The organism is Kribbella sp. NPDC104740 (assembly GCF_055583505.1).
This window is the reverse complement of record NZ_JBVJNV010000008.1, coordinates 54,805-248,067: the sequence shown is the minus strand read 5'-3', so window position 1 is coordinate 248,067 and position 193,263 is coordinate 54,805. Positions and strand designations below refer to the sequence as shown.

The 193,263-nt window shown below is 69.9% G+C and carries 179 protein-coding genes, 1 tRNA gene and 2 pseudogenes (1 of these 182 only partly in view); 109 read left to right on the top strand and 73 right to left on the bottom strand.

Annotated elements, in window-relative coordinates; translation table 11 throughout:
* Both ACZ6Z4_RS33775 and ACZ6Z4_RS33770 read left to right on the top strand, forming a co-directional pair.
* Positions 1–209: hypothetical protein (locus tag ACZ6Z4_RS33775; RefSeq protein ID WP_465574286.1), on the top strand; the 209-nt coding region annotated here is incomplete at its 5' end.
* Between the two features lie 249 nt (positions 210–458).
* Positions 459–531 (top strand) — tRNA-Ala (locus ACZ6Z4_RS33770).
* 191 nt (positions 532–722) lie between these two features.
* Here ACZ6Z4_RS33770 and ACZ6Z4_RS33765 read toward each other — a convergent pair.
* The 3 genes from ACZ6Z4_RS33765 to ACZ6Z4_RS33755 all read right to left on the bottom strand — a co-directional run bounded on the left by ACZ6Z4_RS33765 (position 723) and on the right by ACZ6Z4_RS33755 (position 3,674).
* Positions 723–2,018, bottom strand: a complete 1,296-nt coding sequence (locus tag ACZ6Z4_RS33765) for a hypothetical protein (RefSeq protein ID WP_465574283.1) — start codon at positions 2,016–2,018, stop codon at positions 723–725.
* Positions 2,019–2,188: 170 nt separating this feature from the next.
* A complete protein-coding gene (locus ACZ6Z4_RS33760; protein WP_465574280.1) occupies positions 2,189–3,034 on the bottom strand; it encodes a DUF6602 domain-containing protein in 846 nt (281 codons plus the stop codon).
* Between the two features lie 25 nt (positions 3,035–3,059).
* Positions 3,060–3,674, bottom strand: a complete 615-nt coding sequence (locus ACZ6Z4_RS33755) for a hypothetical protein (protein ID WP_465574277.1) — start codon at positions 3,672–3,674, stop codon at positions 3,060–3,062.
* 110 nt (positions 3,675–3,784) lie between these two features.
* On the opposite strand from ACZ6Z4_RS33755, the gene ACZ6Z4_RS33750 reads away from it, so the two are divergent.
* A complete protein-coding gene (locus tag ACZ6Z4_RS33750; RefSeq protein ID WP_465574272.1) occupies positions 3,785–4,405 on the top strand; it encodes a DUF998 domain-containing protein in 621 nt (206 codons plus the stop codon).
* A gap of 12 nt (positions 4,406–4,417) precedes the next feature.
* Positions 4,418–7,591, top strand: coding sequence for a BTAD domain-containing putative transcriptional regulator (locus ACZ6Z4_RS33745; RefSeq protein WP_465574267.1), 3,174 nt, complete (start codon positions 4,418–4,420; stop codon positions 7,589–7,591).
* On the opposite strand, the gene ACZ6Z4_RS33740 is transcribed toward ACZ6Z4_RS33745, so the two are convergent.
* Positions 7,575–8,324, bottom strand: a complete 750-nt coding sequence (locus ACZ6Z4_RS33740) for an ABC transporter permease (protein ID WP_465574263.1) — start codon at positions 8,322–8,324, stop codon at positions 7,575–7,577. The genes ACZ6Z4_RS33745 and ACZ6Z4_RS33740 overlap by 17 nt on opposite strands.
* Positions 8,321–9,253, bottom strand: a complete 933-nt coding sequence (locus tag ACZ6Z4_RS33735) for an ATP-binding cassette domain-containing protein (RefSeq protein ID WP_465574260.1) — start codon at positions 9,251–9,253, stop codon at positions 8,321–8,323. The genes ACZ6Z4_RS33740 and ACZ6Z4_RS33735 overlap by 4 nt, the downstream gene beginning before the upstream one ends.
* A 70-nt stretch (positions 9,254–9,323) precedes the next feature.
* On the opposite strand from ACZ6Z4_RS33735, the gene ACZ6Z4_RS33730 reads away from it, so the two are divergent.
* A complete protein-coding gene (locus ACZ6Z4_RS33730; protein WP_465574256.1) occupies positions 9,324–10,094 on the top strand; it encodes an endonuclease/exonuclease/phosphatase family protein in 771 nt (256 codons plus the stop codon).
* A 156-nt stretch (positions 10,095–10,250) separates the two neighbouring features.
* Here ACZ6Z4_RS33730 and ACZ6Z4_RS33725 read toward each other — a convergent pair whose 3' ends face one another.
* The 3 genes from ACZ6Z4_RS33725 to helR all read right to left on the bottom strand — a co-directional run bounded on the left by ACZ6Z4_RS33725 (position 10,251) and on the right by helR (position 14,287).
* Complete coding sequence (locus ACZ6Z4_RS33725) at positions 10,251–11,501, bottom strand: RNA polymerase sigma factor (protein ID WP_465574253.1); 1,251 nt, start codon at positions 11,499–11,501, stop codon at positions 10,251–10,253.
* A gap of 133 nt (positions 11,502–11,634) precedes the next feature.
* Positions 11,635–12,051: a YciI family protein gene (locus tag ACZ6Z4_RS33720; protein WP_465574250.1), complete on the bottom strand. Its 417-nt coding sequence runs from the start codon at positions 12,049–12,051 to the stop codon at positions 11,635–11,637.
* 94 nt (positions 12,052–12,145) lie between these two features.
* Positions 12,146–14,287, bottom strand: a complete 2,142-nt coding sequence (gene helR, locus ACZ6Z4_RS33715) for an RNA polymerase recycling motor ATPase HelR (protein WP_465574248.1) — start codon at positions 14,285–14,287, stop codon at positions 12,146–12,148.
* A gap of 151 nt (positions 14,288–14,438) precedes the next feature.
* Here helR and ACZ6Z4_RS33710 point away from each other — a divergent pair, with 151 nt between their 5' ends.
* On the top strand, positions 14,439–15,221 hold the full coding sequence (locus ACZ6Z4_RS33710; protein WP_465574245.1) for a methyltransferase domain-containing protein: 783 nt from the start codon (positions 14,439–14,441) through the stop codon (positions 15,219–15,221).
* Positions 15,222–15,231: 10 nt separating this feature from the next.
* Positions 15,232–15,945 carry a transporter substrate-binding domain-containing protein gene (locus tag ACZ6Z4_RS33705; protein ID WP_465574242.1) on the top strand — a complete coding sequence of 238 codons (714 nt, stop codon included), beginning with the start codon at positions 15,232–15,234 and terminating at the stop codon, positions 15,943–15,945.
* Between the two features lie 57 nt (positions 15,946–16,002).
* Here the strand turns inward: ACZ6Z4_RS33705 and ACZ6Z4_RS33700 are convergent, their stop codons facing one another.
* Together ACZ6Z4_RS33700 and ACZ6Z4_RS33695 are read right to left on the bottom strand one after the other, a co-directional pair.
* Positions 16,003–18,066: a PQQ-dependent sugar dehydrogenase gene (locus ACZ6Z4_RS33700; RefSeq protein ID WP_465574239.1), complete on the bottom strand. Its 2,064-nt coding sequence runs from the start codon at positions 18,064–18,066 to the stop codon at positions 16,003–16,005.
* Between the two features lie 144 nt (positions 18,067–18,210).
* Complete coding sequence (locus ACZ6Z4_RS33695; protein WP_465574236.1) at positions 18,211–19,593, bottom strand: FAD-dependent oxidoreductase; 1,383 nt, start codon at positions 19,591–19,593, stop codon at positions 18,211–18,213.
* A 72-nt stretch (positions 19,594–19,665) separates the two neighbouring features.
* On the opposite strand from ACZ6Z4_RS33695, the gene ACZ6Z4_RS33690 reads away from it, so the two are divergent.
* The 3 genes from ACZ6Z4_RS33690 to ACZ6Z4_RS33680 all read left to right on the top strand — a co-directional run bounded on the left by ACZ6Z4_RS33690 (position 19,666) and on the right by ACZ6Z4_RS33680 (position 23,020).
* Positions 19,666–20,601, top strand: a complete 936-nt coding sequence (locus ACZ6Z4_RS33690) for an AraC family transcriptional regulator (RefSeq protein WP_465574233.1) — start codon at positions 19,666–19,668, stop codon at positions 20,599–20,601.
* Between the two features lie 254 nt (positions 20,602–20,855).
* A complete protein-coding gene (locus ACZ6Z4_RS33685) occupies positions 20,856–21,833 on the top strand; it encodes a TerC/Alx family metal homeostasis membrane protein (protein WP_465574232.1) in 978 nt (325 codons plus the stop codon).
* A gap of 158 nt (positions 21,834–21,991) precedes the next feature.
* Entirely contained in the window at positions 21,992–23,020 is a 1,029-nt protein-coding gene (locus ACZ6Z4_RS33680) for a phosphotransferase (protein ID WP_465574229.1), read from the top strand.
* A gap of 3 nt (positions 23,021–23,023) precedes the next feature.
* On the opposite strand, the gene ACZ6Z4_RS33675 is transcribed toward ACZ6Z4_RS33680, so the two are convergent.
* Complete coding sequence (locus tag ACZ6Z4_RS33675; protein WP_465574463.1) at positions 23,024–23,608, bottom strand: GNAT family N-acetyltransferase; 585 nt, start codon at positions 23,606–23,608, stop codon at positions 23,024–23,026.
* A gap of 6 nt (positions 23,609–23,614) precedes the next feature.
* A pseudogene (locus tag ACZ6Z4_RS33670) lies at positions 23,615–23,797 on the bottom strand (GNAT family N-acetyltransferase); the annotation flags it as partial.
* A 131-nt stretch (positions 23,798–23,928) separates the two neighbouring features.
* Between ACZ6Z4_RS33670 and ACZ6Z4_RS33665 the strand changes: the two are divergent.
* The 8 genes from ACZ6Z4_RS33665 (at position 23,929) to ACZ6Z4_RS33630 (ending at position 33,944) form a co-directional block, all read left to right on the top strand.
* A complete protein-coding gene (locus ACZ6Z4_RS33665) occupies positions 23,929–24,831 on the top strand; it encodes a phosphotransferase enzyme family protein (protein WP_465574225.1) in 903 nt (300 codons plus the stop codon).
* Position 24,832: 1 nt separating this feature from the next.
* Positions 24,833–25,390, top strand: a complete 558-nt coding sequence (locus ACZ6Z4_RS33660) for a GNAT family N-acetyltransferase (RefSeq protein WP_465574222.1) — start codon at positions 24,833–24,835, stop codon at positions 25,388–25,390.
* A 25-nt stretch (positions 25,391–25,415) separates the two neighbouring features.
* Positions 25,416–26,444: a Gfo/Idh/MocA family protein gene (locus ACZ6Z4_RS33655; protein WP_465574219.1), complete on the top strand. Its 1,029-nt coding sequence runs from the start codon at positions 25,416–25,418 to the stop codon at positions 26,442–26,444.
* 389 nt (positions 26,445–26,833) lie between these two features.
* Positions 26,834–27,829 carry an ABC transporter permease gene (locus tag ACZ6Z4_RS33650; RefSeq protein WP_363674420.1) on the top strand — a complete coding sequence of 332 codons (996 nt, stop codon included), beginning with the start codon at positions 26,834–26,836 and terminating at the stop codon, positions 27,827–27,829.
* Positions 27,826–28,776, top strand: coding sequence for a carbohydrate ABC transporter permease (locus tag ACZ6Z4_RS33645; protein ID WP_465574211.1), 951 nt, complete (start codon positions 27,826–27,828; stop codon positions 28,774–28,776). The genes ACZ6Z4_RS33650 and ACZ6Z4_RS33645 overlap by 4 nt, the downstream gene beginning before the upstream one ends.
* Positions 28,777–28,804: 28 nt before the next feature.
* The gene (locus ACZ6Z4_RS33640; RefSeq protein ID WP_465574208.1) at positions 28,805–30,466 is read left to right on the top strand and encodes a type 2 periplasmic-binding domain-containing protein; all 1,662 of its coding nucleotides are present in this window, start codon (positions 28,805–28,807) and stop codon (positions 30,464–30,466) included.
* A gap of 99 nt (positions 30,467–30,565) precedes the next feature.
* Positions 30,566–32,845, top strand: coding sequence for a glycoside hydrolase family 95 protein (locus ACZ6Z4_RS33635; RefSeq protein WP_465574205.1), 2,280 nt, complete (start codon positions 30,566–30,568; stop codon positions 32,843–32,845).
* A 79-nt stretch (positions 32,846–32,924) separates the two neighbouring features.
* On the top strand, positions 32,925–33,944 hold the full coding sequence (locus ACZ6Z4_RS33630; RefSeq protein ID WP_465574200.1) for an ABC transporter substrate-binding protein: 1,020 nt from the start codon (positions 32,925–32,927) through the stop codon (positions 33,942–33,944).
* 4 nt (positions 33,945–33,948) lie between these two features.
* Here the strand turns inward: ACZ6Z4_RS33630 and ACZ6Z4_RS33625 are convergent, their stop codons facing one another.
* Both ACZ6Z4_RS33625 and ACZ6Z4_RS33620 read right to left on the bottom strand, forming a co-directional pair.
* Positions 33,949–34,560 carry a hypothetical protein gene (locus ACZ6Z4_RS33625; protein ID WP_465574197.1) on the bottom strand — a complete coding sequence of 204 codons (612 nt, stop codon included), beginning with the start codon at positions 34,558–34,560 and terminating at the stop codon, positions 33,949–33,951.
* Positions 34,561–34,650: 90 nt separating this feature from the next.
* Positions 34,651–35,139, bottom strand: a complete 489-nt coding sequence (locus ACZ6Z4_RS33620; RefSeq protein ID WP_465574194.1) for a PaaI family thioesterase — start codon at positions 35,137–35,139, stop codon at positions 34,651–34,653.
* A 165-nt stretch (positions 35,140–35,304) separates the two neighbouring features.
* On the opposite strand from ACZ6Z4_RS33620, the gene ACZ6Z4_RS33615 reads away from it, so the two are divergent.
* Complete coding sequence (locus tag ACZ6Z4_RS33615) at positions 35,305–36,318, top strand: endonuclease/exonuclease/phosphatase family protein (RefSeq protein ID WP_465574190.1); 1,014 nt, start codon at positions 35,305–35,307, stop codon at positions 36,316–36,318.
* Here ACZ6Z4_RS33615 and ACZ6Z4_RS33610 read toward each other — a convergent pair.
* Both ACZ6Z4_RS33610 and ACZ6Z4_RS33605 read right to left on the bottom strand, forming a co-directional pair.
* A complete protein-coding gene (locus tag ACZ6Z4_RS33610) occupies positions 36,315–36,953 on the bottom strand; it encodes a response regulator (RefSeq protein ID WP_465574185.1) in 639 nt (212 codons plus the stop codon). The two genes, ACZ6Z4_RS33615 and ACZ6Z4_RS33610, sit on opposite strands and share 4 nt — an antisense overlap.
* Positions 36,946–38,262, bottom strand: coding sequence for a sensor histidine kinase (locus ACZ6Z4_RS33605; RefSeq protein ID WP_465574182.1), 1,317 nt, complete (start codon positions 38,260–38,262; stop codon positions 36,946–36,948). Before ACZ6Z4_RS33605 ends, ACZ6Z4_RS33610 begins: the two co-directional genes overlap by 8 nt.
* 184 nt (positions 38,263–38,446) lie before the next feature.
* Between ACZ6Z4_RS33605 and ACZ6Z4_RS33600 the strand changes: the two genes are divergently transcribed.
* The 6 genes from ACZ6Z4_RS33600 to ACZ6Z4_RS33575 all read left to right on the top strand — a co-directional run bounded on the left by ACZ6Z4_RS33600 (position 38,447) and on the right by ACZ6Z4_RS33575 (position 44,981).
* The gene (locus ACZ6Z4_RS33600) at positions 38,447–40,132 is read left to right on the top strand and encodes a sodium:solute symporter family protein (protein WP_465574179.1); all 1,686 of its coding nucleotides are present in this window, start codon (positions 38,447–38,449) and stop codon (positions 40,130–40,132) included.
* Between the two features lie 19 nt (positions 40,133–40,151).
* Entirely contained in the window at positions 40,152–40,406 is a 255-nt protein-coding gene (locus ACZ6Z4_RS33595; RefSeq protein ID WP_465574175.1) for a hypothetical protein, read from the top strand.
* Positions 40,407–40,510: 104 nt separating this feature from the next.
* Positions 40,511–41,407: a hypothetical protein gene (locus ACZ6Z4_RS33590; RefSeq protein ID WP_465574172.1), complete on the top strand. Its 897-nt coding sequence runs from the start codon at positions 40,511–40,513 to the stop codon at positions 41,405–41,407.
* Positions 41,407–43,182 (top strand): GMC family oxidoreductase N-terminal domain-containing protein, encoded by a 1,776-nt coding sequence (locus ACZ6Z4_RS33585; protein ID WP_465574169.1) that lies wholly within the window; start codon positions 41,407–41,409, stop codon positions 43,180–43,182. The genes ACZ6Z4_RS33590 and ACZ6Z4_RS33585 overlap by 1 nt, the downstream gene beginning before the upstream one ends.
* A 96-nt stretch (positions 43,183–43,278) precedes the next feature.
* Positions 43,279–44,037 carry a phytanoyl-CoA dioxygenase family protein gene (locus tag ACZ6Z4_RS33580; RefSeq protein ID WP_465574166.1) on the top strand — a complete coding sequence of 253 codons (759 nt, stop codon included), beginning with the start codon at positions 43,279–43,281 and terminating at the stop codon, positions 44,035–44,037.
* Positions 44,034–44,981, top strand: coding sequence for a helix-turn-helix domain-containing protein (locus tag ACZ6Z4_RS33575; protein WP_465574163.1), 948 nt, complete (start codon positions 44,034–44,036; stop codon positions 44,979–44,981). Before ACZ6Z4_RS33580 ends, ACZ6Z4_RS33575 begins: the two co-directional genes overlap by 4 nt.
* Here ACZ6Z4_RS33575 and ACZ6Z4_RS33570 read toward each other — a convergent pair.
* Positions 44,974–45,417, bottom strand: coding sequence for a hypothetical protein (locus ACZ6Z4_RS33570; RefSeq protein WP_465574159.1), 444 nt, complete (start codon positions 45,415–45,417; stop codon positions 44,974–44,976). The two genes, ACZ6Z4_RS33575 and ACZ6Z4_RS33570, sit on opposite strands and share 8 nt — an antisense overlap.
* Before the next feature lie 79 nt (positions 45,418–45,496).
* Between ACZ6Z4_RS33570 and ACZ6Z4_RS33565 the strand changes: the two genes are divergently transcribed.
* From ACZ6Z4_RS33565 to ACZ6Z4_RS33550, 4 genes are all read left to right on the top strand, one after another.
* Positions 45,497–46,117: a TetR/AcrR family transcriptional regulator C-terminal domain-containing protein gene (locus ACZ6Z4_RS33565; RefSeq protein ID WP_465574153.1), complete on the top strand. Its 621-nt coding sequence runs from the start codon at positions 45,497–45,499 to the stop codon at positions 46,115–46,117.
* A 157-nt stretch (positions 46,118–46,274) separates the two neighbouring features.
* Positions 46,275–48,755 carry a leucine--tRNA ligase gene (gene leuS, locus ACZ6Z4_RS33560; RefSeq protein ID WP_465574150.1) on the top strand — a complete coding sequence of 827 codons (2,481 nt, stop codon included), beginning with the start codon at positions 46,275–46,277 and terminating at the stop codon, positions 48,753–48,755.
* Positions 48,755–49,159, top strand: a complete 405-nt coding sequence (locus ACZ6Z4_RS33555) for a secondary thiamine-phosphate synthase enzyme YjbQ (protein WP_465574145.1) — start codon at positions 48,755–48,757, stop codon at positions 49,157–49,159. Before leuS ends, ACZ6Z4_RS33555 begins: the two co-directional genes overlap by 1 nt.
* Before the next feature lie 100 nt (positions 49,160–49,259).
* Positions 49,260–49,445, top strand: coding sequence for a hypothetical protein (locus tag ACZ6Z4_RS33550; RefSeq protein WP_465574138.1), 186 nt, complete (start codon positions 49,260–49,262; stop codon positions 49,443–49,445).
* Here the strand turns inward: ACZ6Z4_RS33550 and ACZ6Z4_RS33545 are convergent.
* Positions 49,435–52,020 (bottom strand): tetratricopeptide repeat protein, encoded by a 2,586-nt coding sequence (locus ACZ6Z4_RS33545; RefSeq protein WP_465574135.1) that lies wholly within the window; start codon positions 52,018–52,020, stop codon positions 49,435–49,437. The two genes, ACZ6Z4_RS33550 and ACZ6Z4_RS33545, sit on opposite strands and share 11 nt — an antisense overlap.
* On the opposite strand from ACZ6Z4_RS33545, the gene ACZ6Z4_RS33540 reads away from it, so the two are divergent.
* Together ACZ6Z4_RS33540 and ACZ6Z4_RS33535 are read left to right on the top strand one after the other, a co-directional pair.
* Complete coding sequence (locus tag ACZ6Z4_RS33540; protein WP_465574130.1) at positions 51,946–53,313, top strand: serine hydrolase domain-containing protein; 1,368 nt, start codon at positions 51,946–51,948, stop codon at positions 53,311–53,313. The genes ACZ6Z4_RS33545 and ACZ6Z4_RS33540 overlap by 75 nt on opposite strands.
* Positions 53,314–53,458: 145 nt before the next feature.
* Positions 53,459–56,014 carry an ATP-binding protein gene (locus tag ACZ6Z4_RS33535; RefSeq protein WP_465574127.1) on the top strand — a complete coding sequence of 852 codons (2,556 nt, stop codon included), beginning with the start codon at positions 53,459–53,461 and terminating at the stop codon, positions 56,012–56,014.
* Positions 56,015–56,570: 556 nt separating this feature from the next.
* On the opposite strand, the gene ACZ6Z4_RS33530 is transcribed toward ACZ6Z4_RS33535, so the two are convergent.
* The gene (locus ACZ6Z4_RS33530) at positions 56,571–57,077 is read right to left on the bottom strand and encodes a pyridoxamine 5'-phosphate oxidase family protein (RefSeq protein ID WP_465574124.1); all 507 of its coding nucleotides are present in this window, start codon (positions 57,075–57,077) and stop codon (positions 56,571–56,573) included.
* Positions 57,078–57,130: 53 nt separating this feature from the next.
* Between ACZ6Z4_RS33530 and ACZ6Z4_RS33525 the strand changes: the two genes are divergently transcribed.
* The 3 genes from ACZ6Z4_RS33525 to ACZ6Z4_RS33515 all read left to right on the top strand — a co-directional run bounded on the left by ACZ6Z4_RS33525 (position 57,131) and on the right by ACZ6Z4_RS33515 (position 61,463).
* Entirely contained in the window at positions 57,131–57,973 is an 843-nt protein-coding gene (locus ACZ6Z4_RS33525; RefSeq protein WP_465574121.1) for a DegV family protein, read from the top strand.
* Positions 57,974–58,333: 360 nt separating this feature from the next.
* Positions 58,334–59,095, top strand: coding sequence for a ComEA family DNA-binding protein (locus ACZ6Z4_RS33520; protein ID WP_465574117.1), 762 nt, complete (start codon positions 58,334–58,336; stop codon positions 59,093–59,095).
* Positions 59,082–61,463, top strand: coding sequence for a ComEC/Rec2 family competence protein (locus ACZ6Z4_RS33515; RefSeq protein ID WP_465574114.1), 2,382 nt, complete (start codon positions 59,082–59,084; stop codon positions 61,461–61,463). The genes ACZ6Z4_RS33520 and ACZ6Z4_RS33515 overlap by 14 nt, the downstream gene beginning before the upstream one ends.
* 23 nt (positions 61,464–61,486) lie before the next feature.
* On the opposite strand, the gene ACZ6Z4_RS33510 is transcribed toward ACZ6Z4_RS33515, so the two are convergent.
* On the bottom strand, positions 61,487–62,719 hold the full coding sequence (locus ACZ6Z4_RS33510; protein ID WP_465574111.1) for a ferredoxin reductase domain-containing protein: 1,233 nt from the start codon (positions 62,717–62,719) through the stop codon (positions 61,487–61,489).
* Between the two features lie 601 nt (positions 62,720–63,320).
* Between ACZ6Z4_RS33510 and ACZ6Z4_RS33505 the strand changes: the two genes are divergently transcribed.
* From ACZ6Z4_RS33505 to ACZ6Z4_RS33495, 3 genes are all read left to right on the top strand, one after another.
* On the top strand, positions 63,321–64,325 hold the full coding sequence (locus ACZ6Z4_RS33505; RefSeq protein WP_465574108.1) for a hypothetical protein: 1,005 nt from the start codon (positions 63,321–63,323) through the stop codon (positions 64,323–64,325).
* 65 nt (positions 64,326–64,390) lie between these two features.
* Complete coding sequence (holA, locus tag ACZ6Z4_RS33500; RefSeq protein WP_465574105.1) at positions 64,391–65,374, top strand: DNA polymerase III subunit delta; 984 nt, start codon at positions 64,391–64,393, stop codon at positions 65,372–65,374.
* A gap of 1,152 nt (positions 65,375–66,526) precedes the next feature.
* Positions 66,527–67,057 carry a GNAT family N-acetyltransferase gene (locus ACZ6Z4_RS33495; protein ID WP_465574102.1) on the top strand — a complete coding sequence of 177 codons (531 nt, stop codon included), beginning with the start codon at positions 66,527–66,529 and terminating at the stop codon, positions 67,055–67,057.
* 553 nt (positions 67,058–67,610) lie between these two features.
* Here ACZ6Z4_RS33495 and rpsT read toward each other — a convergent pair.
* Positions 67,611–67,871, bottom strand: a complete 261-nt coding sequence (rpsT, locus tag ACZ6Z4_RS33490; protein WP_344167817.1) for a 30S ribosomal protein S20 — start codon at positions 67,869–67,871, stop codon at positions 67,611–67,613.
* A 137-nt stretch (positions 67,872–68,008) separates the two neighbouring features.
* Complete coding sequence (locus ACZ6Z4_RS33485) at positions 68,009–68,470, bottom strand: SRPBCC family protein (protein ID WP_465574097.1); 462 nt, start codon at positions 68,468–68,470, stop codon at positions 68,009–68,011.
* Between the two features lie 333 nt (positions 68,471–68,803).
* Between ACZ6Z4_RS33485 and ACZ6Z4_RS33480 the strand changes: the two genes are divergently transcribed.
* Positions 68,804–71,749 carry a S8 family serine peptidase gene (locus ACZ6Z4_RS33480; RefSeq protein ID WP_465574094.1) on the top strand — a complete coding sequence of 982 codons (2,946 nt, stop codon included), beginning with the start codon at positions 68,804–68,806 and terminating at the stop codon, positions 71,747–71,749.
* Positions 71,750–71,799: 50 nt separating this feature from the next.
* Here the strand turns inward: ACZ6Z4_RS33480 and ACZ6Z4_RS33475 are convergent, their stop codons facing one another.
* The 5 genes from ACZ6Z4_RS33475 to ACZ6Z4_RS33455 all read right to left on the bottom strand — a co-directional run bounded on the left by ACZ6Z4_RS33475 (position 71,800) and on the right by ACZ6Z4_RS33455 (position 76,311).
* Positions 71,800–73,008 (bottom strand): WD40 repeat domain-containing protein, encoded by a 1,209-nt coding sequence (locus ACZ6Z4_RS33475; protein ID WP_465574088.1) that lies wholly within the window; start codon positions 73,006–73,008, stop codon positions 71,800–71,802.
* On the bottom strand, positions 73,008–73,526 hold the full coding sequence (locus ACZ6Z4_RS33470; RefSeq protein ID WP_465574083.1) for an RNA polymerase sigma factor: 519 nt from the start codon (positions 73,524–73,526) through the stop codon (positions 73,008–73,010). Before ACZ6Z4_RS33470 ends, ACZ6Z4_RS33475 begins: the two co-directional genes overlap by 1 nt.
* A 47-nt stretch (positions 73,527–73,573) precedes the next feature.
* Positions 73,574–74,476: a phosphotransferase family protein gene (locus ACZ6Z4_RS33465; RefSeq protein WP_465574078.1), complete on the bottom strand. Its 903-nt coding sequence runs from the start codon at positions 74,474–74,476 to the stop codon at positions 73,574–73,576.
* Positions 74,477–74,557: 81 nt separating this feature from the next.
* On the bottom strand, positions 74,558–75,778 hold the full coding sequence (locus ACZ6Z4_RS33460) for a hypothetical protein (protein WP_465574075.1): 1,221 nt from the start codon (positions 75,776–75,778) through the stop codon (positions 74,558–74,560).
* A complete protein-coding gene (locus ACZ6Z4_RS33455; RefSeq protein ID WP_465574073.1) occupies positions 75,775–76,311 on the bottom strand; it encodes an RNA polymerase sigma factor in 537 nt (178 codons plus the stop codon). Before ACZ6Z4_RS33455 ends, ACZ6Z4_RS33460 begins: the two co-directional genes overlap by 4 nt.
* 135 nt (positions 76,312–76,446) lie before the next feature.
* Between ACZ6Z4_RS33455 and lepA the strand changes: the two genes are divergently transcribed.
* Complete coding sequence (gene lepA / locus ACZ6Z4_RS33450) at positions 76,447–78,333, top strand: translation elongation factor 4 (RefSeq protein WP_465574070.1); 1,887 nt, start codon at positions 76,447–76,449, stop codon at positions 78,331–78,333.
* A complete protein-coding gene (locus ACZ6Z4_RS33445) occupies positions 78,334–79,248 on the top strand; it encodes an aminoglycoside phosphotransferase family protein (protein WP_465574063.1) in 915 nt (304 codons plus the stop codon). It abuts the gene before it with no gap.
* Here ACZ6Z4_RS33445 and ACZ6Z4_RS33440 read toward each other — a convergent pair.
* The gene (locus ACZ6Z4_RS33440) at positions 79,245–79,649 is read right to left on the bottom strand and encodes a hypothetical protein (RefSeq protein WP_465574060.1); all 405 of its coding nucleotides are present in this window, start codon (positions 79,647–79,649) and stop codon (positions 79,245–79,247) included. The two genes, ACZ6Z4_RS33445 and ACZ6Z4_RS33440, sit on opposite strands and share 4 nt — an antisense overlap.
* 108 nt (positions 79,650–79,757) lie before the next feature.
* Here ACZ6Z4_RS33440 and ACZ6Z4_RS33435 point away from each other — a divergent pair, with 108 nt between their 5' ends.
* Both ACZ6Z4_RS33435 and ACZ6Z4_RS33430 read left to right on the top strand, forming a co-directional pair.
* The gene (locus ACZ6Z4_RS33435; RefSeq protein ID WP_465574057.1) at positions 79,758–80,417 is read left to right on the top strand and encodes an MOSC domain-containing protein; all 660 of its coding nucleotides are present in this window, start codon (positions 79,758–79,760) and stop codon (positions 80,415–80,417) included.
* Positions 80,414–81,631 (top strand): MFS transporter, encoded by a 1,218-nt coding sequence (locus ACZ6Z4_RS33430; RefSeq protein WP_465574052.1) that lies wholly within the window; start codon positions 80,414–80,416, stop codon positions 81,629–81,631. Before ACZ6Z4_RS33435 ends, ACZ6Z4_RS33430 begins: the two co-directional genes overlap by 4 nt.
* Here ACZ6Z4_RS33430 and ACZ6Z4_RS33425 read toward each other — a convergent pair.
* Genes ACZ6Z4_RS33425 through kduI form a run of 3 tightly spaced genes read right to left on the bottom strand, consistent with a single transcriptional unit; the run spans position 81,610 to position 83,998 of the window.
* A complete protein-coding gene (locus tag ACZ6Z4_RS33425) occupies positions 81,610–82,374 on the bottom strand; it encodes an IclR family transcriptional regulator (RefSeq protein WP_465574047.1) in 765 nt (254 codons plus the stop codon). The genes ACZ6Z4_RS33430 and ACZ6Z4_RS33425 overlap by 22 nt on opposite strands.
* Before the next feature lie 41 nt (positions 82,375–82,415).
* A complete protein-coding gene (locus ACZ6Z4_RS33420) occupies positions 82,416–83,171 on the bottom strand; it encodes an SDR family oxidoreductase (RefSeq protein ID WP_465574042.1) in 756 nt (251 codons plus the stop codon).
* Positions 83,168–83,998 carry a 5-dehydro-4-deoxy-D-glucuronate isomerase gene (gene kduI, locus ACZ6Z4_RS33415; protein ID WP_465574039.1) on the bottom strand — a complete coding sequence of 277 codons (831 nt, stop codon included), beginning with the start codon at positions 83,996–83,998 and terminating at the stop codon, positions 83,168–83,170. The genes ACZ6Z4_RS33420 and kduI overlap by 4 nt, the downstream gene beginning before the upstream one ends.
* 103 nt (positions 83,999–84,101) lie before the next feature.
* On the opposite strand from kduI, the gene ACZ6Z4_RS33410 reads away from it, so the two are divergent.
* Positions 84,102–85,622 (top strand): sodium:solute symporter family protein, encoded by a 1,521-nt coding sequence (locus ACZ6Z4_RS33410; RefSeq protein ID WP_465574036.1) that lies wholly within the window; start codon positions 84,102–84,104, stop codon positions 85,620–85,622.
* 50 nt (positions 85,623–85,672) lie between these two features.
* A complete protein-coding gene (locus ACZ6Z4_RS33405; RefSeq protein WP_145808799.1) occupies positions 85,673–85,858 on the top strand; it encodes a tautomerase family protein in 186 nt (61 codons plus the stop codon).
* 105 nt (positions 85,859–85,963) lie between these two features.
* Here the strand turns inward: ACZ6Z4_RS33405 and add are convergent, their stop codons facing one another.
* Positions 85,964–86,905, bottom strand: coding sequence for an adenosine deaminase (gene add, locus ACZ6Z4_RS33400; RefSeq protein ID WP_465574031.1), 942 nt, complete (start codon positions 86,903–86,905; stop codon positions 85,964–85,966).
* 66 nt (positions 86,906–86,971) lie between these two features.
* Here add and ACZ6Z4_RS33395 point away from each other — a divergent pair, with 66 nt between their 5' ends.
* Positions 86,972–87,994 (top strand): aspartate-semialdehyde dehydrogenase, encoded by a 1,023-nt coding sequence (locus ACZ6Z4_RS33395; RefSeq protein WP_465574027.1) that lies wholly within the window; start codon positions 86,972–86,974, stop codon positions 87,992–87,994.
* A gap of 90 nt (positions 87,995–88,084) precedes the next feature.
* Here the strand turns inward: ACZ6Z4_RS33395 and ACZ6Z4_RS33390 are convergent, their stop codons facing one another.
* Positions 88,085–88,243 carry a hypothetical protein gene (locus tag ACZ6Z4_RS33390; protein ID WP_465574024.1) on the bottom strand — a complete coding sequence of 53 codons (159 nt, stop codon included), beginning with the start codon at positions 88,241–88,243 and terminating at the stop codon, positions 88,085–88,087.
* Positions 88,244–88,408: 165 nt separating this feature from the next.
* Here ACZ6Z4_RS33390 and ACZ6Z4_RS33385 point away from each other — a divergent pair, with 165 nt between their 5' ends.
* Together ACZ6Z4_RS33385 and ACZ6Z4_RS33380 are read left to right on the top strand one after the other, a co-directional pair.
* Entirely contained in the window at positions 88,409–88,666 is a 258-nt protein-coding gene (locus tag ACZ6Z4_RS33385) for a helix-turn-helix domain-containing protein (RefSeq protein ID WP_465574021.1), read from the top strand.
* A gap of 119 nt (positions 88,667–88,785) precedes the next feature.
* Positions 88,786–90,621, top strand: a complete 1,836-nt coding sequence (locus ACZ6Z4_RS33380) for an AMP-dependent synthetase/ligase (protein ID WP_465574016.1) — start codon at positions 88,786–88,788, stop codon at positions 90,619–90,621.
* Between the two features lie 141 nt (positions 90,622–90,762).
* Here the strand turns inward: ACZ6Z4_RS33380 and ACZ6Z4_RS33375 are convergent, their stop codons facing one another.
* Positions 90,763–91,584, bottom strand: a complete 822-nt coding sequence (locus ACZ6Z4_RS33375; protein ID WP_465574013.1) for an SCO6745 family protein — start codon at positions 91,582–91,584, stop codon at positions 90,763–90,765.
* A 199-nt stretch (positions 91,585–91,783) separates the two neighbouring features.
* Between ACZ6Z4_RS33375 and ACZ6Z4_RS33370 the strand changes: the two genes are divergently transcribed.
* Positions 91,784–92,500 (top strand): hypothetical protein, encoded by a 717-nt coding sequence (locus ACZ6Z4_RS33370; protein WP_465574010.1) that lies wholly within the window; start codon positions 91,784–91,786, stop codon positions 92,498–92,500.
* 12 nt (positions 92,501–92,512) lie between these two features.
* On the opposite strand, the gene ACZ6Z4_RS33365 is transcribed toward ACZ6Z4_RS33370, so the two are convergent.
* Positions 92,513–93,334, bottom strand: a complete 822-nt coding sequence (locus tag ACZ6Z4_RS33365; RefSeq protein ID WP_465574007.1) for a PHP domain-containing protein — start codon at positions 93,332–93,334, stop codon at positions 92,513–92,515.
* 133 nt (positions 93,335–93,467) lie between these two features.
* Here ACZ6Z4_RS33365 and ACZ6Z4_RS33360 point away from each other — a divergent pair, with 133 nt between their 5' ends.
* Positions 93,468–95,612, top strand: a complete 2,145-nt coding sequence (locus ACZ6Z4_RS33360; protein ID WP_465574004.1) for a transglycosylase domain-containing protein — start codon at positions 93,468–93,470, stop codon at positions 95,610–95,612.
* A 2-nt stretch (positions 95,613–95,614) separates the two neighbouring features.
* On the opposite strand, the gene ACZ6Z4_RS33355 is transcribed toward ACZ6Z4_RS33360, so the two are convergent.
* Positions 95,615–97,624, bottom strand: a complete 2,010-nt coding sequence (locus ACZ6Z4_RS33355) for an MDR family MFS transporter (protein WP_465574001.1) — start codon at positions 97,622–97,624, stop codon at positions 95,615–95,617.
* A gap of 84 nt (positions 97,625–97,708) precedes the next feature.
* Here ACZ6Z4_RS33355 and hemW point away from each other — a divergent pair, with 84 nt between their 5' ends.
* Both hemW and ACZ6Z4_RS33345 read left to right on the top strand, forming a co-directional pair.
* Positions 97,709–98,911 carry a radical SAM family heme chaperone HemW gene (hemW, locus tag ACZ6Z4_RS33350; RefSeq protein WP_465573998.1) on the top strand — a complete coding sequence of 401 codons (1,203 nt, stop codon included), beginning with the start codon at positions 97,709–97,711 and terminating at the stop codon, positions 98,909–98,911.
* Positions 98,912–99,148: 237 nt separating this feature from the next.
* On the top strand, positions 99,149–100,474 hold the full coding sequence (locus tag ACZ6Z4_RS33345) for an ABC transporter substrate-binding protein (RefSeq protein WP_465573994.1): 1,326 nt from the start codon (positions 99,149–99,151) through the stop codon (positions 100,472–100,474).
* Positions 100,475–100,477: 3 nt separating this feature from the next.
* Here ACZ6Z4_RS33345 and ACZ6Z4_RS33340 read toward each other — a convergent pair whose 3' ends face one another.
* Entirely contained in the window at positions 100,478–101,980 is a 1,503-nt protein-coding gene (locus ACZ6Z4_RS33340; protein WP_465573989.1) for a SulP family inorganic anion transporter, read from the bottom strand.
* Positions 101,981–102,146: 166 nt separating this feature from the next.
* On the opposite strand from ACZ6Z4_RS33340, the gene ACZ6Z4_RS33335 reads away from it, so the two are divergent.
* Positions 102,147–103,166 (top strand): LacI family DNA-binding transcriptional regulator, encoded by a 1,020-nt coding sequence (locus tag ACZ6Z4_RS33335; protein ID WP_465573984.1) that lies wholly within the window; start codon positions 102,147–102,149, stop codon positions 103,164–103,166.
* On the opposite strand, the gene ACZ6Z4_RS33330 is transcribed toward ACZ6Z4_RS33335, so the two are convergent.
* Both ACZ6Z4_RS33330 and ACZ6Z4_RS33325 read right to left on the bottom strand, forming a co-directional pair.
* Complete coding sequence (locus tag ACZ6Z4_RS33330) at positions 103,163–103,996, bottom strand: hypothetical protein (protein WP_465573977.1); 834 nt, start codon at positions 103,994–103,996, stop codon at positions 103,163–103,165. The two genes, ACZ6Z4_RS33335 and ACZ6Z4_RS33330, sit on opposite strands and share 4 nt — an antisense overlap.
* Positions 103,989–104,579, bottom strand: coding sequence for a hypothetical protein (locus ACZ6Z4_RS33325; RefSeq protein ID WP_465573972.1), 591 nt, complete (start codon positions 104,577–104,579; stop codon positions 103,989–103,991). The genes ACZ6Z4_RS33330 and ACZ6Z4_RS33325 overlap by 8 nt, the downstream gene beginning before the upstream one ends.
* Before the next feature lie 142 nt (positions 104,580–104,721).
* Between ACZ6Z4_RS33325 and ACZ6Z4_RS33320 the strand changes: the two genes are divergently transcribed.
* Positions 104,722–107,307, top strand: a complete 2,586-nt coding sequence (locus tag ACZ6Z4_RS33320) for a DUF3376 domain-containing protein (RefSeq protein ID WP_465573938.1) — start codon at positions 104,722–104,724, stop codon at positions 107,305–107,307.
* Here the strand turns inward: ACZ6Z4_RS33320 and ACZ6Z4_RS33315 are convergent.
* The 6 genes from ACZ6Z4_RS33315 to ACZ6Z4_RS33290 all read right to left on the bottom strand — a co-directional run bounded on the left by ACZ6Z4_RS33315 (position 107,282) and on the right by ACZ6Z4_RS33290 (position 111,716).
* Positions 107,282–108,106 carry a DUF3097 domain-containing protein gene (locus tag ACZ6Z4_RS33315; RefSeq protein WP_465573897.1) on the bottom strand — a complete coding sequence of 275 codons (825 nt, stop codon included), beginning with the start codon at positions 108,104–108,106 and terminating at the stop codon, positions 107,282–107,284. The two genes, ACZ6Z4_RS33320 and ACZ6Z4_RS33315, sit on opposite strands and share 26 nt — an antisense overlap.
* A gap of 49 nt (positions 108,107–108,155) precedes the next feature.
* Positions 108,156–108,545, bottom strand: coding sequence for a type II toxin-antitoxin system VapC family toxin (locus ACZ6Z4_RS33310; protein ID WP_465573891.1), 390 nt, complete (start codon positions 108,543–108,545; stop codon positions 108,156–108,158).
* Entirely contained in the window at positions 108,542–108,784 is a 243-nt protein-coding gene (locus tag ACZ6Z4_RS33305; protein ID WP_465573886.1) for a type II toxin-antitoxin system Phd/YefM family antitoxin, read from the bottom strand. Before ACZ6Z4_RS33305 ends, ACZ6Z4_RS33310 begins: the two co-directional genes overlap by 4 nt.
* Before the next feature lie 56 nt (positions 108,785–108,840).
* Positions 108,841–110,376 carry an NCS1 family nucleobase:cation symporter-1 gene (locus ACZ6Z4_RS33300; RefSeq protein WP_465573883.1) on the bottom strand — a complete coding sequence of 512 codons (1,536 nt, stop codon included), beginning with the start codon at positions 110,374–110,376 and terminating at the stop codon, positions 108,841–108,843.
* 76 nt (positions 110,377–110,452) lie between these two features.
* Positions 110,453–111,337, bottom strand: coding sequence for an MBL fold metallo-hydrolase (locus tag ACZ6Z4_RS33295; RefSeq protein WP_465573881.1), 885 nt, complete (start codon positions 111,335–111,337; stop codon positions 110,453–110,455).
* Between the two features lie 22 nt (positions 111,338–111,359).
* Positions 111,360–111,716, bottom strand: a complete 357-nt coding sequence (locus ACZ6Z4_RS33290; protein WP_465573879.1) for an EF-Tu/IF-2/RF-3 family GTPase — start codon at positions 111,714–111,716, stop codon at positions 111,360–111,362.
* A gap of 134 nt (positions 111,717–111,850) precedes the next feature.
* Between ACZ6Z4_RS33290 and ACZ6Z4_RS33285 the strand changes: the two genes are divergently transcribed.
* From ACZ6Z4_RS33285 to ACZ6Z4_RS33260, 6 genes are all read left to right on the top strand, one after another.
* Positions 111,851–112,492 (top strand): ThuA domain-containing protein, encoded by a 642-nt coding sequence (locus ACZ6Z4_RS33285; RefSeq protein WP_465573875.1) that lies wholly within the window; start codon positions 111,851–111,853, stop codon positions 112,490–112,492.
* On the top strand, positions 112,477–113,580 hold the full coding sequence (locus ACZ6Z4_RS33280) for a Gfo/Idh/MocA family protein (RefSeq protein ID WP_465573872.1): 1,104 nt from the start codon (positions 112,477–112,479) through the stop codon (positions 113,578–113,580). The genes ACZ6Z4_RS33285 and ACZ6Z4_RS33280 overlap by 16 nt, the downstream gene beginning before the upstream one ends.
* Before the next feature lie 96 nt (positions 113,581–113,676).
* A complete protein-coding gene (gene hrcA, locus ACZ6Z4_RS33275) occupies positions 113,677–114,696 on the top strand; it encodes a heat-inducible transcriptional repressor HrcA (RefSeq protein WP_465573867.1) in 1,020 nt (339 codons plus the stop codon).
* A gap of 34 nt (positions 114,697–114,730) precedes the next feature.
* Positions 114,731–115,873: a molecular chaperone DnaJ gene (dnaJ, locus tag ACZ6Z4_RS33270; RefSeq protein WP_465573864.1), complete on the top strand. Its 1,143-nt coding sequence runs from the start codon at positions 114,731–114,733 to the stop codon at positions 115,871–115,873.
* Between the two features lie 7 nt (positions 115,874–115,880).
* A complete protein-coding gene (locus ACZ6Z4_RS33265; RefSeq protein ID WP_465573859.1) occupies positions 115,881–116,606 on the top strand; it encodes a 16S rRNA (uracil(1498)-N(3))-methyltransferase in 726 nt (241 codons plus the stop codon).
* A gap of 5 nt (positions 116,607–116,611) precedes the next feature.
* Positions 116,612–117,259, top strand: coding sequence for an SAM-dependent methyltransferase (locus ACZ6Z4_RS33260; protein WP_465574460.1), 648 nt, complete (start codon positions 116,612–116,614; stop codon positions 117,257–117,259).
* A gap of 5 nt (positions 117,260–117,264) precedes the next feature.
* Here the strand turns inward: ACZ6Z4_RS33260 and ACZ6Z4_RS33255 are convergent, their stop codons facing one another.
* Positions 117,265–118,374, bottom strand: a complete 1,110-nt coding sequence (locus tag ACZ6Z4_RS33255) for a Gmad2 immunoglobulin-like domain-containing protein (RefSeq protein WP_465573856.1) — start codon at positions 118,372–118,374, stop codon at positions 117,265–117,267.
* The gene (locus ACZ6Z4_RS33250) at positions 118,371–118,895 is read right to left on the bottom strand and encodes a SigE family RNA polymerase sigma factor (protein WP_363674571.1); all 525 of its coding nucleotides are present in this window, start codon (positions 118,893–118,895) and stop codon (positions 118,371–118,373) included. Before ACZ6Z4_RS33250 ends, ACZ6Z4_RS33255 begins: the two co-directional genes overlap by 4 nt.
* Positions 118,896–119,003: 108 nt before the next feature.
* Here ACZ6Z4_RS33250 and ACZ6Z4_RS33245 point away from each other — a divergent pair, with 108 nt between their 5' ends.
* The 7 genes from ACZ6Z4_RS33245 to ACZ6Z4_RS33215 all read left to right on the top strand — a co-directional run bounded on the left by ACZ6Z4_RS33245 (position 119,004) and on the right by ACZ6Z4_RS33215 (position 124,624).
* On the top strand, positions 119,004–119,783 hold the full coding sequence (locus ACZ6Z4_RS33245) for a hypothetical protein (protein WP_465573852.1): 780 nt from the start codon (positions 119,004–119,006) through the stop codon (positions 119,781–119,783).
* Positions 119,784–119,973: 190 nt separating this feature from the next.
* A complete protein-coding gene (locus tag ACZ6Z4_RS33240) occupies positions 119,974–120,900 on the top strand; it encodes a PhoH family protein (protein WP_465574457.1) in 927 nt (308 codons plus the stop codon).
* Positions 120,897–121,373, top strand: a complete 477-nt coding sequence (ybeY, locus tag ACZ6Z4_RS33235) for an rRNA maturation RNase YbeY (RefSeq protein ID WP_344167967.1) — start codon at positions 120,897–120,899, stop codon at positions 121,371–121,373. The genes ACZ6Z4_RS33240 and ybeY overlap by 4 nt, the downstream gene beginning before the upstream one ends.
* Positions 121,374–121,380: 7 nt before the next feature.
* The gene (locus ACZ6Z4_RS33230) at positions 121,381–122,685 is read left to right on the top strand and encodes a hemolysin family protein (RefSeq protein WP_465573848.1); all 1,305 of its coding nucleotides are present in this window, start codon (positions 121,381–121,383) and stop codon (positions 122,683–122,685) included.
* A 19-nt stretch (positions 122,686–122,704) separates the two neighbouring features.
* Positions 122,705–123,040 (top strand): cytidine deaminase, encoded by a 336-nt coding sequence (locus ACZ6Z4_RS33225; protein WP_465573845.1) that lies wholly within the window; start codon positions 122,705–122,707, stop codon positions 123,038–123,040.
* Positions 123,024–123,953 (top strand): GTPase Era, encoded by a 930-nt coding sequence (gene era, locus ACZ6Z4_RS33220; protein WP_465573843.1) that lies wholly within the window; start codon positions 123,024–123,026, stop codon positions 123,951–123,953. Before ACZ6Z4_RS33225 ends, era begins: the two co-directional genes overlap by 17 nt.
* Positions 123,954–123,955: 2 nt before the next feature.
* A complete protein-coding gene (locus ACZ6Z4_RS33215; RefSeq protein ID WP_465574454.1) occupies positions 123,956–124,624 on the top strand; it encodes a GNAT family N-acetyltransferase in 669 nt (222 codons plus the stop codon).
* Here ACZ6Z4_RS33215 and ACZ6Z4_RS33210 read toward each other — a convergent pair.
* A complete protein-coding gene (locus ACZ6Z4_RS33210) occupies positions 124,602–125,294 on the bottom strand; it encodes a nitroreductase family protein (protein ID WP_465573837.1) in 693 nt (230 codons plus the stop codon). The two genes, ACZ6Z4_RS33215 and ACZ6Z4_RS33210, sit on opposite strands and share 23 nt — an antisense overlap.
* A gap of 71 nt (positions 125,295–125,365) precedes the next feature.
* Between ACZ6Z4_RS33210 and ACZ6Z4_RS33205 the strand changes: the two genes are divergently transcribed.
* On the top strand, positions 125,366–126,271 hold the full coding sequence (locus tag ACZ6Z4_RS33205; protein WP_465573834.1) for a LysR family transcriptional regulator: 906 nt from the start codon (positions 125,366–125,368) through the stop codon (positions 126,269–126,271).
* Here the strand turns inward: ACZ6Z4_RS33205 and ACZ6Z4_RS33200 are convergent.
* Positions 126,268–127,257: a GNAT family N-acetyltransferase gene (locus tag ACZ6Z4_RS33200; RefSeq protein ID WP_465573828.1), complete on the bottom strand. Its 990-nt coding sequence runs from the start codon at positions 127,255–127,257 to the stop codon at positions 126,268–126,270. The genes ACZ6Z4_RS33205 and ACZ6Z4_RS33200 overlap by 4 nt on opposite strands.
* A gap of 88 nt (positions 127,258–127,345) precedes the next feature.
* Between ACZ6Z4_RS33200 and ACZ6Z4_RS33195 the strand changes: the two genes are divergently transcribed.
* Positions 127,346–127,783: a Fur family transcriptional regulator gene (locus ACZ6Z4_RS33195; RefSeq protein WP_363674590.1), complete on the top strand. Its 438-nt coding sequence runs from the start codon at positions 127,346–127,348 to the stop codon at positions 127,781–127,783.
* A gap of 10 nt (positions 127,784–127,793) precedes the next feature.
* Positions 127,794–129,992 (top strand): catalase/peroxidase HPI, encoded by a 2,199-nt coding sequence (gene katG / locus ACZ6Z4_RS33190; protein WP_465573820.1) that lies wholly within the window; start codon positions 127,794–127,796, stop codon positions 129,990–129,992.
* Positions 129,993–130,053: 61 nt separating this feature from the next.
* On the opposite strand, the gene ACZ6Z4_RS33185 is transcribed toward katG, so the two are convergent.
* Both ACZ6Z4_RS33185 and ACZ6Z4_RS33180 read right to left on the bottom strand, forming a co-directional pair.
* Entirely contained in the window at positions 130,054–130,479 is a 426-nt protein-coding gene (locus tag ACZ6Z4_RS33185) for a PPOX class F420-dependent oxidoreductase (RefSeq protein ID WP_465573813.1), read from the bottom strand.
* A gap of 121 nt (positions 130,480–130,600) precedes the next feature.
* Positions 130,601–131,404, bottom strand: a complete 804-nt coding sequence (locus tag ACZ6Z4_RS33180) for an EamA family transporter (protein ID WP_465573809.1) — start codon at positions 131,402–131,404, stop codon at positions 130,601–130,603.
* Positions 131,405–131,702: 298 nt separating this feature from the next.
* Between ACZ6Z4_RS33180 and leuA the strand changes: the two genes are divergently transcribed.
* From leuA to ACZ6Z4_RS33165, 3 genes are all read left to right on the top strand, one after another.
* On the top strand, positions 131,703–133,376 hold the full coding sequence (leuA, locus tag ACZ6Z4_RS33175; protein ID WP_363674979.1) for a 2-isopropylmalate synthase: 1,674 nt from the start codon (positions 131,703–131,705) through the stop codon (positions 133,374–133,376).
* A 41-nt stretch (positions 133,377–133,417) separates the two neighbouring features.
* Positions 133,418–134,884 (top strand): GNAT family N-acetyltransferase, encoded by a 1,467-nt coding sequence (locus ACZ6Z4_RS33170; protein WP_465573806.1) that lies wholly within the window; start codon positions 133,418–133,420, stop codon positions 134,882–134,884.
* Between the two features lie 75 nt (positions 134,885–134,959).
* Complete coding sequence (locus ACZ6Z4_RS33165) at positions 134,960–135,235, top strand: SAV_915 family protein (RefSeq protein WP_465573800.1); 276 nt, start codon at positions 134,960–134,962, stop codon at positions 135,233–135,235.
* A gap of 85 nt (positions 135,236–135,320) precedes the next feature.
* Here the strand turns inward: ACZ6Z4_RS33165 and ACZ6Z4_RS33160 are convergent, their stop codons facing one another.
* The 3 genes from ACZ6Z4_RS33160 to ACZ6Z4_RS33150 are packed head-to-tail and all read right to left on the bottom strand — an operon-like array spanning position 135,321 to position 139,917.
* Entirely contained in the window at positions 135,321–135,971 is a 651-nt protein-coding gene (locus tag ACZ6Z4_RS33160) for an ABC transporter ATP-binding protein (protein ID WP_465573797.1), read from the bottom strand.
* The gene (locus ACZ6Z4_RS33155; RefSeq protein ID WP_465573794.1) at positions 135,968–136,807 is read right to left on the bottom strand and encodes an ABC transporter ATP-binding protein; all 840 of its coding nucleotides are present in this window, start codon (positions 136,805–136,807) and stop codon (positions 135,968–135,970) included. The genes ACZ6Z4_RS33160 and ACZ6Z4_RS33155 overlap by 4 nt, the downstream gene beginning before the upstream one ends.
* Positions 136,804–139,917, bottom strand: coding sequence for an FtsX-like permease family protein (locus tag ACZ6Z4_RS33150; RefSeq protein WP_465573791.1), 3,114 nt, complete (start codon positions 139,915–139,917; stop codon positions 136,804–136,806). The genes ACZ6Z4_RS33155 and ACZ6Z4_RS33150 overlap by 4 nt, the downstream gene beginning before the upstream one ends.
* Before the next feature lie 201 nt (positions 139,918–140,118).
* Between ACZ6Z4_RS33150 and ACZ6Z4_RS33145 the strand changes: the two genes are divergently transcribed.
* From ACZ6Z4_RS33145 to recO, 4 genes are read left to right on the top strand one after another with little or no spacing between them, the layout of a single operon-like run.
* On the top strand, positions 140,119–141,144 hold the full coding sequence (locus ACZ6Z4_RS33145) for a bifunctional alpha/beta hydrolase/OsmC family protein (protein WP_363674612.1): 1,026 nt from the start codon (positions 140,119–140,121) through the stop codon (positions 141,142–141,144).
* Between the two features lie 31 nt (positions 141,145–141,175).
* Entirely contained in the window at positions 141,176–142,162 is a 987-nt protein-coding gene (locus tag ACZ6Z4_RS33140; protein ID WP_465573784.1) for an aldo/keto reductase, read from the top strand.
* The gene (locus tag ACZ6Z4_RS33135; protein ID WP_465573777.1) at positions 142,159–143,298 is read left to right on the top strand and encodes an SDR family oxidoreductase; all 1,140 of its coding nucleotides are present in this window, start codon (positions 142,159–142,161) and stop codon (positions 143,296–143,298) included. The genes ACZ6Z4_RS33140 and ACZ6Z4_RS33135 overlap by 4 nt, the downstream gene beginning before the upstream one ends.
* A gap of 46 nt (positions 143,299–143,344) precedes the next feature.
* Positions 143,345–144,115, top strand: a complete 771-nt coding sequence (gene recO / locus ACZ6Z4_RS33130) for a DNA repair protein RecO (RefSeq protein ID WP_465573774.1) — start codon at positions 143,345–143,347, stop codon at positions 144,113–144,115.
* A gap of 74 nt (positions 144,116–144,189) precedes the next feature.
* Here recO and ACZ6Z4_RS33125 read toward each other — a convergent pair whose 3' ends face one another.
* Together ACZ6Z4_RS33125 and ACZ6Z4_RS33120 are read right to left on the bottom strand one after the other, a co-directional pair.
* Complete coding sequence (locus ACZ6Z4_RS33125) at positions 144,190–145,188, bottom strand: hypothetical protein (protein WP_465573771.1); 999 nt, start codon at positions 145,186–145,188, stop codon at positions 144,190–144,192.
* Positions 145,182–145,784, bottom strand: coding sequence for a hypothetical protein (locus tag ACZ6Z4_RS33120; RefSeq protein ID WP_465573768.1), 603 nt, complete (start codon positions 145,782–145,784; stop codon positions 145,182–145,184). The genes ACZ6Z4_RS33125 and ACZ6Z4_RS33120 overlap by 7 nt, the downstream gene beginning before the upstream one ends.
* A 228-nt stretch (positions 145,785–146,012) precedes the next feature.
* On the opposite strand from ACZ6Z4_RS33120, the gene ACZ6Z4_RS33115 reads away from it, so the two are divergent.
* Positions 146,013–146,846, top strand: a complete 834-nt coding sequence (locus ACZ6Z4_RS33115) for an isoprenyl transferase (RefSeq protein ID WP_465573765.1) — start codon at positions 146,013–146,015, stop codon at positions 146,844–146,846.
* Between the two features lie 28 nt (positions 146,847–146,874).
* On the opposite strand, the gene ACZ6Z4_RS33110 is transcribed toward ACZ6Z4_RS33115, so the two are convergent.
* The 4 genes from ACZ6Z4_RS33110 to ACZ6Z4_RS33095 all read right to left on the bottom strand — a co-directional run bounded on the left by ACZ6Z4_RS33110 (position 146,875) and on the right by ACZ6Z4_RS33095 (position 150,501).
* Entirely contained in the window at positions 146,875–147,519 is a 645-nt protein-coding gene (locus tag ACZ6Z4_RS33110; protein WP_465573762.1) for a response regulator, read from the bottom strand.
* The gene (locus tag ACZ6Z4_RS33105; RefSeq protein ID WP_465573757.1) at positions 147,516–148,733 is read right to left on the bottom strand and encodes a sensor histidine kinase; all 1,218 of its coding nucleotides are present in this window, start codon (positions 148,731–148,733) and stop codon (positions 147,516–147,518) included. Before ACZ6Z4_RS33105 ends, ACZ6Z4_RS33110 begins: the two co-directional genes overlap by 4 nt.
* Before the next feature lie 71 nt (positions 148,734–148,804).
* Complete coding sequence (locus tag ACZ6Z4_RS33100) at positions 148,805–149,629, bottom strand: ABC transporter permease (protein WP_465573754.1); 825 nt, start codon at positions 149,627–149,629, stop codon at positions 148,805–148,807.
* Positions 149,626–150,501: an ABC transporter ATP-binding protein gene (locus ACZ6Z4_RS33095; RefSeq protein WP_465573751.1), complete on the bottom strand. Its 876-nt coding sequence runs from the start codon at positions 150,499–150,501 to the stop codon at positions 149,626–149,628. The genes ACZ6Z4_RS33100 and ACZ6Z4_RS33095 overlap by 4 nt, the downstream gene beginning before the upstream one ends.
* 187 nt (positions 150,502–150,688) lie before the next feature.
* Here ACZ6Z4_RS33095 and ACZ6Z4_RS33090 point away from each other — a divergent pair, with 187 nt between their 5' ends.
* From ACZ6Z4_RS33090 to ACZ6Z4_RS33075, 4 genes are all read left to right on the top strand, one after another.
* Entirely contained in the window at positions 150,689–151,783 is a 1,095-nt protein-coding gene (locus tag ACZ6Z4_RS33090; RefSeq protein ID WP_465573744.1) for an S-(hydroxymethyl)mycothiol dehydrogenase, read from the top strand.
* Positions 151,783–152,388 (top strand): MBL fold metallo-hydrolase, encoded by a 606-nt coding sequence (locus ACZ6Z4_RS33085; RefSeq protein WP_465573740.1) that lies wholly within the window; start codon positions 151,783–151,785, stop codon positions 152,386–152,388. The genes ACZ6Z4_RS33090 and ACZ6Z4_RS33085 overlap by 1 nt, the downstream gene beginning before the upstream one ends.
* Positions 152,389–152,478: 90 nt before the next feature.
* Positions 152,479–153,111 carry a GntR family transcriptional regulator gene (locus ACZ6Z4_RS33080; protein ID WP_465573737.1) on the top strand — a complete coding sequence of 211 codons (633 nt, stop codon included), beginning with the start codon at positions 152,479–152,481 and terminating at the stop codon, positions 153,109–153,111.
* Positions 153,108–154,289, top strand: a complete 1,182-nt coding sequence (locus tag ACZ6Z4_RS33075; RefSeq protein WP_465573734.1) for an MFS transporter — start codon at positions 153,108–153,110, stop codon at positions 154,287–154,289. Before ACZ6Z4_RS33080 ends, ACZ6Z4_RS33075 begins: the two co-directional genes overlap by 4 nt.
* On the opposite strand, the gene ACZ6Z4_RS33070 is transcribed toward ACZ6Z4_RS33075, so the two are convergent.
* Entirely contained in the window at positions 154,286–154,960 is a 675-nt protein-coding gene (locus ACZ6Z4_RS33070) for a hypothetical protein (protein ID WP_465573728.1), read from the bottom strand. The genes ACZ6Z4_RS33075 and ACZ6Z4_RS33070 overlap by 4 nt on opposite strands.
* Before the next feature lie 86 nt (positions 154,961–155,046).
* On the opposite strand from ACZ6Z4_RS33070, the gene ACZ6Z4_RS33065 reads away from it, so the two are divergent.
* From ACZ6Z4_RS33065 to ACZ6Z4_RS33055, 3 genes and pseudogenes are all read left to right on the top strand, one after another.
* A complete protein-coding gene (locus ACZ6Z4_RS33065) occupies positions 155,047–155,796 on the top strand; it encodes a class I SAM-dependent methyltransferase (RefSeq protein WP_465573723.1) in 750 nt (249 codons plus the stop codon).
* 2 nt (positions 155,797–155,798) lie between these two features.
* On the top strand, positions 155,799–156,203 hold the full coding sequence (locus ACZ6Z4_RS33060) for an HAD family hydrolase (RefSeq protein WP_465573718.1): 405 nt from the start codon (positions 155,799–155,801) through the stop codon (positions 156,201–156,203).
* A 46-nt stretch (positions 156,204–156,249) separates the two neighbouring features.
* Positions 156,250–156,411: pseudogene (locus ACZ6Z4_RS33055) on the top strand (hypothetical protein); the annotation flags it as partial.
* Positions 156,412–156,687: 276 nt separating this feature from the next.
* On the opposite strand, the gene ACZ6Z4_RS33050 reads toward ACZ6Z4_RS33055, so the two are convergent.
* From ACZ6Z4_RS33050 to ACZ6Z4_RS33035, 4 genes are read right to left on the bottom strand one after another with little or no spacing between them, the layout of a single operon-like run.
* Positions 156,688–157,080, bottom strand: a complete 393-nt coding sequence (locus ACZ6Z4_RS33050) for a Fur family transcriptional regulator (protein WP_465573715.1) — start codon at positions 157,078–157,080, stop codon at positions 156,688–156,690.
* A gap of 59 nt (positions 157,081–157,139) precedes the next feature.
* Entirely contained in the window at positions 157,140–158,144 is a 1,005-nt protein-coding gene (locus ACZ6Z4_RS33045) for a metal ABC transporter permease (RefSeq protein WP_465573711.1), read from the bottom strand.
* Complete coding sequence (locus ACZ6Z4_RS33040; protein WP_465573708.1) at positions 158,141–158,899, bottom strand: metal ABC transporter ATP-binding protein; 759 nt, start codon at positions 158,897–158,899, stop codon at positions 158,141–158,143. Before ACZ6Z4_RS33040 ends, ACZ6Z4_RS33045 begins: the two co-directional genes overlap by 4 nt.
* Complete coding sequence (locus ACZ6Z4_RS33035; protein ID WP_465573704.1) at positions 158,896–159,966, bottom strand: metal ABC transporter substrate-binding protein; 1,071 nt, start codon at positions 159,964–159,966, stop codon at positions 158,896–158,898. Before ACZ6Z4_RS33035 ends, ACZ6Z4_RS33040 begins: the two co-directional genes overlap by 4 nt.
* A gap of 52 nt (positions 159,967–160,018) precedes the next feature.
* Here ACZ6Z4_RS33035 and ACZ6Z4_RS33030 point away from each other — a divergent pair, with 52 nt between their 5' ends.
* The 8 genes from ACZ6Z4_RS33030 (at position 160,019) to ACZ6Z4_RS32995 (ending at position 168,303) form a co-directional block, all read left to right on the top strand.
* On the top strand, positions 160,019–161,341 hold the full coding sequence (locus ACZ6Z4_RS33030; protein ID WP_465573698.1) for a YibE/F family protein: 1,323 nt from the start codon (positions 160,019–160,021) through the stop codon (positions 161,339–161,341).
* 167 nt (positions 161,342–161,508) lie between these two features.
* Positions 161,509–162,669 carry an inositol-3-phosphate synthase gene (locus ACZ6Z4_RS33025; protein WP_465573694.1) on the top strand — a complete coding sequence of 387 codons (1,161 nt, stop codon included), beginning with the start codon at positions 161,509–161,511 and terminating at the stop codon, positions 162,667–162,669.
* Positions 162,663–163,580 carry an SCO3242 family prenyltransferase gene (locus tag ACZ6Z4_RS33020; RefSeq protein WP_465573689.1) on the top strand — a complete coding sequence of 306 codons (918 nt, stop codon included), beginning with the start codon at positions 162,663–162,665 and terminating at the stop codon, positions 163,578–163,580. The genes ACZ6Z4_RS33025 and ACZ6Z4_RS33020 overlap by 7 nt, the downstream gene beginning before the upstream one ends.
* Entirely contained in the window at positions 163,577–164,392 is an 816-nt protein-coding gene (locus tag ACZ6Z4_RS33015) for a sugar phosphate isomerase/epimerase family protein (RefSeq protein ID WP_465573684.1), read from the top strand. Before ACZ6Z4_RS33020 ends, ACZ6Z4_RS33015 begins: the two co-directional genes overlap by 4 nt.
* On the top strand, positions 164,389–164,925 hold the full coding sequence (locus ACZ6Z4_RS33010; protein WP_465573679.1) for an EboA domain-containing protein: 537 nt from the start codon (positions 164,389–164,391) through the stop codon (positions 164,923–164,925). Before ACZ6Z4_RS33015 ends, ACZ6Z4_RS33010 begins: the two co-directional genes overlap by 4 nt.
* Before the next feature lie 14 nt (positions 164,926–164,939).
* Positions 164,940–165,791 (top strand): TatD family hydrolase, encoded by an 852-nt coding sequence (locus ACZ6Z4_RS33005; RefSeq protein WP_465573676.1) that lies wholly within the window; start codon positions 164,940–164,942, stop codon positions 165,789–165,791.
* The gene (eboE, locus tag ACZ6Z4_RS33000) at positions 165,788–166,936 is read left to right on the top strand and encodes a metabolite traffic protein EboE (protein ID WP_465573673.1); all 1,149 of its coding nucleotides are present in this window, start codon (positions 165,788–165,790) and stop codon (positions 166,934–166,936) included. Before ACZ6Z4_RS33005 ends, eboE begins: the two co-directional genes overlap by 4 nt.
* Positions 166,933–168,303, top strand: a complete 1,371-nt coding sequence (locus tag ACZ6Z4_RS32995) for an alkaline phosphatase family protein (protein ID WP_465573670.1) — start codon at positions 166,933–166,935, stop codon at positions 168,301–168,303. Before eboE ends, ACZ6Z4_RS32995 begins: the two co-directional genes overlap by 4 nt.
* On the opposite strand, the gene ACZ6Z4_RS32990 is transcribed toward ACZ6Z4_RS32995, so the two are convergent.
* Positions 168,295–169,290 carry a LacI family DNA-binding transcriptional regulator gene (locus ACZ6Z4_RS32990; RefSeq protein WP_465573667.1) on the bottom strand — a complete coding sequence of 332 codons (996 nt, stop codon included), beginning with the start codon at positions 169,288–169,290 and terminating at the stop codon, positions 168,295–168,297. The genes ACZ6Z4_RS32995 and ACZ6Z4_RS32990 overlap by 9 nt on opposite strands.
* A 219-nt stretch (positions 169,291–169,509) precedes the next feature.
* On the opposite strand from ACZ6Z4_RS32990, the gene ACZ6Z4_RS32985 reads away from it, so the two are divergent.
* The 3 genes from ACZ6Z4_RS32985 to ACZ6Z4_RS32975 all read left to right on the top strand — a co-directional run bounded on the left by ACZ6Z4_RS32985 (position 169,510) and on the right by ACZ6Z4_RS32975 (position 173,238).
* Positions 169,510–171,240: a discoidin domain-containing protein gene (locus tag ACZ6Z4_RS32985; RefSeq protein ID WP_465573664.1), complete on the top strand. Its 1,731-nt coding sequence runs from the start codon at positions 169,510–169,512 to the stop codon at positions 171,238–171,240.
* Positions 171,237–172,499 (top strand): DUF1996 domain-containing protein, encoded by a 1,263-nt coding sequence (locus ACZ6Z4_RS32980; RefSeq protein ID WP_465573661.1) that lies wholly within the window; start codon positions 171,237–171,239, stop codon positions 172,497–172,499. Before ACZ6Z4_RS32985 ends, ACZ6Z4_RS32980 begins: the two co-directional genes overlap by 4 nt.
* A 160-nt stretch (positions 172,500–172,659) precedes the next feature.
* Positions 172,660–173,238 (top strand): DUF305 domain-containing protein, encoded by a 579-nt coding sequence (locus ACZ6Z4_RS32975; RefSeq protein WP_465573658.1) that lies wholly within the window; start codon positions 172,660–172,662, stop codon positions 173,236–173,238.
* On the opposite strand, the gene ACZ6Z4_RS32970 is transcribed toward ACZ6Z4_RS32975, so the two are convergent.
* Complete coding sequence (locus ACZ6Z4_RS32970) at positions 173,235–173,543, bottom strand: DUF6703 family protein (RefSeq protein WP_363674685.1); 309 nt, start codon at positions 173,541–173,543, stop codon at positions 173,235–173,237. The genes ACZ6Z4_RS32975 and ACZ6Z4_RS32970 overlap by 4 nt on opposite strands.
* Before the next feature lie 77 nt (positions 173,544–173,620).
* Here ACZ6Z4_RS32970 and ACZ6Z4_RS32965 point away from each other — a divergent pair, with 77 nt between their 5' ends.
* The 6 genes from ACZ6Z4_RS32965 (at position 173,621) to dusB (ending at position 178,672) form a co-directional block, all read left to right on the top strand.
* Positions 173,621–174,124 (top strand): hypothetical protein, encoded by a 504-nt coding sequence (locus tag ACZ6Z4_RS32965; RefSeq protein WP_465573650.1) that lies wholly within the window; start codon positions 173,621–173,623, stop codon positions 174,122–174,124.
* Between the two features lie 95 nt (positions 174,125–174,219).
* Positions 174,220–174,957, top strand: coding sequence for a hypothetical protein (locus ACZ6Z4_RS32960; protein ID WP_465573646.1), 738 nt, complete (start codon positions 174,220–174,222; stop codon positions 174,955–174,957).
* A gap of 143 nt (positions 174,958–175,100) precedes the next feature.
* Entirely contained in the window at positions 175,101–175,409 is a 309-nt protein-coding gene (locus ACZ6Z4_RS32955; RefSeq protein WP_465573644.1) for an antibiotic biosynthesis monooxygenase family protein, read from the top strand.
* A gap of 90 nt (positions 175,410–175,499) precedes the next feature.
* Positions 175,500–176,885, top strand: coding sequence for a glycine--tRNA ligase (locus tag ACZ6Z4_RS32950; RefSeq protein WP_465573641.1), 1,386 nt, complete (start codon positions 175,500–175,502; stop codon positions 176,883–176,885).
* Between the two features lie 107 nt (positions 176,886–176,992).
* Positions 176,993–177,547, top strand: a complete 555-nt coding sequence (locus ACZ6Z4_RS32945; RefSeq protein ID WP_465573635.1) for a hypothetical protein — start codon at positions 176,993–176,995, stop codon at positions 177,545–177,547.
* 3 nt (positions 177,548–177,550) lie between these two features.
* Entirely contained in the window at positions 177,551–178,672 is a 1,122-nt protein-coding gene (dusB, locus tag ACZ6Z4_RS32940; protein ID WP_465573632.1) for a tRNA dihydrouridine synthase DusB, read from the top strand.
* A gap of 3 nt (positions 178,673–178,675) precedes the next feature.
* Here the strand turns inward: dusB and ACZ6Z4_RS32935 are convergent, their stop codons facing one another.
* Positions 178,676–179,200, bottom strand: coding sequence for a hypothetical protein (locus ACZ6Z4_RS32935; RefSeq protein WP_465573629.1), 525 nt, complete (start codon positions 179,198–179,200; stop codon positions 178,676–178,678).
* Positions 179,201–179,297: 97 nt separating this feature from the next.
* Positions 179,298–180,110: a DUF1028 domain-containing protein gene (locus ACZ6Z4_RS32930; RefSeq protein WP_465573626.1), complete on the bottom strand. Its 813-nt coding sequence runs from the start codon at positions 180,108–180,110 to the stop codon at positions 179,298–179,300.
* A 99-nt stretch (positions 180,111–180,209) separates the two neighbouring features.
* Here ACZ6Z4_RS32930 and ligD point away from each other — a divergent pair, with 99 nt between their 5' ends.
* Positions 180,210–181,181: a non-homologous end-joining DNA ligase gene (gene ligD / locus ACZ6Z4_RS32925; RefSeq protein WP_465573621.1), complete on the top strand. Its 972-nt coding sequence runs from the start codon at positions 180,210–180,212 to the stop codon at positions 181,179–181,181.
* Positions 181,182–181,184: 3 nt separating this feature from the next.
* Here ligD and ACZ6Z4_RS32920 read toward each other — a convergent pair whose 3' ends face one another.
* From ACZ6Z4_RS32920 to ACZ6Z4_RS32910, 3 genes are all read right to left on the bottom strand, one after another.
* The gene (locus tag ACZ6Z4_RS32920; protein ID WP_465573618.1) at positions 181,185–184,652 is read right to left on the bottom strand and encodes a hypothetical protein; all 3,468 of its coding nucleotides are present in this window, start codon (positions 184,650–184,652) and stop codon (positions 181,185–181,187) included.
* Between the two features lie 96 nt (positions 184,653–184,748).
* Entirely contained in the window at positions 184,749–185,723 is a 975-nt protein-coding gene (locus ACZ6Z4_RS32915; protein WP_465573616.1) for a small ribosomal subunit Rsm22 family protein, read from the bottom strand.
* Positions 185,724–185,734: 11 nt separating this feature from the next.
* The gene (locus tag ACZ6Z4_RS32910) at positions 185,735–186,310 is read right to left on the bottom strand and encodes a TetR/AcrR family transcriptional regulator (RefSeq protein WP_465573613.1); all 576 of its coding nucleotides are present in this window, start codon (positions 186,308–186,310) and stop codon (positions 185,735–185,737) included.
* Between the two features lie 114 nt (positions 186,311–186,424).
* Here ACZ6Z4_RS32910 and ACZ6Z4_RS32905 point away from each other — a divergent pair, with 114 nt between their 5' ends.
* Both ACZ6Z4_RS32905 and ACZ6Z4_RS32900 read left to right on the top strand, forming a co-directional pair.
* Positions 186,425–187,354 carry an alpha/beta hydrolase gene (locus ACZ6Z4_RS32905; protein ID WP_465573609.1) on the top strand — a complete coding sequence of 310 codons (930 nt, stop codon included), beginning with the start codon at positions 186,425–186,427 and terminating at the stop codon, positions 187,352–187,354.
* 14 nt (positions 187,355–187,368) lie between these two features.
* Complete coding sequence (locus tag ACZ6Z4_RS32900) at positions 187,369–188,082, top strand: alpha/beta hydrolase (protein WP_465573607.1); 714 nt, start codon at positions 187,369–187,371, stop codon at positions 188,080–188,082.
* On the opposite strand, the gene mug is transcribed toward ACZ6Z4_RS32900, so the two are convergent.
* Positions 188,060–188,593, bottom strand: a complete 534-nt coding sequence (gene mug, locus ACZ6Z4_RS32895) for a G/U mismatch-specific DNA glycosylase (protein ID WP_465573604.1) — start codon at positions 188,591–188,593, stop codon at positions 188,060–188,062. The genes ACZ6Z4_RS32900 and mug overlap by 23 nt on opposite strands.
* Before the next feature lie 64 nt (positions 188,594–188,657).
* On the opposite strand from mug, the gene ACZ6Z4_RS32890 reads away from it, so the two are divergent.
* The 5 genes in view from ACZ6Z4_RS32890 to ACZ6Z4_RS32870 are tightly spaced (at most 33 nt apart) and all read left to right on the top strand, a layout consistent with a single transcriptional unit that may run on beyond the window.
* The gene (locus ACZ6Z4_RS32890; protein WP_465573600.1) at positions 188,658–189,368 is read left to right on the top strand and encodes a Clp protease N-terminal domain-containing protein; all 711 of its coding nucleotides are present in this window, start codon (positions 188,658–188,660) and stop codon (positions 189,366–189,368) included.
* A gap of 9 nt (positions 189,369–189,377) precedes the next feature.
* On the top strand, positions 189,378–190,637 hold the full coding sequence (locus ACZ6Z4_RS32885; RefSeq protein ID WP_465573598.1) for a serine hydrolase domain-containing protein: 1,260 nt from the start codon (positions 189,378–189,380) through the stop codon (positions 190,635–190,637).
* Positions 190,637–191,332: a MerR family transcriptional regulator gene (locus ACZ6Z4_RS32880; protein ID WP_465573593.1), complete on the top strand. Its 696-nt coding sequence runs from the start codon at positions 190,637–190,639 to the stop codon at positions 191,330–191,332. The genes ACZ6Z4_RS32885 and ACZ6Z4_RS32880 overlap by 1 nt, the downstream gene beginning before the upstream one ends.
* Before the next feature lie 29 nt (positions 191,333–191,361).
* The gene (locus tag ACZ6Z4_RS32875; protein ID WP_465573588.1) at positions 191,362–192,759 is read left to right on the top strand and encodes an ATP-binding protein; all 1,398 of its coding nucleotides are present in this window, start codon (positions 191,362–191,364) and stop codon (positions 192,757–192,759) included.
* A gap of 33 nt (positions 192,760–192,792) precedes the next feature.
* On the top strand, positions 192,793–193,263 hold the 5' portion of the coding sequence (locus ACZ6Z4_RS32870) for a vWA domain-containing protein (protein ID WP_465573583.1). It continues 1,491 nt past the right edge of the window; only the first 471 of its 1,962 coding nucleotides appear in the window; the start codon lies at positions 192,793–192,795; the stop codon falls past the right edge of the window.

The window sequence follows — 193,263 nt, the reverse complement described above, 5'->3', positions numbered from 1 at the left end:
AGCCTGTACGCCGACCAGCCTGTACGCCGACCAGCCTGTACGCCGACCAGCCTGTACGCCGACCAGCCTGTACGCCGACCAGCCTGTACGCCGACCAGCCTGTACGCCGACCAGCCTGTACGCCGACCAGCCTGTACGCCGACCAACCTCGAGGAGGACGGATGGCTGCACCAACTGGTCGCTGGCGAATCATGGCGGCGACGAGTTGACCTTCCGCGCAACCCAATGGCCGGACCTGGCGGACTGGCGGATCTGCACCACTCACCAACCCGACCCGTTCGCGGACGACCCGCCGACGATCGATGCCCAAGGCGGACTTGGTGAGTGGTGCAGATCCGCCCTCGCCGCAACTGTGACTCACCATCACAGCCCGTGTTCCTCATCACCCAGGCCCCCGCCCGGAACCGATTTTTCTTCCAGGCCCCTCATCCGCTAAGCTTTCCGAGTCGCAAGGACGCGGGGCTTTGGCGCAGTTGGTAGCGCGCTTCCATGGCATGGAAGAGGTCAGGGGTTCGAATCCCCTAAGCTCCACACACAGCAAGGCCGGTCACCCAGGTGACCGGCCTTTTGCGTTGTCCGAGCTGGTGGGCAGCGAGTAGGCGTAGGTCGTGATCAGGATGAAGGTGATTGGCCGGCGCCCGCGCGGTGCACACGTGAGCTTGGGCGGCAGATGTCGGGGTGAGCTGGGCGGGCTGGCCACGGTTCGCACATGAGCGCCATTCTCAGTCGGTAGCGCGCCACTCCAGGGGTGTTGGCTCGGTGAGATCGTCGGTCCAGGAATCGCTTTCGCCAGGGAATCCGGTTGGGGGCCGATCTCCGGCGTAGTACGAGCGGTTCGGAGGCGGGCCAGCAGCGCCGATGCCGAAGACGAACCCCGTGATCGTCTCTCTCCATGTGTACCAGGCTTGACCGTCGCTGCGAACGACCATTCGAACGTTGTGCGGGACCGGAAGGCCTTTGAAAGCCTCGAAGAGGTCCAGCAGATCCGATCGGTAGCGAGAGTCTTTGTTGTGCCAACCCATCTGGGCGCTGTGCAGGCGGAACAGGGCGTCGCGTGTCGCTGTGAACTCGCGGCGATCAAGTCTGGTGCCGTCCTCTCGGGTGCCCTGCACTCCGGCGTACCGTTCCAGTCGCGCGTTCTGAATATCGGCATCGTCTTGTGCGTGAATCCATCGGGTTCTGAAATCGCAGGCGATCGCTCGCGCATCGGCGTACGTATCCGTGTAGAGGAGTTCCCGGGTTACGTTGGCTTTCCGGGTGAGCGCATCGACCATGCGCAGGTTGCCGCCCATGGTCAGCATGATGGCTGTCCTTGACGAGAGCTTCAGCTTCCGATTGTCGCCGCGCGCCTTCATGAGGGGCCAGAGTTGTCCGTAGGTCAGCCAGTACGCCAGAGCGTAGACGATGGGCAGAACGGCGAGTGGCATCCAGATCGAGAACGCGAAGACCTGCGCCACGTCGCGCCATGGGATCTGATCCCATCGTCGAACGATTCCCAGGATCGTGAAGAACAGCAACGCGATCCCTTGCAGCACGAGAATTCTCTCGAATGTTTTGTGGCCGGGCTTGCCCTTCGTCGTCACGCTCAGCCCAGCGAACAGGGCCCCAATCGGTACGAGTGTCATCTCGATCCAAAAAGGGAACGTGTAGACCTCGTTCAACCAGAATTCCATGAATGCTGTTATGCCAATTGCGCCGAGTGCAGAATTGCGGAAGAAGTGCTCTTCTTTTGCTACGTTCGATGCCGAGAGGCAGATGCCGAAGCCAGAGAACACGAGCCAAAAGATTGCATCTTTAAGCATTCCCGGGTTCCAGAATCCGAGTTTGCTCGCAACGTAGACTGCTAGCGCAACCCAGGCGATGAATGACCCGAAGAAGAAAACCAGTACGGATGTGAAAACTTGTCGCAGGAGGGTGCGGACGGTCGACCGTGCGCTCGATGATGCAACGAGAGCCCCGATGAGTAGCACCGCTATCCAGATCACCAAAGCTGCTTCACGCGTCGTCAGAGGACCCATCAGATACCTACTTGATCACGGGACGTGGTGTCGCTGGTTGTCGGTACTGCAGATCTCTGTCTGTCGGTGCCGGGTCGACACAGGGGACGGTCGGACCTGGGACGCACCAGCCCCAGCGGAGGTTGCACGCTCTGCTCCGTTTGATCTCTTGTCTGACCCGCTTGGACGGATCACTCCTGGGCGATCAGGGGATGGTCGGCGAGAGGCTGACCGTCGAGGGTCCATCTCCGGGCTTTGCCTTGGCTTACGCCGTACAGGCCGACGGATGCGAAGTAGGCAGCGAACGGTCGCAGCCAGGGGTCGTCGCCGGCGAGGGTTTGCAGCAGACAAGTGAGGAACCGGCCGACCGGCTCCGGGGTCTCTTCCGACGGGTCCGGTCCCATGTACCCGCCGAGGATGTGTGGGGGATAGAGGTCGTCGAAGTACATGCGGGCTTGAGTCATGTTCCAGGTGCCCAGGTCGGCGACGCACAGGAAGTCGAGGCACTCCCACGGGTCCTGGACGAGATCTTGATCCGCGGTGCGTAGCAGTCGGCCGATGGTCTCGGTTGCAGGGCTCTTCTTGGCTGGGACTTGAGCTGAGTGGGCCAAGAGGCCGAATGCGATGCGGCCGTTGACCGAGTTGTCGGGGCGCCCGAGCTGGGCGATCGCGGCAGCCGTTGCCACCGCCTTGCGGATGTGGGGCGGCCGTAACGTGGTTTTGCATTCAAAGGCTGCCAGGACTCCGGCGGCAAGGTACAGCTTCTTGTTGATCAGCCCGCGGGGGTAGGAGGGGCTCAGGACCAGAACGTCGACCTGCGGACTCGTCTGACCGTCGGATGCCAGGATCCTCCCTTTCGTCACAACGTGGTGGGTCGAGGGCAACCATCTCCGGAGGAGCTCGGCCCAGTTCTCCTCGCCCTGGTCTCCTGCTGTGCCCGGATCCTCGCGGGCTCGGACATAGATTCGCTGGTACTCCGAGGTCATCTCCTCTGCTGCTTGGCGGACGAAGTCGACCAGGTCGTGTCCAGATGTCATTTCGGTAGTCTCCTCGCCTCGACCATCAGCGGCGAACTTCTGGACCGTGGCCGCGCCGCGCCAAGGAAACGGTGTACGTCGTGATGAAGGTGAGCGTCACGAGTTCGCCGGCGTCCTCGATCAAGGGCAGGGACGCGGTGGAGAAAGTGGCGGCCAGCAGGTCGATGCCGATGGAGAAGAAGGCCCAGGTGAGTAGGAGGAGGGCGAGTTTTCGGTCGGTACGGCGGGTTGGTGGGGAGCCTCGGTGGTAGCTGGTGATGAGGAGGGCCAGGAGGGGGACTGCGGCGGCTAGGAGGATTGCCAGTTCGCCTAGGTCTTCGGTGCGGAGGCCGTGGAGGAGGTGGCGGTTGGGGTCGTCGATGAGGCGGATCAGGCCTTCGCCGAAGAACTCGTGGAGGCGGAGGACGTCGTCTAGGAGGAGGTAGGTGAAGACGACGGCCCAGGCGTGTCGGTGGGCGCGGAGGAGGAAGAGGACTGTGGCTAGGAGTTTCAGGTACGTGACGAACTCGGGGACGCTGTAGTCGCGGGAGATGTTGAGGGCCGGTACGTCGGGCGCTGCGAGCAGGTGGAGGGCGATCAGGAGCGCGTCGATGGTGAGCAGGAGGCCCAGCATCGGTTGTCGCTGCGAATCGGGGGTCACTTGAGCAGCATGCCTTGAAGAGGGCGCGAAAGGTGTCGATTCGAGGGGTGGTTGTTCGACCTTCTGGTGCGGGCGGTCAAGGGGGCCGTCGTACGGCGAAGGGATGAACGATGTCTACTGCAACGATCACGGACTCCAAGCTCACCGCGCTTGCGGTGGCGGGGCCGTTGTGGGCTGTTGTCGCGTTGGGGCAGGCGGCGACGCGGGAAGGGTTTGATCTGACGCGGCATCCGTTGAGCATGTTGTCGGCGGGGGCGGTCGGGTGGGTGCAGATCGCCAACTTCGTGGTCGCTGGGGTCTTGGCGATCGTCGGGGCGCGGGCGATCAAACAAGTAGTGCCGGGCAAGTGGGCGGCGCGCTGGGTGACGGTGTACGGCGTGGGGTATGTGCTCGCGGGGGTGTTCGTGCTCGATGCGGGGGACGGGTTTCCGGCGGGGACGCCGGTGGGGGCGCCGGCTTCGATCAGTTGGCATGCGATTGCGCATCTGCTCGCGGGGACGGTTGCGTTTGTGGCGTTGACGGCGGTGCTGATTGTGCTGGGGCGGTTCTTTGCTCGGCGGGGTGAGCGGGGGTGGGCCTGGACGGCGCGGGGTGGGGCTGCCGCGGTGGTGGTGGCGGATGTTGCGTCGATGGTTGGGGTGCCTGCGGCGTCTGCGGTGCTGGCGGCGGGGGTGATTTCGGCGATGGTGATTCTGTCGCTGGTGGCGGTCAAGCTCGGCACTCGTGCGTGACAAGATCAGCGGGTGCAGATCGGGATGCTGGGGCCGTTCGAGGTGCGGGTCGCGGGTGAGGTCGCCGACGTGCCGGGGGCTCGGTTGCGGGGGGTGTTGATCGCGCTCGCGTTGCGGCCGGGGCAGGTGGTGCCGAAGGGGGTGCTGGTCGACTGGGTGTGGGGAGAGAATCCGCCGGCTGAGGCGGGGAACGCGTTGCAGCGGTTGGTTTCGCGGTTGCGGAAGGTGTTGCCGGAGGGCGTGGTCGAGGGGCATCCGGAGGGGTATCGGCTGCGGGTTGCTCCGGACGATGTGGATGCCGTGGCGTTCGAGGGACTGGTGGCTCGGGCGCGGCAGAGCGGTGACCTCGGGGTGTTGCAGGAGGCGCTCGGGCTGTGGCGTGGGGCGGCGATGCAGGACGTGGGGTTGCAGGAGAGTTCGGCGTACGACGCTGCGGTTGTGAGGCTGGAAGGGCTTCGGCTGGGGGCGTTGGAGGAGTGGTACGACGCGGAGGTGCGGCTCGGGCGGGGGGCTGGGCTGGTTACTGAGCTGAGTGATCTGGTGGCGCTGCATCCGGTGCGGGAGCGGTTCGTGGCGGCGTTGATGCGGGCGCTGGCGGCGGCTGGGCGGAACGCTGAGGCGTTGCAGGTGTTCGAGCGGACTCGGCAGGCGCTGGGCGATGAGCTCGGGGTGGATCCTTCGGCGGAGTTGTCGGCGGTGCATGTGGCGTTGCTGCGGGGGGAGGTTGGGCGGGCGCCGGAGGAGCGGAGGACGAATCTTCGGGCGGAGTTGAGTAGTTACGTCGGGAAGGAAGACGACGTTGAGAAGGTCCGGGAGCTGACCACCGCGCACAGGCTGACCACGCTCGTGGGGCCAGGCGGTGCGGGGAAGACGAGACTGGCCAGCGAAACTGCTCGGTCGTTGGTTGAACAGTTTCCTGACGGTGTGTGGATGGTTGAGCTGGCGCCCGTTGGCATCGACAGCGATGTTGCTCAGGCAACGCTGACCGCGCTCAAGCTGCGCGACGGGCTGCTCAACGAGCCCTCCGAGCTTGAACCGACCGAGCGGTTCGTGAACGCCTTTCGCGACCGGGAGGCGCTGCTGATTCTCGACAACTGCGAGCACGTGATCGAGTCGGCCGCCGCGTTCGCACACCGCGTGCTGGGCGAGTGCCACCGGCTGCGGATCATTGCGACCAGTCGCGAAGCGCTCGGGATCACCGGGGAGGCGCTGTGGCGGGTGTTGCCGTTGGCGCTGCCGGCCGACGACGCGGACGCGCAGACGATTGAGGGCTCGGCTGCTGTTCAGCTGTTGCGGGACCGAGCAGGTGCCGTGGGCAAGGAGCTGGACGATCCGCAGACGATGGCTCGGGTCTGCCGGGCGCTCGACGGGATGCCGCTCGCGATCGAGCTGGCGGCGGCGCGGTTGCGGACGATGACGCTCGACCAGCTCGCGGACCGGCTGGATGACATCTTGCGGTTGCTCACCGGCGGGAGTCGTACGGCGCTGCCGCGGCAGCGCACGCTGAGGGCGGTGATCGACTGGAGCTGGGAGTTGCTCAGCCAGGAAGAGCGGAAGGTCCTGCGGAGGCTCGCGGTGTTCTCCGGCGGCGCGAGTCTGGAGGCCGCCGAGCGAGTGTGCGCCGACGAGGCCAACGTCGAGGCGACCGACCGGGCAAATGCCGACGACGCAAGCGTCGAGGCGACCGAGCGGGCGAGCACCGTCGAGCCCTGGCAGGTCGAGGAGTTGCTCACGGCCCTCACCGAGAAGTCGCTGGTCGTTGCCGACAGCGACAAGTACCGGTTGCTCGGGACAATCAAGGAGTACGGCGCGCAGCGCCTCGCCGAGGCGGGCGAAGACACGAAAGCCCGGCACGCCCACCTCAGCTACTTCATCGACCTCGCCGAGCAGGCCGCGCCGTACCTGCGTCGCAGAGAGCAGCTGGAGTGGCTTGCCACCCTCGCGGCCGATCACGACAACCTCAGCGCGGCGATGCGCGGCGCGATCGCCGCCCAGGAAGCCCAGCAAGCGATGCGACTCGCCGCCGCGGCCGGGCTGTACTGGTGGCTCAGCGGCAACAAGGCCGAGGGCAACGAACTCGTGATGGCCGCGACCAGGACGCCCGGTGAGGTCGCAGACGAGACCCGCGCGATGGTCTACGTCCTGGTCGTCACCTTCCTCAACACGGGCCCCGGCGACGAGCACCACGCCGAGGAGTGGATCCACGACGCGTACGAGATCAGTCAGCGCACCGCGCTCGTCGATCCGGTGCTCGCGCTGATCGCGCCGCTCGAGCACATGCTCAGGGCACCCGGCGACATCCTGTCCGCGTGGGAGCCGATGCTCGGCAGCGCTGACCCGTGGGTGCGCGCGATGGGCCGGCTGCAGCTCGGCAAGATGCGGATCGTGCTCGGCCAGGGCGGGTTCGAGGCCGACGCGCAGCTCGAGCTGGCGGTCACCGAGTTCCGGGCGATCGGCGAGCGGTTCGGGACGTCGTTCGCGATCACCGAGCTGGCCGAGCGGATCGCTGTTCGCGGCGAGTTCGCCCGGGCCTGTGAGTACTACGACGAGGCGGTTGCCGTCGTCACCGAGCTCGGGTCCGTCGACGACGCGATCCGGATGCGCTCGCGCCAGGCGCAGCTGTACTGGCTGCTCGGCCGGTCGGAGGCCGCCGAGACCGCGATGGCCGAGGCCCAGCGGTTCGCCGATCGGGTGAACTGGCCCGGATCGCTGGCGATGCTCGCGCTCTCGAAGGCCGAGCTGGCGCGCTGGGCCGGCGACGCCGACGAGGCGCACCGCCAGGTCCGGTACGTCGGCCAACTGCTCGGCGACGAGGCCGAGCAGCCCCACGTCAGCGCGACCACCGAGACCCTGCTCGGCTACCTCGCCGACGACCTCGGCGAGGCCCAACAGCACTTCGCGAAGGCTTGCCAAGCGGCGACCGCCTCCGGCCACGCCCCCGTGATCGCGACCGTCCTCGTCGGCCTGGCCGACCTCGCGCTGCGCCGTGGCCAGCACTACCTCGCCGTACGGTTGCTGGCGGCAAGTACCGCCGTACGGGGTCTGCCGGACCGGTCGCTGCCCGACGAGGCGAGGATCGAGCAGGCAGCGCGAAGCCGCCTCGGCGACGGTCGGTACGCCGAGGCGGCTCAGGAGGGCCGGGAGACCAGCTGGGATCAGCTGGTCGCGATCACGCTCGCTTCTTGAAGGTGGCCGACGCCCACAGGTAGCCGACCAGGGCGATCCCGACGCACCAGGCGACGGCGGTCAGCGCGTCACCGGTCTGCGGGTTGCCGTTCAGCAGCCCGCGCAGCGTCTCGATGATCGGCGTGAACGGCTGGTACTGCGCGAACTGCTTGATCCCCGGCCCCATCTTGTCGGCCGGCACGATCGCGCTGCTGAAGAACGGCAGCATGATCAGCGGTACGGCGGCGAACGCGGCCGTCTCCGGCGACTTCGAGGCCAGGCCGAGCGCGACCGTCAGCCAGCCGGTCGCGAACCCGAGCAGCAGGATCAGGCCGATCACCCCGAGCCAGTCCACGAAGCTCGCGGCCGGGCGGAACCCGAGCGCGAACGCGACGCCGACCAGGGCGACGATCGCGATCACGTTGGTCAGCACGCTGGCCACGACCTTGCCGGTCAGGACGGCGTCGCGCGGCACGTCCATCACCTTGAACCGGTTGATGATGCCCTTGGTCATGTCGGAGTTCACCGCGACGGCGGTGCCGCCGAGGCCGTAGCAGATCGCCAGCAGCATCATGCCCGGCGTCGCGTAGTTGATGTAGTCGACGCCGACGCTGAACGCGTCACCGAGCACGTAGACGAACATGAACAGCATCACGACCGGCATCAGGACGGCGTTGAAGACGGTGGTCGGGTTGCGGGCGATGTGCCGGAAGTCGCGGCGCAGCATCACCAGCGCGGGGGACTTGGTGCTCATGATGCGACTACCTCCGTGGTGTGGCCGGTCAGGGCGAGGAAAACGTCGTCGAGGTCGGGGGTGTGCACCGAGAACTCCTCGGCGCTGAGCGCGTACTCGTCGAGCCGGTCGAGCACCCCGCGCAACGACTTGGTGCCGCCGTCGCTGGGCACCCGCAGCGTGAGCGTCTCGTCGTCGCGGGTCGCGTCGGGGAAGAGGCCCGCGGCCGACTCCAGCTCGGCGACGGTGCCGAAGCGGAGCCGGACGTGCGTCCCGGGGAGCTGCCGCTTCAGCTCGTCAGGGGTGCCCTGGGCAACGATCCGGCCCTGGTCGAGGACCGCGATCCGGTCGGCCAGCTGGTCGGCCTCCTCCAGGTACTGCGTGGTGAGGAACACCGTGACGCCGTCGGCGACCAGCTCGCGGATGATCGTCCACATCGTCCGCCGCGACCGCGGGTCCAGCCCGGTGGTCGGCTCGTCGAGGAAGATGATCCGCGGGTTCCCGACCAGCGTCATCGCCAGGTCGAGCTTGCGCCGCATCCCACCCGAGTACGTCGACGCCGGCTTGCGCGCGGACTCGGTCAGCTCGAACCGCTCCAGCAGCGCCGCGACCATCGAGGCGTCGGCCGAGCGGGTCAGGTCGACCATCAGCTGCAGGTTCTCCTCGCCGGTCAGCAGCTCGTCGACCGCAGCGAACTGCCCGGTGACGCCGATCGCGGCCCGGACCGCCCGGGCGTCGGTGGCGACGTCGTACCCGGCGACCGTCGCCGTGCCGCCGTCGGCCTGCATCAGCGTCGTCAGCAGGTGCACCGTCGTCGTCTTGCCCGCGCCGTTCGGGCCGAGCAGGGAGAAGATCGTCCCGGCCGGCACCTCCAGGTCGATGCCGTCCAGCACGACCTTGTCCTTGAACGCCTTCCGCAACCCGGAAACCGCAATCGCTGTGCTTGTCATGCGAGAAGCTTCCGGCGAGCACCGGACACCGCCCTGACACCGGACTGACACGGCTAGGGTGGCTGCTGACATGCTGACCCTCGCGACGCTCAACACCCGTGGCCTGCCGCTGCCCGGGACCAGGATCGAGGAGCGGTTCGCGGCGATCGCCGCCGAGTTCGACTCGGGCGACGCGGACGTGGTCTGCCTGCAGGAGGTCTACACCTACCGGCTGCTCACCCTGCTCCGGCAGGGGCTGCGGTCGTTCCCGTACGCCGCCTACCGCCGCTCGTTCTCCGGACCGGCCGGTGGGTTGGTCGTCTTCTCACGACTGCCGATCAGCAGTACGACGTACCGGCGGTTGCCGGGATGGTCGAGAGGAACGATTCCCCTGCGAGCACGGGTGAACGCGCTGCACTGCGGGGTGCTCGGCGTCCAGGTCGCCGGATGCCGGGTCTACACGACTCATCCGGCCGCCAACACCGACGGCGACTGGTCGGAGCAGAACCGCTTCCGCCCGCTGCAGGCCGCCCAGTTCAACGCGCTCGCGACGATCGTGGGCGGAGATCCGGCGATCGTCTGCGGCGACTTCAACCTCCCGTCGTCGAGCACGCTGCACGCCGACCTGCTGCGGCGGACCGGGCTGCGCGACGCGTTCCAAGGCGACTGCCCGCCGACCTTCCACGCCGAGTTCCTGCCCGCGGGCCGGCCGGCGCACTGCATCGACTTCGTCCTGGTCAGCCCGTCGATCAGCGTCCGGACCAAGAAGCTGATGTTCGCGAGCAGCGGCCCGGAGTACGTCTCGGACCATCTCGGCTTACAGGTGACTACTGAGCTTCCTGCCGCCGGACCATCTCGTTGATCCAGGCCGGGGCGTACGGCGAGGTGCAGTTCGGGGGCGTCGGATAGGGCCCTCGGGCGACTTCACGCCGTGGTCGTCGCCGTGCTCTCGTTCACCGCGCGGATCTTCGGGTCCTCGAGCGCGGCCAGCTCGGTCAGCAGGGCGGGCACGGTTTCGTCAGGCACCTGAGGTCTCCTGTTCTGCGGCGAGTTGTTCCAAGGTGGCACGTTCGGCCTCGTTCGTGCAGTGCTCCGCCGCGTGAAGATAGGCGTCGCGGGCGTCCGCAGGGCGGTCGAGACGCGCCAGCAGACCGGCGCGTACGGCGTACAGGAGGTGCGACTTGCCCAGTACGCCGTCCGCGAGGTCGTCGACCAGCGCCAGCCCGGCGGCCGGGCCGGACGACATGCCGACCGCGGCGGCGTGGTTGAGGTCGACGACCGGGGACGGCGCGAGCTGGCGCAGCCCCTCGTACAGGGCGACGATGCGCGGCCAGTTGGTCTCGTCGACCGAGACGGCGGTGGCGTGGCACTCGGCGATCGCGGCCTGGAGGCCGTAGTACCCGAGGCCGCGGCCGACGGCGACGGCCTTCGCCAAAGCAGCGCGGCCGCGGCGGATCGCGGACTGGTCCCAGAGGTGGCGGTCCTGGTCCTCGAGCAGGACCGGGCGGCCGTCGGCGTCGACGCGGGCCGGGAAGCGCGCGGCGGTCAGCTCCATCAGCGCGAGCAGGCTCTGCGCTTCGTGCTCGGGCGTCAGGCGGGCGATGCTGCGGGCGAGCCGCAACGCCTCCTGCGCGAGATCGGTGCGGATCAGGGAGTCGCCGTGCGAGGCCGACGAGCCCTCGGTGAAGATCAGGTAGACCACGTTCAGCACCGAGCTGAGCCGCGCCGGGCGCTCGGCGGGTTCCGGTACGGCGAACGGGATCTGCGCCGCGGCGATCGACTTCTTCGCGCGGGTGATCCGGGCCTGCACGGTCGGGACCGGGACGAGCAGCGACTTCGCGATCTCGTCGGTGGTCAGACCGCCGACGACGCGCAGGGTGAGCGCGACCCGCGACTCCTTGGCCAGGATCGGGTGGCAGGAGGTGAAGATCAGCGCGAGCATGTCGTCGTCGATCGCGTCCGGGTCGAACAGGACGTCGGCGCCGGGCGTCGTGTCGTCGAGATCGCGGGCCAGTACGGCGTACCGCTCGTCGGCGCCCGCCCGCCGCCGGAACGCGTCGATCGCGCGCCGGCGGCCGACGGCGGTCAGCCAGTTCGCGGGCTTGTCCGGGATGCCGCTGGTCGACCAGCTGACCAGCGCCTCGGCGAGGGCCTCCTGGGCGACGTCCTCGGCGAGCGCGAAGTCGTGGGTGTAGCGGGCGAGCGCGCCGACGATGCGCGCGGACTCGCTCCGCCAGACCGCCTCGACGACGCGCCGGGCCTCACTCACGCCCGGCCCCGGTCGTACCGACCCTCATGCCGAGCCTCGGCAGGCCGATCCTCATGCCGAGCCTCGGCAGGCCGATCATGCCGAGCCTCGGCAGGCCGAGGTTCGTGCCGGGCCCGTGTCGTGGGGGACAGCCTCACAGCTGCCCGGTCGACTCGCGCCACTTGCGCTCGCTCTGGATCCACGGGTTGTCCTGCGGCAGCTCGTCGATCCGGGTCACCCGGCGGACCTCGATCTTCGAGTGCTGCGTGTACGGCATCCGCCGGGCCCACTCGACCGCCTCCTGCTGCGAGGAGACCTCCAGGATGTAGTAGCCGGTGAACAGCTCCTTCGTCTCGCCGTACGGGCCGTCGGAGACGACCGGCGTCTCACCGGTGAAGTCGACGACCACGCTCTCCTCGGGGTCGAGGCCTTCGGCGGCCAGCAGCACGCCGGCCCGGATCAGCTCGTCGTTGTACTTCCCGATCGTCGACACGATCTCGTTGAAGTCGAGATCGGCGAACAGCGCGTAGTTCTCGTCGGTCGGCCGCATGATCAGCATGTACTTGGTCATCGTCAGTCTTCCTCTCAGGTGGTGCGAGGGGGCCCCTCGCCACCCACAGGTCGAACGGTGCACGCACCGATCGACAGCATGCCCGAGAAAAGTTTCACCCGGTCAGGACGACGAGCTGCTGGGTCGCCCGCGTCATCGCGACGTACCGGTCGACGGCACCCTCGACCCCCGCCCCGAAAGCCTCCGGATTCACCAGGACGACGAGGTCGAACTCGAGGCCCTTGGCCAGCACCGGCGTCAGCGAACGGGCGGTCCCCTCGTACGACGGGTCGCCGATCACGCAGGCCGTGGAGTCGGGATGCTGCGCGGTCCAGTCGGCGATCACCGTGTCCAGGGAGTCGATGCTCCCGTGCACGACCGGCAGCCCGCTGTCGCGGATCGAGGTCGGCACGTTCGCGTCCGGCAGCACCGCGCGGATCACCGGCTCGGCCTCGGTCATGATCTCCGACGGTGTCCGGTAGTTCACCGTGAGCCCGGCCAGCTCGACCCGGTCGAGGCCGACGCGCCGCAGCCGCTCCTCCCACGACTCGGTGAACCCGTGCCGGGCCTGCGCCCGGTCGCCGACGATCGTGAAGCTGCGCGACGGGTTGCGCAGCAGCAGCATCTGCCACTCGGCGTCGGTCAGTTCCTGCGCCTCGTCGACGACGATGTGCGCGAACGGCCCGGCCAGCTCGTCGGGGTCCGGCGTCGGCAGCGCGCCCTCGTCGATCAGCGCCTCCTGGAGATCGCCGTGGACCAGGCTCTGGACGAGTCCTTCGCCGTCGTCGGCCTGGCGGAGCCGGTCGATCACCTCGGACATCCGCTCGCGCTCCGCCGCGGCGACCGCACGCTGGCGGCGCTTCCGCCGCGACGACTCGGGGTCGCCGAGCCGCTGCCGGGCCGCGTCGAGCAGCGGCAGGTCGGCCACCGTCCACGCGTACGGGTCGTCGCGCTGCAGCAGCTTCACCTCGTCGGGCTCCAGCCAGGGCGCGCAACGGCGCAGGTACGCCGGGACCGACCACAGGTCGGCGACCAGGTCGGTCGGCTCGATCAGCGGCCAGGCCCGGTCGAACGTGTCGCGCAGCGTCTCGTTGCGCTGCAGCGCCCGGCGTACCTGGTCGAGCGAGATCTCCTCGTCGTCCTCATCGAGCTTGTCCAGCAGGATCGTCAGCAGCTCGTCCCAGGCCTGGTCGCGGCCCTCGTTGTGCGGCGTACCGGCGTCGACCGAGCCGAACGCCTCGGCCCAGTCGGCGACGCTGAGGTAGAGGTCCGCCCACTCGGTCTCGACGACGAGCGGCTTGGTCGGCGGCTCCTCGTAGAGCGCGGCGGCCGGCTCAATCGCGCCGACCATCTGAGCGGTCGACTTGAGCCGCAGGGCATCCGGATCGGTTTCCGGACCGGCGGCCGCACCTTCGGGCAGCAAGTCCCGGAGCGTGCAGGTCTGGACGCCCTCCTCGCCGAGGCTCGGAAGCACGTCGGAGACGTAGGCCAGGTACGGCTGGTGCGGGCCGATGAACAGTACGCCGCCCCGCCGCTGCTCCAGCCGCGGATCGGAGTACAGCAGGTACGCCGACCGGTGCAGCGCCACGACGGTCTTGCCGGTGCCCGGCCCGCCGTCGACGACGAGCGCGCCGCGCGAGCTGGCCCGGATGATCGCGTCCTGGTCGGACTGGATGGTGCCGAGCACGTCGCGCATCCGGTCCGAGCGGTTGCTGCCCAGGCTCGCGATGAACGCCGACTGGTCGTCGAGCGCCGCCGCGTGCCCGGTGAAGGCGTCGGCGGTGAACACCTCGTCCCAGTAGTCGCTGATCCGGCCGCGGGTCCAGCGGTAGCGGCGGCGGAAGACCAGATCCATCGGCTGCGCGTGGGTCGCGCCGAAGAACGGCTCGGCCGCGGGGGAGCGCCAGTCGATCAGCAGCCGGCGGCCGTCGGTGTCGGTCAGACCCAGGCGGCCGACGTACACGGGTTCGCCGTCGGAGGCGACCATGTGGCCGAGGCAGAGATCGAGGCCGAAGCGGCGCAACGTCCGCAACCGCGAGGTCAGCCGGTGGATCTCCAGGTCGCGGTCCAGAGCTTCCTGGCCGGTGCCGCCGGGGGACTTGCGGATCTCCTCCAGCCGCTGGGTGAGGTCGGTGACGGATTTCTCCAGGCTCGCGGCGATCGCCGCGAAGTGCTGCTCGTCGCGCGCGATCAGCTCCGGGTCGTCCTTGGCGGGGTGGCCGGCGAGGTCGAAGGCGCTGGTCGTTCCCACAGACATGGGGCTCCGTTTCGTCCGAAATTGTGGTTCGGTCGACGATTGTGAGCCCTCCCCGGGGCCTTGCGGCAAGTCCCCCTGTGCGCTATAAATTGGTTGTGGCAAGGAAAACATTTCCTTGCCGCTTTTTTGTGCCCGCTGCTGTGATGGTCCGGTGAGCGACCAGGGATATCTGCTCGACAACCAGCAGGACGAGGCCGGACGCCGGTTCGCGGCGCTGTCGGAGCTGTTCGACCCGGTGACGTTCCGGCACCTCGCGGCGACCGGTGTGAGCGCGGGGTGGAGCTGCTGGGAGGTCGGCGCCGGCGGGCCCGGCGTACCGGAGTGGCTGGCGGAGCGGGTCGGGGCGACCGGGCGGGTCGTTGCCACGGACATCGATACGGCGTGGATGCCGGGCGGTGCGGCGTACGACGTACTGCGGCACGACGTCGGAGCCGATGCCGCGCCGGGGGAGTTCGATCTGATCCACGCCCGGCTGGTGCTGACGCATGTGCCGGAGCGTGCGGCCGCGCTGGCTTCGATGGTGGGGGCGTTGAAGCCGGGTGGGTGGCTGGTGCTGGAGGACGCGGATCCGGCGTTGCAGCCGCTGATCTGCCCGGACGAATTCGGGCCCGCGCAGGAATTGGCGAATCGATTGCGGCGGGGGTTTCGGACGTTGATGGCCGAGCGGGGTGCGGAGCTGGCGTTCGGGCGGACGTTGCCGCGGTTGCTGCGCGAAGCGGGTTTGCATCAGGTCGAGGCCGATGCGTATTTCCCGATCACTTCACCCGCTGGTACGACGCTCGAAATCGCTACGGTGCAACAGATCCGGGACCGGTTGATCGCGGCTGAGCTGGCGACCTCGGAGGAGATCGAGGAGCATCTGCAGAATGTTGCTTCCGGCACGCTCGATCTCGCCACCGCACCGTTGATTTCCGCTTGGGGACGCCGGGGATAGAGTCGCGACCATGGCGATCGACGTACGTGACGACCTGGCTCCCACCGGCGTGCTGCGCGCCTCGATCAACCTGGGCAACCCGGTGCTCGCACAGGGCACGCCCGAGCAGCCCGGCGGCGTGACCGTCGACATCGCCCGCGAGCTCGCGCGCCGGCTGGAGGTCCCGGTCGAGTTCGTCTGCTTCACCGCCGCCAAGCAGTCCTTCGAGGCGCTCACCGACGGCCGCGCCGACGTCGGCTTCCTGGCGATCGAGCCCGCCCGCGCCGACCAGGTCGCGTTCACGCCGCCGTACGTGATCATCGAGGGCGTGTACGCCGTGCCCGACGGCTCGCCGATCACCACCCCGGCCGAGGCCGACCGCGCGGGCGTCAGGATCGGCGTCAAGGAGGGCTCGGCGTACGACCTGTTCCTCACCCGGACCCTGCGGCACGCGACGCTGATCCGCAGCTCCGAAGGCGTCGACGTCTTCCGCGACGAGCAGCTCGACGCCGGCGCGGGCATCCGCAAGCCGGTCGAGGAGTTCGTCGCCCGAACCCCCGGCACCCGCGTCGTCCCCGACCGCTTCATGGAGATCCGCCAGGCCGTCGCCACCCCCAAGCGCCACCCCGACACCACCATCTGGCTCGCCGACCAGATCGAGACCCTCAAGGCGACCGGCTTCGTCGCCGCCTCCCTCAAAGCCTCCGGCCGCCTCGACGCGACGGTCGCACCGGCCAGCGACTGAACAGGAGCCAAGGGTCCTTCCGAGGGCAGTTCGGAAGGACCCTTGGCTGTCAGGGGATCAGCCCGGGAACTTCAGGCGGACGATGTAGTTGTCGATGGTGTTCGGGGAGCCGCCGTTCATGTCGTTGTTCGTCGAGGTGAGCCAGAGGGCGCCGTCGGGGGTCTTGGTGATGCTGCGCAGGCGGCCCCAGCGGCCGGAGAAGAGGGCTTGGGGGGTGCCGACGCCGTTGCCGGCGGCGTTGATCTGGGTGACCCAGAGCTGGCGGCCGGTGACGCCGGCGACGTAGATCCAGTCGTTGACGATCTCGACGCCGCTCGGGCCGGCCTGGGACGTCGACCAGGTGCGCTTCGGGGCGATGTAGCCGCCGCAGTCGCCGATCGTTCCCTCGCAGGCGGGCCAGCCGTAGTTGCCGCCCTTCTGGACGAGGTTCAGTTCGTCCTGGCTGTTCTCGCCGAACTCGGCTGCCCAGAGCTGGCCGCGGGAGTCCCAGGCGAGGCCCTGCGGGTTGCGGAAGCCCAGGCCCCACACGTAGCGGGCGTTGCCGCCGGTGCTGAAGAACGGGTTGTCGGTCGGCGGGGTGCCGTCGGGGTTGATCCGCAGGATCTTGCCGTTCAGCGAGCCGCGGTTCTGCGAGTTGCCGGAGTTCTTCGCGTCGCCGACGGCGGCGTACAGCTTGCCGTCGGGGCCGAAGCGGATCCGGCCGCCGTTGTGGTACCGGTTCTTGGCCAGCCCGGTCAGCACCGGCGAGGACGTCGTCGCCAGCACGCCGTTCTCGTACTTCATCCGCACGATCCGGTTGTCGTTCGCGGCCGTGTGGTAGAGGTACACCCAGTGGTCGGTGCTGAAGTTCGGCGACAGCGCGAGGCCGAGCAACCCACCCTCACCGGTCGTCGTGACAGCGCCAGGGACCTTGCCCAGCACGGTTTTCTGCCCGGTCGACGAGACCAGCAGCAGCTCGAACCGATCCCGTTCGGTGACCAGTGCCGAGCCTGACCCGTCCGGCAGGAACGCGACGCTCCAGCCGAGGTCGACGCGCGCGATGTCCCGCTCGTACTCCGGGATGCCGCCGGTCCCACCACCGCTCGTCCGGACCGTCACCGCGTTGCTCGGCCCGGACGCGTTACCGTCGGGGTCGCGCGCCTTGACCGTGAACGTGTACTGCGTGTTGGCGGTCAGGTTGGTCGCCGTCGCGGTCAGCGAGCCGGTGCTCGAGACCAGCGTGCTGCCCTGGTACACGTCGTACCCGGCGACGCTGCCGCTGTTGTCGGTCGACGCGTTCCACGCCAGCGAGACGCTGTTCGCCGTGACGCCGGTCGAGCGCAGGTTGCCCGGCACGGTCGGCGGCTGCGTGTCACCGCTGACCGGCGTGGTGAACGTGACCACGTTGCTCTGCTGCGAAGCGTTGCCCGCGGCATCGAACGCCCCGACCGAGATGTCGTACGCCGTGTTGGAGGTGAGCGTGTCGACGGTCGCGGTGAGCGTGTTCGCGTCGACCACCTTGAGCACGTTGCCGCCGCGGTTGATCTCGTACCGGACCACGCCCACGTTGTCGCTCGCCGCCGACCAGCTGAAGGTCGCCGCGTTCGACTTGATGTTGCTGACTCCCAAGTTGCTCGGGGCACCGGGTGGCTGGGTGTCGTCGCTGGTCGGGTTCACCGTCAGCTTGTCGGCGTTCGGGCCGCCGTCGGCGGTGGTCGCGCGGGCGCGGATCTTGTTGCTCCCGGCCACCAGCGACAGCCGGACCGTCTTGGTCTGCCAGGTGGTCCAGGCACCGGTGCCGGGGAAGGTGATCCCGACCGCTCCGGTGACGCCGTTCACGGTGAAGTCGAGCGGCCGGGCGGCCGCCGTACCGTTGGCGTAGCGCAGGGTGACGTCGGCCGGGCCGGTGGCCGGGGACTGGACGGTCCACTCGACGTAGCTGCCGACCAGGTTGTCGAAGTTCACGAACCCCCGCCCGGTGAACCCGGCGTGGTTGGACTCGACCAGGCCTTGGGAGATCAGCGCGTCCTCGGCCTGGTAGTCGGTGGGCGCGGCAGCGGCCGGTGGGGTGGCGAGCGCGAGCGCGACGGCGAGCGCGGTCAGACCCGCGGTCGCCGTACGCCGGGCAGAACGAAGTCTCATCGGGGCGGTCTCCTGACTTCCTGGGGCGGGAGGAGCAGCAGGGGAGCCGAACATTGATAGGCAGGAATGTTTCCTAACTATCAGCGCTGATCACACCACCGGCGGAGAACCGCTGTCAAGACATCGGGAATGCGCTTGCCTGGATCAGTCCGAGCGGACCACCGCGCCGATCACGTCGTTGAACGCCTCGGTCGACGACGGATGGGTGAAGATCGAGCTCTGCAGCGCGCTCGCCGTCATGCCCTGCCGCATCGCCAGCGCGACCACGTTCACCAGCTCCTGCGCGTCGACGCTGAGCAGTGCCGCACCGAGGATCTGGTCGGTCTCCAGGTCGATCACGAACTTCATCGCGCCGCGGGTCTCCTCGACGATGTAGGCCCGCGGCATCGCGACGATATCGGCGACCGGCTGGAACCCGACCTTGATCCGGTACCCGGCCTCGCGAGCTGCCTTCTCGGTCAGCCCTACCGTCGCCAGCGGCGGCGATATGAACAGCGTCTGCGGTACGGCGACCCGGTCGGTGGTGGCGCGCTTGCCCTCGCCGATCAGCTGGTCGAGCACGATCCGGCTGTCGTCGAGGGAGATGTAGGTGAACTGCGGACCGCCGTTCACGTCACCGAGCGCGTAGATGTGCGGCTGGCTGGTCCGCAGGTGCTCGTCGACCTCGACCGCGCCGCCCGCCGTCATCCGTACGCCGGCCTTGGCGAGGTCGAGCGCGGCCGTCGCCGGGCGGCGCCCGGTCGCGGACAGGATCGCGTCGGCGGTCAGCGTGTGCTCGCGCCCGTCCTTCTCGTACACGACGGTGTCGTCGCCACGGATCTCCAGCACGCGAGCGCCCGGGACGATCCGGATCCCTTCGCCGGTCAGGATCTGCTCGGCGACCGCGGCGATGTCGTCGTCCTCGCGGCCCAGGATCCGCGACGAGGCCTCGAGGACCGTCACCTGCGACCCGAACCGCCGGTAGATCGAGGCGAACTCGATGCCCAGGTAGCCGCCGCCGATCACCACCAGCCGGTCGGGGAGATGGGTGGTGTGGATCAGGTCGACGTTCGTCATCGTCAGCGGGCTGTCCCGCAACCCCGGGAGGTCCGGGATCACCGGCTCCGAGCCGGTGTTGATCAGGATCGTCTCGCCGTGCACCTCGATCCGGCCGGCGCCGGTCTCGACCGCGACCGTGTGCGGGTCGGTGAACGACGCCTCGCCGGTGATCACGGTGATCGTCTCGGCGCCGTCGAGAGCCTCGAAGTTGCCGGCCCGGAACGCAGACGTGATCGCCTGCACCTCACCGACCGAGCGCTCGAACCACTCCTGCGGCTCGTCGCCGGGACGGCGCTTGCCGGAGCGGTGCACCAGCGCCTTGGTCGGCACGCAGCCGACGTTCGGGCAGGTGCCGCCGTACATCTGGTCGGAGCGCTCGATCAGGACGACGCGGCGCCCGAGGCGGCCCAGGGTGCCGGCGGCAATCTTGCCGCCCTTGCCGAAGCCGATCACGACGACGTCGGCCCGGAGCAGGTTCGTGGAGGTCATGGTCGCTAGTGTCGGCCGCTACGCTTGAGCCGTACCAGTCGATTCCTGCTCAGATTCCGGTCGTATCGTCTCATGGACTCCATCACGCACCTGATCGCGCTGGCCAAGCCGACCGCCGTCCTCGACAAGCGCTGCCTGCTCGCCGGCGCCACCGAGATGACGGTTCCGGCGTACGGCGAGCACGACGCCACCTTCCACCTGCTGCTCGACGGCGAGTGCACGCTGGAACTGGCCGACGGGTCGTACCCGCTGCGCGCCGGCGATGCGGTGATCCTGCCGGGCAGCCCGTCCCATGTCGTCCGCACCCCGCGCTCCGCCCCGGCAGAGCCGGGCGCGCCCCGGGGGAGCGCCTGGTGGCAGGGCGTCGCCGACACCCCAGGACCCGCCTTCGGCACCCTCCGCAGCGACCTCGGTGGCGACCCCGTGATCGACCTCTTCTGCGGCTACTACTCGCCAGGCTCCTGGGCCGGCGCCATGCTCTTCGGCAGCTTGCCCGACCCCCTGATCGTCTCCGTCGCCCCCGACGACGACGCCGTCCGCGCACTGGCGACGATGATGCGCACCGAAGCCGGCGCGGCCAACCCCGGCGCGGGCGCCATCCTGACCAGCCTCTGCGGCGCCCTGCTCGCGATGATCCTCCGCCGCGCGGGCCTCACCGGCGCCCCGCTCTGGACCGCCGCCGGCGATCCGCGGATCGCGGCCGCGATCGACGCCGTACTGCAGGATCCCGGCGCGGACTGGTCGGTCGAGCGGCTCGCCCGCCTGGCATCGATGTCGCGAGCCACCTTCGTCCGCCACTTCGGCCGGCACACCGGTACGACGGTGAACGGGTTCGTCACCCGGATCCGGATGATGGTCGCGGCCGATCTGCTCACCCGCGAGGACCTGACCGTCGCCACCGTCGCGGCCAAGGTCGGCTACCAGTCGGAGTCGGCGTTCGCCCGCGCGTTCCAGCAGGCCACCGGCCGGACCCCAGGCCGTTTCCGGCGCTCTGGCGCGACCCCGTAACATCTCTCGGGGTAGCCGAGCGGTTGTATCCGGTATACCATCGGTACCCAATAGAATAGTTTCAGGAGGGGAGTATTCCCCCCGAGTCCGGCGGACGTCGTACCGGACTCGCAACGGCAGTGTCGTCATCACGGAAGGCCTGGGCGGCCGACCCGGTGCTGCCGGTCCGGGCACGTGCGTGCCCGGGCGGAAGAGACCTCCGGACCACCAGGTGCTGTCTGTCGTCGTCCGGAGGAACCGTCATGGTCTCTGTCATGTCCCCTGCCGTCTGGGTGCTCACGATCGTCGGGTTGCTGGCGATCGTCGCCTTCGACCTGATCGTGATCGCGCGCCGCAAACACACCGTCACGATCAAGGACGCCACCCGGTGGGTGCTGTTCTACATCGGTCTGGCGGCGCTGTTCGCGGTCGGCCTGTTCGTCCTCAGCCCGGGGGCCAGCGGTGGTGAGTTCGTCGCCGGCTACATCACCGAGTACAGCCTGAGCGTCGACAACCTGTTCGTCTTCGTGATCATCATGGCCCGGTTCGCGGTCCCGTCACTGGCCCAGGACAAGGTGCTCTACATCGGCATCGTGGTCTCGATGCTGCTCCGCGCGGTCTTCATCCTGGCCGGTGCCGCCGCGATCGCCGCGGCCAGCTGGGTGTTCTACATCTTCGGCGCGTTCCTGGTCTACACCGCGGTGAAGCTCGCGCTCGAGGGTGAGAACGACGAGGAGGACTTCCAGGAGAACGCCGTCATCCGCGGCATGCGCAAGATCCTCCCGCTGACCCACGACTACGACGGCGCCAAGCTGGTCACCCGCGTCGACGGCAAGCGGATGCTGACCCCGCTGGTGATCGTCATCTCGGCGATCGGGATGGCCAACGTGATCTTCGCGCTGGACTCGATCCCGGCCATCTTCGGGCTCACCCAGGACGCCTACATCGTGCTCACCGCGAACGCGTTCGCGCTGATGGGCCTGCGCCAGCTGTACTTCCTGATCGGCGGCCTGCTGGAGCGCGTCATCTACCTGAACGTCGGCCTGTCGGTGATCCTGGCCTTCATCGGCGTCAAGCTGATCATCGAGGCGCTGCACGGCTCGCACATCGACGACATCGGCGCCATCCACCTGCCGCACATCGGGATCGCCACCTCGCTCGGCTTCATCGCCGGCACCCTGTTCATCACCACCGTGGCCAGCCTGATCAAGTCCGGCTACGACCGGCGCCGGGTGGAGGCCGAGGTCGACTGACCGCTGACGCGGGGAAGGCGCGCTTTCCCCCGTGATTCGCCCGGTTGATCCCCGTCTCCAGGGGTACCATCGAAGTGCCTGGCCCGGCCGTTCCCCCGTGATGGTCGGGTCAGGTCTTTGTCCGGACGAGACCTGCCACCGCGAGGCCCGAAGCACCGATGAACACGACCGAGCCCGCCGCCGAGTGGTCGCGCTTTGTCGCCGCGTGGGGAGTGGATCCGGCGCTCGCGCACCGGGAGCTCCTGACCGGCGGCCTGATCAACGAGAACTCGCTGCTGACCGAGGGCGGCCGGCGGTTCGTCGTCCGGCGCTACCAGCGGACGAAGGAACCGGACGACATCGCGTACGAGCTGCTCGCGGTCGAGTTCCTGCGCGCCGCGGGCTTCCCGACGGCCGGTCCGGTGCGCTCGCGGTCGGGAGCGCTGTCCGGCGAGATCGCCGGCCGGCCGGCGGCCGTCTTCGAGTACGTCGACGGGAGCCGGCCGCCGTCGCGCGACGGCGGCTTCGGCTCGTTCGACCTGGCGCTGGGCTGCGAGGTCGCCGGCGCGGTCGCGCGCATGCATCGCCTGACCTGGGAGTTGCGGCTGCCGGTACGACGTACTGAACGCGCTGATCCGTTGCGCCGGGTCGAGGAGTTCCTGGACACGGTCCGGGGCTGGCACGGCCGGGAACTCGTTCCTGGGCTGGAAGAGCTCGTCACCGGACTGGCCGAGGCGGCTCCGCGGGTGCGGTCGATCCTGGACCGGGAGAAGGAGCTTCCGTCGGGGCTGGTGCACGCGGACCTCACCGAGACCAACGTCCTGGTGGATCGCGACGGGCACCTGCTGGCGCTGCTCGACTTCGACGACTGCGTTGACTCCTACCGTCTGTACGACGTGTGCTCGCTCGTGTCTTCGTGGGGGCTGGACGAACACCGACGGCTGGACGTCGAGCGAGCGACGCAGTTGATCTCGGCGTACACGGAAGCGAGGCCGCTCACGCAGGCCGAGCGGGAGGTGCTGCCGGGGTTGCTGCTGGTCTACGTCGCTGCCGGGGGTTGTGAGTTCCTCGCCGGGGTCTGGGACCGCAAGGCCTTCGTCGACGGCGTGAGCGACAGCTACGCGGCGACGACCTTCCTGTCGATGCTCGGGGACGTGGCGTGGCAGGAGACGTTGCAGGACGCGTGCGTCGTCGCCGACGAGCGGTGAGCGTCAGGTGACGGGCCGGATCGGCTTGCGGTAGCGCGGCTGGCGCTGGTCTTCCCGGTAGCCCAGGGACTCGTAGAGGGCGACACTGCCGCTCGGGTTCTCGGCCAGGGTCCAGATGCCGCTGGTGTGGATGCCGTGGTCGAGCAGTTGCGCGTGGTTGGTGCGCAGCAAAGCCGAGGCCAGGCCCTGCCGCCGGTACGCCGGGCGCACGCCGACCCAGGGCGTGTCGGCGACGCCTTCCTCGTCCTCGGCGCTGATCACCCAGCCGGCGAGCCGGCCGCCGTCGTACGCGAGGGTCCACAGCTCGTGATCGCCGAAGTCGTCCGCGGCCTCGCGCTCGAACTCCTCGAAGCTGTCCTGCACGTAGCCGAGGTCGCGGTCGGCGAACACCTCCGCGTTCGCCTCGAAGACCGCGCGGTGGTGGTCGGGAGAGGCCGCTCTGAGTTCCAACCCGCTCGGCAGGTCGACGAGCGGTGCGCCGTCGAGCTCCAGCGTGAGGTGGACCCGGGTGAAGGCGACCTGGTAGCCCGCCGCGCGCAGCAGCGCCTCGACCGACGGGTCGTGCTCGCGGGTGTTGCCGCCGTACAAGGCCTGGCCGTCGGTGGGATTGGCGGCGAGGTGGGCGCGGGCCTGCTCCTCCTGCCAGGCGAGCATCCGGCGGCCGTAGCCGCGGCCGCGGAAGACGGGCTCGACCCAGCCGAGCAGCAGGTACAGCCGGGTGCCGTCGGCCTCGTCCCACCAGCGCAGCGCCGTGCAGCCGACCAGCGTGTCGTTGTCGAGGGCAACGAATTCGGGGGTGAAGCCGGCCCGGACGGGCGTCCACGCCGTCGGTCACCGCGAGCGGGCGCAGGTCCATGGGCGCCGATTATCCCGGTGCGGTGAGCGGTCTGCACCTGGATAATGAGGCGGTGTCTCCCGCCCAGCGCACCGCGCCGTACGACGTCGCCGCCCAGCTCGGTCTCACCGTCGAGAGGCTGGAGGGGATCCAGGGCACCGATCCGGGCGATGCGTTCAACGGCGTGTGGATCGTGTGGACGTCCGGCGGCGACCGGGTGGTGCTGCGGCGGTACCACGTGCTGCGGACCCGGCAGGATCTGTTGTTCGAGGCGAACGTTCTCGCGCGCCTCACCGCGCGGGGCTGGTCGGTGCCGACCACGGTCGCCGGACCGGTCGAGTACGGCGAGCGGCTGTGGGCCGCGACGCGGTTCGTCGAGGGGACGGCGCGTCGCGAGGAGACACCGGAGCAGCGCGCGGAGCGCGGTGCCGTGCTCGCGCAGCTGCACACGGATCTCCAAGGTGTGGAGGATCCGCAGCGGGAGGGCTTCTTCCAGGGCTGCGACCTGGTGGCGATGGGCAACTTCCAGGGCTGGGACCTGGGCGTGACCGCGCTGCGCGACATCCGGCCCGACCTCGCGGACCGGGCCGACCGCGCGATGGCCGGTGGTCAGCAGCTCGTTGCCGAGCGCAACCTGCTCGGCCTGCCGCAGACCGTCGTGCACGGTGACTTCGCCGAGTGGAACGTGCACTTCGATCCGCTCGGCGTGATCGACTTCGACCTGGCCCACCAGGACAGCCGGAGCTGGGAGTTCGTGGTCGCGCGGGTGCACCGATCACCCGAGTTGCTCACCGGTTACCAGCAGAAGGCGACCGAGCTCGGCATCGCGTTGTCGGAGGAGGAGATCGCGGCGATCGAGCCGCTGGAGCGGATCTTCCGGATCAACATGGTGATGGCCGAGCTCTGGAACGGCCGGCACAACGGGCAGTTCAACCTGCGGGAGATCGAGCACCAGCTGACGCGGACGGGGTGGTGAGATGCCGAGACTGAGTGAGCCCGCGCTGGCGCACGGCGTACTGGGGGAGCAGCCGGTGCTGACGGGGCTGCGTCCCTGGCAGGTGGGAGACGCGCACGCGGTGCGGGAGGCGTTCGCCGACCCGGGGGTGCAGCAGTGGCACGTGCTGCGGATCGACGACGACGCCGAGGCGGTGGCGTGGATCGAGCAGTGGGCGGGCAGATGGGCTGCGGAGAAGGCGGCGAGCTGGGCCGTCGTGGGGGACGCGGGCGAGGTCCTGGGGCAGATCGGCCTGCGGCGTATCGAGCTGGACGAGGCGAAGGCGGACCTCTCGTACTGGATGTTGCCGGCGGCCCGTGGCCGAGGGGTCGCTGGGGGCGCCGTCCGGACGCTGACCGACTGGTGCTTCGGGACGCTCGGGCTGCACCGGCTGGTGATCGCGCACTCGGTGCGCAACGAGCAGTCCTGCCGGGTCGCGACCAAAGCCGGGTTCGCGCTCGAGGGGACGCACCGCGGCTCGATGCGGCACGCGGACGGGTGGCACGACGCGCACACCCATGCCCGGCTCAGTGGTGACTGACAAGTCCTGACATACTCTCCTCGTTTTGGCCGTTCACGAGTACGCCGGGAGAGTCATGCTGCGGATCATCCAGGTCGGGGCGGGGTCGATGGGCCGGACCTGGCTGCACACGCTCGCGAGCTCCGCCGACGTCGAGCTGGTCGGCCTGGTGGATCTCGATCTCGACCTGGCGCAGCGGGTCAGTGAGGACGAGCTCGCCGCGCTGGTCCCGGTGGCGCGCACGCTGACCGAGCTGAAGGACCTGACCGGCGCGGACGCCGTGGTCAACGTGACCGTGCCCGGCGCGCACAACGCGGTCAACGAGGAGGCGCTGCGGGCCGGCCTGCCGGTGCTCTGCGAGAAGCCGATCGCGCCGAGCGTCGCCGACGCGCAGTACATCGCGGGCGTCGCCGAGGAGACCGGGCAGTTGCTGATGATCAGCCAGTCCCGCCGGTACCTCAACCAGTTCACCGCGCTGCGGAAGGCGACCGCGGGGCTCGGCCGGATCGCCGGCGTCTCCTGCGAGTTCGCGAAGGCGCCGCACTTCGGTGGGTTCCGCGAGGAGATGCCGCATCCGCTGCTCGTGGACATGGCGATCCACCAGTTCGACTCGGCCCGGGCACTGCTCGGCGCCGATCCGGTCAGCGTGTACTGCGAGTCGTACAACCCGGGCTGGAGCTGGTTCGCCGGTGACGCCGCGGCGACCGCGATCTTCGAGTTCCCCGGCGGCGCGCGGTTCGTCTTCCACGGCAGCTGGGTGGCGCCAGGCCAGGAGACCTCCTGGAACAGCCGCTGGCGAGTGAGTGGCGAGCGCGGTACGGCGGTCTGGGACGGCGACGAGGCTCCGACGACCGGTGACCCGCTGCGCTCGGTGGAGGTCGGCGACGCCCCCGAGCAGACCGCCGGATCGCTGGCCGAGTTCGTGAACTGCGTGCGCACAGGTGCGTCTTCGCAAGCCGATGCGCGCAGCAACGTTCTTTCCTTGGCCATGGTCGAGGCCGCGGTCCGGTCGGCCGCCGAACGCCGCCGGGTCGAATTCAGCGAGGTGCTGACCGGTCGATCGACAAAGTCTTGACATAGTCGGGGAAAGCCAGTTGACTGCGACATAGTTAACACCAGAAACAAACTGGTACGGACCAGAGGCCGCCGCTCGGCAGCCTCTGCGGCGTGCTGCCCGCACGACCCGGGATCCCGCGGTGCCACCGCCGGATCCCTTCGGTGTTCCCGCCCTCTCAGTTGCCATCGGCAACTAGTGGATCGCTGACAAAGCAGGGCTTTGCGAGCCCTTGGTCAACATCGGATATCGACCCGCGTGATGGCTCTTCCACAATGCCGGGTTCTGTGTCATTCTCCCGGAGAAGAGTTCCGAGATCCTATCGGATATCGGTTCCGCTGCAAACGGTGTGCACGTCGTCACTGCCCGTGCAGGGCCCGGCGATGCATGACCAGGAAGGGATTTCGCGAGTGAGTGGAACGATCGAGGTGAACCCCTCACCACCGGCGCCGGTGGTGAAACAGGCGGTGAGCGCCGCCGTCCGGCGGCCGACCCGGCGGGCCGCCGCGAGCCGGAGCTTCCGCCGGCACTGGCAGCTCTACCTGCTGATGGTGCTCCCGATCGCGTACTTCGTGATCTTCAAGTACGTCCCGATCTCGAACGCGGTGATCGCGTTCAAGGACTACAGCCCGATCAAGGGGCCGTGGGGCAGCGAGTGGGTCGGCTTCAAGAACTTCGAACTGTTCTTCCAGAACCCGGTGTTCTGGACCCTGGTGAAGAACACGTTCTACCTGGCCGCCTACACCGTGCTGGCGAGCTTCCCGATCCCGATCATCCTGGCTGTCGCGCTGAACGAGATCCGGGTCGGGGTCTTCAAGAAGACCGTGCAGCTGGTCACCTACGCGCCGTACTTCATCTCCACCGTCGTCGTGGTGTCGATGACGATCCTGGTGCTGTCGCCGCAGCTGGGCTTCGTCAACGACGCGATCGGGCTGTTCGGCATCCCGAAGATCGACTTCCTCGGCAGCCCGGACTACTTCCGGCACATCTACGTCTGGTCCGACGTGTGGCAGACCACCGGGTACTCCGCGGTGATCTACCTGGCCGCGCTGGCCGGCATCGACCCGGCGCTGCACGAGTCGGCCCGGATCGACGGCGCCACCCGGCTGCAGCGGATCTGGAACGTCGACCTGCCCGGCATCATGCCGACCGCGGTGATCATCCTGATCCTCGGCGTCGGCAACATCATGTCGATCGGCTTCGAGAAGGCCTACCTGCTGCAGAACCCGCTGAACCAGTCGACCGCCGAGATCATCGCGACCTACGTCTACAAGACCGGTCTGCTGAACGCCGACTTCTCGATGGCGACCGCGATCGGGCTGTTCAACTCCGTCGTCAACCTCATCCTGCTGGTGATCGTGAACTTCGTCGCCAAGCGGATCACCGGGAACGGACTGTGGTCATGAGCGTCACGCTGCAAGGGGCCGGCCGGACCGGACGGAGCACCTCGGGATCGCGGCGGACCGCGATCGAGGAGACCCGGACCGACAAGATCTTCCTGATCGGCGTCAAGACCATGCTCTGGATCGCGCTGATCGCGGTCGCGGTGCCGCTGATCTACATCGTCGCCAACTCGTTCAGCAGCGCGTCGGCGGTGAGCGCCGGGCGGGTGCTGCTGTGGCCGATCGAGCCGAGCATCAAGGCCTACCAGGAGGCCTTCAGCGATCCCCTGATCATGAAGGGCTACCTGAACTCGTTCATCTACGCGATCGGCGGCACGCTGATCAGCGTCTCGCTGACGATCGCGATCGCCTACCCGCTGTCGCGCAAGTCGCTGTTCGGCCGCAACGTGATCATGAGCGCGCTGATCTTCACGATGCTGTTCTCCGGCGGCCTGATCCCGACGTACCTGGTGGTCCAGGACCTCGGGATGCTGAACACCCGCTGGGCGATGGTGATCCCGAGCGCGATCGGCGTCTGGCAGGTGATCATCGCGCGCACCTTCTTCCGCTCGACGATCCCCGACGAGCTGTACGAGGCGGCCACCCTGGACGGCGCGAGCGACCTGCGCTTCCTGTGGTCGGTGGTGCTGCCGCTGTCCAAGCCGGTGATCGCGGTGATCGCCCTGATGTACGCGATCTTCCAGTGGAACAGCTACTTCGACGCCCTGATCTACCTGAAGGATCCAGGTCTCTACCCGTTGCAGATCGTCCTGCGCAACGTGCTGATCCTGAACACGCTCTCCGGGTCGACCACCACCACGAACCTGGCCCAGCAGCTCGAACAGCAACAGCTGGCCAACGTCTTGAAGTACGCGCTCATCGTCATCTCGAGCCTGCCCGTACTGGTCATCTACCCCTTCGTCGCCCGCCACTTCACCAAGGGCGTGATGGTCGGCGCAGTCAAGGGCTGAAAAGCCCATCCAGAAAGGAAACACCGCAATGCGCTCATCAGTGCGCACGGTCACCGCACTCGTCGCGGCCGGCCTGCTCGCCACCCTGGCTGCGTGCAGCTCCGACAAGTCCGACGGAGCAGCCAACGAGACCACGGCCGACGGCAAGACGATCATCGACGTCTTCACCCCGGCCGACCAGACCATGAACCTGGACACCAACGCGGTGACCAAGATCATGAGCGAGAAGTTCAAGCTCCAGTTCCGCTGGCAGACCTCGACCTTCGACGCCGGGCCGGCCAAGGAGAAGCGGCAGATCTCGCTGGCCAGCGGCGACTACCCGGACCTGTTCTTCCTGATCCCGTGGGTCGACGGCTTCAGCAAGGCCGAGGTGCTCAAGCTCGGTCAGCAGGGCGTCGCGGTCCCGCTCGAGGACCTGATCAAGGAGAACGCGCCGAACATCCAGAAGTTCCTGGACGAGAACAAGGCGTACAAGGAGGAGTCGACGACTCCGGACGGGCACATCTACGCGCTGCCGCAGTGGGCCGAGTGCTACCACTGCAGCTTCCCGAACAAGCTGTGGATGAACTCGGCCTGGCTGAAGAAGCTGAACCTGCAGCAGCCGAAGACCCCCGAGGAGCTGCGCACCGTCCTCAAGGCGTTCAAGACCCAGGACCCGAACGGCAACGGCAAGGCCGACGAGATCCCGCTGACCGCGGACTCCCAGGACGGCACCCTGATCTCGTACCTGATGGGCGCCTACGCCTACCCGCCGGTCGGCGCGAACAACGGCGTCCAGGGCCTGATCACGCTGAACGGCGACAAGGCGGTCACCCCGCTGACCGACGCGAAGTGGCGTGAGGGCCTGAAGTACATCGCCTCGCTCTACAAGGAAGGCCTGATCGAGCAGGGCGCGTTCACCCAGAACGCGGCCGCGCTGCAGGCCCAGGGCAACGACCCGAAGGCGGTCCGGATCGGCTCCGCGTCGATGCTGCACCCGTACATCTTCGTCCAGTCCGACTCCAAGGACGGCCGGGACAAGCAGTACGACGCCGTCCCGCCGCTGACCGGCCCCGACGGCACCAGCTTCTCCGGCGAGCAGTACCTGCCGACGCTGAACTACACCTTCCTGCTGACCAACAAGGCCAGCAAGGAGGCCCAGGTCGCGGCGATCAAGATGCTCGACTACATCTTCACCGACGAGGGTCAGATCATCACCAACCTCGGTCCCGAGGGTGTCGGCTGGAAGAAGCCCGCCGCTGGTGACGTCGGGCTCGACAAGGACACCAAGCCGCTCTACAACCCGGTCCAGAACGCGCCGAAGAACCTGAGCTGGGGCGCGCTCGCGCAGTACCACAACGTGCTCGCGTTCCGGAACGCCCAGGTCACCCCGACCGACATGTACACCGGTGCCGGCTACGAGCGGCGGCTGTTCCAGGCCACCAAGCAGTACGACGGCCACGGCGACCGCGCGCAGGTCTACCCGCAGGCCGTGGTCTGGCCGGACCCGAGCCTGAGCGGTGAGCTGGCCACGCTGCAGACGAACCTGAACAACTACGTCACGCAGAACCAGCTGGCCTTCATCACCGGGTCGAAGAACATCGACACCGACTGGGACGCCTACGTCAAGGGTCTGGACAGCACCGGGATGCCGCGCTTCCTGGAGATCAACCAGCAGGCCTACGACAAGTACAAGTCCGGCTCCAAGTAATCGTTTCCGAAGCCCCCACCCGGCCGTGCCCGGGGAGCCACCGTTCTGGCTCCCCGGGTGCGGCCACCCCTGCGTAAGGCCCCGAAAGGAATTCCGAGCATGTCGCACGAGCTGTGGTTCCGTACCCCCGCACCGGACTGGTTCGAGGCGTTGCCGATCGGCAACGGGCACCTCGGCGGGATGGTCTTCGGCCGCGTCGCCGACGAGCGGATCGCGCTGAACCTCGACGACGTGTGGTCCGGTGACGGGCCGCGCACGCTGGACGTGCCGGACGGGCCCGCTGTGCTGGCCGACGTACGCTGGTTGCTGCTCGACCAGGGGGACCGACTCGCCGCCACCGAGCGGACGCGAGACTTGCAGGGGCCGCTGGTCGAGTCGTACCAGCCGCTGGGGGATCTGCTGATCACTGCTTCCGGGGCTGAGGTCGAGGACTACCGGCGCAGCCTAAATCTTCGGACCGGCATCGCCGCGATCGAGTACACGCAGGCCGGCGTACGGTTCCGGCGGTCGGCGTACGTGTCGACGCCGGATCAGGTGCTGGTCTGGACGGTCACCGCCGACGCGCCGGGCGCGGTCAGTCTGACCGCCGCGCTGGCCAGCGCGCACCCGGTCGAGCCGTCGGTGGTCGACACCCGGACGGTCGGGCTGACCGGCCGGGCGCCGTCCGACCTGACGATCGAGTACCGCGAGAGCCCGGACCCGATCCGCTACGAGGACGGCCGGGGGATCGGCTTCGGCGTCGTCCTGCGCGCGTACGCCGAAGGCGGCACGCTGAGCACCGGCCCTGAGGGGATCACCGTCGAAGGTGCTGACTCGGTGACGCTCGTGCTGGCCGCTGCGAGCAGCTTCCAGGGCTGGTCGGTGGCGCCGGGGCGCGAGCTGCCGCTGCCGGACGCCGTACAGCTGGTGGACGCTGTTGCCCCCGACAAGCTTCTGCAGCGGCACCTGGACGACCACACCGCTCTGTACGACCGCGCCGGGCTCACCCTCGGGACGCCGATCAACCTGCCCACCGACGAACGCGTTCGCGCGGTCGGTGCCGGTGGCAACGACCCTGACCTGGCCGGGCTGGTCTTCGCGTTCGGCCGGTACTTGCTGATGGCATCGTCGCGACCGGGCACGCAGGCGGCCAACCTGCAGGGGATCTGGAACGCCGAACGCCGCCCGATGTGGGCCAGCGACTGGACCAACAACATCAACACCCAGATGAACTACTGGCTCGCCGACGTCACCGGGCTGCGCGAGTGCTTCGACCCGCTGACCGACCTGATCGAGGGCCTGGCCGCCTCGGGGCACGAAACCGCCCGGATCCTGTACGACGCCCCCGGCTGGGTCTCCCACCACAACGCCGATCTCTGGCGCGCGACCTGGCCGGTCGGTGCCGGCGGCGACGACCCGGTGTGGGCGATGGCCGCGACCTGCGGCGTCTGGCTGTCGGCGCACCTGATGGAGCACCACCGCTTCCACCCGGACGAGGTGTGGCTGCGCGAGCGCGCGTACCCGATCCTGTCCGGCGCTGCCGAGTTCGTGCTGGCGATGCTGGTCGAGGACGGCGACGGCCGGTTGCAGTTCGTCCCGTCGACGGCGCCGGAGCACCACTTCCTGCTGCCGTCGGGGGAGAAGGCGTCGGTCGACCTGACCTCGACGTACGACCTGTGGCTGATCCGCGAGCTGTCGGCGAACCTGACCGAGGCGGAGACCGCGCTCGGGCTGTCGTCGGAGCTGGCTGCGGACTTCGTGAAGGCGGTCGAGCGGCTGCCCGGGATCGGGCTCACCGACGACGGCCGGCTGCTGGAGTGGCCGACCGACTGGCCGCCCTCGGAGTTTGACCACCGGCACCAGTCGCACCTGTACGGGCTGTACCCGGGCAACCAGATCGACCCGACCCGGACGCCGGAGTGGGCGGACGGCGTACGGAAGTCGCTCGCACTGCGGACGTCCGGGCGTCCGGCCGGTGGGTGGACGAGCGCTTGGCTGATCGCGTTGTACGCGCGGTTGTCGGAGCCGCAGAAGGCTGCTGACGTCGTGCGCGACTACACGACGCGCCTGGTCGCCGGGAACCTGCTGCACCGCGACGGCGACATCTTCCAGATCGACGCGAACTTCGGGCTGACCGGCGCGATCGCCGAGCTGCTGATCCAGAGCCACACGGACGTCGTACGGGTGCTGCCGGCGCTGCCTGCCGAGTGGCCGGACGGCTCGTACCGCGGGCTGCGGGCGCGCGGCGGGCTGTCGTTCGACGTCACGTGGAGAGACGGTCAGATCACCGAGGCGAACGTCCAGGCGGACCGGTCCGGCACGTTCCGGATCGCCTTGGGAGCAACGGCGGAAGCGGCCGCGATCGAGCTGGTCGCGGGTGACCGGCGGCGTTTGGTGTGATGCACAACCAGATGAGGGTTGCCTAACCAAACTCGTGTAATGTCCGCTACGGATCAACCGCCTGAGAAGAGGACATGACATGAGGAGCCGATGGACCGCGGCCGTCGCGGGACTGGCCGTGCTCGGCCTGGCACTGGCCGGCTGCGGCAGCGACGACAAGTCGGCCGACACCGGCGTCGGTGACACCGAGGTGGCGACCGGCGGACGGCTGTTCTCCACCGCCGACGCGGAGACCGCGAAGCTCGGGTCGGACGCCGCCGACGGTGTCTTCCCGCGGACGGTCAAGCACGCGCTCGGCGAGACCAAGCTGGACAAGAAGCCCGAGCGGGTCGTCGTGCTGGACAGCGGCGAGCTGGACGGCGTCCTCGCGCTCGGCATCACGCCGGTCGGCATGGCGACGACCGCCGGCCAGAACGGCGTACCGAGCTACCTGGCCGACAAGGCGCAGGGCATCCCGACCGTCGGCGGGGTCAGCGAGCTCAACCTCGAGGCGATCGCGGCGCTGAAGCCGGACCTGATCCTCGGCAGCAAGCTGCGCGCCAACGACCTGTACGCCAAGCTGTCGGCGATCGCGCCGACCGTGATGAGCATCCGCCCCGGCTTCCCGTGGAAGGAGGACTTCCTGCTCGTCGCCGACTCGCTCGGCGAGGAGGCCAAGGCGACCGGGCTGCTGAACGACTACCAGAAGCGCGCCACCGAGGTGAAGGGCAAGGTCCAGGGCTCGCCGACGATCTCGCTGGTCCGGTTCCGCCCGGCCGAGATCCGGCTCTACGGCAACCTGTCGTTCATCGGCGTGATCCTGAAGGACATCGGCCTGCCGCGGCCGAAGGTGCAGGACATCCAGGAGCTCGCGCTGGAGGTCTCCCAGGAGAACATCGGCCAGGCCGACGGCGACTGGATCTTCTACTCCAGCTACGGCAAGCCGGAGACGACCGCGGAGAACACCGTCGTCAACGGGACGCTGTGGAAGTCGCTGAGCGGCGTGAAGTCCGGGCACGTGCAGCGGGTCAACGACGAGGTCTGGTTCCTCGGCCTCGGGCCGATCGGCGCGCAGGCGACGCTCGACGACCTCGAGAAGTACCTGACCGCGAAGAGCTGATCCGTCAGTCCGGTACGCGCCCGCGGTCGTTCACCGCGACATGCGGCGCGTACCGGCGTACGGCGTTCTCGAGCTCCTCGAAGGACAGCGTCTTGGTGAGCAGGCTGCTGCCGGGCCAGTCGCAGGACGGGCCCCAGTTCTTCGAGAGCCGCGGCAGCTCGGCGTCCGGGACCTTCTGCACGATCAGGTACGACGACCAGGTCTCGTCGTCCTCGCCGTGCACCTCCCGGCGCTCGACCCGGCAGATGCCGTGCACCTGGTCCCAGGGCAGCTTCTGCGGCTGGTCGCCGCCGAGGTAGACCCCCTCGCTGTCGATCGCGAGCAGGATCTCGGTGCTGTCCGCCTCGTGCCGGGACTCCGCGGTGGTGACCCAGCCGACGCCGAGCAGCACCGGCAGGCCGACCGCGAAGATCAGCGGCATCCCGCCGAGCGACAGCCAGACGGTCTCCAGGGGTTCACGGATCGGCTCGTTCCGCGCGAGCGCGACGACGACGCAGCCGATCGTGAGCGCGATCATCAGCGCGAAGACCACCAGGCCGACGTACAGGAGTCCGGCGGTGCTCTCCCAGCGGCTCTTGCGCACCACGAAGGACGGTGGCGGCTCGGTCTTCGTCATAACCGCATTGTGTGCGTTGCCGGGGTCGCGCACCAGCCCCCAGGCGCGTCGCCCGAGCGGCCGGTACGCCGCCGCTCAGGACTTGCCGGGTCAGGCGGGGCGGGCGCGGACCAGCAGCGTGCTGGTGGCGGTCGCGACCAGGTCGCCGGCCGCGGTCTTGACGTTGCCTTCGGCAAAGATCACCGAGCGGCCGGGTTTCACCACCCAGCCGGTGCCGATCAGCTCGCCGGTGTCGGCGAGCACCGGGCGCAGGTAGTTCACCTTGATCTCGACCGAGGTGTAGCCGACGCCGGCCGGGAGCGTGGTGTGTGCGGCGCAGCCGGTCACCGTGTCCAGCAGCGTGCAGACCAGACCGCCGTGCACCATGCCGATCGGGTTGTAGACCGCGTGCGACGGCGTACAGCTGAAGGCGACCTTGCCGAGCTCGACGCTCACCGGGCCGAACTGCATCAGCACCGCGATCGGCGGCGGCGGGATCGTGCCGTCGGTCAGGCCCTGCATGAACTCGAGGCCGCTGAGGCCGGCGTGGTCGGCCAGCACCTGCTCGGGATCGGTCCACTGGAACGTCTGCTCACCCATGGTCTGAACAGTAGACTCAGCCCGGTCCTTTCGGTCGGGCGGTCCTCCGATCGGCGGCTCGTGGCGCGGTGTGCGGGTCGGGTGCGTCCTTCCAACGGATGAATTACCCGCGCCTTACGTGTCACGGACTTTGGTCCTGACCCGGTCTCCGTAAGAATCGACGCCATGTCCGACCGCCAGACAGCTCTTGCCAGCCGCCCGCCGCGCAGTGGTGCCCGCAAGCGGCCGCCCTCGCGGTCGCAGCGACGCTCCGGTGGGAAGTGGCGGCGCGGCATCGTGATCGCCGTCCTCGCGATCCTGTCGGCGGTGCCGCTGGTCTTCCACCGCTACGTCCCGAACTCGATCGGCAACCTGGGCAGCCTTCTCGACACGTTCCTGCCGTGGGTGGGCCTCGCGGTGCCGGTGCTCGCGGTTGCTGCCCTCGTACGGCGGTCGGCCACGGCTGGTGTCGCGTTGCTGGTGCCGGCGGTTGCGTGGGGGTTGATGTTCGGGCACCTGCTGATCCCGAACGGGTCGAGCGGCGGGCCGCACGACCTGCGGGTGCTGTCGCACAACGTCGACGCGGCGAACCCGGACCCGGAGAAGACCGCCGCGGACCTGCTGGCTGCGGACGCGGATGTGATCGCGCTGGAGGAGATCACGTCGGCGGACCTGAAGATCTACAAGCGCGAGTTCGCGAAGCAGTACCCGCATGTGGTGTCGCGGGGGACTGTCGCGCTGTGGTCGAAGTACCCGGTGGAGGAGGGGAAAGCGGTCGACGTCGGCTTCTCCTGGACGCGCGCTCTGCGGGCCGAGGTCAGTACGCCGGAGGGGAAGGTCGCGTTCTACGTGGCGCACCTGGCGTCGGTGCGGGTGGGGACGAGTGGGTTCACGTCGAACCAGCGCAACGAGACGATCAAGCAGCTCGCGCAGCAGATCGCTGCGGAGAAGCGCGCCGGGGTCGTGGTGATGGGCGACTTCAACGGTACGGCGAACGATCGGAGCCTGGCGCCGATCACCGCGGGTCTGCGGTCGGCGCAGGGGGCGGCCGGGCAGGGCTTCGGGTTCACGTGGCCGGCGAAGTTCCCGATGGCGAGGATCGACCACATCATGGTGCGCGGGGTGACGCCGACCAAGGCGTGGGTGATGGAGCCGACGGGGAGCGATCACCGTCCGGTTGTCGCCGAACTGACGATCTAAGCCTCAGCGATCCCGTGCCGGTACGCGTACCGGACCGCCTCCGCCCGGTGCCGGGCACCGATCTTCCCGAACGTGTTGTTGATGTGCGTCTTCACCGTCGCCTCCCCGATGAACAGCAACGCCGCGATCTCCGGATTGCTCAACCCCTGCGCGATCAACCGCAACACCTCGGTCTCCCGCGCCGTCAACCCGTCCGTCGCCTCGCCGGCCGGCTGCAGCCCCGCCACCAGCCGCCGCGAAACCTCCGCATCGAACGTCGCCTGCCCAGCAGCCGTCGCCCGCAACGCCGCCCCGATCTCCACCCGTCCCGCGTCCTTCGTCAAATACCCCCGCGCCCCTGCCTTCAACGCCCGAGCGATCGACGCGTCATCGGCGTACGTCGTCAACACCAGCACCGCCACCTCCGGATGCTCTCGTGTGATCCGCGCGGTCGCCTCCACCCCGTCGACGACCGGCATCTTCAAATCCATCAACACCACATCCACACCGCCGGTTGCAACGAGCTCCACAGCCTCACCCCCATGCGCCGCCGCCCCCACAACCTCCACCCCGTCCAGCAGCCCGAGCAACGCCACCAGCCCCTCCCGAACCACCTGCTGATCATCAGCCACCACCACCCGCACCACATCACTCATCCGCAACCTCCACGCTCACAACCCACTCCCCGTCCACAACCCCCGCACTGAGCGACCCACCCACCAACGCCACCCGCTCCCGCATCCCAGCCAGTCCGTAGCCCGCGGGGGAGGGCAGCCCCGAGCCGCCCACCCCGGCAGCCTCCGCCGCCGACGATCTCCCGGCCCCGGCCTGCTCCGCCGCCGACGGTGCCGCCGTACCAGCTGCCTCGCCCCCCTCGGGCCCACTCCGCCTTCCTTCCGGCCGGAGCGGCCTCAGCCCATGCGGTGTGTCCGGCCGCATGCCAGCCGGGCTCAGCCGGGGGAGTGGGTTGCGGATTTCCAAGCGGACTCCGGTGGGGTGGTAGATGAGGTGCGCCTCGACAGATTGGCCGGGGGCGTGGCGGGCTGCGTTGGTGAGGGACTCTCGGGCTGTGCCGAGGAGGGCTACCACCACGCCGGGGTCCAGAGGCCGGGGGGCGCCGGTGGTGGTGAAGTGGGCGGGGGCGGAGTGGTTCTCGGTGTGGTGGGTGGTGAGGGTGGACAGGGCCTCGGGGAGGGCGGGGACCTGGTCTTGGCGGAGGGTGGCGACGGCGTTGCGGGCTTCGGTGAGGCCCTGGACGGCCAGGCGGCGGGAGTGGCGGATCCTGTCGAGGGCTGCTTCGGCGTCGTGTTTCTCGGAGAGGAGGGCTTCGGCCAGTTCCAGCTGGACGCTCAGGGCGCCCAGCGAGTGAGCCAGTACGTCGTGGAGCTCGCGGGCGATTCTGGTGCGTTCGTCGAGGGCCGCGGCGCGGGCGTGTTCGCGTTGGGCCAGTCTCGTCTGGTCGAGCAGGGCGGTGGTCTGCTGGTTGCGGAGTTCGTCGTGGCGGCGGTTGAGGCCGAAGAGGATCAGGACGGCGGTCCACAGGAGCTGGCTGAGGAACCAGCTGCTGGTGCGGTCGAAGAGCGCGGCCGAGACGGCGTACGCGACCAAGCAGCCGATGCCGATGGCAATGATCGGCTGGTTGCGGCGCAGCCGCGGGGTCCGGGTGAAGGTCATCACGGCGACATCGGTGACCGGGACCAGGACGAGGATCAGCGCGTTGCTGCCGGGCATCCCGACCACGACCGCGGCGCTGAGCGCGGCGTACGAGAGCAGGCCGAGGGACCAGAGCTCGTGGCGGTGCATCAGGAACGTACCGGCCAGGAAGCCGAGCAGCGAGACGACGAGGATCGGCCAGGCCCACGACTCGGCGGGGTCCGCGGTGACCAGAACGCCGGCGACGACCGCGGTGATCAGCAGGCGGGCGAGGACGCCGGTCCAGCCGAGCAAGGGCTGCTTCCTGGTCAATGGGTCTCCTGTCCGAGGGTGTGTCGACGCTATCCCGGGTGGCGCCGCGCATGAGACCGGCCGCGGGTGGATATTGGGGTGGAGAAACGCCCGGACCCGTCCCAGCGGGATTGTGGTTGAGAGCAGGAGTAACGTTCCTCACCGGTAACAGCACTGTGTGTCACACGGACGAAGCGGAGGCCGGATGCTCACGTTGGAATCGGTCCTGAGGCTGGACGCCCAGGCGATCGACTACATCATCATTGCGTTGTACTTCGTCTTCGTGCTCGGCATCGGGTACCTGGCCAAACGCGCCGTCTCGAACTCCCTCGACTTCTTCCTGTCCGGCCGTTCGCTGCCGGCCTGGGTGACCGGGCTGGCCTTCATCTCGGCCAACCTCGGCGCGATCGAGATCATGGGCATGTCCGCCAACGGCGCGCAGTACGGGATGCCGACGGTGCACTACTTCTGGATCGGCGCGATCCCGGCGATGCTGTTCCTCGGTGTCGTGATGATGCCGTTCTACTACGGCTCGAAGGTGCGCAGCGTCCCGGAGTTCATGCTGCGCCGGTTCGGCAAGCCGGCGCACCTGGTGAACGCGATCAGCTTCGCGGTCGCCCAGGTGCTGATCGCGGGCGTGAACCTGTTCCTGCTGGCCACCATCGTGAACGTGCTGCTCGGCTGGCCGATCTGGGTCTCCACGATCGTCGCCGCGGTGATCGTGCTCAGCTACATCACCCTCGGCGGTCTGTCCGCGGCGATCTACAACGAGGTGCTGCAGTTCTTCGTGATCGTGGCCGCGCTGCTGCCGCTGACGATCGTCGGCCTGCACAAGGTCGGCGGCTGGCAGGGCCTGGTCGACAAGGTGACCGCCGCACCCAATGCGGGCGCCGAGCAGATGAGCGCCTGGCCCGGTAACCAGCTGAGCGGGTTCGACAACAGCTTCCTGTCGGTGATCGGCCTGGTCTTCGGTCTCGGTTTCGTGCTCTCCTTCGGCTACTGGACGACGAACTTCGTCGAGGTCCAGCGCGCGATGGCCAGCAAGAACATGTCGGCGGCCCGGCGGACCCCGATCATCGGCTCGTTCCCGAAGATGTTCATCCCGTTCATCGTGATCATCCCCGGCATCATCGCCGCCGTCGCCGTACCGGAACTGCAGGCGCTGAAGAGCGGCAGCGGCGGCGGCGAGGTCACCTACAACGACGCGTTGCTGCTGCTGATGCGCGACCTGCTGCCGAACGGCATGCTCGGTCTGGCCATCACCGGTCTGCTGGCCTCGTTCATGGCCGGGATGGCGGCCAACCTGAGCTCGTTCAACACCGTCATGACGTACGACCTGCTCGAGCGGTACGTGATCAAGGACCGCAGCGACGACTTCTACCTGCGGACCGGGCGCTGGGTGACGGTGGCCGGCACGCTGATCGCGGTCGGCACGGCGGCGATCGCCTCCGGCTACAGCAACCTGATGGACTACCTGCAGCAGCTGTTCTCGTTCTTCAACGCTCCGCTGTTCGCGACGTTCATCCTCGGTATGTTCTGGAAGCGGATGACGGCCACGGCGGGCTGGGTCGGCCTGGTCAGCGGTACGGCGACCGCCGTGCTGGTCTTCGTCCTGTCCGAGACCGGCGTGATCAACCTGCCGGGCCAGGGCGCCAGCTTCGTCGGCGCCGGTGCGGCGTTCGTCGTCGACATCCTGGTCAGTGTCGCGATCAGCATGGTCACCCGGCCGAAGGCGGACGAGGAGCTGAAGGGGCTGGTGTACTCGCTGACCCCGAAGGAGGACCGGACCGAGACCGCCCAGGAGGGCGACCACGGCTGGTACCGCAAGCCGACCCTGCTCGCCGGGATCTCGCTGGCGATGGTCGTCGTCCTGAACATCGTCTTCGGCTGACCCGGAAAGGAACGAGGAGATGGCAGACAAGCAGAAGGCCGGAGCGTTCGACATCCGGGTGGTGATCGCGGCCCTGATCGGCGTGTACGGCGTGGTGCTGACGATCCTGGGGATCATCGCCGACCCGGCCGAGGTGGACAAGGCCGACGGGCTGAACATCAACCTGTGGGGCGGGATCGGGATGCTCGTCTTCGCGGCGCTGTTCGTGGCGTGGTCGCGGCTGCGGCCGATCGCCGTACCGGCGGAATCGCCGCAGGAGTCGCCCGCGGAGTAGGCAGTGACCTCCGGCGCCAACGGTCGTTTAACAGACCACTAGCGCCGGTGGTCCTTTGCGGTGGGACGCCGGCATCGCCCCCGTTCCACCGCGAAGGACCACGTATGCCTGCTGCAGCTCCGTTGTCCCGCCGGGCCTTCCTGGCCCGGATCGGTGTGCTCGGCGCGGCCCTCGGCGGAGGCGGCCTGCTGGCCCGCGGCCTCCTCGCCCCGGCCGACGCCGCCACCGGTAACCCGCTCCTGCCACCCGCCGTCGACCTGATCCGGCCGGTGCTGGCCGAGCTGGCCCGCGACACCTTGAACGGCCTGACCGTCTTCGCGATGCCCGGCCCGGACGCCTACTCCCGCACCCAGGGCACCCCGAGCGGTACGCCGGGCGCGATGGAGTCGGGAGCCACCGACTTCATGATCGAGGCCCTGGACAACTTCGTCCCGTTCCCGGACGCGATCGCGCAACCGATCTCGGCCGCGCTGGTCACCGGCCTGGCCGACAGCGGCATCGCGCTGCCCGGCCTGGAGCTGCTCCCGCCGGAGCTGCGGCAGCTGGACCGCGCGCTGGCGTCGTACCTGCAGAGCGACGAGGCGATCCCGCTGTCGTTCCCGATCGCCGGCCTGCTGAACCTGATGGCGACGCAGGTCAACCCGCTCGCGGTGAGCGGCGTGCACCTGTCGCCGTTCGCCCGGCTCACGTACGCCGAGAAGGCGGCCGCGTTCGCGCTGATCGAGAAGACCGACTCCGACCTGGTCGCGCTGCTCGACGTGCACTTCCCCGAGCCGCTCAAGGAGTCGGTGTCGGGGCTGCTCAAGTTCGTCGGCGGTGCGCTGATCGAGTTCGCCACCTTCGGTGCGTACGGCGAGCACGCCGTACTGGACAAGACCACCAGGACCCTGCGCGCGCGGCCGGTCGGCTGGACCCTCGCGGGCTACCAGCCGAACGGGCCGGTCGAGGGCTGGGACGACTTCATCGGCTACTACCAGGGACGCAAAGAGGTGCACGACTGATGCGCGACGTGATCGTGATCGGAGCCGGCGGTGGCGGCCCGGTGGTCGCCAAGGAGCTGGCCGCGAAGGGGCTCGACGTCCTCGTCCTCGAGGCCGGTCCGCGGCACGCGAAACCGCGCGAGGAGTGGAGCACGTTCGAGGAGGACGCGAACAACCCGCTGTCGGGGTACTTCCGGCTCGGCCCGACCGACCGCTCGAAGCCCGCCTGGTACCGGGAGTGGCCGCAGAACTCGTTCGTCTGGCAGCTGTCCGGCGTCGGCGGCACCACGCAGCACTTCTACGGCAACTACCCGCGCGCGTACCCCGGCGTCTTCCGGGGGTACGACGGTGCCGACCGCAACGAGTACGACGTGAAGCACCGCTTCCCGTTCACGTACGCCGAGCTGGTGCCGTACTTCGAGTGGGTCGAGGCCACGATGCCGGTGATGACGGCGGCGATGGGCACCAAGGAGCAGGTGTTCTTCAAGGGTGCCGAGACGCTCGGGCTGCCGGTGCAGACCACCAAGACCACGCACCGGCCGTCGTACCGGCCGCAGGAGAACGCGATCCTGCAGCCGGGCGGGACGGCCGGCCGCACCTCGGACAAGAACCTGCTCAACTATCCGCAGGCGACGGGCTGCACCTTCTGCGGCTACTGCTTCCAGGGCTGCATGCGGCCGAACGGTGCCCCGCGCAACCAGTTCGCGAAGCGGTCGACGGACAACTCGTACGTGCCGATGGCGCTGACCGCGAACGTGTGGGCGCGCGGCGGGAAGCCGGTCGAGCTGATCGCGGACGCGTACGTGACGCGGGTGCACAGCGAACGGCGCAACGGCGTACTGACTGCTACCGGGGTGACGTGGCGGGACAACGTCTCCGGTGACGAGCACCGCGAGGACGCGCGCGTCGTCGTGATGGCCGGCGGCTGCACCGAGAACCCGCGGCTGTGGTTCAACAGCGGGCTCCCGAACCAGAACGGCTGGGTCGGCCGCGGCTACACCGACCACTTCTTCGACTGGATGATCGGCTCGTTCGACGACTACACCGGCAACCCGAAGGGCGTCGGGTCGAGCGCACGGCTGGACTACCCGGGGTACGGCGGGCTGGAGAACGTCGGGCTGCCGCCGGCGCTGAACGCGTTCTCCGGGGCGCTGTCGGACAGCGGGATCCGTGGCCACTACAAGAACGGGCGCGGCGCGACCGGGCCGTGGGACGGGCCGGCCGGGCGGGTGATGGGCCCGGAGATGAAGGAGTTGATGGCCGGCGGGATCGACCACCTGCTGACCGTGCTGGTGATCACCGACGACGACGTCGAGGCGCAGAACCGGGTCACGCTGTCGGCGCTGCCGGCGGACGAGAACGGGCCGATCCCGAAGGTCACCTTCAAGCAGCGCAAGCGGACGCGGCGGACACTGCGCAACCGGGAGTTCATGGCCCGGAAGGCGGCCGAGCTGCTGCGCGGTGCGGGGGCGAAGAAGGTGTACCGGATCGACTGGGCGCCGCTGATCCTGCACGTCCAGTCGTCGATGCGGATGGGGGAGTCGGAGCAGAACTCGGTGCTCGACGCGCGCGGTGAGGCGCGGGCGGTGAAGCGGCTGTTCGTCGCCGACAACTCCGCGCTCGCCAACGGGCTCGGCGGGCCGAACCCGACGCTGACCAGCCAGGCGGTGGCGACGCGGACGGCGGAGAAGATCTTCCAGACGTACTTCGACGGGGACCCGTGGGTGCGTTCGGAGGCGCCGGTGGTGTCGACCGATCCGCGGATCAGCGTGCGGCTGGGGCAGCTCGGGCTCTGAGATGTCCGTTTCGCGAACATCGGCGTCCGGTCGGGTCCTGCCGACCGGGCGCCGGCGTTCCTAGGCTCGAAGTACCCCGACCAGGAGGACTTCGAGATGACTGTGACTGTTGACCTGCCGACACTCGCCGAGCAGTACGCGACGCAGGGCTTCGTACTGGTGAAAGGCCTGCTCAGCAAGGAGGAGGCGGCGGCGTACCGGGAACGCAGCCACGCCCTGCTCGCCCAGCTGAACCGTAACGACGACCCGACCTGGAAGTCGGCGATGGGCCTGTCCGACGGCGCGACCCGGCTGCAGCACCTGCACGACGCGCAGTTCTACGACGGCGCGTTCTCGCGGCTGCTGGTGGACCCGCGGTTCACCGACGTGGCCGCCGCGGTGATGGGGGTGGACAACGTGCAGCTGCACCACACGAAGCTGTTCGTGAAGCCGCCGGAGAACGGCTCGCCGTTCCCGCTGCACCAGGACCACCCGTTCTTCCCGCACACCCACCACCGGGTCGGCGCGGCGATCTTCCACTTCGACGACGCGCCGGAGGAGAAGGGCTGCGTGCGGGTGATCCCGGGCAGCCACCTGGACGGGCCGCGCGAGCACGACCCGGAGGGGTCGTTCCACCTGCCCGACGTACCGTTCGAGTCGGCGGTGCCGCAGCCGGCCGAGGCGGGTGACGTGCTGTTCTTCACCTACCTGACCGTGCACGGGTCGGGCGTGAACGTGAGCGACGAGGCGCGGACGACCTGGCTGGTGCAGTACCGCGACGCGGGCGACCCGCCGTCGGTGAAGACCCACGACCACTCGCTCGGTCAGGGCATGATGCTGAAGGGGGTCGACCCGACCGGTAGGAGTGGTGCTTGAGCCTGGCGTCCGTAGCCGCGGCTGATCGCTTCGTCGACCTCGCGGGACTGCTCGAGTCCTGCGAGGTCGACGGCTTTCGCGCGGACTTCGTCAGCTGGGGGCACTACCGGCCGGAGTACTGGCGCAACTACTGGCACAGCCACTCGTTCCACGAGGTCTGCCTGGCGTACGCCGGGGAGGGGCGCTTCAACCTGGGCGCTGATGAGTACGCCGTGTCGCCGGGCACCGTGTTCATAGCGCGGCCCGGTGACACGCACGAGATCGAGTCGAGTCGGGTGGACCCGCTGGGGATCGCCTTCTGGGGCTTCACGTTCCGGCCGGTCCCCGCTGGGCCCTCCGCCGTCCCCACCCCCGCTCCGCCCGCCGGGCGGGGCGGGGGCGCAGTGGGCTGGTGGTCGGGGCTGACCCGTCCCGACGGTCCTGTGGTCTCCACCCGAACAGGTGGTCTGGCTGCGACTGTCGAGCGGCTTGCTGCTGAGGCTGCTGCGCCTCAGTCCGGCTACCAGGCGTCGCTGGCAGCGCTCGGCTCGGCGCTGGTGCTCGACACAGCCCGGGCGTTCGCACTGGACGAGGACCTCTCCGTGGAGGCCGCTCGCACGGGGTCCCGCGACCGGGTCGTGGTGGACGCCATGCAGCGCTTGCTGCTCGACAACCTGGCCCGGCCGATCACCGTGCGGGAGGTGGCGGCCGCCGTACACCTGTCCGAGCGCCACGCCGAGCGGCTCTTCCGCTCGGTCACCGGCGACTCCCTGATGGCCACGCTCCGCCGCCTCCGGCTGGAGCTCGCCGCACAGCTCCTGCTCGACCCCTCCTACACGGTGACGCAGGTGGCGCACGCAGCCGGCTACTCCGACGTCCGGCCGTTCTCGACGGCTTTCCGTCGCCAGTACGCGACCACGCCGACTGGCTACCGGCGTACGGGCGGTACGACGTTCGTCAGGTGAGTCGGCTCGCTTGAGCGACCGGCTGGCGCCAGAGGCCGACCACTGCGACCAGTCCGGCCAGCACGGGCAGCAGGCCGAGCAGGCCGTGCAGCAGCGGGACGATCGTCGAGTAGCCCTCGCCGCCGACGCTGACGTCGGTGAGCGCGATCAGCGCGCCGAGCGCGAAGAACGTCGTACCGACCCAGCGGGCCGAGCGCTTGCCGCGGCCGACGCCGGCCAGGGTCCACACCCATCCGACGATGCCGAGCACGCCGACGGCGACCAGGTAGGCGCTGATCGCGGTCCGGTCCTTGGCGACCTCCGAGGCCGGCCAGTCCGGGTACGCGGAGCGGACGTGGTCGCCGATCACGTCGACGGTGGCCAGGTCGATCAGCGGTGCGACGGTCGCGACCACGGTCAGGACGAGCCCGCCGGCCAGGACCTTCTGGGTGTTCACGGTGATTCCTCCTCATTCTTACAATGTAAGATTGAGCGTAAACTTACGCCGTAAGAACTTTCAAGTCGAGGAGGTTTCCGTGGCGGGTCGCCGAGCGCCGGGACAGCGGGTCGGGCTGACGCGGGAGGCGGTGCTGCGGGCGGCCGTCGTACTGGCTGACCGGGACGGGCTGAAGGCTCTGTCGATGCGACGGCTCGGTGCCGAGCTGGGTGTGGAGGCGATGACGCTGTACCACCACCTCCCCAGCAAGGACGCCCTGCTCGACGGCCTGGTCGAGCAGCTCGTCACACCGCTCACACCGCCTGACTTCAAGCAGTCGTGGCAGGAGGGCCTGCGTTCGTACGCCGTCGACCTGCGGACCGCACTGCTCGCCCACCCCAACCTGGTTCCACTGATCGCCTCCCGGCCGGCTGTCACCGGTCCGAACCTCCAGGTCATGGAGACGGCGCTACAAGGACTAGGAGCGGCCGGGCTGAGACCCGGTCGCGCGCTGGACGTCCTGTACGCCGTGACCGGCTTCGTCGTCGGCCAGGTCGTGACGGCCTCCGACGGCGATCCGGTCGACCACCTGTCCGCCATCGACGCCGCCGACTACCCGCTGCTCGCCGAAGCCGCGGCCGCCGGAGCTGACCGGGATGCGGACACGCGTTTCAGGTTCGCGCTCGACGCCCTGCTCAAAGGACTCGATGCGGGGCGCTAGTATGGACGTATGCGAGTGAGCCTGCTCCTTAGTTAGCCGTACTGGCAGATCCAGGTCAGTACGGCGTCCCCTCCTGCGCGAGGGGCTTTTTCATGTCTGGGATGCCTTTCTGGCACATTTGGGCTCAACCATCACGAAAGAATGCGGGAGTAGGACCGTGAGCGAGCAGGTGGAAGACACTCCGATCGACCGGGGCGGCTACGACTTCAACGCCATGCAGGCCAAGTGGCGGCCGGTGTGGGAGAAGCTGGACCCGTTCAAGGCCAAGGACGACGGCTCGGCCGAGCGGCGCTACGCGCTCACGATGTTCTCCTACCCCTCCGGTGACCTGCACATGGGTCACGGCGAGGTCTTCGCGCTGCACGACGTCCTGGCCCGGTACTGGTTCCAGCAGGGCTACGACGTGATGAACCCGATCGGCTGGGACTCCTTCGGGCTGCCCGCCGAGAACGCGGCGATCAAGCGCAACGAGCACCCGGCGACGTACACCTACGCCAACATCGAGACCCAGGCCGAGTCGATCCGCCGCTACGCGCTGAGCTTCGACTGGTCGCGCCGGCTGCACACGTCCGACCCGGAGTACTACAAGTGGACGCAGTGGCTGTTCCTGCAGTTCTTCGAGCGTGACCTGGCCTACCGCAAGGCGTCGTACGTCAACTGGTGCCCGCACGACCAGACCGTGCTGGCCAACGAGCAGGTCGTCCAGGGCCGCTGCGAGCGCTGCGGCCACGAGGTCACCAAGCGCGAGCTGACCCAGTGGTACTTCAAGACCACGGCGTACGCCCAGCGGCTGCTGGACGACATGGACCAGCTGCAGTGGCCCGAAGAGATCCTGCTGATGCAGCGGAACTGGATCGGCCGCTCGGAGGGCGCGTTCGCGTCGTTCCAGGTCGAGGGCCGCGACGAGCCGATCAAGGTCTTCACCACCCGCCCGGACACGCTGTTCGGCGCCACCTTCATGGTCGTCGCGCCGGACGCCAAGCTGGCCGAGGAGCTGGTCACGCCCGAGCAGCGCGACGCGTTCGACGAGTACCTGAAGGCGGTCAAGGCCTCCACCGAGATCGAGCGGCTGAGCACCGAGCGCGAGAAGACCGGCGTCTTCCTGGGCTCGTACGCCGTCAACCCGGTCACCGGCGAGCGGATCCAGATCTGGGCCGCCGACTACGTGCTGGCCGACTACGGCACCGGCGCGATCATGGCGGTGCCCGGCCAGGACACCCGCGACTGGGAGTTCGCCGAGAAGTTCGGCCTGCCGATCGTGCGGACCGTGCAGCCCGAGGAGGGCTTCGACGGCAAGGCGTACACCGGTGAGGGCCCGGCGATCAACAGCGCCAACGCCGAGATCAGCCTGGACGGGCTGCCGATCGACGAGGCGAAGACCAAGATCATCGACTGGCTGCAGGACAAGCAGCTGGGCGAGCGCACGATCAACTACCGGCTGCGCGACTGGCTGCTGAGCCGCCAGCGGTACTGGGGTGCCCCGATCCCGATCATCCACTGCCCCTCGTGCGGCGAGGTCCCGGTGCCCGAGGACCAGCTGCCCGTCGAGCTGCCGGACCTGCGTGGCGCGGCGCTGCAGCCGAAGGGCGTCTCGCCGCTGGCGTCGGTCCGCGAGTGGGTCGAGGTGGCCTGCCCGAAGTGTGGTGGCGACGCCGAGCGCGACACCGATACGATGGACACGTTCGTCGACTCCTCCTGGTACTTCCTGCGCTACTGCTCGCCGGGCTACACCGAGGGTGCCTTCGACCGCGACGCCGTCGACCGGTGGATGCCGACGTACCAGTACGTCGGTGGCAAGGAGCACGCCGTCCTGCACCTGCTGTACGCGCGCTTCTTCACCAAGGCGCTGCACGACATGGGCCTGCTGAACGCCACCGAGCCCTTCACCCGGCTGCTGAACCAGGGCCAGGTGATCAACGAGGGCAAGGCGATGAGCAAGTCGCTGGGCAACGGCGTGAACCTGGGCGACCAGCTGGATGAGTTCGGCGTCGACGCGATCCGGCTGACGATGGTCTTCGCCGGCCCGCCGGACGACGACATCGACTGGGCCGACCTGTCGCCCGGTGGTTCGCTGCGCTTCCTGCAGCGCGCGTGGCGGCTGGCCGGTTCGGTGGAGTCCGCTGTGGGTGTTGACTTCTCGGCCGGCGACTTGGCGCTGCGGAAGCTGACCCACCGGACGGTGGCCGACGCGAGCGAGCTGATCGACTCGTACCGGTTCAACGTGATGGTCGCGCGCGTGATGGAGCTGGTGAACGCGACGCGCAAGGCGATCGACTCCGGGCCGGGCGCGGCCGACCCGGCGGTGCGCGAGGCGACCGAGGCGGTGGCGATCCTGCTGAGCCTGGTCGCGCCGTACACGGCCGAGGACATGTGGGAGAACCTGGGCCACCAGCCCACGGTCGCCAAGGCCGGCTGGCCGACGGTCGACCCGGCGCTACTGGTCGAGGACTCGGTCACCTGCGTCGTCCAGATCGCGGGCAAGGTGAAGGACCGGCTGGAGGTCGCCCCCGACATCAGCGACGCCGACCTGGAGAAGCTGGCCCTGGACTCCGAGGCCGTGCAGAAGGCCCTGGACGGCCGCGGGGTGCGCAAGGTGATCGTGCGCGCGCCGAAGCTGGTCAACATCGTCCCGGCCTGATGCGCTCCGAACTGATCGACGTACGGACCGGTGCTGGTGAGGTCGTCTTCGACCTCACCAGCCGGTGCGAGTCGTTCGTCGCGGAGGCGGGCGACGGGCTGCTGCATGTCTTCGTGCCGCACGCGACGGCCGGTGTCGCGGTTCTGGAGACCGGCGCCGGCAGCGACACCGACCTGCTCGCCGTACTGGAGGAGCTGCTCCCGCGCGACTTCCGCTGGCAGCACCGCCACGGGTCCTTCGGCCACGGCCGCGACCACGTGCTGCCGGCGCTGATCGCGCCGTACGCGTCGATCCCGGTCCTCGACGGCCGGCTGATGCTCGGCACCTGGCAGTCGATCTGCCTGGTCGACACCAACGTCGACAATCCCCAACGCCAGGTCCGGCTTTCCTGGCTGCCGTCGTGAATCACTTCCGCTGATTGTTTGCCGGCCGGTTTTTGCTGACGTATCGCGATGTTGCCGGACGTGTTACCTCGGCGAAACACGTCTTCGCTTGAATATCCGCATGGCAGCCCTTGACTCCCTGCTCAGCGCGGGCACCGAGCTGATCGAACGCGCGACGCGGAACATCTGCGCGGGGAGCGTTCTGAACGCCGACGAGGGGCGTGCGGTCACGTCGGCCCGGCTGACGGAGTGGACCGAGGTGCTTTCCCTGTACGCCGAGGAAAAGCCGGTGCGGGTCAGCGCGTGAATCCGGATTTCTGCTCGCTCAGTTGATTATTGGATTTCCTGCCGAGTAGCGTCCTGAGTTCGTCCGCTCGAGGATCGGCCCGTCGTTCGTAGAGCATCAACGCACGATTCCACGCCGTGAGGGCCGATTCCTGGCTCCCGCTTGCTGCACACACCTTGCCGAGGACCTGGAGCAGCGGTGCCTCGCGGTGCTCCATCGGGTGACGGGCGGCGATCTCGACACCGGCTCGCAGCGCCGCTTCGGCGGACGACAGGTCTCCGATCTCCAGCAACGAGGCGCCGAGCTCCTGGAGGGCGTCAGCTTCGATCACCTCCGCGCCGAGCTCCTTGGCTCGCGCTGCCGCCTGCCGCAGGATCGCGATCGCCTCGTCGTACTGGCCGGACTTGCGCAGGAACTCTCCGATCACGGTGAGAAAGACCGCCCTCGTCCCAGGCGCGGTGCGCTCCGGCATCAGCGCCACGGCGTGCGAGTTGAGTTCGCGTTGCCGGTCGAGGTCGCCGAGCAGGCCGGCCACGCCACCGAGCACGATGCTGCCGCCGACCTCGAACCGTTCCAGCCCTTCGCTGTGGACGATGGCGAGTCCCTCGTCAGCGCACGCGAGCGCCTCCGCGAGCTGCCCGAGGTTCGCGAGGCCCTGCCCGAGGTCGATCAGACAGACCGCGACGTCTTTCGGAGTACCCAACCGGCGGGCGATCGGGAGTGCCTGCTTCAGCACGTCGACAGCCTGTTCGGAGAGCCCGAGGCTTCCGGTCACGTGGCCGGCTTGGTACAGCCTGCCGATCTCCATCGAGGCGGGCAGCGCGACGTCGATCGTCCTGACCGCGTTCAGCGCTGCGAAGGCGTCGGCGAAGCGCTGGAGATTGGCCGCCAGCCGCGGCATCCCGAGTGCGAGTTGGACGGCCGGCAGCCGGTACTCCGCGTCGCCGGCGGCCGCCGTACGGACGAGCCGATTCAGGTTCGGCAGTTCTGCCTCGAGCCATCTCAACGTTTCGCTGACGTCGTACAGGTCCTCGGCGCCGGTGGACCAGCTGACCCCTGTGCGGGACCCGTACTCTTCTGGGCTCCCCGTCAGCTCGCTCCATCGCCAGAGGATCGACCGGTAGCAGTCCAGTTCCCGGCGACGCGCGGCTCTACGGCTCTCGGCTGTGAGCTCTTGCTGTGCGAGAGCGCGTCCGACGTCGCGGACCAGGTCGTGCATTCGGTAGTGGTGCGCGCCCGGTGTCTCCAGCAAGTGCACGTCGACCAGTCGTTCCAGGAGGTCTTCCGCATCGTCGACTGAGATCTGCAGAACGTGGGCCGCTACCCGGAGCGGGAAGCGAAAGCCGTCGAACAAGGCGAGAATCGGGAAGGCCCGAACAGCGGCGAGAGCTGTTCGGCTGCCTTCGTGCTCGAGCGCGGCGAGCGACAGGCGGATGCATCGACTGACCTCGGTCCCGGCGGCGGTGAGGATCTCGTGGCGGCCCTCGTCGTCAGCGAGTCTCGCGGCAAGCGCTGCGAGGCTGGTGGTGTTGGCCAGACCGCCGACGAGGTGGATCGCCAGCGGCAACCGAGCGCAACGGCGGACGATCTCGGCCCCGGCCTCAGGGGCGGCTGCGACTCGTTCGACCCCGACGATCTCGGTCAGGAGCGCCAATGCGTCGTCGTCGCTCAGGACGTCGAGCGCGAGGTGTCGAACGCCAGGGAGCTCGGTGAGCTGCTGGCGACTGGTGATCACGACCGCGGCCCCGGGGGTACCCGGCATGAGCGGCATCACCTGCTCGACGCTGGCCACGTCGTCCAGGAAGAGCAGGATCCTGCGTCCGGCCATGGCGGTTCGATAGCGGGCCGCGGTCACCTGTAGGTCATCACCTGGGGCTGCCGGGGCAATGCCGAGCGCGCTGAGGAGTACATCCAGTGCTTGCGCTGCCGACCAGGGCGCATCGCCAGTCGCTTGAAGATCGAGATGGAGTTGCCCGTCCGGGAAGTGCTCGACGGCGTGGTGAGCCGCCGTGAGTCCCAGAGCCGACTTCCCGACTCCGCCCATGCCGCCGATCGCGGTCACGACGATGCTGGGGGCCTGTGCCAGCGGCGCCGTCAACAGCTGGGTCAGCTCGGAGAGGTGACGGGACCGGCCGACGAAATGCTCGATCGGAGCTGGCAACTGGCGGGGCACCGAGTCCTTGATGGTCTCACCGGTGCCGGGACGTTTGGCCGCTTCCGTCAGCTTGCGGTGATCCTCGGGGGCAAGCTGGAGCGCGGCAGCCAGGCGCTTCAGGGTGTCTGGGCGGGGGTAGCGTCGCCGACCCGCTTCAAGGGCGCCGATCGCCTGGTTGCTGAGGCCGGCTCGTTCGGCAAGCGCCTCCTGGGTCATCCCGGAGACCTTGCGGAAGTGGCGCAGCAGATCGGCCAGGGCTGAGGGGCCGGCATGCGGGAATCGTACGGTGCGGTGGTTCGTCGGCCAGGCTTCGCGCTCCGAAGAAATGCCTCGTCCGGTGGTGGAAGGAACTTGTACGGTGCCGGGATGTTGCTTCCGCGGGCTGCTTCCGGTGTGGCGATCGGTGCGTTGCTGGACGGGCTCGAGGCGGTGGAGTGCCACTCGTTGATGGTGGTGCACCGTGGGGAGGTCGTGGCCGAGGGGTGGTGGGCGCCGTACTCGGCTGACCGGTTGCAGCTGCTGTACTCGTTGACGAAGACGTTCACGTCGATGGCGGTGGGGATGGTGGTCGACGAGGGGCTGCTGTCGCTCGACGATCGGGTGGTCGACGTACTGCCTGAGCATGTGCCGGAGGGCTTGTCCGAGCAGGGGCTTGGGCTGACTGTGCATCACCTGCTGACGATGACGACCGGGCAGGCGGTGGACAGCCTGGAGGAGGCTTGGCAGCTGGAGCCGGGGGATCTGGTGAAGGGGTTCCTGCGGGTGCCGTTCGCCGGGCCGTCGGGGGAGCGGCACGTGTACGACAACTCGACCACGTTCGTGCTGGCGCGGATGGTGGAGCGGGTGACCGGGGTCGGGTTGCCGGAGCTGCTCGACGAGCGGCTGTTCCGGCCGATGGGGATCGTGGACGTCGAGTGGGACCGGGTGGCCAGTGGGGCTGCGTTCGGCTTCCACGGGCTGCATCTGACGACTGAGGCTGTGGCTGCCTTCGGGGAGCTGCTGCTGCGGGGTGGGCGGTGGGGTGATCGGCAGCTGGTGCCTCGGTGGTGGGTAGAGCTCGCGACGCGGCGGCATGTCGAGACGCTGCCGTTGCCGGGGTGGACGGAGAACCCGGACTTCCAGAGCGGGTACGGGTACCAGGTTTGGATCTCGCGGCACGGGTACTTCGGGCATGGGGCGTGGGGGCAGTACTGCGTGGTGGTGCCTTCGCATGAGCTCGTGGTGGTGGTGACCGGGGTGGCTGAGGCGACGGATGTGCTGCCGGGGGTGTTGTGGGACCGGTTGCTGCCGGTGCTGGGCGGTCAAGCTGGTGACGCGGCGCTCGCTGAGCGGTTGCGGCAGCTGACGCTGCCGCTGCCGGTGGGTTCGGCGGAGCCGGGGCGGTCCGCCAAGGCGAGCATCGTCGCCGGCGAGTCCTCGGCGCTGCCGGTCGGGACTGCGGTGGTCGTCGACCCGGTGGACGGCGGGTGGATCGTGCGGCTCGGTTTCGACGTCGCCGTCGGTCATGGCGACTGGCGGGAGAGCGCGCCGCTCGGCCGTCCGGTGGTTGCGGCCGGTGCCTGGCAGGGCGACACCTTCGTGGCCGACCTGTACGTGATCACGACCCCGCACCGCGTCCGTTTGGTGGTCGAAGACGGTACGGCGACCGCAACCTGGAACGTAGTACCACTGACGGGACCGGATCTCGAGTTGCACCTTCGGGCACCGTTGATGACCCGGCCTGACGTCGCCTGAGCGCCGATCGCCGTTCGGTACGGCGCGGATGACCGGATCCTGGCCTGTTCGTGTCCCGTTCCGCGGTCACGTGACGTGCGGTCCCCGGGGTCCGGTCACGTATCTTGTGCTGTGGCGGAATGAGGCTCAGAAGGGGTGACGGGCTTTGTCGGACGCGGATGGCCGGGCTGCGGGACGGAGTGGTTTCGCCGATCTCCTGCTCGACTCGAGGGTCCGGGCGGGGTTCTCCCAGGAAGAGCTGGCCGAGGCCGCCGGTCTGAGTGTGCGGACGATCCGCGAGCTGGAGGCCGGGCGGGTCGCGCGGCCCCGGAAGGACTCGGTGCGGCTGCTCGCCTCTGCGCTGGGCCTCGAGGACCCCGGGCCGTTCCTGGTGGCCGCCGGGCACGGCAGTGTCCGCCCGGTGATCGCGGTGGGCGCTCCGGCGCCGACAGGGATGCGCTGGCGCGGCACCAGGCCGATCCCGGACGGGCTGGTCGGGCGCGACAAGGAGCTGGCGGAGCTGGCCGACCTGCTGCGGCAGAACCGGCTCGTCACGCTGGTCGGCCCTGGTGGGGTCGGCAAGACCGAGCTGGCGCTGGCGGCCGCTGACAGGTTCTCCGGGGTCGACACCACCGTGGTGGTGGTGGACCTGACGACGGTCCAGCGCGACGCCGCCGTACCGTCGGCCATTCTCGACGCGTTCGGTACGGCGCCTGGTACGTCGGACCTGGACGACGTGCTCTCCGGGCGCCAGCCGGGGGACCTGGTGATCGTGGAGGACAACGCCGAGCACGTGCTCGACGGCGTCGCCACCGTGGCCAACCGGATGGTCCGCAGCTTCCCGGGCGTCGGCGTACTGGTGACGTCGCGGATCCCGCTGGGGCTGCCGGACGAGGTGGTGCGGCGCGTTGAGGTGCTCGGCGTACCGCGCAACGACCGGGACTTCGCGGAGATCGCAGCGAGCCCTGCCGTGGAGATGTTCGTACGACGAGCAGCACGGGTCCGGCCGGACTTCACGCTGACGCCGGACAACGCAGCAACGGTTGCCAGGCTGTGCCAGCGGCTGGACGGGTTGCCGCTCGCGCTGGAGCTGGCTGCGGCTCGTGCCGGGTCGCTGCCGGTGGAGACGATCCTGTCCGCGCTGGACGACCGCTTCCGGCTGCTGTCCGGGCCGCGACGTTTCGGTGCGCCGCATCAGCGGACGCTGGCCGACACGATCGCCTGGAGCGTCGACGCGCTGTCGGACGCTGCGCGGCAGCTGCTGTACCGGGCCTCGATGCTGGGCTCGCCGTTCACGCTGGACGCGGTGGTGGGTGTCTGCACCGGGACACCGATCGACCCGCTCGACGTACCGATGCTGCTGGCCGAGCTGGTGGACAAGTCGCTGCTGCAGCCGGTGCTGGAGTTCGAGCAGCTGTACGGCGCGCGCTACAAGATGCTGGAGACGATCCGCGAGCACGCGTACGCCGGGCTGACGTCACAGGGGACTGACCTCACCGAGTTCCGCGACCGGGCGGTGGAGTGGTGCGCGGAGTACGTGAAGGGGCTGGAGGGCGCCTGGTCGAGTCCTGACCGCGAGCGCCGGTACCGGGCCGCCAACGCGAACTCCGCGACGTTCGAGGTGGCGCTGGAGCGTGCGGCCGAGTTGGAGGCGTGGGACACCGCCGCGCAGATCGTGCTGGGCTTCCGGATCGCGTGGCAGTACCAGGCGAGCGTGGCGCAGAGCGGGATCCGCTGGGCGGTCGAGTGCGCCGAGCACGTGGTCGACAAGGAGGTCAGCGGGATGCTGCTGACCATCGCCGGCCGGCTGTCGAACCTGACCGGCGACGTACGGGCTGCTCGGCGGCACTACGGCGAGGCGCGCACACTGACCTCACCCGAGTCGGAGATGGGACTGGTCGCCAGGGGCGGCTGGGTGTCGTCCGGGTCGCTGCTGCTGGACACGGCGAGCCTGGCGGAGATCCCGGCGCTGGTGGCCGACGCGCGGGCGCACGGGAACGTCCAGCGGTCAGCAACAGTGCAGGCGATCTGTGGGCTGGCGCTGGCGCGCTGGGCGCGGCTGCCGGAGGCCAAGGAGCTGCTGCTCGCTTGGGAGGCCGCGCTGGTCAACCCGGGCGTCTACCCGGACGAGATCGCCTACATGGCGCTCAGCCGGGTCTCACTGGAGCTGGGCGACCTGGCCGAGGCGCGGCGATGGGCGGAGCTGGCACGCGACAGCCAGGCCTCCGACGACCCGGAGCGGACCAAGATCGCTGGGTGCCTGGCGATGGTCGAGTTCCAGGAGAGGCGCTTCGACGAGGCGCAGGCGCTGCTGGACGAGGCCGACGCGGACATCCGCGGGCACCGGGGGTACTTCGACTACCTGGTGATGCTCTACCGGAGCCGGTTGGCCCGGCGTACGGGGGACTTGCCTGCGGCCCGGCTGGCGATCCGCGACGCGGTGAGCCGGCTGCAGGTTGAGGGGCGTGTGGTGTACCTGCTCGACGTCTTGCCGGAGGCTGTCGCCGTACTGCATGCTGCTGGGCAGTCTGCGGCGGCTGACCTGCTCTGCGGGCAGCTGCTGGCCTGGCAGCGCACGATGGACCCGCCGATGCTGCCGACGGCATGGGCGGTGCTGCAGGAGTCCTGCTCGAGCGCTACGCACGCGCCGGGCTGGCCTGAGCCGGATCCGGCAGAGGCTGTACGGCGGCTCGCGGACGACGTGCTTCGCGCGCTGTCCTGACTGCGCGCTGCTGACGCCTAGCTGCCGAAGCTGCCGGGGAACTGCCGGTCGATCTGCCTCGTCCGGACTGTCCGCGCCGACCAAACTAGTGGGCGTAGGGCAGGTTCCACGAAAACAGAGATCGACGGCCGGACCGGGTGTTCGGGGCAGGAGGTGGACCGTGACGAGGCAACCGCGGACCACCGACCGGGCCCAGGAGACCGCGGGACGGGTGGAGGCGACACGGAGCAGGTCCGGCAGTGATCGGTGGGGGCGCCGATCAGCTGTCGTGGGCTCCCGGAGTGCTGCGCCGTGCGGATCTGTCCTACGTAGTACCGGGTGCCGTGCACCGTCAGGGCACCGGACCCGGGGTGGGGCTCCAGCAGCGGCCATGCACACGACACAGGGGACGAGTGCGGGCCCGGCCGGTACGGGACAGCCGTCGAGTTTGGTCACTCGGCGGTGGGACCGGCCGCTGGAGCTCCCCGGGGGGAGCAGTTTCTCACCGAACTGACCGCGAGGGGGAGTCAGTTCACGCGAGGTGGCAGTCGACGGAGGGGTCGACCGCCACCTCGCATCACTGCGTGAGCTTGGACTTGTCGAAGGCGTAACCGACCATCCAGTGCGGCTGCAGCCGCAGGTAGGCGATGTCGTCGGCCCACGTCGACGGCGAGCTGCCGTAGTGCGCGACCAGGTGCTGCTCGATCTCGTCGAAGTCCGGGTGGTCGGTGGTCAGGAACTCGACCTGGCCGTGGCTGAACACCCCGATCCGCTCGCCGTCGACGTACGAGACGCTGGCGGCGGGGCGTTTGCGCAGGTGTCTGGCCTTGGCCGCTGACTCGGCGGTCGTGAAGACCCACCGGGCGTGCAGGAAGTGCCCGTCGACGGCGCTGATCCGCGGCTCGCCGGTGGCGGTCACGGTGGCCAGGTTGAGCGTGCACATGCCGGTCAGAGCCTTGGCCAGCTCGTCGGCGGTCATCGTGCGCTCGTCGGTGACGATGGCGCGCAGGTGCTTCGTGGACCGCGCGTGCGCGGCGTCCAGCAACTCCTGCAGCGCGGTGAGCTCCGCTGTGGTTTCCCTCATTCTTCCCACTCTCGCACCGGACACCGACGAAAACCGTCCGGTAACCTCGCTGCATGTCAGCCCGCGTGCACGTCGTCACCGACTCCACGGCGGGCCTGTCTGCGCACGAGGTGCTCCGCCACCCGCTGACCGTCGTCCCGCTGCAGGTGGTGATCGGCGGCACGTCGTACGACGACGGCGGCACCAGCGCCGACGCCGTCGCGGACGCACTGAAGACCTTCACCCCGGTCTCCACCAGCCGCCCCGCTCCTCAATCCTTCGCCGACACGTACGCCGCCTGCGCCGCCGCGGGCGCCGAGTCGATCGTCTCCATCCACCTCTCCGGCGACATGTCCGGCACGGTCGAGGCCGCCATGATCGGCGCCAAGGAATCCCCGATCCCGGTCCGAGTCGTCGACTCGCGCTCCCTGGGCATGGGCCTCGGCTTCCCCGTCCTAGCTGCGGCCGCAGCCGCCGCATCCGGAGCCACCCAGCAGGAAGTCGAATCCGCGGCCCGCGCCCGAATGTCCGCGATCTCGTCGTACTTCTACGTCGACACCCTCGAGTACCTCCGCCGAGGCGGCCGAATCGGCCCCGCCCAAGCCCTCCTGGGCACCGCCCTGGCGGTCAAACCCCTCCTGACCATCAGCGCCGGCCGAATCGTCCCCCTGGAAAAAGTCCGCACCTCCTCCCGAGCCATCGCCCGCCTCGCCGACATAGCAGTCCAACGAGCCGGTACTGGCCCGGTCCAACTGGCCGTCCACCACCTGGCCAACCTCGACAAAGCCCACACCCTCGCCGACGGCCTCTCCACCCGCCTCCCGCAGGCCGAGGAGATCGTCCTCCGAGAAGTAGGCGCCGTCATCGGAGCCCACGTAGGCCCCGGCATGCTCGCGGTAGTAGTAGCCCCGCTGTAAGCCGACACCGCGCCGTCGCACCGCGCTCCGCCGCGCCGTCCCGCCGCGCCCCGCCTACCGCGCCCCACCCCGCCGCCCCACCCCGCCGCCCACCGCGCCCTGCCGCGCCGCCCACCGCGCCCTGCCGCGCCGCCCACCGCGCCCTGCCGCGCCGCCCACCGCGCCCTGCCGTCCCACCGCGCTCCGCCGCGCCCCGCCCCACCGCGCGACTTCCGCGACCCACCTCTTGTATTTCTCCGGCCGCCGCGACCTCAGCCCCCGCCGACCTCCCCGGCCGCATCCCCACAACCCCAGCCCAAGTTCTCCACAGCAAGAAATCTCCCCCAAGAAAACGGCCTGCCGACTCGTACTTTCCCTGGTGTGAAGTCACCACGCCGTTCTCCCGCGCCGGATCCGGCCGACCGCCAGGCTGCCCTGGACCGGTTGCGCGCCGCCTCCGCCCCGAGACCGGCCGACGAAGGGGAGGACCAAGTGCGCGGCGGATGGATACCCGACACCGTGCTGCCCGAACGCCTACGCAGCACCCGCTGGACGGTGGCGCCCCGCCACCTGATCGTCATCGGCCTGATCCTCACCGCCGGCCTCACCTGGGCAGGCTGCACCGTCCTCCGCTCCCGCCCCGAACCAGTCCCCACAACCCCCGCCCTGACCCCGGGCACCCCGGTCGCCCAACCCCAAACCCCCAAACCATCAACCCCCGCCACCCTCACCGTCCACGTAGCCGGCAAGGTCCGCCGCCCCGGCCTCATCCACACCAAACCCGGCACCCGCGTCGCCGACGCCCTGGAAGCAGCCGGCGGTGCCCTCCCGGGAACCGACCTGACCACCATCAACCTCGCCCGCCCCCTCACCGACGGCGAACAAATCCTCGTCGGCACGACCACGACGGCCCCACCACCACCCATAGGTCAGAAGCCTCAAGACCCAGCCGCCCCGATCAACCTCAACACAGCAACCCTCGACCAGCTCGACGACCTCCCCGGCGTAGGCCCCGTCCTCGCCCAGCGCATCCTCGACTACCGCACCGAGCACGGCCGTTTCACCACCATCGACCAACTCCAGGAGGTCTCCGGCGTAGGCACCAAGAAGTACGAGGACCTGAAGCCCCATGTCCGCATCTGACCCGCAGGAACCACCCGAAGAAGAGCCGACCCTCGACGCCCGCCTCCTCCTTCCCGCGGCCGCAGGCTGGATCACCGCGATCCTCCTGATGCCTCACTCCAGCGCCACCGCCGTCATCACCACGGCAACCATCAGCGCGCTCTCCCTGACCCTCCTCGTCCTCGCCCTCCGCCGCCGCTCCCGCCTCCTCTTCACCCTCGTAGCCATCACCGCTCTCTCGGCAGGCATGGCTGCAGCCTCAGCCCTCCAGATCCACCAACTCACCACCGGCCCCGTCTCGACGCTCGCCACCACCAACTCCACCGCCAAGCTCCACCTGAAGATCACCAGCGACCCAGCGGTCCGCAGCACCCCCGGCAGCCGCCGCCCTCCGTACGTCGTACTGAAAGCGACCGCCACCCAGCTCACCGCCGAAGGAGCCACCACCCGCATCCAGACCCCGATCCTGCTCATCGGCTCACCAGCCTGGCAGCACGTCCGCCTCGGCCAGCACGTCGAAACCCAAGGCCGCCTCAGCCCTGTGGACCCCGGCTCCGACGTCGCCGCGATGCTCTCCGCCCGCGCGACCCCGAAGCTCCTCGACGACCCCGCCTGGTGGCTCCGCGCCGCCGAGCAGGTCCGCGCAGACCTCCGCGCCTCGGTCGAGGATCAACCCGAAGACGTCCGCGGCCTCGTCCCCGCCCTGGTGATGGGCGACGAGTCAGCCCTCCCACCCGACCTCGTCACCGACTTCCAGCTCACCGGCCTGACCCACCTCTCCGCGGTCTCCGGCACCAACCTCACCCTGCTGCTCGCCTTCGTCCTCCCACTCGCCAGACTCCTCGGCGTCCGCGCCCGCGGCCTCACCGTCGTCGGCCTGCTGATCGTCGTGGCGTTCGTGATCCTCGCCCGCCCACAACCAAGCGTGCTCCGCGCCGCAGCCATGGGCTTGGTCGCGCTGGCCGCCATGACCACCGGCGGCACCAGACGCCGAGCGGTCCGAAGCCTCTCCGTCGCGGTCATCGCCCTGCTCCTCCTCGACATCTCACTAGCTCGCTCAGCCGGCTTCGCACTCTCGGTCCTGGCCACCGCCGGAATCGTCCTGCTCGGTCCGGGCTGGCGCGATGCCCTGGCCAACTGGATGCCACTCCGCCTGGCCGAAGCCATCTCCTGCCCTCTAGCCGCCCAAGTAGCCTGTACGCCGGTCGTCGCCTGGCTCTCCGGTCAGGTCTCCCTGGTCGCTGTCGTCGCCAACCTGCTCGCCGGCCCCGCGGTCGGCCCAGCCACGATCCTCGGCTTCGGCGCCGCAGGCGTCGCGCTCCTCAGCTCAGACCTGGCCCGCCTCGCCGGCTGGCTCGCGAGCTGGCCCGCCCGCTGGATCATCCTCGTCGCCGAAACCGGCGCCGATCTCCCCGGCGCCGTCAGCCCGTGGCCGGCCACGGTCGTCGGCGTCACCGTCCTCACCCTGCTCTGCATCGCCCTGACCTTCGGCCTGCACCGAATCCTGACCCGACCACTCGCAGTCCTGCTCTGCCTGGCGATCCTCGTCTTCGTCGTCCTCCGCCCAACCCCACGCCTCGGCTGGCCGCCCGCACACTGGGTCCTCGTCGCCTGCGCGGTAGGGCAAGGCGACGGCTTGGTTCTCCGCGCGGGGGAGGACACCGCAGTCGTGGTCGACACCGGCCCCGATCCCACCCCGATGGACCGATGCCTCCAAGACCTCGGCATCACCCGCATCCCCGTCCTCGTCCTCACCCACTTCCACGCCGATCACGCCGGCGGCCTCGCCGGTGCCCTCAACGATCGCCAGGTCGGCGAGATCGAGGTGTCGCCGTACCTGTCCCCACCCGCAGAGCACCGCCGAATCCAAGCCCTGGCGGCCGCCCACCAAATCCCCATCCGCCCGGTCACCTACCTGGAACGCCGAACCGTCGGACTCCTCACCTGGACGACCCTCTGGCCCGCGGAGGTACCAGCCATGCCCACCAACCCATCGAGCAGCAGCGACAACGAGAGCTCGCCCGAGAACAACGCCAGCATCGTCATGCTGGTCGAGACTGCCGGTGTGCGCATCCTGCTCACCGGCGACCTAGAACCTGAAGCCCAGCGCGCGATCCTCGCCGCGCATCCCGACCTCCGCGCCGACGTCCTCAAGGTCCCGCACCACGGCTCGGCCCGCCAGGACCCCGAGTTCTTCGCGAAGGCCGGCCCTCGCCTCGCCGTCATCTCGGCGGGCCCCGCCAACGACTACGGCCATCCGGCTCCGCGAACCCTCGACCTCCTGACCCGATCCGGCACCACCATCCGGCGTACCGACACCTCAGGTGCCGTCGCGGTCACGACCGACGACGGCACCCTGGCCACGAGCACCCAAGGTCAGCAGCCATGAGGACTTCACCCGCGGCAAGGAGCTCAGGAGTCCCAGATCGGCCCCAGTGCAGGGATTCCCAGCCGCTCCATCCCGTGCACCACCGACCAGGTCACCTTCTTGTTCGACACACAGATCACCGCCTCGGCCTCCGAGCCCGCGTACGCCGCGTAGGCGAGCTTCACCATGTCCGGCTTGCCCTTGGCGTCGGTGTCCCAGATGACCGTGTCCGGCTGCGCGGCCAGGATCTCGTCGACGAGTTCCTGCCCGTACGTCTTCACCGGATCCCGCGTCACCCACACCAGCCGGTGCGGCACCCGCGCAGCGAGCACGTGCGCAAGCACGGGCCCGATGCCGCTCCCGGTCACGACGTACACGACCCGGTTGAACACGGTCCCGTAGTTCGCCATCCCCGCCGTCGCGACACCACGAACCCACACGTGCGAAGGCGGTGCGTCGATGAACTCCCCGGTCCAGTCGCCGGCCCGCGACACGGCCATTCGGAACCCGTCCTGCCCCGGCGTCGGGATCACCGCGAAGCTGTGCCACTGACGCAGCGGGTGCCGCGAGATCGCCCGGGTGGTGCCGGCCATCGGCGTACGACTCCCGCTGCGTACCAACGCGACGTGCGACGACGGTCGTACGACCTCGACCGGAATCCGCCGCAGCAACATCCACGGCACCAGCGAGCTGACCGTGGTCACGACCAACACCCACACGGTCGGCGTACCGACCAACGCCGAGATCAGCGACTCGTCCCCACGCCGCTCGTCGACCAGCAACACCGCCCCGACCCAGAACAACACCGAGAGTCCCCACCCACCGAACCGATGCATGCGCTCGAACAGGTCATGCCGCCGCGCCCGAACCTTGGGCCGAGACGTCATCACGATCCCCATCAGAAAGGCGGCCTGCACGACGTACACCAGCATTGGCCCCGCCGCGACCTCACCGACCGCAACGACCGTCAGCCCGAGGAACCAGAACGTCCCGCAGACAGCACCACCCACATGCAACCCACCCAGGTGGTACCCCTTGGCCAGTGCCCACCGCACCCGCAAGGGCCACGACTTCGGCACCCGCATGACGAGCTGCGACAACGCGTTCACGAAGAACTGCTGCCGAACCAGCACCCCCATCGCAAAGTTGCCCTGTGCAACCAGCGCGAGGTTCACCACGCCCTGCACCCCGCCGCCCCACCACGTTTCCGCAAGCCCCACCACGAGCAGCACCAGGTTGATCCCCACCACCAGCGCCATCAACCGATGACTCTGCATCAACCGAGGATCTTTTAGCACTCGCCGCCCCAACGGCAACGCCGGCGGCAACACCACGCTCTCCAGATCAGGAGTACCCCGACCCAGCTCCGGCGTGGCCCGAACAACCCTGCCCGAGGGGTCAATGCGGTGTGCAGTGCCGTTTCCTCTTGTGTGCAAGCGTTTTGCCTGCACTCCGGCGCCGCGCCCGCCGTGCTTGACCCGCACGTGCGTGCCTTCCACGCCCGGAGCCCGGCCGTGCTCCGCCAACGACAAATCCACCGCACCCATGAAATTCCCCCAGAATTTCGAATCACCCCGAAGTACGCTGCCGGTCACCACCCCGATGACCGCGCCCGCGCAACCCGCCGAACCATCCCGGCGTCGCAGGCTGAGACGACCCCGATCGCACGCCGGTTCGCCGCCACGCGCGGGTGCAACACCACCGCAACAAAATCTCAACAGTCAGCGCGCCGGTCGATGCCCCTGGCACGTTCTCGCCGCCGACGGCGTCCTGCCGACTTTCCTCTTCTACTGTTGGGATACCGCCCCGACTCGAGCGCCGCCGGCAGCACTCCCGACGGCCGTCACCCGGACCATCGACCGAGAAAGCACGTTCCGCATGCCACGTCATTTCATCCTGGGAGCGGTTGTCCTCCTCGCCGCCGTCGGTTGTGCACCCGGCGCGCACTCCGCCGACCTCCCGCAGGAGCCCGCGGACGACTTGACGTCCATCCTCTCCGGCGCACTGCCCGACGGCGTCGTCGGAAACATCTCACCGGCCGGCAAGGACCTGGTCCGGTACGACGACGGATCCGGCGCGGTGGTCCTGCAGGTCTCCGTGCAGCGACTGCCGCGGGAGTTCCTCGACCAAGCGACGCTGTGCCCGCCGCTGTCGCAAGGCCCGTACGACCAGTGCATCCGCACGACGGAACCCGACGGCGCCTACGTCACGGTCAACCAGGGCTTCGCCGAGGCGAAGAACCCAGCCGGCATCCAACGCTGGAGCGCCACCCTCGGCACCCCGGAAGGCGGCATCGTCGCCCTGACCGAGTGGAACGCGCCCACCCCCGGCAGCACCGCCGCCTCCCGCCCGCACCCGCCGCTCACCCCCGAGCAGCTCCGCAGCATCGTCACCGCACCGGCCTGGGAACGAGCCTGGACCCGCCTCGCCGAGCCCTCGCCCCCACCCGCCGCCCCCAGCCGCGGAAACCTCGACCCCGAACAGATCCTCGACGTCCTCCGCCAGCACGTCCGTCCACCCTTGGAGATCACCCGCACGTACGCCGGCGGTCCTGGCTACGTGGAGGCCACGGTCAACAGCACCGGCGGCCCGACCCTCGTCACCATCACCGTCCAGCACTGGACCGACCCGTCTGCCTTGACCGCCCTCGTCACCAGATCCCCTCGCCGCCCTGACGGCACCCAACGGGCCACCCACCACCAGAAACTCCCCACCGGCGCCACCCAGGACGACCTAGACGTCTTCACCTCCACCGGCACCAGAATTCTCATCACCCAACTCAACGCCGCAGCTCCAGGCCTCCCACCGACCTCCAAATCAGGCCCCCTCACCACCCCACAACTAACCGCTTTGGCCGAGACCCTCCTCCAACAAACCAGCTGACCAATCACCCCGGCCGCGGGGTGGAGGCGGGGAGTGTCGGCGGCGCGTGGGATGCTGAGCGCAATATGGCTGCTCGGAAAAGTGGTGCGCCGAAGCTGGGTGACGTGCTGCTCGTCACCGGCTCGGAGACGTTTTTGGCGGATCGGGCGGTGCGGTCGGCGATCGCAGCGGTCTCGAAGGGCAAGAGTGACGTCGAGGTCACCGAGGTCGGAGCCGGCGAGCTCGACGTCGGCGTGTTCGCCGAGCTGACCGGGCCTTCCTTGTTCGCGACCGAGCGGGTGCTCGTCCTGCGAATGCTGGAGAACCTGCCGACGGAGATGGTCACGCACCTGCTGGAGTACGCCGGGTCGCCGGCGGACGACGTACTGGCTGTGCTGGTGCACTCCGGCGGCCAGAAGGGCAAGGGCGTCCTCGACAAGCTCCGCAAGGCCTCGGTGAACGAGGTCGTCGCCACCGCCCCGAAGACCTGGGAGCTGCCGCAGTTCGTTGCCGGAGAGATCCGGTTGCTGGGCGGATCGATCGACGAGCGCGGCTCGGCCGCACTGGTGGACGCAGTCGGGCACGACCTGCGAGCGCTGGCCGGAGCCTGTTCCCAACTCGTGTCGGACTCCGACGGCCAACCAATCTCGACCGACCTGATCGGCCAGTACTTCGGCGGCCGCGCCGAGGTCACCAGCTTCGCAGTCGCCGACGCAGCAATCGCAGGCCGCACGGAGCCGGCACTGGAACAGCTCCGCTGGGCCCTGGACTGCGGCGTCGCCGCCGTCCTGGTGACAAGCGCGATGGCCGGCGGACTACGAGGCCTCGCAAAGTTCTCGAGCGCGCCCCCCGGCCTACGCGAAGCAGACCTCGCCCGCGAGGTCGGCGTACCACCGTGGAAACTCAAGACCCTCCGCCAACAGGCACGCGGCTGGACAGCAGGCGGCCTGGCCACGGCCATCAAGGCAGTAGCCCAGGCCGACGCCGACGTGAAGGGCGCCTCGGGCGACGCGGGGTACGCGCTGGAACGAATGGTCATCACGGTGAGCCGAGCCCACGGACGCCGCTGACCCGAGCGCACGAACGACGCTGACCCGAGCGCACGGTTGGGCCGAGCCAATAGGCGACGCTGAGCCGAGCGTACGGGCGACGCTGAGCCGAGCGTACGGGCGACGCTGAGCCGAGCGTACGGGCGACGCTGAGCCGAGCGCACGGGCGACGCTGAGCCGAGCGCACGGGCGACGCTGAGCCGAGCGCACGGGGAATGGTGAGGCGAGTGCACGGGCGATGCTGAGCAGAGCCCACGGGTGACGGGTGAGCCGTGCGCGCGGGTGATGGTGAGGCGAGCGAGGTCTCGTCGAGCTTTGCGTACACCTCGTGGGTCGCCAGCCGCAGCGTGGCCAGCCCGGCGGCCGTCGCGCGGTGACGGTTCAGCGGGTGCGAATCTGCTCGGCCGCGCGGGAGACCTGAGCCGTGCGCGACTCAGATGGTCGCGCGGGAGACGCTGAGCGCCCGACGCCTGTCGCGGGACAGATTCGGACGCCGCTGGCCCGGGAGTCCGCGTCGGTTGCAGACTCGTGCGCACGGTGCCTGCGAGCTGAGCCCATGGCCGACGCTGAGCCAGGGAGCACTTGCGGCGGTGAGCCCGAGCGCACGGGAGACGCTGAGGGTGAGCGCGGCCAACGTGTCCCGCGGGAGGGCGGGGCATCCCCGGGTCCCCCAGGGGGCGGCGCTGATGCGGCCGGGAAGGTCGCGGGGGCCGGGACCGCTGAGGGCGGGAGCTACGGCGCAGTGGGCGACCGCGACCCCGATGTGTCCCGCGGGAGAGCGGGTCATTGGGCGGCCCGAGGTCGGCGCTGATGCGGCCGGGGGACGTCGCGGTGCTGGGGTCGCTACGGCCGGGAGGTGCGGCGAAGTGGGGGTGACGGTGTCCTTGAGCGCAGCCAGCAGTTGTGGCTTCGGCCAGGTGACGCTGCGGATCGTCTCACAGGTGTCGGGTGCCTGGGAGGTGCTGAGGGGCGGGGCGCCGATGCGGGGTGTGTCAGCGTGGGGTGTTCCCTGGGGCTGGTGGGATGCGGCCGGGCAGGTTGTGGGGCTGGGGCCGCTGCGGCCGGAAGAGGTGGTTGCTTGGACGGTGGTGGATTTGGCTTTAGCTGAAGGCGTGTTGGGTTGTGGGTGGTCGCGTGGGGGTGGGGTGGACGGGATCGGGGTTACGTTGGGGCGTGGCTGCTTACGGGGAACTGCCGGGTGAGCTGGGGACTGAGCGGTTGTTGTTGCGGCGGTGGGTGCCTGGGGACGTGGAGGAGTATCGGGGGTTGTGGCTCGAGCGGGATGTTCGGGCTTTGCGGCGGGTGGGTGCTGACGGGCGGCCTTCGGTGGAGGAGGTTCGGGGGTGGTTGGTGGAGAATCCGTTGGCTGCTGCGCCGGGGTTGGGGTTGTTGGTGATGGAGCGGCGGGACAGTGGGGAGTTCGTGGGGTACTGCGGGTTGACCGTGGGGCAGGGGTCGTTCGCGGAGCCTGAGATTGCTTACGAGTTGGCTCGGCGGGCTCATGGGTTCGGGTTTGCTACTGAGGCGGCTCGGGCGGTGGTGGAGGCAGCTCGGCTGACGGGGCGGCGGCGGTTGTGGGCGACGGTGCGGGAGTGGAACGTCGCTTCGTTTCGGGTGCTGGAGAAGGTGGGGTTCGAGCGGAGTGGGCGGGTGACACCGGATGCTGAGCGGGGGGACTCGGTGTGGATGACCCGGGAGTTGTAGCGGGGCGAGTGCGGAGGAGCCGGGGCTCTGGCCGAGGTGGGTGCCGGGAGCTCTGGCGGGGGCGAGTGCGGGGAGCCGGGCGCTCCGGCGGGGGCGAGTGCGGGGAGCCGGGCGCTCTAGCCGAGGTGTGTGCGGGGGAGTGGAGCTCTGGCCGAGGTGGGTGCGGGAGCGCTGGCGGGGTGGTTGCGGAGCGCGTCGGCAGCAGACCGCTGAGCAGGTCCCACGTCGTACGCCCGTTCAGCGCTCGGTTCGGGGATCGAGCCGAGGCGGAACTTGTCGCCCGAGACCGGTGTGGGGCTGTGGTGGAAGGCCCAGTCACCCGTGGGGGAGCCGTCGGGGTCGGTGACGACGTCGGCGAGACTGGTGGACTGGTTGACGGTGACGTGGCCAGGGCGTGCTCCCTGGTGACGTGAACGCCCCCTCACCGATACGTACCGGTGGGGGAGCGCGGATTCATCGGTCGGCCGGAAGAAAGATCAGGCGACCGGAAAAAGGGGACGCAAAAACGATCGGCCCGGTCCACCGTGGTGGAGGGCCGATCGTCAGGGTGCGATCAGAGCGAAGCGGCCTTCTTGAAGATGGACGACTTGCGGTTCGCGGCCTGGTTGGCGTGGATGACGCCCTTGCTGGCGGCCTTGTCGAGCAGGCGGCCAGCAACCTGGGCCTGCTCCTGAGCCTTCGCGGAGTCGCCGGCCTCGGCGGCCTCGCGGAAGCGGCGAACAGCCGTCTTGAGGGTCGACTTCACAGACTTGTTGCGAAGCCGCGCAGCCTCGTTCTGGCGGTTGCGCTTGATCTGGGACTTGATGTTCGCCACGGAGCAGAGCCTCGATCAGGAGTTTGCGGTCAGTACAGGAAAGGTGGCGGGTGCAGGGCGGTAAACCGACGCACACACGCGAAGAGACAGATTAGCAACAAGATGTGTGGTGCACCAAACCGAGGAGCCCACACAGGTCAGCGTACGGCGGACTCCGCGGCCTGCTTGAGCCGGGTCAGGGTGGTGTGGATGCCGCGCTGGTTGTGGCCCGAGCGGCGGCCGAAGACGCGGTCGAAGGATGCTCGGACGATGGTTGGGCGGCGGTCGGTCCAGGTTTCGGTGACTGTGCAGCCGCCGCTCGGCTCCGGTGTTAGCTCGTAGGACCAGTCGGCGACCGGGACGGGGCCGAAGTGGATGTGGAAGGTGAAGACCTGGTCGGGTGTTGCCTGGATCACCACGCCCTGGGTGAGCCAGCGGGCGGCGCCGATCCGGTTGTGGCCGACGAAGCGGGCGCCTTCGACCGCGTACGGCGGTTGGCCGCGCCAGGTGACCTTGGTGCACTCGGGGGACCATTCGCCCATCCGCGGGAGGTCGCTGACGAGGGCGTAGACGGTCGAGGCGGGCGCGGCGACGGAGATCGACTCGGTGAGGTCGGGCATCGGACTCCTTGGGGGCGAGAACGGCGTGGCCGGGGCGGGCCGGCCTACCGGCGGGCGGGAGTGCGGGCGAGCGGCGGACAGCCGGAACCGCGAGCGTACGAGCCCGACGGATCAATCCCCGCCACGACGCGGAAAACGTCCCCGCAGCCCGTGACACGGCGCCGACCGAGCGTGACATCGCGCCACCCCACCGGCATACTCAGGGCCCTCTGTGGCGCCGTTGGGGACGGCGGCCACCTGTCGGCAAGCCGACCAGCCAGCTCCGTCCAGCTCTGGAGGAACTCCGTGCCAGCTTCTGCCCGCCGGCGTCTGTCGGTGCTCACCGTCGCCGCCGTGAGCGCGATCGCACTGGTCGCCACCGTCGTGAACCACGCGACGGCGTCCACCCCGTCCGCGACCCAGGACCCGAGCGTGAAGGAGTCCGAGACCGGCGCGTACATCGTCCAGCTCGACGACTCCCCGGTCGCCGAGTACGACGGCGACATCGCCGGGCTGGCCGCGACCCGCGTGCTGCCCGGCGGCAAGCTCGTCAAAGAGGCGACCCAGGTGGTCAGCTACGTGCAGCACCTCGCCAACGAGCGGACCCAGGTGCTCGACCAGGTCCCGGACGTACAGAAGCTGTACGACTACGACTACACGTACGCCGGGTTCTCGGCGCGGATGTCGCACGACGACGCGGTGAAGCTGGCCAAGACGTCCGGTGTGAAGAGTGTCGAGCCGAGCGAGATCCAGCACGCCGACACCGTCGACACCCCGCGCTACCTCGGCCTGTCCGGCAAGGGCGGCGCCTGGCAGCAGGCCGGTGGCGTCGACAAGGCCGGTGACGGCGTGATCGTCGGCGTGATCGATTCCGGGTTCACCCCGGAGCGGCCGAGCTTCGCGCCGCTGAAGACGACCAAGCAGTCCGACGCGCTGATCAAGAAGAAGTGGAAGGGCACCTGCCAGGTCGGCACCGAGGCTCCGGTGACCTGCAACAACAAGGTGATCGGCGCCCGTTACTTCGACGCCGGCATCGGCGACCGCACGATCCCGGAGGAGTACCGCTCGCCGCGTGACTACGGCGGCCACGGCACCCACACCGCCAGTACGGCGGCCGGCAACCACGGCGTCGACATGTCCGTGCTCGGCCGCGACTACGGCAAGGGCTCGGGCATCGCGCCGCAGGCGCGGCTGGCGATCTACAAGGTGCTCTGGGCCGTCGACGCGGCCGGTGGCGGCAGCGGGACCGACGCCGACATCGTGGCCGGGATCGACGCGGCGGTCGCCGACGGCGTCGACATCATCAACTACTCGATCTCCGGCTCTGGTTCGACGTACGTGAACGCGACCGGCCTGGCGTTCCTGCGGGCCGCGAAGGCCGGTGTCTTCGTGTCGACCAGCGCGGGCAACACCGGCCCGGGCGTCAGCACGGTCGGCAAGACCTACCCCTGGGTGACGACCGTTGCCAACGGAACCCATGACCGTGACGTCCAGACCACGGTCACGCTCGGGAACGGCAAGTCCTACACCGGCGCCGGCATCGCGAACGGTACGCCGAGCTCGCCGCTCGTCCTGGCCAAGGACGCCGGCCTCGCGGGCGCCAACCAGACCAACCTGGTGCTCTGCATGCCCGGCACGCTCGACCCGGCCAAGGCCGCGGGCAAGATCGTGATCTGCGACCGCGGCGTCAGCGACCGCGTCGACAAGAGCCGCCAGGTCAAGGCGGCCGGCGGCGTCGGCATGATCCTGGTCAACCCGACCGCGAACACGCTCGACTCCGACCTGCACTCGGTCCCGACCGTGCACCTCGACAACGTCGTCGGCCCGGAGGTCAAGGCGTACGCCGCGACCGCGGGCGCGACCGCCACCATCGCGGCCGCCAAGACCGTCCGCGTGAACGCGCCGAAGGTCGCGAGCTCGTCCAGCCGCGGCCCGTCCCCGGCCGGCAACGGCGACCTGCTCAAGCCCGACGTGATGGCGCCCGGCACCAACGTGCTCGCGGCGACGAGCCAGTTCGCGGCCGCCGGTGGCGAGTACGCGTTCATGAGCGGTACGTCGATGGCCGCGCCGCACATCGCCGGTGCCGCCGCCGTCCTCAAGGGCCGCTACCCGACCTGGTCGCCGATGGCGATCAAATCGGCGCTGCTGACCACGGCCACGTCGGTGAACACCGAGGGCCGGCCGATCCAGAACGACGCCGGTTCGCCCGGCAACCCGTTCGGCTACGGCGCCGGACTGATGCAGCCCAAGCAGGCGATGGATCCGGGCCTGGTCTACGACTCGTCGTACGACGACTGGGCGCGGTTCGTCTGCGGCTCCGGGCAGGTCGGCGCGACCCACGAGCTGTGCGCCAAGGGCAAGATCGACCCGAGCGACCTGAACTACCCGACGATCGCGATCGGCGACCTGGCCGGCAAGCAGACCGTCAAGCGGACCGTGAAGAACGTCGGCAAGCTGCCCGAGGTGTACTTCCCGAAGGTCGAGGGCCTGGCCGGTTTCAAGGTCACCGTGACGCCGAAGCTGCTGGTCCTGCTGCCGGGCGCGAGCGCGTCGTACCGGGTGACGTTCGAGCACAACGGCGCGCAGCTGGAGACCTACTCGTTCGGCAAGCTGCACCTGCGCTCCGCACGGCACGAGGTGACCAGCACGCTGGCGATCCGGCCGCTGACCGTCAAGGCGCCGGTCCAGGTCAACGGCACCGGTGCCAGCGGGTCCGTCCCGGTCCCGCTCACCTCCGGGTACGCCGGGACGCTGCAGACCTCCGTCGCCGGCCTGTCCGCGGCAGCAGTCAACGAGGCGACGCTGAAGAACCCGGGCGGGGTCTCCTTCCCGACGGCGAGCCCGGCGGCCAACGAGCACGTCGCCAAGAGCACGGTGACGGTCCCGGCCGGTACGAAGTACGCCCGCTTCTCCACCTTCGACGCGGACTACCCGGCGGGCACCGATCTCGACGTGTTCGTCTACCGCGCCGGTACGACGACGCTGCTCGGCAGCAGCACCGGCGGCTCGGCCGAGGAAGAGGTGAACCTGCCCGCTCCGGCCGGTGGCTCGTACGACGTGTACGTCGACCTGTTCGCCGGTGCGGACGAGCAGGCAGTCAAGCTGAACCACTGGGAGCTCCAGAGCGCCGCCGGCAACCTCACGGCGACTCCTGCCAGCCAGCCCGTCCAGGTGGCCGGCCAGGCGAGCGTCACCGCGAACTGGTCGGGCCTGACCGCTGGTACTCGGTACCTGGGTCTCCTGTCCTACTCCAACGGCTCCGACGGCTCCGGCTCGACAGTGGTCCGCGTCGACAGCTAGTACGACGTGCCGAAGGGCCCCACGCGAGTGCGTGGGGCCCTTCGGTCTGTCTACGGCTGGATCAGCCGGACGAACCCGCGGTCCGGGATCTTCAGGGCCTCCTCGCAGGAGCCGGTGGCCGGATCGCACCGGAAGACCGCGCCGCCACCTTCCGGAAGAGGAGATCCGCCCTTCGGCTTCCCGGTGGCCGGGCTCCCCGGAGCAGGCGAAGTCGGCTGGGCCAGGAACCGGTGCCCGAGCTCGACGAGCAGCCGGCCGTCGTTCTCCGTGGCCGTCGAAGCCAGCATCTCCAGCGGGCCTGGAAGCTGCAGCGCCTTCTCGCGTCCGGTGGCAACGTCGACGACCAGGTTCTGGTCGACGTCCAGGATCGTGTTCCCGTCGGCGGAGAATTCCGGGTAGATGGCGCGGCCGCCGGTACCGCAGTGCTTCCGGTCGACGGCCAGCTCTCCGTCGACGAGCCTCGCCGCCTGAATACACCAGGCCTCCGGCTGGGCCCGGGTGACCAGCATGACCCGGTCGGCGTTCGGTGGTGCGATCAGTCGCAGATCGAACCCAGGAATGCTGAGCTGGGTGATCCGGCCGGTCGACGGCTGCCACACCAACGGCTGGGCGCCGACCTTGTAGTCCTCGGCGAACCAGACGCCGTCCTTGTTCCAGCCGTACACGACCGAGGTCTGGTGCGGCATCGTCACCGCGGCGACCTGCCGGCCGGACGCGACGTCGTACACGCCGATCCGGGTCTTGCCGCCACCGAGCGGCTCGGCCGTGGCCAGTTGCCTGCGATCGGGCGAGACCGCCAGGTAGTCGGTGGCCTTCGGGCCGAACGCGCGGAACTTCCCGTCGGTCTGCAGGACGCCGATGCGCTGGGCGTTGCCGCCGCCGGGGCGCGGCACCCGCACCGTGCCTGCCCACCCTCCCGCGACCCGGCTGGACAAGTTGCTGACGTCGTCCGGCACCCGCACGGTGGTGCTGCCGTCGCGCAAGGTCTTCGTCTCGTTGCCCTGGGCGTCGAGGACCGACTCGGTGTAGGGCACCGTGAGGCCCGGTGCCGACTTGGCCGGGTCCTGCGCCGTGTCGCCGAGGCGGGCGAGGAACGGGACGGTCAGCACCAGTACGGCGCCGATCGCGGCGGCAGCCATGAGCACGGGCCACAGGTGTCGCTTGGCGGGCGCCTCCAGCCCCGGTGGCTCGGCGTGGTCGGGGACGGTTGCGGCCTTGGTCTGCAGGTAGTCGCGCAGGCGGGTCTCGGTGTCGTTCATCAGGCGTCCTTCAGCTGCTCGGTGAGGATCGCGATGCCGCGCGACGCGGTGGCGCGGGCGGTCGACTCGCTGATCCCGAGGATCTGGGCGATCTCGGCGTGCGGGAGATCGAGGTAGTAGCGCAGGACCAGCACCTCGCGGGTACGCCGGGGGAGGCGGCTCAGCGCGCGCTGCACCTGGAGGCGTTCCTCGCCGAGCACGACCTCGCTCTCGGCGGAGGCGCCGGGCCGGTCGGCCGGCGGGACGTAGAGCCGGGCGACGCGGCGGCGGCGCAGCGTCGAGCGGCTGCGGTTCAGCACTGTCGTCCGCAGGTAGCCGAGGGCCTTCGCGGAATCGTCCAGGGGCCAGCGCCGGTACAGCTCGGCGAAGGCCTCCTGGACCAGGTCTTCGGCGGACTGACGGTCGTCGACCATCAGCACCGCCAACCGGACCAGGCCGCCCCAGTGCTCCCGGTACAACCGGGTCACGGCAGCCGGCGCGTCGTCGGGCACCGGTACGGCGGCGCCGATACTCACCATTGGGTTCGTCACACCCCTCTAGACGCCCGGCGCACCGGAACGCTGCGTCAGCGCCCGAGGCGCTCCCGCAGCCAGTCGAAGTGCACCAGCGCCGTCTCCCGCTGCCAGGCGCGCATGGTCGGGATGTTCTGCTGCGGCGGCTGGGCGCTGCCCCACAGCAGCCCAGCGGCGATGGCAGAGATCAGCCCGTCGACACCGGGCTCGTCCGGGAGCGCAGGCAGGTCCACAGCGCCGTACATGTCGGCGCACATGATCACCGTGTCGGTCCAGACCGGGCCGATCGAGGCGTGCGCCCAGTCGATGAACACCACCCGGTCCTCGGTCAGCAGCAGGTTGTCGGCGCGCAGGTCCCAGTGCACCAGGGCTTTGCCCTTCGCCAGCTCGTCCAGCCCGGTACGGGCGAGCTCGGCGAGCTCCTGCTCGCTGCCCTTCGCCCAGTCCGGTACGGCGATGCCGTCGGCGATCAGCAACTCCCAGCGGCTCAGGAACGCCTCGCTGCGCTCAGCGGCGACCGGCGCCTCCTCCCAGGGCGACGGGTCCAGCGACTCGGACAGCTCGGCCAGCGCGTCCAGCACCCGGGAGGCGTCGTGCTGGTGCCACGGGTGCGGCGGGATGTAGCCGGAGATGTCCTCCAGCAGGATCCCGACCCAGTCGCCGTCGTCGTACACGCCGTACAGGCCAGGGATCTGCGGGAGCGGGCCGATCGCCTGCATCGCGGTGATCTCGTTGCGGATCAGCTGGGGCGTGCCCGGGTTGAGCTCCGGCCCGACGGCCTTGACGAACGCTCGCCGGCCGGACGACGTCACCAGGCGCGCAGCGACGCCCGGCGAGAAGCCGCCCTGCTGGGTTACCGCCGAAACCACTGACGAGCCCAGCGAGCGCTCCACCCACGACCGCACGCCCGCCGGGGCGCTCTCGTAGGGCAACCGGTCCACCACCGCGTGTGCCATACGGCAAGAGGGTAGACGGCGGCCGGGGCCGCCGCAGCGGATTTCCACCGGCCGGACCCCTTGGCCCGGCCGGTGGCCTCCCTACGGCCGGCCGAGCCCGGGGCCGGCGGGTCCCGACCGCTGCGGCCCGTCCTGGATCCGCTCGCACCGGCCGCTGATCACGTCGCAGCGCAGGGTCACCCCACGGGTGGTGCCGATCCCGCCCGAGGTCAGCACGTGGGTGGCGTCCTCCCACAACGTCTCGTGGTCGGGGCGGAACACCAGCGGCGGCACCTGCAGACGGGCCTTCGCGCCGGTGTCGACGGAGACTCTGTCGACCGTACTGGCTCCGACCAGCAGGTACTTCCCGTCAGGCGACAGGGCGCCGCTGCTGCTGCCGCACTGCTCGCGCAGCGTCTCGAGCCGCGAGCCGTCCAGCACGGCCACGCGCACACAGGACTCTGGTTCCTGGCCGCCCTCGTCCTCGTCCCGCTCGTCCAGCAGCACCCGGTCGGTCGTCCCGTACGCCGTGAGCCGCCGTCCGTCCGTGTCGACCGGCACCGGATCGGAGCCCGGTCGCCACAACCGCGTCTTCGAGTGCTCGCGCTCCTCCATGAACCAGATCCCGTCGGCGTTCCAGCCCACCACCTCGGTGTTCCGGTCGGTCGGCACCGACGCGGTCTCCTTGCCGGTGGCAACGTTCCGGACGCCGACCCGGGCCCGGCCGTCGTCGGTCGGGGCGACGAACACCAGCTGTCGGCGGTCGGGCGACAGGCCGCCGCCGTCCCCGGTGACCGGTCCGAACGACGTGAACGCACCGGACGTGTCGAGCCGCCCGAGCTCGGGGGCAACGCCAGGGCCGGTCGCGCGGAACCGTCCGGCGATCCATCCGCACTCGACCCGGCCGATCGAGAAGTAGGCCCAGCCGCTCTCCAGTGGCACCCGGAGGTTGCCGTCCTGCAGGTAGCCGACACTGAAGGTGTGGTCCTTCGCCATCGTGAACGGCACCCGCGGCGGTGCGCCGAACGGCAGCCGGTCGAGCTCGGGCGTCGGCGGCTTGGTGCCGTTGAGCTGCTGGTAGGCGAGCGGCGCGACGGAAGGCGCGGGGGCGCAGACGCCGGTCGCGGCGCCGTCGTCGTTTCGCGAGACCACCAGCGGTACGGCGACCGCCGCGACCACTGCCGCCGCGGCGAGCGCGACCACCAGGACCGGCCGCCGCGTACGCCGTACCGGCTGGGGTGCGAGCGCCGGCGGTACCGCGTCGTCCGGGACGGTACGGGCCGCGGCGTCGAGGGCGTCGGTCAGACGCTGGTCGAGGTTCATCGGTCCTCCTTCAGCTTCGCGCCCAGGGACTTCAGCGCCCGGGAGGCGGTGGAACGGACCGAGACCTCGGTGATGCCGAGCGTCTCGGCGATCTCGGCGTCGGACAGGTGCAGGTAGAACCGCATCACCAGGACCTCGCGGCGGCGGGCCGGAAGGGTCGCCAGCGCGGCCAGCACCTCGCGGCGGTCCTCGCCGAGCATCGCCTGGCTCTCGGCGGACCAGACCGGCGGATCGACCGGCTGCCGGTGCAGTACGGCGAGCTTGCGGCGGCGCAGGACCGAGCGGCTGGTGTTCAGCACCGCCGACCGCAGGTAGGCCTCGACCCGGGTGCCGTCCTGGATCTTGTCCCAGCGCCGGTAGACGGCCGCGAAGGACTCCTGGACCGCGTCCTCGGCCGAGGCACGGTCGCCGAGCATCAGCAGCGCCAGCCGGACCATCCCGGCCCACTGCTGCTCGTAGAGCGCGGTGATCGCGGACTCACGCTCCGCGACCGGCGGTGGGTGAGAGTCGGAGCCCCCCAGGCTCAGCGTCATGTTCGTCACGGTAGAGAGACCCCGGGCCACCCGGTTTGTTGCACGGCCGGACGCTTCGATGCGCAAACGGCTGGCCCGGCATGGGAAGATGGAGCAGTTGTCCTGTCTCCATCCTCAGACGAACTGGATCCCTCCGTGCCCGCTGGACCCACGACCGTTCCGCAGCCGGGTCGTACCGACCCGACGCTGATCCGGAACTTCTGCATCATCGCCCACATCGACCACGGCAAGTCGACGCTGGCCGACCGGATGCTGCAGATCACCGGCGTGGTCGACCCACGGCAGATGCGGGCCCAGTACCTGGACCGGATGGACATCGAGCGCGAGCGCGGGATCACGATCAAGTCCCAGGCGGTCCGGCTGCCGTTCACGCCGAAGCCGGACACCCCGGGCGGCCTGCTCGCCGCCGACGGTACGACGTACATCCTGAACATGATCGACACCCCCGGCCACGTCGACTTCACCTACGAGGTGTCGCGGTCGCTGGAGGCCTGCGAGGGCGCGGTCCTGCTGGTCGACGCGGCGCAGGGCATCGAGGCGCAGACGCTGGCCAACCTGTACCTCGCGCTGAACGCGGATCTGCACATCATCCCGGTGCTGAACAAGATCGACCTGCCGGGCGCGATGCCGGAGAAGTACGCCGCCGAGCTGGCGCACATCATCGGCTGCAAGGAGTCCGACGTACTCCGCGTCTCGGCGAAGACCGGTGAGGGCGTCGAGGACCTGCTCAGCGAGATCGTCGCCCAGGTCGAGCCGCCGAAGGGCGTCAAGGACGCGCCGCCGCGGGCGCTGATCTTCGACTCCGTCTACGACACCTACCGCGGCGTGGTCACCTACGTCCGGGTCGTCGACGGCGAGCTGAACCACCGCGACAAGATCAAGATGATGTCCACCGGTGCCGTGCACGAGATGCTCGAGGTCGGAGTCATCTCGCCCGAGCCGGTCAAGGCCGCCAGCATCGGCGTCGGCGAGGTCGGTTACCTGATCACCGGGGTGAAGGACGTCCGGCAGTCCCGCGTCGGTGACACCGTGACCTCGTCGGTCGGCGGCGCCACCGAGCCGCTCGGTGGGTACAAGCACCCGCAGCCGATGGTCTACTCCGGGCTCTTCCCGATCGACGGCGACGACTACCCGACGCTGCGCGACGCGCTCGACAAGCTGCAGCTCAACGACGCCGCCCTGCAGTACGAGCCGGAGAGCTCCGGCGCGCTCGGCTTCGGCTTCCGCTGCGGCTTCCTCGGCCTGCTGCACATGGAGATCGTCCGCGAGCGGCTCGAGCGCGAGTTCGACCTGGACCTGATCTCGACCGCGCCGAACGTGGTCTACCGGGTCGAGATGGAGGACGGCAAGGAGCACGTCGTCACCAACCCGAGCGAGTTCCCCGAGGGCAAGATCGCCGACATCTACGAGCCGGTGGTGCGGGCCACGATCCTGTCCCCGAAGGACTTCATCGGCACGATCATGGACCTGTGCCAGACCAAGCGCGGCAACCTGCTCGGCATGGAGTACCTGTCCGAGGACCGGGTCGAGCTGCGCTACACGCTGCCGCTGGCCGAGATCGTCTTCGACTTCTTCGACCAGCTGAAGTCCAAGACCAAGGGCTACGCCTCGCTCGACTACGAACCGACCGGTGAGCAGTCCGCGGCGCTGGTCAAGGTCGACATCCTGCTCCAGGGCGAGACCGTCGACGCGTTCTCCGCGATCGTGCACCGCGACAACGCCTACGCCTACGGCGTCGCGCTGGCCGGCAAGCTCAAGGAGCTGATCCCGCGGCAGCAGTTCGAGGTGCCGATCCAGGCCGCGATCGGGTCCCGGATCATCGCCCGGGAGTCGATCCGGGCGATCCGCAAGGACGTGCTGGCCAAGTGCTACGGCGGTGACATCACCCGCAAGCGCAAGCTGCTGGAGAAGCAGAAGGAAGGCAAGAAGCGGATGAAGATGGTCGGCCGGGTCGAGGTCCCGCAGGAGGCCTTCATCGCCGCGCTGAAGACCAACGAGCCCGCCGAGAAGGCCAAGAAGTAGGTGCCGGCCGTCGAGCTCCCGGCCGGGTTCCTGGTCGTCGGGTCGCGCGGCCCGGACTGGGCCGCGTTCCTGGACCGGCTGCCGAAGCTGGTCGACGAGCTGCTCGGCGAGTGGGAGCTGAGCGTCGACGGCCCGACTGGGCACGGCGAGTGCGCGATCGTCGTACCGGTGCTGACGCGAGCCGGCGAGGCGGCGGTGCTGAAGGTGCAGTTCCCGCACTGGGAGGCGGAGACCGAGCATCTTGCGCTGCAGGCGTGGGGTGGGCGCGGGGCGGTGCGCTTGCTGCGGGCGGATCCGCGGCGGTTCGCGCTGCTGCTGGAGCGGTTGTCGCCGCGGGACCTGACGTCGGTCGACGATCGGGAGGCGTGCGAGATCGTCGGTACGGCGTACGGGCGGTTGCATGTCGCGGCCGGCCCGCAGTACCGGACGCTGTCGGGTGAACTGAAGCGCTGGACCGAGGAGCTGCGCGCGCTGCCCGCGTCGGCGCCCGTCCCACGCCGGTACGTCGAGCAGGCGATCGCGCTGGGGACGGACTTCGCCGCCGACCCCGCGACCGACGGCCGGCTGATCCACTCCGACCTGCACTACGAGAACGTCCTCGCCGGCGAGCGCGAGCCCTGGCTGGTCATCGACCCCAAACCGCTGTCAGGCGACCCCTGCTACGAGGTCGCCCCGCTGCTGTGGAACCGCTGGGACGAGGTCGTTGCCTCCGGCGACATCCGCTTCCGGGTCCGCTCCCGCTTCTACGCGGCGATCGACGCGGCGGGGCTGGACGAGGACCGCTGCCGCGACTGGGTGATCGTCCGGCAGATGCTGAACGTCCTGTGGACGGTGAAGGACGCGGGCGCTGATCAGTCGCTCCCGCAGGACTGGCTGACCCGCAACATCGCGATCGTCAAGGCGATCCAGGACTAGTCCCACCAGCAGGTCCAGACCCGGTTGTCCTTCAGCTTGCCGGCGAGGTTCTGCACGGTGTCGGAGTCGTACAGGTACCGCAGGAACGCGACGTGCTCGTCGAGCGGCAGCGTCTCGTTGTCCTCGCCGAGGTGAGCGAAGACGTGCCACGGCTCGGCGCACTCCACCAGCGCGAGCAGTACGTCGTACCCGATCAGCTGGACGCTGCCGTCCGGGCCGCTCTCCAGCCCGGTCGCGCAGCGGAGGATGTCCCGGCCCAGCGGTCCGGCGTAGTCGGTCTGCTGCGCGAGCTCGATGCCGTCGGGTCCCTCCCGGCCGGCTGTGGTCGGGAGGGGCCGGTACGACGCGAGCCTGGTCAGGAGCTCCGCCGGGTCGATCTGGTCGGCGGCGGCGAAGTTCATGGCGGACATCCTGGCCGACGGGTCGGACAGAAACTGTCGGTCGTGGCTGACAGTGTCGGCTCGTGAAACTCGGTGGAGCCGGGCGACGCCGAGGGGGAGGATGCGGGCATGCGGCTGCTGACGGTGAATGTGGTGGAGGAGCTGATCCCGGGTCCCAAGGAGACGGGGTGGACGGCGATCGACAAGCGGCCGCGGCAGGGGCGGGTTCGGGTGGGGGAGCTCGGGCTGGCGGGGGATCGGGTGTGTGACACGGCGAATCACGGTGGGCTGGATCTGGCCGTGTACGCGTACGCCGAGGAGGACGCTCGGTGGTGGAGCGAGCAGCTGGGGCGGGAGATTCCGTCGGGGTTGTTCGGGGAGAACCTGCGGACCGAGGGTGTTGATCTGACCGGCGCGCTGCTGGGGGAGGTGTGGCGGATCGGGGACGAGGTCGAGGTGCAGGTGCGGGCGCCGCGGATTCCGTGCGTCACGTTCCAGCACCGGATGGGGATTCCGCGGTGGGTGAAGCGGTTTCACGACGCGGGCCGGCCGGGGGTGTACTTCAAGGTGCTGAAGACCGGGACGATCGGCGCGGGGGACACCGTCACCGTGCTGAGTCGGCCGGAGCACGAGGTGACCGTCGGGGTGATGTTCGAGTGCCAGGACGGCGTGAAGATGCAGGGAATGCTGGACTCGGGCGTCGACCTGATGGACGAGCTGCGGGAGACCGCGCAGCGGGTCGCGGCCCGGCCGGTTGTCGCTGAGCAGTCGCCCGCGGACGAGCGGTGAAGGGAGTCATCCCGGAGCCAGGTCCGCTGCGCCACCTGGCGCTCGCGACCCTGCTGAGCCGGGTCGGCAACGGGCTGCTGATGACGGTCAGCGTGCTGTACTTCACGCGGATCGTCGGGCTTTCGATCGCCGAGGTCGGGCTCGGGCTGACCGTCGCGGGGCTGTTCGGGCTGCTCAGCGCGGTCCCGCTCGGGCATCTCGCCGACCGGCGCGGCCCGCGTGGGCTGTTCGTCGTGCTCAGTATCTCGGTCGCCGCGCTCTCGCTCGCTTACCTCGCGGTCGACGCGTTCTGGCAGTTCCTGGTCGTCGCGATCGTCGTCACCGTGCTCGACCGCGGCGCGGGCGCGGTCCGGGCCGCGCTGATCGCCGCCGTCACGCAGGGGTCGGGCCGGGTCGCCGCCCGCGCGTACCTGCGCGCGATCACCAACATCGGGATCATGGCCGGCGCGGCCATCGGTGCGCTGGCTCTGCACTTCGACACGCGGACGGCGTACCAGTTGATGTTCGTGGTCGACTCGGTGCTGACCAGCGCGTCGGCGTTGTTCATCCTCGGCATCCCGCGGGTCGCGCCGCAGCCGAAGACCGACGAGGGCCCGGTCTGGATCGCGCTCCGCGACCGCGGCTACCTGGCGGTCTCGGCGCTGAACGCGGGCATGTCGCTGCACTACGCCGTGCTCGACGTCGCGATCCCGCTCTGGGTGGTCGAGCACACCGAGGCGCCGCGCTGGACGGTCGCGCTGCTGCTGATCATCAACACGATCGTCGTCGCGCTCTTCCAGGTCCGCTCCAGCCGCGGCATCCAGGACCCGGCGTCAGCCGCGAGAGCCACCCGTACGGCGGGATGGTTGCTGCTGGCATCGATGGTGCTGTTCGCGGCGGCCTCGGGCGGCGGCGCCGTGGTCGCGGTCGCGCTGCTCGCGGTCGGTGCCTTCGTCCAGGTGATCGGCGAGCTGCTGCAGTCGTCCGGCTCGTTCCTGCTGGGCTTCGACCTGGCCTCGGACCAGGCGCAGGGTCAGTACCAGGGCGTCTGGGGGACGAGCATGTCGATCAGCACGATGGTCGCGCCGACCGTGCTCGCGCTGCTGCCGCTGGGGCTGGGCGTGCCGGGGTGGATCATCCTCGGCGTGTGGTTCGCGGTGATCGGGGTGCTGTTCGTGCCGGTCGTCCGCTGGGCCTCAGCCCGTAAGGAAGCTCAGTTGGAAGGCTCCAGGTAACCCAGCGCCGCCGAGATCTTCCGCGCCGCCTCGATCGCCGCCGGCGCCATCAGCGCGACCTGCGCGATCGACTGCTCCAGCGACAGCGTCGAGATGCTCACCGCCGCGATCGCCGCCGCGGTGTGATCGTGGATCACCGCAGCCACGCACCGGATCCCCGGCTCGTTCTCCTCGTCGTCCAGCGCGTACCCGCGCGCCCGCACCTGCGCCAGGTCAGCCTTCAACCCGGCCGCCGTCGTGTGCGTCAACGGCGTCCGGGCCGGCAGCCCCGTCCGCGTGATCAGCGCGTTCAGCGCCTCCTCGTCCTTCTCGGCGAGCAGCGCCTTCCCGATCCCGGTGCAGTGCAGCCAGAACGCCTTCCCGACCCGCGACGGCATCCGGTACGGCTTCGGCCCGTCGAGCCGTGCGACGTAGATCGCCTCGTCGCCGTTCAGCAGCCCGACGTGCACCGTGCACCGCGTCTGCGCGACCAGGTCGGCGAGCACCGGCCGCGCGACCGTCGCCAGATCGACGTTGGTCAGCGCGTGCCCGGCCAGCCGCAGCGCCTTCGGCCCGGGGTGGTACGACCCGTCCTCGGACTGCGCGACGAACTCGTGCTCGACCAGCGACGCCATGATCCGGTGCACGGTCGACTTGGCCAGGCCGGTGGCCGTCACCACGTCGGTGAACCGGGAGTGCTCGAGGACGGCGTCGAGCACCATCAGCGTCTTGTCGATGGCCGAGGGCGAACTCATGTCGCTCATCCTGTCACCTCTTGTCTGGTCAACCCCGTACGCCGTACTGCTCACCGTGCCAGCCAGCCCCCGTCGACGGCGAGCACGTGCCCGTTGACGTAGTCCGAAGCCGCCGAGGCCAGGAAGACCGCGGCGCCGACCAGGTCGTCGGGCCGGCCCCAGCGACCGGCCGGGATCCGCTCCCGGATGGCCGCCTCGCGGGCCGCGTCGGCGCGCAGCTCGGTGGTGTTGTCGGTACTGATGTAGCCCGGCGCGATCGCGTTCACCTGGACGCCGGCCGCTCCCCACTCGTTGGCCAGCGCCTTGGTCAGTCCCGCGACCGCGTGCTTGCTGGCAGTGTAGGCGGGCACGGTCACCCCGCCCTGGAAGCTGAGCAGCGAGGCGATCGTGACGATCTTGCCGGCGCCGCGCTCGACCATCGCGGCGCCGATCGGGCGGGTCAGCGCCCAGGTGGAGTTCAGGTTGACGTCGATCACGTGCTGCCAGTCGGCGGTCGCGGTCTCGGCCGCGGGCGCCCGGCGGATGGTCCCGGCGTTGTTCACCAGGATGTCGATCCGCCGTTCGCGGGCCAACTCGACGGCGACCGCCTCGACGGCCGCCGGGTCGGCGAAGTCCGCCGTGACGACGGTCGCCTCACCGCCGCCGTTCAGCTTGATCGCCTCGAGGGTGTCCTCCAGCGCCGCGTCCCGGGCGAGCAGGATCAGGTCGGCGCCGGCCGCGGCGTACCCGGCCGCGATCGTCGCCCCGATCCCGCGCCGCGCGCCGGTGACCAGCGCGGTCCGGCCCTGCAGCGAGAAGAGGGTCACCGCAGCTCCGTCACGTCGACGCCGTCCATGTCGGTGAAGGCCTGGTTCTCGCCGGCCATCGCCCAGACGAAGCTGTACGACGAGGTGCCGACGCCGGAGTGGATCGACCAGCTCGGCGAGATGATCGCCTCGCGGTCCGCGACCAGCACGTGCCGGGTCTCGTCGGGCTCGCCGAGCAGGTGCACGATCCGCTCGGTCTCCGGCAGCCCGAAGTACAGGTAGCACTCGGTGCGCCGGTCGTGGGTGTGCGCGGGCATCGTGTTCCAGGTGCTGCCGGCGTGCAGCGTGGTGACGCCGAGCACGACCTGGCAGCTCTGCACGCCGCCGGCGTGGATGTACTGGTCGATGGTGCGCCGGTTCGCGGTCTCCTGGTCGCCGAGCTCGAGCCGGTTGCCCTCGCCGGGCTGCACCAGCGTCGTCGGGTACGCCGTGTGCGCGGCGGCGCTGAACACGTAGAACGCGGCGTCGGTGCCCTCGAAGACGACCTCGCGCGCGCCGCGTCCGGCGTACAGGCAGGCGCCGGTGACGAGCTCGAACTTGGTGCCGTCGACGGTCACGGTGCCGGGGCCGCCGACGTTGACGATGCCGGCCTCGCGGCGCTCCAGGAAGTACTCGCTGCGCAGCTCCGGCCAGGTCGGGAGGGTGAGCGGGCCGGAGACCGGGCGGGCGCCGGCCAGCACGATCCGGTCGTGGTGGGTGAGCACCGCGGTGACCGCGTCCGGGGTGAACAGGTCGTCGACCAGGTACTGCTCGCGCAGAGCGCGGGTGTCGAACCCGGGGATCTGGGCGGGATGAGTGGCGTGACGGACCTGCAGCGGCGAATTCATGGAACTAAGTTCTACTAGACAGAACCACAAGTCAAGAGTAGAAATGTCGCCCAAGTATTGGTTCCGCCCGGCGATACCAAGTTCCGCCCCTTGGAGGACTCGCATGACCGCACTCGACTGGACAGTGCTGGCCGGCTACTTCGTGCTGATGGTGCTGATCGGACTCTGGTCCCGCACCAAGATCAAGACCGTCGTCGACTACTTCACGACCGGCGGCCGGATCCCCTGGTGGCTGTCCGGCATCTCGCACCACATGTCCGGCTACAGCGCCGTCATGTTCGTCGCCTTCGCGGCCGTTGCCTACAGCTACGGCATCACCGTGTACGTCTGGTGGGCGGTCTCGATCGGCGTCGGCGTCGGCATCGGCGCGTTCCTGTTCGCCGCGCGCTGGAACCGGCTGCGCGCCAAGCACGGGGTCGTCTCGCCGCTGGAGTACCTCGCGCAGCGCTACAACCTGCCGACCCAGCAGGTGCTCGCGTACTCCGGAGCCGCGCTGAAGGTGGTCGACATCGCGAGCAAGTGGGTCGCGATCGCCGTGCTGCTGAACGGCTTCACCGGCGTACCGATGCGGTGGGGCATTCTGCTGACCGGTGTGGTCACGATGCTCTACGCGACGCTCGGCGGGCTGTGGGCCGACGTACTGACCGACTTCGGCCAGTTCATCATCCAGGCCGCGGCCGGGATCGCGATGTTCGTCGGCGTACTGCGGCACCTGGACGGCGTACCGACGTTGTGGAAGATGTGGGACCAGTTGCCCGAGGGGCACGGTGACGCGCTGAACGGGCCGTACACACCGATCTTCCTGATCGCGTTCTTGTTCATCAAGACCTTCGAGTACAACGGCGGCATGTGGAACCTGGCCCAGCGCTACATGGCCGCGCCGTCGGGCTCCGAGGCCAAGCGGTCCGCGCTGCTCTCGTCGGTGCTGTGGCTGATCTGGCCGCTGGTGCTGTTCATCCCGATGTGCGCCGCGCCGCTGCTCGTCCCGGACCTCGGCAAGCCCGAGCAGTCGTACGTCGAACTGGCGCAGCTGCTGCTGCCGAGCGGCCTGATCGGTCTGGTGCTGGCCGGGTTCTTCTCGCACACGATGGCCATGGTCGCCTCCGACGCGAACGTGATCTCGTCGGTGATCACCCGCGACCTCGGCCCGGTGCTGGTGCCGAAGCTGCGCCGGCTGTCCGACGTGGCGACGCTGAAGTTCGCCCGAATCACCACCTTCACGTTCGTCACGGTCAGCATGCTGATCGCGATCCTGACCAACGGTCAGGGTGTCGTGCTGAAGATCGTCGTCGACCTGGTGGCCGCGACGATGGGACCGATCTCGATCCCGCTGATGCTCGGGCTGCTGCCCTGGTTCCGGCGGTGCGGGTCACGGGCCGCGATCTCTTCGTGGGCGGCCGGGCTGATCGTCTGGGCGATCGTGAAGTGGGGCGTCGGGTCGACCGACACCACGATGGTCGTCGCGTTGCCGCTGGCAACTTCCCTGGTGGTGTACGTCGGCCTCGGGCTGCTGATGCCGGAACGCCGCGACTCCGTCGACGGGCTGCTCGACTCGCTGAACAGCGACCCCGACGAGACCGACGAGGTGCTCGCCAGGCGAGCGGCCGCCGCCGCGGCCGAATGACCCGTGGAACAATGTTCCGCTGAACAGAACATCAACTGAGGAGAGCTGCTATGCCCAACATCACCGTCGAACTGCTGTCCGGCCGCACCCTCGACCAGCGCCGCGAGTTCGTCGCCGCCGTCACCGACTCCGCGATCGCCATCCTCGGCGCCAAGCGCGAAGCGGTCCGGATCGTCTTCACCGAGATCGAGAAGTCCGACGTGGCCAACGGCGGCGTGCTGGTCTCGGACTCCTGATACCGCTGTTCTGTTTGGAGCTTCGGTGCCGGCGGACCGCTCCCGCCGGCACCTGTCACCGGCCCGGCGTCCCCTCCCGCCCCAGGGGACCCGGGCCGTTTCTCTTCACCGTACGAAGGTCGCCTTGACCGCTTGTTCGGCAACGGTTTTCAGCTGTTCCGCGGTCAGCCCCACCTCGGCGACCGCCGTCCGGTGCTCCTGCGACAACCGCACGTTGCTCGCCCGCGGGTTGTCCGTGCACAACGCCACCGGCACTCCCGCGGTCAGCAGCGTGTGGATCTGGTGCTCCGCATAACTGGGCGCCGCGCCGGTCTGCGTGTTGCTGGTCAGCGAAACCTCCAGCGTCACCCCACGCTCGGCCAGCACATCCATCAACCGCGGATCCTCAGCACTCCGTACGCCGTGACCGATGCGCTCGGCCCCTAGTTCCCGGACGGCGTCCCACACGCTCTCCGGCCCAGCGGCTTCACCCGCGTGGATCGTCACATGCAGCCCGGCCTCCTTCGCGGCGCGGAACGCCTCCGCGAACAGGGCCGCCGGGAAGTTCGCCTCGTCGCCGGCCAGATCCACCGCACAGAACCGCTCCCGGCGGCTCAGCAGCGTCGCCATCTGCCCACCGGCCGACTCCGCGCCGAGATGCCGGACCACGATCCCGATCAGCCCGACCGTGAGTTGGCGCTTCGCGGCCTGGGCGGCGACACCGTCCGCGACCGCGTCGATCACCGCCTCGGCCGGCAGGCCGGTCTCGTGCGCGATGATCCCCGGGCAGAACCGCAGCTCCAGCAGGTCCAGCCCGTCGTCGAACGCGTCGTCCACCGCTTCCCGGGCGGCCCGGTTCCAGTCGTCGAGGTCGGTCAGCACGCCGATCGCGAGATCGACCCTGTCCAGGTAGGGGAGCAGGCCGGTTTGCTTGTCATCGGCCACCAATCCGGCGCGCGGGGCGGTTCGCCGGACCAGCTCGTGACCGGTGCGTTCGGCGACGTCGAGCACCGTGCTGGACCGGACCGATCCCTCGAGGTGCCGGTGCAGGTCAACCAGGGGAAGCATGCGCTCAGCCAACCACATGGCGAAATCCCCGATCGGTCCGTGGCGTCGGCGCTTACTCTTCTTCCCATGCGAGTAGGCGTTTTCGGAGCGACAGGTCAGGTCGGCGGCGTGATGCGGGAGCTGCTGGTCGAACGCAACTTCCCCATCGACGAGATCCGGTACTTCGCGTCCGCGCGGTCCGCGGGCACCCAGCTGCCGTACGGCGACCGGCTGGTCACCGTCGAGGACTCCGCGACGGCGGACTTCGCCGGGCTCGACCTCGCGCTGTTCTCGAACGGCAAGACGGCGTCCAGGGAGCTGGCCCCGAAGGTCGCGGCGGCCGGCGCGGTCGTGGTCGACAACTCGTCCGGCTGGCGGATGGACCCCGAGGTCCCGCTGGTCGTTGCCGAGGTCAACCCCGACGACCTCGACCACCTGCCGAAGGGCATCGTCGCCAACCCGAACTGCACCACGATGGCCGCGATGCCGGTGCTGGCCCCGCTGCACCGCGCGGCCGGGCTGACCCGGCTGGTCGTCTCGACGTACCAGGCCGTGTCCGGCTCCGGCGGCGCCGGCGTCCGCGAGCTGGCCGACCAGACCTCCGCGTTGGTGGACGGCGCCGACCGCCTCGCGCGCGGCACCGACGGCGTCACGCTGCCCGAGCCGAACGTGTACGCCGGCCCGATCGCGTTCAACGTGCTCCCGCTGGCCGGCTCGATCGTCGACGACGGCTCCGGCGAGACCGACGAGGAGCAGAAGCTCCGCAACGAGAGCCGCAAGATCCTGCACCTGCCCGACCTCCCGGTCGCCGGCACGTGTGTCCGCGTCCCCGTCTTCACGGGGCACTCGTTGAGCATCCACGCCGAGTTCGCCAACCCGATCACGCCCGCGCAGGCGACCGAGCTGCTCGCGCAGGCTCCCGGCGTACAGCTCGCGGACCTGCCGACCCCGCTGCTGGCCGCGGGCCAGGACCCTTCCTACGTGGGCCGGATCCGGCAGGACCAGTCCGTGCCCGAGGGGCGCGGCCTCGTCCTCTTCATCTCCAACGACAACCTGCGCAAGGGCGCGGCGCTCAACGCCGTCCAGATCGCGGAGCTGCTGAAGCGCTGAACCGGCGGCAGCCCCGCCTCTCGTCGTACGCCGGGAGGCGGGGCTGCTTTGCACCGGGCGATGCACGTGCATGTGGACTGCCCGGTGCGTCTAGAGGGGGTTCTCCCGGCGGAGGCGTTCGATGAAGGTGCGGTCGTGGGCGAACAGGCGGTTCGTGGTGCCCTCGAGCAGCGGTTCGTCCCAGAGCACCTGGATCTCGGTGCCGAGCACGGCGGCGACTGTGCCGTGGCCGTAGTCGGTCGAGAGCACGCGAAGACCTGCAACGATTTCCATCGACTTCCCGTCGGATTTTCTGACCTAGTGATGGAAAAGCTAACACAATGCCCTGACTAGATTCGCTGTGCTCGATTACCTTGCGTGTTGCTCGGAAATAGGGTATGACGCCAGGCTTTCCGCTGATGCAGACTGCGGAAGATGAAGCCCGAGGAGCTGGACGCCCTGATCGCGGGCAACGTGCGCGCAGCCCGCGCCCGCCTCCGGCTGCGCCAGGAGGACCTGGCCGACGAGATCGGCTGGTCCCGCCCGACCGTCTCCTCGCTGGAGGCCGGCAGTCGCCGGATCACCGTCGGCGACGCGGTCGCGCTCTGCTCGGCGCTGCGGCTCACGCTGCCCGAGCTGCTCCGGGGTGCACCCGCTGAGGTCTTCGAAGCACTGGGCGTCACCCCCGCCTGAGCGTCGTACCGGGCGTTGCGGAAACGTGATGGACCTGGGGCGGGTGGCTGGGCGAGCGCCATGGTCAGCGTGCGCCGGAGCTATTACTCTCCGGTTTACCTGACCCCTGGGAGGCCAGAATGAAGCCCGTTGCCGACGGTCCGCAGCTCGCGTTGCTCAGCTCACGCAAAGAACATCTGGCGCAGATGTTCTTCGACCGGGTGGCGGCCACGCCCCAGCGGGAGGCGTTCCGGCACCCCGTCGCCGACGGGTGGGCCTCGGTCACCTGGCAGCAGACCGACGAGCTGGTACGCCGCCGCGGCGCCGGCCTGATCGCGCTCGGCGTCGAGCCCGAGCAGCGCGTCGCGGTCGCCGCGAACACCCGCCTCGAATGGGTCCAGTGCTACCTGGCCGCCGTCGTCACCGCGGCCGCGACCACCACGATCTACCCGACCACGATGGCCGCCGACGTCGCCTACATCGTCGCCGACGCCGAGGTGCAGGTCGTCTTCGCCGAGGACGCCGGCCAGGTCGCCAAGCTGCGCGAGCACAAGGCCGACATCCCGTCGGTGCACAAGGTCGTGCTGATCGACGGCGAGCCCGAGGAGCAGGACGGCGACTGGGTGATCAGCGTCGCGGCGCTCGACGAGCTCGGCGCCCGCTACCTCGACGACCACCCGACCGCGATCGACGAGCGGGTCGCCCAGGTCCGGCCCGACCACCTGTGCACGCTGGTCTACACCTCCGGTACGACGGGCCGCCCGAAGGGCGTCCGGCTGCCGCACTCGGTGTGGACGTACGAAGGCGCTGCTGTGGAAGGGATCCGGGTGCTCAGCCCGGACGACCTGCAGTACCTGTGGCTGCCGCTGTCGCACGTGTTCGGGCAGGTGCTGCTCGCGGTCCAGTTCCAGATCGGGTTCGCCACCGCGATCGACGGGCGGGTCGACAAGATCGTCGAGAACGCCGCGGTCGTGCAGCCGACGTTCATGGCCGCCGCGCCGCGGGTGTTCGAGAAGGCGCACGGCCGGATCGTCACCATGATGGAGGCCGACGGAGGCGCCAAGCTCAAGCTGTTCCACTGGGCGTTCGGGGTCGGCGCCGAGGTGTCGGCGCTGCGGCAGGCCGGGAAGGAGCCTTCCGGCGTACTGGCGGCCAAGTACGCGCTGGCCGACAAGCTGGTGCTGTCGAAGATCCGCGCCCGGTTCGGTGGGCGGATCCGGTTCTTCGTGTCCGGGTCGGCGGCGCTGGACAAGAAGCTCGCCGAGTGGTTCCACGCGGCCGGGCTGCTGATCCTCGAGGGCTACGGCCTGTCCGAGACCGCGGCCGGGTCGACGCTGAACCGGCCTGATCGCTACCGGCTCGGCAGCGTCGGGCCGATCTTCCCGGCGTCGGAGTTCAAGATCGCCGAGGACGGCGAGATCCTGATCAAGGGGCCGGGCGTGATGAGCGGGTATCACAACCTGCCCGACCAGACCGCCGAGGTGATCGACACCGACGGCTGGTTCCACACCGGCGACATCGGGCACTTCGAGGACGAGTTCCTGTTCATCACCGACCGCAAGAAGGACCTGTTCAAGACCTCCGGCGGCAAGTACGTCGCCCCGCAGGTGATCGAGGGCCGGTTCAAGATGATCTGCCCGTACGCCAGCCAGTTCCTGGTCCACGGCAGCCAGCGCAACTTCGTCAGCGCCCTGGTCACCCTCGACCCCGACGCGATCGTCGCCTGGGCCGCCGCGAACGGGCTCGGCGGCAAGTCGTACGCCGAGATCGCGACCTCGGACGCCGCCCAGGCGATGATCCAGGGCTACGTCGACGAGCTCAACAGCGGCCTGAACCGGTGGGAGACGATCAAGAAGTTCACCATCCTCGAGCGGGACCTCACGGTCGAGGGGGGCGAGATGACGCCCAGCCTGAAGCTGAAGCGCAAGCACGTGGAGACGCAGTACGGGGACCTGCTGGACAAGATGTACAGCTAGGACGCCGGGGGAGGAGCCCTTCGGTGGGCTCCTCCGCCGGGTCAGGCTCAGGCCGCTCGCGCTTGGGCGGCAGGCTCGCGCTCACGCCTGGGTGCCAGGCTCGGGCGCTCCAAGTCCCCGCCCCCGCCGTACAGCGGGTGTCTAGAACGGCCGAGCGGCGACGATCTTCTCCACCAGCGGCGTCAGCTCGGTGACGAGCTGCTCGACCTCCGCCGCGCTGAGGCACTCGTACGCCGGCGCCGCGAGCTCGTCGGTCAGCTCCTCGATCGCGTCCCGCAGCTTCCGCCCCTCCGGCGTGAACCAGCCCTCGGCGTTCACCAGCCCGCGCTCCCGCAGCCCGTCGATCACGACCTCGAGCTGCTCGTCCGACAGCGGGTCCAGCCGCCCGAAGTCCCGCGGCTTCATGTCCCACAGCAGCGCCAGCAGCACGTGAGACTCCTGCCCACCGATCCCGTGCGTGACCAGCGCCGCCGTGTGCCCGTCCCCCCGGTGCTCCCGCAGCAACGTCGCCGCATGCCACAACCGCGCCACCGGCTCCTCCGGCACCGGGACCGACCGCAACCCGGCGTACAGCATCCGCCCCTCGACCGGCGCACTGAACGCAGCCCTCATCAGCACGTCAGCACACCGCCCCACCACCGGACTGTCAGCCAGCTCCCCCAAAATCCCCCGCAACGCCGCCACACACCCCCGCTCCCGCGCCGCCAGCACCTCCTCCGGCGAAGCAACCTCCCAGCAACCCGGCACACAAGCCGCGACCTCCCCCGGCGCGAAGTTGTAGAACAACGCATCCACCACCTCAGCCGGCACCTTCCCGAGCGGCGCCGACCGCGAAGCGAAGTACAACGGCCAGTACCCCTCGAACCCGAGCGCCTGCAGCTCCTCGTTCGGCTCATCAGCCATGTAGGCGACCTCATGAATCGGCACGACCAGTTCCTTCAACCGCCCCGCAACGCTGTCCATCGTGGTGCTCTCCTCGTGTCCGTTCGTTCCCTGTTCGCGTCTCACACCCTGTCCACGATCGGCCGTCCCCGAATCCGACAACCGGCCCAGAACTTTCTTCGGCACCCGTGGCTCAGGTAACCGGAGCCCTGTCCTCGAAACCCTGTCCGGTCGTAGCCTGCGGATGGGGGAATGGTCACGAAGAATACGGGTGGGGGAAATGCGTAAACTCATTACTGGTACTGCGTTGTGCCTTGTGATCGGCCTGACGACAACCGCCGCGGTGGCGAGCGTTCCGGACAGCAGCGGGGTGATTCACGGCTGCCGGAACAAGAGCAGCGGTGCTGTTCGGGTGATCGACACCGCTACCAGCCAAAGGTGTACGTCGAGCGAGGCGGCGCTCAACTGGAGCCAGACCGGCCCGCGAGGGGCGACTGGCCCGGCAGGAGCCACAGGTGCGCGAGGGGCGACGGGGCCACGAGGAGCCACCGGACCTGCAGGGCCTGCGGGTCCTGCCGGGCTTCCGTTGGCCTACTTCCGGGTGCACGGCGGTTACGACAAGCCGATTCCGCTCACGCCGGTCCCGGGGACCGGGGTCAGCCAGACGGAGACGCTGGTCAGCGTGACGATGCCGGAGATCGACGAGGGCCGGTACCTGCTGACCGGCCGGGTGACGTTCCTTGGCGCGGCGGGCGCGACTGCTTCCTGCACCGCGGGCGGTGGGTTCGAGGACGCCATCGCCAACGCTTACGGAGACGACCAATCGGTTGTGTTCACGGCCTCGTCGCAAGGACCGAGGAGCATCAAACTCGACTCGGTGGTGATCATGCGCGACGACTGGACGCCAGTCCAGCTCCGTTGTCAGGCAAGCGGCCTGCAGGACGATCAAATCGTGCAGATCTTCACCTACCATTTCGCGCTGGTGCGAATCGGATAAGCACGCACCAATTCAGGCGGCGACCCACGGGTCTGTGGGGGACGGACCCGGGGTGAAGCCGTGGGCTGAGGCGACTTCCGCCGCCTCCACCAGGCCGGTGGCGAGGGCTTCGGGGAGGTGGGCGTCGCTGCCGAAGGTCAGGAGTGAGCCACCTTCCTCGTGCCACCAGGGGAGGATCGTGGGGTCGAGGGGGAGGCGGGTGTTGTACTCGAGGGCCCGGTTGGTGGTGGCGAGGGCTCGGAGGGCGCTGCGGAGTTCTTCTTCGAAGTCGTGAGGGTTGAAGGGGCCGGGCCAGGAGCGGATGGGGTAGTCGAGGTGGCCGAGGACGGTGAAGGCTTTCGTGGTGGCGATCATGTGGGGGAGTTCGGCGAGGTAGGTGCGGAAGATGTCGGGCGCGGGGTGGTGGGGGAAGAGTTCCCAGGGTTCTGCCAGTTCGCCGGTGAGCGGGTCGGGGAGGCAGTGGAGGGAGCCGATGACTCGGTCGAACGGGCCCTGGGCGAGGAGGGCGGTGACTTCGGGGACGTGGAGGTGGGGCTGGCCGACTTCCAGGCCGGTGAGGATTTGGAGGTCGGGGTAGCGGGAGCGGCAGCGGGCTATGGAGTCGAAGTAGCCGGTGACGTCCAACGGCGGGGCGTGCAGGATGCCGTCCTGGACGAGGTCGGGGAACTTCGGGGCGAGGAAGCCGGCGCGGAACGGGGTGAAGTCGACGTGTTCGGTGAAGGCGACGGCGGGGAGGCCGAGGGCGACCGCTCGGGCGCAGGTGGCGTCCATGTTGCCCTGGTCGGCGTCCCAGGAGAACTGGGTGTGGACGTGGCTGTCGGTGGGGAGTCGCATGGTTCCAGTCTGAAGCAGCAGGCGCGACCGGGAGCGGCGTGCCCGGGGAGGATTGCCCTGGGCAACGGTATCGGTTCCTCACAGGTTGACTACGAAATCCGGGAACGGCGCCGGCAGCCCTTACCGTTGGAGGGTGGCAACCGGCAGGGGCGGTCGCAACGTCGTTCGGTCGTTGAACAAGTTCATCGGCGTGAGCGTGCTGTCGGGTGCGTTGGCGGCGGGGCTGGTGATTCCGTTGACCGGGCTGGTCGACGTGAGCGCGCAGAAGGTGTCGGACACCATCGAGCGGCTGCCACAGGAGCTGAAGGCCGAGCCGTTGCAGGTGCGGAGCCGGATCTTCGCGGCCGACGGGAGCCTGATCGCGACGCTGTTCGAGCAGAACCGGGTGCCGGTGCCGCTGAACCAGGTCAGCAAGCTGATGCGGCAGGCGATCGTCGCGATCGAGGACTCGCGGTTCTACACCCACGGCGCGCTGGACGCGAAGGGCACGCTGCGCGCGCTGGTCCGTAACCAGACCGAGGGCTCGGTGCAGCAGGGTGGGTCGAGCATCACCCAGCAGTACGTGAAGCTGAGCTTGATCGAGAAGGCCCGGACCGCCGAGGAGCGGCAGGCGGCGACCGCGGTCACCTACCAGCGCAAGCTGACCGAGCTGCGGTACGCGATCGCGCTCGAGAAGGAGGTCTCCAAGGACGAGATCCTGGAGCGCTACCTGAACCTCGCGAACTTCGGCGACGGCGCGTACGGCGTACAGGCCGCGGCCCAGCACTACTTCCGGACCACGGCCGGCCGGCTCGACCTCCCGCAGGCCGCGCTGCTCGCCGGCCTGGTGAAGAACCCGACCGGCTACGACCCGACGAACAACCTGAAACGCGCCAAGGACCGCCGCGACGTGGTGCTGCGCCGGATGCACGAGCTCGGCCTGATCTCGGCCAAGCAGCTGAACGACGCGCTCCGTACGCCGGTCGTCGACCTGAAGAAGATCCAGAAGGTCCCGAACGGCTGCGCCGGGTCGCGCTACCCGTTCTACTGCGAGTACGTCGTCTCGAAGCTGCTCCAGAACCCGGCGCTCGGCGCCACCGTGAAGGAGCGCGACCACTACCTGAAGACCGGGGGCCTGTCGGTGACGACGTCGATCGACCCGCGGATCCAGGCCGCCGCGCAGGCGTCGATCAACGAGCACAGCAAACCTCGCGACACCGCGATCGCGGCGATCACCGTGGTCGAGCCGGGGACCGGCGTGGTGAAGGCGATGGTGCAGAGCAAGCCGTACGGGAACGGCAAGTACGAGACGGCGTACAACTACAACGTCGAGAAGTCGTACCCCGGCGGGTACGGCGGCTTCCAGAACGGCTCGACGATGAAGGCGTTCACGGTCGCGGCGGCGCTGACGAAGGGGCTGCCGCTGGACTACCGGATCAACTCGCCGCAGCAGATCGACCTGCGCGGGAAGCGGTTCCGGACCTGTACTGGGTACACGCGCGACCCGGAGTACCAGCCGAAGAACTCGACGAAGAGCGGCGACCTGACCATGGTCGAGGCCGCCAGGTACTCGACGAACACCTACTTCCTGCAGCTCTCGCAGCGGACCGGCCTGTGCGTGCCCGCGCAGATCGCCGCGCGGCTCGGGATGTACAACGCGCAGACGCTCGGCCCGCTCGACCAGGTCGTGTCGTTCACGCTCGGGGTCGGCTACGTGACGCCGCTGATGCTGTCGAACGCGTACGCGACGTTCGCCGCGCGCGGCAAGTACTGCACGCCGGTGCTGGTCACGGGGATCCGCGACGGCTCCGGCAAGCCGGTCAAGACGCCGGGCCCGTCCTGCAAGCAGGCGATCTCACCGCAGGTCGCCGACGGCGTGAACCGGGTGCTGAGCGCGGTGATGGAGCCCGGCGGCACCGGCGGCCGCCTCAACTTCGGCAACTGGGACCTGGCCGGCAAGACCGGCACGATCCAGGACAACCGCGCCGTCTGGTACGCCGGTTACGCGCCGAACCTGGCCGCGGCGTCGGTCGTCGCCGACGCCAACCTGCCGTACACGAACCTGATGTACGGCCACACTCTCGACGGCCGCGACATCCGCGACCCCACCGGCTCCGGCACCGCCGGCCCGCTGTGGAAGACCGCGATGGAGAAGGCGCTGCCCGGGATGCCGCTGCGCCGCTTCACCGCACCGCCGGCCAAGATGCTCGGCGGAGGCGACGACGACAAGAAGAAGCCCGCCGACGACCAGGACGACGACGACAACGACGACCGCAACGACAATCGCGGCCGCCGCTGAGCTCAGGCGTCGACCAGCGCCGCGTGCTTCCCCGTCGTCAGCGAGTGCCCCCGATCGAGCATCTGCTCAGCGATCCGGTCGATCGCCACCGAGAAGTCCTCACTCGTCTCCCAGTCCTCCAGCCGCTCCAGCAACCAGCGGCGATAAGCCCCGACGAACCGCTGGAACATCTCCAACCCGTACGGCGTGAACCGGTAGTGCCCCAGCACCTCCGACAAGTACCCGTCGGCAACGAGCTGAGCAGCCAACGGCTCGAACACCCCCGGCGGCACCTTCAGGTCCCCGGTGATCTCCGCCAACGTCGCCGACCCGTTCTCGGCGCCGCCCCGGAACACTCGCATGATCATCCAGGCCTGCGCGGTGTTCAACGGGATCCCCGACTCCGCCAGCACCTCCGGTGCGGGCGACCGCTTGTGGTTCTGCACGATCAGCGCGACCAGCTTCTGCAGCTCGTGCTCGGAGTCGAACGACGCCGGCGCCGCGAAGCTCTCGCCGACCCCGGAGTTCCCACCAGCAGTCATCCGAGCCGTGTCGCGCAGCGGCACCTGCTTCAACAGCAGCGCGACGACGAACCCGAGCAGAGCGACCGGTACGGCGGTGAGGAAGACGACGTGCAGCGCGTCGGCGTACGCCGCGGTGACGGGCTCACGCGCGGCCGGAGGCAGCGACCGGACGCCCTCGACCGAGGACGCCAAGCGTGGATCGATGCCCGCGGGCAACGCCGCCGCCAGCTTGGCCGGCAGCTCGGACGCGTAGATCGACCCGAAGACCGCGACCCCGAACGAGCTGCCCATCGTGCGCAGGAAGCTCACTCCGGAGGTCGCCACCCCGAGATCCTTGTAGTCGACCGTGCTCTGCACCACGACCGTCGGCACCGGCATGCAGAGCCCGACTCCGAGCCCGAGGACGACCATGAACAGCGCGGTCGTCCAGTACGGCGTGCTGTTGCTCATCAGCGACAGCAGGTACAGCCCGCCGCCGATCAGCACCGTCCCGATGATCGGGAACGGCCGGTACCGCCCGGTCTTGCTGATCACCTGCCCGACGCCGATCGACGCGACCAGCAGCCCGAGCACCAGCGGGAGCATCTGCAGCCCGGAGTCGGTCGCCGAGGCGCCGTGCACGTACTGCAGGTACGTCGGCAGGAACGTGACCCCGCCGAGCATCGCGAACCCGATGATGAAGCTCAGGATCGAGCACACCGTGAACACGCCGGACCGGAACAGCCGCATCGGCAGCAACGGCTCGGCCGCCCGCTTCTCCACCGCGACGAACAGCCCGAGCGCGATCAGCGACCCGACCGCCATCGCCAGGATCACCGGCGACGTCCAGTCGTACTCGTTGCCGCCCCAGGTCGTGACCAGGGTCAGCCCGGTCGCGGCGAGCCCGATCAGCAGGATCCCGAGGTAGTCGATCTTGGGCCCGACCGCCGCCTTCACCGACGGCAGCGTGAACGACGCGACCACCAGTACGACGATGCCGAGCGGGATGTTCACGTAGAACGCCCAGCGCCAGTTCAGCTGGTCGACGAACAGCCCGCCGAGCAGCGGCCCGGCGACCGTGGAAACGCCGAAGACCGAGCCGATGAAACCCTGGTACTTGCCGCGTTCGGCCAGCGGTACGACGTCCGCGATCACCGCGGTCGAGGTGACCAGCAGGCCGCCGGCGCCGAGGCCCTGGATCGCGCGGGAGCCGACCAGCCACAGCATCGAGTCGGCCATCCCGCACAGCGCCGACCCGGCCAGGAACAGCACGACGCTGATCAGGAACATCCGTTTGCGCCCGTACAGGTCGCCGAACTTGCCGACCAGCGCGGTCATGATCGTCTCGGCCAGCAGGTACGCCGTGACCACCCAGGACAGGTGGTTGGCGCCGCCCAGGTCGCTGACGATGGTCGGCAGCGCGGTCGCGACGATGGTCTGGTCGAGCGCCGCGAGCAGCATGCCGAGCATGATCGCCACCACGACGGCGTTCCGGGTCGCCCGGCCGACGGGCTGTGCCTCGGTGTCCATGAGCTGAATGTAGCCAGCCGACGACACACAGCGACCGCAGAACCGCCGCAACGAGGTTGCAATCGCAGTCCGTAGCATGGGGACGTGCCATCGACACTGCCTGAGGGAGAGGTCGCGCCCCGGGACGGGTCGCTGCCGGACGCCGCCGTCGCCGAGTCCGCCACCAGGCCGTTCGGGTTCTACCTGCACGTCCCGTTCTGCGCCTCCCGCTGCGGGTACTGCGACTTCAACACCTACACCGCCAAGGAGCTCGGCGGCGGTGCTTCACAGGCGTCGTACGCCGACACCGCGGTGCGGGAGGTCCGGCTCGCGCGCCGGGTGCTGCCGCACGACAAGCAGGTCGACACCGTCTTCTTCGGCGGCGGTACGCCGACGCTGCTGCCCGCCGCGGACCTGGGCAAGATGCTGAAGGCGGTCCGCGACGAGTTCGGGCTCGCGCCGGACGCCGAGGTGACCACCGAGGCCAACCCCGAGTCCGTCGACCAGCGCTACCTCGAGGAGCTGCTCGAGGCCGGGTTCACCCGGGTCAGCTTCGGTATGCAGAGTGCGTCGTCGCACGTGCTGAAGATCCTCGACCGGCAGCACACGCCGGGCCGCGCGCTGGACGCGGTGAAGGAGGCGACCGCGGCCGGGTTCCGGCACGTCAATCTCGACCTGATCTACGGGACGCCGGGGGAGACGCTCGCCGACTGGCGCGCGTCGCTGGAGTCGGCGCTGTCCGCGCAGGCCGACCACGTCAGCGCGTACGCGCTGATCGTCGAGGACGGCACCCAGCTGGCCCGGCGGGTCCGCCGCGGCGAGCTGCCGATGCCGGACGACGACGACCTGGCCGACAAGTACGTGCTCGCCGACGACCTGCTCAGCGCCGCCGGCCTGACCTGGTACGAGGTGTCGAACTGGGCCAACGCCGACGACGCCCGCTGCCGGCACAACGAGCTCTACTGGCGCGGCGACACCTGGTGGGGAATCGGGCCGGGCGCGCACAGCCACGTCGGCGGCGTCCGCTGGTGGAACGTCAAGCACCCGAGCGCGTACGCCGACCGGATCGCGGCCGGCGACAGCCCGGCGTACGCGCGGGAGCTGCTCGACGAGGAGACCCGCCGGGTCGAGCGGGTGCTGCTGGAGATCCGGCTCCGGGCCGGGCTGCCGGTCGGCGTCCTGGACGCCGAGGGGCGCGCCGCGCTGCCCGGGATGGACGGGCTGGTCGTGATCGAGCACGACCGGCTGGTGCTCACGCGGCGTGGTCGGCTGCTCGCCGACGCGGTCGTCCGCGACCTGTTGCCGTAGGCCCGTTTCTGGCCGCAAAAGTCAGGACAAGTCAGCAAACTCCCAGGTAACAGAGCGCACCGTCATCGGCGTGGTGCTGTCGGTGACCGGATCGGCCGGTATGTACTGACCAAGGTGCACCGGTATCTCAGCGTGACGATGTGGTCCTTGACACATCCGGTTGAAACGCTCGAAACTCAGGTCACTTTCCGAATGGGGAGCGCTCTCAACCCGTCCGAATCACAGGGAGCAACTCACATGCGGCCCAAGGCCCGCCTCCGCCCCCGTAGTACCGCCGTCGTGCTCGCCTGCAGCCTCACCCTGCTGGTCGGCGCCTGTGGCGGCAGCCCGGACCAGTCCACCGGCGCGTCCGGCGCCGACGGTCCCCGGGTCGACCTGACCATCGCGACCTTCAACGAGTTCGGCTACGGCGACCTGTACCGCGAGTACGAGGCCGCGCACCCGAACGTGAAGATCACCGAGCGCCGCGCCGAGACCGTCGACGAGCACATCAAGAACCTGGAGACCAACCTGGCCTCCGGTTCCGGGATGGCCGACATCGAGGCGATGGAGGTCAGCTGGATCTACAAGTACCTGGCCAAGGCCGACAAGTTCGTCGACCTGCGCGACTACGGCGCCAACGACCTGTCCGGCCGCTGGCTGGACTGGAAGGTGGCCGGCGCCACCGCGCCCGGCGGCAAGATCATCGGCTACGGCACCGACATCGGGCCGGAGGCGATCTGCTACCGGCGCGACCTGTTCGCCAAGGCCGGGCTGCCGACCGACCGGGCCGAGGTCGCCAAGCTCTTCCCGGACTGGGCGTCGTACTTCTCCTACGGCCGCCGGTTCAAGGCGAAGATGCCGAACTCGGCCTGGTACGACTCGGCCGTGCTCACCTGGGAGGCCATGCGCAACCAGCTGATCGAGGCCTACTACTCCAACCAGGACCGCTACCTCGGCGAGGACAACGAGCTGCTGTCGCGGACCTGGAACCAGATCGTCGCCGGCAGCGACGACGGCCTGTCGGCGAAGCTGCCGGCCTGGAGCGACGCGTGGACGCGCGCGTTCCGGTCCGACGCGTTCGCGACGATGGCCTGCCCGGGCTGGCTGCTCGGCGTCATCGCGGACAACGCGGGCAGCTTCGGCAAGGGCAAGTGGGACGTCGCGGACGTCTTCCCCGGCGGCGGTGGCAACTGGGGCGGTTCGTACCTGACCGTGCCGACCCAGTCGACGCAGCCGGAGGAGGCCGCGAAGCTGGCCGCCTGGCTGACCGCGCCGGAGCAGCAGATCAAGGTGTTCAAGAAGGTCGGGTCGTTCCCGTCCACCGTCGACGCCTACGACGCCGAGCAGGTGAAGTCGCAGGTCAACGCGTACTTCAACAACGCGCCGGTCGGGCAGATCTTCATCAACCGGGCCAAGAACGTGATCCTCAAGCAGCACAAGGGTCCGCGCGACGGCGAGATCAACCAGGTCTTCACCAACGCCCTGGAACGGGTCGATCAGGGCAAGCAGGGTCCGCAGGCGGCCTGGAAACAGGCGCTCCGGGAAGCCGACAAGGCCGCCAACACCCGGGCCGGCAACTAGAACCTAGTGGCCGGCCCCCAGGGTGCCGGCCAGCCGGTCGCGGCGCTCGGCGCTGGCGGCGTTCAGGCCGACGATCTCGACCGTCTTGCCGTACCGGGCGTACTTGGTGGTGATCGCGTCCAGCGTCGCGACCGTCGAGGCGTCCCAGACGTGCGAGTCGGTCAGGTCGACGATCACCCGGGCCGGGTCGCCGCGGTAGTCGAACTGGTGCACCAGATCATTGCTGGAGGCAAAGAACAGCGCGCCGGTGACGGCGTAAACCTTGGTGTCCGGCTCGGAGGTCGGGACCTCCGCGACCTGGGTGAAGTGCGCGACCCGGCGGGCGAACAGCACCATCGCGACCAGGACGCCGACCACGACACCGATCGCCAGGTTGTGGGTCGCGACCACGACCACGACCGTCGCCAGCATCACCGAGGTCTCGCTGCGCGGCATCCGGCGCAGCGTCCTCGGCCGGATGCTGTGCCAGTCGAAGGTGCCGACCGAGACCATCACCATCACCGCGACCAGCGCGGCCATCGGGATCAGCCCGACCAGGTCGCCGAGGCCGACCAGCAGCACCAGCAGGAAGCCGCCGGCCAGAAAGGTCGAGATCCGGGTCCGGGCGCCGCCGCCCTTCACGTTGATCATCGTCTGCCCGATCATCGCGCAGCCGCCCATCCCGCCGAACAGGCCGGTGATCACGTTCGCGACGCCCTGGCCCCAGGCCTCGCGGGTCTTGACCGAGGGCGTGTCGGTGACGTCGTCGACGAGCTTCGCGGTCATCAGCGACTCCAGCAGCCCGACCAGCGCCATCCCGAGCGCGTACGGGCCGATGATCCGCAGCGTGTCGAGCGAGAACGGCACGTTCGGCCAGAACAGCGACGGCAGGCTGTCCGGCAGCTCGCCCTCGTCCCCGACCGTCGGTACGCCGGAGTGCGTGATCAGCACGATCGCGGTGACGAGCAGGATCGCCACCAGCGGCGCCGGTACGGCGGTCGTCAGCCGCGGCAGGAACACCATCACCAGGACGCCGAGCGCGACCAGCGGGTAGACCAGCCACGGGACGCCGACCAGGTGCGGCAGCTGGGCCAGGAAGATCAGGATCGCCAGCGAGTTCACGAAGCCGACCATCACCGAGCGCGGGATGAACCGCATCAGCCGCGCGACGCCGAGCAGCCCGAGCACCACCTGCAGCACGCCGGCCAGCAGCACGGTCGCGATCAGGTAGTCGAAACCGTGGTCGCGCATCACCGGCGCGATCACCAGCGCGACCGCGCCGGTGGCGGCCGAGATCATCGCCGGCCGGCCGCCGAGGAACGCGATCGAGATCGCCATCGTCACCGACGCGAACAGTCCGACCCGGGGGTCGACGCCGGCGATGATCGAGAAGCTGATCGCCTCCGGGATCAACGCCAGCGCGACCACCAGGCCGGACAGCGCCTCGGTCTTGAGCAGGCGCGGGGAACGCAGAGCGGCCCGTACGGACGTGACGGGCAGAGCTGACTCGGGCGTCAGCGAGGTCATCGGGATCTCCCAGGGTGAGCGGTGGCAGAGGCCACACCGCCGAGCGACTTTACCCGAGCCGGAAATCGATCACCCGACCGGGAAACGACCGTGAGACGGATATAGCCGACCCGGTGGCCCGAAAGGCATTACCGTGTGAAGGTCAGATCGCGTCAAGGAGGTCCCAGTGGCATTCGATCCGCACGCCGGTGGGACTCCGACGTTGGAGCAGGTCGCCGCGCTGGCCGGGGTCTCCCGGGCCACCGTGTCCCGGGTGGTGAACGGTTCGCCGAAGGTGCTGCCGGACACGGTCGCCGCGGTCGAGCGGGCGATCGGCCAGCTCGGCTACGTGCCGAACCGGGCCGCTCGCGCGCTGGTCACCCGGCGTACGGACTCGGTCGCGCTGGTGGTGCCCGAGCCGGACAGCCGGGTCTTCTCGGACCCGTTCTTCGCCGGGATCCTGCGCGGCGTGAGCCGGACGCTGGCGCCGACGTCGTCGCAGCTGGTGCTGCTGATCGAGCCGTCGGAGGGTGACGACCAGCGGCTGCTGCGGTACCTGCGCGGCGGGCACGTCGACGGCGCGATCATCGTCAGCCACCACGGCCGCGACAACGTGCTGCAGGAGCTGGCCCAGCTGCCGCTGCCGATCGTGTTCAGCGCGCGGCCGATCGGTGTCGAGGTGCCGGTGGCCAGCGTCGACGTGGACAACGTCGCCGGGGCCCGTACGGCGGTCGAGTACCTGCTGTCGAAGGGCCGCAAGCGGATCGGCAGCATCGCCGGGCCGCCGGACATGACCGCCGGTCTGGACCGCCTGGCCGGGTACCAGCAGGTCGCCGCGGAGGCCGGCTTCGCCGAGGCCGTGGCGTACGGCGACTTCACCGCCGAGGGCGGCGAGCAGGCGACGGTCCAGCTCCTCGACGAGCACCCCGACCTGGACGGGATCTTCGTCGCCAACGACCTGATGGCGACCGCGACGCTGCGCGTGCTGTCGCAGCGCGGCCGCCGGGTGCCGGACGACGTGTCGGTGGTCGGCTTCGACGACTCGGTGGTCGCGACGACGACCACGCCGCAGCTGACCACGGTCCGGCAGCCGGTCGAGAAGCTGGGCTCGCGCTTGGCCGAGCTGCTGCTGGCCAAGATCGGCGGCGCCGACCTGACCAGCCCGGAGATCTACAACACCGAGCTGGTGGTGCGCGGCTCGGCCTAGGGCGGATCGTTCTGGAACGCGAACTGGACGCGGATCGACGAGTCCAGCGAGACGACCAGCGTGGTGTTGGACGGGTTCCACTTCTCCGGGACCAGGAACAGCCGGTTGTCGCCGACAACGAGCAGCCGCAGGCCGCGGTAGCGGTAGTTGAAGGTCTGGCCGGTGCTCGGCCGCAGCGCGGTCTCGTCGAGTCCGGGGGAGCGCAGCTGCAGCCGTTCCTTGGTGTCGAGGATGACCGCCGGGAACTGGCCGAGGTTCTGCGCGTCCGACTTGGCCAGCCCGCGGCCGGAGTACTCGGCGGTGGTTGCCGTGGCCCAGAACGCGCAGGTCGTGGTGACGACACCGAGCAGCACGATCAGTACGACGGGCGCCCGGCGGCTGCCGAGCCGCGAGGCGGCGTACGAGAGGTAGCCGAGCGCGGCCGCGGCGACGCCGATCACGATCGGGACGACGAGCGCGTAGTACGCGACGTGGCCGATCACCGGGTAGAGGAACAGGCCGGCGACACCGAACATCAGCAGGACGGCGGCGGCCGCGGCGGTTCGGCGTACGGTGAGCTCGGTGGGGTGGACCGCGTTGTGCAGCAGCAGACCGGCGACGGCGAGCAGCGTGAGGACCAGCAGCGGGACGAGCAACGGCTGCGGGCTGCGCATCACGTAGTCCTGCGTGCTGAGCCCGATCGTGTCGACGTCGATGCCGAAGTACGCGTACTGCGAGCGCGCGGAGACGTAGCCGAAGTAGAACAGCAGCGCGCTGATCAGCGTGACCGGCGCGACGATGCCGGCGGCGAAGCTCACCCAGCGTTCGAGCTGGGCGCGTTCCTCAGCCATCCGGGCTCGGCGAGTCGCCGGCCTCGACGGAGATCGTCAGCCCGCCGATCTGCAGGTAGTCGCTCTGGACCTTGCTGCAGACGGCGTCGGAGTCGCAGGTCACGTCGGCGTACACGTTGAGCACGGTCTGGCCCGGCCCGGCCTTCTCCAGCGCGAGGTAGCAACTGTCGGCGCCGCTGCCGAACTGGGTGCCCTCGACGCACGGCGGCCCGATCTCCGCGCAGTTGCCGGAACCGAAGCGGACCACCGACTCGTCGGTCAGCTCGTACCGCACCGCGACGATCTCGACCCCGGACGGCAGCTCACCCGATCCCCAGGCGGGCGAGAAGCAGGCCTTGCCCTCGTCGTCGAACTCGACCTGGCCACCGACCGGCAGCTTGGCGTTCTTGATCGCCGGTTTGTTCTCCGGCGGCTGCGGCTTCTCCGGCTCTGTCGGCTCCACCGACGGCTCGTCGGTGCTCTCGGTCTGCACCGGAACGCTGTTGCTGCTGTTGTCGTCGTCCCCGGCTTCGTTGCTGCTGTCGGCACACCCTGCCAGGCACAGCAGAAGCAGAACTGTCGATGCCTTCGCCCATCGGGACATCAGCACCACCCCCACCCACCAGAGTGATCCGGGTGAGGCGTGTCGGCAACAGTTCGGACCTGGTTTGTTCACTCTCCGCTGCCGAACTCTGTTTCTGTAGTTCCGCCCGTGGTATTCCTCGTAGTGGACGAGGGGGGAGACCATGTCCGACCACGAGATCCGGATCGCGCTGGTGCTCAACGGAGGCGTCAGTCTGGCGGTCTGGATGGGCGGCGTCACGCACGAGCTGGACCTGATCCGGCGCGCGTCGGCCGACGGCCAGGCGCCACCGTCACAGCCGTACGACGAACAGCTGGCGCAACGCTGGCGCGGGCTGTGCCGCCGCAACGGCGAGCACCGCAAGCTCGTCGTCGACGTGATCGCGGGGACCAGCGCCGGCGGCCTGAACGGGTCGTTGCTGGCGACCGCCGTCTCGCACGGCTCGACGCTCGACCCCGGTGACGACGACGGTCCGTGGCTGCGGCAGAAGTGGGTCGGCCTCGGGTCGCTCGAGGTCGGCAAGCTGGTCCCGGCGGTCGGCAAACCGTCCACGTCGGTGCTCGACGGCGACTACTTCCTGACCGAGCTCAAGCAGCTGCTGAAGGGCGTCGCCGGCGGTGCGCCGACGACGGCGGCCGAGCCGGTGACACTGTTCGTGACGGCGTCCGGGCTCGGGGTGCAGCAGTTCGAGGCGAAGGACGCGGCCGGGCAGCGGTTCGTCGTACCGGATCATCGGTACCTGTTCTGCTTCACCAGCGAGCACCGCGCCCTGTACGACGGCGCGACGCGCACGTTCTCGGTCGACCCGGTCAACGGGCTCAGCGACACCAAGCTGCTGGCCCGGGCCGCGCGGGCGTCGGCGTCGTTCCCCGTCGCGTTCGGCCCGGTGCTGGAGACGCCCAACATGGCGACCAACCCGCCGCGCCTGCAGCCCGGCGCGCACACCGGGGCCGGCGCCTGGCTGGTCGACGGCGGGGTGCTCGACAACGCGCCGTTCGGCCCGGTGCTCGACGTCGTCGCGCGGCGGCCGGTGACCGGCAAGGCGAGCCGCTACGTGCTGTACGTCGTACCGTCGTCCGGGATCGGGCTGGCCGCGACGAGGTTGCCCGAGGCAACCGAACCGGGCTGGCAGGTGGCCGCGCTGTCGGCCGTGCAGTTCCCGCGCGAGGTCGACTTCCGCTCCGACGTCGAGCAGCTCGAACGGCTGCTGCTCGAGGCGGACGCGTCCTGGTCGGACACCCAGCGGATGTACGACCGGTGCGCGCGGACCCCGGAGAACCGGGGCGCCCTGCACAAGGCCGCGGAGCTGCTGCAGCCGACGTACTCGCGTGGCCGGGCCGCCGGTGGGGTCTGGGAGGCGGTGACGGTCGCGTCGCCGGACCACTCGACGGTCCTCGACGCGGCGACGGCGCTGTCCGAGCTGGAGGTCGACGAGATCCTCGCGACCGATCACCCGTGGGTGCCCGGGCCGGACGGGTCGACGGCGTTGCTCCGGGAAGATGCCGACGGGAACCCCTTGTGGCCTTGGGGAACGGGCGCGGCCGAGCGCGTCGTACGGCTGGTGCTGCGGTCGTTGCGGACGCAGATCGACAGCAGCGCGCCGGACGACCGCGAGGTGCTGGAGAAGTGGCTGAAGGCATCGAGTGACGCGTTGCTGAAGGTCCAGGCGGTCCGGGACGCGCTGGCATCCGAGCTGGCGAAGGCCGATCTCGACCTGCGCCCGGCCGGTGGCGCGGAGGCGGTCGCGGTCGGGCTGAACGACATCTTCGAGGCGCTGCAGATCCAGCGCGCGCTCGGCGACGAGTTCGCGACGCTGGTCGCGGCGGTCGGTCCGGTGATGGTGGAGACCGCGCTCGAGGTGGAGATCATCTCGCGCTGCACGTCGGCGCGGACGCCGCAGCAGCGCAGTGCGCCATTCCAGTTCCTGCGGCTCGGGCCGGACATCCCGCTGACACTGCTCGACGAGCTGCCCGAGGGATCGATCGCGAACGACCTCAAGGACCGGATCCTGTACGGCACGCAGGTCGGGCACTTCGGCGCGTTCGGCGCGGCCGAGTGGCGGCGCTGGGACTGGCTGATGGGCCGGCTGCACTGCGTCGCGCACCTCGGCGCGATGCTTGGTGCCGAGCCGGACTGGATCCGCGAGACGCAGCGGCAGGTGCTGACGTCGGAGGGCTGGACGGCCGACGAACTGGCCGCGCAGGTGCGCCGGCTGGCCGAGGACTTCCCGGTCGACGCCGGGCTCGGCGCGCTGACCACGATGCGCGACGAGCTGAACGGGTCGAAGGCCGGCAAGGCGACGACGCGAGGGCTGGCCGACCGGCTGGTCGACGTGTCGGGCGGGCTGAATCCGAAGATCGGCGACTGGGTGAAGGCGTCGGCGGCGCGCAAGAACGAGCCGCGCTCGTGGTTGCTGCGGGCGGTGCGGTGGTTCACCAAGCCGGCGCGGGAGACGGTGTGGAGCCGGCTGATCCGCAAGCCCGAGCTGCAGCCGGTACGCCGGCCGCTCGTGTTCGAGCCGTGGCTGCCGATCGCGGCGGCGGGGATCGGCGTACTGCTGCTGGTGGTCGCCGGGCTTGTCGGCGCTGACGGCGTACGGATCGTTGCCGCGCTGCTGTCCGGGGTGGTGCTGGCGCTGGCGGCGGTGCTGTTCGTGGTGTCGTTCTACGTCCGGCGGGCCCGGCAGCAGATCCGCCGTTGGATCGCTGCCCGGCTTCCGGAAATCAGTCCATCGTCACGAAATCGATGAGCTCCTCGACCCGGCCGAGCAGCGCGGGGTCGAGGTCGGCGAAGCTCTTCACCTTGGACAGGATGTGCTTCCAGGCGGCGGCGACGTCGGCCTGGTCGGTGGCCGGCCAGCCGAACGACTTCAGCACGCCCTTCTTCCAGTCCTCGCCGTACGGGATCTTCGGCCAGGCCGCGATCCCGACCGAGGACGGCTTGACCGCTTCCCAGATGTCGATGAACGGGTGCCCGACGACGAGCACGTGCCGGTTGTTCACCTGGGCCGCGATCTTCGACTCCTTCGAGCCCTCGACCAGGTGGTCGACCAGGACGCCGAGCCGCCGGCCCGGGCCGGGCTGGTAGCGGTTCACGATCGCGGGCAGGTCGTCGATGCCTTCCAGGTACTCGACGACGACGCCCTCGATCCGCAGGTCGTCACCCCAGACCCGCTCGACCAGCTCGGCGTCGTGCCGGCCTTCGACGTAGATCCGGCTGGCCCGCGCGACCCGCGCCCGGACGCCCTCGACGGCGACCGACCCCGACGCGGTCTTGGTCTTCTTGGCCGGCCCCGCCTTCTTCGGCGCGACCAGACTCACCGGCTTGCCGTCCACCCAGAACCCGGGCCCCATCGGGTAGGTCCGGATCTTGCCGAACCGGTCCTCCAGGTCGACGACCCCGTGCTCCCACCGGACCACCGCCCCGACGAACCCCGACGTCGGCTCCTCGACGACCATGCCCTTCTCGAGCTCGACGTCGACGGTCCGCCCGTTCTTGGGCTTGCGCCAATCCCCGGCCAGCACGTCGTTCCCATACCTGTCAGCCACCTGCCAACCCTATGCGGCCGACACTGCCTCACCCGTCAACCACACGCGGCTAGGCCGCGAGGTGGTCGACCTCGTAGGCGTGGATCGACCGGTCGCGGGTGACCAGGGTGAGGCCCTCGTGCTGGGCCTGGGCGACCAGCAGCCGGTCGAACGGGTCGCGGTGCACCGGCGGCAGTTGCCCGGCCTCCGCCGCGTGGTGGGCCCGGATCGGCAGCTCGAGCAGCCCGCTCTGACCGATCAGGTCCAGCCAGTACTCCGGCATCAGCAGCTTGCCCGCGGTCAGCTTGATCGCGATCTCCCACAGGCTCGCGACGCTGACGTAGACCTCGAGCTCGGAGTCGATCAGGTCCTTCACTCCCGGCGAGAGCTCGTCGCTGTCACTCAGCCACCACAGGACGACGTGCGTGTCCAGCAGCAACCGGGCCGGGGTCGGGATCACGGGCTGAAGTCCTTCGCGATCTCGGCGTTGGTCTCGGCGGAGTCCCAGTCCTCGGCGGCCCAGAAACTGGTCAGCGAGCCCCGGCCGGGCCGGGCCGTGCTGGTCAGCGGAACGACCTTGGCGACCGGCCGGCCGGAGCGGCTGATGACGATCTCCTCACCGCGCTCGACCCGCTCGACGATGCGGGAGAGCTGAGTCTTCGCCTCGTGCATGTTGAACTGCGTGGCGACCGCGGTCACAGCACCCTCCCTAGTCCGGTTAGCTAAGTCTAGGCCGGTTCGCCCACCCGGCAAAGTCAGGACGTCGGTACGGCGTGCGTCGCGCGGTCGGCGCGGTGCGGGAACGCGATCGTCAGGCCGAGGTAGACCAGGTAGCCGCCGGCCAGGCCGACGACCCAGGAGTAGTCGTACAGAGGTTGCAGGAACGGGATCAGCCCGTCCTCCGGGAACGGGCCGCTGCCGGGGGCCGAGTACGCGCCGCCGACGGCGAGGACCGAGCCGACCAGGGTGGCGACGACCGCGCGCCAGTTCCAGCCGGCGTCGTACCAGTAGCGGCTGCGGGGCAGGTACAGGTCGGCGAGGAACAGGTTGGTGCGGTCGAGCATCCAGTAGCCGGCGATCAGGACGCCGGCGACCGAGGCCAGCAGGCCGCCGTAGAAGCCGAGCCAGGCGAAGATGTAGATGCTCGGGTCGGTGAGCAGCCGCCAGGGCTGGATCAGGACGCCGATCACGCCGGTCAGCAGGCCCGCCGTCCGGAAGGTCAGCCAGCGCGGCAGCGCGTTCGCGAAGTCGTACGACGGACTGACCACGTTCGCGGCCACGTTGCACGACATCGTGGCCAGGATCGCCATCACCAGGCCGACCGTGACGACGACCGGGTTCTCGAAGCGCCGGGTCAGCTCGACCGGGTCCCAGATCGCCGAGCCGTAGACGATCACCGTGCCCGAGGTGGTGACGATCGAGACCAGCGCGATGAACGACATCGTCGTCGGCAGCCCGATGATCTGCCCGATCACCTGCTGGCGCTGGCCGGCGCCGAAGCGGGTGAAGTCCGGCATGTTCAGCGACAGCGTCGCCCAGAACGCGATCATCCCCATCAGCGCGGGCGCGAAGATCTTCCAGAAGTCGGCGTCCCAGCCCAGCGTCGACGGCTGCGACAGGATCGGGCCGGGCCCGCCGGCCTTGACCAGGATCGCGATCATCAGGGCCAGGAACGCGACCGTGACCAGCGGCGCCGCCCAGTTCTCGAACCGGCGCAGCCCCTCGATCCCGCGCCAGATCAGCCACATCTGCAGCAGCCAGAAGAACGCGAAGCTCAGCCACAGCGTCCACGGGTGCCCACCCACCGATGCCGCGTTCTGCCAGCCCGAGCCGGCCAGCTCACCGACGATGACGTGGATCGCCTGCCCGCCGATCCAGGTCTGGATGCCGAACCAGCCGCAGGCGACGAAGGCCCGCAGCAGCGCCGGGAAGTTCGCGCCGCGGACGCCGTAGAAGGCGCGCGCGAAGACCGGGAACGGGATCCCGTACTTGGTCCCGGCGTGGCTGTTCAGCAGCAGCGGGACGAGCACGATCAGGTTCCCCAGCGTGATGGTGAGGAAGGCCTGCAGCCAGTTCATCCCGAGCGCGACCAGCCCGGAGGCGAGCAGGTAGCTGGGGATGTTGTGCGCCATCCCCATCCACAGCGCCGCGTAGTTGTACGTCGTCCACTTGCGCTCCGCGATCCGCGTCGGCGCGAGCTCCTCGTTCCCGTACCGGCTCTGCGTGACCACGCTCGGGTCGGCGAGCTCGACCCGGCCGTCCGGGTGATCGAGCTGATCGGTGTTGACCATTGGTGCCACCCCATCCCGTCGGTGCCTCGCAACAACGTGCGGGACGGGATGTCACTGTGTCAACGGATCACCACAACTAGTGCTCGGGCCCGAGCAGCGGCAGCGTCGGCCGCCGAGGTGCACCGAGTACGCCGTACCCGCGACGGATCGCCTGCTCCAGGTGCTCGACCGGCCAGGGCCAGTCGTCGGTGTGCTTCAGCGCGTCGTCGAGCGAGGTCCCGCCGTGGTGCAGCCCGGAGATCGTGTTCGCGACCGTGCCGAGGTCACCGGCCTGGTTGCGCACGTACTCCGGGTCGACGACCGCGCCGTGCCCCGGGACGACCTTCGAGTCCGCGCCGAACAGCCCGATCACCCGGTCCAGCGTCTCCGGCCACTCCAGCGGGTACGAGTCGTCGCCGTACGCCGGGGGAGCGGACTCCTCGACCAGGTCGCCGACGAAGAACACGTCCACGTCCGGGACGACGACCACGACGTCGCCGTCGGTGTGCGCGTTGCCCAGGTGCAGCAGCTCGACCCGGCGGCCGCCCAGGTCGATCACCTTGGCCACCGCGAAGGTGTTGTCGACGGCAACCAGTTCGGTGGCGGCGACCTCGGCGAGCACCTCGGCCGGGATCCCGGGGTACGCCGGGTCGGTGCCCGGGTGGTCGCGGTAGTGCTCCTGCAGCGCCGGCCCGCGCTCGGCGAGCGCGGCCGCGGCGTTCTCGTGCGCATAGCTCGCGGCCTCGGTGAAGGTGGCGTTGCCGAAGGTGTGGTCGAAGTGCGCGTGCGTGTTCACGACCCACTTCACCGGCAGATCGGTCAGCTCGCGGATCTCGGCCAGCACCTGCTCGGCCTGCGCGGTCGAGGCCCGCGGGTCGATCACCAGGGCGCCGTCGTCACCGACGACCAGCCCGACGTTCAGGTCCCACTCGCGATACCGGCGGACCCAGCATCGATCACCCAGCTCGGTCCACTCACTCATGGCACCGACCTTAGCCGCGGGCTCAGCGGGTCAGTACGTCGCCCTGCTGCACGTCGGACTTGTCCAGGCCCCTCAGCAGCAGCCCGACGTGGTCGCCCGCGGCCGCCTGCTTGGTGGTCTTGCGAAACATCTCGATCCCGGTGACGACGGCCCGCCGGACCTCGACACCATCGCGCCGGACCGCGACCTCCTCGTTGACCCGGAGCACCCCGGCCTGCACCCTCCCGGTGGCCACCGTGCCACGGCCCGTGATCGAGAACACGTCCTCGACGAGCAGCTCGAACGGCACCGCGTCCTGCACCCGGTCCTGCACCCGCGGCGCACCCGCCGGTACGACGTCCTGCGGCCGCTCGTCGTTCTTCCAGAACTTCCATCCCATGCCCGGGAGCCTAGGGCCTGGCCGGTTCCGGTAAACGATATCCACCGGCTGGGAAGGGGCTTGAAGGCCACGACCGGCGCGCTTAGGGTCGCCTAGGCGGTGCAACAGATCCGATCTCTGAAGGGCGGAACGGCGTGACGACACGACGGGCACTGGTGGTCCGGGGCGGCTGGGAAGGTCACCTCCCGGTCGAGGCGACCGAGCTGTTCATCCCCTTCCTGCGCGACAACGACTTCGAGGTGACGGTCTCCGACAGCACGTCGGCGTACCTCGACCTGGACGGCACCGACCTGGTGCTGCAGTGCATCAGCATGGGCGAGATCACCAACGAGGAGGCCAAGGGCCTGGAGGCGGCGGTCCGTTCCGGCATCGGCCTGGCCGGCTGGCACGGCGGGATCGTCGACTCGTTCCGCAGCAACGCGGACTACAGCTTCATGACCGGCGGCCAGTTCGTCTCGCACCCGGGCGGTTTCGTCGACCACCGGATCGAGGTGGTCGCCGAGCACCCGATCGTCGAGGGCATCGAGCACTTCGACCTGCACACCGAGCAGTACTACGTGCACGCCGACCCGACCAACAACGTCCTCGCCACCACGACCTTCCGGGCGCACCCGGACTACCCGTGGATCGAGGGCGCGACGATGCCCGCCGTCTGGACCCGCACCTGGGGCGACGGCAAGGTCTTCGTCTGTACGCCGGGCCACAGCCTCGCTGACCTGGACACCCCCGAGGTCCGCACGATCATCGAGCGGGGGCTGCTGTGGGCGAGCAAGTGACGCGGGTCGGCATCGTCGGGACCGGTGTCATCAGCGGCACCTACCTGGACCACCTGGCCAAGCTGCCGGGCGTCGAGGTCGCCGCGGTCGCCGACCTGGACGTGTCGCGGGCGCAGACCGTCGCCGACGCGCACCCCGGCGTACGGGCGCTGTCATCGGACGACCTGATGGCCGACCCGGACGTCGAGATCGTGCTCAACCTGACCATCCCGGCCGCGCACGCGCCGGTGCACCGGGCCGCGCTCGAGGCCGGCAAGCACACGTACGGCGAGAAGCCGCTGGCCGTCGACCGGGCCGAGGCCAAGCCGCTGCTCGACCTGGCCGAGGCGAAGGGGCTGCGGATCGGCTGCGCGCCGGACACCGTGCTCGGCACCGGCACCCAGACCGCGCGGGCGGTCATCGACCGCGGCGACATCGGCGTACCGACGGCGGCCAGTGCGTCGTTCGTCACGCCCGGGCACGAGCTGTGGCACCCGGCGCCGGAGTTCTACTACCAGCCCGGCGGCGGCCCGCTGCTCGACATGGGCCCGTACTACGTGACCAGCCTGGTCACGCTGCTCGGACCGGTCCGCCGGGTCACCGGGCGGGCAGGCCGGTCGCAGGACGAGCGCAAGGTGCACAGCGGGCCGCGGGCCGGCGAGACCTTCCCGGTCGACGTCCCGACGCACGTCACCGGCATCCTCGAGCACGAGTCGGGCGCGCTGACCACCGTGCTGATGTCGTTCGACGTCTGGGCCGCCCGGTTGCCCCGGATCGAGATCTACGGCACCGACGGCAGCCTGTCCGTGCCCGACCCGAACGCGTTCGACGGCGCGGTCGAGATCGCCACCTCGGCCCAGCGCGAGTGGACCGAGGTCCCGGTGGCCGGCGGGTACGCCGGAGCGGGGCGCGGTGTCGGCGTTGCTGACCTGGCGCGCGCGATCCGGACCGGCGGGCCGCACCGCGCCGACGGCGCGCTGGCCTTCCACGTGCTCGACGTGCTCGAGTCGCTGCTCGAGGCGGCGGCCAAGGACCAGCCGGTGGACGTCACCAGCACGGTCGAGCGGCCGGCCGCAGTACCGTTGGGAGCCTCGCCCGAAACTGCCTGAGGCGCAAACCTCTGTCGCGGGTCGGTAGACTGGCACTCGGACTGTCTGAGTGCCAGTCGGGTTGCTGACCGCGGATGCTGAGAGAGGGTGGTGCGGGTGCTGGACGAGCGCAAACTGGACGTGCTCCGGGCCATCGTCGAGGACTACGTGGCCACCCACGAGCCCGTCGGCTCCAAGACCCTGGTCGACCGGCACAACCTCGGCGTCTCCCCGGCCACCGTGCGCAACGACATGGCCGCGCTGGAGGAGGAGGGGTACATCACCCAGCCGCACACCAGCGCCGGCCGGATCCCGACCGACGCCGGGTACCGGCTGTTCGTCGACAAGCTGAGCACGGTCAAGACGCTGTCCGCGGCCGAGAAGAAGGCGATCTCGTCGTTCCTCGGGGGAGCGGTCGACCTGGACGACGTCGTCCGGCGGACGGTCCGGTTGCTGGCGCAGATCACCCGGCAGGTCGCGATCGTGCAGTACCCGACGCTGATCCGGTCCAGCGTGCGGCACGTCGAGGTCGTCACGATGAGCCCGCGGCGGCTGCTGCTGGTGCTGATCACCAGCACCGGCCGGGTCGAGCAGCGGATCGTCGAGGCGCAGGCCGACGTCGACGAGCAGCTCGTCGCCGACCTGCGCTCCCGGCTGAACTCCGCGCTCACCGGCCAGCGGCTGACCGACGCCACCACCGCGCTGACCGGCGTCGCCGAGACCTTCTCGCCGGCCGACCGGCCGTTCGTCGCGGCGATCGTGACGACGCTGCTGGAGGCCTTCACCGACGAGGGTGAGCAGCGGATCGCGGTCGGCGGCGCCGCCAACCTGACCCGGTACGGCGACGACTTCGAGCGCAACGTGAAACCCGTGCTCGAAGCGCTCGAGGAGCACGTGATCCTGCTCAAGCTGCTCGGCGAGGCGACGCACCCGCAGACCCTCACGGTCCGGATCGGGCACGAGAACCCGTACGAGGAGCTGGCCACCACCTCGGTGGTCGCCACCGGGTACGGCTCCAAGTCGGAGGCGCTGGCCACCCTCGGCATCGTCGGCCCGACCCACATGGACTACCCCAGCACGATGGGCGCCGTCCGCGCCGTCGCGCGCTACGTCAGCCAGATCCTGGCCGACTCATGATCACTTCGAGTTTCACCTACCTCTGGTCTGGAGTATGAGCACCGATTACTACGCCGTCCTCGGCGTCAGCCGTGACGCGTCCCAGGACGAGATCAAGAAGGCCTACCGCAAGCTGGCCCGCCAGTACCACCCGGACGTCAACGACTCCGAGGACGCGCACGCCAAGTTCCAGGAGATCGGCCGCGCGTTCCAGGTGCTGAGCGACCCGCAGAAGAAGCAGGTCCACGATCTCGGCGGCGACCCGTTCGCGAGCGCCGGCCCGGGTGGGGCGGGCGCCGGCTTCGGCCAGGCGTTCACCTTCACCGACATCATGGACGCCTTCTTCGGGCAGACCGGCGGCGCGACCCGCGGGCCGCGCCCGCGGACCAGGCGCGGCCAGGACGCGCTGATCCCGCTCCGGATCGACCTCAGCGAGGCCGCGTTCGGTACGACGCGCGAGCTGAAGGTCGACACCGCGGTGCTCTGCCCGACCTGTTCGGGGTCGGGCGCGGCGGCGGGCTCCGAGCCGGTCACCTGCGAGGTCTGCCACGGCCGTGGTGAGGTCACGCACACGCAGCGCTCGTTCCTCGGCGAGGTGCGCACGATGCGCCCGTGCCCGAACTGCCGCGGCTTCGGGACGACCATCCCGAGCCCGTGCGTCGAGTGCTCCGGCGACGGGCGCGTGCGCTCCCGGCGTACGGTCACGGTGAAGATCCCCGGTGGCGTCGACAGCGGCACCCGCGTCCAGCTGTCCGGCCAGGGCGAGGTCGGCCCCGGCGGCGGCCCGGCCGGCGACCTGTACGTCGAGATCGAGGTCGAGCCGCACGACATCTTCAGCCGCAACGGCGACGACCTGCACTGCACGGTCACGCTGCCGATGACGGCCGCCGCGCTCGGCACCACGATCGACCTGCCGACGCTGGAGGGCGAGACCACGCCGCTGGAGATCCGCCCCGGCACCCAGTCCGGTACGGCGATGACGCTCACCGCCCGCGGCGTCCCGCGCCTGCGGCACGCCGGCCGCGGCGACCTGATCGTCCAGATCATCGTCGAGACCCCGACGAAGATCGACGACCAGCAGGCCCAGCTGCTCCGCGACCTGGCCGCCTCCCGCGGCGAGGAGCGCCCCCAGGGCCAGGTCCAAGCCACCCACAAGGGCGTCTTCGGCCGCCTCCGAGACGCCTTCGGCGCCCACTGAGCCGGCGATGGGCCTGCCGGTCTTTCACCTCACCGAGCTGAGTGAGGAAGAGCTCTTCCTGGACGGTCCGGAGGGACGGCACGCTGCTGTCGTCCGCCGGATCGGGCCGGGGGAGCGAGTTCGGCTGACCGACGGGGTCGGCAGTTTCGCCGAAGGTGCCGTCGTCGCGTCGTCCAAGGCCGGGATCACCGTCGCGGTCGATCGGCGGGGGAGTGTGGCTGCGCCGGCGCCGCGGCTGGTCGTCGTACAGGCGCTGCCCAAGGGTGAGCGGGCCGAGTTGGCCGTCGAGATGCTGACCGAGGTCGGTGTCGACCTGATCGTGCCGTGGAACGCCGAGCGCAGTCAGTTCCGGGCCAACCCGGAGCGTGTCGAGAAGACGCTCACCAAGTGGCGCGCCTGGGCGTTCGAGGCGAGCAAGCAGTCGCGGCGGAGCTGGTTCTGCGAGGTGGCGCCGGTGGCGTCGACGGCGGACGTGGCACAGCTCGTGCAGACAGCAGGGCTGGCCGCCGTACTGCACGAGGAAGCCGAGACTCCTCTGGCAACACTGAACCCACCGTCTACCGGTGAAGTGGTGGTCGTCGTGGGACCTGAGGGCGGCATCACCGACGCCGAACTGAAGACCTTCGCCGCCGAGCCGGTCCTGCTCGGCGAAACCGTGCTCAGGACATCGACGGCAGGCGTCGCCGCGGCGTCCGTCCTGCTGGCTGGATCTCGTTGGAGGACCGCGCTTTGAGCTCGATGGACTGGCTGGAATGGCACTCCTCGTACGAGGACGAGGCGTCGCCGCTGAGCCGGCGGCTCGCGTCGGTGCAGCGCGCGATCCGCGACCGCCTCGACGCCGAGCCCGACGGCACGCTGAAGGTGGTCAGCGCCTGCGCCGGTCAGGGGCGGGACCTGATCGAGGTGCTCGCCACCCACCCGGCTCGCGGCCGCGTCACCGCCCGCCTGGTCGAGCTCGACCATCGCAACGCCGGTCTCGCCCGCGCCGCGGCGACGGTCAACGGCCTCACCGGCGTCGAGGTCGTCGAGGCCGACGCCGGCCGGACCGCCGCCTACGCCGGCGCCGTACCGGCCGACCTGCTGCTGTTCTGCGGCGTCTTCGGCAACATCTCCGACGCCGACGTCGAGAACACCGTCCTGGCCCTCCCGCAGTTCTGCGCGCCCGGCGCGACGGTGATCTGGACCCGCACCCGCGAGGAGCCCAACCTCTGCCCGGCCATCCGCGCGTGGTTCACCACCGCGGGCTTCGAGGAGCTCTCGTACGACGCCCCCGACGACGTCCGCTGGTCGGTCGGCGTCAACCGCTTCACCGGCGACCCGCAGCCCCTGGACGTGGACCGCAAGCTCTTCGACTTCGTCCGCAGCCCCGACGCCAACTCGATCTAGCCGGGCTACTTCACCAGCAGCGTCTTCGAGTCGGTCGACGTCTGCCGCCCGTCGTCGGCCGACACCTCGAAGACCTCCAGCGTGTACCGCCCGGCCGGCAGCTTGTCGACGACGAACGTGTAGGCGCTGAACTTGAACGCCTCCTCCGTCATCGCCGTCCCCTCGTCGACGACGCGGCGGTTGGTGGCCGACGTGATCCGCCAGTTCAGCTGTGCCTCGTTCACCGCCGCGACCCCGGTGACCTTGAACGGTGTCGAGATCACCGCGTCGTTCTCCGGTGCGGTGATCCAGATCAGAGCCTGGACGTCGAGCGCCTGCGCGCGGCCGAGCGGCTGCTGGGTGATTTCGGTCCCGAAGACCTGCGCCACCGGCCGCCCCTGCAACGTGAGCTGCACCGGCACGCTCGCACCGCTCGCGCCCTGCACGGTGTAGACCAGCTGCTGCAGCGCCAGGTTCGCGACTTCGGGGTCGAGCCGCGTCTTCGGCAGCGCCTTGAAGTCGACCGTCGTCAGCGAACCGGTCTGCCGGACCTCCGACACCCGCGCACCGACCCACGGCGAGCTGTAGTCGGGGTCGGTCGACTTCCCCGACGTCATCAGCTGCAACGCCGAGTACGCCGGCCGCCCCTTGAACGGCAGGAACGTCCGGTACAGCTTCACGCCCGCGCCCGTCTTGCTGCCGTCTGTCGCGCCGAGCCAGTACACCGGCACCGCGCCCGAGCTCTCCGGCTCGAGCTTCCCGGCCTGCGTCGGCTGCACCTTCTCCGCCGGATCGCTCGGTGCGGACGCCGACGGCGACGGCAGCGTGGGCGACGGCTTCGAGGTGTGCGGCGTACCGGTCGCGCTGGCCGTCGTGTCCGGCGCGCCCGCGACCTCGCTGTCGCCGGCCTGCCGGTCCTCCCCGTTCAGTACGGCGAACGCGCCGATCGCCGCCGCGGTCCCGACCACGGCCGCCCCGGCGGTGAGCACCCACGGCCGCCGGTTCACCGGCTTGCGCGCGGTGCTGACCCGGGCCTGGATCTCGTGCAGCCCGTCGGCGGGTTCGATCCGGTCGGCCTCGCTGTGCAGGGCCCGCCGCATCAGCTCGTCGAACTCGTTGTTCGGCTGGTCGTTCATGCGCTCTGCTCCAGGACCTGGCGCAGCGACTTGGTCGCCCGCGCGGCATGACTCTTCACCGATCCGCGGCTGATCCCCATCGTCTCGGCGATCTCCGCCTCGGACAGGTCGCCGTAGTACCGCAGCACCATCACCGTGCGCTGCTTCTCGGGCAGCGTGCGCATCGCCTCGATCACCCGGTCGGTCTCGGCGGTCCGCAGTACGGCCGCCTCCGCGCTCGGTTCGTCGGGCAGCGAGCGCGGCATGTGCTTGTCGACGACCACCAGGTGCCGCTGCCGGGAGCGGCAGCGGTTCACCACGGCGGTCCGCAGGTACGCCAGCGCCTTGTGCGGGTCGCGCAGCCGGTGCCAGCGGGCGTGCATCGCCACGAAGGCGTCCTGCACGATCTCCTCCGCCGTCCCCCGGTCACGCAGCAGCAGGGCGCCGAGGCGGACCAACGACGTGTAGTGCGCCGTGTAGACAGCCGTCAGCGCCTCGTCGGCACTCCACGAGGACTCCTGAGCCACTGACTCGTCATACACCACGGCAGGTTGCGCCACATGACGATGACGCGTCGGCGGTGTCCCAGGTTGACAACCGTCGGAAAGTTCGGCCTCATTCTGTGACCTACGCCGCATTCAGGAGCCCCCATGAAGCAGCACGGGAACCAGCACTGGTCCGGCCACCGCGAGCTGACCACCGCCGCCGTCGACCGCCTGTACGGCGCCCGCGACCTGCTCCGCGGCTTCACCCGGGCCCAGTACGCCGCCGCCGTCGACCGGGCGCAGGCTCACCAGGACCGGCCGGTCGCCGCGGGGCTGATCCGCGACTTCTCCGGCCGCGGCCGGACCTACCCGTTCGTGGGCCTGGGACCGACCCTGCACTCGGCGTACGTCAACCCCGGCGTGCAGCGCGAGCACTGCATGGCCAACCCGTACGTGACCGGTGAGGAGAACCTGCGGGTCAACGCCGACTACGTCCTCGACCAGCTGCGGCGGGCGGCCACGGACGGTGACCCGCTGCGCCACCTCGGCGCCGCCGTGCACGCGGTACAGGACAGCTACAGCGGCGCACATACCTGGCGAGACTACGCGGTGTACGCAGGTGACCCGACGGCAGCCGTCAGCGCGCTCCACGTGTTCGCCCTGTTCGGCTCCACTCATCACAGTGAGTTCGACAAGCCCCCGGCCGGCTCCGGTACGGCGCGTGCCGCCGTCGAAGCGACGTACCGGATCCTGGCGGCGTACGAGGAGGCCCGCGGCGATCCGAGCCGCGCCGACGCGGTGCTGCGGGCGGCCGTCGAGCCGCTGTTCCGCGCGGCCACGGACGGCGTACGGGTGTGTCTGCGGGCCGACGAGCGGTGGCGTGCCGAGCGGGACGACCGGCTTGAACTGGACAAAACGCCTGGTCAGCGCGCATCCCGTGGATGATCGCGGGTTTTATCGAGTGAGTGTGTCGGAGCGTACGGCTAGCATGGACAAGGTCATCGTCACCAGGCACCAGGAGGAAAGGCTGTCCAGGCCACGCAGTATCGAGCCGTCGCACCAGGGTGCGACGCGCGCCGGCGGCAACGAGCCGCCCAAGGCGTCCCACAAGATCGTCGTGCCGAACAGCATCGACATGGTGGCGCTGCTCGGAGCCCGGGACGAGTTCCTCCGGATCATCGAGAAGGAGTTCGCGGCCGACATCATGGTCCGCGGCAACGAGATCACGATGAACGGTGAGCCGGCCGAGCTGGCTCTGGCCGAGCGGCTGGTCGACGAGCTGATCGCCGTCGTCCGGACCGGTCACGGGCTGACCGCCGACTCCGTCGAGCGCAGCATCGCGATGATCAAGGCCGAGACGGCCGAGAGCCCGGCCGACGTGCTGACCCAGAACATCCTGTCCAGCCGCGGCCGGACGATCCGCCCGAAGACGCTGAACCAGAAGCGCTACGTGGACGCGATCGACAAGAACACGATCGTGTTCGGCATCGGCCCGGCCGGAACCGGCAAGACCTACCTGGCGGTGGCCAAGGCGGTCCAGGCGCTGCAGGCCAAGGAGGTCAACCGGATCATCCTGACCCGGCCGGCCGTCGAGGCCGGTGAGCGGCTCGGCTTCCTGCCCGGCACGCTGTCGGAGAAGATCGACCCGTACCTGCGGCCGCTGTACGACGCGCTGCACGACATGCTCGACCCGGAGTCGATCCCGCGGCTGATGACGGCCGGCACCATCGAGATCGCGCCGCTGGCCTACATGCGCGGCCGGACCCTGAACGACGCCTACATCATTCTCGACGAGGCGCAGAACACCTCGCCCGAGCAGATGAAGATGTTCCTCACCCGGCTCGGCTTCGGCTCCAAGATGGTGGTCACCGGTGACGTCACCCAGGTCGACCTGCCGACCGGGACGAACTCGGGGCTGCGGGTCGTGCAGGACATCCTGGAGGGCGTCCAGGACCTGACGTTCTGCCGGCTCACGTCGCACGACGTGGTCCGGCACAAGCTGGTCGGCCGGATCGTGTCGGCCTACGAAAACTACGAAGGCAGCGCTGAACCGAACCGATGAACGTCGAGGTCAACAACGAGTCCGGCGTGGAGATCGACGCCCACGGACTGATGCGGCTGAGCCGCTTCGTGATGTCGAGCCTGCGCCTGCACCCCGAGTGCGAGCTGTCGATCAAGCTGGTCGACGAGGACACGATGGCGCGCTACCACGTCGAGTTCCTGGACCTGCCCGGTCCGACCGACGTGATGTCGTGGCCGATGGACGAGCTGCGTCCGGGCAGCGACTCCGACGACTCCGAGCCGCCGCTCGGGCACCTGGGTGACATCGCCCTGTGCCCGACGGTGGCCGCGGCCCAGGGCGCGAAGGCCGGCCACGGGACGTGGGCCGAGCTGGAGCTGCTGACCGTGCACGGCATCCTGCACCTGCTCGGGTACGACCACGCCGAACCGGCCGAGAAGGCGGAGATGTGGGAAGTCCAGGGCCGGCTGCTGGAAGCCTGGCGCGCGCCGGGAAACCGGCTCGGCGAGGAGTGACGTCGCGGTGAGCTCCCAGGACGCTGTCCTGCTGGTGGTGGCCGCGGCACTCGTGCTGCTGGCCGGTGTCTTCGCCGGCGCGGAGGCGGCCATCTCGGCGTACTCGAAGGTCCGGGCCAACGAGCAGGTCGAGCAGGGCAACCTGCGCGCGGCCCGGCTGCGTGACCTGCTGACCGACGCCCCGCGCTACCTGAACACGCTGCTCCTGGTCCGGCTGACCTGCGAGATCACCGCGATCGTGCTGGTCACCCAGGCGCTGTCCAACATCTTCACGGTGACCTGGGAGCACATCCTGATCACCGCGGTGGTGATGGTGGTGGTCTCGTACGTGATCATCGGCGTCGCCCCGCGCACGCTCGGCCGGCAGCACTCGGACCGGTTCGCGATGCTCTCGGCCGGCCCGATCATGGCGCTGACCACGGTGCTCGGCCCGATCCCGAAGCTGCTGATCCTGATCGGCAACGCGCTCACCCCCGGCAAGGGGTTCGCGGCCGGCCCGTTCGCGACCGAGTCCGAACTGCGGGCGCTGGTCGACCTGGCCGAGAAGTCCGCGGTGATCGAGGCCGACGAGCGGCAGATGATCCACTCGGTCTTCGAGCTCGGCGACACGATCGTGCGCGAGGTGATGGTGCCGCGCACCGACATGGTCTACATCGAGCGGCACAAGAAGCTGCGGCAGCTGACCTCCCTGGCGCTGCGCTCGGGGTACTCCCGGATCCCCGTGGTCGGGGAGTCGCTGGACGACATCCTCGGCGTGGTCTACCTCAAGGACGTGATGCGCCGCGTCTACGACAACGCCCAGTCGGAGTCGACCGAGCGGGTCGAGTCGGTGATGCGGCCGTGCATGTACGTCCCGGACAGCAAGCCGGTCGACCAGTTGCTGCGCGAGATGCAGGCGGCCCGGATGCACGTCGCGATGGTCGTCGACGAGTACGGCGGCACCGCCGGCCTGGTCACCATCGAGGACATCCTGGAGGAGATCGTCGGCGAGATCACCGACGAGTACGACGAGGCCCCGGAGGCGGTGCAGGCGCTGTCCGACGGCGCCTACCGGCTGTCCAGCCGGTACCCGATCGACGAGCTCGGTGAGCTGTTCGGGCTGCCGCTGGACGACGACGACGTGGACACCGTCGGCGGGCTGATGGCCAAGCTGCTCGGCAAGGTGCCGATCCCGGGCGCGCAGGTCGAGATCGAGGGCCTGTCCCTCACCGCGGAACGGCCGTCCGGCCGCCGCAACCAGATCGGCACGGTGCTGGTCCGGCGGATCGACGTCGCCGAGCAGCCGCAGGACAGCAGTCACCAGACTGCCTGAAACCCTTTGGAGCCTTCCGTTGCTCGCTGACCTCTCCGACGAGGACACCAAACTGGTCACCCTGGCCCGCGCCGCCCGCGCGCGGACCCGGGCGGCCGAGGGTGCCGCCGTCCGTGACACCGACGGCCGGACGTACGCTGCCTGTACCGTCCAGCTCGACACCGTGCTGCTGTCCGCGCTCCAGCTGGCCACGGCGATGGCGGTGTCGTCCGGGGTCAAGGGGCTCGAGGCCGCCGCGGTGGTCACCGACGGCGAGCAGGTCGACGTCGAGGTGGTCCGGTACTTCGGTGGCGCCGCGCTGCCCGTAGTCGTTGCTGATGGCAACGGAGAGGTTCGAGATGTCGTCCACACCTGAGGAGTTCCGCTCCGGGTTCGCCTGTTTCGTCGGGCGGCCGAACGCGGGCAAGTCGACCCTGACCAACGCGCTGGTCGGGAAGAAGATCGTGATCACCTCGTCGAAGCCGCAGACCACCCGGCACGCGGTCCGGGGGATCGTGCACCGCGACGACGCGCAGCTGATCCTGGTCGACACCCCCGGGCTGCACAAGCCGCGGACGCTGCTCGGTGAGCGGCTGAACGACATCGTCAAGACCACCTGGGCCGAGGTCGACGTGATCGCGGTCTGCCTGCCGGCCAGCGACCGGATCGGGCCGGGCGACCGGTTCCTGGTCGGGGAGGCCGCGAAGGTCGCCAAGACCCCGAAGGTCGCGCTGGCCACGAAGTCCGACCTGGTCAGCCCGGAGCGGATGGTCGAGCACCTGGGGCAGATCGCCGAGCTGGGCCAGGCGTACGGGATCGAGTGGGCGGCGATCGTGCCGGTGTCGGCGGTCGACGGGTTCCAGGTGGACACCGTCGCCGACGAGCTGGTCAAGCTGCTGCCGACCGGCATGCCGCTGTACCCCGACGGCGACGTCACCGACGAGCCGGAGGAGATCCTGGTCGGCGAGCTGATCCGGGAGGCGGCGCTGGAGGGTGTGCGCGACGAGCTGCCGCACTCGATCGCGGTCACCATCGACGAGATGATGCTGCGCGAGGGCCGTCCGGAGGACAAGCCGCTGCTCGACATCTACGCGAACCTGTACCTCGAGCGCGACAGCCAGAAGGGCATCGTGATCGGCCACAAGGGCGCCCGGTTACGTGAGGTCGGCGCGAACGCGCGGCGCCAGATCGAGGCGCTGCTGGGGACGCCGGTGTACCTGGACCTGCACGTGAAGATCGCCAAGAACTGGCAGACCGACGCGAAGCACCTGAAAAAACTGGGTTTTTGACAGTGGTTCTGCTCAACCCTGCTCTGGCGTCGTTGTCCGGTGCGCACTCGGCTGTTGCCGACGTCCGAGGGAACGTCCGGGTCTACCCCGCGGACATGGCGCCTTTCCTCGGGTTGCCGTACGCGCCGAGTGAGCAGGACTGGGCCGACGCCGCCGAGCTGGTCGGCCCCGGCCGCGTGGTCGCGATCAAGCACCCGGACCTCGTCGTCCCCGCGACCTTCACGGTCGAAGCGGCGATCGACCTGGTCCAGTTCGTCGCGCCACCGGGCCTCGGCGTGACCGACCCCGAGCTGGTCGAGCTCGGGCCGGCCGACGTACCGGAGATGCTCGACCTCGTCGCGCTGACCGATCCCGGCCCGTTCCGCAAACGCACGGTCGAGCTCGGCCGCTACCTCGGCCTGCGCGAGAACGGTGTCCTGATCGCGATGGCCGGCGAGCGCTACCGCGTCCCCGGCCACACCGAGATCAGCGCCGTCTGCACCCACCCCGACCACCGCGGCCGCGGACTGGCCACCCGCCTGATCCGCGCCGTCGCGGCCGGCATCGAGCAGCGCGGCGACCAGCCCTTCCTGCACACCGGTACGGCGAACCTGCCCGCGATCCGCGTCTACGAACGCCTCGGCTTCACCGTCAGCAACCGCACGAAGGTCACGGTCCTGCGGGTCGCCTGACCACCAGCGCCTCGTCCAGCGGCTTGCGCTCCAGCACCGGCACCTCGCAGTCGTCCGCGGGGTAGCCGATCGGGAACAGGATGTACGGCCGTTCCGTCCGTGGCCGGTCGAGCAGCTTGGTCAGGAAGTTCATCGGGTTCGGTGTGTGCGTGAGCGTCGCCAGCCCCATCCGGTGCAACGCCGCCAGGAACAGCCCGCAGGCGATCCCGACGCTCTCCGAGACGTAGTAGTTCTTCCGCAGCCCACCATCCGCTGTCGGGGTGTGCTTCTGCGCGAAGACGACCACCAGCCAGGGCGCCGTGTCCAGGAACTCCTTGTGCTCGTCGGTCTCGAGCCGGTCCAGCGCCGCGTGCCAGTCGGGCAATTCGCGGTCGCGGTAGAAGCGGCGTTCCTCCTCCTCGGCAGCCACCCGAACCGTTCGCTTCAGTTCCGGGTCGTCCGTCGCGACGAACGTCCACGGCTGGTGGTGGGCTCCGCTCGGCGCCGTGTTCGCCGCCTGGACGGCGAGCTCGATCGCCCGCTGCGGAACGGGATCGGGCGAGAACCACCGCACCGACCGCCGCCGGTCGAGCTCCTGGTGGAACTCTTCGCCACGTCGCAGCCCCTCGTCGATCGGCAGCCGCGGTACGACGTACGGGACGAACGGGTGGCGGTGCTCGCGCGACGACATGCCATCACCGTGGCACGCGCTCGACTCATGAGTCGAGCTTGGAAAACTCAAGCGACCCATATGCTCAACTCATGGGCCTGCCGAACGTCTCACCGCGCCAGCTCGAGTACCTGGTCGCCGTCGCCGAGACCGGCGGCATCACCGCCGCGGCCGCGCAGTGCCACGTCTCGCAGTCCGCGGTGTCGCTGGCCATCGGCGAGCTGGAGCGCGCGCTGGACGTCCGTCTCGTCCTGCGCGGATCGCGCCGCGGCACCCGGCTCACGGCGGCCGGGCAGCAGGTGGTCGCCGACGGCCGCAAGGTTCTCGCGGCGCTGACCGAGCTGGGCAGCGGCGCCCGCAGCCTCGGCCAAGAGCTCGAGGGCCGGCTGGTCGTCGGCTGCTACGCGCCGATCGCGCCGTTCCATCTGCCGGCGGCGATCGCCGGCTTCGGCGCGGCGCAGCCCGCCGTGACGGTCGAGTTCGTCGAGGGCACCCTGCCCGACGTCCAGCACGGGCTGCTCGACGGGCGCACCGAGCTGGCGTTCCTCTACCAGCAGGATCTGCTCCCGGGGATCGAGGTCGAGGTGCTGCACGACCGGCCGCCGTCGGTGCTGCTGCCGGCCGGTCACCGTCTGCGCCGCCGCCGGAAGATCGCGCTCGCGGACCTGGCCGACGAGCCGTACGTGCTGCTCGACGTACCGCCGAGCGAGCGCTACTTCGCCCGCGTCTTCGAGGCCGCGGGGCTGGAGATGAGGCCCACGCACCGGGCCGGCAGCTTCGAGCTGATGCGTGCATTGGTTGCCCGGGGCATCGGTTACTCACTGGCCGTGCAGACCCCGCTGACCGACCTCAGCTACGAAGGTCTGCCGCTGCTCACCAAGCCGCTGGCCGACGCCGTACCGACCACGCCGGTCGTGCTCGGCTGGGCCGAGGGCTCCCGGACGACCCGCCGGGCGGCGGCCTTCCGGGAGCACTGCCGAGAACTGTTCAGGAGCTAGAGCGACTTCTGGTACGCGATCGACCGCGCGACGATCTGGTACCCGAGCTGCTCGTTGATACCGATCATGTGCGAGTTCGACTCCGCGTTCCAGGTGTCGAGCTGGGTCAGTGCCGGCTCCTCGTCGCGCATCCAGAGCAGCATGCCGGTCTTCACCAGCGCGCCGAGCCGGTGCCCGCGGTGGTCGCGGGAGACCGCGGTGTCGGCCTGCTCGGCGACGTGCGGGCGCTCGCGCTCGACGGTGATCGTCGAGTGCCCGGCCAGCGCACCGGTCGCCTTCTCGCGCGCGATCACCCGGTACAGCGTCCGGTCGTGCGCCTGCTGCGCGTCCTCGTAGGCGCGCAGCCGCTCCGGGCTGTACTCGTCGTCCTCGATGTCCAGGTCGTCCTTCGGTGCGTCGTTGATCGACGCGGTCACCGCGACCATCCCGTCGAGCAACTCGTCCGGCAGCTTCCCGGTCACCCGCACCAGCTCGTACGCCGACGCGGCGCGCACCGCGTCGTCGTACAGGCGCTGGACGAGGCCCCAGTCCAGGGCGCTCAGGTCCTGGCGCCGGTTCACCTCGATCGCCTTCTGCTCGTAGCCCTGGCGGCGCGCGAACAGGTCGGCCTTCGGCAGGTCCCACGCGCTCAGCCCGACCGACGTGCGGCCCTCGGCCTCGGCCAGGCCCTCGCCGTACGCGATCAGTTCGCCGCCGAGCCCGCGGCCGCGCCGGTCCGGGTGCACCTCGACCTCGAACCAGGCCAGGTTCGTGTTGTCGTACGTCGGCAGCTCGACGCTCAGCACGCCGGCCAGCGTGCCGTCGTCCTCGCGGGCCAGGAACGCCTGTCCGGGATCGCCGTCCCAGCCGTACTTCAGGTGCGCCGCGAACCCGCGCGGGGTCGGCAGCAGCGCGTCCGGGCAGTCGAGCTTGTGCGTGGCCTGGAACAGCGCCACGGCGTCCGCGCACCCGACCACGTCGTCGGGGGAGAGCCTCGTGATGTCCACCAGGTCAGGATGAGCGAATCCACCGGCGGAAGCGACTGCATTTTCAGCTTCTTTTGACTGATTCCAGTTTTTGTACAAAACTGCCCTGGTGACGAGTCCTCGGGAGCTTCTCCGATCGGTCGACCTGCGGGTCACCCGGCCGAGGCTTGCCGTCCTGAGCGCCGTGCACACCCACCCGCACGCCGACACCGACGCGATCATCCGGGCCACCCGCGAAGAGCTCCCGGACGTCTCGCACCAGGCCGTGTATGACGTACTGCGTGCGCTCACCGACACCGGACTGCTCCGGCGGATCCAGCCCGCCGGGTCGGTCGCCCGCTACGAAACGCGGGTCGGCGACAACCACCACCACGTGGTCTGCCGGTCCTGCGGCGCCATCGAAGACGTGGACTGTGCCGTCGGCGCAGCTCCGTGCCTGCACCCGTCCGACCAGCACGGCTTCGTCCTCGACGAGGCCGAGGTCGTGTACTGGGGACTGTGCCCGGACTGCTCGGCGGCCGGTTCGGAACCAGCCACCACTTCCTGAGAGGTTCAGCATGACCGAGACGCCTGGCCACCACGGCAGCGAGAGCGAGAACCCCGCCATCGACGCCCCGACGCCGACGGTGCCCAACCCGCGGACGAACCGCGACTGGTGGCCGAACCAGCTGGACCTCTCGGTCCTGCGCCGGCACTCGCCGCAGGCCAGCCCGCTGGACGCGGACTTCGACTACGCCGAGGAGTTCAAGACCCTCGACGTGGACGCGCTGAAGCGCGACATCGTCGAGGTGATGCGCACGTCGCAGGACTGGTGGCCGTCGGACTTCGGCCACTACGGCCCGCTGTTCATCCGGATGAGCTGGCACAGCGCCGGCACCTACCGGATCGAGGACGGCCGCGGTGGCGGCGGCGACGGCGCGCAGCGGTTCGCCCCGCTGAACAGCTGGCCTGACAACGCCAACCTGGACAAGGCCCGCCGGCTGCTCTGGCCGGTCAAGCAGAAGTACGGCCGGAAGATCTCCTGGGCCGACCTGCTGGTGCTGGCCGGCAACGTCGCGCTCGAGGACATGGGCTTCGAGACCTTCGGCTTCGGCTTCGGCCGCGAGGACCTGTGGGAGCCCGAGGAGATCTTCTGGGGCCCCGAGGACACCTGGCTGGGCGACGAGCGCTACAGCGGTGACCGGCAGCTGCACAGCCAGCTCGGCGCGGTCCAGATGGGCCTGATCTACGTCAACCCCGAAGGCCCGAACGGCGTCCCGGACCCGGTCGCGGCGGCCCGCGACATCCGCGACACCTTCGCCCGGATGGCGATGAACGACGAGGAGACCATCGCGCTGATCGCCGGCGGTCACTCGTTCGGCAAGACCCACGGCGCCGGCCCGGCCGACCACGTCGGCCCGGAGCCCGAGGGCGCGCCGCTGGAGCAGCAGGGCCTGGGCTGGAAGAGCGGGTACGGCTCCGGCAAGGGCGCCGACACCATCACCAGCGGTCTCGAGGTGACCTGGACCAGCACCCCGACCAAGTGGGGTCACGACTTCTTCAAGAACCTGTACGCGTTCGAGTGGGAGCTCGTGAAGAGCCCGGCCGGCGCGCACCAGTGGGTCGCCAAGGACGCCGACGAGACCGTCCCGGACGCGTACGACGCGAACAAGAAGCACCGCCCGACGATGCTCACCACCGACCTCGCGCTGCGCTTCGACCCGGAGTACGACAAGATCTCGCGCCGGTTCCTGGAGCACCCCGAGGAGTTCCAGCTCGCGTTCGCGAAGGCCTGGTACAAGCTGCTGCACCGTGACATGGGCCCGGTCTCGCGCTTCCTCGGCCCGTGGGTCGCGGAGCCGCAGCTGTGGCAGGACCCGGTCCCGGCCGTCGACCACGCCCTGGTCGACGACGCGGACGTCGCGGCGCTGAAGGCCAAGCTGCTCGACTCGGGCCTGTCGATCGGCCAGCTGGTCCGCACGGCGTGGGCCTCGGCCGCGTCGTACCGGGGCACCGACCGCCGTGGTGGCGCGAACGGCGCCCGGATCCGCCTGGAGCCGCAGCGCAGCTGGGAGATCAACGAGCCGGCCGAGCTGGCGAAGGTGCTCGAGACGCTCGAGGGGATCCAGCAGGAGTTCAACAGCGGCGCCGGCGACAAGAAGATCTCGCTGGCCGACCTGATCGTGCTCGGTGGCTCGGCCGCGGTCGAGAAGGCGGCGAGCAACGCCGGCCAGGACGTCACCGTGCCGTTCCACCCGGGCCGCACCGACGCCACCCAGGAGAACACCGACGTCGACTCCTTCGCGGTGCTCGAGCCGCGGGCCGACGGGTTCCGCAACTACCTGCGGGCCGGTGAGAAGCTGACGCCGGAGCTGCTGCTGCTCGACCGCGCGTACATGCTGACACTGACCCCGCCGGAGCTGACCGTGCTGGTCGGCGGCCTGCGGGCGCTGGGCAACAACGTCGGCGGTACGGCGCACGGTGTCCTCACCGACAAGGCCGACACGCTGAGCCCGGACTTCTTCGTCAACCTGCTCGCCGCGGGCACGGAGTGGAAGGCGTCGGCGGCGGAGGAGAACGTCTTCGAGATCCGCGCGCTGGGCTCGGACGAGGTCAAGTGGACCGCGACCCCGGTCGACCTGGTCTTCGGCGCGAACTCGCAGCTGCGGTCGCTGGCCGAGGTCTACGCCGCCGGTGACGCCGGCGCGAAGTTCGTCAACGACTTCGTCGCCGCGTGGGTCAAGGTCATGGAGCTGGACCGCTACGACCTGAAGTGAGCTGAGCGGTAGTTGCCACAAGTCCGCGCGACTCCCGGGAGTCGCGCGGACTTGCTGTTCCTCAGCTCGGCTTCGGCATCCCGTACGCGTGGTCGACCGTCATTGTGAACAGCAGCCGCTGATCGGCGACCATCGCGCGCCGGTAGTCGTCCCAGTCCGGGTGCTCGCCGGAGGCGGTCCGGTAGTACTCGACCAGCGCCTCGACGACCGCGTCGTCCGGGCGCTGCGCGACCGCGCTCAGCTCGGCCTTGCCTTCCAGTACGACGTACGAGCCGCCGCCGGCCCCGTTCACGTACAGGCTGGCCCGCGGGTCGCGGCGCAGGTTCTTGGTCTTCGCGCGATCCGCGGTCAGCGAGACCTGGACCTGGTTCCGCGCTGCGTCGTACACATAGGTGACGTTCGACAACTGCGGCCGCCCGTCCCGCTTGAGGGTGACGAGCACCCCGAGCCCGTGCGTACCAAGCCGTCCGGCGAGAGATTCAGTCATGCGCTCCAGCCTAGGAGCTCAACCCAACTTGAAGGCAAGCCGGCGTACGCCGCAGCCAGTCGTCCACCCGTGAGCGTGAGTTCTGGGTGGACAGAGGCTCGCGGACTCTTGCCTGATCCTCTCAGGATGCTGCGAGCAGGACACCGCCCACGACGGCCGCCAGGCCGACGGTGGTCAGGGGAGAGAGGCGTTCGCGGAGGGCGAGCAGGCCGACCAGGGTGCCGATGACGACGTTCAGGGTGCGGCCGATGGCGACGGTTTCGATCGTGGTCAGGGTCATCGCGAGCAGAACGAGTCCGTAGCTGGCTGGTGTGAGGACGGCGATCGGTACGGCGTACCGCCAGTACTGCAGGACCTGTCTCGGCCGGACGACCGCGGTGAGCAGGGCGACCTGTGCGAGGTTGCTCACCGCCAGGTAGGACAGCAGGTCGACGTCGAGCGTGGTGATCGCGAAGCCGTCCCACAAGGTGTAGGCGCAACTGCAGACGGCGACCACGAGGCCGAGGCCGACGCCTCGGCCGAGTCCGCGCCGGCCGGGGGTTCGGTCCATCAGCAGGATGCCGGCGGCGACCAGTGCGGCGCCGGCCCACGTCACCATCGGCGGTAGCCCGGTCCATGGGACGGCGGCCAGCGTGACCAGGATCGGCGTCGTGCCGCGGCTGACCGGGTAGACCACCGCGAAGCCGCCCGCGCCGTACGCCTTCTGCAGCGTCACGGCGTACGCCGTGTGCAGCGCCATGCTCACCAAGGCCGCCCACCAGGCGGGCCCGAGGCCGCGCCAGACGACCAGCCCGAGTGACACCGGCGCGGTGAGCACGGTGCACAACCAGATGAGTCCCGGGCCTTGCAGCGGCGACTTCTTCAGCAGCAGGTTCCACCCGGCGTGGCAGGCGGCGGCGACGGTGAGCAGGGCGAGAGCGGTCACGTAGACAGTGTCTACAACAACCGAGTAGACGCTGTCTACTCACCGGCTGCTCACGCTGCGTGTCTCGCCGGTCGAGACCCCCGGTTCGACGGCCGGGCGGGGGTGTGCATAAACTCACTGGCATCATGCGGCACCAGATTCTCCTCCTTCGCTGCCGCGGCGAGGCCTGACCAGGCCGGTTCCCTCGCCGCGGAGTTCTGTCGTGCGCCGGTCGTCTGCGACCCCGTAGTACAGCCTTCCCGAGGAGAACCCCGTGGCACCGAAGAACCAGCCTCAGCCCGTCCAGCAGCCCTCTGGCATGCCGGTAGCGCGCTACCGCGCCTTCCCGCCGATCGACCTGCCGGACCGCACCTGGCCGGCCAAGTCCGTCGACGCGACCCCGCGCTGGCTGTCCACCGACCTGCGCGACGGCAACCAGGCGCTGGTCGAGCCGATGTCGCCGGCCCGCAAGCGGCGGATGTTCGACCTGCTGGTCAAGATGGGCTACAAGGAGATCGAGGTCGGTTTCCCCAGCGCCAGCCAGTACGACTTCGACTTCGTCCGCTCGCTGATCGAGGGTGACGCGATCCCCGACGACGTCACCATCTCGGTGCTGACCCAGGCCCGCGAGGAGCTGATCGAGCGGACCGTGCAGTCGCTGCAGGGCTCGCCGAAGGCGACCATCCACCTGTACAACGCGACCGCGCCGCTGTTCCGCCGCGTCGTCTTCAACGTCGACAAGGCCGAGTGCCGCACGATCGCCGTCCGCGGTACCGAGACCGTGATGAAGTACGCCGACGAGATGCTGGGCGACTGCGAGTTCGGTTACCAGTACAGCCCGGAGATCTTCACCGGCACCGAGCTGGAGTTCGCGCTGGAGGTCTGCGAGGCGGTCAGCGACGTCTGGCAGCCGGCCGCCGGCCGCGAGATCATCCTGAACCTGCCGGCCACCGTCGAGATGTCCACGCCGAACGTGTACGCCGACCAGATCGAGTGGTTCGGCCGGAACCTCACCCGGCGCGAGCACAGCACGATCAGCCTGCACCCGCACAACGACCGCGGTACGGCGGTCGCCGCCACCGAGCTGGCGCTGATGGCCGGCGCCGACCGCGTCGAGGGCTGCCTGTTCGGCCACGGCGAGCGGACCGGCAACGTCGACCTGGTGACGCTGGGGATGAACCTGTTCAGCCAGGGCATCGACCCGCAGATCGACTTCTCCGACATCGACGAGATCCGCCGTACGGTCGAGTACTGCACCCAGATGCGGGTGCCCGAGCGGCAGCCGTACGCCGGTGACCTGGTCTACACCGCCTTCTCCGGCTCGCACCAGGACGCGATCAAGAAGGGCCTGGAGGCGCTGGACAAGCAGGCCGCGGCCGAGGGCCGGCCGGTCTCGGAGATCACCTGGGAAGCGCCGTACCTGCCGATCGACCCGAAGGACGTCGGCCGCTCGTACGAGGCCGTGATCCGGGTCAACTCGCAGTCCGGCAAGGGCGGCGTCGCGTACATCATGAAGTCCGAGCACCGCCTGGACCTGCCGCGCCGGCTGCAGATCGAGTTCAGCCGCGTGATCCAGCAGCACACCGACGCCGAGGGCGGCGAGGTCGGCCCTCAGGTGATGTGGGACATCTTCTCCGCCGAGTACCTGACGCCGGGGAAGCTGTCGCTGCTGACCGTCACGTCGACGTCCGGTGGCGAGGGCAACGAGACCGTCGCGGTGCAGGTCTACTCGAACGGCGTCCCGCACGAGCTGACGGGTGAGGGCAACGGCCCGGTCTCGGCGTTCGTCGACGCGATCAAGCCGCTGAAGTACGACGTCCGGGTGCTGGACTACCACGAGCACGCGCTCTCGGCCGGCGGCGACGCCCTGGCCGCGGCGTACGTCGAGTGCGAGGTCGGCGACGAGGTCTACTGGGGTGTGGGCCGCGACGCCAACATCCTGACGGCCTCGTTGAAGGCGGTCGTCTCGGCGATCAACCGCGCCACCCGGTAAATCCACGTGCGGATCATCCGCCGAGCTGCTTGGCTCGGCGGATGATCATCGCCCGCGAGGTCGACCCGCACGACGACCCGACCTTCCGCAGCTGGTACGCCGCCTGGCACGCCGGCGCCACCGACGGCCGCCCGGCTGCCGTCGTCGCGACCTGGACCGCCCTGGCCTCCTCGCTGCGCAACCCCGGCCCGGCCAAACGCCGGATCCCGGTCGGCGCCTTCGACGGCGACCGCCTGATCGGCGCGCTGCTGTTCGAGTACCGCCTGCAGGACAACCTCGACACGGTCTCGGTCGAGATCGACGTCCCACCGGCCGACCGCCGCCGCGGCGCCGCCACCGTCTTGTGGCGCTGGGCAACGACCCGGGCCGCCGAGCTCGGCCGCACCATCGTCCAGGCCGAGCTCGGCGTCCCCGCCCAGCCCTGGCCCGGCAGCGCGTTCGCCGCCGGCCTCGGCTTCACCGTCGAACACGTCGAGGACCACCTCGTCGTCCCTCTCCCATACGACGCTTCACGTTTCGACCGCTTGACGACCGAAGCCGGCGACCTCACCGGCTACCACCTGACCTCCTGGTCCGGCCCCTGCCCACCCGAGCACCTCCAGGCGTACGCCGACCTCCACACCGCCATGGACCAGGACGTCCCCACCGGCGGCATGACCCACGCCCCGGCCCCCTGGACCACCGACCGCCTCGCCGAGAACGAGGCCCGGATGGCCAAGAACCACCTCTCCCTGGTCACCATGGCCCACACCACCGACGGCACCCCCGCCGGCTACACCCTCCTCTACCTGCCCCACGCCGACCCCGACCACGCCCTGCAGGACGACACCCTCGTCCTCCGCGACCACCGCGGCCACAACCTCGGCACCCACCTCAAACTCGCCAACCTCACCCAACTCGCCGACCACCGCACCACCCAGCGCCACCTCCACACCTGGACCGCCCAGTCGAACGCCGCCATGCAGAAGGTCAACACCCGCTTCGGCTTCGAGGTCGTCGAAGAGTCCCACGGCCTCGAACGCCGCACGCCCAACCTGCGCCCGGCCGCTCGCGCCGTCGTCCTCGACCGCGACGACCGGATTCTGCTGCTCCGCTTCGCCTTCGACGACCGCCCCGACGTCTGGGCGGCGCCCGGCGGTGGTGTCGAACCGGGAGAGTCGTTGCTCGAGGCCCTCACCCGTGAGCTGGCCGAGGAGATCGGCCTGACTCCACCGGCCGACGCGCCGCACATCTGGCACCAGGAGGTCGTTGCCGAGGGCCATGCGGCCGGGTACGAGGGCGTGATCAACGACTACTTCCTCGTCCGCGTCGACAGTCACACCCCGAGCGGCTCGATGTCGGCGGCGGAGTTGCTGGAGGAGAACGTGCACGGCCACCGCTGGTGGACGCTGCAGGAGCTCACGGCGTACGACGGTCCGGACGTGTTCTCGCCGCGGGCGCTCCCGGTCTACCTCGCCGACCTGCTCAGCAATGGGCCGCCCTCGGAGCCGCATCTCATCGGCCTGTGAGAGCGGTGTGTGAAGCGTGCTGGAGGGGCGTGAGAAAGCTGTTGCCGGCGGCCACGGCTGCCTAACGTCGGTGGCATGACATCACCGTTGTTCGTGCCGACCCGGGCTGCTGGGGCCTGGGATGTGGAGGCTCTGCGGATCGGGCGGCGGCCCGATGGAGTCCGGGTCGGCATCGCGTTCACCAGCTTGCAGCTGCTTCGGTCGGCGTGTGGCGAGCGCCAGGACTGGATGCGGGTCGGGGAGCAGGAGTTGCACGACGTACTGGCTGAGCTCGGCGTCGACACCGTGCAGCTCGACCCGACCCGGATCGGGCCGCAGCCGCGGGAGCTGGTGAACCACGGTGGCCGCTGAGCGTTTCGATCCTGAGTTCGTCGCGATGGTGCGGATCGTCGCGGTCACCGGCGCGCTGGCCGTGCTGCTCTGGATCCTCAACCACCTATAGGCGCCGCTCCCAGCTCAGGCGACCCTCGTCCATGGTCGCGTGGCCGTCGGCGCCGGCGGCCACGCTCGGGTCGTGGGTCGCGATGATCACAGCGGCCCCCCGCTCGGCTTCGCGTCGCAGCAGGTCCAGCACGCGCTCGCGGTTCGTGCTGTCGAGCTCGCTGGTCGACTCGTCAGCCAGTACGACGTGCCCCTGCTGCGCCAGCCCCCGCGCGACCGCGACCCGTTGCTGCTCACCACCGGACAGCTCCTCGACCAGGTGGTCGCCGCTCTCCTCGAGCCCGACCGCCGCCAGCGCCTCGTCGATCACCCGGTCGACATCTTTCTTGCCCTCAGCAATCAACGGCAGCGCCAGGTTCTCCCGCGCGGTCAGCACCCGCGCCAGCCCGTTGCCCTGCGGCACCAGTACGACGCCCTGCTTGGACGCCCCCGGCCGGTCCACCACCGGTACGCCGTCCAGCTCGACCGTGCCCGACCGTGGCGCGATCGCGCCGGCCAGGGCCCACAGCAACGAACTCTTCCCGGCGCCGGACGGCCCGCTGACCGCGAGGACGAACCCCGGCGGCACCCGGAACGACGCGTCGGCGACGGCCACCAGCTCGCCGTACGCGACCGTCAGTCCGGTCGCTGTGATGCCCAGGCTCATCGGGGCCCCTCCTGATCGATCGGGCTGAGCCGGACCTCGCCGTCCTCGGTCGTCGTGACCCGCAGCAGCGTCCCCGGCGGCAGCAGGTCGGCGACGTGCGGCGGCAGCGGCAGCGACCCGTCGGTCGCGACCACCGCGAACTCCTCGCCGGAGCGGCCCTCGGACGCGATCCGGCCGTCCCGGATCGTGATCGTCCGGGGGAGCGCGGCGGCGACGTCCGGGTCGTGGGTGATCAGCAGCACCGTCATACCGGTGGTCTGGTTGATCGTTCGGATCGCCGCCAGCACCTCGTCGCGTGCCTGGTGGTCGAGCTGGCTGGTCGGCTCGTCGGCCAGCAGCAGCCCGGGGAAGGTCGCGATCCCGACCGCGACCGCGGTGAGCTGGACCTGCCCCGGCGTGAGCGAACCAAGCGGCGCCTTCGCCTGCTGAGCCAGGCCGACCAGCTCCAGCACCTCCTCCGGCGTCGGCAGCTCCCGGTCGCGCGGCGCGGCCTTCTGCGCGTACCGGATGTTGTCGATCGGCGTCAGATACGGGATCAGGTTCCGCCCCGCCCCCTGCAGAACGATCCCGACGTCGGCCGCGCGCATCCGGTCCAGCTCGGCCTCGGTCATCGTCGCGATGTTGTGGTCGCCGATGTGCAACCGCCCAGCGCTCGGCGTCAGCAGCCCGCCGCACAGCTGCAGCAGCGTCGACTTGCCCGCCCCCGACGGACCGAGCAGCCCAACCAGCTCACCCGGCCGGACCGAGATCCCGATCCCGGACAGCGCGGCGACGTCGTGGCCCTGGCTGCGGTAGATGTGCACCAGACCGCTGGTGGCGATCGCGAGCCCGCTCATGACAGCTCCTCCTTGATCCGGCTGTAGCCGGCCCGGCGGTTCACGCCCGAGCCGAGCAGCACCGTGGTCAGGGTCAGTACGACGGTCCCGATCAGCCACAGCACCCCGGCGACCGCCCAGTTCGTGCCCAGGTCGAGCGGGATCGGCGACGGCTCACCGGTCTCGGCGAACAACGGGATCAGCGGCAGCGCGACCTTCGCCCCGACCACCCCGCAGATCGACCCGAGCAGTACGGCGAGCGCGACCGGCCCGGTCTGCTCCCACCGGGCGGCCCGCCCGGTCGTCGACGCGGGGACGCCGGTGATCTTGAGGCTCGCGTAGTCCTGCGCCCGCGACCGCCACGAGGTGACCACCATCAGCAGCAGCACGATGATCGCCAGCGACCACCCGGCCACGCCGATCACCGGCGTCAGCTGCAGCGCGAGCGCACTCGCCGACCGCCCGTACGCCGCCTCGCGATCGGCGCTCCGGTCGACGAGCTGCGCCTCGAACCCGGCCTTCTTCAGCGCCTCGATCACCTGGTCGGCCCGCGTCACGCCCGCGTCGTTCAGCCAGACCTCGAACGACATCACGGTCAGCGCGACGGTGCCGCCGAGCCGGCGCATCGTCTCCAGGTCGACCACCGCGGACCGTTCGGGGTACCGGTTGACCGGTCCGGTGAGCCGGTCGATCGGCGCGACCCGGAACGCGATCCCGTCCAGGCCGGGCGCCGTCGAGCTGTCGGTCAGCGCGTAGTCCTTGCTGACCAGCGTCGGGACCAGCGGCGGCGCGGAGCCGTGCTGGAGCACGGTCTCGAGCGCGATGCTGGTGACGTGCAGCTTGAGACCACCGGCCGCGTCCTCGGCGCTGATCTCGCCGGTGTTCTCGCTGAGCTGCGGGATCTCCACCCAGTCCGGCCCCGACCCGAGCGCGACGCTCGGCTGCGTGGTGGTGCCGAACTTGCTGATGATCACGTCGCCCTCGATCCCGGACTGGTCGTCGAGGTCGCGGCTGATGCCCAGCCGCAGCAGTTGGCAGCCCGCTTCGCAGGGGATGCTCGTGGTCAGGTCGACCGCGCGTCCGGGGTTCAGTGGCAGCTTCGGGAAGCTCGCGACGTACCGGCCGCCGTCGCGCAGGCTGACCACCGTGGCCTCGATGATCACGGCCTTCGCGGGGTCCTGCTCGGGCGGGGGAGTGCCGTCGACGGTCTCCGGCACGACCGGCTTCATCGGACCGGTGCTCGCGGTGATCCGCAGCTCGTCACCCTTCAGCTCGATCGGCGCCGGCTTGGCGGGCGTGCTGAGGCGCTGGAGCCCCTCGGCGTCGGTGAGCCGCTGGCCCTCGTACGCGATCCGCCCGAAGCTGCCCGGCTCGATCATCATCGTGCGCAGCGATCCGGGGGCTGTGGTGCGGCCGATCAGGACGGGGGAGAGCCACTGCCGGTCGCGGTCGAGCCCGTCGAGGACTTTGGTGAACTCGCCGAGGCTGCCCGGGCTCACGTTGATGACACCCGCCGCGCCGGCCTCGTACCCGGCACGGGTCTCCCGGTTGTGCGCGGCAACGGACGAGGCCTGGCCCGCGAACGACACCAGCGCCGTGGCGACAGCTACTACTGCCACGATCCGGGTCACCGCTGGTCGCCGGGAAACCTGCAGCGCGCCGAGAGCGAGTCCGAGCCGTCCAGCGCGCAGGGCTTGCCTGCTGATGAACGCAGCCGCCGGGAGCAGGAGGTGGGCGAACGTCAGGCCGACAGCCAGCGCCAGCAGCGTCGGAGTCAGTACTGGCAGCGGACCGCGCCCACCACCGGTCAGCGCACCGACGAGTCCAGCAGTAGCCAGTACGACGATCGCAACGTCAGTGATCGCCACTACCTTGGCCCGGCGCCGCGGCACGACGCGACGGAGCAGCGTGGAGATCGGCTGCCGCGCTACCGACCGTACGGTCCACAGGACGACAGCGACGCCTATCACCAGGGCCAGGCCGAGCGCGGCCGGTACTGTCCAGTGGAACTCGAGTGGGGAGCCGTTGTTCAACCAGGTTGCTCTGACCACGAGCAGCAGACCGAAGCCGGACAGGATCCCCAGCAGCATGCCGATCGCCACTGGTGCGCCCAGCTCCAGTGCGAGCGCTCGGCCGGCCCGGCGAGCGCTGGAGCCACGCAGCCTGGCTACGGCGAGCTCTGGCCGGCGCTGGTCGACCACAGCCGCCAGTGCGAGCGCCAGCACGACCACACCGAACAGGGCGACCTGGACCATCACCAGCGGGATGATCGTCGCGGCCTGCTTGCGCTCGGCGCTGATCGAGTCGATCAGGCTGACCAGAGCAGAGGTGTTGGAGGCGTTGTACTCCAGCTCACCGGCGGTCGCCCCGACCTCGATGGTGACAGCCTTCAGCCGGTCCAGGTCCTTCAATCGGGTCAGCCCGGGCAGCGGCCGGGTGTCGACGGTGTTGCGCTGACCCCAGGCGGCCTGGTCGAAGGTGACCTGCGGCGTCATCAGCTTGTCGAGCTGGCCGGAGTCCTCGCCGATCGGCGGGTACGAGCGCCCGGTCGGCGGGCTGCCGAACCAGTAGATGTCCTTCGGGTCCACCGCCCGGTAGAGCCCGACGACGGTGAGCTTGCCGCTGCCGACGTACTGGGTGGGGATGATGTCGAGGCGCTGCCCGAGCTTGATGTCGTGGTTGTTGACGTCGGCGACCGACGCGACGACCTCGTTCGGTGCGGTCGCGCAGCGGCCCTCGGTGATCGTCAGGTGCTCGCAGAAGTCGGCCCGCCAGGCGATCCGTGCCTGCGGTTTCGGCGCGGTGATCTCGGGGCCGGTGATCCAGTTGACGTCGACGTGGGTGCCGTACACCGGCGCGCTGAACAGCGGCCGGACGTCGGCCGGGACCAGGTTCGCCAGCTTGTCCGGCGCGGTCGGCTTGCTGGTGATCCGGCTGGTCGGCGGCGGCAGCGCCTCGAGCTGCCAGGCCGCCTGCAGCGGGCGGTTGGTCAGCATCTCGGTCGTCACGGTCTGCTCGACCGACCGGGAGAACCACGGCGCGAACGACGCGCAGGTCCCGATCAGCAGACTGACCCCGGCCAGGACGACCGCCTGGGACCACCGGTAGCGCAACGCCCGGCCCAGAAACATCTTTCCGTACCCCCCAGCAATGCGTGAAACCCTGCCGAGAACTTACGGAACCGCCGGTGTCACGTCAGGACGTGGACCGGCACCGATGCGGTTTCGTTGTGCACCTTTGCGTCTGGACGCAATCGTTGCTACCCCTCGAATACTGTCCGTCACCGTGGGTCGATGCGCCGGGCGGTTCACCGTTTCAGGGATGCTTGTCCCATGACGGATCCGAAGGTCACGCTGGAGCTGGACAGGCCGCAGGGTGGATCACTCGACGCACTGATGGCACTGCCCACCGGCGAGGTTCGCGCGTACGCCGTACTGGCGCACCGCGCGCCCGGCTCCGTGGACGTGATCGTGGACGTCCTGACCCGGTCGGGGATCGCCGTGCTGGCCTTCGAGATCGGCGCCGCCGGCGCGGTCGCCGACGTGGTCCTGGCGGCGTACCACCTGCGCGCGAACTTCGAGCCGCCGGAGATCCTGATCGGTCACTCGCTCGGCGGCGTCGCGGTGCTGTCCGCCTCGCACCTGGTGCCGGAGATCCGCGCCGTGGTGACGATCAACGCGCCCGCCGGGGAGATCCCGCCGCCGCGGACCGCGCTGCTGGTGATGCACGCGCCGAACGACCAGCAGGTCGGCATCCAGAACGCCGGGCACCTGTTCGTCGCGGCCCGGCACCCGAAGTCGTTCATCGCCCTCGACGGCGCCGACCACGCGCTGTCGGTCGCCGCCGACGCGACGTACGCCGCGACCATGATCGGCGCCTGGGCCGGCCGCTACCTGAGCACCCCCGCGCCGCCGGTCCCGTCCGGGCTGACGATGGGGCATCACGTGCTGGTCCGCGAGAACGGCCTCCCGTACGCCCAGACCATCACCGCCGGCCGCCACCGCCTGACCGCCGACGAGCCCGTCCCGCTCGGGCGCGACACCGGGCCCACGCCGTACGACCTGCTGCTCGCGTCGCTCGGCTCCTGCACGTCGATGACGATCCGGATGTACGCCGAACGCAAGCAGATCCCGCTCCGCGACGTCTCCGTCGAGCTCCGCCACGCCCGCATCCACGCCAAGGACTGCGAGAACTGCGAGACGGCGTCCGGGATGCTCGACCGGATCGACCTGCGGATCAAGCTCGACGGCGACCTCACGCCCGAGCACCGCGAGAAGCTGCTCGCGATCGCCGGGAAGTGCCCGGTGCACCGCACGCTGCACTCGGAGATCCAGATCCGGACCGCCATCGCCGACTGACCTCCCGGTGCGAGGGAGTAAGTTCGGACCCATGCGTGAAGCCCAGCTCGGAGAACTCACCGTGTCCGCCCTCGGCCTCGGCTGCATGGGGATGTCGCAGTCGTACGGCAGCACCGACGACGCCGAGTCGATCGCGACCGTGCATGCCGCGATCGACGCCGGCTGCACCTTCCTCGACACCGCCGACGTGTACGGCGACGGCGCCAACGAGGAGCTGCTCGGCCGCGCCCTCGTGGGCCGCCGCGACCAGGTCACCCTCGCGACGAAGTTCGGCTTCGCCCGGAGCGCCGCCGGCGAGCAGGTCCCGAACGTCGTCAACGGCACCCCGGCGTACGCCCGGGAGGCGCTGGACGCCTCCCTGCGCCGCCTCGGCGTCGACCACGTCGACCTCTGGTACCTGCACCGCCGCGACCCCCAGGTCCCCATCGAGGACACGGTCGGCGCGATGGCCGAGGCCGTCCAGGCAGGCAAGGTGCGCTACCTGGGCCTGTCCGAGGTCAACGGCGACACCGTCCGCGCGGCCCACGCCGTCCACCCGATCACCGCGGTCCAGAGCGAATGGTCCCTGTGGACCCGCGACCCCGAAACGGTCGTCCTCCCGACGCTGCGCGAGCTCGGCATCGGCTTCGTCCCCTTCAGCCCGCTCGGCCGCGGCTTCCTGACCGGCCAGATCAAGTCGCCCGAGGATTTCGCCCCCGACGACATGCGCGCCGGCCTCCCGCGCTTCACCGGCGACAACTTCCAGAAGAACCTGGACCTCGTCGCCCAGGTCCGAACGCTGGCCGAAGCCCGAGACGTCACTCCAGGCCAACTCGCCCTCGCCTGGCTCCTTGCCCAAGGCAACGACATCGCCCCCATCCCCGGCACCAAGCGCCGCAAGTACCTCGCCGAGAACCTCGCCGCCGCCGACCTGGTCCTCACCCCCGAAGAACTCACTGCTCTGAGTGACGCCTTCCCACCGGACTCAGCCGCCGGCACCCGGTACAACGAGGCCGCCTTGAAGCTGGTCAGCAAGTGACCCAAGGCACTCCGGCGACCCCTGACCGCAGCGCTCCCGCCCCGAGCGCGCCGGGCGCGAGCACCCCGGGCGCGACCACCCCGGACCCGTCCACCCTGGGCGCGACCACGCCGGGCGCGAGCGCCTCGGACCCGTCCACGCCGGGCCCGGTTCCGGGCGCGACCACGCCGGGCGCGCCCCCGCCGGGCTCGACCGCCCCAGGCCCAACCACCCCGGGCCCGACCACCCCATCTGTTCCTCCCCGCGCCGCAGCGGCGAGCACCTCAGGCAACGTCCCCGGCGCCCGCAGCGGCGAGCAACCACTCATCGCCGTCACCGGCTCCACCGGCAAGCTCGGCTCCAGGATCGCCCGCCAGCTAGCGAACGCCGGCGCCCACCAACGCCTCCTCGTCAGGGACCCGGCAAGAGCCCCCCAGCTCGACAACACCGAGGTAGCCCAAGCCAGCTACGGCGACCACAACGCCCTCCTCGACGCCCTCGACGGTGTCGACACCCTCCTGCTGCTCAGCGCCACCGAGTCCGCCGACCGGGTCTCCTTGCACAAGGCAACGATCGACTCGGCGGTTGCCGCCGGCGTCCGGCACATCGTCTACACCAGCTTCGTCGGCGCCGCCCCGAACGCGACGTTCACCTTCGCCCGCGACCACTGGCACACCGAGCAGCACCTCCGCGCGACCGGCGTCGACTTCACCTTCCTGCGCGACAACCTCTACCTCGACTTCGTCCCCGGCTTCGTCGGCGAGGACGACACCATCCGCGGCCCCGCCGGCGACGGCCGCGTGGCCGCCGTACTCCGCAACGACGTCGCCGCATCAGCCACCCAGGTCCTCCTCGACCCCGCGGCCCACGCCGGTACGACGTACGACCTCACCGGCCCGACCGCCTTCTCCCTGACCGAGGTCGCCGCCCTGCTCTCCGAGACCCGCGGCCGCCGCATCCGCTACGAACCGGAGACCCTCGACGAGGCCTACCGCTCCCGCGAACGCTTCGGCGCCCCCGCCTGGGAGGTCGCCGGCTGGGTCACGTCGTACGCCGCCATCGCCAGCGGCGAGCTCAGCACCGTCACCTCAGCCGTGGAGCAGCTCACCGGCCACAAACCGACCGGCCTCGCCGAGTACGTCAACACCCTCCTCTGAAGCCTCGCCCCCGCAGACTGTCGGCCCCGTTTGAGACACTGTCCCCGTGCCGCTCTACCGTGACGAAGCCATCGTGCTCCGAACCCAGAAACTGGGCGAAGCCGACCGCATCGCCACCCTGCTGACCCGCTCCCACGGCAAGATCCGCGCCGTCGCGAAGGGTGTCCGCCGTACGTCGTCCCGCTTCGGCGCCCGCCTGGAGCCGTTCAGCCACGTGGACCTCCAGCTCGCCACCGGCCGCACCCTCGACGTCGTCACCCAGGCCGTCTCCATCGCCGCCTACGGCGAAGGCATCGTCTCCGACTACGCCCGCTACACCACTGGCACAGTCCTCCTGGAAACAGTCGACCGCCTGGTCGTCGAGGAAAAAGAACCAGCCACCCAACAACACCTCCTCCTGGCCGGAGCCCTGAGAGTCCTCTCCAAAGGCGAACGAGAACCCCGCCTGATCCTCGACTCCTTCCTCCTCCGCTCCCTGGCCATCTCCGGCTACGCCCCCTCCTTCGAAGACTGCGCCAAGTGCGGCGAACCAGGCCCCCACCGAGCCTTCAACCCCTCCGCCGGCGGCATGGTCTGCACCTCCTGCCGCCCACCCGCCTCCGCCATGCCCGCCCCCGCCACCATCACCCTCCTGGCGGCACTCCTCACCGGCGACTGGCCCACCGCAGAACGCACCGACCCCAAAACCCGCCGAGAAGCCGACACCCTCGTAGCCGCCTTCGTAGCCTGGCACCTGGACCGCCTCCGCTCCCTCCGCCACCTGGACCTGAGCACGACGCCAGCGACTCCGCTCCCCGGCACAGAAGCCGCCAACTGACACCCAGAGCCCGCTGTGTCGGCCTGTGACGCCGAGCCGCGCTCAACGCCGCAGCGCTCGTGCCCCAATCTCTCTCAACAGGCCGCGACCTTCGGCGCAGCCGGCGCCTGCTCGCCGCCGTCGGGGTCGACCAGCACCGGCACCGCCTCGCCGATCTGCAGTTGGGTCTCGGCCGACTGGGTCATCGGGATCTGGCCGGTGTCGCCGAGCGTGCTCTCCCAGGCGATGGTCCAGTGGGTCGTCGCGGTCACCGGGTACGTGCAGTGCGGCTGGGAGCGCGAGGTCTTCACGTAGCGGTGACCGCAGTCGGGGGAGTCCTTCAGGCCGGCCGTCTCCGTGTACGGCGTACCCGCGGTCTCGCAGCGGAGGGTCTTTCCGTCGCCCATGGCCCAGTTGACCGCGTCCACCTCGGCCTTCACGGTGACCGACAGCCCCGGAACGCTGGCGGTCCGGGTGATCGGGCCCCAGGTGTTCTCGGACTTGGCGACCCAGAGCCACACCGGCATGTTCACCAGCCCGATCTGCCCCGCACCAGGCGCAGTCCCGAGCTGAGGCTTTCCGAGCTTCATCTCCGCGATGGCCCGGTAGACCAGCGTCATCGGATCCACCACCTCGACATCGGGTTCGCCTTCGATCCAGATGAACCGAGTGACCAGGTGCCGTCCTTCGTCGTATCCCTGCTCGCGGAGGCAGGCCCAGAGCGATCCCTTGGCCGGGTCCTTGCCTGTCCAGATCGGGTTGTCGTACGGAGGCGGTGGGGACATCGGCTGCAGGTAGCACTGATGGGTGTTGGACCAGTTGCCCAGCTTTGAAGTGCACGCCTGCGGGGCGCCAGCGAAGCGGCAGACCGGCTTCTTGGCCGACTTCGTCTGGTCCGGCTTTCCGGCGACCGGATCCTTCCCCTTCTGCGGCAGCTCGGCTGTGAGTTGAAGCTTGCACCTGTGGGTCAGCTGCGAGCAGATCCGCGTGTAGCCCGGCGGCGGTGGTGGATCGGTCGTGAGTGATGCATGGGCGAGTTCTGGGCTCGCGATGATCCCGAGTAGCAGCACGACCAGCGAGACCCGGGTCAACATGCGCCGCCGCCTTGCTCATCGATCAGGAACCAGGCCTTCGGCTGGCCCCGCTCGGCCGGAGCGAACACGACCTTGGCCTGGGCCTTGTGCCGCGCGCCGTCGTCACCTGCGGTGGTGACGGGCTTCCCGGTCTTCCGGATGATCGTTGTGGTCTTCGAGCTGTCGATGCACGAGGTGAGCCTCACCTCCGGCTGCTGGGTGGCCAGATTCACGGACTGAACCGCCACCGACGTCACCGCGATGTCGCCCTTCTGGTACCAGTCCTGGTCCTGCTGGAACTGCAGTTCTCCGAGAGAGGTCACCAGCCACGTGCCGCCGTTGCCCGCGCTGAGCAGGCTGGCGCGGGTGGCTTTCCGAGGATCCTGCAGCGCTCGGTTGATCGCGGCCCGGGCTGACATGTATCGCGCTGTGGCCTGCGTGATCGCTTGCTGCTCCTGCTCGGTCCACTGCGGACTGGAAGCAGTCGCGCTCGGGGTGGGCGAGGCGCTCGGGGGAGCGGTGTCCGGGCGGCCGGCTTCCGGGGAGCTGTTGCTGCAGGACGCCAGGGGGAGGGCGGCGAGCAGGGTGGCTGCGGTGAGGAAGGGGCGCCGGGGCATGCGGGGGACTCCTGAGATAGGTGTAGCGGGTGGTGCAAGGGTTTCATACGGAGCGTGGTCGAGGGGGTGGTTATCCACAGGTTGCAGGTTGTTGCAGGGAGCAGGGGTGGCGGGAATGCGTGGGGTGGAGTACAAGCCCGTACGGGGGAGAGGGGTTGGCCTCGATGGCGGCGTCGTACCCGGAGGGTGCTGGCCGACGAGATTCACTCGTGGGGGAAAATCTTTCGCATGTCGCCACTGGGTCGTCGTCGGGTTGTGGAGCGCAGTCGCCGGGGAGAGGTGGTGGCGCCGGACAAGCATCCTTCGGGGGCGATGCCGCCGGGGGTGCCGGGGGAGTTGGTGCCTCGGCATGTGGCGATCGTGATGGACGGGAACGGGCGGTGGGCCAAGCAGCGGGGGCTGGCGCGGACCGAGGGGCACAAGGCGGGGGAGGCGTCGCTGCTGGACGTCATCAAGGGTGGGATCGAGATCGGGGTGAAGTACATCTCGGCGTACGCGTTCTCGACGGAGAACTGGGCGCGGTCGCCGGAGGAGGTGCGGTTCCTGATGGGGTTCAACCGGGAGGTGATCCACCGGCGCCGGGACGAGCTGGACGCGATGGGGGTGCGGGTCGTCTGGTCGGGGCGGCGGCCGCGGTTGTGGAAGAGCGTGATCGACGAGCTGGAGTCCGCGCAGGAGCAGACCAAGGGCAACGACACGATCACGCTGCAGTTCTGCGTGAACTACGGTGGGCAGGCCGAGATCGCGGACGCGGCGCGGTCGATCGCGCGGGACGTTGCCGCGGGCAAGCTCAATCCGGAGCGGATCACGGAGAAGACGCTCGCGCGGCACCTGTACCACCCGGAGGTTCCGGAGGTGGATCTGTTCATCCGGTCCTCCGGCGAGCAGCGGACGTCGAACTTCCTGGTCTGGCAGCTGGCGTACGCCGAGATGGTGTTCCTCGACACGCTCTGGCCGGACTTCGACCGGCGCGACCTGTGGCGCGCGATCGAGCTGTACGCGCAGCGCGACCGCCGCTACGGCGGCGCGATCCCGAACGAGGTCACCAACCAGGCGCCCTGAACCGAGGCGAGGTCACCAACCAGGCACCTCAACCCCGAGGCGAAGGCAACAACCCCCGCTCGATCGCCACCGTCACCGCCCGCGTCCGGTCATCCACATCCAGCTTCGTGAACAACCGCTGCAAATGCGTCTTCACCGTCGCCTCCCCGATGAACAACTCCCGCCCGATCTCCGCATTGCTCAACCCCCGAGCAACAGCAGCCAGCACCTGCAGCTCCCGAGGCGACGGCTGCACAGCAGCCACCGGCGCCGGCGTCCGCAACCGCGACATCAACCGCGCAGCGACCGGCGGCGCCAGCACGGTCTCACCCCGAGAAGCAGCCCGAATCCCGTCCAGCAGTTCCCCATGCGGCGTGTCCTTCAACAGATATCCCGCAGCCCCAGCCTCAACAGCATGCAGGATGTCCGTGTCCGTGTCGTACGTCGTCAGCACCAGCACCTTCGTCGCCGGATAGCCCGACACGATCGCCCCGGTCGCCGACACCCCGTCCCGCCTGGGCATCCGCAGGTCCATCAGTACGACGTCCGGCCGCGTCGCCTCGACCAGCGCGAGCGCCTCCTCGCCGTCACCCGCCTCGCCGACGACCTCGATGTCGTCGGTGACGGCGAGCATCCCGGTCAGCCCGGAGCGCACGATGGGGTGGTCGTCGACGACCAGGACCCGGACGGTCACGAGTTCTCCTGACTGTTCGAAGGAATGAGCACCTGGACCCGCGTTCCGCGGCCGGGGGCGCTGTCGACCTGCACGCTGCCGCCGGACTCCTCGACCCGCCCGCGCATCGCGGCCAGACCGTATCCGCCGCCGGCGTCCGACGGCTCGAAACCGCTGCCGTCGTCCGACACCGAGATCTCCACCCCGTCGTCGGTCATCGACAGCGTGATCAGCACGGACGTCGCGGCCGCGTGCTTGCGCACGTTCGCCAGCGCCTCCTGGGCCGATCGCAGCAGCACCACCTGCTGGCCCTGCGGCAGCGCGGCGACCTCGTCGTCCGGCATGTCCAGCACCACCTGTACGTCGACGCCCGTCTCGGCCCGGAACCGCTCGGCCTGCCGCCGCAACGCCTCGGACAAGGTTGCCTCGGACAACGCGACCGGCGTGAACGCGGCGACCAGCGCCCGCGCCTCGGCCAGGTTCTCCCGCGCGTTGTCCTCGATCGCGCTCAGCCGGCCCGCCACGGCGTCGGTCCCACCACGGGACAGCTCGACCGAAGCCGTCTGCGCCAGCATCACGATGCTCGTCATGCCCTGCGCGAGCGTGTCGTGGATCTCCCGCGCCATCCGCTCCCGCTCGGCCATCACGCCGGCCGAGTGGTGCGCCGCGGCCAGTTCGTCCCGGGTCGACTCGAGCTCCTCGATCAGGTCGGCGCGCTGCTGGCTCTGCGCGATCACCCGGTCGATCCAGATGCCCAGCATCGAGCTGACCGCGAGGCTGATCACCATCCACGGCAGGATCGACCAGAACGCGTCGGTGGTCCAGCCGGCCGACCAGAGCTGCGCGGTGCCGACGGCAACGAGCAGCAGCAGCGTCAGCAGGACGGCGTCGAGAGTACGGCGACTCAGCAACCAGATCTGCGGCGAGACGATGAACAGGATGAACACCGACTGGGGGAAGATCCCGACCGCGACCGCGATGCACGCGATCATCAGCAGCCGGTACACGTTCGACCAGACCCAGTTGCGCGAGAGCATCGCCGGCATCGCGAGGAACCGGTACGCGAAGGCCAGCACGGCGATCAGCGCCAGGTACGTCGTACGCCGCTCGGCGGTGAGCTCCGCAGAGGTCACTGCGCCGACAACCACCACGGCCAGCATGCCGTAGAACACGACGTGCCAGCCGATCAGGGTACGGATCCAGACCGGCTGCGCGGCCTTCGAGACGGGCTGCATACCCCCTATCTTCCGCCAGAACCCGCAGTCGTCCACCCGACGCACGGTTCCGGCGGAAGCGTGGAGCTGCATCAGCCCGCGTCCCGGCGGGTCCAGCGGAACACCCGCTGGGCGAGGACCAGACCGACCACCAGCCAGATCGAGAGCACGATCGCGCCGGTGCCGAGCTGCCAGGAGCCGCCCGGTTCGCTGGCCTCGAACGCGTCCGGCAGGAACACCGAGCGCATCCCCTGGGCCAGCCACTTCAGCGGGAAGAACTCCGACACGGTCCGCATCCAGCTCGGCAGGCTGCTGTAGACGAAGTAGACGCCGGAGATGAACTGCAGCAGCAGGACGACCGGGGTGACGACCGCCGAGGCGGCCTTGCCGGACTTCGGCACCACCGAGAAGGCGATCCCGAGCACCGAACCGGACGCCGTACCGAGCACGAAGATCCACAGGAAGTGCAGCCACTTCTGCGGGGTCGACGGGATGTCGACGCCGAGCAGCAGCCCGGCGATCGCCAGCAGCAGCCCGAACTGGGCGATCGAGGTGGTCAGGACCAGCCCGATCTTGCCGATGAAGTACGACTGCGGCGACATCGGCGTACCGCGCAGCCGTTTCAGCAGGTCCTCGTCGCGCTCCATCGCGATCGTGATCGCCAGCGACTGGAAACTGGTCAGGAAGATGCCGGAGGCGATCATCCCGGGCGTGAAGTACGTCGCGGCGTCGACGCCGTCGGCGAAGTCGGTGCTGCTGAACACGGCCGAGAAGATGCCGAGGAAGATGATCGGGAAGAAGAAGGTGAAGATCAGCTGCTCCTTCTCGCGGAAGAACTGCTTCACCTCCAGCGCGGTCCGGGACAGCCCGACCTGTACGACGGACGGCAGCGGGCGGGTCGGTGCGGTGGTGCTCATCGGGTCGCTCCTTCGACGGCGGCCGGTACGGCGCCGATCAGGTCCAGGTAGATGTCCTCGAGGCTCGGCCGGCGGATCTGCAGCTCCGGGATCTCCCCGTCGAAGCGCAGCATCAGCCGGGCCAGCTCGGCGGTCGGCTCGTCGCTGCGGATCTCGTGGTGCCCCTCGGCGTCCACCCAGGAGATCCGCGCGGTGCGGGCGCCGCGGCCGCCGAGCGTGTCCGGCGTCGCGACCTCGAGCATCCGGCCGTCGGCGATCACGCCGACCCGGTCGGCCAGGTGCTCGGCCTCGTCCAGGTAGTGGGTGGTGAGCAGGATCGTGGTCCCGCCGGTGCGCAGGTTCTCGATCAGCGTCCAGAACTGGCGGCGCGCCTCGGGGTCGAAACCGGTGGTCGGCTCGTCGAGGAACAGCAGCTCCGGGTTGCCGATCACGCCGAGCGCGACGTCGAGGCGGCGGCGCTGCCCGCCGGACAGCTTGCGGGTCCGGGTCCGGCGCTTCTCCTCCAGCCCGACCGACGCGATCACCTCGTCGGGGTCGCGCGGGTTCGGGTAGTAGCCGGCGAAGTGCTGCACCAGCTCGGCGACCGACAGCTCGGCCTCGTCCCGCGACGACTGCGCGACGATCCCGACGCGGGACCGCCAGTGCCGGTCGGCGTGCGCCGGGTCGGTGCCGAGGACCTGGACGTCGCCCTCGTCGGCGCGCCGGTAGCCCTCGAGGATCTCGGTGGTGGTGGTCTTGCCGGCGCCGTTCGGGCCGAGCAGGGCGAACACCTCACCGTGCCGGATGTCGAGATCGACGCCGGCGACGGCGACCTTGTCCGGGTACCGCTTGACGAGTCCGCGGACCCGCACTGCCAAGTCTTTGTCGGTCATGGCTCAAGCCTGGCCGCTCGGGGGCCCGCGCGATGAGAGCCGTACGGCGTACTCGCTGTCCCCCGACCGGTGGACACGCGGCCGTCCACCAGGCCCGTCCGCCGGCGTACCGGCGGACCGAAAATCCCCGGCCCGACGCGCGGACGGGGGCAGACGCGACGGGGTCCGGTTGGTTAGCGTCGGGCGCATGAGTCAGACAGTGCGTGGAGTCGTCGCCCTGAGCAAAGGGTCCCCGGTCACGATCGAGCAGATCACCATCCCCGATCCCGGGCCGGGGGAGGCGGTGGTCCAGGTGCAGGCCTGCGGTGTCTGCCACACCGACCTGCACTACCGGGAGGGCGGCATCAACGACGACTTCCCGTTCCTGCTCGGCCACGAGGCGGCCGGGATCGTGGAGAGCGTCGGCGAGGGTGTCACCGACGTCGCGCCGGGCGACTTCGTCGTCCTGAACTGGCGGGCCGTCTGCGGCAGCTGCCGGGCCTGTCTGCGCGGCCGTCCGTGGTACTGCTTCAACACCCACAACGCGAAGCAGAAGATGACGCTGGCCGACGGCACCGAGCTGTCGCCCGCGCTGGGGATCGGCGCGTTCGCGGAGAAGACCCTGGTCGCGGCCGGTCAGTGCACGAAGGTCGACCCGGCGGCGAAGCCCGAGGTCGCCGGGCTGCTCGGCTGCGGCGTGATGGCCGGGCTCGGTGCCGCGGTCAACACCGGCAACGTCGGCCGCGGTGACACCGTCGCGGTGATCGGCTGCGGCGGCGTCGGTACGGCGGCCGTCGTCGGCGCCCGGCTCGCGGGTGCGGCCCGGGTGATCGCGCTCGACATCGACCAGCGCAAGCTCGACGTCGCCCAGGAGCTCGGCGCGACGCACGTGATCAACTCCAAGGAGCTCGACCACGACGGCGTCGTCGAGGCCGTCCAGGAGCTGACCGGTGGGTTCGGCGCGGACGTCGTGATCGACGCGGTCGGCCGCCCGGAGACCTGGAAGCAGGCGTTCTACGCCCGCGACCTGGCCGGGACCGTCGTCCTGGTCGGCGTACCGACGCCGGACATGCAGCTCGACATGCCGCTGCTCGACTTCTTCGGCCGCGGCGGCTCACTCAAGTCCAGCTGGTACGGCGACTGCCTGCCGAGCCGCGACTTCCCGCTGCTGATCGACCTGCACCTGCAGGGCCGGCTGCCGCTGGACCGGTTCGTGTCGGAGACGATCGCGCTCGACGAGGTCGAGGCGGCCTTCGCGAAGATGCACCACGGCGACGTGCTGCGCTCGGTGGTGGTCTTCTGATGCCGGCTCGCATCGAGCGGCTCGTCACGTCCGGCACGTTCAGCCTGGACGGCGGGACGTGGGACGTCGACAACAACATCTGGCTGGTCGGCGACGACCACGAGGTGCTGGTGATCGACGCCGCCCACGACGCCGAGCGCATCGTCCAGGCGGTCGGCGACCGCCGGGTGGTCGGCCTGGTCGCCACGCACGGGCACAACGACCACATCAACGCCGTCGGCGGCGTCCAGGCCGTGCTGAAGTGCCCGGTCTGGATCAGCTCGGCCGACCAGATGCTCTGGTCCGCCCTGTACGACGAACTGCCCGACCACGACCTCTCCGACGGCACCACCTTCGACGTCGCCGGCACGACGCTGAAGGCGGTCAGCACCCCCGGCCACAGCCCCGGCTCCACCTGCCTGTACGCCGCCGACCTCGACGCGGTCTTCACCGGCGACACCCTCTTCCAGGGCGGCCCGGGCGCGACGGGCCGGTCGTACAGCGACAAGCCGACCATCCTGAAGTCGATCCGCGACCGCCTGCTGACACTGCCGGAGGGCACGGTCGTCCACACCGGCCACGGCGACACCACGACGATCGCCGCGGAGGTCGGCAACATCTCCTGATCTCGTCGCCGGCCCTCCCGTGCGGAGGGCCGGCGGCAGCTTCTCGCCAGTCATGCATCTATGCATGCATCTATGCGCTAGATTGAGCCCATGGCCGACCAGGGACCCGCGGGTGATCGCGCCTACCGGCACACCAAGGAGCTGATCCTCACCGGAGAGCTCGCCGGTGGGCAGTTGTTCAGCGAGGGCGAGATCGCGAACGACCTCGACATCAGCCGGACGCCGGTGCGGGAGGCGTTCCTGCGCCTGGAGGCCGAGCAGCTCGTCCAGCTGATCCCGAAGCGCGGAGCGGTCGTCGTACCGGTGACGCCGACCGAGATGGAGGACGTGCTCGACCTGCGCGAAGCGCTCGAAGCGGCCGCGGTCCGGAGGTTGCTCCGGGACGACCGGTTGCTCGCCGCGGCCTCGGAGGGGTGGTCGCGGGCGCTGGAGGAGCAGCGGCGCTGCGCGCAGGCACGGGACGCCGACGGGTTCGCCGCCGCCGACGACGCCTTCCACGCGAGTTTCGTGGAGGGCTCGGGGAACGCGCTGGCCATCCGCTTCTACCGGTCGCTCGGGGATCGGCAGCGGCGGATGAGCCTGAGCGTCGTCCGGCCGCGGGCCGAGCTCCTCGACGTACTGCTGCAGGAGCATGCGGCGCTGGCGGAGTGCGTCGAGCGGCGGGAGCCGGAGGAGTTCGCACGGGGGCTGGGGGAGCACCTCGACCGGTACCACCGGCGATGAGGTGGCAGCGGGCGGTCTTCGCCATGTTCTGCTGCGGCTGGGGCGGCAACCAGTTCACACCGTTGCTGATGCTCTACCGGCAAGCTGGTGGCTACTCGACCGTTGAAGTCGACCTGTTCCTCGGCACGTACGTCGTCGGGCTGGTGCCCGGCCTGCTCGTCGCTGGAGCCCTGTCCGACCGGCACGGACGCAAGCCGCTGATGCTGGTCGGTACGGCGCTGTCAGCGGTCTCCAGCGTGCTCCTGATGGTTGGACAGACCTGGGCCCTGTACGGCGGCCGCCTGCTCACCGGAGTTGCTGTCGGCGTAGCCATGGCTGTCGGGACCAGCTGGGTCAAGGAGCTGTCGCAACCGCCGTACGACGCTGCTGCCGACAGCGGAGCCGGTGCGAGGCGCGCTGCGATGGGGCTGACACTCGGCTTCGGTCTGGGCGCCGGCGTGGCCGGCGTACTGGCTCAGTGGGGTCCGCACCCGATGGTGACGCCTTACGCCGTGCACGCCGTACTGGCGTTGGCCGCCTTGTCCCTGCTGCCAGGAGCTCCTGAGACTCGGACCGCTCCGGCAGCTGGTTCGCTCTGGTCGTTGCTGAAGGTCCCGGCCGTCGCACACCGCCGCTTCCTGCGGGTGGTGCTCCCGATGGCCCCCTGGGTCTTCGGCTCGGCCGGCATCGCCTACGCCGTGACGCCACAGCTCGTCGGCGACCGGCTCGGCAACTGGGGACTGGCCTACGCCACCCTGCTCACGGTCTGCACCCTCGGCACGGGGGCTCTGGTGCAGCCGCTGGCAAAGAGGCTCGACTCCGTGTCGACAGCCCGGGCCATCGTCGTGGCGATGGTCCTGATGTCGGCCGGAGTCGGCCTCAGCGCCGTAGTAGCCGACCTCGGCTCACCACTGCTCGGCCTGCTCGACGGTGTGCTGCTGGGAGCGGCGTACGGGATCGCTGTCGTCTCCGGCCTACTGGAGATCCAGCGCATCGCCGCACTGAACGACGACGTGGACCTGGCCGGGCTGACCGGGGTCTACTACGCAGCTGCCTATCTGGGCTTCCTGCTGCCGACTGTGCTCGCAGCAGTCGCCAGCTTGGCGCCGTACGTTGTGCTGCTGGCAGTGGTCGCTGCGGTGACTCTGGCCTGTACGGCGGTGGTGCTTGCGTCGTCCCGCCGCCACCTGCCGGCCTAGCGCGTCGTCGTCGCGCTGGCCTGGTCCCAGGAGACCGGGGTCGTGTAGAGCACGAAGCGGTAGTCACGAGTCTTGCTGTAGCGGTAGGCCATCGTCGCGACGCCCGCAGAGCTGGTGGTGACCCCCTTCAGCCCCTTCCAGGTCGTCGTCCCGCGCTCCCGGAACTGGAACGCGCCCTGCGCGGACCGCTTGTAGTACTTGTCGTAGTCGATTGAGTAGACCAGCGACGTCCCGGTCAGCGTCACCACATCGGCTGTCCGCTTGCTGCTGATCCACGCCGCGGTGGCGAGCCGGATGTCGGACTGCACGGTGTTCTGCGTCAGCGGATTCGAGTTGTTGTCGAAGGCCCCCGACGGCCGCCAGGTGTGCAGCCCGATGGTGTGGAAGTCGTAGACGTCCCAGCTCTGCTGATTCCCACCACTGAAGTAGGCGCCGCCCTGACTTCCCTGACTGGGATGAATCAGATCCCAGCCCGAAGTCCCACCACCGAGCGAGCAGGCTCCCGACGCGTACAGCTTGAACTCCTTGTACGGCTGCCCGATCACGACCCGGTACGGCGCCGTCAGGTTGCAGGCCGCGGCGCTCTGCGCGCTCGCCGGCGTCGCGGTCAGCACCCCGGCGGTCATCACCAGTCCGGCGGCGAGCGCCGCGGCCGTCGTACGGATACCCATGTCGTCTCCCCGGTCGTCGGTCGCCGCTGGCCAGTCTGGCAAATTCCTGGTGCAGCCACGACCGCGCCCGCCGTACGATCCCCGCCATGGACAGCGTCGTCGAGCAGAACCGCCAGTACTGGCAGACCCTCGCACCGCACCGCCCAGGCGAACCCCTCGAGTTCTTCCAGGCCGGCGGCAGCGCCCTGAACCCCGACGAACTGGCCGCCGCAGGCGACGTCCGCGGCCGCCGAGTCCTCCAGTTGGCCTGCTCGGTAGGCGACGAAGCCCTCACCTTCGCCCGCCTCGGCGCCGACGTCACCGCCGTCGACCTGGCCCCCACCCACCTGGCCACCGGCCGCGCCAAGGCCGAGGCTCTCGGTGTCGAGATCGACTTCCGCGAGCAGGACATGATGGCCCTCGCCCCGGACCTCACGGCCTTCGACCTCATCTTCATCTCCTGGGGCGGCATCTGCTGGGTCCCGGATCTCACCCGCTGGGCCGCTGATCTCGCGCTGAGGCTCGCGCCTGGCGGCGTACTGGTGATCTCCGAGCACCACCCGGTGTGGGAGGTCCTCACCGCCACCACCCCGCTGAGAGTCGCCAGCAACTACTTCACCCCACCCCGTGACGGCTACCCTGACCCCCTCAAGGCCCCCCAGATCACCCGCGAGCTGGACATCGACGTCCCCAACCGCAGCTACATCTGGAATCTGGGCGCCGTCACCACCGCCGTACTCACAGCCGGCCTGACCCTCCGCTCACTCCAGGAATTCGCCGCCCCCGAGATGTACGCCGCCCTCGGCGACCAGGCGGGTCACCTGCCTGCGACGTACCTCCTGACCGCAGTGCGCTGACCTTGCGCCGGTTCGTCGTCCTAGACGCGATGGGCGTCCTCTACCGGCACGGCAACGTCGTCGCGAGCCTGCTCATCCCGTACCTCCGCGCCCACGGCAGCACGGCCACCGAGCCGGACATCCGCGAGGCCTACCGCCGATGCACCCTCGGCGAGATCTCCACTCACCACCTGTGGACGTCGCTCGGCGTAGCAGCAACTGCCACCGACGCCGACTACTGCACCCACCACGAGCTCACCCCCGGCACCGGAGAGACCCTCGACCAACTCCGCTCCGCGGGCATCACCCCGCTGATCCTCACCAACGACGCCGCCCCCTGGTCCGAGCTGCTCCGCGCCCGCTTCAACCTGCGCGCCGAACGCTGGTACGTGAGCTCACAGCTAGGCGCCCGCAAAACCGTCGCCTGAATCCTTCGCCGCCGTCCGCGCCCACCCCGGCCTCGACTCCGCCCAGACCTACCTGGTCGACGACCGCCCCACCAACCTCACCGCGGCGCAAGCAGTCGGGTTCCGCCCGCTGCTGTTCCACAGCGACGACAGCACCACCAACCAGGTCGACGGCTTCACACCACCCACCGCCCACACGATGCCCGAGCTGCTGACCCACCTGCTCTGAGCGTCCTCCAGCCCCACGTGCTAGCCGGATGAGCGAGCCGCCATCTCAGCCACCTGCTCGCCTACCCCCGTTTGAGCACAGCCCGCACCACGTACCTCAACCCGCCAACGCACTCCCCACCGCACCCAGAGGTGGGCGGGTGGGCGAGATGCGCTCACCACCATCAGGCTGTGGGCGACAACCGCCTGCCCTGCACCATCACCCCGCACCCCGCCCACAGAGGTGGGCGGGTGGGCGATCCAAGGCCGACCACCGTCTGCCGTGGGGGCAGAAGAATCAGGCTTTCTGGCAGTCCGAGCAGGTTCCGAAGATCTCAAGCGTGTGGCTGACATCCGAGTACCCGTGCTCGGCCGCGACCTTGTCGGCCCACCGTTCGACAGCCGGGCCCTCGACCTCGACCGTGCGGCCGCAGTTGCGGCAGACCAGGTGGTGGTGGTGCCCCTTCGAGCAGCGGCGGTACGCCGTCTCGCCGTCGGCCGTGCGGAGCACGTCGACCTCGCGGGAGTCGGCGAGGGCCTGGAGGGTGCGGTAGACCGTGGTGAGGCCGACGGCTTCGCCGGAGGTTCGGAGCTCCTGGTGGATCTCCTGGGCGGTCCGGAAGTCGTCCAGGTTGTCCAGTACGGACGCCACCGCCGCCCGTTGCCGGGTCGAACGCGTTCCGATCGCCACCGCTACTCCTGTCCTCAGTTCAGCCGGTTCAACTCGCCATTCTCGCAGACGGTGCCAAGTCAGTGCTCGTCCCAGTGGTCGCCGTGCGCAGCGTGCAGGTGCCCGTCGTGCACGTAGTCGACGTGGTCGCCGTGCTCGACCTTCGGGTGGCCGCAGCGCTGGCTGTGCGCGTGCGGGTGCTCGTCGGTGACGACGTGCGGCTCCGGACCCGGTACGCCGACCTCAGGCTCCTCGTCGGCGAGCGGTGCCTGTACGGCGCGCCGCCGGCGCACCAGCGAGCCCGCGGCCGCCGCGAGGACGAAGCAGGCCAGCGCCAGGACGACGATGGTCGCGCCCGGCGCGACGTTCGCGTTGTACGACGTGATGATCCCGGCCAGGCAGACCAGCACCCCGATCCCGCAGGCGGTCACGAACGTGGACCGGAACGACCGCGTGATCTGCTGCGCGGTCGCCACCGGCACGACCATCAGCGCGCTGACCAGCAGCAGCCCGACCGTTCGCATCGCGACCGTCACGGTCACCGCGGCCATCACCGCGATCAGCAGGTTGAGCAGCTGGACGCGCAGCCCGGTGACGCGGGCGAACTCCTCGTCCTGGCAGACCGCGAACAGCTGCGGCCCGAGGCCGATCGCCACGACCAGGACGACGACGGCGAGGCCGACGACGACGTACAGGTCGGACGGCGAGACCGTGGTCAGCGAGCCGAACAGATAGGTGTTCAGCGTCGCTGCGCCTTGCCCGGCCAACCCGATCAGCAGCACACCACCCGCGATCCCGCCGTAGAAGAGCAGCGACAGCGCGACGTCTCCGCTGGTCTTCCCGCGCGCCCGGATCAGCTCGATCGCGCTCGCGCCGACGACGGCGACGAGAATCGCGGTGAGCACCGGCGCGGTCCCCGTGAGCAGGCCGAGCGCGACGCCGGTGATCGCGATGTGCCCGATCCCGTCGCCCATTAGCGCCAGCCGGCGCTGCACGAGGTACGTGCCGATCGCCGGCGCGGACAGCCCGGTGAGCAGCCCGGCGATCAGCGCCCGCTGCATGAACTCCAGCTCGAACAAGGTCACGACAACCACCCGGGTTCGGAGTCGACGACGTGTGGGTGGACGTGCGCGTGCGTCTGCGAGGCGTGCGGCGGCCCGTCGTACACGATCCGGCCGCGGCGCAGGACGACCGAGCGGTCGATCAGCGCGTCCATCGGGCCGAGGTCGTGGCTGACCATGACGACCGTCGTACCGCGGGCCACGCGTTCGCGGATCGCGTCGGCGAAGATGTCCTGGCTGGCCAGGTCGACACCGGCGGTCGGCTCGTCGAGGACGAGCAGTTCGGGGTCGGAGACCAGGGCGCGAGCGATCAGCACGCGCTGCTGCTGGCCGCCGGAGAGCTCGGCGACGGCGTCCTTGCGGCGGTCGGCCATGTCGACCAGCTCGAGCGACTGGTCCACCGCGGCCTTCTGGGCCGCGCTGAGCGGCCGGAAGAGGCGCCGCTTCGAGAGCAGACCGGAGGAGACCACTTCGTGCACAGTCGCCGGTACGCCGCCGGCCGCGGTGATCCGCTGCGGCACGTAGCCGATCCGGCTCCACTGGCGAAAGCGCGGGACCGGCGTACCGAAGAGCCGGACCTCGCCGCGGGCGGCGGGGAGCAGACCGACGATGGTTCGGACCAGGGTGGACTTGCCGGAGCCGTTGGTGCCGAGCACGGCGACCACCTCGCCCGGACGGATCTGCAGGTCGATCCCGCGGAGCACGAGCCGACCGCCCAGGTCCACCGAGAGATCGGTGACCTGAACGGCCTTCGCGGGGTCTGTTGTCGGGCCTGTCACGCGCAGCTGTTCGCCTTCCGGAGCTCCTGGAGGTTCTCGCGCATCAGGGAGAGGTAGGTCTCCTGCGAGTTCGCGTCCGACAGGCCCTCGATCGGGCTGAGGACCGCGGTCTTGACGTGCACGTCGCGGGCGATCGACTCGGCCACCTTGGGGCTGACGAGCTCCTCGTAGAAGATCGTGGTGACGTGCTGGTTGCGCACGATTTCCTGGACCTCCTTGATCCGCTGCGGGGTCGGTTCGGCGTCGGGGGTGAATCCGGCGATTCCGACCATCTGCAGACCGTACCGCTTCGCCAGGTAGGCGAACGCCTCATGACTCGTCACGAAGGTGGTCAACTTGCAGCTGGCGAGCCCGGTCTTGTACTCGGTGTCGAGCTTGTTCACCTCGCCGAGCAGCGTCTTCGCGCGCTCCCGGTAGCCGTCCGCGTGCGCGGCGTCGACCTCGACGAGCTTGTCGGTGACCGCCTGGACGACGCCCGCGTAGCGGACCGGGTCGAGCCAGAAGTGCGGGTCGAGCGCGTCCTCGGTGTACGCCGCCGGCCGCACCGCGCTGCTTTCGCCGTACGCCGCCTGCTGCACCGCGCCTGCCCCCGTCGCACCGCCTCCGTCGTACGCCGCCGGCGTGGCCGGGCTGCTCGGCGTGGCGGCGCCACTGCCTTCCTCGTGCTCCTCGAAGTCGGCGCCGGTCGCCTCCAGCTTGGCGGCCGGGGCGACGTCGAAGCCGGCGTCCTTGGCGTTCTGCTCGACGGCCTCGTCGACGGCCGGCTGCAGGCCCTTCTCGAACACGACCAGCTTGGCCTCGGCGATCGTCCCGACCTGCTTCGGGGTCAGCTCCAGGTCGTGCGGCTCGACGCCGGGCGCGGTCAGCGTGGTCACGTTCACCGCGTCGCCCCCCACCGACTTGGCGATGAACTCGAGCGGGTAGAACGATGCCACCACGTCGAGCTTGTCCCCGCTGCCGCCGGAGCCGTCGGCAGCGTTGCTGCCGCAGCCTGCGAGAGTGAGCAGGGTCAGGGCGGCCAGGCCGGCCGTGACAAGGCGTGGGACACGACGACGACTAGATCTCATGACAATCATTTTCATTTAAACGGAACTGGTTGTCAAAACAGGGAGTGGACGGATGGCCAGGCGGACGGTCGGGCGCAGGCGGGCCGACAACAAACCCAACCGGCGCCGCCGGATCGAAATTCCCCGCGGTCACGGGCACGGCCACGGTCACGGGCACGGCGGCTGGGGCGACGAGCACGTGCTCGACACCTCGGTGGTGGACTCCGATGCGGTGGTCGCCCGCCGGGTCCGGGTGGTGGTCGCGGCGCTGCTGATCCCGCTGATCGCGGCCGCGATCGTGGCGATGATCGTGATGTGGCCGGGCGGTGACGTGACGGTCGAGTCGGCCAAGTCGTCCGGCGCCGGCGGCACCGTGACCAAGCTCGTCGCCTGCCCCGAGCACCCGGCCGACTGCGACGAGGCGACGATCCGGATCGACTCCGGCAAGACCGACCTCGGCGCCGAGGTTCCGGTCGAGGTCCCGAAGGGCGCGCAGACCTCGATCCCGATCAAGGTCGGCGACAAGGTGTTGCTCGGCGTCGACGAGAAGGCGCCGATCGAGGGCCGGTACCAGTACGTCGACCACGACCGCGGGCGGCCGCTGCTGATCCTCGCGGTGATCTTCGCGGTGGCGGTCGTCGTACTGTCGCGCTGGCGCGGTCTGGCGGCGCTCGGCGCCCTCGGCGTCACGGCGGTCACGCTGACCCAGTTCATCCTGCCGGCGATCCTCAAGGGGTCGAACCCGCTGCTGGTGGCGGTGGTCGGCGGCTCGGTGATCATGGTGATCGCGCTGTACCTGACGCACGGGATCAACGCCCAGTCGTCGGTCGCGCTGGCCGGGACGATCGCCGCGCTCGGACTGACCGCGTTCCTGGGCTGGGCGTTCGTGAAGTTCTGCGACCTGTCCGGGATCGCGTCCGACGGTGCGTCGGCGCTCAAGGCGTACGTGCCGGACATCGACCTGGCCGGGCTGCTCGTGGCCGGGATCGTGATCGGGGCGCTCGGCGTACTGGACGACGTGACGGTGACGCAGGCGAGCGCGGTCTGGGAGCTGTCGGCGGCCAATCCGGCCGCGAGCCGGGCGATGCTGTTCGGCGCCGGGCTGCGGATCGGGCGGGCGCACGTCGCGTCGGTCGTGAACACGCTCGTCCTCGCGTACGCCGGGGCGGCGCTGCCGATCCTGATGGTGTTCGCGATCAGCGGGACGCAGTCGAACTACCTGATCTCGACCGAGCAGGTGGCGATCGAAGTCGTCCGAGGTCTGGTCGGCAGCCTGGGCATCATCGCGGCCGTTCCGCTGACCACCGCGCTGGCCGCGATGGCGGTCGCGGATCGCTCCCGGGACCTGGTCGCGGAGCCCGAGCATCTCGGCCCTGAGGCGGAAAACGCCGGTTGAGTGGCGAAAACCGGCATGTCGTGATGTTGCACTGACCGGACCTCGATCTTCCGGGTTTCTGTCCGGCCGTCTCTTCCCAGCGCTCGTTTGCCGATCTAGAGTTCCGATCTGTCACAGATCGTCCGCCCAAGACTACCTTCTGTGGCAGCGAGCCTGAGGAGCCGCGGATGCATCGACGCGTGGGTGTGTGGTTGTTCGGGGCAAGGGGTTCGGTCGCCACCACGACCGTCGCCGGAGCGGCCGCACTGGCCCACGGCGCCCCGCCCGCCGGAGTGGTCACCGAGACGCCGGCCTTCGCCGGGGCCGGTCTGGTGCCGATCGACCGGCTGGTCTTCGGCGGGCACGATCCCGCCGAGACGCCGCTCAGCAAACAGGTGGAACGGCTGGTCGCTGGGGGAGTGCTGCCGCCGGGGCTGGATGGGCTGATCGCTGCCGAGCTGGCCGAGACCGAGCGGAACCTGGTGGTCCTCCCGGTCGCGGACACGCAGGGCGAGGTCGTTCGCCGGATGGCGGAGGACATCCGGGCGTTCCGGTTGCGGAACGACTTGGAGCAGGTGGTGGCGATCAACGTCGCCTCCACCGAGCCCCCGCACGAGGTCGAGTACGACGACTTGGATGCGCTGAAAGAAGCGTTGAAGAGCAGGAGCCCGCACCTCGGGCAGCAGGGACAGGCGGGGGCCGGGCCGCTTCCGCCCAGTTCGCTAGCTGCGCTGGCTGCGTTCGAGGCCGGGGCCGCTTACGTCGACTTCACGCCGTCGACCTCCATCCGGCCGCAAGTGGTGCGGGACTGGGCCGTCGAGCGGCAGGTGCCGTACGGCGGGCAGGACGCCAAGACCGGCGAGACGCTGGTGAAGAGCGTGCTCGCGCCGATGTTCACCGCGCGCGCTCTGCCTGTGCAGGCCTGGTCCGGGACCAACCTGCTCGGTGGTGGCGACGGCGCGACGCTGGCTGACCCGCAGGCGGCGGCGTCGAAGAGCGTGTCCAAGGAGCGCGTGCTGACCGAGCTGCTGGGCGGTGAGGTGCCTGGCGAGGTGCACATCGACTACGTCGACCCGCTGGGGGACTGGAAGACCGCCTGGGACCACGTGATGTTCTCGGGGTTCCTCGGCGTACGGATGACGCTGCAGTTCACCTGGCAGGGCTGTGACTCGGCGCTGGCCGCTCCGCTCGTGCTGGACCTCGCCAGGCTCTCCGCACTGGCGCTGGAGCGAGGCCATGTCGGGGCGATGCCGTTCCTCGGGTTCTACTTCAAGGACCCCGTCGAGTCGGCCGAGCACGCGCTCACCAGGCAGTACGACGACCTGCTGCGCTGGGTGCAGGAATGCTGAAGGACCTGGTCGAGCTCGTCCGGGCTCCTGCCGCGCTGACGGTGCCTGGCGACGTACTGGCCGGTGCTGTCGCTGCTGGAGACCTGAGGCCCGGCCGTGCTGTTGGACTGTCGGCAGCGTCGATCTGCATCTACTGGGCCGGCATGGCGCTCAACGACTGGGCCGACCGGGAGGTGGACGCCGTCGAGCGCCCGGAGCGGCCGATCCCGTCAGGACGCGTGCCGGCCGGTACGGCGCTGGGCCTGGCGACCGGGCTCACCGCTGCCGGCCTGGCGCTGGCAGCGAGGGCCGGTGGGCGCTCAGCGTTCGCGACGTCGGCAGTGCTCGCCGCTACTGCGTGGAGCTACGACCTGAAGGCGAAGAACACGCCTGCTGGCCCGGTGTTCATGGCGGCGGCGCGTGCGCTCGACGTACTGGTTGGTGCTGGAGACCAGAGGCGGCGGGCGTGGGCTCCTGCGTTGGCTGTCGGTACGCACATCCTCGGCGTGACGGCGATGTCGCGGGGAGAGGTGCACGGCAGTACGCCGCTGCCGGCGCGCGGAGCGCTGGCTGCAACGTCGGCGATCACCGCGGCGACGCTCGGCGGACAGGTGCGCAGGGCGGCGGCCGGATCCGTGCGCGGGGCAGCGGCCGGCGCGTGGGCGCCCGGCGGACCTGCCGGCGCCGCCGGGCTGGGTGCGACGGCTGTGCTGACCGGCCTGTTCGCTCAAGCAGTAGCCCCCGCCCAGGTCGCCGCAGCACAGGAGCCGTCAGGCCCCAAGCTCCGCCGAGCAGTCGGCGCAGGCATCCACGGCCTGGTACCGCTCCAAGCAGCCTGGTGCGCCCGAGCCGGCGCCCCACGACTGGGCGCCGCACTCGCAGTAGCCCTGCCGATAGCCAAGGCCCTGGCAAGGAAGGTCTCACCCACATGAGGCTCGGCTACGGCACCAACGGCTTCGCCAACCACCGCCTCCCCGAAGCCCTCCAGGTGATCGCCGAGCTCGGCTACGAGGGCGTCGCCCTGACGCTCGACCACAACCACCTCGACCCGTTCGGCCCCGACCTCGAGCAGCGCACCGCCGAGGTCGGGCGGCTGCTGGCCAGACACCAGCTCGCGGTGGTGATCGAGACCGGCGCCCGCTACGTCCTCGACCCGTACCGCAAGCACGAGCCAACCCTCCTGCACACCGACGGCGCCGAGTGGCGGATGCTGCTGCTGGAGCGCGCGATCGACATCGCCGCCGAGCTCGGCGCCGAGGCGGTCTCGTTCTGGTCCGGCGTCCTCCCGACGGACGTCTCGCCGGAGCTCGGCTGGGAGCGATTGGTTGCCAGCTGCCACCAGCTAGCGGCGTACGCCGCCGACCGCGGCGTCGTGCTCGGCGTCGAGCCCGAGCCCGGCATGCTGCTCGACGACCTGGCCGGCTTCTTCAAGCTGCACGACGAGGTCGACCTGCTCCGACTCACCCTCGACATCGGCCACCTGGTCTGCAACGAGCCGGATCCACCGGCGGAGTGCATCCGGCGCGGCGCGCCGTACCTGGTGAACGTGCAGATCGACGACATGCGCCGCGGCGTTCACGAGCACCTCGAGTTCGGCACCGGCGAGGTCGACTTCGCGCAGGTCTTCAAGGCGCTGCGGGAAGCCGAGTACGACGGCCTGGTGGCGGTGGAGCTGCCCAGGCACTCGCACGCCGCGCCGACCGTCGCGCGCGAGTCGCTGACGTTCCTGCGGAACCACGTATGAAGTCCACCGATCTGGCCGCCGGTCTCCCCGGCTTCACCGGTCCGCTCGCCGAGGTGTTCCCCGCCGTCACCCGGCGCGTCGGAAAAGATGCCTTAGGCAACGGCTGGACCATCGACGAAGCCGCCCGCGCCCAGCTCCTCGCCACCGCGACGCCGGACGAGATCACCGACCTCTACCGCTACGGCGACACCACCGAAAAGCTCGCCATCCTCAAAGCCCTGGAGCTGGACGACGTCGAGCAAGCAGCTGGCGACCAAGGCCCGGCCCTGATCGAGGACGCGATCCGCACCAACGATCAGCGCCTGCTCGCGGCCGCGCTCGGCCCGTACGCGACCCGGCACCTGACCGGCACGGCGTTCCGGCAGGCCGTGCTCAAGTGCGTGTTCGCCGGCGTACCGCTGGCGGCCGTGCACGGGTTGCCGGAGCGCGCCGACGACGAGCTGCGCCGGATGATGGCCGACTTCGCCACCGAACGGCGGGCGGCCGGCCGGACCGTTCCCCCGGACCTTCAGCCCTATCTCGACCGCCCCTGAGAGGTGACTGGACCATGCGCATCTTCGATCCGCACATCCATATGACGTCCCGGACCACCGACGACTACGCGGCGCTCGCCGCCCACGGCGTCCAGGCTCTGGTCGAGCCCGCGTTCTGGCTCGGGCAGCCGCGGACCAGCGTCGGCTCGTTCGTCGACTACTTCGACGCGCTGATCGGCTGGGAGCCGTTCCGGGCGTCGCAGTACGGCATCAAGCACCACTGCACGATCGCGCTGAACCCGAAGGAGGCCAACGACCCGCGCTGCCGCGAGGTGCTCGACGTGCTGCCCCGGTACCTCGCGAAGGACGGGGTCGTCGCGGTCGGCGAGGTCGGCTACGACTCGATGACGCCGGAGGAGGACGAGGTCTTCGCGACCCAGCTGGAGCTGGCCAAGCGCTTCGACCTGCCGGTCCTCGTGCACACCCCGCACCGCGACAAGGCCGCCGGTACGACGCGCACGCTCGCCGTCGTCCGCGAGTCCGGCGTACCGGCCGAGCGCGTGGTCGTCGACCACCTGAACGAGGTGACCGTGCAGGAGGTCGCCGACTCCGGCTGCTGGATGGGCTTCTCGATCTATCCCGACACCAAGATGGACCCGGACCGGATGGTGGTGATCCTGCAGCAGTTCGGCACCGAGCGGATCCTGGTCAACTCCGCCGCCGACTGGGGCAAGTCCGACCCGCTGCGTACCTACGCGACCGGGCAGGCGATGCTCGCCGCGGGCTTCACCGACGACGACGTCGACCAGGTGCTCTGGCGTAACCCGGTCGCGTTCTACGGCCAGTCCGGCCGCCTCGACCTGACCGGTACGCCGGCCGCCGACACGTTCGCGGGCAACTCGATCCTGCGGGGAGCGCGCGCATGAGGTTCCGGCACCCCGACGGTTCGCTCGTCCACCTCGCGTACTGCACGAACGTGCACCCGGCCGAGGATCTCGAAGGCGTGATCGCCCAGCTCGACGGCTGCGCGTCGCTGGTCCGCAAGGAGCTCGGCGTTCCGGTCCTCGGCGTCGGGCTCTGGCTCGCGCACAGCCTCGCCGACCGGCTCGCGAACTCACTGGTCGCGCTCAACCGCCTGCGCCGCGCCCTCGACCGCAACGGCCTCGAGGTCGTCACGCTGAACGGCTTCCCGTACGCCGGGTTCCACGACCGGGTCGTCGGCAAGAAGGTCTACAAGCCCGACTGGACCGAGCCCGAGCGGCTGCGCTACACCCTCGACCTGATCGAGGTGCTGGCCAAGCTGATGCCGCGCGACGCGGCGTACGGGTCGATCTCGACGCTGCCGCTGGCCTGGCGGCACCCGTGGTCGCGCGAGCAGGACGCGCTCGCGCGCGCGGCGTTCGACCGGGTCCAGGTCCGGCTCGCGCAGGTCGAGACCAACACCGGCCGCCGCATCCGCATCGCCGTCGAGCCCGAACCGGGCTGCGTGCTCGAGATGGTCCCGCAGGCCACTCACTGGCTCACCCCGTACGCCGGTCCGGCGCGGATCGGGCTGTGTCTGGACACCTGCCACCTGGCGGTCCAGTTCGAGGACCCAGGCGCGACGTTCGCGACGCTGGACGTGGCCGGTGTCGAGGTCGTGAAGAGCCAGGTGTCGGCGGCGCTGCATGTTCCCGACCCCGGCGACGCCGAAGCGCGCCGGCTCCTCGACGAGTTCGCGGAGCCGAAGTTCCTGCACCAGACCCGCGAGTGGGGCGGCCCGGGCGTCGACAACCTGGACTCGATCGACCAGCTGTCGGGGCACGCGCCGTGGCGGGTGCACTTCCACGTGCCCGTGCACGCTGCTCCACGCGCACCTCTGACGAGCACGACGGACGTGCTGGAGGACTCGCTGCGGCATCTGGTCGGCGGCGCGCACCCGTTGACGCAACACCTGGAGTCGGAGACCTACACCTGGTCGGTGCTGCCCAACGGACCGACGAACCAGCAGGAACTTGCCGAAGGCATCGCTGCCGAGCTGGCCTGGCTGCGCGACCGGATTGTTGCTTTGGGCCTGGAGGAGGTCAAATGACCAAGCAGGTGGTCGTTCTGGATGTTGTCGGGTTGACGCCTCGGTTGCTCCGAAAGATGCCGCGGTTGAGATCGTTGCCGTTGGCCAGGAACCTGGAGACCGTGCTGCCGGCGGTCACTTGCTCGGCGCAAGCGACGTTCCTGACCGGCGAGCTGCCGTCCGAACACGGTGTTGTCGGCAACGGCTGGTACTTCCGGGACCTCGGCGAGGTGTTCCTGTGGCGACAGCACAACCGGCTGGTGCAGGGCGAGAAGGTGTGGGACGTCGCGCGGCGCAGCAACCCGGCGTACAAGGTGGCAAACGTGTGCTGGTGGTACGCGATGGGTGCGGAGACGGACCTGCTGGTGACGCCGCGGCCGATCTACTACGCCGACGGGCGCAAGGCGCCGGACTGCTACACGCGGCCGGTCGAGCTGCACGACCGGCTGACCTCGAAGCTCGGCGACTTCCCGCTGTTCAACTACTGGGGGCCGACCGCAAGCATCAAGTCGAGCCGGTGGATCGTTGCCGCCTCGCGGCAGATCCTTGCCGAGGACAACCCCGATCTGTTGCTCACGTACGTGCCGCATCTCGACTACGACCTGCAGCGGTACGGCGCGTCGTCGGTCGAGGCGGACCGGGCCGCGATCGAGCTGGACGCCGTCCTGGCTCCGCTGCTCGACGACGCGGAGGCCCGCGGCGCGACGGTGATCGTGCTGTCGGAGTACGGGATCACCGACGTCGCGCGGCCGGTGGACGTCAACCGGGTGCTGCGGGCCGAGGGGTTGCTGGAGGTGCACACGCAGGACGGGATGGAGTATCTGGATCCGTGGACCTCGCGGGCGTTCGCCGTCGCCGACCATCAGATCGCTCATGTGTATGTGAAGGACTCGGCGGATCTCGAGGCCGTCGGCAAGCTGCTGGCCGGGATCTCGGGCGTCGCCGAGGTGCTCGATGCCGAGGGCAAGAAGCGCTACGGGCTCGACCACGAGCGGTCGGGGGAGCTGGTGGTCGTGGCTGAACCCGATGCCTGGCTCACCTATTACTACTGGCTGGACGACGCGCGGGCGCCGGACTTCGCGCGGGGTGTGGAGATCCATCGCAAGCCCGGCTACGACCCGGCGGAGCTGTTCTTCGACCCGGCGGACCGGTTCGTGAAGCCGCGGGCGGCGTCGTACCTGCTGAAGAAGAAGCTCGGGCTGCGGTACGCGATGTCGGTGGTGCCGCTGGATCCGTCGATCGTGCGCGGGTCGCACGGGCGGCTGCCGGCGTCGGTCGAGGACGGGCCGGTGTTCCTGAGCAGTGACGCGACGCTGGTGGACGGTGAGGGACCGGTGGCGGCGACCGCTGTGCGGGACCTGCTGCTGAAGGCAGCAGAACTAGGCTGATTCGCGGACCACGATCTCGGTCGGCAGCGTGACCGAGTCGGCACTGCCGTGGGCGATCAGGTCGAGCAGGAGGCGCGTCGTCTGCGCGGCCTGCTCGCCCATCGGGCTGCGCACGGTGGTCAGCGCGGGCGCCGTGTAGAGCGCGGCCTCGATGTCGTCGAAGCCGATCACCGCGACGTCGTCGGGCACTCGCCGCCCGGCCTCACGCAAGGTGCGCAGGGCACCGATCGCCATCAGGTCGTTGGCCGCGAACACCGCGTCCAGCTGGGGATCGTCGGCCAGCAGTTGCCGCATCGCCTCGGCGCCGGAGATCCGCGTGAAGTCGCCGAGGGCAACGATCGAGCGCCGCCCGGTGTCCTTCAGCGTCTCCCGGTACGCCGTCAACCGGTCCTGCGCCGCGGTCATGTCCAGCGGGCCGGAGATCGTCGCGATCCGCTGCCGGCCCTGGTCGAGCAAATGTTGCACGGCCTTGGTCGCGCCGCCGAGGTTGTCGTTGTCGACCCACGGCATCAACCCCGGCGTCGCCAGCCGCCCGTGCGAGACGATCGGCAGCCCGGTCCGCGCCAGGACGGCGGGCAGCGGATCGGCGCCGTCCATCGAGACCAGCATGGCGCCGTCGACGTGCCCGGCGGCCAGGTACTGCTCGACGCGCTGACGGCTCTCGTCGGACCCGGCCAGCACCAGCGACACTTGTTTGCCCGCGGCCTCCAGCGCGCGGCTCGCGGCGCGGACGACCATCGCGAACATCGGGTCGTCGGACACCAGGCCGGCCGGGGGATCGGAGACGATGATCGCGATCGTGTTGGTCTTCTGGGTGACCAGGTTGCGGGCGGCGCCGTTCGGCACGTAGCCGAGCTCGGTGACCGCGGCCATCACGATCTGCCGGATCTCCGGCGCGACGCTCGGCTCGCCGTTGATCACCCGGGACACGCTCGACTTCGACACCCCGGCCCGGGCCGCGACGGCATGCAGCGTGGGTCGTCGCACGGCACCCCCTACCTGTCAGGCGTTCGTCGGTGCCACGGTCCCCGAGTGCACCGGGGAGCGTTCCCCACGCACGAGCATCCCGGCCGCCCGGAGGCCTGTCAAGCGGCTGCGCGCCGTACTGGCTCGATCACGCTGAACTCTTGACACCGTTCCCTGAGCGCGCAACTCTCAGACTCGGGGAACGTTCCCCGACCCTCCTGCCCGCCCCTGGAGATGCCCATGCGCTTGTCCCGGAGACCGTCGCGTCTCAAAGTCGCCGCCGCGGCCGCTGTCGCCGCCAGTTTCGTCGCCGCACTCCTGGTCGCGCCGCCCGCCGAGGCCGCCGACCCGCTGCTGTCCCAAGGCAAGACCGTCACCGCGTCGTCCGCCGAGAACGTCGCCTTCCCCGCCTCCGCCGCCGTCGACGGCGACCCCGGTACCCGCTGGTCGAGCGCGTTCGGCGACCCGCAGTGGATCCAGGTCGACCTCGGCCAGACCGCCACCATCAGCCAGGTCGCGCTCAGCTGGGAGGCGGCGTACTCGACCGGCTTCCAGATCGAGACCTCGGCCGACGGCAACAACTGGGCGCAGGTCTACAGCACCACGACCGGTGCCGGTGGCAACCAGACGCTGGATGTCAACGGCAACGGCCGCTACGTCCGGCTCTACAGCACCGCGCGCGCCACCCAGTGGGGTGTCTCGCTGTGGGAGTTCAAGGTGTTCGGGACCACTGGTGGCGGTCCCGGCCCGACCAGCAAGCTGCTGTCGTACGGCAAGACCGGCGCCGCCTCGACCCAGCAGCACGACCCGAACTGCTGGGAGTGCACGCCGGCCCGCGCGTTCGACCTCGACCCGGCCAGCCGCTGGGCGACCGCGACCGACTCCGGCTGGGTCGACCCGGGCTGGATCTCGGTCGACCTCGGCGCCACCGCGCAGATCGACAAGGTCGTCCTGCAGTGGGACCCGGCCTCGGCCAAGTCCTACGAGGTGCAGACGTCGAACGACAACGTGAACTGGACCAAGATCTACGGGACCGCCAACGGGCCCGGGTTCAAGGAGACGCTGAACATCACCGGCACCGGGCGCTACGTCCGGATGTACGGCACGCAGCGCAACACGCCGTACGGGTACTCGCTGTGGGAGTTCCAGGTCTACGGCACCGGCGGCGCGCCGAACACGCCGCCGACCCCGCCGGCCGATCCGTCGCCGAACCCGCAGCTGATCTGGTCCGACGAGTTCAACGGACCGAACGGCGCGAAGCCGGACGCCGCGAAGTGGTCCGCCGACCCGGGCACCGGTCAGAACAACGAGCTGCAGGTCTACACCAACCACAACAACACCCAGATGGACGGCCAGGGCAACCTGGTGCTGGAGGCGCGGCGTGAGGTGACGCCCGGATCGGCCTGCCCGATCGACCCGGTCACCGGCAGCGGAACGTGCCAGTACACATCGGCGCGGATGAACAGCGGCGGCAAGTTCAGTACGACGTACGGCAAGGTCGAGGCCCGGATCAAGGTGCCGAAGGGCAACGGGCTGTGGCCGGCGTTCTGGATGATGGGCGCCGACTTCCTGACCGGTCGCCCCTGGCCGTACAACGGTGAGATCGACATCGTCGAGATCCTCGGCCGCGAGACCACCAAGGGCTACTCGACGCTGCACGCACCGGCGTACAACGGTGCCGGTGGGTACGGCGGGACGTACGGGCTGCCCGGCGGCGCCGACTTCTCGAACGACTTCCACACCTGGACGATGCTCTGGAACAGCACGTCGATCACCTACCAGGTCGACGGGACCACGGTGTTCGTCGTCGACAAGGCCCAGCTCGAGGCGACCCGCGGGCCGTGGATCTTCGACCACCCGTTCTACCTGATCCTCAACCTGGCCGTCGGGGGCGACTTCCCCGGTCCGCCGAACGCGCAGACGCCGTTGCCGGCGCGGATGCTGGTCGACTACGTGCGGGTGTACAAGTGACCGCGCGTCGGAGTTTCCGGCTCGGTGCTCTGTTCACGAGCTTGCTGGCCCTGCTCGGTGCGTACCTGGTCGTCGTCGGTCGTCCGGCGGCGGCAGCGGAAACGCTGCTGTCGCAGGGGCGTCCGGTCGTCGCGTCGTCGGTCGAGAGCGGCGCCTTCCCGGCCGCTGCCGCCGTCGACGGTGACGGCGGGACACGCTGGGCGTCCGGGTTCGCGGACAACCAGTGGCTGCAGGTCGACCTCGGGTCGAGCCAGACCTTCAACCGCGTCGTCCTGAAGTGGGAGGCGGCGTACGCGCGGGGCTTCTCGATCCAGACCTCGGCCGACACGTCGAGCTGGGCGACCGTGCACAGCGTGGCCAACGGCACCGGCGGCGAGCAGAACCTGACCGTCACCGGCACCGGCCGGTACGTGCGGGTGCTCGTCACGCAGCGGGCGACCCAGTGGGGCGCGTCGCTGTTCGAGTTCCAGGTGTACGGCGGGACGCCGGCCGGCGGGCCGATCGTGCGGGTCGCCGAGTTCCTCGCCGACTGCCCGTACACGCACCGGCTGCCCGACGACCCGATCGTGTTCCCGAACCTGCCCGGGGCGTCGCACATGCACAGCTTCTTCGGTGCGACCGTGACGAACGCCAACACCACCGTCGACGACCTGGTGAACTCGCCGACGTCGTGCAACCCGGCGGAGGACAAGTCGTCGTACTGGGTGCCCACGCTGTACGTGAACAACCAGCCGGTCGAACCGACCGGGACGACCTTCTACTACCTGGGTGAGGGCGTGCGCGACGACGTGATCGCGCGGACCCAGCCGCTGCCGTTCGGGCTGCGGATCGTGGCCGGCAACGCGAAGGCGACCGGGCCGAGCGACAACACCATCTCGCGCTGGTCCTGCCTGCACGCCGGTGACGCCGGCGCCGGGCACGACTTCATCAACTGCCCGGCCGGGTCGATGCTGGAGTCGTACCTGGACTTCCCGCAGTGCTGGAACGGGCGCGACCTGGACTCGCCGGACCACAAGAGCCACATGTCCTACCCGGTCAACGGGGACTGCCCGTCGACCCACCCGGTGCCGGTGCCGAAGCTGCGGCAGGTGCTCCGGTACCCGGTGAACGGGCCGACGGCCGGCTTCCGGCTGGCGTCGGGTGGTGGCTTCACGATGCACGGTGACTTCTTCAACGCCTGGCCGGTGGGGGAGATGGCGCGGCGCGTCAACGACTGCATCCGCCCGATCATCAAGTGCGGGGCCAACGGGCACCCGTGATCCGCTGACTTGCCCGTGATCCGCTGGCTGCCGGGCGGGTTCCCCGTCCCAGGACCCGCCCGGCCTCTTTTTCGACAACTCCCTCTGTATTTCTCCCGGCACTGTCTGTACGCTTCCCAGCACGCTCTGTGCCACCGCCGCCCCCCGGAGGAGCTTTGCGATGAAGGCTCTCGCTTGTGCTGTGCTGCTCGTCGTTCTCGCCGGTTGTGGTTCGTCGGTGGCTGCGGCGCCTGGTCCTTCGGCTTCGGTTGCTGCTCCGACGCCGACGGTCACCGAGACCGAGTGGGACATCGACCCGTCGTTCAACGCCACGGACCTGGCCTGGATCGAGCTGATGATCCCGATGGACGACCAACTGCTGCGCGTCCTGGACCTGGCTGCTTCGTCCGGGAGTCCCGCCGTACGGGCGTTCGCGGGTCAGGTCGCTGCCGGGCACCGCGCGGAGGTCGCGCAGTTCAACGCTTTGCGGACCCGCTCGCGGCTCCCGGTGCGCAACCCGCACGAGGGCCACGACATGCCCGGGATGATGACCGAGCCCGAAATCGATGCCCTCGGCAAGCTCTCCGGCCCGGCCTTCGACCAGGACTTCGGCAAGAACCTCAAGGAACACCTGCAGCAGACGGTGATCCTGGCGCAGAGCATCGGCACCGCCGGCAAGAACCCCGAGGGCAAGAAACTCGCCCAGAAGATCATCACCGGGCGAGCGGCGCAGCTGAAGCAGCTGGCCGCGCTGAGTTAACTACCGGCGATCCGCGACACCGCGAACAACAGAATCACCAGCACCGCGAACACCCGGATCGCCCGCTGCCCGGTGGTCACCACCGGCCACGACAGGAACCCGAGCCAGCTCAGCAACAACGCCAGCAGAATCAACGCCGGCACCGCCGCCGGAACCGGAGCGAACACTCCGACCAGCGCCAGCACCAGGGTGATCCCCGGCAACGTCAGCTTCGGCATCGCATGCAGCTTCGCCACGAACGGGTAACTGGCCTTCGTCACCCGCTGCCGAAGCGAACTGACCGGCTGACTGCTGGAGGAACTCATGAGCCCATTGTTCCAGCACCCCCCACCCCTGTGGAAAACTCCCGCCCCCACCGCACCCGAACAGATACTTTCTCTGCATGACCGACCTCCCCTCCACCGCCACCTTCCGCGCCGACCTCCCTGATGTCCTCACCCGCTTCCGCGCGGGCCAGACCCGCGCCTTCAGCATCGGCGACGGGGTACCGGAGGCGGTCGTCCTCACCCACGACGAGTTCGAAGACCTCGACGGCGAGTCGAAGCTCCAAGCGAACGACGAGCCTTTGAGCGTCCACGATTTGGCAGCTCACTTACCCGCTGTGCTGCAATCCCTCCGGGCCCATCCCGACACCGCCGTTCTCTGGGGCGACAACGGTCAGTCTGAGGCCGTCCTCCTCTCTACTGCGGCGTACAGAACCCTCCGAGGCGACGACCAGCCGCCTGCCGGCGTGGTCGACGACCCGACCCAGCGCACGTACGCGACTGAGCCGTTGCCGACCAGCAAGCCGTTCGACCTCGACGAGTTCGCCGCGGACGACCCGTTCACCCAGGAAGTACTGCGCGACATCCGCGCCGAGCGGCAGTCGAAGGAGGACGACCGGTGAGATCGCATCTGCCGGCCGTCGCGGTGCGCCGCACCTTGCCATGGCGCGTGCGCCGTACGTCGCCTCCCTCGTCGGGCTGCGGCTGAAGCGCCGTGGTGTCGGCAGTCCCGGAGCGTCCTCAGGGCTATGTGCTCGTGGCGGCGCCGGAGTTCGAGCGCGACGTGCTGCTGCTCCGGGCGGCGGCGAAGGCGGATCCAGCACGACATCTGCATCTGTATCGCGAGGTCCTGCGGCTGGTCGAGGAGCTATGGTCGGGGCTGACCGACGGGCATCACGCGCTGGGGTACGACCCAGGCAAGGGAGATCTGCGCGACTGCGTGACCGCCTACGTCCAGGCGGATCCGCAGGCCAAGGCCGGGCATCGGCTCGTGTTCCGCGAGCTCGGTCCCGCGTCGCCTGGGGAGCGGCCGCGCCGGGAGCTGCTGGCGGTCAAACCGCGGCACGGTGCGGGCAACGTCTACGCGCACGTCTGTGCCCGCCTGCACCGACACCTGTCGGACCGGCAACCTGGCCTCAACCGCTTCGGCGACCGGGCGCCGGGCGAACGCGGCAGTCAGGCCCAGCGCCAGGCGGAGCTGGACACCAGGCGTGCAATCGCGCACGCGTGGTCCGGGCAACGGCCGCTGGCCTCGTCGCGACCACTGCGGGGAGCATCCCGGCAGCCACGCGCACCTGGCGCCGCCGGGGGCCGCGGCGAGGTGCTGACGAGTTCGCCGGGGTTTGCCCCTGGAGGCCGCGCTGCGGCGCAGACCGGCTCACCACGGCGTGCGACCGGAGCGGGACGACAGGTCGGAACCCCCGGCGGCACCGGCTGGCCTGAGCGGGGGAGATGAGTGGGAGCTACTCAGGGCAACGGCCCGTTCCATGTGCTTCTCCGCGGTCGGGGGAGGCACCTCCCAGCGGGTGCTGAGGAGCTGAGGCATCATCACCGGATGGCCAGTCCGACGCGCGGAGCGCGACCGCCTAGGCTGACCAGGTGTTCGTCGTGATCAGGTTCCGCGTGCCCGAAGCCGCCCAACTCGAGTTCGCCGAACGGCTCGCAGCCGCGGTGGAGGTGTTGGGGCGCCAGAAAGGCTTCGTCGCCGCTCGCACCGGGCGGAACGTGGACGACCCGGAGCTGCTGGCGTTGACCATGGAATGGCTGAACGTCGGGAGTTACCGGCGCGCGCTGTCGCCGTACGAGGTGAAGATGGTGGCGGTGCCGTTGCTGTCGGAGGCGATCGACGAGCCGACGGCGTACGAGTCGCTGGAGGACGCGTTCGGTGGGCTCGGGCAGCTGCCGTAGCAGGTACCTTGCGGATGCGACGTGGAGGACCCCGGGCCGTTAGCCTGGACCCTTCCGTTCCACCACCTGTGTCATTACTGGAGTCGAAAAGTGCCCGTGGATACCGTCGATGCCGTCGTCAGCCTCAGCAAGCGCCGGGGCTTCGTCTACCCGTGCGGCGAGATCTACGGCGGCACCCGGTCGGCGTGGGACTACGGACCGCTCGGGATCGAGCTGAAGAACAACATCCGCAACCAGTGGTGGCGTGCGATGGTGACCAGCCGTGACGACGTCGTCGGCCTCGACTCCTCGGTGATCCTGCCGACCAAGGTCTGGGAGGCCTCCGGGCACCTGTCGGAGTTCGTCGACCCGCTGACCGAGTGCCAGTCCTGCCACAAGCGGTTCCGCGACGACCACCTGCGCGAGGACTACGCGCGGCGCAAGAACAAGGACGCCGACGACGTCAAGCTCGACGAGATCGCCTGCCCGAACTGCGGCAACAAGGGCACCTTCACCGAGCCGCGGATGTTCAACGGGCTGCTCAAGACCTACCTCGGCCCGGTCGAGTCCGAGGAGGGGCTGCACTACCTGCGCCCGGAGACCGCCCAGGGCATCTTCATCAACTTCGCGAACGTGATGGGCACGGCGCGCAAGAAGCCGCCGTTCGGGATCGCGCAGGTCGGCAAGAGCTTCCGTAACGAGATCACCCCGGGCAACTTCATCTTCCGGACCCGGGAGTTCGAGCAGATGGAGATGGAGTTCTTCGTCGCGCCGGGCTCGGACGAGGACTGGCACGAGTACTGGCTGAAGACCCGCTGGGACTGGTACACCGGCCTCGGTCTGAACCCCGACAACATGCGCTTCTACGAGCACCCGAAGGAGAAGCTCAGCCACTACAGCAAGCGCACGGTCGACATCGAGTACAAGTTCAACTTCGGCGGCAAGGACTTCGACGAGCTCGAGGGCATCGCGAACCGCACCGACTTCGACCTGTCGACGCACTCGAAGCACTCCGGTGCCGACCTGTCGTACTTCGACCAGGAGAAGGGTGAGCGCTGGACGCCGTACGTGATCGAGCCGGCCGCCGGCCTGACCCGGAACGTGCTGGCCTTCCTGCTCGACGCCTACACCGAGGACGAGGCGCCGAACGCCAAGGGCGGCGTCGACAAGCGCACCGTGCTGCGCTTCGACCCGCGGCTCGCGCCGGTCAAGGCGGCGGTGCTGCCGCTGTCGCGCAACGCCGACCTGTCCCCGAAGGCGAAGGACCTGGCCGCCGAGCTGCGCCAGGCCTGGAACGTCGACTTCGACGACGCGGGCGCGATCGGGCGCCGCTACCGCCGCCAGGACGAGATCGGTACGCCGTACTGCATCACCGTCGACTTCGACACCCTCGAGGACCACGCGGTGACGATCCGCGAGCGGGACTCGATGAAGCAGGAGCGGGTCGCCCTGACCGAGGTCACTGGGTACCTGGCCCAGCGTCTGGTGGGTTGCTGAGCATGTTCTTCCGGGTGCTGGGTGTTGCTGCTGTGTCTGTACTGCTGGTTGCCGGTTGTTCAGACTCTCCGTCCGACGACCAGGCCGGGAGCACTCCGTCTCCGTCCGTGCCGTCGTCCGGTCCCTCCAGCGCGCCCATCCCCACCGCGTCGACGCCCTCGCTGACCCCGCTGCCGACGCCGTCGAAGCCGTGGCCGACGCCGAAGGTCACCGATACGCCGGACGCCGACGCCCCGCTGGCGAACCGGATCCGGTTCGCGATCGCCAAGCAGGTCCAGGTCGCCGCCGGCCGCGCCGCGAGCACCAAGGTGACCTGTCCGGGCATCGAGAACGCCGACAAGCCCGGCAACCACACGCTCACCTGCACGGTCAACTACGCGGGCAAGACCTTCACCGGTCAGCTCACCGTCGACGCCAAGCAGTACAGCGCGTCGTACAAGTTCACGTCGGAGTCGGTGGCGATCGTCAAGCCGAAGGTCGTGGACGCTGTGCAGCGGGCGGCGTCGGGCGCCGCGAAGGTGACCTGCACAATGGATGACGTGACCGTCGTCAAGCACACCGCGCAGGGCATCGCCTGCGACGTGACCACCGTGGACAACGCGGTGCAGCCCTACCGTGCCCAGATCTCCGGCAACGGCCAGGTCCTGGTGGCCAAGGCGTAAGTGATGCTCAAGCTCGGCAACCTCACCATCGACACCCCCGTCGTGCTCGCGCCGATGGCCGGGATCACCAACGCGGCGTACCGGCGGCTGTGCGCCGAGCAGGGCGCCGGGCTGTACGTGTGCGAGATGATCACCTCCCGCGGCATCGTCGAGGGTGACCCGAAGTCGCTCGACATGCTCACCTTCGACGAGCGCGAGACGGTCCGCTCGGTGCAGTTGTACGGCGTCGATCCCGTGTACGTCGGCCGCGCGGTCGACCTGCTCTGCTCCGAGTACGGCGTCGCCCACGTCGACCTGAACTTCGGCTGCCCGGTCCCGAAGGTGACCCGCAAGGGCGGCGGCGCCGCACTGCCGTGGAAGCGCAACCTGCTCGGCGCGATCCTGCAGTCGGCGGTGAAGGCGGCCACGCCGTACGACGTACCGGTGACGATGAAGACCCGGATCGGGATCGACTCCGCGCACCAGACCTACCTCGACGCCGGCCGCATCGCCGAGGAGTCCGGCGCCGCCGCGATCGGCCTGCACGGCCGCACCGCGGCACAGGCCTACTCCGGCCAAGCCGACTGGACGAAGATCGCCGAACTCGTCGAGCACGTCAACATCCCCGTCCTCGGCAACGGCGACATCTGGGAAGCCTCCGACGCGCTGCGCATGGTCACCGAAACCGGCTGCGCCGGCGTCATCGTCGGCCGCGGCTGCCTCGGCCGCCCCTGGCTCTTCCGCGACCTGGCCGTAGCCTTCGCCGGCGGAGAGGCCCTCAACCTCCCCACCCTCGGCGAGGTCACCACGGTCATGCGCCGCCACGGCGAACTCCTAGCCGCCCTGATGGGCGAACAACGAGGCCTCCGAGACTTCCGCAAACACGTCCCCTGGTACCTGAAGGGCTTCCCCGCCGGCGGCGAACTCCGCGCCGCCCTCGGAATGGTCGACTCCCTCACCCACCTGGACGAGCTCCTCACCCAACTCGACCCCTCCGCCCCCTTCCCCGTCGCCGAACTAGGCGCCCCCCGAGGCCGCCAGGGCTCCCCACGAGACCACGTCGTCCTACCCCACGGCTGGCTAGACGACACTAACGGCCTGAACACCGACCTGGCGGACGCCGAGATCGGTGTCTCAGGCGGCTGACCGTCAGCCGAAGCAGTCCTGGTTTTTGGTGGAGAGGCCGAGTTCTGCGATGGACTTGGTGTCTTCGGTGGTGCCGGCGGTGTAGTACGCGGTGGTGCTGCCGGGGACGTCGACCGTGATGCCGTTTTCCGAGGTGGCGGCCTTGGGGTAGGCGGTTTTCAGCTGGTCTACGGTGGAGCCGAGTTTGATGCCTTCGGGGGTGGCCATGGTGTCCTTGGCGAAGATGGCGACCAGGCCGTGGGTCTTGGAGAAGTAGACGCCGACGGTGTCGGCGTCGGTCGGGTGGGACTTCAGGTCGTAGCCCTCGCAGTTGTCGCCGGACTTCCTGGTGCCGAGCTCGCCGGTGGCCTTGGCCTGGTCGACGGTCATGCCGAGCTTCAGTTTGCCGTAGCCGTCGGGGCCGAGGGTGGACGCAGTCGGAGTCGGGGTCGCGGCGGCGTTGGTGGCCTTCGGGTCGGAGCCGCCGCAGGCGGTGAGCGCGAGGGCGGTCAGCGTGCAGCCGGCGACCAGGACAGCGGACTTCAGCATGGTGGTTGTTCTCCCCGTAGTGGTGGTGTTGCTCTGTACGACGTCCGCGGTTCGGGGATGGTTGATCTCGGCATCGTTGCGGTTGGCAAAAGGTTGTTTATGGCAACGAGTTGCGGAGCTGGTCGAGGATCAGCGGGTCGAGTTTGCCGGGGACGAGGCGTTCCTCGAAGTTCTCGGTGCCGGCCCAGGTGTCGAGGTCGGGGTGGCCGAGGCGGGTGAGGTGTTCGGTGACCTCGTCGAGGAGGGCGCCTTCGAGGGGGAGCAGGTCGGCGGGGTCGGGCTTGCCGAAGTACAGGTCGTGCAGGGCGAGCAGGCGGGCGAGTTCCTCGACGGGGGTGCGGTGGTCGTCGACGCGGAGGTCGATCGCGATGTCGAGTTGTCCGCCGTACGCCGCACCGGCGCGCCAGACGCGGAGGGCCGCGCCTTGGCGGCCGCGGCTGTCGCCGCCGGCTTGGTCACCGGCAGAGAGTGCGTGGACCAAGCGGTGGGCGAAAGACTCTTCAGATTTGGTGAGCCAGCTGTCGGCCATCGCTTGGACTACCTCGGGGCCGGTGAGGATGTTCCCCTGGGCGGCGAAGTTCTCGCCGGCGATGCCGCCGGCCCAGTTCATGCACTCCGGGCCGGTGAACGTCGCGCTGCGGCCCGCGGCGTCGACGACGCCGAGCTGGCGGCTGTCGCGGCCCTCGTCGGCGGTGGTCAGGCGGGAGACGGCCTCCTCGGCGGAGAGCCCCTCGGCGAGCAGGTCGAGGCCGTCGGGGCCGTACGACAGGTTGGCCGACGCCTGGGTCGCGACAGCGCCCGCGCCCGCGCGGCCCCACGGGACGACCGCACCGACGGCGAGGAACTTCGACGCCACCGCCACACCCCAGGACGCCGACTCCGGGTCGTACGCCACGATCGAGAACGTCATCGCTGCTCCTCCTGCTCGGCGCTGGAGCCGTGGCTCCGGCCGTCGATCGGCTGCGGCCGAACCCGGTCGGCTCGGCCGGGCAGAGTCTAGGCTCACTCCATGGCGAGCACACCGGACGAGACGCGCGACGGGGTCGACCTGACGAACCTCGACCAGCCGTTGTTCGACGGCGCGGGGGCGACCAAGCGGGATCTGGTCGACTACCTGGACGCGGTGCACGAGCGGATCCTGCCTGAGCTGCGGGAGCGGCCGCTGACGGTGAAGCGGGTGCGGCCGCGGCAGCAGCCGTTCATGCAGAAGAACGTGCCGAAGTACACGCCCGAGTGGGTGAAGACGGTGACGGTCTGGGCCGAGGCGTCCAAGCGCGAGGTGTCGTACGCGCTCTGCGACGACCGGCGGACGCTGCTGTGGTTCGCGAACCAGCGGGCGGTCGAGTACCACCCGACGCTGATGCGCGCCGACCGGTGGGACCGGGTCACGCACCTGGTGCTCGATCTCGATCCGCCGGAGGGGGACGAGACGTTCGGGCTGGCGGTGCAGGCCGCGCATCTGGTTCGGCAGGCGCTGACCGACTCCGGGCTCGCGGGGGCGGTGAAGACGAGCGGGGCGAAGGGCGTGCACGTGTACGTGCCGATCGACGAGCAGGTGTCGATCGAGGACGCGGCCGCGGCGACCCGCGCGATCGCGGCGCGGGCCGAGCGGATCGATCCGAGCGTCGCGACGACGGCGTACATCAAGGAGGACCGCGGCGGGAAGGTGTTCGTCGACTCGACGCGGGCCGGTGGGGCGACGGTCGTGGCGGCGTACAGTCCGCGGATCCGGCCTGGTACGCCGGTGTCGTTCCCGGTGGGGTGGGGCGAGTTGGACAACGTCTCGCCGGGGGACTTCACGGTGCGTTCGGTGCCGGGGTTGCTGGCGTCGGCGGATCACTGGGCTGAGGAGCTGCCGGCGCCGCAGACGCTACCGGAGGATCTGTTGGAGGAGGGGCGCGCGATCCCGATCGCTCGGGTGGTCGCGATGCATGAGGGGAAGCGGCGGGCGAAGGCTCGGCGGGAGGCAGGCGAGGAGTAGCGGTCAGTTCTCGGGGGCGGTGATCAGCTCCAGCGACTGCCGGCGGACGTCGGGGTCCGGGTGGTTGCGTAGGGCAATCAACAGGTCTCGCCAGGTGGGGTGCCAGCCTGAGCGGGGGCCGGCTGCCGCGATGAGCGACCTGAGAAACAGTGCGGCGGCGAGATCGCGCTGGGTCGACAAATCGATGCTGGGGGCAACGAGATCGTCGGGGGTCCAGTGGGCTTCGTCGGTGCTGAGCCGGGTGGTGAGCAGGCCGGCCGCGGTCGCGGCGGCCAAGGGCCGGGTCGCGACGGCCGCGCGGAGGGTGTTCAGGTCGTCGGTGAGGGTCGTGGTCTGCTCGGTGGCGTCAGCCGGTCCGGGCCAGCGGAGCGCGGTGACGAGGAGCTTCAGGCGCAGGTGCAGGTACGGCGGGTCGGTGAGCTCGTCGGCGGTCGGGCGGAGCGTTTGGCGGGCTTCGGTCGAGCGGCGGGAGAACGTTCTGGTCAGCTGGTCGACGAGCCGCGTGAGGCGCTGCAGCGCTGGGTGGTCACGGTCGGGGAGGGCGTTGGGGACCTGGGGGTTGTTCTCCAGGCGGACCAGCAGGCGGACCGAGCCGACGAGTTCCTCGAGGCCGCGGTCGGGGGCGGTCGCTACTACTCCGACCAGTGCGGTGGTGGCGCTGGACCAGGAGCGGGAGCTGAGGTCGGTGATGAAGGCCGCGATGACGGGAGCGACGGCGGTGTTCCAAGGGGCCCAGCGCTGGAGGGCGAGGAGCGCGGGCTGGACGACCTCTGGCTCGGGGCGGTTGGTGACGGCGATCAGGAGGTCGGCGTACCGGGAGCGGTACTTGGTCGCGAGCCCATACGGCGTGCGCTGGGTCAGCACGGTCGCCGTCGCGGCGCTGTCGTGCACTGCCTGCTGCAGCAGGGCCCAGCTCGCCGGCTCGTGCAGGAGGTACTGGGACGCGGCGCTGGTGATGGCGGCGCGGACGTCGCGGTGGGCGTCGCTCCAGGCCTCGGTCAGTACGGCGGCAGCGCCGGGGGCGCGGAGCTCGCCGAGGAGGCGGGCGGCCTCCTTGCGGGAGGTGACCTTGGCGGGAGCGGGAGAGGCGGGGCCGGCCGCGGGGTAGGCGGGGTCGGGGGCGGGCTGAGCGGCGCCGGTGGCGCCGGGGAGCGCGGCGCCGGTGAGGATCGGATGCAGCAGCCCGGGCAGCGTGCTCGGGCGCACGAAGCGGGCGGTGCGCGTCGCCGCGTAGATGGCGACTCGCGCGCGGTCGGTGCCGGCGTACCTCAGCAGAGTGGGCAGCGCGAGCTGCGGTTGATCCGACCAGGAGAGGGCGCGGAGGGCCGCCTCCTGGAGGAGGACGGAGCTGGTTTCAGCGTTGGCTGGCTGCGGTTCGGGCAGGTAGGGCTCTACCGCAGACGGGCCGATGACCGGGAGTCCGAGCATCAGGATCGCTTCGGCGCGGGTCCAGTCGGCGAGGTCGGCATTGTCGGCGACGGTCGTCAGGACCTCGGCGTACCGGCGATGCTGGCGAGGGAGCCAGCGACGCAACGTCGAGCCGCTGACGCGCCAAGGTGCGTGGGGAGAGGCGAAGAGCCGGCTGCGCTCAGGGTCGGCGAGGACGGTGTCGACGAGGTCGGTGCGGGTCGTCGTGATGGCGGACCAGACGGCGTCCCACTGGGCCATGCCGGGGTCGCGGGTGAGGATGCGGGCGACGCGGTCGGCGCGGGTCGTGGGTGGGCGGAGCCAGTGGGACGCTGCCGTGCCGACGGTGAACTCCTGGTTGGACCAGAGCGCGACTTCGAGCAGGTCCTGCAGGTTGGGGTTGTTCCAGCCGCGGCGGTCGAAGGCGTTCGAGACGGCGAAGAGGAGGGCGAAGTCGGTACGTCGGGCTGCGCTCTCCAGGTACGGGCTGAGCGCGGCGTAGATCGCGGCTTCGCGGCCGCGCGGGAGGCCGTCGATGATGCCGTCGAGGTCGATCGTGCCGCGGTTCTGGGTGATCGCGGCGTGCGCCTGCAAACCCCAGGCGAGCAGCGCGGACTGGTTGCGCTGGGCCCCTTGATGGACCGCCGTCCGGGCGGTCGCCGTGAGGGCGGCGCGGCTGGGCCAGGAGGTGTCGCGGGCCTCGAGCGCGTCGGTGAGCAGGGTCTGCAGCGGGTCGACGAGGGTGTCGTCGAGCGCTGACGGCGGGAGCGCGGCGACGGCTTCGAGGACGACCTGGCGAACGGGGTCGCGGTCGTTGCGGACACGGGTTGCCCACACCAGGGCCTGCTGGATGAGGTCCGCCCGGCGCGACCGCCCGGCTGACGTGATGACGGCTCGGTAGATCGCGGCGCGGTCGGTGGGCTCGGGGCGAGAGATCTCGGGGGTGAGCAGCGCGAACGCTTCGTCGTACGGGAGGTACGCCGTGAGCTGCCAGCGGCGGTGCGCGTCCTCGGCGATGTCGGGGAGGGCGAGCATCCGGCGCGCCTGCTCGGTGCGGGTCGCTCGGGGGAGGACGTCGAGGAGGGCCGACGGGAGTTCGCGGAGCTCTACGGTCGAGGTGACGGCGGTGAAGACGGTGGCTCGGCGGGAGGGTGGAAGGTCGGTGAGGAGGGTGGCGAGGTTGGGCCAGAGCTGGTTGCCGAGGGCGATGAGGTCTTGGTCGGTGTAGCGGTGCAGGCGGCGGCGGACCGCCGGGGTGAGGGCGTTGCTCAGCGCGCCGACGCGGTCGGGGGCGAGCAGGAGGGCGAGGACGCCGGCCGGGTCGAGGTCGATGAGGCGGCCGAGGATCTGGACGACGGGCCAGGGGAGGGCGTCGGGGGCGATCGCCTCGGTGATGAGGCTGAACGTTCTTGGGGCGTCGTGGTCGACCGCGGCGGGCAGGCCGTGGGCGACGCCTTGCCACCACTCGTCGCGGTCCTGGCCGGTGGGGATCGTCGCGGTGGCGTGGTCGAGGACCGGCTCGGGGTGGCGGCGGGTGAGGCGCTCCCACTGGCCGGGGGTGAGGCAGTAGGCCAGCTCGGGGAGGAGGCGGCGGACCGTGGCGTCGTCGGTGCTGTCGAGGAGCGCGGCGGCGTACTGGTCGCCCCAGCGGTCGCGCTGCTCGTCGATCAGGCGGGCGGCGAGGAGATGGCGATCGGTACGACGGATGACGCGCACCAAGCGCGGGCGGAGAGCGGCGGGGGCGTCGTCGTGGAGGATGCGCAGTTCGTCATCAGAAACTTTTTGTGTGGCTTGACGAGGCCAGTTGCCTACTGCTGCGAGGGCTTGGGACTGGACCGTGGGCTCGGGGTCGTGCAGGAGCCGGGTGACGTACTGCGCATCGCCGGTGATCTGGGCGATGTGGAGGCCGATGACGCGCTGGTCGGCGGGGCCTGCGGCGAGGTCGTTGAGGAGCTCGTCGAGCTTGGGAGTCCCGCGCAGCCGCAGCGCCTGGTCGGCGATCGCGCGGACGCGGTCGGCGTACGGGAGGGCATCGATCGACCGGAGCAGGTCAGCGGCTCGCATGACGTACATCCTGCCGACGCGCGGTGTCAGGCCCGTGCGGGGGCTCGGCGAACGCGGTCCCGGGAGCGCTCGGCATACCGGCTCGACCCGCGGGAGTCAGCTCGGCCAGGGGTCGCCGTACTCCGTGTTGCGGGCGGTCTTGTACAGCGGGCCCTGCCGTTTCGAGACCAGCTCCTCGCGCAGCTCGCCGTCGGCCGCGCAGAGGCGGAGCGAGACCAGCCCCTTGCGCTGCTGGGGATGACGCAGGACGCGGTTCGCCGCGTGGGCGCGCAGCGTCGGGCTGGTGACGACGTACGAGAACTTCTCGTCCTCGAACCCGAGTTCCGCGCCCTTCGTACGGCGATGGACCGCGCTGCGGTTGACGCGGCTGGTGAAGTGGCACCAGTCGCGGCCGCGCGGGATCGGGCAGGCGAGGTCGTGCGGGCAGGGGGCGATGACGCTGTGGCCGGCGGCGAGAAGCTGGTCGCGGGCGGCGACGATGCGCTCGTAGCCGCCGGGGGTACCGGGCTCGATCAGGGCGACCAGGCCTTGCTGCGCCGACAGCTGGGTGACGAGGTCGCGCTGCTGGGTCTCGGAGAGCTCGCTGAGCACGTACGAGACGGTGACGAGGTCGGCCTGCTCGAAGGTGGACGCGTCGAGGCGCGCGGTCGTCCAGCTCGTACGCCGAACCGCCGGCGACTCGGCGCCGGCCATCAGCTTCTTGCCCAGGGCAATGGCTTCGGGGACCTGCTCGAGCACGGTCACGCTGGACAGCGACGGCCAGACGTCGGTCGCCGCCCAGACCGCCGAGCCGGTGCCGCCGCCGATGTCGAAGTGCTTGCCCGGCTCGAACGAGGGAAGCTGGAGGGCGACCTGTTCGAGGGTGGAGCGGACGGCGGCGTACGTCGCGGGCATCCGGTACGCCGAGTAGGTGATGACGTCGGCCTGGGACGCCATGATCGGGGAGGTCGCGGCGTGCTCATCGCGGTAGCGGGCGCTGAGCCGCTGAAAGGTGCTGGTGAGCTGCGCCGCCGGGACGCTGGCGAGCGCGGTGTCGAGTGCACTCCGCAGGTCGTGCGGCAGGTCGGCCATGGCCACGGATCCTAGTGCGGCGGCAGAGCGAGTTGCATCAGCAGCTCGGCCGCCTCCCGCGCGCGAGTGGCCGGTGCGGCCGACCCCGAGATCGCGGACGTGCTGATCGCGCCCTCGCTCAGCAGGATCAAGTGGTCCGCGAGCTGCTGCGGGTCCGGTGCATCCGCAGCACGAGCCAGATCAGCGAGCGCCTGGCGGAAGCCGGCCTTGTGCTCCTGCGCCAGCTCGGCGACCTTCGGCGACACCGCGCCCAGCTCACCGAACGAGTTGATGAACGCGCACCCCCGGAAGTCCTTCTGCGTGAACCAGCTGTGCAGGAAGTCGAAGACCGCGAGGATCTTCTCCCGCGGCTCCGTCGCCGCGTCCACGTGCTCGGCGAGCATCGTCTTCCACTGAAGATCGCGCTGGCCCAAGTACGCCTCGATCAGCGCGTCCTTCGAGGGGAACAGCTGATACAGCCGCTTCAGCGAGACTCCCGACGCGGTCCGGATCGCGTCCATGCCGACGGACTGGACGCCGCGTTCGTAGAAGAGCGCGTCGGCCGCGTCCAGCACCTGCTGTTGCGCGGTCGCCGTGTCGATCGCCATCCCACTGCCTCCCGCTGTGATCCGGAGCACCCCACTTGCGCGGAGAACCATCGTTCTCCTAGAGTAGCAGCACCGCGAGAGAACGCCCGTTCTCCCGACGAGGAGGAGAGTCCGATGACCGTTCTGGAGCCCGCCGCCCAAGCCTTCGCCGACGCGACCGCGCAGCCGCCGTTCCTGTTCCAGCTCGACCCGGCCGAGGGCCGCGAGCTGGTCGACGAGGTGCAGACCACCGAGTACCCGAAGCTCCCGGTCGACGAGGAGTGGGTCACCGTCGCCGACGGCACCAGGGCGCGCATCGTCAAGCCGGCCGGTACGACGGCCGAGCTGCCGGTGATCCTCTACATCCACGGCGCCGGCTGGGTCTTCGGCAACGCGCACACCCACGACCGCCTGGTCCGCGAGCTCGCCGTCGGGGCCGGTGCGGCCGTCGTCTTCCCGGAGTACGACCTGTCGCCCGAGGTCCGCTACCCGCACGCCCTCGAGCAGGCGTACGCCGTCGCCCGCTGGATCGTTGCGGACGGCAAGAGCAAGGGGCTGGACGCGACCCGGCTGGCGATCGCCGGCGACTCGGTCGGCGGCAACCTGACCGCGGCCGTGACGCTGCTCGCCAAGGAGCGCGGCGACCTCACGTTCAAGCAGCAGGTGCTGTTCTACCCGGTCACCGACGCGTCGTTCGACACCGCGTCGTACCAGGAGTTTGCCGAGGGCTACTTCCTCCAGCGTGAAGGCATGAAGTGGTTCTGGGACCAGTACACCAAGGACGAGGCCGAGCGGAACCAGATCACCGCCTCCCCGCTCCGCGCGACCATCGAGCAGCTCCAGGGCCTGCCGACCGCGCTCGTGATCACCGGTGAGGCCGACGTCCTGCGCGACGAGTTCGAGGCGTACGCCGAGAAGCTGCGCGAGGCCGGCGTCGCCGTGACCGCGGTGCGGTTCGGCGGAATCATCCACGACTTCGTCATGTTGGACGCGTTGCGGGACACCCACGCCGCGACGGCCGCGATCGACCTGGCCGTCCGGACCCTCCGTTCCGCTCTGGCCTGAAAGGACCTCCCGAGATGACCGCAAGCACCACCACCGTCGTCCTCGTCCACGGCGCGTTCGCCGACGGCGGCAGCTGGAACGGCGTGATCGACTTCCTGCAGAAGGTCGGGATCGCCGTCACCGCCGTCCCGAACCCGCTGCGTGGCCTGACGCCCGACGCCGCGTACGTCGCGAGCGCGGTCCGGCAGATCGACGGTCCGGTGCTGCTGGTCGGTCACTCGTACGGCGGCGCGGTGATCAACAAGGCGGCCCAGGAGCTGGAGAACGTGGTCGGGCTCGTCCATGTCGCGGCGTTCGTGCCGGACACGGGCGAGAGCCCGGCGAGCATCTCCGCGCAGTTCCCGGAGACGCCGTTCGGCGCGGCGATCCGGCCGACGACCTTCCCGCTGCCGGACGGCTCCGCGGCGACCGAGCTGCGGCTCGACCCGGCGGCGTACCCGGACGTCTTCGCGGCGGACCTGCCGATCGAGGTCAGCCGGGTGCTCGCGGCGAGTCAGCGGCCGGTCGCGGCGCAGGGGCTCGAGGAGGAGTTCACCGGCGAGCCGGGCTGGAAGACGCTGCCGACCTGGAACCTGGTCGCCACGCACGACCAGTCGATCCACCCGGACGCCGAGCGGTTCATGGCTCAGCGGGCCGGCGGGACGACGATCGAGGTCGAGGGCTCGCACTCGGTCGCGGTCTCGCAGCCCGAGGCGGTCGCGGACTTCATTCTGAAGGCACTGAGCTGAGGTCCGGCAGTCCCGCGGCCGCCCGCAGTTCGCCGTACACGACGGCGAGCTTCGGCAGCGTGTAGTGCGCGTTCAGCCCGCTCGGGTTCGGCAGGATCCAGACCCGGGTGGGCCCGATCGTGCGGTCCTGGAGACCCATCGCGGCCTTCGGGGCCGCGAAGGCGTCCCGGTACGCCGTGACGCCGACGACGGCGAGCCAGTCGGGCGCGAGGTGGAGCACCTTGGCGGTCAGCTGCTCGCCGCCGGCCCGCAGCTCGGGCTTGGTCAGCTCGTCGGCGCGCGCCGAGGGCCGGTCGACGACGTTGGTGATCCCGAGCCCGAGGTCGAGCAGCTCGCGCTGCTCGGCCGGTTTCAGCACCCGCGGGGTGAAACCGGCCTGGTGCAGCGCCGGCCAGAACCGGTTGCCGGGGCGGGCGAAGTGGTGGCCGGTCTCGGCCGACACCAGCCCGGGGTTGATCCCGCAGAACAGGACGCGCAGACCGGGCCGGACCAGGTCGTCGAGCGGTTGCATGCGCCCACCCTAGATCGTCAACCCGGGGTTGACGCAGGAGAGGTCGTCAACCTAACGTTGACGCATGACTCCCGGACCTGACCTTCAGCAACTCATCGACACCATCCGCACCGACACTGGCAGCGACGACGTGCTCGAGCAACTCGCGACCGCGTCCAGCACGATCACCGACCTGACCGCCACCTCCGACGCCGCGCTCGGCTACTTCGTCGACCGGGCCCGTGGGGCCGGCAAGTCCTGGGTCGAGATCAGCTCCGTGCTCGGCGTCAGCAAGCAGGCCGCGCACAAGCGGTTCGCCGACTCCTGGCCGGTCAAGCTCGACCTCGAACGCTTCACGCTGCGCACCAAGGTGGTCATCCAGGCCGCTTCCGGGATCGCCCGCGAGCGCGGCCAGGGCTTCGTCGGCACCGAGCACCTGCTGCTCGGGCTGTTCACCGAGCCGCAGTCGATCGCCACGCTGCTGATGACCGAGGCCGGCCTGACCGAAGACGACGTGCTCGCCGCGGTCGACGCCGAGGCGCCGCCTGCTGCAGCCGGCGAGACCAGTCACGCAGAGCTGCCGATGACCCCGCGCGCCTCGCACGTCATCGGCTACGCGACCGAGGAGGCGCTGCTGCTCGGCCACAACTACATCGGCACCGAGCACCTGCTGCTCGCCTTCTACAACTACCCCGGCGGCATCGCGGCCAAGGTGCTGAACCAGCTCGGCCTGTCCGAGGAAGCGGCGCGCGAAGGCGTCCGCGTCGCGTTGGAGCGACTGACGCAGGGCAAGTAGTTTTGGGTCGTGCCTGACTGGACCGCGCGACTGACGCACCTGGCGACCAAGTACGACGTACCGGGCGCGGTGCTCGGCGTGTGGGCCGACGGCGAGCAGACGATCACGCCGTGCGGCGTGCTGAACCGGCGGACCGGGGTCGCGACGACCGCGGACTCGGTGTTCCAGATCGGCTCGGTGACCAAGCCCTGGACGGCGACGATGATCGTCCAGCTGGCCGCCGAGGGCCGGCTCGACCTCGACGACACCGTCGTGAAGCTGTTGCCTGAGGCACCGATCGACGAACGGATCACGGTCCGGCAGCTGCTCACCCACACCAGCGGGATCGACGGTGACGTGTTCACCGACACCGGACGCGGTGACGACTGCGTCCAGCGGTACGTCGCGCAGCTGGCCGGCGTACCGCAGCTGTTCGAGCCCGGTACGGCGTACTCGTACTGCAACGCGGGATTCGTGCTGCTCGGCCGGATCATCGAGGTGCTTGACGGCCGGACCTGGGACGACTCGCTCCGGGCCCGGCTGGTCGAGCCGCTCGGGCTGACCGCGACGATGACGCTGCCCGAGGAGGCGATCCTGCATCGCGCGGCGGTCGGGCATCTCGCGACCGACGGTTCGGTGGTTTCGACGTGGCAGCTGCCGCGGAGCATCGGGCCGGCGGGGTTGATCACGACGACGGCTGAAGACCTGCTGAAGTTTGCGCAGCTGCACTTGGATCAGTACCGCGAGATGCGGGAACCTGAAGTCAGCTACCCCGGTGGGACGGGTGGGCTGGCGGAGATCGGGTTGAGCTGGCGGTTGTACGACTGGGGTGGGCGACGGCTGTTCGGGCACGACGGGACGACGATCTCGCAGCTGGCGTTCCTGCGGGTCGATCCGGTGGCGCGGGTGGCGTTCTGTTTGCTGACGAACTCGGGGAACGCGCCGGGGTTGTTCGAGGAGCTGGCGAGTGAGGTGTTGGGTGGTGTGCCCGCAGCGCCACAACCAGTCGAAGTGACAACAGACGACAAGCATGTTGGGAGGTACGAACGGGCGAGTGTCGCGATCGAGGTGGTGCGGCGCGACGGCAAGCTCATGCTCACCTACCAGGCGACCGGCGACCGGCTGGCGTTCGCCGAGCTGCCGGCCCAGGAGTTCGAGCTGCTGCCGACCGAGCCGCTCGACGGCGACCACTTCGTCACCCGCGAGTCCGCCGACCAGCCCTGGACGCCGGTGACCTTCCGGCCGACGTACCTGTTCACCTCCGGCCGCGTCACCCCGCGAGTCGGCTGATGAGCCTGCGACCGGTCGACCTGGCCCGGCGGGTCGGCGTGTCGACGCAGCTGATCCGCAACTACGAAGCGGCCGGCGTACTGCCGGAGGCGCCGCGCACGGCGAGCGGCTACCGCCAGTACGACGAGCAGCACCTCGACGCGCTGCTCACCTACCGCGCGCTGGCGCCCGGTTTCGGCGCGGAGAGCGCGCAGCTGATCATGCGCGCCGTGAACGAGGGCGACCTCCAGCAGGCGCTGCGCGAGATCGACCGCAGCCACGCCGAGCTGCACGAGCAGCGCCGCGCGACCGACACCGCGAGCGAGGCGCTCGGCGCGGCGGCCGAGCAGTTCCTCGACGGCGTACCGGTGACCGGTCCGCCGCTGAGAGTCGGCGAGCTGGCTCATCAGCTCGGCATCCGGACCTCCGCGCTGCGCGTCTGGGAGGCAGCCGGGCTGCTCACGCCGACCCGTGAGCGCGGGACGAACTACCGCCGCTACCAGCCCGCGCAGGTGCGCGACGCCCGGATCATCCACATGCTGCGGCAGGGACGGTACGGGTTCGACCAGATTCGGCCGGTGCTGGAGGGCCTCCGCCGGACCGGCAGCACCGAGGCGCTCCGGGCAGCGGTTGCAGAGCGCCGCGCGGCGCACGACCGGCGTACACGGGCGATGTTGCACGGAGCCGCTCTGCTGCATGGATATATCGAAAGGTGAAGTTGGGTGACCGAGCTAACGTCGTCAGAGTGACTAGTTCACCTGCTGACCTTCCCCGGAAGGCCGGCGAGCTTCGCGCCGCCGGTTACCTTCCCCGCACCATCAAAGCCGAGATCCGCGACAACCTGCTGACCAAGCTGCGCGCCGGCGACGACCCGTGGCCCGGCATCGTCGGGTTCTCCCGAACCGTGATCCCCCAGCTCGAACGGGCGCTGCTCGCCGGGCACGACGTCGTCCTGCTCGGTGAGCGCGGCCAGGGCAAGACCCGCCTGCTGCGCACGCTGATCGGGCTGCTGGACGAGTGGACGCCCGTGATCGAGGGATCGGAGCTGCCCGAGCACCCGCTCGACCCGATCACGCCGGCGTCCAAGCGCCGGGCCGCCGAGCTCGGCGACGACCTGCCGGTGACCTGGCTGCACCGCGACCTGCGGTACGCCGAGAAGCTGGCCACCCCCGACACCTCGGTCGGTGACCTGATCGGCGACGTCGACCCGGTCAAGGTCGCCGAGGGTCGCAGCCTGGGTGACCCCGAGACGATCCACTTCGGCCTGGTCCCGCGGGCGCACCGCGGCATCGTCGCGATCAACGAGCTGCCCGACCTGGCCGAGCGGATCCAGGTCGCGCTGCTGAACGTGATGGAGGAGCGCGACATCCAGGTCCGCGGCTACACGCTCCGGCTGCCGCTCGACGTGTTGCTGGTGGCAACGGCCAACCCCGAGGACTACACCAACCGCGGCCGGATCATCACGCCGCTGAAGGACCGGTTCGGCGCCGAGGTCCGGACCCACTACCCGCTCGACGTCGACGCCGAGGTGGACGTCGTACGGCAGGAGGCGGAGCTGACCGCGGAGGTCGGCGAGCCGCTGCTGGAGGTGCTGGCGCGGTTCGTCCGGCACCTGCGTGAGTCGACGTCGATCGACCAGCGCTCGGGTGTGTCGGCGCGGTTCGCTGTCGCGGCGGCCGAGACAGTTGCGGCTGCTGCGCTGCGGCGGTCCGCGATCACCGGCGAGGAGCCGGCTGTTGCGCGCCCGGTCGACCTGGAGGCCGTGCCGTCCGTACTGCGCGGCAAGCTCGAGTTCGAGCCCGGTGAAGAGGGTCGCGAGACCGAGCTGCTCGAGTACCTGCTGCGGCGGTCGGTGGCCGACACGGCGCGCGAGCGGTTCGCCGGGCTGGACCTGACGCCGCTGGCGAACGCCGTTGCCGAGGGCCACCTGGTGACGACTGGCGAGCGAATTCCCGGTCGCGACGTACTGTCCGCGCTTCCCGAGCTGCCCGTGCTGCACGACGTCGCCGCGCGGGCGGGCGTCGAGGCGGACGACTCGCCGGGCCGGATCGCGGCCGCGGTGGAGCTCGCGCTGGAGGCGCTCTACCTGTCGAAACGACTCGCGAAGGACGCCGACGACGACACGACCGTCTACGGAGCCTGAGATGACGTCGGCGATCCCTGAAGGAGGGCTGAGATGACCGCTGCGATTCCCGAAGGCTGGTCGTACGGGCCCTGGCACGAGGGGCCCGACCCGCTGGCGCCGCCGGTCGACCTGCGGGACGCGCTCGACGAGCTCGGCCAGGACGTGATGGCCGGCTCGTCGCCGCGGTCCGCGCTGGAGGAGCTGCTCCGCCGCGGGACGCGCAACACCCAGGGGCTGGACGACCTGACCCGCCGGCTCTGGGAGCGGCGGCGGGAGCTGCAGTCCCGGCACAACCTCGAAGGCACCCTGCGCGACGTGCAGCGGCTGCTCGACGAGGCGCTGGCGGCCGAGCGGCACGACCTGTTCCCGAACCCGTCCGACGACGCCCGCTTCCGCGAGGCGCAGCTCGATGCGCTGCCCTCGGGGACGGCGGCCGCCGTACGGGAGCTGGCGGAGTACGACTGGCAGTCGTCCGAAGCCCGGCAGAAGTACGAGCAGATCAAGGAGCTGCTCGGCCAGGAG

Excerpts from the sequence above, each read along its gene's own strand:
- ACZ6Z4_RS33765 (WP_465574283.1), bottom strand. The coding sequence starts at position 2,018 with ATGGGTCCTCTGACGACGCGTGAAGCAGCTTTGGTGATCTGGATAGCG.
- ACZ6Z4_RS33760 (WP_465574280.1), bottom strand. The coding sequence starts at position 3,034 with ATGACATCTGGACACGACCTGGTCGACTTCGTCCGCCAAGCAGCAGAG.
- ACZ6Z4_RS33750 (WP_465574272.1), top strand. The coding sequence starts at position 3,785 with ATGTCTACTGCAACGATCACGGACTCCAAGCTCACCGCGCTTGCGGTG.
- ACZ6Z4_RS33740 (WP_465574263.1), bottom strand. The coding sequence starts at position 8,324 with ATGAGCACCAAGTCCCCCGCGCTGGTGATGCTGCGCCGCGACTTCCGG.
- ACZ6Z4_RS33735 (WP_465574260.1), bottom strand. The coding sequence starts at position 9,253 with ATGACAAGCACAGCGATTGCGGTTTCCGGGTTGCGGAAGGCGTTCAAG.
- ACZ6Z4_RS33730 (WP_465574256.1), top strand. The coding sequence starts at position 9,324 with ATGCTGACCCTCGCGACGCTCAACACCCGTGGCCTGCCGCTGCCCGGG.
- ACZ6Z4_RS33720 (WP_465574250.1), bottom strand. The coding sequence starts at position 12,051 with ATGACCAAGTACATGCTGATCATGCGGCCGACCGACGAGAACTACGCG.
- helR (WP_465574248.1), bottom strand. The coding sequence starts at position 14,287 with ATGTCTGTGGGAACGACCAGCGCCTTCGACCTCGCCGGCCACCCCGCC.
- ACZ6Z4_RS33705 (WP_465574242.1), top strand. The coding sequence starts at position 15,232 with ATGGCGATCGACGTACGTGACGACCTGGCTCCCACCGGCGTGCTGCGC.
- ACZ6Z4_RS33700 (WP_465574239.1), bottom strand. The coding sequence starts at position 18,066 with ATGAGACTTCGTTCTGCCCGGCGTACGGCGACCGCGGGTCTGACCGCG.
- ACZ6Z4_RS33695 (WP_465574236.1), bottom strand. The coding sequence starts at position 19,593 with ATGACCTCCACGAACCTGCTCCGGGCCGACGTCGTCGTGATCGGCTTC.
- ACZ6Z4_RS33690 (WP_465574233.1), top strand. The coding sequence starts at position 19,666 with ATGGACTCCATCACGCACCTGATCGCGCTGGCCAAGCCGACCGCCGTC.
- ACZ6Z4_RS33685 (WP_465574232.1), top strand. The coding sequence starts at position 20,856 with ATGTCCCCTGCCGTCTGGGTGCTCACGATCGTCGGGTTGCTGGCGATC.
- ACZ6Z4_RS33680 (WP_465574229.1), top strand. The coding sequence starts at position 21,992 with ATGAACACGACCGAGCCCGCCGCCGAGTGGTCGCGCTTTGTCGCCGCG.
- ACZ6Z4_RS33660 (WP_465574222.1), top strand. The coding sequence starts at position 24,833 with ATGCCGAGACTGAGTGAGCCCGCGCTGGCGCACGGCGTACTGGGGGAG.
- ACZ6Z4_RS33645 (WP_465574211.1), top strand. The coding sequence starts at position 27,826 with ATGAGCGTCACGCTGCAAGGGGCCGGCCGGACCGGACGGAGCACCTCG.
- ACZ6Z4_RS33640 (WP_465574208.1), top strand. The coding sequence starts at position 28,805 with ATGCGCTCATCAGTGCGCACGGTCACCGCACTCGTCGCGGCCGGCCTG.
- ACZ6Z4_RS33635 (WP_465574205.1), top strand. The coding sequence starts at position 30,566 with ATGTCGCACGAGCTGTGGTTCCGTACCCCCGCACCGGACTGGTTCGAG.
- ACZ6Z4_RS33630 (WP_465574200.1), top strand. The coding sequence starts at position 32,925 with ATGAGGAGCCGATGGACCGCGGCCGTCGCGGGACTGGCCGTGCTCGGC.
- ACZ6Z4_RS33625 (WP_465574197.1), bottom strand. The coding sequence starts at position 34,560 with ATGACGAAGACCGAGCCGCCACCGTCCTTCGTGGTGCGCAAGAGCCGC.
- ACZ6Z4_RS33620 (WP_465574194.1), bottom strand. The coding sequence starts at position 35,139 with ATGGGTGAGCAGACGTTCCAGTGGACCGATCCCGAGCAGGTGCTGGCC.
- ACZ6Z4_RS33615 (WP_465574190.1), top strand. The coding sequence starts at position 35,305 with ATGTCCGACCGCCAGACAGCTCTTGCCAGCCGCCCGCCGCGCAGTGGT.
- ACZ6Z4_RS33610 (WP_465574185.1), bottom strand. The coding sequence starts at position 36,953 with ATGAGTGATGTGGTGCGGGTGGTGGTGGCTGATGATCAGCAGGTGGTT.
- ACZ6Z4_RS33600 (WP_465574179.1), top strand. The coding sequence starts at position 38,447 with ATGCTCACGTTGGAATCGGTCCTGAGGCTGGACGCCCAGGCGATCGAC.
- ACZ6Z4_RS33595 (WP_465574175.1), top strand. The coding sequence starts at position 40,152 with ATGGCAGACAAGCAGAAGGCCGGAGCGTTCGACATCCGGGTGGTGATC.
- ACZ6Z4_RS33590 (WP_465574172.1), top strand. The coding sequence starts at position 40,511 with ATGCCTGCTGCAGCTCCGTTGTCCCGCCGGGCCTTCCTGGCCCGGATC.
- ACZ6Z4_RS33585 (WP_465574169.1), top strand. The coding sequence starts at position 41,407 with ATGCGCGACGTGATCGTGATCGGAGCCGGCGGTGGCGGCCCGGTGGTC.
- ACZ6Z4_RS33580 (WP_465574166.1), top strand. The coding sequence starts at position 43,279 with ATGACTGTGACTGTTGACCTGCCGACACTCGCCGAGCAGTACGCGACG.
- ACZ6Z4_RS33555 (WP_465574145.1), top strand. The coding sequence starts at position 48,755 with ATGCGCTCCGAACTGATCGACGTACGGACCGGTGCTGGTGAGGTCGTC.
- ACZ6Z4_RS33550 (WP_465574138.1), top strand. The coding sequence starts at position 49,260 with ATGGCAGCCCTTGACTCCCTGCTCAGCGCGGGCACCGAGCTGATCGAA.
- ACZ6Z4_RS33540 (WP_465574130.1), top strand. The coding sequence starts at position 51,946 with ATGTTGCTTCCGCGGGCTGCTTCCGGTGTGGCGATCGGTGCGTTGCTG.
- ACZ6Z4_RS33530 (WP_465574124.1), bottom strand. The coding sequence starts at position 57,077 with ATGAGGGAAACCACAGCGGAGCTCACCGCGCTGCAGGAGTTGCTGGAC.
- ACZ6Z4_RS33525 (WP_465574121.1), top strand. The coding sequence starts at position 57,131 with ATGTCAGCCCGCGTGCACGTCGTCACCGACTCCACGGCGGGCCTGTCT.
- ACZ6Z4_RS33515 (WP_465574114.1), top strand. The coding sequence starts at position 59,082 with ATGTCCGCATCTGACCCGCAGGAACCACCCGAAGAAGAGCCGACCCTC.
- ACZ6Z4_RS33510 (WP_465574111.1), bottom strand. The coding sequence starts at position 62,719 with ATGCAGAGTCATCGGTTGATGGCGCTGGTGGTGGGGATCAACCTGGTG.
- ACZ6Z4_RS33505 (WP_465574108.1), top strand. The coding sequence starts at position 63,321 with ATGCCACGTCATTTCATCCTGGGAGCGGTTGTCCTCCTCGCCGCCGTC.
- holA (WP_465574105.1), top strand. The coding sequence starts at position 64,391 with ATGGCTGCTCGGAAAAGTGGTGCGCCGAAGCTGGGTGACGTGCTGCTC.
- ACZ6Z4_RS33485 (WP_465574097.1), bottom strand. The coding sequence starts at position 68,470 with ATGCCCGACCTCACCGAGTCGATCTCCGTCGCCGCGCCCGCCTCGACC.
- ACZ6Z4_RS33475 (WP_465574088.1), bottom strand. The coding sequence starts at position 73,008 with ATGAACGACACCGAGACCCGCCTGCGCGACTACCTGCAGACCAAGGCC.
- ACZ6Z4_RS33470 (WP_465574083.1), bottom strand. The coding sequence starts at position 73,526 with ATGGTGAGTATCGGCGCCGCCGTACCGGTGCCCGACGACGCGCCGGCT.
- ACZ6Z4_RS33465 (WP_465574078.1), bottom strand. The coding sequence starts at position 74,476 with ATGGCACACGCGGTGGTGGACCGGTTGCCCTACGAGAGCGCCCCGGCG.
- ACZ6Z4_RS33460 (WP_465574075.1), bottom strand. The coding sequence starts at position 75,778 with ATGAACCTCGACCAGCGTCTGACCGACGCCCTCGACGCCGCGGCCCGT.
- ACZ6Z4_RS33455 (WP_465574073.1), bottom strand. The coding sequence starts at position 76,311 with ATGACGCTGAGCCTGGGGGGCTCCGACTCTCACCCACCGCCGGTCGCG.
- ACZ6Z4_RS33440 (WP_465574060.1), bottom strand. The coding sequence starts at position 79,649 with ATGAACTTCGCCGCCGCCGACCAGATCGACCCGGCGGAGCTCCTGACC.
- ACZ6Z4_RS33435 (WP_465574057.1), top strand. The coding sequence starts at position 79,758 with ATGCGGCTGCTGACGGTGAATGTGGTGGAGGAGCTGATCCCGGGTCCC.
- ACZ6Z4_RS33425 (WP_465574047.1), bottom strand. The coding sequence starts at position 82,374 with ATGAGCGACATGAGTTCGCCCTCGGCCATCGACAAGACGCTGATGGTG.
- kduI (WP_465574039.1), bottom strand. The coding sequence starts at position 83,998 with ATGAATTCGCCGCTGCAGGTCCGTCACGCCACTCATCCCGCCCAGATC.
- ACZ6Z4_RS33410 (WP_465574036.1), top strand. The coding sequence starts at position 84,102 with ATGACCGCACTCGACTGGACAGTGCTGGCCGGCTACTTCGTGCTGATG.
- ACZ6Z4_RS33405 (WP_145808799.1), top strand. The coding sequence starts at position 85,673 with ATGCCCAACATCACCGTCGAACTGCTGTCCGGCCGCACCCTCGACCAG.
- add (WP_465574031.1), bottom strand. The coding sequence starts at position 86,905 with ATGCTTCCCCTGGTTGACCTGCACCGGCACCTCGAGGGATCGGTCCGG.
- ACZ6Z4_RS33395 (WP_465574027.1), top strand. The coding sequence starts at position 86,972 with ATGCGAGTAGGCGTTTTCGGAGCGACAGGTCAGGTCGGCGGCGTGATG.
- ACZ6Z4_RS33385 (WP_465574021.1), top strand. The coding sequence starts at position 88,409 with ATGAAGCCCGAGGAGCTGGACGCCCTGATCGCGGGCAACGTGCGCGCA.
- ACZ6Z4_RS33380 (WP_465574016.1), top strand. The coding sequence starts at position 88,786 with ATGAAGCCCGTTGCCGACGGTCCGCAGCTCGCGTTGCTCAGCTCACGC.
- ACZ6Z4_RS33375 (WP_465574013.1), bottom strand. The coding sequence starts at position 91,584 with ATGGACAGCGTTGCGGGGCGGTTGAAGGAACTGGTCGTGCCGATTCAT.
- ACZ6Z4_RS33370 (WP_465574010.1), top strand. The coding sequence starts at position 91,784 with ATGCGTAAACTCATTACTGGTACTGCGTTGTGCCTTGTGATCGGCCTG.
- ACZ6Z4_RS33365 (WP_465574007.1), bottom strand. The coding sequence starts at position 93,334 with ATGCGACTCCCCACCGACAGCCACGTCCACACCCAGTTCTCCTGGGAC.
- ACZ6Z4_RS33355 (WP_465574001.1), bottom strand. The coding sequence starts at position 97,624 with ATGGACACCGAGGCACAGCCCGTCGGCCGGGCGACCCGGAACGCCGTC.
- ACZ6Z4_RS33345 (WP_465573994.1), top strand. The coding sequence starts at position 99,149 with ATGCGGCCCAAGGCCCGCCTCCGCCCCCGTAGTACCGCCGTCGTGCTC.
- ACZ6Z4_RS33340 (WP_465573989.1), bottom strand. The coding sequence starts at position 101,980 with ATGACCTCGCTGACGCCCGAGTCAGCTCTGCCCGTCACGTCCGTACGG.
- ACZ6Z4_RS33330 (WP_465573977.1), bottom strand. The coding sequence starts at position 103,996 with ATGGCTGAGGAACGCGCCCAGCTCGAACGCTGGGTGAGCTTCGCCGCC.
- ACZ6Z4_RS33325 (WP_465573972.1), bottom strand. The coding sequence starts at position 104,579 with ATGTCCCGATGGGCGAAGGCATCGACAGTTCTGCTTCTGCTGTGCCTG.
- ACZ6Z4_RS33320 (WP_465573938.1), top strand. The coding sequence starts at position 104,722 with ATGTCCGACCACGAGATCCGGATCGCGCTGGTGCTCAACGGAGGCGTC.
- ACZ6Z4_RS33300 (WP_465573883.1), bottom strand. The coding sequence starts at position 110,376 with ATGGTCAACACCGATCAGCTCGATCACCCGGACGGCCGGGTCGAGCTC.
- ACZ6Z4_RS33295 (WP_465573881.1), bottom strand. The coding sequence starts at position 111,337 with ATGAGTGAGTGGACCGAGCTGGGTGATCGATGCTGGGTCCGCCGGTAT.
- ACZ6Z4_RS33290 (WP_465573879.1), bottom strand. The coding sequence starts at position 111,716 with ATGGGATGGAAGTTCTGGAAGAACGACGAGCGGCCGCAGGACGTCGTA.
- dnaJ (WP_465573864.1), top strand. The coding sequence starts at position 114,731 with ATGAGCACCGATTACTACGCCGTCCTCGGCGTCAGCCGTGACGCGTCC.
- ACZ6Z4_RS33265 (WP_465573859.1), top strand. The coding sequence starts at position 115,881 with ATGGGCCTGCCGGTCTTTCACCTCACCGAGCTGAGTGAGGAAGAGCTC.
- ACZ6Z4_RS33260 (WP_465574460.1), top strand. The coding sequence starts at position 116,612 with ATGGACTGGCTGGAATGGCACTCCTCGTACGAGGACGAGGCGTCGCCG.
- ACZ6Z4_RS33255 (WP_465573856.1), bottom strand. The coding sequence starts at position 118,374 with ATGAACGACCAGCCGAACAACGAGTTCGACGAGCTGATGCGGCGGGCC.
- ACZ6Z4_RS33245 (WP_465573852.1), top strand. The coding sequence starts at position 119,004 with ATGAAGCAGCACGGGAACCAGCACTGGTCCGGCCACCGCGAGCTGACC.
- ACZ6Z4_RS33240 (WP_465574457.1), top strand. The coding sequence starts at position 119,974 with ATGGTGGCGCTGCTCGGAGCCCGGGACGAGTTCCTCCGGATCATCGAG.
- ybeY (WP_344167967.1), top strand. The coding sequence starts at position 120,897 with ATGAACGTCGAGGTCAACAACGAGTCCGGCGTGGAGATCGACGCCCAC.
- era (WP_465573843.1), top strand. The coding sequence starts at position 123,024 with ATGTCGTCCACACCTGAGGAGTTCCGCTCCGGGTTCGCCTGTTTCGTC.
- ACZ6Z4_RS33210 (WP_465573837.1), bottom strand. The coding sequence starts at position 125,294 with ATGTCGTCGCGCGAGCACCGCCACCCGTTCGTCCCGTACGTCGTACCG.
- ACZ6Z4_RS33205 (WP_465573834.1), top strand. The coding sequence starts at position 125,366 with ATGGGCCTGCCGAACGTCTCACCGCGCCAGCTCGAGTACCTGGTCGCC.
- katG (WP_465573820.1), top strand. The coding sequence starts at position 127,794 with ATGACCGAGACGCCTGGCCACCACGGCAGCGAGAGCGAGAACCCCGCC.
- ACZ6Z4_RS33185 (WP_465573813.1), bottom strand. The coding sequence starts at position 130,479 with ATGACTGAATCTCTCGCCGGACGGCTTGGTACGCACGGGCTCGGGGTG.
- leuA (WP_363674979.1), top strand. The coding sequence starts at position 131,703 with ATGCCGGTAGCGCGCTACCGCGCCTTCCCGCCGATCGACCTGCCGGAC.
- ACZ6Z4_RS33170 (WP_465573806.1), top strand. The coding sequence starts at position 133,418 with ATGATCATCGCCCGCGAGGTCGACCCGCACGACGACCCGACCTTCCGC.
- ACZ6Z4_RS33165 (WP_465573800.1), top strand. The coding sequence starts at position 134,960 with ATGACATCACCGTTGTTCGTGCCGACCCGGGCTGCTGGGGCCTGGGAT.
- ACZ6Z4_RS33160 (WP_465573797.1), bottom strand. The coding sequence starts at position 135,971 with ATGAGCCTGGGCATCACAGCGACCGGACTGACGGTCGCGTACGGCGAG.
- ACZ6Z4_RS33155 (WP_465573794.1), bottom strand. The coding sequence starts at position 136,807 with ATGAGCGGGCTCGCGATCGCCACCAGCGGTCTGGTGCACATCTACCGC.
- ACZ6Z4_RS33150 (WP_465573791.1), bottom strand. The coding sequence starts at position 139,917 with ATGTTTCTGGGCCGGGCGTTGCGCTACCGGTGGTCCCAGGCGGTCGTC.
- ACZ6Z4_RS33145 (WP_363674612.1), top strand. The coding sequence starts at position 140,119 with ATGACGGATCCGAAGGTCACGCTGGAGCTGGACAGGCCGCAGGGTGGA.
- ACZ6Z4_RS33140 (WP_465573784.1), top strand. The coding sequence starts at position 141,176 with ATGCGTGAAGCCCAGCTCGGAGAACTCACCGTGTCCGCCCTCGGCCTC.
- ACZ6Z4_RS33125 (WP_465573771.1), bottom strand. The coding sequence starts at position 145,188 with ATGTTGACCCGGGTCTCGCTGGTCGTGCTGCTACTCGGGATCATCGCG.
- ACZ6Z4_RS33120 (WP_465573768.1), bottom strand. The coding sequence starts at position 145,784 with ATGCCCCGGCGCCCCTTCCTCACCGCAGCCACCCTGCTCGCCGCCCTC.
- ACZ6Z4_RS33115 (WP_465573765.1), top strand. The coding sequence starts at position 146,013 with ATGTCGCCACTGGGTCGTCGTCGGGTTGTGGAGCGCAGTCGCCGGGGA.
- ACZ6Z4_RS33105 (WP_465573757.1), bottom strand. The coding sequence starts at position 148,733 with ATGCAGCCCGTCTCGAAGGCCGCGCAGCCGGTCTGGATCCGTACCCTG.
- ACZ6Z4_RS33100 (WP_465573754.1), bottom strand. The coding sequence starts at position 149,629 with ATGAGCACCACCGCACCGACCCGCCCGCTGCCGTCCGTCGTACAGGTC.
- ACZ6Z4_RS33095 (WP_465573751.1), bottom strand. The coding sequence starts at position 150,501 with ATGACCGACAAAGACTTGGCAGTGCGGGTCCGCGGACTCGTCAAGCGG.
- ACZ6Z4_RS33090 (WP_465573744.1), top strand. The coding sequence starts at position 150,689 with ATGAGTCAGACAGTGCGTGGAGTCGTCGCCCTGAGCAAAGGGTCCCCG.
- ACZ6Z4_RS33085 (WP_465573740.1), top strand. The coding sequence starts at position 151,783 with ATGCCGGCTCGCATCGAGCGGCTCGTCACGTCCGGCACGTTCAGCCTG.
- ACZ6Z4_RS33080 (WP_465573737.1), top strand. The coding sequence starts at position 152,479 with ATGGCCGACCAGGGACCCGCGGGTGATCGCGCCTACCGGCACACCAAG.
- ACZ6Z4_RS33075 (WP_465573734.1), top strand. The coding sequence starts at position 153,108 with ATGAGGTGGCAGCGGGCGGTCTTCGCCATGTTCTGCTGCGGCTGGGGC.
- ACZ6Z4_RS33070 (WP_465573728.1), bottom strand. The coding sequence starts at position 154,960 with ATGGGTATCCGTACGACGGCCGCGGCGCTCGCCGCCGGACTGGTGATG.
- ACZ6Z4_RS33065 (WP_465573723.1), top strand. The coding sequence starts at position 155,047 with ATGGACAGCGTCGTCGAGCAGAACCGCCAGTACTGGCAGACCCTCGCA.
- ACZ6Z4_RS33035 (WP_465573704.1), bottom strand. The coding sequence starts at position 159,966 with ATGAGATCTAGTCGTCGTCGTGTCCCACGCCTTGTCACGGCCGGCCTG.
- ACZ6Z4_RS33030 (WP_465573698.1), top strand. The coding sequence starts at position 160,019 with ATGGCCAGGCGGACGGTCGGGCGCAGGCGGGCCGACAACAAACCCAAC.
- ACZ6Z4_RS33025 (WP_465573694.1), top strand. The coding sequence starts at position 161,509 with ATGCATCGACGCGTGGGTGTGTGGTTGTTCGGGGCAAGGGGTTCGGTC.
- ACZ6Z4_RS33020 (WP_465573689.1), top strand. The coding sequence starts at position 162,663 with ATGCTGAAGGACCTGGTCGAGCTCGTCCGGGCTCCTGCCGCGCTGACG.
- ACZ6Z4_RS33015 (WP_465573684.1), top strand. The coding sequence starts at position 163,577 with ATGAGGCTCGGCTACGGCACCAACGGCTTCGCCAACCACCGCCTCCCC.
- ACZ6Z4_RS33010 (WP_465573679.1), top strand. The coding sequence starts at position 164,389 with ATGAAGTCCACCGATCTGGCCGCCGGTCTCCCCGGCTTCACCGGTCCG.
- ACZ6Z4_RS33005 (WP_465573676.1), top strand. The coding sequence starts at position 164,940 with ATGCGCATCTTCGATCCGCACATCCATATGACGTCCCGGACCACCGAC.
- eboE (WP_465573673.1), top strand. The coding sequence starts at position 165,788 with ATGAGGTTCCGGCACCCCGACGGTTCGCTCGTCCACCTCGCGTACTGC.
- ACZ6Z4_RS32995 (WP_465573670.1), top strand. The coding sequence starts at position 166,933 with ATGACCAAGCAGGTGGTCGTTCTGGATGTTGTCGGGTTGACGCCTCGG.
- ACZ6Z4_RS32985 (WP_465573664.1), top strand. The coding sequence starts at position 169,510 with ATGCGCTTGTCCCGGAGACCGTCGCGTCTCAAAGTCGCCGCCGCGGCC.
- ACZ6Z4_RS32975 (WP_465573658.1), top strand. The coding sequence starts at position 172,660 with ATGAAGGCTCTCGCTTGTGCTGTGCTGCTCGTCGTTCTCGCCGGTTGT.
- ACZ6Z4_RS32970 (WP_363674685.1), bottom strand. The coding sequence starts at position 173,543 with ATGAGTTCCTCCAGCAGTCAGCCGGTCAGTTCGCTTCGGCAGCGGGTG.
- ACZ6Z4_RS32965 (WP_465573650.1), top strand. The coding sequence starts at position 173,621 with ATGACCGACCTCCCCTCCACCGCCACCTTCCGCGCCGACCTCCCTGAT.
- dusB (WP_465573632.1), top strand. The coding sequence starts at position 177,551 with ATGCTCAAGCTCGGCAACCTCACCATCGACACCCCCGTCGTGCTCGCG.
- ACZ6Z4_RS32935 (WP_465573629.1), bottom strand. The coding sequence starts at position 179,200 with ATGCTGAAGTCCGCTGTCCTGGTCGCCGGCTGCACGCTGACCGCCCTC.
- ACZ6Z4_RS32930 (WP_465573626.1), bottom strand. The coding sequence starts at position 180,110 with ATGACGTTCTCGATCGTGGCGTACGACCCGGAGTCGGCGTCCTGGGGT.
- ligD (WP_465573621.1), top strand. The coding sequence starts at position 180,210 with ATGGCGAGCACACCGGACGAGACGCGCGACGGGGTCGACCTGACGAAC.
- ACZ6Z4_RS32920 (WP_465573618.1), bottom strand. The coding sequence starts at position 184,652 with ATGCGAGCCGCTGACCTGCTCCGGTCGATCGATGCCCTCCCGTACGCC.
- ACZ6Z4_RS32915 (WP_465573616.1), bottom strand. The coding sequence starts at position 185,723 with ATGGCCGACCTGCCGCACGACCTGCGGAGTGCACTCGACACCGCGCTC.
- ACZ6Z4_RS32910 (WP_465573613.1), bottom strand. The coding sequence starts at position 186,310 with ATGGCGATCGACACGGCGACCGCGCAACAGCAGGTGCTGGACGCGGCC.
- ACZ6Z4_RS32905 (WP_465573609.1), top strand. The coding sequence starts at position 186,425 with ATGACCGTTCTGGAGCCCGCCGCCCAAGCCTTCGCCGACGCGACCGCG.
- ACZ6Z4_RS32900 (WP_465573607.1), top strand. The coding sequence starts at position 187,369 with ATGACCGCAAGCACCACCACCGTCGTCCTCGTCCACGGCGCGTTCGCC.
- mug (WP_465573604.1), bottom strand. The coding sequence starts at position 188,593 with ATGCAACCGCTCGACGACCTGGTCCGGCCCGGTCTGCGCGTCCTGTTC.
- ACZ6Z4_RS32890 (WP_465573600.1), top strand. The coding sequence starts at position 188,658 with ATGACTCCCGGACCTGACCTTCAGCAACTCATCGACACCATCCGCACC.
- ACZ6Z4_RS32880 (WP_465573593.1), top strand. The coding sequence starts at position 190,637 with ATGAGCCTGCGACCGGTCGACCTGGCCCGGCGGGTCGGCGTGTCGACG.